This window comes from Burkholderia sp. Ac-20365 (assembly GCF_017104715.1).
Classification (GTDB): Bacteria; Pseudomonadota; Gammaproteobacteria; order Burkholderiales; family Burkholderiaceae; genus Paraburkholderia.
Genome location: NZ_JAAGPI010000011.1, coordinates 1 through 230686 on the forward strand (window position 1 = coordinate 1; position 230686 = coordinate 230686).

General features: G+C 61.8%; 197 protein-coding genes, 1 tRNA gene, 1 pseudogene and 1 riboswitch (1 of these 200 cut by a window edge). Of the genes and pseudogenes, 111 read left to right on the plus strand and 88 right to left on the minus strand.

Annotated elements, in window-relative coordinates; translation table 11 throughout:
* A partial coding sequence (locus tag G3O01_RS20205) for a hypothetical protein (protein ID WP_205806911.1) occupies window positions 1–1358 on the minus strand: 1358 nt, incomplete at its 3' end.
* Between the two features lie 387 nt (window positions 1359–1745).
* Here G3O01_RS20205 and G3O01_RS20210 point away from each other — a divergent pair.
* Together G3O01_RS20210 and G3O01_RS20215 are read left to right on the plus strand one after the other, a co-directional pair.
* A complete protein-coding gene (locus tag G3O01_RS20210) occupies window positions 1746–2891 on the plus strand; it encodes an acyltransferase (protein ID WP_205806912.1) in 1146 nt (381 codons plus the stop codon).
* Window positions 2892–2978: 87 nt separating this feature from the next.
* A complete protein-coding gene (locus tag G3O01_RS20215) occupies window positions 2979–4322 on the plus strand; it encodes an acyltransferase (protein ID WP_205806913.1) in 1344 nt (447 codons plus the stop codon).
* A 66-nt stretch (window positions 4323–4388) separates the two neighbouring features.
* Here G3O01_RS20215 and G3O01_RS20220 read toward each other — a convergent pair whose 3' ends face one another.
* Window positions 4389–5648, minus strand: coding sequence for a glycosyltransferase (locus tag G3O01_RS20220; protein WP_205806914.1), 1260 nt, complete (start codon window positions 5646–5648; stop codon window positions 4389–4391).
* Window positions 5649–5974: 326 nt separating this feature from the next.
* On the opposite strand from G3O01_RS20220, the gene G3O01_RS20225 reads away from it, so the two are divergent.
* Window positions 5975–7222 (plus strand): oligosaccharide flippase family protein, encoded by a 1248-nt coding sequence (locus tag G3O01_RS20225; protein ID WP_205806915.1) that lies wholly within the window; start codon window positions 5975–5977, stop codon window positions 7220–7222.
* The gene (locus G3O01_RS20230) at window positions 7222–8289 is read left to right on the plus strand and encodes a glycosyltransferase family 4 protein (RefSeq protein ID WP_205806916.1); all 1068 of its coding nucleotides are present in this window, start codon (window positions 7222–7224) and stop codon (window positions 8287–8289) included. Before G3O01_RS20225 ends, G3O01_RS20230 begins: the two co-directional genes overlap by 1 nt.
* Before the next feature lie 59 nt (window positions 8290–8348).
* Here G3O01_RS20230 and G3O01_RS20235 read toward each other — a convergent pair whose 3' ends face one another.
* The 10 genes from G3O01_RS20235 to ydfG form a co-directional block, all read right to left on the minus strand.
* Window positions 8349–9509 (minus strand): glycosyltransferase, encoded by a 1161-nt coding sequence (locus tag G3O01_RS20235; RefSeq protein ID WP_205806917.1) that lies wholly within the window; start codon window positions 9507–9509, stop codon window positions 8349–8351.
* 542 nt (window positions 9510–10051) lie between these two features.
* Window positions 10052–10127: transfer RNA gene (locus G3O01_RS20240), tRNA-Lys, on the minus strand.
* A 222-nt stretch (window positions 10128–10349) separates the two neighbouring features.
* On the minus strand, window positions 10350–11099 hold the full coding sequence (ybgF, locus tag G3O01_RS20245) for a tol-pal system protein YbgF (RefSeq protein ID WP_205806918.1): 750 nt from the start codon (window positions 11097–11099) through the stop codon (window positions 10350–10352).
* 15 nt (window positions 11100–11114) lie between these two features.
* A complete protein-coding gene (pal, locus tag G3O01_RS20250; RefSeq protein WP_205806919.1) occupies window positions 11115–11624 on the minus strand; it encodes a peptidoglycan-associated lipoprotein Pal in 510 nt (169 codons plus the stop codon).
* A gap of 19 nt (window positions 11625–11643) precedes the next feature.
* Window positions 11644–12936 (minus strand): Tol-Pal system beta propeller repeat protein TolB, encoded by a 1293-nt coding sequence (gene tolB / locus G3O01_RS20255; protein ID WP_205806920.1) that lies wholly within the window; start codon window positions 12934–12936, stop codon window positions 11644–11646.
* A 115-nt stretch (window positions 12937–13051) separates the two neighbouring features.
* On the minus strand, window positions 13052–14083 hold the full coding sequence (gene tolA / locus G3O01_RS20260; protein ID WP_205806921.1) for a cell envelope integrity protein TolA: 1032 nt from the start codon (window positions 14081–14083) through the stop codon (window positions 13052–13054).
* On the minus strand, window positions 14080–14526 hold the full coding sequence (gene tolR / locus G3O01_RS20265) for a protein TolR (protein ID WP_205806922.1): 447 nt from the start codon (window positions 14524–14526) through the stop codon (window positions 14080–14082). Before tolR ends, tolA begins: the two co-directional genes overlap by 4 nt.
* A gap of 10 nt (window positions 14527–14536) precedes the next feature.
* Entirely contained in the window at window positions 14537–15214 is a 678-nt protein-coding gene (gene tolQ / locus G3O01_RS20270) for a protein TolQ (protein ID WP_205806923.1), read from the minus strand.
* 165 nt (window positions 15215–15379) lie between these two features.
* Window positions 15380–15850, minus strand: coding sequence for a tol-pal system-associated acyl-CoA thioesterase (ybgC, locus tag G3O01_RS20275; RefSeq protein WP_205806924.1), 471 nt, complete (start codon window positions 15848–15850; stop codon window positions 15380–15382).
* A gap of 122 nt (window positions 15851–15972) precedes the next feature.
* A complete protein-coding gene (gene ydfG, locus G3O01_RS20280) occupies window positions 15973–16719 on the minus strand; it encodes a bifunctional NADP-dependent 3-hydroxy acid dehydrogenase/3-hydroxypropionate dehydrogenase YdfG (RefSeq protein WP_205807109.1) in 747 nt (248 codons plus the stop codon).
* A gap of 214 nt (window positions 16720–16933) precedes the next feature.
* Window positions 16934–17048: riboswitch (ZMP/ZTP riboswitch) on the plus strand.
* A gap of 184 nt (window positions 17049–17232) precedes the next feature.
* Here ydfG and glyA point away from each other — a divergent pair.
* The 7 genes from glyA to G3O01_RS20315 all read left to right on the plus strand — a co-directional run bounded on the left by glyA (window position 17233) and on the right by G3O01_RS20315 (window position 21946).
* Window positions 17233–18480, plus strand: a complete 1248-nt coding sequence (gene glyA, locus G3O01_RS20285; RefSeq protein WP_205806925.1) for a serine hydroxymethyltransferase — start codon at window positions 17233–17235, stop codon at window positions 18478–18480.
* A 6-nt stretch (window positions 18481–18486) separates the two neighbouring features.
* A complete protein-coding gene (nrdR, locus tag G3O01_RS20290; protein WP_205806926.1) occupies window positions 18487–18978 on the plus strand; it encodes a transcriptional regulator NrdR in 492 nt (163 codons plus the stop codon).
* A 170-nt stretch (window positions 18979–19148) separates the two neighbouring features.
* The gene (locus tag G3O01_RS20295) at window positions 19149–19709 is read left to right on the plus strand and encodes a GspH/FimT family pseudopilin (protein ID WP_205806927.1); all 561 of its coding nucleotides are present in this window, start codon (window positions 19149–19151) and stop codon (window positions 19707–19709) included.
* On the plus strand, window positions 19706–20143 hold the full coding sequence (locus G3O01_RS20300) for a prepilin-type N-terminal cleavage/methylation domain-containing protein (protein WP_205806928.1): 438 nt from the start codon (window positions 19706–19708) through the stop codon (window positions 20141–20143). Before G3O01_RS20295 ends, G3O01_RS20300 begins: the two co-directional genes overlap by 4 nt.
* Window positions 20140–20970: a PilW family protein gene (locus tag G3O01_RS20305; protein ID WP_241024119.1), complete on the plus strand. Its 831-nt coding sequence runs from the start codon at window positions 20140–20142 to the stop codon at window positions 20968–20970. The genes G3O01_RS20300 and G3O01_RS20305 overlap by 4 nt, the downstream gene beginning before the upstream one ends.
* A complete protein-coding gene (locus G3O01_RS20310; RefSeq protein ID WP_346779209.1) occupies window positions 20967–21500 on the plus strand; it encodes a hypothetical protein in 534 nt (177 codons plus the stop codon). The genes G3O01_RS20305 and G3O01_RS20310 overlap by 4 nt, the downstream gene beginning before the upstream one ends.
* A gap of 26 nt (window positions 21501–21526) precedes the next feature.
* Window positions 21527–21946: a type IV pilin protein gene (locus G3O01_RS20315; protein WP_205807112.1), complete on the plus strand. Its 420-nt coding sequence runs from the start codon at window positions 21527–21529 to the stop codon at window positions 21944–21946.
* Between the two features lie 27 nt (window positions 21947–21973).
* On the opposite strand, the gene G3O01_RS20320 is transcribed toward G3O01_RS20315, so the two are convergent.
* From G3O01_RS20320 to G3O01_RS20330, 3 genes are all read right to left on the minus strand, one after another.
* On the minus strand, window positions 21974–22462 hold the full coding sequence (locus G3O01_RS20320; protein WP_205806929.1) for a DUF3318 domain-containing protein: 489 nt from the start codon (window positions 22460–22462) through the stop codon (window positions 21974–21976).
* A 48-nt stretch (window positions 22463–22510) separates the two neighbouring features.
* Window positions 22511–22894 carry a phage holin family protein gene (locus tag G3O01_RS20325; protein WP_205806930.1) on the minus strand — a complete coding sequence of 128 codons (384 nt, stop codon included), beginning with the start codon at window positions 22892–22894 and terminating at the stop codon, window positions 22511–22513.
* A 128-nt stretch (window positions 22895–23022) separates the two neighbouring features.
* Window positions 23023–23325 (minus strand): DUF883 family protein, encoded by a 303-nt coding sequence (locus G3O01_RS20330; RefSeq protein WP_007584918.1) that lies wholly within the window; start codon window positions 23323–23325, stop codon window positions 23023–23025.
* A gap of 392 nt (window positions 23326–23717) precedes the next feature.
* On the opposite strand from G3O01_RS20330, the gene G3O01_RS20335 reads away from it, so the two are divergent.
* Window positions 23718–24356: a peroxiredoxin gene (locus tag G3O01_RS20335; protein ID WP_205806931.1), complete on the plus strand. Its 639-nt coding sequence runs from the start codon at window positions 23718–23720 to the stop codon at window positions 24354–24356.
* Window positions 24357–24439: 83 nt separating this feature from the next.
* On the opposite strand, the gene G3O01_RS20340 is transcribed toward G3O01_RS20335, so the two are convergent.
* Entirely contained in the window at window positions 24440–25630 is a 1191-nt protein-coding gene (locus G3O01_RS20340; RefSeq protein WP_205806932.1) for an acyl-CoA dehydrogenase, read from the minus strand.
* Window positions 25631–25751: 121 nt separating this feature from the next.
* Between G3O01_RS20340 and G3O01_RS20345 the strand changes: the two genes are divergently transcribed.
* The gene (locus G3O01_RS20345; RefSeq protein ID WP_205806933.1) at window positions 25752–26567 is read left to right on the plus strand and encodes an IclR family transcriptional regulator; all 816 of its coding nucleotides are present in this window, start codon (window positions 25752–25754) and stop codon (window positions 26565–26567) included.
* A 6-nt stretch (window positions 26568–26573) separates the two neighbouring features.
* Here G3O01_RS20345 and G3O01_RS20350 read toward each other — a convergent pair whose 3' ends face one another.
* On the minus strand, window positions 26574–27404 hold the full coding sequence (locus G3O01_RS20350; RefSeq protein ID WP_205806934.1) for an EAL domain-containing protein: 831 nt from the start codon (window positions 27402–27404) through the stop codon (window positions 26574–26576).
* Window positions 27405–27624: 220 nt separating this feature from the next.
* On the opposite strand from G3O01_RS20350, the gene G3O01_RS20355 reads away from it, so the two are divergent.
* Genes G3O01_RS20355 through fahA form a run of 3 tightly spaced genes read left to right on the plus strand, consistent with a single transcriptional unit; the run spans window position 27625 to window position 31632 of the window.
* Window positions 27625–28983, plus strand: a complete 1359-nt coding sequence (locus tag G3O01_RS20355; protein ID WP_205806935.1) for an MFS transporter — start codon at window positions 27625–27627, stop codon at window positions 28981–28983.
* A gap of 19 nt (window positions 28984–29002) precedes the next feature.
* Window positions 29003–30325 carry a homogentisate 1,2-dioxygenase gene (gene hmgA / locus G3O01_RS20360; RefSeq protein ID WP_205806936.1) on the plus strand — a complete coding sequence of 441 codons (1323 nt, stop codon included), beginning with the start codon at window positions 29003–29005 and terminating at the stop codon, window positions 30323–30325.
* A complete protein-coding gene (fahA, locus tag G3O01_RS20365; protein WP_205806937.1) occupies window positions 30322–31632 on the plus strand; it encodes a fumarylacetoacetase in 1311 nt (436 codons plus the stop codon). The genes hmgA and fahA overlap by 4 nt, the downstream gene beginning before the upstream one ends.
* 98 nt (window positions 31633–31730) lie before the next feature.
* On the opposite strand, the gene G3O01_RS20370 is transcribed toward fahA, so the two are convergent.
* From G3O01_RS20370 to G3O01_RS20380, 3 genes are all read right to left on the minus strand, one after another.
* The gene (locus G3O01_RS20370; protein WP_205806938.1) at window positions 31731–32888 is read right to left on the minus strand and encodes an MFS transporter; all 1158 of its coding nucleotides are present in this window, start codon (window positions 32886–32888) and stop codon (window positions 31731–31733) included.
* 86 nt (window positions 32889–32974) lie between these two features.
* Window positions 32975–34132, minus strand: coding sequence for an MFS transporter (locus G3O01_RS20375; RefSeq protein ID WP_205806939.1), 1158 nt, complete (start codon window positions 34130–34132; stop codon window positions 32975–32977).
* A 235-nt stretch (window positions 34133–34367) separates the two neighbouring features.
* The gene (locus tag G3O01_RS20380; protein WP_241024120.1) at window positions 34368–35213 is read right to left on the minus strand and encodes a crotonase/enoyl-CoA hydratase family protein; all 846 of its coding nucleotides are present in this window, start codon (window positions 35211–35213) and stop codon (window positions 34368–34370) included.
* A gap of 273 nt (window positions 35214–35486) precedes the next feature.
* Here G3O01_RS20380 and G3O01_RS20385 point away from each other — a divergent pair, with 273 nt between their 5' ends.
* Complete coding sequence (locus tag G3O01_RS20385) at window positions 35487–36023, plus strand: hypothetical protein (RefSeq protein WP_205806941.1); 537 nt, start codon at window positions 35487–35489, stop codon at window positions 36021–36023.
* A gap of 803 nt (window positions 36024–36826) precedes the next feature.
* On the opposite strand, the gene G3O01_RS20390 is transcribed toward G3O01_RS20385, so the two are convergent.
* Both G3O01_RS20390 and G3O01_RS20395 read right to left on the minus strand, forming a co-directional pair.
* The gene (locus G3O01_RS20390; RefSeq protein ID WP_205806942.1) at window positions 36827–37834 is read right to left on the minus strand and encodes a 2-hydroxyacid dehydrogenase; all 1008 of its coding nucleotides are present in this window, start codon (window positions 37832–37834) and stop codon (window positions 36827–36829) included.
* Between the two features lie 63 nt (window positions 37835–37897).
* Entirely contained in the window at window positions 37898–38899 is a 1002-nt protein-coding gene (locus tag G3O01_RS20395; protein WP_205806943.1) for a LysR family transcriptional regulator, read from the minus strand.
* A gap of 582 nt (window positions 38900–39481) precedes the next feature.
* Between G3O01_RS20395 and aspT (G3O01_RS20400) the strand changes: the two genes are divergently transcribed.
* The 4 genes from aspT (G3O01_RS20400) to G3O01_RS20415 all read left to right on the plus strand — a co-directional run bounded on the left by aspT (G3O01_RS20400) (window position 39482) and on the right by G3O01_RS20415 (window position 46107).
* On the plus strand, window positions 39482–41173 hold the full coding sequence (aspT, locus tag G3O01_RS20400) for an aspartate-alanine antiporter (protein ID WP_205806944.1): 1692 nt from the start codon (window positions 39482–39484) through the stop codon (window positions 41171–41173).
* A 157-nt stretch (window positions 41174–41330) separates the two neighbouring features.
* Entirely contained in the window at window positions 41331–43016 is a 1686-nt protein-coding gene (gene aspT, locus G3O01_RS20405; protein WP_205806945.1) for an aspartate-alanine antiporter, read from the plus strand.
* 67 nt (window positions 43017–43083) lie between these two features.
* Entirely contained in the window at window positions 43084–44733 is a 1650-nt protein-coding gene (locus G3O01_RS20410; RefSeq protein ID WP_205806946.1) for a bifunctional aspartate transaminase/aspartate 4-decarboxylase, read from the plus strand.
* Between the two features lie 147 nt (window positions 44734–44880).
* Complete coding sequence (locus G3O01_RS20415) at window positions 44881–46107, plus strand: aminotransferase class V-fold PLP-dependent enzyme (RefSeq protein ID WP_205806947.1); 1227 nt, start codon at window positions 44881–44883, stop codon at window positions 46105–46107.
* Between the two features lie 749 nt (window positions 46108–46856).
* On the opposite strand, the gene G3O01_RS20420 is transcribed toward G3O01_RS20415, so the two are convergent.
* A complete protein-coding gene (locus G3O01_RS20420; RefSeq protein ID WP_205806948.1) occupies window positions 46857–48068 on the minus strand; it encodes an MFS transporter in 1212 nt (403 codons plus the stop codon).
* A gap of 398 nt (window positions 48069–48466) precedes the next feature.
* Between G3O01_RS20420 and xdhA the strand changes: the two genes are divergently transcribed.
* Genes xdhA through xdhC form a run of 3 tightly spaced genes read left to right on the plus strand, consistent with a single transcriptional unit; the run spans window position 48467 to window position 52990 of the window.
* Window positions 48467–49984 (plus strand): xanthine dehydrogenase small subunit, encoded by a 1518-nt coding sequence (gene xdhA / locus G3O01_RS20425; RefSeq protein ID WP_205806949.1) that lies wholly within the window; start codon window positions 48467–48469, stop codon window positions 49982–49984.
* 29 nt (window positions 49985–50013) lie between these two features.
* Window positions 50014–52377, plus strand: coding sequence for a xanthine dehydrogenase molybdopterin binding subunit (gene xdhB, locus G3O01_RS20430; protein ID WP_205806950.1), 2364 nt, complete (start codon window positions 50014–50016; stop codon window positions 52375–52377).
* A 22-nt stretch (window positions 52378–52399) separates the two neighbouring features.
* Window positions 52400–52990 carry a xanthine dehydrogenase accessory protein XdhC gene (xdhC, locus tag G3O01_RS20435; RefSeq protein ID WP_205806951.1) on the plus strand — a complete coding sequence of 197 codons (591 nt, stop codon included), beginning with the start codon at window positions 52400–52402 and terminating at the stop codon, window positions 52988–52990.
* A 4-nt stretch (window positions 52991–52994) separates the two neighbouring features.
* Here xdhC and G3O01_RS20440 read toward each other — a convergent pair whose 3' ends face one another.
* The 3 genes from G3O01_RS20440 to G3O01_RS20450 all read right to left on the minus strand — a co-directional run bounded on the left by G3O01_RS20440 (window position 52995) and on the right by G3O01_RS20450 (window position 56653).
* Window positions 52995–54017, minus strand: a complete 1023-nt coding sequence (locus tag G3O01_RS20440) for a LysR substrate-binding domain-containing protein (RefSeq protein WP_205806952.1) — start codon at window positions 54015–54017, stop codon at window positions 52995–52997.
* Window positions 54018–54242: 225 nt separating this feature from the next.
* Complete coding sequence (locus G3O01_RS20445) at window positions 54243–54887, minus strand: 2-hydroxychromene-2-carboxylate isomerase (protein WP_205806953.1); 645 nt, start codon at window positions 54885–54887, stop codon at window positions 54243–54245.
* Window positions 54888–55138: 251 nt separating this feature from the next.
* Complete coding sequence (locus G3O01_RS20450) at window positions 55139–56653, minus strand: TAXI family TRAP transporter solute-binding subunit (protein WP_205806954.1); 1515 nt, start codon at window positions 56651–56653, stop codon at window positions 55139–55141.
* A gap of 563 nt (window positions 56654–57216) precedes the next feature.
* On the opposite strand from G3O01_RS20450, the gene G3O01_RS20455 reads away from it, so the two are divergent.
* The 3 genes from G3O01_RS20455 to G3O01_RS20465 all read left to right on the plus strand — a co-directional run bounded on the left by G3O01_RS20455 (window position 57217) and on the right by G3O01_RS20465 (window position 60727).
* Entirely contained in the window at window positions 57217–57573 is a 357-nt protein-coding gene (locus G3O01_RS20455; protein ID WP_205806955.1) for a BON domain-containing protein, read from the plus strand.
* A 555-nt stretch (window positions 57574–58128) separates the two neighbouring features.
* The gene (locus G3O01_RS20460; RefSeq protein WP_205806956.1) at window positions 58129–60249 is read left to right on the plus strand and encodes a D-(-)-3-hydroxybutyrate oligomer hydrolase; all 2121 of its coding nucleotides are present in this window, start codon (window positions 58129–58131) and stop codon (window positions 60247–60249) included.
* 223 nt (window positions 60250–60472) lie between these two features.
* Window positions 60473–60727, plus strand: a complete 255-nt coding sequence (locus tag G3O01_RS20465) for a hypothetical protein (RefSeq protein WP_205806957.1) — start codon at window positions 60473–60475, stop codon at window positions 60725–60727.
* A gap of 61 nt (window positions 60728–60788) precedes the next feature.
* Here G3O01_RS20465 and G3O01_RS20470 read toward each other — a convergent pair whose 3' ends face one another.
* A complete protein-coding gene (locus G3O01_RS20470) occupies window positions 60789–61577 on the minus strand; it encodes a sulfite exporter TauE/SafE family protein (protein ID WP_205806958.1) in 789 nt (262 codons plus the stop codon).
* A gap of 307 nt (window positions 61578–61884) precedes the next feature.
* Between G3O01_RS20470 and rarD the strand changes: the two genes are divergently transcribed.
* Window positions 61885–62760 (plus strand): EamA family transporter RarD, encoded by an 876-nt coding sequence (gene rarD, locus G3O01_RS20475; RefSeq protein WP_205806959.1) that lies wholly within the window; start codon window positions 61885–61887, stop codon window positions 62758–62760.
* Window positions 62761–62766: 6 nt separating this feature from the next.
* Here the strand turns inward: rarD and G3O01_RS20480 are convergent, their stop codons facing one another.
* The 6 genes from G3O01_RS20480 to G3O01_RS20505 all read right to left on the minus strand — a co-directional run bounded on the left by G3O01_RS20480 (window position 62767) and on the right by G3O01_RS20505 (window position 71332).
* On the minus strand, window positions 62767–63411 hold the full coding sequence (locus G3O01_RS20480) for a LysE family translocator (RefSeq protein WP_205806960.1): 645 nt from the start codon (window positions 63409–63411) through the stop codon (window positions 62767–62769).
* An 822-nt stretch (window positions 63412–64233) separates the two neighbouring features.
* Window positions 64234–67287: an efflux RND transporter permease subunit gene (locus G3O01_RS20485; protein ID WP_205806961.1), complete on the minus strand. Its 3054-nt coding sequence runs from the start codon at window positions 67285–67287 to the stop codon at window positions 64234–64236.
* Window positions 67288–67298: 11 nt separating this feature from the next.
* Complete coding sequence (locus G3O01_RS20490; protein WP_205806962.1) at window positions 67299–68450, minus strand: efflux RND transporter periplasmic adaptor subunit; 1152 nt, start codon at window positions 68448–68450, stop codon at window positions 67299–67301.
* A gap of 95 nt (window positions 68451–68545) precedes the next feature.
* Window positions 68546–70132 carry an efflux transporter outer membrane subunit gene (locus tag G3O01_RS20495; RefSeq protein ID WP_205806963.1) on the minus strand — a complete coding sequence of 529 codons (1587 nt, stop codon included), beginning with the start codon at window positions 70130–70132 and terminating at the stop codon, window positions 68546–68548.
* Between the two features lie 339 nt (window positions 70133–70471).
* The gene (locus G3O01_RS20500) at window positions 70472–70942 is read right to left on the minus strand and encodes a ferritin-like domain-containing protein (RefSeq protein WP_205806964.1); all 471 of its coding nucleotides are present in this window, start codon (window positions 70940–70942) and stop codon (window positions 70472–70474) included.
* Between the two features lie 108 nt (window positions 70943–71050).
* Window positions 71051–71332 carry a hypothetical protein gene (locus G3O01_RS20505; protein WP_205806965.1) on the minus strand — a complete coding sequence of 94 codons (282 nt, stop codon included), beginning with the start codon at window positions 71330–71332 and terminating at the stop codon, window positions 71051–71053.
* 319 nt (window positions 71333–71651) lie between these two features.
* Here G3O01_RS20505 and G3O01_RS20510 point away from each other — a divergent pair, with 319 nt between their 5' ends.
* The 8 genes from G3O01_RS20510 to G3O01_RS20545 all read left to right on the plus strand — a co-directional run bounded on the left by G3O01_RS20510 (window position 71652) and on the right by G3O01_RS20545 (window position 82200).
* Window positions 71652–71945, plus strand: a complete 294-nt coding sequence (locus G3O01_RS20510) for an EF-hand domain-containing protein (protein ID WP_205806966.1) — start codon at window positions 71652–71654, stop codon at window positions 71943–71945.
* A 71-nt stretch (window positions 71946–72016) separates the two neighbouring features.
* Window positions 72017–72730 (plus strand): response regulator, encoded by a 714-nt coding sequence (locus G3O01_RS20515; protein WP_205806967.1) that lies wholly within the window; start codon window positions 72017–72019, stop codon window positions 72728–72730.
* Complete coding sequence (locus G3O01_RS20520; RefSeq protein WP_205806968.1) at window positions 72727–74112, plus strand: ATP-binding protein; 1386 nt, start codon at window positions 72727–72729, stop codon at window positions 74110–74112. The genes G3O01_RS20515 and G3O01_RS20520 overlap by 4 nt, the downstream gene beginning before the upstream one ends.
* 80 nt (window positions 74113–74192) lie before the next feature.
* Window positions 74193–76127, plus strand: a complete 1935-nt coding sequence (locus tag G3O01_RS20525) for an amylo-alpha-1,6-glucosidase (protein WP_205806969.1) — start codon at window positions 74193–74195, stop codon at window positions 76125–76127.
* 89 nt (window positions 76128–76216) lie between these two features.
* Window positions 76217–78952: a glucosidase gene (locus G3O01_RS20530; protein WP_205806970.1), complete on the plus strand. Its 2736-nt coding sequence runs from the start codon at window positions 76217–76219 to the stop codon at window positions 78950–78952.
* Window positions 78953–79065: 113 nt separating this feature from the next.
* Window positions 79066–80649, plus strand: coding sequence for a glucose-6-phosphate dehydrogenase (gene zwf, locus G3O01_RS20535; RefSeq protein WP_205806971.1), 1584 nt, complete (start codon window positions 79066–79068; stop codon window positions 80647–80649).
* 108 nt (window positions 80650–80757) lie between these two features.
* Window positions 80758–81513: an ROK family protein gene (locus G3O01_RS20540; RefSeq protein ID WP_346779210.1), complete on the plus strand. Its 756-nt coding sequence runs from the start codon at window positions 80758–80760 to the stop codon at window positions 81511–81513.
* A 129-nt stretch (window positions 81514–81642) separates the two neighbouring features.
* On the plus strand, window positions 81643–82200 hold the full coding sequence (locus G3O01_RS20545; RefSeq protein WP_205806973.1) for a YbhB/YbcL family Raf kinase inhibitor-like protein: 558 nt from the start codon (window positions 81643–81645) through the stop codon (window positions 82198–82200).
* Window positions 82201–82215: 15 nt separating this feature from the next.
* On the opposite strand, the gene G3O01_RS20550 is transcribed toward G3O01_RS20545, so the two are convergent.
* Window positions 82216–83211 carry an aldo/keto reductase gene (locus G3O01_RS20550; protein WP_205806974.1) on the minus strand — a complete coding sequence of 332 codons (996 nt, stop codon included), beginning with the start codon at window positions 83209–83211 and terminating at the stop codon, window positions 82216–82218.
* A 228-nt stretch (window positions 83212–83439) separates the two neighbouring features.
* Between G3O01_RS20550 and G3O01_RS20555 the strand changes: the two genes are divergently transcribed.
* From G3O01_RS20555 to G3O01_RS20565, 3 genes are all read left to right on the plus strand, one after another.
* The gene (locus tag G3O01_RS20555; RefSeq protein ID WP_205806975.1) at window positions 83440–84036 is read left to right on the plus strand and encodes a lipocalin family protein; all 597 of its coding nucleotides are present in this window, start codon (window positions 83440–83442) and stop codon (window positions 84034–84036) included.
* 294 nt (window positions 84037–84330) lie between these two features.
* Window positions 84331–85932 carry a hybrid sensor histidine kinase/response regulator gene (locus G3O01_RS20560; protein WP_205807113.1) on the plus strand — a complete coding sequence of 534 codons (1602 nt, stop codon included), beginning with the start codon at window positions 84331–84333 and terminating at the stop codon, window positions 85930–85932.
* 165 nt (window positions 85933–86097) lie between these two features.
* Window positions 86098–87057, plus strand: coding sequence for a sensor domain-containing diguanylate cyclase (locus G3O01_RS20565; RefSeq protein ID WP_205806976.1), 960 nt, complete (start codon window positions 86098–86100; stop codon window positions 87055–87057).
* A gap of 57 nt (window positions 87058–87114) precedes the next feature.
* Here G3O01_RS20565 and G3O01_RS20570 read toward each other — a convergent pair whose 3' ends face one another.
* A complete protein-coding gene (locus G3O01_RS20570) occupies window positions 87115–88098 on the minus strand; it encodes a MerR family transcriptional regulator (protein WP_205806977.1) in 984 nt (327 codons plus the stop codon).
* Window positions 88099–88356: 258 nt separating this feature from the next.
* Window positions 88357–89385 (minus strand): LacI family DNA-binding transcriptional regulator, encoded by a 1029-nt coding sequence (locus tag G3O01_RS20575; RefSeq protein WP_205806978.1) that lies wholly within the window; start codon window positions 89383–89385, stop codon window positions 88357–88359.
* A 225-nt stretch (window positions 89386–89610) separates the two neighbouring features.
* On the opposite strand from G3O01_RS20575, the gene ugpC reads away from it, so the two are divergent.
* From ugpC to G3O01_RS20600, 5 genes are all read left to right on the plus strand, one after another.
* Entirely contained in the window at window positions 89611–90762 is a 1152-nt protein-coding gene (ugpC, locus tag G3O01_RS20580; protein ID WP_205806979.1) for a sn-glycerol-3-phosphate ABC transporter ATP-binding protein UgpC, read from the plus strand.
* Between the two features lie 16 nt (window positions 90763–90778).
* On the plus strand, window positions 90779–92761 hold the full coding sequence (locus tag G3O01_RS20585) for a beta-galactosidase (RefSeq protein WP_205806980.1): 1983 nt from the start codon (window positions 90779–90781) through the stop codon (window positions 92759–92761).
* An 84-nt stretch (window positions 92762–92845) separates the two neighbouring features.
* Window positions 92846–94111 (plus strand): extracellular solute-binding protein, encoded by a 1266-nt coding sequence (locus G3O01_RS20590; protein ID WP_205806981.1) that lies wholly within the window; start codon window positions 92846–92848, stop codon window positions 94109–94111.
* A 67-nt stretch (window positions 94112–94178) separates the two neighbouring features.
* Entirely contained in the window at window positions 94179–95132 is a 954-nt protein-coding gene (locus G3O01_RS20595; RefSeq protein ID WP_205806982.1) for a sugar ABC transporter permease, read from the plus strand.
* Between the two features lie 13 nt (window positions 95133–95145).
* Entirely contained in the window at window positions 95146–95997 is an 852-nt protein-coding gene (locus G3O01_RS20600) for a carbohydrate ABC transporter permease (protein ID WP_205806983.1), read from the plus strand.
* 908 nt (window positions 95998–96905) lie between these two features.
* Here G3O01_RS20600 and G3O01_RS45360 read toward each other — a convergent pair.
* Together G3O01_RS45360 and G3O01_RS20605 are read right to left on the minus strand one after the other, a co-directional pair.
* Window positions 96906–97175 carry a hypothetical protein gene (locus tag G3O01_RS45360; RefSeq protein ID WP_346779211.1) on the minus strand — a complete coding sequence of 90 codons (270 nt, stop codon included), beginning with the start codon at window positions 97173–97175 and terminating at the stop codon, window positions 96906–96908.
* 227 nt (window positions 97176–97402) lie between these two features.
* A complete protein-coding gene (locus G3O01_RS20605) occupies window positions 97403–97993 on the minus strand; it encodes a TetR/AcrR family transcriptional regulator (RefSeq protein WP_205806984.1) in 591 nt (196 codons plus the stop codon).
* A gap of 151 nt (window positions 97994–98144) precedes the next feature.
* Here G3O01_RS20605 and G3O01_RS20610 point away from each other — a divergent pair, with 151 nt between their 5' ends.
* A complete protein-coding gene (locus tag G3O01_RS20610; RefSeq protein ID WP_205806985.1) occupies window positions 98145–98918 on the plus strand; it encodes an SDR family oxidoreductase in 774 nt (257 codons plus the stop codon).
* An 85-nt stretch (window positions 98919–99003) separates the two neighbouring features.
* On the opposite strand, the gene G3O01_RS20615 is transcribed toward G3O01_RS20610, so the two are convergent.
* From G3O01_RS20615 to G3O01_RS20625, 3 genes are all read right to left on the minus strand, one after another.
* Window positions 99004–99708: a PepSY-associated TM helix domain-containing protein gene (locus G3O01_RS20615; protein ID WP_205806986.1), complete on the minus strand. Its 705-nt coding sequence runs from the start codon at window positions 99706–99708 to the stop codon at window positions 99004–99006.
* A 336-nt stretch (window positions 99709–100044) separates the two neighbouring features.
* Window positions 100045–101136 carry an aldose epimerase family protein gene (locus tag G3O01_RS20620; RefSeq protein ID WP_205806987.1) on the minus strand — a complete coding sequence of 364 codons (1092 nt, stop codon included), beginning with the start codon at window positions 101134–101136 and terminating at the stop codon, window positions 100045–100047.
* Between the two features lie 31 nt (window positions 101137–101167).
* On the minus strand, window positions 101168–102379 hold the full coding sequence (locus G3O01_RS20625; protein WP_205806988.1) for a DNA-binding transcriptional regulator: 1212 nt from the start codon (window positions 102377–102379) through the stop codon (window positions 101168–101170).
* A gap of 922 nt (window positions 102380–103301) precedes the next feature.
* Between G3O01_RS20625 and xylA the strand changes: the two genes are divergently transcribed.
* From xylA to G3O01_RS20660, 7 genes are all read left to right on the plus strand, one after another.
* Window positions 103302–104627 carry a xylose isomerase gene (xylA, locus tag G3O01_RS20630; RefSeq protein ID WP_205806989.1) on the plus strand — a complete coding sequence of 442 codons (1326 nt, stop codon included), beginning with the start codon at window positions 103302–103304 and terminating at the stop codon, window positions 104625–104627.
* Between the two features lie 212 nt (window positions 104628–104839).
* Window positions 104840–105868, plus strand: coding sequence for a D-xylose ABC transporter substrate-binding protein (xylF, locus tag G3O01_RS20635; RefSeq protein ID WP_205806990.1), 1029 nt, complete (start codon window positions 104840–104842; stop codon window positions 105866–105868).
* Between the two features lie 72 nt (window positions 105869–105940).
* A complete protein-coding gene (xylG, locus tag G3O01_RS20640) occupies window positions 105941–107512 on the plus strand; it encodes a D-xylose ABC transporter ATP-binding protein (protein ID WP_205806991.1) in 1572 nt (523 codons plus the stop codon).
* Window positions 107509–108705, plus strand: coding sequence for a sugar ABC transporter permease (locus G3O01_RS20645; protein WP_205806992.1), 1197 nt, complete (start codon window positions 107509–107511; stop codon window positions 108703–108705). Before xylG ends, G3O01_RS20645 begins: the two co-directional genes overlap by 4 nt.
* Window positions 108706–109156: 451 nt before the next feature.
* On the plus strand, window positions 109157–109894 hold the full coding sequence (locus tag G3O01_RS20650; RefSeq protein WP_205806993.1) for a methyl-accepting chemotaxis protein: 738 nt from the start codon (window positions 109157–109159) through the stop codon (window positions 109892–109894).
* A gap of 52 nt (window positions 109895–109946) precedes the next feature.
* Window positions 109947–111344 (plus strand): MFS transporter, encoded by a 1398-nt coding sequence (locus G3O01_RS20655; protein WP_205806994.1) that lies wholly within the window; start codon window positions 109947–109949, stop codon window positions 111342–111344.
* A gap of 652 nt (window positions 111345–111996) precedes the next feature.
* Entirely contained in the window at window positions 111997–112848 is an 852-nt protein-coding gene (locus G3O01_RS20660; protein ID WP_205806995.1) for a hypothetical protein, read from the plus strand.
* A gap of 81 nt (window positions 112849–112929) precedes the next feature.
* On the opposite strand, the gene G3O01_RS20665 is transcribed toward G3O01_RS20660, so the two are convergent.
* Both G3O01_RS20665 and G3O01_RS20670 read right to left on the minus strand, forming a co-directional pair.
* On the minus strand, window positions 112930–113139 hold the full coding sequence (locus tag G3O01_RS20665; protein ID WP_205806996.1) for a hypothetical protein: 210 nt from the start codon (window positions 113137–113139) through the stop codon (window positions 112930–112932).
* Between the two features lie 235 nt (window positions 113140–113374).
* The gene (locus G3O01_RS20670) at window positions 113375–114190 is read right to left on the minus strand and encodes a GAF domain-containing protein (protein WP_205806997.1); all 816 of its coding nucleotides are present in this window, start codon (window positions 114188–114190) and stop codon (window positions 113375–113377) included.
* Window positions 114191–114286: 96 nt separating this feature from the next.
* Between G3O01_RS20670 and G3O01_RS20675 the strand changes: the two genes are divergently transcribed.
* The 3 genes from G3O01_RS20675 (at window position 114287) to groL (ending at window position 116735) form a co-directional block, all read left to right on the plus strand.
* Window positions 114287–114520 carry a hypothetical protein gene (locus G3O01_RS20675; protein ID WP_205806998.1) on the plus strand — a complete coding sequence of 78 codons (234 nt, stop codon included), beginning with the start codon at window positions 114287–114289 and terminating at the stop codon, window positions 114518–114520.
* 239 nt (window positions 114521–114759) lie between these two features.
* Entirely contained in the window at window positions 114760–115050 is a 291-nt protein-coding gene (locus G3O01_RS20680; RefSeq protein ID WP_205806999.1) for a co-chaperone GroES, read from the plus strand.
* A 44-nt stretch (window positions 115051–115094) separates the two neighbouring features.
* Entirely contained in the window at window positions 115095–116735 is a 1641-nt protein-coding gene (gene groL / locus G3O01_RS20685) for a chaperonin GroEL (RefSeq protein ID WP_205807000.1), read from the plus strand.
* A gap of 145 nt (window positions 116736–116880) precedes the next feature.
* Here groL and cysC read toward each other — a convergent pair whose 3' ends face one another.
* Together cysC and G3O01_RS20695 are read right to left on the minus strand one after the other, a co-directional pair.
* A complete protein-coding gene (cysC, locus tag G3O01_RS20690) occupies window positions 116881–117447 on the minus strand; it encodes an adenylyl-sulfate kinase (RefSeq protein WP_205807114.1) in 567 nt (188 codons plus the stop codon).
* Between the two features lie 423 nt (window positions 117448–117870).
* Window positions 117871–118731, minus strand: coding sequence for a hydroxymethylpyrimidine/phosphomethylpyrimidine kinase (locus G3O01_RS20695; RefSeq protein WP_205807001.1), 861 nt, complete (start codon window positions 118729–118731; stop codon window positions 117871–117873).
* A gap of 264 nt (window positions 118732–118995) precedes the next feature.
* Here G3O01_RS20695 and G3O01_RS20700 point away from each other — a divergent pair, with 264 nt between their 5' ends.
* The 8 genes from G3O01_RS20700 to G3O01_RS20735 all read left to right on the plus strand — a co-directional run bounded on the left by G3O01_RS20700 (window position 118996) and on the right by G3O01_RS20735 (window position 126124).
* The gene (locus G3O01_RS20700) at window positions 118996–119166 is read left to right on the plus strand and encodes a rubredoxin (protein WP_109478916.1); all 171 of its coding nucleotides are present in this window, start codon (window positions 118996–118998) and stop codon (window positions 119164–119166) included.
* A gap of 379 nt (window positions 119167–119545) precedes the next feature.
* Window positions 119546–120955, plus strand: coding sequence for a hypothetical protein (locus G3O01_RS20705; RefSeq protein ID WP_205807002.1), 1410 nt, complete (start codon window positions 119546–119548; stop codon window positions 120953–120955).
* Window positions 120956–121196: 241 nt separating this feature from the next.
* A complete protein-coding gene (locus tag G3O01_RS20710; protein ID WP_205807115.1) occupies window positions 121197–121775 on the plus strand; it encodes a YqgE/AlgH family protein in 579 nt (192 codons plus the stop codon).
* A complete protein-coding gene (gene ruvX, locus G3O01_RS20715) occupies window positions 121772–122212 on the plus strand; it encodes a Holliday junction resolvase RuvX (RefSeq protein ID WP_205807003.1) in 441 nt (146 codons plus the stop codon). Before G3O01_RS20710 ends, ruvX begins: the two co-directional genes overlap by 4 nt.
* Window positions 122199–122711, plus strand: a complete 513-nt coding sequence (pyrR, locus tag G3O01_RS20720; RefSeq protein ID WP_205807004.1) for a bifunctional pyr operon transcriptional regulator/uracil phosphoribosyltransferase PyrR — start codon at window positions 122199–122201, stop codon at window positions 122709–122711. The genes ruvX and pyrR overlap by 14 nt, the downstream gene beginning before the upstream one ends.
* Before the next feature lie 118 nt (window positions 122712–122829).
* On the plus strand, window positions 122830–123870 hold the full coding sequence (locus G3O01_RS20725) for an aspartate carbamoyltransferase catalytic subunit (RefSeq protein ID WP_205807005.1): 1041 nt from the start codon (window positions 122830–122832) through the stop codon (window positions 123868–123870).
* Between the two features lie 69 nt (window positions 123871–123939).
* Window positions 123940–125217, plus strand: a complete 1278-nt coding sequence (locus G3O01_RS20730; protein ID WP_205807006.1) for a dihydroorotase — start codon at window positions 123940–123942, stop codon at window positions 125215–125217.
* A gap of 55 nt (window positions 125218–125272) precedes the next feature.
* The gene (locus tag G3O01_RS20735) at window positions 125273–126124 is read left to right on the plus strand and encodes a lysophospholipid acyltransferase family protein (protein WP_205807007.1); all 852 of its coding nucleotides are present in this window, start codon (window positions 125273–125275) and stop codon (window positions 126122–126124) included.
* A 16-nt stretch (window positions 126125–126140) separates the two neighbouring features.
* Here G3O01_RS20735 and G3O01_RS20740 read toward each other — a convergent pair whose 3' ends face one another.
* Entirely contained in the window at window positions 126141–126989 is an 849-nt protein-coding gene (locus G3O01_RS20740) for a symmetrical bis(5'-nucleosyl)-tetraphosphatase (RefSeq protein ID WP_205807008.1), read from the minus strand.
* 363 nt (window positions 126990–127352) lie between these two features.
* On the opposite strand from G3O01_RS20740, the gene G3O01_RS20745 reads away from it, so the two are divergent.
* From G3O01_RS20745 to G3O01_RS20795, 11 genes are all read left to right on the plus strand, one after another.
* Window positions 127353–128255, plus strand: coding sequence for a GDP-mannose 4,6-dehydratase (locus G3O01_RS20745; RefSeq protein ID WP_205807009.1), 903 nt, complete (start codon window positions 127353–127355; stop codon window positions 128253–128255).
* A gap of 199 nt (window positions 128256–128454) precedes the next feature.
* Window positions 128455–129516, plus strand: coding sequence for a dTDP-glucose 4,6-dehydratase (gene rfbB / locus G3O01_RS20750; RefSeq protein WP_054928773.1), 1062 nt, complete (start codon window positions 128455–128457; stop codon window positions 129514–129516).
* A gap of 10 nt (window positions 129517–129526) precedes the next feature.
* Window positions 129527–130420, plus strand: a complete 894-nt coding sequence (gene rfbA / locus G3O01_RS20755; RefSeq protein ID WP_241024122.1) for a glucose-1-phosphate thymidylyltransferase RfbA — start codon at window positions 129527–129529, stop codon at window positions 130418–130420.
* Window positions 130405–130956: a dTDP-4-dehydrorhamnose 3,5-epimerase gene (gene rfbC, locus G3O01_RS20760; protein WP_205807010.1), complete on the plus strand. Its 552-nt coding sequence runs from the start codon at window positions 130405–130407 to the stop codon at window positions 130954–130956. The genes rfbA and rfbC (G3O01_RS20760) overlap by 16 nt, the downstream gene beginning before the upstream one ends.
* A 9-nt stretch (window positions 130957–130965) precedes the next feature.
* The gene (gene rfbD / locus G3O01_RS20765) at window positions 130966–131859 is read left to right on the plus strand and encodes a dTDP-4-dehydrorhamnose reductase (protein ID WP_205807011.1); all 894 of its coding nucleotides are present in this window, start codon (window positions 130966–130968) and stop codon (window positions 131857–131859) included.
* A 58-nt stretch (window positions 131860–131917) separates the two neighbouring features.
* Window positions 131918–132838 (plus strand): glycosyltransferase family 2 protein, encoded by a 921-nt coding sequence (locus G3O01_RS20770; RefSeq protein WP_205807012.1) that lies wholly within the window; start codon window positions 131918–131920, stop codon window positions 132836–132838.
* Between the two features lie 75 nt (window positions 132839–132913).
* The gene (locus G3O01_RS20775; protein WP_205807013.1) at window positions 132914–133696 is read left to right on the plus strand and encodes an ABC transporter permease; all 783 of its coding nucleotides are present in this window, start codon (window positions 132914–132916) and stop codon (window positions 133694–133696) included.
* Window positions 133697–133707: 11 nt separating this feature from the next.
* The gene (locus G3O01_RS20780) at window positions 133708–134454 is read left to right on the plus strand and encodes an ABC transporter ATP-binding protein (RefSeq protein WP_205807014.1); all 747 of its coding nucleotides are present in this window, start codon (window positions 133708–133710) and stop codon (window positions 134452–134454) included.
* 127 nt (window positions 134455–134581) lie between these two features.
* Window positions 134582–135880 (plus strand): hypothetical protein, encoded by a 1299-nt coding sequence (locus tag G3O01_RS20785; protein WP_205807015.1) that lies wholly within the window; start codon window positions 134582–134584, stop codon window positions 135878–135880.
* Window positions 135880–137046, plus strand: coding sequence for a glycosyltransferase (locus tag G3O01_RS20790; protein WP_205807016.1), 1167 nt, complete (start codon window positions 135880–135882; stop codon window positions 137044–137046). The genes G3O01_RS20785 and G3O01_RS20790 overlap by 1 nt, the downstream gene beginning before the upstream one ends.
* Window positions 137047–137164: 118 nt before the next feature.
* Window positions 137165–138076, plus strand: coding sequence for a glycosyltransferase family 2 protein (locus G3O01_RS20795; RefSeq protein ID WP_205807017.1), 912 nt, complete (start codon window positions 137165–137167; stop codon window positions 138074–138076).
* Window positions 138077–138112: 36 nt separating this feature from the next.
* Here G3O01_RS20795 and G3O01_RS20800 read toward each other — a convergent pair whose 3' ends face one another.
* Window positions 138113–138910: a sulfotransferase family 2 domain-containing protein gene (locus G3O01_RS20800; RefSeq protein WP_205807018.1), complete on the minus strand. Its 798-nt coding sequence runs from the start codon at window positions 138908–138910 to the stop codon at window positions 138113–138115.
* Between the two features lie 526 nt (window positions 138911–139436).
* Between G3O01_RS20800 and G3O01_RS20805 the strand changes: the two genes are divergently transcribed.
* The 4 genes and pseudogenes from G3O01_RS20805 to G3O01_RS20820 form a co-directional block, all read left to right on the plus strand.
* The gene (locus G3O01_RS20805; RefSeq protein WP_205807019.1) at window positions 139437–140285 is read left to right on the plus strand and encodes an NAD(P)-dependent oxidoreductase; all 849 of its coding nucleotides are present in this window, start codon (window positions 139437–139439) and stop codon (window positions 140283–140285) included.
* 514 nt (window positions 140286–140799) lie between these two features.
* Window positions 140800–141885 (plus strand): acyltransferase, encoded by a 1086-nt coding sequence (locus G3O01_RS20810; protein WP_205807020.1) that lies wholly within the window; start codon window positions 140800–140802, stop codon window positions 141883–141885.
* A gap of 120 nt (window positions 141886–142005) precedes the next feature.
* On the plus strand, window positions 142006–143265 hold the full coding sequence (locus tag G3O01_RS20815; protein WP_205807021.1) for a hypothetical protein: 1260 nt from the start codon (window positions 142006–142008) through the stop codon (window positions 143263–143265).
* A 214-nt stretch (window positions 143266–143479) separates the two neighbouring features.
* Window positions 143480–144261 (plus strand): annotated as a pseudogene (locus G3O01_RS20820) (transposase); the annotation flags it as partial.
* Here G3O01_RS20820 and G3O01_RS20825 read toward each other — a convergent pair.
* The 8 genes from G3O01_RS20825 to G3O01_RS20860 all read right to left on the minus strand — a co-directional run bounded on the left by G3O01_RS20825 (window position 144258) and on the right by G3O01_RS20860 (window position 156135).
* Window positions 144258–145484, minus strand: coding sequence for a class I SAM-dependent methyltransferase (locus G3O01_RS20825; RefSeq protein ID WP_205807022.1), 1227 nt, complete (start codon window positions 145482–145484; stop codon window positions 144258–144260). The pseudogene G3O01_RS20820 and the gene G3O01_RS20825 overlap by 4 nt on opposite strands.
* Window positions 145481–146032 (minus strand): dTDP-4-dehydrorhamnose 3,5-epimerase, encoded by a 552-nt coding sequence (gene rfbC, locus G3O01_RS20830; protein ID WP_205807023.1) that lies wholly within the window; start codon window positions 146030–146032, stop codon window positions 145481–145483. Before rfbC (G3O01_RS20830) ends, G3O01_RS20825 begins: the two co-directional genes overlap by 4 nt.
* Entirely contained in the window at window positions 146029–147102 is a 1074-nt protein-coding gene (gene rfbG / locus G3O01_RS20835) for a CDP-glucose 4,6-dehydratase (RefSeq protein WP_241024138.1), read from the minus strand. The genes rfbC (G3O01_RS20830) and rfbG overlap by 4 nt, the downstream gene beginning before the upstream one ends.
* A 2-nt stretch (window positions 147103–147104) precedes the next feature.
* A complete protein-coding gene (gene rfbF / locus G3O01_RS20840; RefSeq protein ID WP_205807024.1) occupies window positions 147105–147875 on the minus strand; it encodes a glucose-1-phosphate cytidylyltransferase in 771 nt (256 codons plus the stop codon).
* A 270-nt stretch (window positions 147876–148145) separates the two neighbouring features.
* Window positions 148146–153593 carry a glycosyltransferase gene (locus G3O01_RS20845; protein ID WP_205807025.1) on the minus strand — a complete coding sequence of 1816 codons (5448 nt, stop codon included), beginning with the start codon at window positions 153591–153593 and terminating at the stop codon, window positions 148146–148148.
* Between the two features lie 132 nt (window positions 153594–153725).
* The gene (locus G3O01_RS20850) at window positions 153726–154940 is read right to left on the minus strand and encodes a glycosyltransferase family A protein (RefSeq protein WP_205807026.1); all 1215 of its coding nucleotides are present in this window, start codon (window positions 154938–154940) and stop codon (window positions 153726–153728) included.
* A 51-nt stretch (window positions 154941–154991) separates the two neighbouring features.
* Window positions 154992–155756 (minus strand): CmcI family methyltransferase, encoded by a 765-nt coding sequence (locus G3O01_RS20855; protein ID WP_205807027.1) that lies wholly within the window; start codon window positions 155754–155756, stop codon window positions 154992–154994.
* 64 nt (window positions 155757–155820) lie between these two features.
* Window positions 155821–156135, minus strand: coding sequence for a hypothetical protein (locus G3O01_RS20860; protein WP_205807028.1), 315 nt, complete (start codon window positions 156133–156135; stop codon window positions 155821–155823).
* Between the two features lie 236 nt (window positions 156136–156371).
* Here G3O01_RS20860 and G3O01_RS20865 point away from each other — a divergent pair, with 236 nt between their 5' ends.
* The 7 genes from G3O01_RS20865 (at window position 156372) to G3O01_RS20895 (ending at window position 164497) form a co-directional block, all read left to right on the plus strand.
* A complete protein-coding gene (locus G3O01_RS20865; protein ID WP_205807029.1) occupies window positions 156372–157217 on the plus strand; it encodes a glycosyltransferase family 2 protein in 846 nt (281 codons plus the stop codon).
* The gene (locus G3O01_RS20870; RefSeq protein ID WP_205807030.1) at window positions 157214–158170 is read left to right on the plus strand and encodes an SDR family oxidoreductase; all 957 of its coding nucleotides are present in this window, start codon (window positions 157214–157216) and stop codon (window positions 158168–158170) included. Before G3O01_RS20865 ends, G3O01_RS20870 begins: the two co-directional genes overlap by 4 nt.
* An 8-nt stretch (window positions 158171–158178) precedes the next feature.
* Window positions 158179–159204, plus strand: a complete 1026-nt coding sequence (locus tag G3O01_RS20875) for a glycosyltransferase family 4 protein (RefSeq protein ID WP_205807117.1) — start codon at window positions 158179–158181, stop codon at window positions 159202–159204.
* A gap of 5 nt (window positions 159205–159209) precedes the next feature.
* Window positions 159210–161099 carry a nucleoside-diphosphate sugar epimerase/dehydratase gene (locus G3O01_RS20880; protein ID WP_205807031.1) on the plus strand — a complete coding sequence of 630 codons (1890 nt, stop codon included), beginning with the start codon at window positions 159210–159212 and terminating at the stop codon, window positions 161097–161099.
* 172 nt (window positions 161100–161271) lie between these two features.
* On the plus strand, window positions 161272–162246 hold the full coding sequence (locus G3O01_RS20885) for a glycosyltransferase family 2 protein (RefSeq protein ID WP_205807032.1): 975 nt from the start codon (window positions 161272–161274) through the stop codon (window positions 162244–162246).
* A complete protein-coding gene (locus G3O01_RS20890; RefSeq protein ID WP_205807033.1) occupies window positions 162243–162632 on the plus strand; it encodes a GtrA family protein in 390 nt (129 codons plus the stop codon). Before G3O01_RS20885 ends, G3O01_RS20890 begins: the two co-directional genes overlap by 4 nt.
* An 89-nt stretch (window positions 162633–162721) precedes the next feature.
* Window positions 162722–164497, plus strand: a complete 1776-nt coding sequence (locus G3O01_RS20895) for a hypothetical protein (RefSeq protein WP_241024123.1) — start codon at window positions 162722–162724, stop codon at window positions 164495–164497.
* Between the two features lie 128 nt (window positions 164498–164625).
* On the opposite strand, the gene G3O01_RS20900 is transcribed toward G3O01_RS20895, so the two are convergent.
* A complete protein-coding gene (locus G3O01_RS20900) occupies window positions 164626–165726 on the minus strand; it encodes a glycosyltransferase (protein ID WP_205807035.1) in 1101 nt (366 codons plus the stop codon).
* Between the two features lie 139 nt (window positions 165727–165865).
* On the opposite strand from G3O01_RS20900, the gene G3O01_RS20905 reads away from it, so the two are divergent.
* Window positions 165866–166300, plus strand: coding sequence for a hypothetical protein (locus tag G3O01_RS20905; RefSeq protein ID WP_241024124.1), 435 nt, complete (start codon window positions 165866–165868; stop codon window positions 166298–166300).
* A 132-nt stretch (window positions 166301–166432) separates the two neighbouring features.
* On the plus strand, window positions 166433–167998 hold the full coding sequence (locus G3O01_RS20910) for a methyl-accepting chemotaxis protein (protein ID WP_205807036.1): 1566 nt from the start codon (window positions 166433–166435) through the stop codon (window positions 167996–167998).
* A 3-nt stretch (window positions 167999–168001) separates the two neighbouring features.
* Here G3O01_RS20910 and G3O01_RS20915 read toward each other — a convergent pair whose 3' ends face one another.
* From G3O01_RS20915 to G3O01_RS20945, 7 genes are all read right to left on the minus strand, one after another.
* Window positions 168002–169543, minus strand: a complete 1542-nt coding sequence (locus G3O01_RS20915; protein ID WP_205807037.1) for a mannose-1-phosphate guanylyltransferase/mannose-6-phosphate isomerase — start codon at window positions 169541–169543, stop codon at window positions 168002–168004.
* A 374-nt stretch (window positions 169544–169917) separates the two neighbouring features.
* Window positions 169918–171297 (minus strand): choice-of-anchor tandem repeat GloVer-containing protein, encoded by a 1380-nt coding sequence (locus G3O01_RS20920; protein ID WP_205807038.1) that lies wholly within the window; start codon window positions 171295–171297, stop codon window positions 169918–169920.
* A gap of 816 nt (window positions 171298–172113) precedes the next feature.
* Window positions 172114–172365, minus strand: a complete 252-nt coding sequence (locus G3O01_RS20925; protein ID WP_205807039.1) for a hypothetical protein — start codon at window positions 172363–172365, stop codon at window positions 172114–172116.
* Between the two features lie 469 nt (window positions 172366–172834).
* Window positions 172835–173857 carry a UDP-glucose 4-epimerase GalE gene (galE, locus tag G3O01_RS20930; protein WP_205807040.1) on the minus strand — a complete coding sequence of 341 codons (1023 nt, stop codon included), beginning with the start codon at window positions 173855–173857 and terminating at the stop codon, window positions 172835–172837.
* A gap of 13 nt (window positions 173858–173870) precedes the next feature.
* Window positions 173871–175043: a glycosyltransferase family 4 protein gene (locus G3O01_RS20935; protein ID WP_205807041.1), complete on the minus strand. Its 1173-nt coding sequence runs from the start codon at window positions 175041–175043 to the stop codon at window positions 173871–173873.
* A 28-nt stretch (window positions 175044–175071) separates the two neighbouring features.
* Window positions 175072–175911, minus strand: a complete 840-nt coding sequence (locus G3O01_RS20940; protein WP_205807042.1) for a glycosyltransferase — start codon at window positions 175909–175911, stop codon at window positions 175072–175074.
* Complete coding sequence (locus G3O01_RS20945; protein ID WP_205807118.1) at window positions 175908–177170, minus strand: oligosaccharide flippase family protein; 1263 nt, start codon at window positions 177168–177170, stop codon at window positions 175908–175910. The genes G3O01_RS20940 and G3O01_RS20945 overlap by 4 nt, the downstream gene beginning before the upstream one ends.
* Before the next feature lie 246 nt (window positions 177171–177416).
* Between G3O01_RS20945 and G3O01_RS20950 the strand changes: the two genes are divergently transcribed.
* From G3O01_RS20950 to waaA, 4 genes are all read left to right on the plus strand, one after another.
* Window positions 177417–178811, plus strand: a complete 1395-nt coding sequence (locus tag G3O01_RS20950; protein ID WP_205807043.1) for a phosphomannomutase/phosphoglucomutase — start codon at window positions 177417–177419, stop codon at window positions 178809–178811.
* 861 nt (window positions 178812–179672) lie between these two features.
* Window positions 179673–180674, plus strand: a complete 1002-nt coding sequence (waaC, locus tag G3O01_RS20955) for a lipopolysaccharide heptosyltransferase I (protein WP_205807044.1) — start codon at window positions 179673–179675, stop codon at window positions 180672–180674.
* Window positions 180675–180842: 168 nt separating this feature from the next.
* Window positions 180843–181727: a Kdo hydroxylase family protein gene (locus G3O01_RS20960; RefSeq protein WP_205807119.1), complete on the plus strand. Its 885-nt coding sequence runs from the start codon at window positions 180843–180845 to the stop codon at window positions 181725–181727.
* 79 nt (window positions 181728–181806) lie between these two features.
* On the plus strand, window positions 181807–183108 hold the full coding sequence (gene waaA / locus G3O01_RS20965; protein ID WP_205807045.1) for a lipid IV(A) 3-deoxy-D-manno-octulosonic acid transferase: 1302 nt from the start codon (window positions 181807–181809) through the stop codon (window positions 183106–183108).
* A gap of 748 nt (window positions 183109–183856) precedes the next feature.
* On the opposite strand, the gene ureG is transcribed toward waaA, so the two are convergent.
* From ureG to G3O01_RS21050, 17 genes are all read right to left on the minus strand, one after another.
* On the minus strand, window positions 183857–184498 hold the full coding sequence (ureG, locus tag G3O01_RS20970; RefSeq protein WP_205807046.1) for an urease accessory protein UreG: 642 nt from the start codon (window positions 184496–184498) through the stop codon (window positions 183857–183859).
* A 33-nt stretch (window positions 184499–184531) separates the two neighbouring features.
* A complete protein-coding gene (locus G3O01_RS20975; protein WP_205807120.1) occupies window positions 184532–185212 on the minus strand; it encodes an urease accessory UreF family protein in 681 nt (226 codons plus the stop codon).
* Complete coding sequence (gene ureE, locus G3O01_RS20980) at window positions 185199–185867, minus strand: urease accessory protein UreE (protein WP_205807047.1); 669 nt, start codon at window positions 185865–185867, stop codon at window positions 185199–185201. The genes G3O01_RS20975 and ureE overlap by 14 nt, the downstream gene beginning before the upstream one ends.
* Before the next feature lies 1 nt (window position 185868).
* Entirely contained in the window at window positions 185869–187575 is a 1707-nt protein-coding gene (gene ureC, locus G3O01_RS20985) for an urease subunit alpha (protein ID WP_205807048.1), read from the minus strand.
* 70 nt (window positions 187576–187645) lie between these two features.
* Window positions 187646–187951, minus strand: a complete 306-nt coding sequence (locus G3O01_RS20990) for an urease subunit beta (RefSeq protein ID WP_205807049.1) — start codon at window positions 187949–187951, stop codon at window positions 187646–187648.
* 10 nt (window positions 187952–187961) lie between these two features.
* Window positions 187962–188264 carry an urease subunit gamma gene (gene ureA / locus G3O01_RS20995; protein ID WP_028370188.1) on the minus strand — a complete coding sequence of 101 codons (303 nt, stop codon included), beginning with the start codon at window positions 188262–188264 and terminating at the stop codon, window positions 187962–187964.
* Window positions 188265–188396: 132 nt separating this feature from the next.
* Complete coding sequence (locus tag G3O01_RS21000; protein WP_205807050.1) at window positions 188397–189200, minus strand: transporter substrate-binding domain-containing protein; 804 nt, start codon at window positions 189198–189200, stop codon at window positions 188397–188399.
* Window positions 189201–189394: 194 nt separating this feature from the next.
* Entirely contained in the window at window positions 189395–190273 is an 879-nt protein-coding gene (locus G3O01_RS21005) for an urease accessory protein UreD (RefSeq protein WP_205807051.1), read from the minus strand.
* A gap of 32 nt (window positions 190274–190305) precedes the next feature.
* The gene (gene urtE, locus G3O01_RS21010) at window positions 190306–190998 is read right to left on the minus strand and encodes an urea ABC transporter ATP-binding subunit UrtE (RefSeq protein ID WP_109478976.1); all 693 of its coding nucleotides are present in this window, start codon (window positions 190996–190998) and stop codon (window positions 190306–190308) included.
* 763 nt (window positions 190999–191761) lie between these two features.
* Window positions 191762–192625 carry an urea ABC transporter ATP-binding protein UrtD gene (gene urtD / locus G3O01_RS21015; protein ID WP_205807052.1) on the minus strand — a complete coding sequence of 288 codons (864 nt, stop codon included), beginning with the start codon at window positions 192623–192625 and terminating at the stop codon, window positions 191762–191764.
* Window positions 192625–193809 (minus strand): urea ABC transporter permease subunit UrtC, encoded by a 1185-nt coding sequence (urtC, locus tag G3O01_RS21020; protein ID WP_205807053.1) that lies wholly within the window; start codon window positions 193807–193809, stop codon window positions 192625–192627. Before urtC ends, urtD begins: the two co-directional genes overlap by 1 nt.
* Window position 193810: 1 nt before the next feature.
* Window positions 193811–195493, minus strand: coding sequence for an urea ABC transporter permease subunit UrtB (gene urtB / locus G3O01_RS21025; protein ID WP_205807054.1), 1683 nt, complete (start codon window positions 195491–195493; stop codon window positions 193811–193813).
* A gap of 172 nt (window positions 195494–195665) precedes the next feature.
* Window positions 195666–196967 (minus strand): urea ABC transporter substrate-binding protein, encoded by a 1302-nt coding sequence (gene urtA, locus G3O01_RS21030; protein ID WP_205807055.1) that lies wholly within the window; start codon window positions 196965–196967, stop codon window positions 195666–195668.
* 473 nt (window positions 196968–197440) lie between these two features.
* A complete protein-coding gene (locus tag G3O01_RS21035; protein WP_205807056.1) occupies window positions 197441–198844 on the minus strand; it encodes a DUF3443 domain-containing protein in 1404 nt (467 codons plus the stop codon).
* On the minus strand, window positions 198841–199290 hold the full coding sequence (locus tag G3O01_RS21040) for a DUF2844 domain-containing protein (protein ID WP_205807057.1): 450 nt from the start codon (window positions 199288–199290) through the stop codon (window positions 198841–198843). The genes G3O01_RS21035 and G3O01_RS21040 overlap by 4 nt, the downstream gene beginning before the upstream one ends.
* A 212-nt stretch (window positions 199291–199502) precedes the next feature.
* Window positions 199503–199826, minus strand: coding sequence for a rhodanese-like domain-containing protein (locus G3O01_RS21045; protein ID WP_205807058.1), 324 nt, complete (start codon window positions 199824–199826; stop codon window positions 199503–199505).
* Between the two features lie 32 nt (window positions 199827–199858).
* Complete coding sequence (locus tag G3O01_RS21050) at window positions 199859–200512, minus strand: protein-L-isoaspartate O-methyltransferase (protein ID WP_205807059.1); 654 nt, start codon at window positions 200510–200512, stop codon at window positions 199859–199861.
* A gap of 285 nt (window positions 200513–200797) precedes the next feature.
* Here G3O01_RS21050 and G3O01_RS21055 point away from each other — a divergent pair, with 285 nt between their 5' ends.
* The 6 genes from G3O01_RS21055 to G3O01_RS21080 all read left to right on the plus strand — a co-directional run bounded on the left by G3O01_RS21055 (window position 200798) and on the right by G3O01_RS21080 (window position 208415).
* A complete protein-coding gene (locus G3O01_RS21055; RefSeq protein WP_241024140.1) occupies window positions 200798–201853 on the plus strand; it encodes a LacI family DNA-binding transcriptional regulator in 1056 nt (351 codons plus the stop codon).
* A 13-nt stretch (window positions 201854–201866) separates the two neighbouring features.
* Window positions 201867–203354: a sugar ABC transporter ATP-binding protein gene (locus tag G3O01_RS21060; protein ID WP_205807061.1), complete on the plus strand. Its 1488-nt coding sequence runs from the start codon at window positions 201867–201869 to the stop codon at window positions 203352–203354.
* On the plus strand, window positions 203335–204339 hold the full coding sequence (locus G3O01_RS21065; protein ID WP_205807062.1) for an ABC transporter permease: 1005 nt from the start codon (window positions 203335–203337) through the stop codon (window positions 204337–204339). The genes G3O01_RS21060 and G3O01_RS21065 overlap by 20 nt, the downstream gene beginning before the upstream one ends.
* Window positions 204340–205143: 804 nt before the next feature.
* On the plus strand, window positions 205144–206109 hold the full coding sequence (locus G3O01_RS21070) for a substrate-binding domain-containing protein (RefSeq protein WP_205807063.1): 966 nt from the start codon (window positions 205144–205146) through the stop codon (window positions 206107–206109).
* A gap of 82 nt (window positions 206110–206191) precedes the next feature.
* A complete protein-coding gene (locus G3O01_RS21075; protein WP_205807064.1) occupies window positions 206192–207241 on the plus strand; it encodes a sugar phosphate isomerase/epimerase in 1050 nt (349 codons plus the stop codon).
* A 28-nt stretch (window positions 207242–207269) separates the two neighbouring features.
* A complete protein-coding gene (locus tag G3O01_RS21080) occupies window positions 207270–208415 on the plus strand; it encodes a Gfo/Idh/MocA family oxidoreductase (RefSeq protein ID WP_205807065.1) in 1146 nt (381 codons plus the stop codon).
* 4 nt (window positions 208416–208419) lie between these two features.
* On the opposite strand, the gene G3O01_RS21085 is transcribed toward G3O01_RS21080, so the two are convergent.
* Window positions 208420–208677: a hypothetical protein gene (locus G3O01_RS21085; RefSeq protein ID WP_205807066.1), complete on the minus strand. Its 258-nt coding sequence runs from the start codon at window positions 208675–208677 to the stop codon at window positions 208420–208422.
* 98 nt (window positions 208678–208775) lie between these two features.
* Here G3O01_RS21085 and G3O01_RS21090 point away from each other — a divergent pair, with 98 nt between their 5' ends.
* The gene (locus G3O01_RS21090) at window positions 208776–210152 is read left to right on the plus strand and encodes a hypothetical protein (protein WP_205807067.1); all 1377 of its coding nucleotides are present in this window, start codon (window positions 208776–208778) and stop codon (window positions 210150–210152) included.
* Window positions 210153–210209: 57 nt separating this feature from the next.
* Here G3O01_RS21090 and G3O01_RS21095 read toward each other — a convergent pair whose 3' ends face one another.
* Together G3O01_RS21095 and G3O01_RS21100 are read right to left on the minus strand one after the other, a co-directional pair.
* The gene (locus G3O01_RS21095) at window positions 210210–211385 is read right to left on the minus strand and encodes an ABC transporter substrate-binding protein (RefSeq protein WP_205807068.1); all 1176 of its coding nucleotides are present in this window, start codon (window positions 211383–211385) and stop codon (window positions 210210–210212) included.
* 67 nt (window positions 211386–211452) lie between these two features.
* On the minus strand, window positions 211453–212394 hold the full coding sequence (locus G3O01_RS21100) for a CysB family HTH-type transcriptional regulator (RefSeq protein ID WP_036003337.1): 942 nt from the start codon (window positions 212392–212394) through the stop codon (window positions 211453–211455).
* A 231-nt stretch (window positions 212395–212625) separates the two neighbouring features.
* Here G3O01_RS21100 and G3O01_RS21105 point away from each other — a divergent pair, with 231 nt between their 5' ends.
* The 8 genes from G3O01_RS21105 to G3O01_RS21140 all read left to right on the plus strand — a co-directional run bounded on the left by G3O01_RS21105 (window position 212626) and on the right by G3O01_RS21140 (window position 221568).
* Window positions 212626–214305 (plus strand): nitrite/sulfite reductase, encoded by a 1680-nt coding sequence (locus tag G3O01_RS21105; RefSeq protein ID WP_205807069.1) that lies wholly within the window; start codon window positions 212626–212628, stop codon window positions 214303–214305.
* A 19-nt stretch (window positions 214306–214324) separates the two neighbouring features.
* Window positions 214325–214867 (plus strand): DUF934 domain-containing protein, encoded by a 543-nt coding sequence (locus G3O01_RS21110; protein ID WP_205807070.1) that lies wholly within the window; start codon window positions 214325–214327, stop codon window positions 214865–214867.
* Window positions 214864–215610, plus strand: a complete 747-nt coding sequence (locus G3O01_RS21115) for a phosphoadenylyl-sulfate reductase (RefSeq protein WP_205807071.1) — start codon at window positions 214864–214866, stop codon at window positions 215608–215610. The genes G3O01_RS21110 and G3O01_RS21115 overlap by 4 nt, the downstream gene beginning before the upstream one ends.
* Window positions 215611–215712: 102 nt before the next feature.
* Window positions 215713–216675 carry a sulfate adenylyltransferase subunit CysD gene (gene cysD / locus G3O01_RS21120; protein WP_205807121.1) on the plus strand — a complete coding sequence of 321 codons (963 nt, stop codon included), beginning with the start codon at window positions 215713–215715 and terminating at the stop codon, window positions 216673–216675.
* A 25-nt stretch (window positions 216676–216700) separates the two neighbouring features.
* The gene (locus tag G3O01_RS21125; protein ID WP_205807072.1) at window positions 216701–218017 is read left to right on the plus strand and encodes a GTP-binding protein; all 1317 of its coding nucleotides are present in this window, start codon (window positions 216701–216703) and stop codon (window positions 218015–218017) included.
* A gap of 29 nt (window positions 218018–218046) precedes the next feature.
* The gene (gene cobA / locus G3O01_RS21130; RefSeq protein WP_205807073.1) at window positions 218047–218817 is read left to right on the plus strand and encodes a uroporphyrinogen-III C-methyltransferase; all 771 of its coding nucleotides are present in this window, start codon (window positions 218047–218049) and stop codon (window positions 218815–218817) included.
* 150 nt (window positions 218818–218967) lie between these two features.
* Complete coding sequence (gene bla / locus G3O01_RS21135) at window positions 218968–219864, plus strand: class A beta-lactamase (RefSeq protein ID WP_205807074.1); 897 nt, start codon at window positions 218968–218970, stop codon at window positions 219862–219864.
* Window positions 219865–220551: 687 nt separating this feature from the next.
* Entirely contained in the window at window positions 220552–221568 is a 1017-nt protein-coding gene (locus tag G3O01_RS21140; RefSeq protein ID WP_205807075.1) for an IS30 family transposase, read from the plus strand.
* Between the two features lie 164 nt (window positions 221569–221732).
* On the opposite strand, the gene G3O01_RS21145 is transcribed toward G3O01_RS21140, so the two are convergent.
* From G3O01_RS21145 to lptF, 3 genes are read right to left on the minus strand one after another with little or no spacing between them, the layout of a single operon-like run.
* Window positions 221733–222113, minus strand: a complete 381-nt coding sequence (locus G3O01_RS21145; RefSeq protein ID WP_205807076.1) for a CbiX/SirB N-terminal domain-containing protein — start codon at window positions 222111–222113, stop codon at window positions 221733–221735.
* A gap of 30 nt (window positions 222114–222143) precedes the next feature.
* The gene (lptG, locus tag G3O01_RS21150) at window positions 222144–223292 is read right to left on the minus strand and encodes an LPS export ABC transporter permease LptG (protein ID WP_205807077.1); all 1149 of its coding nucleotides are present in this window, start codon (window positions 223290–223292) and stop codon (window positions 222144–222146) included.
* A gap of 3 nt (window positions 223293–223295) precedes the next feature.
* A complete protein-coding gene (gene lptF, locus G3O01_RS21155) occupies window positions 223296–224408 on the minus strand; it encodes an LPS export ABC transporter permease LptF (protein ID WP_205807078.1) in 1113 nt (370 codons plus the stop codon).
* 136 nt (window positions 224409–224544) lie between these two features.
* Here lptF and G3O01_RS21160 point away from each other — a divergent pair, with 136 nt between their 5' ends.
* The 3 genes from G3O01_RS21160 to G3O01_RS21170 all read left to right on the plus strand — a co-directional run bounded on the left by G3O01_RS21160 (window position 224545) and on the right by G3O01_RS21170 (window position 227273).
* Entirely contained in the window at window positions 224545–226056 is a 1512-nt protein-coding gene (locus G3O01_RS21160) for a leucyl aminopeptidase (protein ID WP_205807079.1), read from the plus strand.
* A gap of 55 nt (window positions 226057–226111) precedes the next feature.
* The gene (locus G3O01_RS21165; RefSeq protein WP_205807080.1) at window positions 226112–226528 is read left to right on the plus strand and encodes a DNA polymerase III subunit chi; all 417 of its coding nucleotides are present in this window, start codon (window positions 226112–226114) and stop codon (window positions 226526–226528) included.
* Window positions 226529–226619: 91 nt separating this feature from the next.
* The gene (locus G3O01_RS21170) at window positions 226620–227273 is read left to right on the plus strand and encodes a DUF2486 family protein (protein ID WP_205807081.1); all 654 of its coding nucleotides are present in this window, start codon (window positions 226620–226622) and stop codon (window positions 227271–227273) included.
* 37 nt (window positions 227274–227310) lie between these two features.
* On the opposite strand, the gene G3O01_RS21175 is transcribed toward G3O01_RS21170, so the two are convergent.
* Together G3O01_RS21175 and ilvD are read right to left on the minus strand one after the other, a co-directional pair.
* Window positions 227311–227637: a c-type cytochrome gene (locus tag G3O01_RS21175; RefSeq protein WP_205807082.1), complete on the minus strand. Its 327-nt coding sequence runs from the start codon at window positions 227635–227637 to the stop codon at window positions 227311–227313.
* A gap of 126 nt (window positions 227638–227763) precedes the next feature.
* Window positions 227764–229437, minus strand: coding sequence for a dihydroxy-acid dehydratase (gene ilvD / locus G3O01_RS21180; RefSeq protein WP_205807083.1), 1674 nt, complete (start codon window positions 229435–229437; stop codon window positions 227764–227766).
* 186 nt (window positions 229438–229623) lie between these two features.
* On the opposite strand from ilvD, the gene G3O01_RS21185 reads away from it, so the two are divergent.
* Window positions 229624–230586, plus strand: a complete 963-nt coding sequence (locus G3O01_RS21185; protein WP_205807084.1) for a LysR family transcriptional regulator — start codon at window positions 229624–229626, stop codon at window positions 230584–230586.
* Window positions 230587–230667: 81 nt separating this feature from the next.
* Window positions 230668–230686: the 5' portion of a prolipoprotein diacylglyceryl transferase gene (lgt, locus tag G3O01_RS21190; protein ID WP_205807085.1), read on the plus strand. Its footprint extends 887 nt past the window's final position; 19 of the gene's 906 nt are visible here — the first part of the coding sequence; the start codon lies at window positions 230668–230670; its stop codon lies beyond the right edge, outside the window.

A 230686-nucleotide genomic window follows, 5' to 3' on the forward strand; every position in this document is an offset into this window, starting at 1 on the left:
TGTTGCGCGACGGCCGGTGCGCGCGCCGGCTGCGGCGGCGTGACGGGTTCGACGCGCACACGCGCTTTCGCATCCAGCTCGCGATGCAGACGACAATACGTCGCGACCGTCAGACCGAGCGCGACGCCAAATACGAGTCCCGAGAAACGCGGCCCGAGCGGATTGCCGCCGATCGACGTGGCGGGCAACGCGGCGAGCAGCAGGATCGAGCGCCCGAACACAGGCAGGAGCGGCGCGCCGGGGCTTTTCGCGCGCCATCGCCGGTAAGCGAGCGCGCAATGCGCCAACGTCACGAGCACAGCAAGCGGCAGTCCGATACCGAACAGGATGCCGCCCGCAAACAGCTGATACATCCAGAAGTTGTGGCCTGCCGCCCATTCGCGGATCGCATAGAAGTCCTTCTCGCTGATCTGGCCGGCCAGATCGGGCAGATACTGCGGCGAGTAGCGATAGTAGTGGCCGTAGCCTTCGCCGAGCAGCAGCGACTGCGTCGACGAGGTGACCTGGTCGAACTGGTCCTTGATTTCGGCCAGACGCGTGATCGTGGTCGGATCCTTGCCCGTCTGCGTGTTGGAGGCGGCCGTGAAACGCTGCATCCAGTGTTCGCTGACGGACGGCAGGCTCAGCACGGCGAGCGCGCCAATCGCGCCGAGCACGACGCTCACGATAAATGCGCGCAATGCCGAGCGCAGCAGATAGCGCAGCGATGGCGCGCTCATCCACGCGGCCATCATGAACAGCAGCACCGTGCCGACCAGCAGGCTGCGCGTGACGCTCAACAGCTCGACGAGCACCGTGCCGGCGAACACCGCGAGCATGAACGGCGAAAAGCGCCGCGCCAGCACGAATTCGTGCAGCAGTACGCCTTGCAGTCCGAGCAGCGTCACCGAGACGATCCGGAAGCGCACGTCGGCAATGCCGCCCATGCCGCCGCCCGTCGCGAGGCCGAAGATGAACGTAAAGACGAGACAGATCAGATTGGCCCAGAAGAGCGCCTTTTCCATCTGCCCGATGCGCTGTTCATGCCACGGATGGACCGCCATCGCGTAACCGAGCAGGAATAACAGGAACGGCAACACGACACGCAGATAATTGCCGAAATCGTTGTCCTGCACGAGTTGCGATATCAGGCTGCCCGGCACGCTCAACACGAGGCAGAACGTGACGAAGCGGCGTAATGGCGACACCTGCTTGAAGCGCGGCGCGATGAAGATCAGCGCGACCGCGGCGGCGAGCACCGGCGCGACGAGCAGAATCTGCGCGGCGTGGCCCGAATCGGCGTCTGGCGCCTTGTAGTCGAGCGCGAGCGGGCACAAGCACATCCAGATCCACAACGTAGCGTACCTGTTGTTACGCATCGACGAATCTCCCTCTCCCGGTGCGATGTAGTCAGCGTGTCACGGCAACGCGCGCCACTGTTCAGTCTGAATATAAATGGATGGCTTACGGTGAAGTCCGGCGCAGGCGAAATACACCTGGGTTCTGGCGGGGGCAAACGATGCAGGCAAAGACCTTTGGTCAGACGGTTTGACATGCCCGTCGATGCTGTCCGACAACGACGGCAACTTGGCGTGCGAGAGCAAGGCCAAGCAAGCAACATGGCTGCAGTATCGTGCGAAAAAGTGCCAGTTTGCGCGGCTTTTCAGGCCGCACATAGCAACGGCGCGCCCGCACGACAAGGCAGTGGATCTCCACGTGGCGGCTCACAAAGAACGATCAGCAAACGACGTCGAAGGGGAACAGGCATGAAGCTATTCGGCAGCGCGCAATCGATGACGCGGGGCAGGTCGGTCGAACTCGACTTCGTGCGCGGCATCGCGATTCTCGCGGTGATGGGGTACCACTTCCATGTGAATCAGACGGGCAGCGCGCTGATCTCGATCATCGAGTATCCGCTGAAGAGCTTTGGTCGCGAGGGCGTGAACCTGTTCTTCACGCTGAGCGGTTTTCTGGTCGGCGGGCTGCTGCTGCGGCAGTATGCGGAGACGGGCCACGTCGACGCGCGCCGCTTCATCGTGAGGCGGATGTTCAAGATCTGGCCCGCGTATTACGTGCTGATCCTCTTCCATACGATCGCGGGCCGCCATCCGCTCGATTCGTTCCTGTGGCAAAACCTGACCCACCTGCAGAACTACTTCGGCTCGTCGATCTCGCAGACGTGGAGTCTCGCTGTAGAAGAGCATTTCTATCTGTTCCTGCCTGCCGTGCTGCTGCTGTTCGCGCGCTGGAAAATGCGCGCGGGTTCGATTATCGGCGTGCTCGGCGGCATTTGCCTGATCGTGCTGATCGCGCGCTGTCTCGAAGTCGCGGGCGGCGATCTGCAGGCGGCGTTCTTCTATACGCAGTACCGGATCGACAGTCTGCTGTATGGCGTGATACTCGCCGCGATCTACTGGATGAAGCCCGAAATCTATCAGGGCATCGCGAAGCGCACGTACTGGCTGCTCGCGATGGTGGCGGTGCTGGTTGCGTGGCTCGTGCTCGCCACCAAGAACGAACCGCTCGACGAAAGCATCGGCTACACGATCCAGGCGATCGGCTATTGCGCGTTCATCGTGCTGATGCTCGAGCATTCGGGCAAGGCGCGCGAGTCCCGTGCGTATCGGGCGATTGCGTGGCTCGGTGTGTATTCGTACGGGATCTACCTGTGGCATTCGCTCGCGCTCGCGCCTGGCGACATCGTGATCCGCAAGACCACGGCGCTCGGCTTGCCGCCCGCCGCGATCTGGTTCATCGCGCTGGCCGCGCAGGCGGCTGTCGCGATCATCGCGGGATATGTGATGACCCGCGCCGTCGAGTATCCGTTCCTGCGCTTGCGCAATGCGCTGTTCCCGGCAAAGCGCAACGCATCGGTGCGCGAAGAAATGCCCGTCGGTGGGCAGTTGTCCTGAGTCCGGCACATTCCATGCTGTAACGTGCTGCACGCGTCGCGTGCACACAGGCGGGCGATGCATCCGGCCCGCAAGGGGAGGTTTTGCGTGAGCTTCACAGGAACGCTGAAATGGCTCGACCGTTTCAGTCATCGCTGTGTGGAGCGGACACGTGCGAGCACGGCGGCTGTGCATGCCGGTTCGCACGCCGCTGCGCACGCCGCTACACACGTTTCGTCAGTCGCTACCGCAACGCGTGCGTCCATCACCCACGCGGCACGCGACGACGCCCGCATCGCCGCGCTCGATGCGGGCCGTGCGCTTGCCATCGTCGGCGTGATTTTCGTGCATCTCAGCCTCTACTTGCCTGCGCTGCCGCCGTGGCTGCGGGTCATCGCGGGCATGGGGCAATATGGCGTGCAGCTGTTCTTCGTGATCAGCGCGGTGACGATCATGTTCACGCTCGAAGACGAAGCGAGGCGCTTCGGCGACCGCCACTCGCTGATCGCGCGGCGTTTCTACATCAAGCGTTTCTTCCGGATCGCGCCGCTGTATTACGTCGCCATTGCTGTCTATTCGATCGGTAATTTTCTGGCGGAACGTTTCGACGCGCAGGTCACGGCGCCGCATAGTGTCGCCGATGTCGTCGCCAATCTCGTCTTCATTCATGCGTGGGTGCCAGGCGCCATCGATACCGTGGTGCCGGGCGGCTGGTCGATCGGCGTGGAGATGTGCTTCTACCTGTTCGCGCCGCTCATCTTCGTCGCGACGCGCACGCGGCGTGGCTTGTGGCGCACCGCGCTCGCGCTGCTGGCGTTGAGTGCCGTCGTGCTGACGGCAGGCGCATGCGCCGACGACGCCTGCACCGTCGAAAACAACTCGTTCCTCTACTACTGGCCGCCGACGCAGTTACCGTGCTTCGTGATCGGTTTCGTACTCGCGCGCTACGGCAGGCGGCTGCTGTTACGCGACGGCATGAAACTGTCGATGTTCGGCATGGCGTGTGCGCTCGCTGCCTGCGTCGTGCTGCTGGCGCTGCTCTACGCGACGGGTTCGGGGCTGGGCCTTGCGCACTGGCTCGCGCCGACGGTGGCCGCATGCGCGGCGGCCGCGTTTCTGTTGCTGTTGTCGCAAATGCCGCGGCGCTATCCGGGCGAGCGCATTGTCGCCGCGTTCGGGCAGAACAGCTACGGGCTCTATGTCTGGAGCTTCGTCGCGATCCTGATGGTGCGCGCCGCGTTGAAGACGCCGCTTGATGCACTCGACTTTCGCGAGCCCGTGCTCGGCTTCGCGATTGCGGCCGTGTTCGCGTGCGGCGCGAGCTATGTGGCCGCACGGATCAGCGCGGTGCGGATCGAGCGTCCTTGCTCGCAATGGGCGCGTGAAGTGCTGTTGCCGCGCGTGGCAAGCGACAAGCGCATGCAGCGGGTAGGAAGCGAAACGTCGGAATGAATAGCGCGCTTGCGACGCGCTACCGATGCATGGAGTCTTCTCTGTTTTGACGACGCGCGCGCTGCTTCACACGCGCGTCTCGACAGCCGCCGTGATCGCCTGGCGCAGCGTCTCCTTGAACTGGCCGAGCGTGTTGCGCGCGAGCAGATGATCGAGGGGCCGCTGATGCTTTTCGCCGCGCTCCCACTGCGCGGCGATCTCACCGAGCGCGCGCGTGATCGATTCCGCCGACAGATCGTCCAGACAGGGCCCGAGCTTGCCATCGCGGCAGAACCAGCCGATCAACCCATCGCTCGTCGCGATCACGGGCTTGTCGAAGCGGTAAGCCTGCACGAGCACGCCGCTCATCCCGTAGTGGCCCTTGTAGCCGAGCCAGACGACATCGCATGCCGAGAACAGGTCGCGCTCCATCTCGTTCGAAATGAAGCGATCGAGGATCACGGGCGCGGGCTTGAGGATCGGAATGAACGCGCGCATAAAGCCGCGAATTTCCTGGTCCTGTTCGCCTGCGAGCAGCAGCGTCGGCGCGTCCTTCATGCCGGCCAGCGCTTCGGCCAGCTCGCAAATGCCTTTGCGTTCGGTGATCGAGCCGTACACCAGCAGATAGCGGCCAGCGGGATCGAGCCCGAGACGCTCGCGCGCGACGAGCGGGTCTTCCGCCTTCGCATCGGGGAACGGATCGGCGACATATGCGACGGCGGCGCCGTGCTTCGGCTTCGCGCGGCCGACCCACTCGGACAATGTCGGATCGATCGACAGCAGCGTGCGTAGTCCTTTGGTATGCACAGCGCGGCGAAACAGCAGCGACTTCAGCGTATTGACGAGCGGGCGTCCCGGCGTGCGCACGCCGACCTTGCGGTGATGGAAGGTCGCGCGCATCGTGATCGCGATCCACGGGGTCCGGCCGAACGGCGAGCCGAGCAAGGGCAGCGCGTGGAAGAAGTAATCGACATACGGTACGACGACCAGACGCACGCGCTCAGCATGCTTGACGGAGTCGTAAGCGAGCTTGAAATAGGCATGAAAGCGCGCGTAGCTGACGCGCCGGATACCGCGGCTGTCGCGCCGGCTTTCAGTATCGACGAATGCGATCTGCAGATCCTCGCGATTGGCCGACATGATCTCGCGCGCGAGGCGATGATCCTCGTTCGAGTTCTCAGTGACGACGAGCACGGGATAGCCTGCCTCGAGACAGGCCTGCGCGATCCATTCGACATAACGCCACCGATGCCCCGTGAAATTCGGCTCGATGATGACGACATAGCCGAGTCTCGCGGCATCGGCGATGGGTGGTTCAACGGGCACGAGATGGGTAGCACGTTCCATGGCGATCTTGAGGAGCAGCCTTGCGATCACCTTAGCATCAGCCCTTCGCCGCGAACCGACAATTTCGCCAATTGTTTGGCGACAACAGACAGCCGGCAGGGCCCGGTTGCCGAATCTGACTGACAGATGGCGTCCGTACGCGAGTGTGGCGAGTTACCTTGAGGGACGGCGTGCGCGAGTCGGCGGCGAGATTGTGCCTGCCCGTCTGGCGCGTGCACCAGCATGCGCAACGGGTCGCGGCAGTCCCGCGTCATCACGTGTTCGCATGGAATCGGAGAAGCGCGCTACCGCGCGTGCTCCGTCGGTCGTCAACAGGGAGAAAAAGATTGCGGACGATGAGGCTACCGGCGTTCTCGTTCAGGGCTGGCCTGGGTTCGAGCGCAGCAACATGGGTGCTGTTGCAGCAGGTGTTGATGCGCGGGCTCGTGGCCGTCAAGTTTCTCGCGATCGGCCGCATTCTCGGGCCGGAAGCGATCGGCAGCGTGAGCGTGGCGCTGCTCGCCGTCGCCATTGCGGAGGCGATGTCGGACACGGGCCTGTCGCAGGCAGTGATCCAGGGCCAGGCCGCGCCGACGCGCGATGAACTCGGCGCCGTCTGGACCACGCTCGCAACGCGTGGCCTGATCATAGGCGTGGCGCTCGTTGCAATCGCGCCGCTGATGAACAGCCAGTTCCATCTGGGCGGCGCGCTGCTGCTGTTGCAACTCGCCGCGCTGCTGCCGCTGTTGCGCGGCGTCGCGTCGCCGGCGTATTACGTCGTGCAGCGCGAGCGGCGCTTTCAGCATGTTGCGCTGATCGAAGTGTCGGCGGCTTTTGTCGACTGCTGTTGCGGGCTTGCGCTCGCGCTGGCCGGTGCGGGTGCTTACTCGGTGCTGCTCGGGATGATCGTCGGCGAGTCGCTGAAGACGACGCTCACGTGGGTCACGATGAGCCCGCGTCCGCCGATCCGTTTGCGCTGGTCGGGCATTGGCCATTACATCGGATTCAGCCGCTGGATCTGGGCAGGCAGCGTCGTCAATCTGATCCTCAACCAGTTCGACAAGGTTGTGGTCGGCAAGCTGCTCGGGCCCGCGCAACTGGGCGCGTATCAGATGTCGTCGCGACTCGCGCAGATGCTGCTCGCCGATGCCGCGATCGCGATGTCGCAATACCTGTTTCCGACTTTCGCCGCGCGTCATCGCGCTGACCCTCATGCGGCCGCAAAGCTCTTCAAGCGCTATATCGGCGTGATTGCGCTCGGGCTCGTGCTGGTCGTGATCGTGCTGCGGCTCGCCGCGCAGCCGCTCTTCGCGCTGATCCTCGGACCGGCCTGGCTGCCCGCCGTGCCGCTCTTCAAGATCTTCGTGATCAACATGGCGATCGGCGCGCTGATCGCGGTGCTGGTGTCGTATCTGCGGGCTGTCGGCGACGCGAAGGCGACGACGCAGGCTTCCGTGATCCAGGTCTTCGTGCTGCTCGCCTGCGTGCCGCCCGCGACGCACTACTGGGGCGTCACGGGCATTGCATGGGCGATGACGGTTGGCCTGAGCTCGGCGGCGGCGTGGATGACGTACCGCACAGCGAGGGTCATGTAATGCGGATACTCCATCTCGTGCTGGAGCCGCGTCTGTCGGGTGCCGAGGTGCTCGCGAAGGATCTCGCCATTCATCAGCAGCGCGACGGCAGCGTGGTCGGCGTGACGGCGCTGATGCCGGAGCGGCCCGACTTCGTACCATTCACGCGCGAGCTGGTGAGCCACGGCGTCGAGTGCGTGTTTCCGGCGAAGCGCGCAAGCCTGCCCGGCAAGCTGATGCATCTGGCGGGAGTGCTGAGGCGTTTTCGGCCCGACGTCGTGTTCGCGCATGCGACGATCCCCGCGTTCTATGCACGCGCGCTGCCGAGCAGGGTGCCCGTGGTCTACGTGATGCATTCGGCCGTCAACGATTTCGAGCGCAAGCTGTTTCGCAACGTCGAGCGCGTGCTGTCGTCGCGGGCGCGCGCGGTGATCGGCGTGTCGCCGGCGAACGTGCGGGACTATAAGGACTGCGTGGGTTCGCATCCGCTGGTGACGCTGATTCCGAATGGCGTCGACATGTCGCGCTTCGCGTTCGACGACCGGCCGCGGGCAGGCGATACGCCGCCGCAGATCGTGCAGATCGGCCGGTATACGTCGGTGAAGAACCAGTTGCAGACGGTGCATGCGTTTCGCGAGGTCGCGACGCAGACGGCCGACGTGCGGCTGCAACTGTATGGTGTGGTCGAAGACCCTGCCTATCTCGCGGCAATCAGGGATCTCGTGAAGAAGCTAGGGCTCGAAGACCGCGTGAGCGTGGATGGACCGCATACGGATGTGAGCGGCGTGTTGCGCGCGTCGAGCGTGTTCGCGATGCCGTCGCGTTCGGAAGGGCATAGCATCGCGTTTCTGGAAGCGTTGGCGTCGGGGATTCCCGTCGTCGCGAGCACGATCGCGCCGTTCCAGTTCGCGAAGACCTTGCCGGCCGTGCAACTCGTCGATACCGACGACACGGCCGCCTATGCAGCCGCGTTACTCGGCGCGCTGGCGCAGCCGAAGATGCCGAGGTCGCTGGCGGGCCTCACGCTGCAGGACACGGCACAGCGTTATCTCGCGGTGGCGCAGCAGGTGATCGGGGCGAGGGCTTAGCAGGCGCGATATCTTGCCTGCCTGGGAAGCGTGCCGCCCGGGCACGCGGTGCTACAGGCTCAGGGCTTCAATGCCGCGCGAACGATCTCCGCGAGCTTTCTGCCGAGTGTCGGCGAATTGAGCTGCTGATACTTCGAATAAGCCGCGGCGCCCGCTGCGCGCATCGCTTCAGGTGGCATCGTCCAGACGCGGCGCAGCGTGTCCGCGAGCGCATCGACGCCGCCTTCGCGCGGATAGAAGAAGCCGGTGCTGCCTTCTTCGACATAGCCCGGTTCCGGGCCCATGTGACGCTGCAATTCGTCGTGCACGAGAGGCGGCAGGCTCAGCCCGAACATGTGTACCACGCTCAATCCCGCCGCGCCCGGATAGCAGCCGATGCGGCACTGACGGCTGATGGCGGCGATGCGGCTTTCGTCGAACACGGGACCGTACCAGACGATATAGTCGCGCTCGCCATACATGCGCTTGAGCTGCGCGCCGTGCTTGCCGCCGCCGACGAGATGCAGCGTGATCTCATGATCTTCGCTGCGAAGCCGGCCCACGGCTTCGATCAGCGCATCGACGTTCGAGTCGTCGCGTAGCCGTCCGAGGAACAGGATGCCTGTTTCCTTGCCCGATTTTTCGGCGGGATCGACGGTGTGTTCGACGGTCAGCGAGTTATCGGCCACGATCAGTTTCCCGGAAGGACAACCGACGCTTTCCAGCGAGCGCTTGGAGGCGTCGGTGTAGCAGATGTACTGCGTCGAGAGCGCGACGGCGACCCGGTAGCACAGCGCCCGGATCATGCCGACGTCTTCTTCATGCCTGTAGAGCCCCTGACCATGGATCAGGACGGGGATGCGCATCGCGCGGCCGGCCATCAGCGCGAGCCACAGCGACAGATAGCGGATGTCGGCGAACATCAGCACGGCAGCGGGGCGCTCGCGCACGATTCTTCCGACGACTTCGCGTTGCATGTTGATGCCCGGCGAAAAGACGTGGTTGATCTGCGTTTCCACGAACTCCTCGCAGGCCGGGCTTTCCCGCGAAAACCCGCTCGATTCGATGCCCGCCGAACTCGCGAAGAGCTTGACGGAAAACAGCCTGTTGAGCGACTCGACGACCTCCATCCGGTAATGGGCGATCAGCGGCTGTACGTAGAACACGGTCCGCTTGTCAGCGGTTGCCGTGCTTTTGCCCAGCGACGCGGTACTCCAATCGGTAAGCAGTTTGTCGGTCACCGGATCAACCCTTCGCAGGTTAGTGATGCGCTGATGATTGAAGGTCGCTTGAATTATGCAGTAGACAATTCGCTTACGCGGATTAATTGGCCGAAATTGACTACGCGAGAGGGTTTATTGTCGGGAAAGTACTATTTTTTCTGAATTCTGTTTCGATTATCGCTGATGCGGTGCAGGAGTTTCTCGCCGTGCATGCGTGTGGTGCAAGCCAGGCAAGGGTTTGGGATTGTTGAAGCGCGCGCATCGATAACTGTTAAAACATATTCTTTCTCAGCGACTTTCAGATTTAATTGCGGATTTTTATTGGCGTGTGACGGGATTTTGCAATTGAATCCGTTCAGTAAATATGGCGCAGTGTTAATGAAATGAAACCGCGATGGGTAAATTTTTCAGGTGCGGACGCGATGGTCAGGAGAACGGATGAGGGCGATGCGTGGGTGGGGCAGCAGGGAAAACGTCTGCGCGATGAAGCAGGAATGAGGCAGAAAGCGGGCCACCAAATGAAAAAGGGCTTAGCCGAAGCTAAGCCCTTTAGAATCTTTTGGTAGGCCGTACGGGATTCGAACCTGTGACCAACGGATTAAAAGTCCGCTGCTCTACCAGCTGAGCTAACGACCCAAAAGAGAAGCGAGATTATAGCGACACTACCGAAAGCTGTCAACGAGTCGAGCTGTTTCCGCCAGCAAAAGAAAAGCCCGGAACCGTGAGATTCCGGGCTTTCCGGCGAGAGGCGCGCGTATCGATTCTGATGTGCTTCGTGACAAAGCGTCGACACTGCGCGTTGACTGCATCCAGCAAACCGACACAACAGACGTCCGACTCATGCCGGACGTCACGACATCACTTGATCTGCGAAAGCTTGCTTTGCGCCGACTGCGCGACATCCGAGCCGCCGTATTGCGCGACGATCTGTTCGAGCGTCTTCTTTGCGGCAGCCTTCTGGCCTTGTTCGAGCTGGTTGTTCGCGATGGCGAGCAGTGCCTCCGGCGCGCGCGGATGCTGCGGATACTTCTGCACGACGCCTTGCCACACGGCCGTCGAGCCCTTGTAGTCGCGCAGCGCGTACAGCGCGTTGCCGAGCCAGTATTGCGCCGTGGGCTGATACGGGCTTTGCGGGTACTTCGCGATGAAACTGCGGAACGAAGTCGCCGCGTTCTTGAAGTCTCCGCTGCGGAACTGCTGCGAAGCCGCGTTGAACGCGTCCGTTTCACCCGGCTGCACGGAGCCCTCGACGCCATCGACTGTCTGCTGCTGCGGCTCGAACTTCTTCAGACGACCGTCGAGATCGGTGTAGTAGTCCTTCTGCTGCTTCTGCAACGTGGCGACCTGGTTGGCGAGATCTTCGTTCTGCCCACGCAGCGTCGCGACCTGCTGGTTCAGCTGGTCGAGGCGGTTGGACTGATCGAGGATCGTGCGTTGAGCCGCTGACAGCTGGCTCGACAGACTATCAGTCTTGGTGCGCAGATCGAGGATCGCCTGGCGAGCCTGATCGTCGTCGAACATGCCTGCATGAGCGGGCAGGGCCATCACGGCCGATCCCGCGACGCAGGCGGCTGCGGCCATGCGCAGCCAGGGAAAACGGTGCGTCATACGGCTTGTCACCTATTACTGTTGATAGACGAGGTCCGCGCGGCGATTCTGCGCCCACGACGCTTCGTCATGACCCGTTGCCTGCGGCTTTTCCTTGCCGAGGCTCACAGCTTCCATTTCCGAATCCGGCACGCCGAGCAGCGACAGCGAACGGCGGACAGCTTCAGCACGCTTCTGGCCGAGTGCCAGGTTGTATTCGCTCGTGCCGCGTTCGTCGGTGTTGCCCTGGATCAGGACGTGACGTTGCGGGTGGCTCTTCAGGTACTGCGCGTGTTGCTGCAGCAGCGGCTGGTAGTCGTCCTTGACCGAGTAGCTGTCGAAATCGAAATAGATGCTGCGCTTGGCCAGCGGGCTGTTCGGATCGTTCAACGGATCGACGTTTACCGTGGCGACATCGTTCGGGTTGGGTTGCGCGCCAGTTGAGCCACCCTTGTTGGCGTTTTCGTCGAGCTTCACGCCCGAATGACATGCAGCCAGTGCACCGACCATACCCACGGCAAGCGCGATACGAAGTTTGGACATCATGCTTTACTCTCCTAGTGTGTTATTGCATAAACGGGCCCCAGGAAGGCTCGCGTACGGTGCCTCCCTGAACGGACAGGACCTGCCGCGTCCGACCATCTGTCGATACTGCGGCCAACACGCCACGGCCGTTCACCTGAGTGGCGTAAAGGATGTACTGACCATTCGCCGCAAAGCTCGGCGATTCGTCATGTGTGGTATCGGTGAGCGCCGTCGCGACGCCCGAACCCAGATCCTGGATATACAGCTTGAAGCCCCCGCCCGTACGCGAGATGTAAGCGAGCTGTTTGCCGTCCGGGCTCACGCGCGGACTCGTATTGTAGTTGCCCGTGAAGGTCACGCGCTGCGCGCCGCCTGCGGACTCGCCGCCGGCCGGCATCTTGTAGATCTGAGGCTGGCCGCCGCGGTCGCTGGTGAAGTAGATCGACTGGCCGTCAGGAGAGTACGACGGCTCGGTGTCGATCCCGCTGCTTTGCGTGAGGCGACGCAGGCCGCTGCCGTCGGCGTTGACGGCGAAAATCTGCGTGTTGCCGGTGCGCGACAGTGCGACGGCGAGTGTGCGGCCATCAGGCGACCATGCCGGCGCGCTGTTGTTGCCTTTCTGGTCCGACACGACGACGCGGCGGCCCGTGGGCAGATCGTGGATGTAGACGATCGGCTTCTTCTTTTCGAACGAGACGTACGCGACCTTCGTGCCGTCCGGCGACCATGCCGGCGAGATGATCGGCTCGGGGCTGGACAGGGCGATATGCGCGTCCTGGCCGTCCGAATCGGAAATCTGCAGCTGATAGCGGTTGCCCGTTTTGATGACGTACGACAGGCGCGTGGCGAACACGCCGCGGCCGCCCATCAGCTTCGCGTAGATGTAGTCGGCGACCTTGTGCGCGCTCATGCGCAGGCCGCTTTCCGGGCTGACCAGTTCGAGGCCGCCGAGGCTTTGCTGATTGACGGTGTCGTACAGCTTGAAGCGGACCTGGTACTGGCCGTTCGGCAGCTTGGTGACGCTGCCCGCGACGAACGCGTTCGCGCCCTTTGCCTTCCACGCGCCGAGATCGACGGAATCGCCTTCCGAAACGGGCGCACTGCCGGCGTCGATGTTGGTGAATTTACCGCTGCGCTGAAGGTCCTGGCGGACGATCGTACTGATCTGCTGGGGAGAATTTGCCTCGTTGGCAAAATTTGCCGTGGCAATCGGGAACTGGGTGGACCCGACGCCCGTCACGAGGACGTTGAGTTGTGCATGGGCGGCACCGCCGGCGGCGATCAGACATGACGCTACGAGCGCTCGCAGGCCTAGCTTGGTCATCAAACTCATTCTGTATAGATTCCCCAAAAACGAATTTCTAACACTTCACGACTACAAACAGACTGCATTGAGCAGAAATCGTTCCCGGTCCGCACGCGTGAGCGTGCGAATCGGAAACGATGTGTCAAGGAGCTGGACGCAGCGTGATCTTAAAACTGCCGGGTGTTTTGCCATCGGTGTCCTGCGGCATCGGATCGGTACGTCTAACGGCGCGAACCGCTGCCGCATCCCATGCCGGATTCCCGCTGCTGTGAGCGACGTCGACACTTAGCACCGTGCCAGACGGCGCGCACCGCACATTAACAACCGTTTCGAGGCCTGCCGGATCGCCAGGCCAAGCGATATTCGGTTGGACGGCGCGCCTGACCTTGTCGCTGTAACCCGGCGATGCGGCCGTGCCACCCGAGCCGGTGCCCGTGCCGCTCTTCGCGAGACCGTTGCCCGTCGAGCCTTCGCCGCCCGCCATGCCTTGCAGCGCGGCGAGACGTTGACGGCGTTCCGCGTCGAGCTTCTTCGAAGCCTCGGCGGCTTGAGCCGCCGCCTTGGCCTTCGCGGCCTTCGCCGCGTCAGCCTTGGCCTGCGCATCGGCTTGCGCCTGCTTCGCTTCCTGTTCCTTCTGCTGCTGCTCTTTCTGCTGCTGTTCCTGCTGCTTCTTCAACTGGTCCTGCTTCTGCTGGGCGAGTTGCTGCTGCTTGAGCTTGTCGGCCTGCTGTTGCTGTTGTTGCTTGAGCTTCGCGGCGGCGGCAGCCGCGGCCTGATCGGCGGCAAGCTGCTGCTGGCGTTTCGCCTCGGCTTCCTGCTGGGCCTGCAGCTTCTGCTGGCGCTGCTGCTCGGCTAGCTCAGCCTGACGCTGCGCTTCCTGCTGCTGCTTGCGCTTCTTCTCCTGCAGCGCGATGTCCGCCTGTTCGTCGCTGACTTGCGGCGCAGGCCTGACAGGCACGGGCGGCGGCACGACAGGGCGGGGCGCCGGCACGTCGGGCACTTCCGTCCACAGTTCGGCTTCCGCGCCAGCAGGCGTGCTGTTTTGCCAGTGGATGCCGTGATACAGGAAGAAGCCGAGCAGCACGTGCATCACCGCGGCGAGCGCAAACGCGCGCCACGTGCCGCGCTCACGCGGCGGTCGAAGCGGATAGGCGTTTTTGGGTTGGCGGGTCATTGCGATTTGACGAGCAATCCAACGCGCTTGACGCCACGAGCCTTCAGGTCGGACATCACGTTCATCACGACTTCATACTTGACCGTCTTGTCGGCGGCGATCACGACGGGTTGATCGGGATGCGAGGCCTGACGGTCGGTGACGAAGCTGCGCAGGTCGGCCTGCGACATCGTCTCCTGTTGCGTCGCGCCCGCGTCGTCCTTGTACTTGACGCTCATGTTGCCGTCCGCCTTGATGTTGACGACGACAGGCGGCGTCTGCTGTTGCGGCGCGGCGCCGCCGACAGTCGGCAGATTCACGATCGACGGCGCGACGAGCGGCGCGGTCACCATGAAGATCACGAGCAGCACGAGCATCACGTCGATGTACGGCACGACGTTGATGTCGGCCATCGCGCGGCGCGAGCGGCTGCCGCGCATACTGGAACGGGCTGAACCGGCCATCGTGGACTCCTTAATGGGCCTGGCGTTGCAGGATGTTCGAGAACTCTTCGATGAAGGTTTCGAAGCGGATCGCGAGGCGGTCGATGTCGTGCGCGTAGCGGTTGTACGCAACCACGGCAGGAATCGCGGCGAACAGGCCGATAGCCGTTGCCGTCAGCGCTTCGGCGATGCCGGGCGCGACGTTCGCGAGCGTTGCCTGCTGGACGTTCGCGAGGCCGCGGAACGCGTTCATGATCCCCCACACCGTGCCGAACAGACCGATATACGGGCTGACCGAGCCGACCGATGCGAGAAACGCAAGATTGGCTTCGAGCACGTCCATTTCACGCTGGAACGCGGCGCGCATGGCGCGGCGCGCGCCGTCGAGAATCGCGCCCGGATCGTTGATCCGCTTTTCCTTGCCTTTCAGGAATTCACGCATGCCCGACTCGAAAATACGTTCGAGCGCACCGATCGTATGACGGTTGTTCGCGGCGCTCTGATACAGCGCCTGCAGGTCGCCGCCCGACCAGAAATCGCGTTCGAAACGTTCAGTCTGCGCCCGCGCGCGGCGGATCGCAAACCACTTGCGGAAGATGAAAGTCCACGACATCAGCGACAGGAGCAACAGCAGCGCCATCACTGCCTGCGCGAGCAGACTCGCGTTGAGAACGAGGGAAACGATCGACAGATCTTGTGTAGTGTTCATAGAGGTTCGTTGTAACGTCCCGGGTGGGGCGTCCGGCAGCAAGTTGGGTCGAAGCGTTCGGCTGGCATTGATTCGGCAAACCGGAAGCTTCGGCAGGCACTTCGCCGAACCATGCTTGGTCTTGTTGTGACCGTTACGAGTTCACTGTCCAGGTAACAACGGCGCTTAAATACCTGCCGTTGACACGCTGGAACCCGGTTCGCGCCGCAACGCGGCGTGCACCGGCGGAGGAATGGCGGCCGGCTTCATCGAAGCCGAATCGACACAGCCGACGCGGATCGTGCCCGTTGCCAGCAGCGTATCGTCGCGCCAGGCTTCCTGAGCGAAATCCACCGACGCGCGGCCAAGCCGCTCGATCCGGCTGACGATGCGCAGCATGTCGTCGAGCCGGGCAGGCGCACGGTAATCGAGCGCGGTACTGCGCACGACGAAGAGCGCGCCCGTTTCTTCGGCCAGCTTGCGTTGATCGACGCCGCACGCGCGCAGCCATTCGGTGCGCGCGCGCTCGAAAAACTTCAGGTAATTCGCGTAAAACACGATGCCGCCGGCGTCGGTGTCTTCGTAATACACGCGAATCGGCCAGATAAAGCCGATTTCCGCGCCAGACTGACTATCAGACATATTCATGGCGCGCATTTTACCGGAATGCAAAAGCGCGCCGCATTTTTAGGCACTTCCTGCCCTTACGTGGCTGACACGAACGGCGCGCGCCGCGTCCGGACCGGGCGATCCGGGCCGACGCGACGCGCCCGCGAGACTTAGCCGCGGTGAATGTTCAACCCGGCGAACGACTGCGCGACGGGCATCAGTTCGATCGTGTTGATGTTGACGTGCGCGGGGCGCGTCGCGATCCAGTAGATCGAATCGGCGATGTCTTCGGCCGTGAGCGGCTGGACGTTCTGGTACACGTTCGCAGCTTTTTCGTCGTCGCCGCGGAAACGCACGTTCGAAAACTCGGTGCCGCCGCACAGGCCCGGCTCGATGTCCGTTACGCGAACGGGCGTGCCATGCAGATCGGCGCGCAGGTTCAGGCTGAACTGGCGCACGAACGCCTTGGTCGCGCCGTACACGTTGCCACCCGCATACGGCCACATGCCCGCCACCGAGCCGAGATTGAACACGTGCCCGCGATTGCGCTCGATCATGCCCGGCAGGAACGCGCGCGTGACCTGCACGAGACCCGTGCAGTTGGTCTCGATCATCGTGGTCCAGTCGTCGAGGTCGGCGCGCTGGGCGGGCTCGAGGCCGAGCGCGAGGCCGGCGTTGTTGACGAGCACGTCGACGCCGGCGAAGTCGGCGGGCAGGGCGGCGGGCACGGCTTCGACGGCGGCGCGGTCGCGCACGTCGAGCTCGAACGGCAGGAGGTTGTCGCCGAGCTCGTCGGCAAGCGCCTGCAGGCGGTCTTTACGGCGCGCGGTCGCGACGACGCGATGGCCGCCCTTGACGAAAGTGCGGGCGATAGCGGCGCCGAAGCCTGCGGACGCCCCGGTGACGAACACGATCATTGCTGTTCCCTGGTCGGTGGAGAAAGGCCACAAGCCTACTTCCAATGGCGCAATGCGGCAAGAATGACCCCGCCGCGTGAAGGCGCGTTCAGACGTGCTCTCGCGCGGCTGCCTGTCAGGCGCGGCGGGGCTTCTGGTGGTCTCGGCGCCAGGCCTGGCGGTGCGGTTGGCGGGTCGGTTGCCTATTCGACCCGGTTCCAATACACTAACGCGCTCATCCCTGCGTGACTGGCGATAGAACCCCATGCTGTCAAGCCTGACGGGTTCAAGGTGGAGCGTCCCACCGTGAAGCGCAGGGTGCCGTTTTGCCGTTCGCCTGGGCAGCCATGTATCGAGCGCGCCGTCGTTTGCGCTGCCGGTGGTTGTCCTGACTCGCGTGTGCGGCACCTCCTTCATACGCCGCGTCAAGGCTCCCACCATCAGCAGTGGGCTGCAGTGCTGCGTACCCAATACGCTCCCGGCACACGACCTGCGCACGATCCGGTCAACCTGAACACACTTAACGGAACCAGCATGTTTGACAGAGCCCAAAGCACCATCGCCAACGTCGATCCGGAAATCTGGAACGCCATCCAGGACGAAAACCGCCGTCAGGAAGAGCACATCGAACTGATCGCGTCGGAAAACTACACGAGCCCGGCCGTAATGGCCGCGCAGGGCTCGCAGCTCACCAACAAGTACGCCGAAGGTTACCCGGGCAAGCGCTATTACGGCGGCTGTGAGTACGTCGACGTCGTCGAGCAGCTTGCAATCGACCGCGTGAAGCAACTGTTCGGCGCCGAAGCCGCGAACGTGCAGCCGAACTCGGGCTCGCAGGCAAACCAGGGCGTGTTCTTCGCCATGCTCAAGCCGGGCGACACGATCATGGGCATGAGCCTCGCGCACGGCGGCCATTTGACGCACGGTTCGCCCGTCAACATGTCGGGCAAGTGGTTCAACGTGGTCAGCTACGGCCTGAACGAAGCCGAAGACATCGATTACGAAGCCGCTGAAAAGCTCGCACAGGAACACAAGCCGAAGATCATCGTCGCGGGCGCTTCGGCGTTCTCGCTGCGCATCGACTTCGAACGTCTGTCGAAGATTGCAAAGTCGGTCGGCGCGTACCTGATGGTCGACATGGCCCACTACGCTGGCCTGATCGCCGCGGGCGTGTACCCGAACCCGGTGCCGTTCGCCGATTTCGTCACGACCACCACGCACAAGAGCCTGCGCGGCCCGCGCGGCGGCGTGATCCTGATGAAGGCTGAGTTCGAGAAGCAGATCAACTCGGCCATTTTCCCTGGTATCCAGGGTGGTCCGCTGATGCACGTGATCGCCGGCAAGGCAGTCGCGTTCAAGGAAGCGCTCGCTCCGGAATTCAAGGGCTACCAGCAGCGCGTCGTCGAAAACGCACGCGTGCTGGCTGAAACGCTCGTCAAGCGCGGTCTGCGCATCGTGTCGGGCCGCACGGAAAGCCACGTGATGCTGGTCGACCTGCGCGCGAAGAAGATCACGGGCAAGGCAGCGGAAGCGGCACTGGGCGCGGCGCACATCACCGTGAACAAGAACGCGATCCCGAACGACCCGGAAAAGCCGTTCGTGACGAGCGGCGTGCGTCTGGGTTCGCCTGCCATGACGACGCGCGGTTTCGGCCCGAAGGAAGCCGAGCAGGTCGGTAACCTGATCGCCGACGTGCTGGACAATCCGGAAGACACGGCGACGATCGAGCGCGTGCGCGCGCAGGTCGCCGAGTTGACCCAGCGTTTCCCGGTCTACCGCTAAGCTGCCATGCGTTGCCCCTTCTGCCGGCACGACGACACGCAGGTCGTCGACTCGCGTGTGTCCGAAGACGGCGCCGCGATCCGGCGCCGCCGCCGCTGCCCGGCCTGTGACAAGCGTTTCACGACGTACGAGCGGGTCGAGCTGGCGTTGCCCTCGGTGGTGAAGAAGGACGGCAGCCGCACGGAATTCGATCGCCGCAAGATTGTGGCGAGCATGCAACTGGCGCTGCGCAAGCGGCCCGTTGCTGCCGACGCGGTGGATGCCGCCGCGTCGCGCATCGAATATCAACTGCTCGGCAGCGGCGAGCGCGAAGTGCGCAGCGAAAAGCTTGGCGAACTCGTGATGAACGAGTTGCGCGCGCTCGACACGATTGCGTACGTGCGCTTCGCATCCGTCTACCGGCGTTTCGAGGATGTCTCGGAGTTCGAGGACGTCATTGAAGAATTTCGCCGGATGAACGCTCCGGCCGCACCCGCGAAGCCTTCCCGCAAGCGCTGATTGTTCGCGCATCCGCATTTTTTCTCCCTGAAGTTTTCCCGCGAATTCACTTGATGCACGAAGATTCTCGTGCAGGGATTCGCGCGTCCGCCACCTGGCCATCCGGCTAATTGTGGGCGTCGATGCACGCCTTTAGAGTCGTCGCATTCTTGGTAGAAATAGGAATGCTGATGAATCGGGATGCTCATGCGCGGCGCACCTGCCGCGCGTTCACGCTGTTCGAAACGCTCGTCGTGATCGCCTTGCTTGCGGTCGTCGCGATGCTGACGGTGCCGTCGTTCGTCGCGTGGCGCATGCGCGATCAGGTCGACGCGCGTGCGCGCGCATTGCTGTCTACGCTCAGTTATGCACGGGGCGAAGCTCTAAGGCGCGGCGCGCGCGTGACGGTGTGCCGTATCGACGCGGCGCGGCGCTGTCTGGCATCTGGCCAGCCGTGCAAGACGGGTATCACAGACTGGTCGTGTGGATGGGCGGTGATGATCGAGCGCGCGGGCGGCTTCTATCCGTTGCGTGTGCAGCCCGACCTTGCGTCCGTCAGCATTGTCGGCGCGCTCACGAATCTCACTTTCACACCGCCGGCAGGCCAGGCCAATGGAAGCTTTCGCAGCTTCGATATTGCTCCACGCATCGACTCGAAAGCGACGCAGGGCAAAGACTGGCGGCGCTGTATCCGCATCGCGGCGGGAGGGCGGGCGCGTATTGTCGATGGCGCGTGCGGAGGTGCGGCATGACGCGGGCCGTTTGTCTTTCTCAGCGCGGTCAGAGCTTGATCGAAGTGCTTGTCGCCGTTGTCATCACGGCTATCACCGTGCTTGGCCTGATCGCCGTGCAGTTGTCGATTGCGCGTGATACCCGGGCGATGTCCTACCGTGAACAGGCTGCTCTAATCGCGGATGCGATTGCCGAAGAGTCGCGTGCTCCCGGTCCTGGCGATGCCGCGATCGGACAATGGAAAGCGCGGGCGACGAGTCTGTTGCCGAAGGGCGACGCGGGCGTCGGCGCGGGCAGCGCCGGTCTGTCGTTTGCGCGTGCGACGTGGGCCTGGCAGGAAGTCGTGCCGCGCAACGCGTCGAATCCGGGCGACACGATCGACATGCCGACGTCTTGCGGCGATATTGATGTGCCTCCACGCGTTCAATGCGTTGCAATCGCGTTCGCTGAATGAAGCTGCCCGTTCTCTTCATGCGCGCGCGTGGCCGGCAATTACCTTCGGGTCACACGCTACTCGAAATCACGATAGCGATGGCGCTCGGGCTGATCGTGACTGCGGGCGCGGTGTCGCTGTATCGATCGCAGCGCACGGTCTTCACTCAGGCTGCCGATGCCGTGCAAATCCACGACGCCGGTATGACCGCGTTGACGTTGATTGGCGAGCAGTTGCAGATGGCCGGTTTCGTTCCTGCCGACATGCCCCGCACGTTCGTCGCGCAACCGGGACTGTTTGGTTGCACGGGCGGAAGACCTATCGGCGGTGACGACAGCTTGACGTGTGAATCGCTCGCCACGCATTCGGACGGCATCGCGATCCGCTTCATCGCGGACAGCGTTTCGACGTGGCCGTCTGCAGGAGGCCTTGCGACGGACTGTCTCGGGCAGGGCGTCACGAAGACGGACGCTTTCGCGCCGGGCGTGGCCATCGTCAATCGCTTCTACGCGAAGACGAGCGGCTCGACGGGTGAGCCTGAACTGTATTGCGAAGGAACAGGCAAGACCAATTCGTCGCAGCCGCTCGTCGAAGGCGTCGAGCGGCTGCGCTTGCGGTATTGGCTCGCGGGTGCATCGTCCGCGATCGATGCAGCGACGCTGGCGAGCGCGCAATGGACCCGTGTCGTTGCCGTCGACGTATGCGTGCTCGTTCGCGGCGCGCCGCAAACCGGGCAGTCGCGTTACGTCGATTGCGATGGCGTGTCCTCGATCGCCGCCGATACGCGCGTGCGACGGGCATTCTGGCGGCGCGTCGCGATACGCAATAACGAAGGGAGTGCAGCGTGATCTTTTTGCAAGGTCGGAAGCACGCGTACGTGCGTCGGCATGCACACAACCGGGGCATTGCATTGCCCGTCGTGCTGTTGATCTCCGCCATGATGCTTGCGACTGCCGCGGCATGGTTCGAGCAATCGGTGGCCGTCGCGCGAAACGCCGCGGGCATGGCTGACCATCTGATCGCGCTGCACGGGGCGGACGCCGCTTTGACGGTGTGCGCGCGCAATGTTCTCAACGGTTCGCTCGCCGGCGTGTCTGGCGCCAGCGTTGAGCCAGCCGGGTGGAAGTCGCAGTCAACGTTCGATTCGAACGCTATCGCGCCCTTCGGGTCATGGACGGCGTCGCTGTCGTTTCGCTCGCCGCAATGTCTGATCGAAACGTGGCAACTGACCAACCGCCCGAACGCGCAGGCCTGGCTCATTACCGCGAGAGGCTACGGGCGCAACGTGGATTCGCAGATGTGGCTGCAAACGCAAGTGGTGCGAGAAAACGGTACGGTCGAAAAACACTGGCGCCGCGTCGCCGCGCGTCCCTTCTGATGGCACAGGCAACCATGCTCGTCGCAATGAAGCAAACCACGCGCGCATTCTCGCTACTCGAACTGATCGTCGCGCTGGCAATCGCGGCGACGCTCGCTGCGTTCGCGATCCCGTCCTATCACGGCCATATTGCGAAGGCTCATCGAACGGATGCCGCGTCTGCGCTGTATCGCGCGGCGCAGTTCGTGGAATCGCCCGCGCACGCCGATGGTGCGCCGTTGCCCGCCGGTCTCGATCAGGCGCCTCAAGGTGGAAGGGCGGTGTATCGGCTGCGCATTCTGCCCGCCGACGATTCGAACGGTGGCTATGCGCTGGAAGCGCAGCCATTGGACAACGGCCCGATGGCCGAAGATGCGTGCGGCACGTTCATCCTCGACGCAACAGGCGCGAGGTCGAACAGGAGCACGTTGGGCGCAGATTCAGGCGATTGCTGGAGCGCACATTAGATGAAGCGCGATTATCAACACGCCCGATCAGGGCGGGCTCATATCAGCATCGTCCGACGCAGCCGCCGCAGCCGCTGCGCCAGGCTTGCGCGATTCGCGCTTTACCTGCTGATAGATGCGAAACGCTTCCCATGCGGCGAGGCCGACGCTGCCCCACTTGAGCGCGGGCTTGGCAGTGGCGAACACGGTGTTGCGGATCGGTTTCGCGAGCACCAGCGAGGCGATCGAACTGATCAGCGGGTATTCCTTCAGCAGCGCGCCGATTCCGCCCGGCATGCCGCCGCGCCGGCGTCCCCAGGGCATCGAGCCGGCGAAGCCCGGCACGATGAACTTGAGCCAGCTGAAATGCGTGACAGCATTGCGCAGTTCGAGGGTGGCCTGGGCGAGTTCCATGCGCTCGACGTCCGCGCGCACGATCAGCAGTTCCTTGCGCAGCGCCCGCAGATGGGGCGCGCTCAGGTCTTTGGCTGTGGGTCGGTTGCTGCGATAGGCGTTATCGGAATGGACCTGGCTCATGGTGATCGATATCAGTGGACAGGAAGTAGCACGGCGCTGCGTCCAGCTTCAGCGTTTGCGGAAAATCTCGCGGTCTTTCTCAAACTCGTTGAGCGTGGCTTCGAAGATCATCGGTGCGTTGCGCAAGCCGCTACGCGCGCGCAGTGCGCAGCCGATGGCGGCGATCGCGTAGACGATCGTGATGCCCGCAAGTGCCTGCCAGCGGTAGGTGTCCCAGAAGGCAATCGCGACGAGGGCCGTCAGCGCGATCAGCGCCATTGTCGCGAGCATCATCGCGGCGAGGCCCATGAAGAGCACCATCAGCAGCCGGTCTTTTTCTTCGGCCAGCTCAATGCCGATCAGTTCGAGCCGCGTTTGCAGGATCGAAAAGAACGAACTGAGAATGCGCCGCAAAGGTCCGCGGTCCCCGCTCTGCGTTTGTGTATCGATCATGGCGTAAACGTGTTGCGCGCGAGGATGCGCGAAGAAGGTCCAGACAGGGCGCGCGCGCCCGTCCGCCTGTCAGCAAAGCATGCCGGCCGCTCGACTCGCGGCCGGCTGCTTCACGCGCGAGACCGGTGTTACTTGCGGTTGATCAGCAAGCCGACCAGCACGCCGACGCCGGCTGCGATGCCGATCGATGCCCACGGATGTTCGTGGACATAGTCGTCAGTGGCGCGAGCAGCTTTCTTGCCTTTCTCGACGACCACGACCTGCACGTCGGCTGCCTTTTCCTTCGCCTGCTTGAGACGCGAGAGCGCCGTCTCGCGCAGTTCAGAAGCGCGTTCGCCGGTGGCGCTCGCGGCCTGCTTCAGCAGATCTTCCGCGTCTGCGAGTACGGTTTTGATATCCGACATCAATCTCTCCTTGTTGACTTCCGACATTGACTGCTCCCTTCGTGCACGTTACGCGTGAATCGTAAACCAAAGAAACGGCTGCTGGCGAGCCAGCAGACTTGCGACCTGACGTGCGCCGTAGGTCGCGCAAGGCGCGCGATTGTCCGAACGCGGTCGCATGAAGCGTTCCCGAACGTCACAGACGTCTCATATTGCCTGTTTCGAACCGTCCCGCTTGTCGTATTACAGAGACGCCACCGTTTGATGGAGTTGATCTGTCCCGCTAAGTTTCGTACATCGGCGAGAAAATTACAAAACCAGATAAGCGTTGCAGCCAATGTTCGTTAGAAGTGCACGTCCTCGTCCCGTATGCTCTAATTTGAACCCCTCGTCCGGCCGGACGAATCCGAATGATTCGAACAACTTCAAGGAGCCGCACTATGAGTCTACGTCTTGGCGATGTCGCACCCGATTTCGAGCAGGAGTCGAGCATTGGCCGTATCAAGTTCCACGAATGGCTGGGTGACAGCTGGGGCGTCCTGTTCTCGCACCCGGCCGACTTCACGCCCGTCTGCACGACGGAGCTCGGCCTGACCGCGAAGCTCGCGAGCGAATTCGACAAGCGCAACGTGAAGACGATCGCATTGTCCGTCGACAGCAAGGAATCGCATAGCGAGTGGATCAAGGACATCAACGAGACGCAGGCTGCGAGCGTCGGCTTTCCGATTCTCGCCGACGGCGACCGCAAGGTGTCGGAGCTGTACGACATGATCCATCCGAACGCGAATGCCACGCTGACGGTCCGTTCGCTGTTCATCATCGATCCGAACAAGAAGGTTCGCCTGATCATCACGTACCCGGCGAGCACGGGCCGCAACTTCGATGAAGTGCTCCGTGTGATCGACTCGCTGCAGCTGACGGACAACTATCAGGTCGCCACGCCCGGCAACTGGAAGCATGGCGACGATGTCGTGATCGTGCCGTCGCTGAAGGACGAGGAAGAGATCAAGCGCAAGTTCCCGAAAGGCTACAAGGCGCTGCGCCCGTATCTGCGCATGACGCCGCAGCCGAACAAGTAAGCTTTTAAGTCTTATCCGGCGCAAACAAAAAGCCCGCGTTCATTGAGAACGCGGGCTTTTTTTATGGCTTGAGCCAGGACGCGTCAGAAGAACGCCTGAATGCCCGTTTGCGCGCGTCCGAGAATCAGCGCGTGAATGTCGTGCGTGCCTTCGTACGTGTTCACGACTTCCAGATTCACCAGATGCCGCGCGACGCCGAACTCGTCCGAAATGCCGTTGCCGCCCAGCATGTCACGCGCCATGCGCGCGATATCGAGCGACTTGCCGCACGAATTGCGCTTCATGATCGAGGTGATTTCGACGGCGGCAGTGCCTTCGTCCTTCATGCGGCCCAGACGCAGCACGCCTTGCAGGCCGAGCGTGATTTCCGTCTGCATGTCGGCGAGTTTCTTCTGGATCAACTGGTTCGCGGCGAGCGGGCGGCCGAACTGCTTGCGATCGAGCGTGTACTGACGCGCGGTGTGCCAGCAGGCTTCCGCCGCGCCGAGCGCGCCCCACGCGATGCCGTAACGCGCCGAGTTCAGACAGGTGAACGGACCACGCAGGCCTTTCACGCCGGGCATCAGATTTTCTTCCGGCACGAACACTTCATCGAGAACGATCTCACCGGTGATCGACGCACGCAGGCCGACCTTGCCGTGAATCGCCGGCGCGCTCAAACCCTTCCAGCCTTTCTCAAGAATGAAGCCGCGAATCTCATCCTTGCCGTCCGTTTCGAGTTGCGCCCAGACGACGAACACGTCCGCGATCGGCGAATTCGTGATCCACATCTTCGAACCGGACAGCGAGTAGCCGCCGTCGACCTTCTTCGCCCGCGTGACCATGCTGCCCGGATCGGAGCCGTGATTCGGCTCGGTCAGACCGAAGCAGCCGATCCATTCGCCCGTGGCGAGCTTCGGCAGGTACTTGTCTTTCTGCGCGTCGGAGCCGAATTCGAAAATCGGGACCATGACGAGCGACGACTGCACCGACATCATCGAGCGATAGCCCGAATCGACGCGCTCCACTTCGCGCGCGATCAGCCCGTAGCTGACGTAGTTGAGACCGGGGCCGCCGTATTGTTCGGGAATGGTCGGGCCGAGCAGGCCCAGTTCGCCCATTTCGCGGAAGATCGTGGCGTCCGTCTTTTCGTGGCGGAACGCTTCGAGCACGCGCGGCGCGAGCTTGTCCTGCGCATAGGCCTGCGCGGCGTCGCGCACCATGCGTTCTTCTTCCGTGAGCTGCTGGTTGAGGAGCAGCGGGTCTTCCCAATTGAATTGCGCGGCGGCTGCCATGACGTATCTCCTGTACCGATCAGAGTGAGCTTTAGACATGTCTCATTCTGATCTGATGCTTGACTTGAGTTCCGCTCTACGAAACAATGTTTTGCAAAACGATGACTGAGTGTAGCACCCGATGGCAAAACCTGCATCCACAACATCCCCAACGTCCGTCTCGGCGGGCACGTCCGAACCCGTCGACGAGCGCAAGTTCGTCGTCGCGCTGGCGCGCGGGCTCGATCTGCTGCGCGCGTTCCGGCCGGGCGAGACTTTGCTCGGCAATCGCGATTTCGTCGAGCGCACCGGCTTGCCGAAGGCGACGGTGAACCGGCTCGCGTACACGCTGACGGTCCTCGGCTATCTGCGTTTCGACGAAACGCTCGGCAAATACGCGCTCGACGCGGGCGTGTTGTCGCTCGGTTTCGCGCTGCTGTCCGGCACCGACACACTCGAACTCGCGCGCCCGCACATGCGCAACTTCGCGCGCGAAGTCGGAGCGGCCGTGTCGCTGGGATGCCGCGACGGTCTGGACATGATCTATCTGGAGACGATTCGCAGCGAAACGGCGCTCACACTTGGCCTCGCGTCGGGTTCGAAACTGTCGATGCTGACCAGTTCGATGGGCCGCGCATACCTCGCCGTGCAGCCCGCCGACGTACGCGCTGCGCTGCTTGCCGAACTTCAACGCACAGCGGGCGACGAAGGCGCGGATCTCGTCGCGCAGGCGCAAAAGGAAATCGATACGTACGCGCAGGAAGGCTGCTGCTACTCGTTTCGCGACTGGCACGACGACGTGAACGCGGTCGCGGTGCCGTTCAGCGATCCGCGCGATGGGCGGCTGCTGGTGCTGAGCTGCAGCGGGCCGGCGTCATCGATGGGGGAGAGCGTGTTTCGGGAAAGGGTTGCGCCGCGTCTGAAAGCGCTCGCGCGTCGTCTGGGCGACAGCCCTTGAAGAATCTCAAGCCGTCCGATTTTCGTGCACGACGAACAGCGGCCCCTGAACGAACCGAACATCGTATTGCTGCAGCGCGTCGAATTGCGCTTCAGTCGCCACACGATTGAAGATCAACGGAATTTTTAGCCGATTCGCATAGCTGACCAACGGCTTCACCATCGAATCGCGCAACGCCGACGCGGCGTCCATTTTCACGAAATCCAGTCTCGCCATGTCCGACACGGACAGGATCTGCCCTGCGTTCGGCAGATTGCCGGCGACCTTGAATCCATAGTGCTGATAGCTCTTGGTCAGATAGCCAAGAAACGTCTTATGCGCGACCGCCGCCGGCGGCAGCTCGATCACGACACGCGACGGATTCAATCCAAACGACATAAGCACAGCTGAGAAATGCCGGCCGTGGTCGTAGCGCACGCTTTTCAGCAGCCGCTCGTGCACGCGCAGAAATAACAGGCCATGCCGCTGCGGACCGAAGAAATTGATCGCGTGCATCGCGCGCGACATCCGGTCGAGCGCGACCAGTTGCTGGTCGTCGGGCACGTGATCGAACGGATCGAAGCTGTCGAGCGGCGTGCCGTCGGACAGTTGGGTGATGGCCTGTACGCCGAGTTCGTCGCCGAAACGGTCCGCACTCTCGGGCGACGACGACAACGACTGCGCGAGCGCATGCACCGAGATATCGAAAATCGGCTCGTAGCTGCTGCCTAGCTCGACGTCGCCATACGTCGCGATCGCCTCGCCGCTGCGCGGGCCGGAGCCCATCCTCAGATGCTCGCCGAGAAACGGGTGAGAGGAAGCGCGTTCGACGAGTTGGGGAGTGGTCAGCGGGATCATGAATGCGTGGGGAGCGTGCCTGGAGTGCGGCGGGGCGCCGCATCACCCGATGGTATCAGTGGCCGCCGCTCTTTCATGCACCAAATACTGATATGGATTTCGCAGTTCGTGTGGCGATCGCTGCCCAACTGAGGGTTAACGTTAATTTCACTAATCATAATCTGTTTTACTATTCGTAAATTCTCGTTGTAGCCACTCAGTCGTCACGCAGGAAGCCAAGATGAGCGAACCCTCCCGTCCCGTCGATGTAATCGAAGTCGAACGCGCGCTGGCCGACGCGCATCGGCCAGCGTTTCAGCTGATGCTGCTCGTGCTGTGCGCGCTGTGTCTCGTGATCGACGGCTTCGATGCGCAGGCGATGGGCTACGTCGCGCCGAGCGTGATCGGCGAATGGCACGTATCGAAAGCGGCGCTCGGGCCGGTGTTCAGCGCGAGCCTGTTCGGCATGCTGCTAGGCGCGCTCGGGCTGTCGGTGCTGGCGGACCGGATCGGGCGGCGTCCGGTGCTGATCGGCGCGACGTTCTTCTTCGCCCTGGCGATGCTGGCGACGCCGTTCGTGTCGACCATTCCCGCGCTGATCGCGCTGCGGTTCATTACGGGGCTCGGCCTCGGCTGCATCATGCCGAACGCGATGGCGCTGGTCGGCGAGTTCTCGACGCCCGAGCACCGCGTCAAGCGGATGATGCTGGTGTCGTGCGGCTTCACGCTGGGCGCTGCCATCGGCGGCTTTATCAGCGCGGCGCTGATTCCCGCTTACGGCTGGCGCGCGGTATTCTGGGTCGGCGGCGCGGTGCCGCTCGTGCTCGGCGTGGCGATGCTCGCCGCGTTGCCTGAATCGCTGCAATTCCTTGTGCTGAAAGGCCGCGACGAACGCGCGCGGCAGTGGCTGGCGAAGTTCGATCCTTCGCTGAACGTCGGTCCGGGTACACGCCTCGTCGTGCGCGAGAAAGCCGATGGCGGCGCGCCCGTTGCCGAACTGTTCCGCGCGGGCCGCGCGCCCGTCACGCTGATCCTGTGGGGCATCAGCTTCATGAACCTGATCGACCTGTACTTCCTGTCGAACTGGCTGCCGACCGTGATGCGCGACGCGGGCTATTCGCCGTCGACGGCGGTGATCGTCGGCACCGTGCTGCAGACGGGCGGCGTGATCGGCACGCTGCTGCTCGGCTGGTTCATCGAACGCTTCGGTTTCGTGCGCGTGCTGTTTGCCTGCTTCGCGCTGGGCGCGGTGAGCGTCGGCACGATCGGCGCGGTATCGCATGCGCTTGCCTGGCTGCTCGTCGTGGTGTTCGCGGGCGGCTTCTGCATCGTCGGCGGACAGCCGGCTGTGAACGCGCTCGCTGGCCACTTCTATCCCACTACATTGCGTTCGACGGGCATCGGCTGGAGCCTCGGCATTGGCCGGATCGGCTCCGTGATCGGGCCGCTCGTCGGCGGACAACTGATTGCGCTGAACTGGAGCAACGCGCAGCTTTTCCACGCTGCCGCCGTACCCGTGCTGTGTTCGGCCGCGCTGGTGCTGACGCTTGCCGTCGCCAACCGCCAACGCGGCGGTCCGGCGAAAGCGCAGACCGTTTGAGATTCATCGGAGACTTTGCATGGAATCATCCACACGACGCGAAATCCAGCCGGGCTATCAGTCCGGTTTCGCTAACGAATTCGCCACGGAAGCGTTGCCCGGCGCGCTGCCGCAAGGCCGCAACTCGCCGCAGCGCGCGCCTTATGGCCTCTACGCGGAGCAATTGTCGGGCACCGCGTTCACGGCGCCGCGCGGCCACAACCGCCGTTCGTGGCTGTACCGCATCCGTCCCGCGGCCGTGCATCAGCCGTTCACCGCGCTGCCGTCGCACAAGCTGGTCGCGAACTTCGCCGATGTGCCGCCGACGCCGCCCAACCAGCTGCGCTGGGATCCGCTGCCGATGCCGTCCGAGCCGACCGATTTCATCGACGGCTGGGTGACGATGGCGGGCAACGGCTCGGCGGAATCGATGAACGGTTGCGCGATCCACGTGTACGCGGCCAACCAGTCGATGCAGCACCGCTTCTTCTACAACGCCGACGGCGAACTGCTGATCGTGCCGCAGGCCGGGCGTCTGGCGATTTTCACGGAACTGGGCAAGCTCGACGTCGAGCCGTTCGAGATCGCGGTGATTCCGCGCGGCGTGCGTTTTTCGGTGTCGCTGCCGGACGGCAAGGCGAGCGGCTATATCTGCGAAAACTTCGGCGCGCAATTGCGCCTGCCGGATCTCGGGCCGATCGGCTCGAACGGTCTCGCGAATCCGCGCGATTTCCTCACGCCGCATGCCGCCTATGAAGATCGCGAAGGCGACTTCGAACTGGTCGCGAAACTGAACGGTCATCTGTGGCGTGCCGACATTGGCCATTCGCCGCTCGACGTGGTCGCGTGGCACGGCAACTACGCGCCGTGCAAGTACGACCTGCGTCACTTCAACACGATCGGCTCGATCAGCTTCGACCATCCGGATCCGTCCATCTTCCTCGTGCTGCAGTCGCAGAGCGACACGCCGGGCGTCGATACGATCGACTTCGTGATTTTCCCGCCGCGCTGGCTCGCCGCCGAAGATACGTTCCGCCCGCCCTGGTTCCATCGCAATGTCGCGAGCGAGTTCATGGGCCTCGTGCACGGCGCGTACGACGCGAAGGCGGAAGGCTTCGTGCCGGGCGGCGCGAGCATCCACAACTGCATGTCGGGCCATGGTCCGGACGCCGGCACGTTCGAGAAGGCATCGAACATCGATACGTCGAAGCCGAACAAGGTCGACAACACGATGGCATTCATGTTCGAAACGCGCACGCTGCTCAAGCCGACGCGTTTCGCGCTCGAAACGGCGCAGCTTCAGGCGCATTACTTCGAATGCTGGCAAGGTCTCAAGAAACACTTCAACCCGGAGCAACGATGAACGCATCGAGCGATCTTCAGGCGACGCTCGACGCGTCGCGCAAAAGTTGGGTCGAATCGGCCAACGATCCGTCCTGCGATTTTCCGATCCAGAATCTGCCGTTCGGCATCTTCAGTGACGGCCTGAACGCGACGCCGCGCGCGGGTGTCGCGATCGGCGATTGCATCGTCGATCTGGCTGCGCTCGAAAGCGCGGGTCTGCTGACGGTGCCGTCGTCGGGCGCGGGCGACAGCGTGTTCGTGCGCGACACGCTGAACGACTTCATCGCGCTTGGCCGCGATAGCTGGCGCAGCGTGCGTATCCAGTTGAGCAAGCTGCTGTCGCGCGATCACGCGACGCTGCGCGACGATGCCGAATTGCGCAACCGCGCGCTGATCCGCCAGGCCGACGCGACGCTGCATCTGCCCGTGCAGATTCCGGGCTACACGGATTTCTATTCATCCAAAGAGCATGCGACGAACGTCGGCTCGATGTTCCGCGATCCGAAGAATGCGCTGCTGCCGAACTGGTCGGAGATTCCGATCGGATACAACGGGCGGGCGTCGTCGGTGGTGGTGAGCGGCACGCCCGTGCGTCGGCCGAACGGCCAGTTGAAGCTGCCCGATCAGGAGCGGCCCGTTTATGGCGCGTGCCGCAAGCTCGATATCGAACTGGAGACGGGCTTTATCGTCGGTCGCGGCAATGCGCTCGGCGATCCGATTGCGTGTGAAGACGCCGAGAATCACATCTTCGGCATGGTGCTGCTGAACGACTGGAGCGCGCGCGACATCCAGCAGTGGGAATACGTGCCGCTCGGGCCGTTCAACGCGAAGACCTTCGGCACGACGATCTCGCCGTGGATCGTCACGCTCGACGCGCTCGAACCGTTCCGCGTCGCGCAGCCCGCGCAGGATCCGCAGCCGCTCGAGTATCTGCGCCACGGCGGCAAGCATGCATTCGACATCGCACTCGAAGTGTTGCTCAGGCCGCAAGGCGCGAAAGAGGCGACGACGATCTCGCGCACGAACTTCCGTCACATGTACTGGACGATGGCGCAGCAACTGGCGCATCACACCGTGTCGGGCTGCAATACGCGCGTCGGCGATCTGATGGGTTCGGGCACGATCAGCGGGCCGACCGAGGACTCGTTCGGCAGCCTGCTGGAACTGACGTGGAACGGCAAGAATCCGCTGCAACTGAAAGAGGGCGGCACGCGTGCGTTCATCGAAGACGGCGACGAACTGACGCTCGCCGGATGGTGCCAGGGCGACGGGTATCGCGTCGGCTTTGGTGCGTGCATCGGCGAGATTTTGCCGGCGCATAAGTGACGCGGTAGCTTGACACGTTGCGCCGCGTTCACGCCGAACGCGACGCGCTAGCGACGACCGATCCGCGCGCGACTTCGAGACCGCGCGGATTTTTTACGTTACGACGCCGCGCTCACCACGCCGCGCCGCTTCTCCCACAATGCTGCCGCGAGAAATCCCAGCGCGCTCGCGAGCACTACGCCGATCATCGCGTCGTTACCGACGCTCTTCATCAGCGCGCCCGCAATCAGCGGTCCGCCAAAGCTCGCGATACTCCACGACGCACCGACCAGCGAACTCGCCGATACCAGCGCCACGCCGCGAAAACGCTCGCCGCACGCGACCAGCGAGAGCGTATAGATCGCGCCCGCCGCCGCGCCCAGCACATACAGCAGCGGCCAGCACAGCCATGCGTGCTGGACGGCCCACGGCAGCAGCGGCAGCAGCACGACGACCAGCACCGCACAACCGATATGCACGCGCTCACGCCCGAGCCTGTCAGCGAGCCAGCCGATCGGGAACTGCATCGTCGTGTCGCCGAGCAGCAGCGCCGACGCGAACAGCACGGCGACTTCGGTGGGAATCCCATGCGACATCGCGAAGAGCGGCATCAGCGACAGCGCGATCGTATCGAACAGCGCGAAAAAACCGGTGCCGATCACGAGGGCGGGCATCTGCGGCAACACGTGGCGCCAACTGCCGTGCGGTTCGTGTTCGTCGTGGGCGTGAGGGGCGGAGCGGATCATCGACAGCACGGGCAGCGCAATCAGAAAGATCGCGCCGCAGATTAGAAACCGCCAATGCTCGAACTGCGCGATCTGACTGACAAGTACAGGGCCCGCCATCTGGAACAGCGTGAAATTGGTCGCGTAGATGGCGACGACGCGGCCGCGCGACGCGTCGTCGGCGAGCTGGTTGACCCATGCTTCGCCGATCGTGAAGAGCAGCATCAGCGCCGCGCCGCACAGCACGCGCAGCACGGCCCAGACGAACGGATTGTCGGTGAGCTGCATCAGCGCAGTGGCGATCGCGACGATCAGCACCGCGCCGATGATCGCGTGCCGCCCGCCGCAGCGCCCGGCGATCCAGCCGGCGATCGGTACGATGAACAGGCCGCCGCCCGCCTGCGCGGCCGTCAGCAGGCCGACCACGTCGGTGCCGTAGCCCGCTTGCGTCAGCGCGAGGGCAGTAAGAGGGAGTGTCGCGCCGCTGCCGAGGCCGACGACGGCCACGCTCAGGATCAGCGCGAGGAAATCACGGGAGAAGACGACTTTCATATCGGGCGAGATGCTACACCGCCCGCATGTCACATGCACCCTGTGATGGCAGGGTGCACGCTTCGAGTATGTTGCGCGGCGCTTTTTTAGCCCGCGACAGGCAGACGCCGGTCGAGCGACACCGACCACCACGTCAGCGCGACGGCGGCCGCCGCCGTCAGCACGCCGACCCACGGCAGCGACGTGAGTGGTGCACCCGCGCCGATCGCCATGCCGCCGAGCCACGCGCCCGTTGCATTGCCGAGGTTGAATGCGCCCTGATTGAGCGTCGACGCCAGATTCGGCGCGCTGCTCGCGCGATCGACGATCAGCATCTGCAGCGGCGGCACGATTGCGAACGCGAGCACGCCCCACAGGAAAATCGTGATCATTGCGGGGATTTCGCTGTGCATCGTCATCGCGAAGATCGACAGAATCGCGACTATAGCCAGCAGGAACGACAGCAGCGACTGCACCGGGCGCCAGTCGGCGAGCTTGCCGCCGATCGTGCTACCTACCGTCAGCCCGAGGCCGAACAGCAGCAGCACCATCGTCACCGCGTGCGGCGTGAAGCCCGTCACGTCTTCGAGAATCGGCGTGATGTAGGTGAAGGTCGAGAACAGGCTTGCCGACGCCAGCACGCTCGTGCCAAGCACCATCAGCACTTGCGGGTTCTTCAGCACGGTGAATTCGTGGACGAGGCTCGCCTTCTGCATTTCGATCTTCGACGGCAGGCAAACGGCAAGCGCGATGGCCGCGATCACGCCGATGCCCGTCACGGCCCAGAAGGTTGCGCGCCAGCCGACGGCCTGGCCGAGCGCCGTGCCGAGCGGCACGCCGAGCACGTTGGCGAGCGTGAGGCCCGTGAACATCAGCGCGATGGCCTGAGCGCGGCGGTTCGGCGCGACCAGCCCGGCCGCGACCACCGAGCCGATGCCGAAGAACGCGCCGTGGCAGAACGCCGTGACGATGCGCGCGGCCATCAGCACCGCGTAGCTCGGCGCGATCGCGCACAGCAGGTTGCCGAGAATGAAGATCCCGATCAGGCTCATAAGCGCTTTCTTGCGCGGCATGTTGGCGACCGCGATCGCGACGATCGGCGCGCCGATGGTCACGCCGAGCGCATAGGCCGACACCAGCATGCCCGCGGCCGGAATCGACACGCTCAGGTCGCGCGCGACATCGGGCAGCAGCCCCATGATGACGAACTCGGTGGTACCGATTCCGAACGCGGCGACGGCTAGTGCAAGCAGGGGCAAAGGCATGATGGGACTTTCAGGGGAGGGCGCGGCGGCGGACGGAAGCGCCGTTCGCGTTGCCTGCGCGCGCTGTCGGGACGAGAGCGCCGGCGTCGGCAAGGGTAATTCAGTAGGGGATTGTACCTAAGACATTACAGCTGTGCGTTCTGCCTCACGCACTGTTGTATTTCGTCGATTGAGAAGCGATTGCGCTGCGAAAACCCCTTATTTCAAGGGACTTTTTTGTTGGGCTTCGTCGTGCTCAGGTGTCGAAAGCTGCGCCGTGACGACCCGCGCCGCTCGCGAACGCGGCGGCTCCCGTCAGCCCCTGCGCGAACACTGCCGCGTAGCCGCCCGCACCTTCGCGGCGCAGTGCTTCGGGCAGATTGTCGAGCGGCGAGTTTTCGTAGACAGAGCGGCGGTCCGCGAGCAGCGCCGCCTGCGGGAACGCGGCCAGTTCGGCGGCCAGTTGTTCGGCGGCGGCGCGGGCGGTGCCGTTCGGCACGACGCGATTGGCGAGACCGATTGCGAGCGCTTCATCGGCGGAAACGGCGCGGCCCGTCAGGATGAGATCGAGCGCGCGCGACTGGCCGATCAGCCGCGGCAGCCGGATCGTCCCGCCATCGATCAGTGGAATCCCCACGCGCCGGCAGAAGACGCCCAGCACGGCGTCTGCTTCGACCACGCGCAGATCGCACATCGCCGCGAGTTCGAGGCCACCCGCCACCGCGTGGCCCGCAATCGCCGCAATGACGGGCTTGGTGAACATCATGCGCGTCGGTCCCATCGGTCCGGGGCCGCTGCCGTCAGCGTGCAATTCGTTGCGCCGTGCGTCGTCTTGTAGAGCAGTGAGGTCCGCGCCCGCGCAGAAGGTGCCGCCTGCGCCCGTCAGCACGGCGACGCGCCACGCGTCGTTCGCTTCGAAGCGGCGGAAGGCGGCAGAAAGCGCTTCCGCCGTCGGACGGTCGACGGCATTGCGGCGCGCAGGGCGGTCGATGACGATCGTCGCCACGGCATCGAGCGGGAGCGCAACTTGCTGATTCTGTGCAGTTGAGGTTTTTTGTGCAGTTTCGATTCGTACAGATTCGCTGAAATGTTCGCTAGCCATCGTTCCCCCCGGTGCGTGCTGCGCTGCACGACCTAGACTGAAAGAAAAGTACTGGAAATATGCGTCGATGGAAGCGGCGACACCCTAAAGAACCGCGCGAAACGACCGCTAAACCAGGAAGTAACAGCCGACGCGACGATGCGTGGCGCACAGGCGGCGATGCAGCGCGAATCGCTTGCTGACAAGTCACGCAGTTTTAACAATCGACTCGTAGCTTAGGCGAATTTTGAACAGCCAGGGCGCGCGCACGCACCGGCGCATGGAGTACGCCCGATGTCCTCATTAATGGAACTACCGACAACGCCTTCCGTGGCAGCGCCGTCGACCGGCAGCGAGCCTGTCTGGATCGTGCCGCTGCACGATCATCCGCCGTACGGCCACGTGCGCCTGAAGCGCGTCTTCACGACGGACGGCACGCGCCATCAGGTCGTGCTGGTCGATGCGCGCAAGCTGATTGCATGTGCCGATCGCGATGACACCGATTACGTGCTGCGGCCTGTGCAGGAGTGGCATCAGGGGAAATTGCGCGGGATTCGCGAGTTTCTCGATCCGTCGAACGCGCGGATTCCGCAGATGCCTTATGTGACGATTTCGACGCGGCGTGCGCCGGGGCTGCTTGGCATGCTGCGGCTGGAGCATGAAGGCGTGGTCGCGTTTCGAAATGGGCAGCATCGGGCAAGGTATCTGGTGGCGGCGGGCGCCGTCTGGTTTCCCGTAGAAGTGCATGAGCGCGAGGCGGCGCTGTTGCGGCAATACTGTGGCGCGGCTGATGATGCGCGCACTGCGTTGCGGCCGATTTCTGCAGGTTAGGGTTTTATTGGCGCGCAGCGCGTGGATGGTTTTTTTGTCTTTGCGCTGGCATCCGCGGTTTGTTACTGGTGCTTCATGCGTTGCCCCTGTGCGGGGCGGCACTTACTTTCTTTGCCGCCGCAAAGAAAGTAAGCAAAGAAAGCGGGCTAACACCGCCCGTTCTTGACCGTTGCCTGAGGGCCCCCAACGGGTCCTCCACTTCACACGGCGTTCTGCCTTTCAATGCCCGTTACCAACGCCTTGAATAAACGCCTCACCCGCTTCAAGCACCCGTAGCGCGGCAAACGGCAGCGAATGGTCACGGCCGCCCAGGTGGCAAACTGTGTGTAGGTCGTAGTGCCTCACACCTCAGCGCTCCTACGACACCGATCGTGCTTTTCAGTCCGGAGTGGAGCGCCTACGCCGCGACAGCCTACACACAGTTTGCCGCTATAGAACGTGGGCGATGCGATCGTGCATGTGGCGACGCGGGAGTGTGAAGCGGGTGAGGCGCTCAATAGGAGCGTTGGCAACGGGCAGTGAAAGGCAGGTTGCCGTGTGAAGTGGAGGACCCGTTGAGGGCCCTCAGGCAGAAACAAGGATTGGCGGTGTTCAGCGGCTTTCTTTTGCCTACTTTTCTTTGCCGCGGCAAAGAAAAGTAGGTGCCGCCCCGCACAGGGGCGATGCGTGAAGAACCGATAACAAACCGCGGATGCCAGCGAAAACCCAAGCAGATCAACCCAGCGCCGCAGGCCATACCACGCAGACGCCAGCGCAAAAAACCAAAACCAACCCCCACAGCCTGCGCAGCAAAAAACCCAACCCTAACCACTAGCCGGCGGCGCCTCAACCACATTCCTCGGCGTGCCATCTCGCCAAGCCTCGACATTAGCCAGCGTCGTCTGCGCGATTTCAGTCATGGCCTCGCGAGTAAAAAACGCCTGATGCGCCGTGACGATCACATTCGGAAACATCAACAACCGCGCCAGCACGTCATCCTGCAACGGCAGATTCGAGTGATCCTCGAAAAAGATTCCGCCTTCTTCCTCATACACGTCGAGCCCGAGATGCCCCAGCTGGCCGCTCTTGAGCGCGCCGACCAGCGCGTTGCTCTCCACCAGCCCGCCGCGCCCCGTGTTGATCAGCATCGCGCCGCGCTTCATCTTCGCGAGCGCATGCCGGTCGATCATGTGATACGTCGACGGCAGCAGCGGGCAATGCAGACTGACGATGTCAGAATCCGCGAGCAGCGTGTCGAGCGGCACGTAGCGCCCGCCGAGCGCGAGCAGTTCCGTGGAAGGCGGGCCGGGATCGTGCGCGAGCACCTGCATGCCGAAGCCCGCCATGATCCGCGCGAAGCACCGGCCGATGATGCCCGTGCCGATCACGCCCACCGTCTTGCCGTGCAGATCGAAGCCAAGCAGCCCGTTCAGCGAGAAATCGCCCTCACGCGTGCGAGCGACGGCACGCGCAAGCTTGCGGTTCAGCGCGAGAATCATCCCGACGGCATGCTCGGCGACCGCGTGCGGCGAATAGGCGGGCACGCGCACGACGCCGATGCCGAGCCGCTGCGCCGCCGCCAGATCGACGTGATTGAAGCCCGCCGAGCGCAGCGCGATCAACCGCGTGCCGCCCGCGTGCAGACGTTCGAGCGTGGCGGCGTCGACGGTGTCGTTGACGAACGGGCACACCACTTCATAGCCTTCGGCCAGCACGGCCGTGTCTGCTTCGAGATGCGACTCCTGGAAGTGCAACTCGTAGCGGAACGCGGCATTCGACTCGGTGAACGTGTCGATGTCGTACTGGCGGCTGCTGAACAGGATCATGCGCATGGTGATTGGCCTCCTCGTTGGCCTTCGCCGGGTGTCATCGCTGCGCGGGCAACGGTGTACGCGTCACGAAGCATGCTGCGCGGCCAGATGCAGGTCATGCGGCATGATCGCATGCGCGTCGGCAGGCAAAGCTGATGCGGGACAACCCGCATGCTCGAGCGTGTAGTCGACGAACGCGCGCGTTTTCGCGGGCAGGTGGCGGCGGCGCGGATAGACGAGCGACACCTTGGCCTGCGACTCGTCGACCGTATAGCCCTGCATGATGCGCCTGAGTGCGCCCGTCGCGAAATCGTCGGCCACGAGCGGCTCGGGCAGCACCGCGACGCCCATCCCCGCAATCGCCGCAAGCCGCACCAGCAGCGGGCTGTTGACCATGTACGACGGCTCCAGCGCGACCGGCTGCGCATCGCCTTCGCTGTCGACGAAATGCCAGACGATCGGGCCGCGCTGCTCGGAAGGCGTGGCGATGCACGAATGCAGCACCAGATGATCGGGATGGCGCGGTTCCTCGCGGGCCGCCAGATACGACGGCGCGGCACAGGCGACGAGACGCTGTGTCGCGAACGACAGTTCGATGCTGTCGGTATCGGCGGAAGCGGTGGACGTGCCCGTCGGCGGCGCGCCGCCTGCGATGAACAGGCCCACGTCGTAGCCGTCTTCGATCAGATGCGGCAAGCGCTCGGCGAGCGTGAGCCTGATGCGCACTTTCGGATAACGCCGGCGGTAGCCGTCGAGCAATTGCGTGAGCGCCTGCGGCGACAGCGCGCCCGTCGCGACCACGCGCAGCGTGCCGCCCGGCTCGCGCTCGGTGCCGGCGACGGAGCCTTCCAGATGATCGAGTTCCTCGAGCAGCCCGCGACAGCCTTCCAGATAGTGCGTGCCCGCCTCCGTCAGCGAAAGATTGCGGGTGGTGCGGTTGATGAGCCGCGCGTGCAGATGCGCTTCGAGCGTGGCGATCGAGCGTGTCACGAGTGCATTCGACACTTTCAGTTGCTGGGCCGCGCGCCTGAAGCTCTGTGTTTCGGCGACCCGGACAAAGACCCGCATTGCGTAGATCTGATTCATGGTGGCGCCCTCGTAAAGCGCGGTGCTGCCGCGCGTCGTTAACCCGGCTGTGGCGTGCGGCAGTTTTTCTGCGTCGGCCTTTGCGGGTGTCATACCGTCGGATTGCAGACAATCCGGCGGCGCAGGAATTTACAGATCCGGCTCAAAAATAATATTGACAGTCGCTGGGGATTACAATATTTATAAAAACGACAACGCTATTTCGCAATTGTAAAAAGCTGGCGTTTTTGTCATTTTCGCGGAAATCGATCATACGATTTTCCGCGCGCTTCAATACGGACATAAAAAAGGCCATCTGGCCGAAGAATGCTGTTCCGGTTGTTCGACAACTTTGCGAGGGAACGATGTCTGTCAACGGAAGCAACACAAGCTGACACAAGGCTTCTCATCACATGCGCCATCGTGAGCTGACATATGCATGTCAGTGCGGCGCATGACATTCCGCTTCGAATAAGGCTGGTTAATTCCGCCTGATATTCGCGCGCATTTCCATTAACCGCGACTTATTGCCGTGTGGATTATTGCGGGCGTGATTTTTTAAAAAGATTCATACAATCATCCGCTTTGCCGGGAAATCCGAACATGGTCGCCGAATTGCTTAAGTCGCAGCCGGAGATTGCGCTGTTCGCGAGCCTTGCGCTCGGATATTTCATTGGTTCTTTCAAGATAGGCCCGATCCAGCTGGGAGGCGTCTGCGGCACGCTGATCGTGTCGCTGCTGCTCGGCCAGACGGGTGCGCGGTTGTCGCCCGATCTCAAGAATGTCGCGTTCGCACTCTTCATCTTCGCGCTCGGCTTCACGGGCGGGCCGCAGTTCTTCGCCAATGTCGGGCGAGGCTGGCGGTACGGACTGCTGTCGGTGGTCGAGATCGTTTCGGTGCTCGCGCTCGTGATGTTCGCCGTTGCGCTGCTGCATCTCGATCCCGGCACGGCAGCAGGCCTGCTGGCGGGCGCGGCGACGGAATCGGCCGTGATCGGCACGGCGTCGGAAGCCGTCGCGAAGCTCGGCTTGCCCGACGCCGACACGTTGCGCCTGCAAGCGAATATCGTCACCGCGTACAGCGTCAGCTACCTGTTCGGACTTATCACGATCGTGCTTTTCACGAGCCAGTTCGCGGCGCTGCTGTTGCGCGTGAACCTGCGCGAAGAGGCGGAGCGCCTGTGGCGGCAACTCGGCGGCGGAGATTCGCTCGACGAAGGCGAGCGGCTCGCCGCGCCTGCGCTGGTGGGGCGCGCGTTTCGCGTCGGCCCGGCGGCGGGCGTGAGCGTCGGTGCGTTCGAGGCGCAATACGGCCACAACCTGACCATCGAGCAGATTGAGCGCGACGGCGCGCAGCTGGCCGTCGCGCCCGACCTCATGCTCGCGGCGGGCGATCTGATCCTCGTGGCCGGGCGGCGCGAAGCGATGGTCGAAGCCGCGCCGGCGCTCGGCGACGAAGTCGCGTCGGGCCATCATTTTTCGACGGCGCTCGCCGACCGGATCGACGTCGTGCTCACGCGCAAGGACGCGCACGGCGCGACGATCCGCCAGCTGCGCGAGCGCGCGGATCCCGTGCAGGGACGCGGCATCTACATCGCAGCCGTGACGCGCCTCGAGAACCGCGTGCCCGCGTTGCCCGGCACCGTACTCAATCGCGGCGACGTGCTGACACTGGTCGGCACAAAGGCAGACGTGCTGCGCGGCGCGCAGCGTCTGGGCTATCTGCTGCCCGCTACCTTGAAGACCGATTTCATCTATCTAGGGCTTGGCGTGCTGGTCGGCATGGCGATCGGGCGGCTGTCGGGCACGTTCGGCGGCGTCACGCTCGCGCTCGGCACGGGCGGTGGATGTCTGCTGTCGGGGTTGCTATTCGGCTGGGCCCGTTCGTTCCATCCGATCGTCGGCTCGCTGCCGCCGGCGGCGGCGCAGATTCTCAAGGATTTCGGGCTCGCGACCTTCATCGCCGCGGTCGGTCTGTCGGCCGGGCCGGACGCGATCAAGCTCGTGCATCAGTACGGCCTCGCGCTGCCGGTCGCCGGAATCCTGATGGTGCTGGTGCCGGGTCTGCTGTCGCTGTGGATCGGCCGGATGTTCCTGAAACTCGATCCGCCGATGCTGCTCGGCGCCATCGCCGGCCAGCAGTGCAGCACGCCCGCGATCAGCGCGCTCGTCGGCGTGACGGGCAATTCGACACCCGTCATCGGCTACACGATCACGTACGCGCTGTCGAACATCCTGCTGCCGCTGATGGGCCCCGTGGTCGTCGGGCTGGCCGCGCAATTTCACGGTCGATGAGCGGGCGCGCTATCGGCGAACAGCAGTGAACGGATACAGCATCGGATGGCCGCGCGAGCCGTAACGGTTTGCGCGGGCAGGGGCTGCGGACGGTAGTGCCACGTCGTCCGCCGCGTTCCGTCGCGGGCCACCCGCGCGTTTTCATTGAGAGGGCACGATGGACTGGATACACAACATCTTCCACAAGTCACCAGAGATAGCGTTGTTCCTGTCGCTGGCCGTCGGGTATTACATCGGCCAGATCAACTTCGGCAAGTTCCAGCTGGGCGGCGTCGGCGGCTCGCTGCTGGCGGCTGTCGTGATCAGCCAGGCGGGTGTTTCTATCGACAACGGCGTGAAAGCGGTGATGTTCGCCGTCTTCATTTACGCGGTCGGCTACGACTCGGGGCCGGGCTTCTTCAACTCGCTCAATCGCAAGACGTTGCGCGAAATCGCGATGGCGCTCTTTCTCGCCGTGTCGGCACTCGTCACGGTGATTATCTGCGCGAAGATTTTCCATCTGAACAAGGGGCTCGCCGCGGGGCTGGCGGGCGGCGCGCTCACGCAGTCGGCCATTATCGGCACGGCCGGCGATGCGATCGCGCGTCTCGGCCTGCCGCCCGAAGAGGTCAAATCGCTTCAGTCAGACGTGGCGATCGCCTACGCGGTCACGTACGTGTTCGGCTCGCTCGGCGCGATCATCGTGTGCGTGAACATCCTGCCCAAGTTCATGGGCCGCGACCTGCGCTCGGCCGCGCTGGATGCCGAAGCGAAGCTAGCGGGCGGCACGCCGTCGCGCGCGCCGGGGCAACTGGCGGCGCTGCCCGAACTGGTGGGGCGCGCGTTCAGGGTCGGACCGGCGGCGGGGCGCAAGGTGTCCGAGATCGAAATGAGCGCGCAGGATTTCGTGTCGGTCGAGAAGATTCGCCGCGCCGGCAAGGAGATCGAGCCGGGGCCCGACGTCGTGCTCGCCGCCGATGACATCGTGCTCGTGGTCGGCCGCCGTGAAGGCATGGTGCCCGTCGCGCCGAAGATCGGCACGGAAGTCTCGGACGTGACGGATGTCAGCGCCGTGATGCAGACGCGCCAGGCCGTGTTCACCGCGAAAGGCCTGAACCACACGACCATCCAGAAAGTGCGCGAGACCGTCGACCGCGATCTGCGCCACGGCGTGTTTCTCGAAAGCATCACGCGCGTTGGTCAGCCGGTGCCGATCCTGCCCGAAACGCAGCTCGAGCACGGCGACGTGCTGACGTACTTCGGCTCCGCCAAGGACACGAAGCGCGCCGTCGCGGCGACGGGCTACGAGCTGCCGTACTCGATCAAGACCGACTTCATCTACATGGGTGTCGGCATGGTCATCGGTCTGTTGATCGGGCTGATCGTGGTCAACGTCGGCGGCGTGCCGCTCACGCTCGGCTCGGGCGGCGGCTGCCTGCTCGCGGGCCTCGTGTTCGGCTGGATGCGCGGCAAGCACCCGATGTACGGCGTGATGCCGCCCGCCGCGTCGCGGCTCTTGCAGGACTTCGGGCTGGCGGCGTTCGTCTCCGTGGTCGGCCTGAATTCGGGCTTGCAGGCGGTGACGACGATCAAGGAACTGGGCGTCACGATCTTCCTGCTCGGCGTGGTCGTCACGTTGCTGCCGCTGATTCTCACGATGCTGTTCGGCCGCTATGTGCTGCGTTACGACAACGCCGCCATTCTGGCGGGCGCGCTGTCCGGTTCGCGCAGCGCGAACCCGGCATTCGGCGGCGTGCTGGACAAGGCCGAGAGCGCCGTGCCGACCGTGCCGTTCGCGATCACCTATGCGATTGCGAACGTACTGCTGACATTGCTGGGACCGCTCGTCGTCGGGCTGGTCTGAACCGCACTCGCGCCGGCAGAACGCGGGTGCGCGCCGGCGCATTTCCCCTTTCACTGGAGAACGCATCATGGCAAAGGACAACAAGGGCAAGGATCAGGCAGCGCTGCAGGCACTGAGTCCTTTCGAGCTGAAGGACGAGCTGATCAAGGCGGCGGGCGGCGGCGCCGTCGAGCGTCCGGCCAATGTGTCGATGCTCAACGCCGGCCGCGGCAACCCGAACTTTCTCGCGACGATCCCTCGCCACGGCTTCTGGCAACTCGGCCTCTTCGCGATGCGCGAATCGGAGCGTTCGTTTGCATATATGCCGGAAGGCGTCGGCGGCTTTCCGAAGCGTGAAGGGCTGGCCGAGCGCTTCGAGCTGTTCCTGCGCGAGAACAAGGGCGTGCCGGGCATCGACTTTCTCGCGGGCGCCGTGTCGTATGTCCGCGATCAGCTAGGTCTGTCGGGCACCGATTTTCTCTATGAAATGTGCGAAGGCATTCTCGCGTCGAACTACCCGGTGCCGGACCGGATGCTGAAGCTGTCGGAAGTCATTGTCGGGCAGTATCTGCGGCGCGAGATGATCGGCAAGTATCCGTTCGTCGGCGAGTTCGACATCTTCGCTGTCGAAGGCGGCACGGCCGCGATGACGTACATCTTCAACACGATGAAGCAGAACCATCTGATCAAGGCGGGCGACACCATCGCGCTCGGCCGGCCGATCTTCACGCCGTACATCGAGATTCCGACGCTCAACGACTACGAGCTGAACGTCGTCAATCTGGATGCGGATGTGGAGAACAACTGGCAGTACTCGAAGGCCGAACTCGACAAGCTGCGCGATCCGAAGGTGAAGGCGTTCTTCCTCGTGAACCCGAGCAATCCGCCTTCCGTGAAGATCAGCGACGAGAGCCTCGAATACATCGCGGAGATCGTCAAGGAGCGGCCCGACCTGATCCTGCTGACTGACGACGTGTACGGCACGTTTGCCGACGACTTCGTGTCGCTCTTCGCGCTCGCCCCGAAGAACACGATTCTCGTGTACTCGTACTCGAAGTACTTCGGCGCGACGGGCTGGCGTCTCGGCACGATCGCGACGCATAAGGACAATATCCTCGACAAGCTGATTTCCGAGTTGCCGAAGGACGTCAAGAAGATCCTGCATCATCGTTACGAGTCGATCACGACGGAGCCGGACAAGCTGAAGTTCATCGACCGGCTCGTTGCCGACAGTCGCACCGTCGCGCTGAATCACACGGCGGGCCTGTCGACGCCGCAACAGGTGCAGATGGTCCTGTTCTCGCTGTTCTCGCTGATGGACACGCCCGATGCGTACAAGAACGCATTGAAGCGCCTGATCCGCAGCCGCAAGCGCGCGCTTTACGAAGAGATCGGCATCGCATTCGACGAGAAGGACGCGAACCAGGTCGACTACTACTCGATCATCGACATGGAGTACTTCGGCGAGCGGGCGTATGGCCGCGAGTTCGTCGACTGGCTGCTCAAGCACACGGAGGCGTCGGAGCTGCTGTTCCGTCTTGCCAGCGATGCACGCGTCGTGCTGCTGCCGGGTATGGGTTTCGGCACGAAGCATCCGTCGGGGCGTGTGTCGCTCGCGAATCTCAACGAGTCCGACTACCGCAAGATCGGCCGCGCGATCCGCAAGCTCACGGACGAATATGTCGAGCGCTACAACAAGGAGACGGGCAAGAACATCCGGCGCAGAGAGGTCAAGTGACAATCTGGCCGGCATAGACCGGGATGCATCTCTTGCGCAAACGCGCATATGGGTGAATGATCGAACGATTGCCCGCCGCCCGCAGGTGTTGCTGCGCGCGGCGGGCCGTTTTTTCTGTTCCTGTTCATCGTTCCACGCGTTCCGATCATGACCACTACAACGTCCTACGTCGTTCCCTGTCCTGAAGTCGAATCGCTCGACGCGATTCTTCCCGAAGAGCCTCTTCTGATGATGGGCGCCGGCCCGGTGCCGATCCCCGCTGCCGTGGCGAAGGCCAATGCGATCGTCATCAACCATCTGGGCAACACGATGGCCAAGGTGGTCGGGCAGGTGAAGACGATGGCGCGCTACGTGTTCCAGACGAACTCGAAGTGGGTGCTGGGCGTGGCGGGGCCGGGCTCGGCCGCGATGGAAATGGCGATTTCCAATCTGGCGTGGCAGGGCACGCGCGTGCTGAGCATCAAGAACGGCTTTTTCAGCGCGCGGATGGCGGAGATGGGGCGGCGCGTCGGCGCGGATGTCTCGCTGCTTGAAGTCGGCGACCGTGCCGTTGCGACGCTCGAGCAGGTCGAGGAAGCGATCCGCCGCACGCGTCCGGAGATCGTGACGATCGTGCAGGGCGAGACGTCCAACACCGTCTGGAACTATCACCTTAAGGACATTGCGGCGCTGGCGAAGAAGGCGGGCGCGTTAGTGGTTGTCGATGCGGTTTGTACGTTGTCGACGATGCCGCTCGATATGGATGCGTGGGGTATCGACGCCGTGATTACGGGTGGGCAGAAGGGCTTGTCGTCGATTCCGGGCGTGTCCTTGATTGCCTTTTCCGACGCGGCGTGGGAGCGGGTGAAGGGGCGGCCGGCTGCGAGTGCGCATTGGTGTCTGGATGCGTCGCTGGCTGAGAATTTCTGGCACAACGCGGGGTATCACTACACGGCGCCTGTTTCCGGCGTGTTGGCTCTGCATGAGGCTTTGAGGCTGGTTTGTGCCGAGACGCTGGAGAAGCGGTTTGCACGGCATTTGAAGTGTTCTCTGGCCTTGCAGGCCGGCATTAGTGCAATGGGGCTGACGTTGTTTGCTCCCGCCGAGTGCCGGTTGAATTCGGTTGTCGGGATTGAAGTGCCTTCCGGGTCTTCTGCTTCCAGGCTCACGCCGGCTGATATTTGCGCGCATATCTCGCGGCATCATCAGGTGGAGATTTCAGGTTCTTTCGGGCTTCCCATTGTCCGCATCGGGCAGATGGGCGAGCAGGCTCGTGCTCATAATCTTTTTCGCACTTTGCATGCGTTTGGGCGCTCTATGGTCGAGCTTGGGGTTTTGGTTGATTTGCCAGCTGGCGTGGCGGCTTTGGAGCGGGCTTTGGCTGGGCGAGATTGACGGTTGTTTTTTTGTCTTGCGACGCTTTGGGGTGGTTTGCTTGTGTTTTCGCTGGCATCCGCGTGATGTTTTGCCTGGTTCAGGCGTTGCCCCTGTGCGGGGCGGCACTTACTTTCTTTGCCGCCGCAAAGAAAGTAAGCAAAGAAAGCGGGCTAACACCGCCAATTCTTGACCACTGCCTGAGGGCCCCCAGCGGGTCCTCTCCTTCACACGGCAACTTCTCAGTCCCCGCCCGTTGCCAGCGCCCTTAACGCGCGCCTCACCCACTTCAAACACCCGTAGCACAGCCAACGGCAGCGAATGGTCGCTGCCGCCCAGGTGGCAAACTGTGTGTAGGTCGTAGTGCTTCGCACATCGGCGCACTTACGACACCGATCGTGGTTTTCAGTCCGGAGTGATGTGTGTACGCCGCGATGGCCTACACACAGTTTGCCGCTATAGAACGTGGGCACTGCAACTACGTGTGTGGCGACGCGGGCGCATGAAGCGGGTGATGCGCTCAATAAGAGCGTTAGCAACGGGCAGCGAAGGGCAGATTGCCGTTTGAAGCGGAGGACCGGTTGGGGGCCCTCAGGCAGTGGTCAAGAACGGGCGGTGTTCAGCGGCTTTCTTTTGCCTACTTTTCTTTGCCGCGGCAAAGAAAAGTAGGTGCCGCCCCGCACAGGGGCGACGCGTGAAGCGGGCAAGACAAAACGCGGATGCCAGCGAAAGCACAAGCAAACCACTCAAAAGCGTCGCAGACAAAAAACTCAAGCCGCCGCAGGAGCATTCGGCGTCCGCGCATTGCGCAGATAAAGCATGGTCGACAGCGCCACAGCTGCGGCAGCAGCAATAGCAGCAAACAGGAACACCGACCCGTATCCAAACTCACCAGCGATATACCCGGCCAGCGGCCCAGTAATCCCCAACGAGAGATCGAGAAAAACGGAGTAAGCCGACAAAGCCGCGCCACGGCTAGCAGGCGGCACAAGCCCCACCGCCTCAACCCCAAGCGCAGGAAACACAAGCGCAAACCCAAATCCGGTCAAAGCGGCGCCAGCCAGAGCAACATGCGGCTCCGGCGCAAGCCACAGCAGCAACAACCCAACGCACTCAAACGAAAACGACGCGATAGCGACACGAAAACCGCCATACGTCTTGATCGTGTTGGCAAACAGCAGCCGCGCGCCAATAAACAACGTGCCAAACACGGTCAACGACAAAGCCGCATTCGGCCAATGATTAGCCGCATAAAACAGCGTGATGAACGTCGCGATCGACCCAAACCCGGCGGAGCCAAGCGCCAGCCCAATCCCATGCGGCAACACGCGCGTAAAAACACTGCGATACGACATCCGCTCGCCATGCACGACAGGCACAGCCGCAATCAACCGCGCGAGGTAATACCCAAGTGCCGCAAGCGCAATCACAACAACGCCAAGCGCAAAAAAACCAACGCTATGCGCAATCGCGACGCCCAGCGGCGCGCCAATCGCCAGCGCACCATACGTCGCGATGCCGTTCCACGAAATCACGCGCGCATTGTTCGTCGTGCCGACGCGCCCAATGCCCCACAGGATCGCGCCCGTGCCGCACAGGCTTTCGCCGAAGCCCAACACCAGCCGGCTCAGCACCAGCAAACCCAGGCTCAAGGTCGGCCAACGGCCAAGCAGTACCGCCAGCAGCAACAGCACACCACTTACGCCGCAGCCGATCAGGCCAATCGTCACCGTCTTCTTCGGCCCAAGCGTGTCCGCCGAACGGCCGGCAAGCGGGCGCGACGCGAGCGTCGCAAAGTACTGGACACTGATCGCCAGGCCCGCGATTACGGCGCTATAGCCAAGGTCGTCGTGGACGTAGCCCGGTAGCACGGCAAGCGGAATGCCGATCGTCAGGTAACAAAGAAAGGTGAAAAAAACGACCGGAATGATCTGCAAAGTGGTCGCAAATTCGCTGCGCGGTGTAGCGGAGTCGACGGACATGGGGAAAACGAGACTTGAATTTGGCGGGGAGCCATGATTTTCCCATGGAACCGATCCCCTTGCAGGGTTTGCTTAATAATTTTCTTGCTCAAAAAACAGGCTGAGCGGGCTATTTGACGGTTTCCCATCAAATAAATGAACGCATCCGGACGTCTCTCGCACCCGTCGCGCCCATTGAAAATGTCCAGATAGAATCATTTTCCATAAAAATATACAAAAACAGACACGTCCACATAAGCCAGGCGCGCCGCAACCATCTCAATTTATCGGTCCAGCTATATGTCCCCCATGCGATCGGGGCTATGGGTTGCGAATATTGATGATGCTAATTTTCGAACCGTCAGCAACACCGTCCGCTTGCCCCACGCGGACGCGAATAACCGAAACGAGCACGAGACATGAGCCAGCCGATCCGCTTCTACCATCGCAACGCGATCCGTGAGATCACCGACGCGCCCGTCACCCGCACTGTTCTTCAGTATCTGCGCGAAGACGCGCGCTGCACCGGCACCAAGGAAGGCTGCGCGGAAGGCGACTGCGGCGCGTGCACCGTCGTGATCGGCGAGCGCAACGACGAGGGCGGCGTCAGCTTCAAGGCGGTCAACGCCTGCATCCAGTTTCTGCCGACACTCGATGGCCGCGCGCTCTTCACCGTCGAAGACCTGCGCCAGCCGGACGGCAGCCTGCATCCCGTGCAGGAAGCGATGGTCGAGTGCCACGGCTCGCAGTGCGGTTTCTGCACGCCGGGCTTCGTGATGTCGATGTGGTCGATGTACGAGAAGCACGGCCACGAGCATGCCTGCGCGAACAAAACGGTGCCGAACCGGACCGATATCGCCAACGCGCTGACGGGCAACCTGTGCCGCTGCACCGGCTATCGCCCGATTATCGAAGCGGCCGAGCGCATGTTCGAACTGCCCGCGCCGAAAGCCCCCGTCGACGTGAAAGCGCTCGCCGACAAGCTCGCGAAGCTCGAACGCGGCGAAACCTTCCACTACGAATCCAATGGCCAGAAGTTCGACGCGCCGCGCACCGTCGCCGCGCTCGCGCAGATCAAGGCCGACGCGCCGAACACGCGCATTCTCGCCGGCAGCACCGACATCGGCCTGTGGGTCACGAAGATGATGCGCGACCTCGGCCATATCGTGTATGTCGGCCAGATCGCGGAAATGCAGAAGATCAACGTGACGCAAGACTGGATCGAGATCGGTGCGGGCGTGACAGTCGAGCGCGCGTATGCCGAACTGGCGAAGCAATACCCCGAGCTCACGGAAATGTGGCAGCGCTTCGCGTCGCTGCCGATCCGCAACGCGGGCACGATCGGCGGCAATGTGGCGAACGGCTCGCCCATCGGCGATTCGATGCCCGGTCTGATCGCGCTCGGCGCGCGCGTCGTGCTGCGCGGCAAGGAAGTCGAACGCGAACTGGCGCTCGAAGACCTGTACCTCGCCTATCAGAAGAAGGACATGGCCGAGCACGAGTTTGTCGTCGGGCTGAAGGTGCCCGCGCGCAACGAGGCGCGCAAGCACTTCCACTTCCGCACGTACAAAATTTCGAAGCGCTTCGACTCGGATATTTCCGCTGTGTGCGCGGCGTTCTCGTTCATCGCCGATGGCGAAGCGATCCGCGAACCGCGCATCGCGTTCGGCGGCATGGCCGCGACGCCGAAGCGCGCGTCGCACGCCGAAGCCGCGATTGCCGATAACGACTGGCACGAAGCGACCGCGCAGATCGCGATGCTCGCGCTCGCCAAAGACTATCAGCCGCTCAGCGACATGCGCGCGACCAGCGACTATCGCCTCGAAGCCGCGAAGAACACGCTGTACCGCTTCTGGCTCGAAACGCGCCCGAACAATCCGCTGCAAAAGAGCGCGCTCGATGTGCGCGCGGTGTTGGCAGCAGGCGCGACGGCTTAAAGCAAAAAAGGAAACGGAGAACCAACAGAATGAACCAGCAAGCCGAACCGTTCCTGAAGGACGCCAAAGAACTCGCCGAATTCACGCAAGTTCACATCTCGCGTCCGCATGAATCCGCGCATCTGCATGTGAGCGGCCGCGCGACCTACACCGACGACATCCCCGAACTCGCGGGCACGCTGCACGCGGCGCTCGGCACGTCGCCGAAAGCGCACGCGAAGATCGTGTCGATGAACTTCGACAAGGTGCGCGCGACGCCCGGCGTCGTCGCCGTCTTCACGGCGGGCGACATTCCCGGCCACAACGACATCGGGCCGATCGTGAAGGGCGACGATCCCGTGCTCGCCGATGGCCTCGTGCAATACGTCGGCCAGGCGATGTTCATCGTCGTTGCGACCTCGCACGATGCGGCGCGCCTTGGCGCACGTCGCGCGGACATCGAATTCGAGGAGCTGCCCGCCGTGCTGACCGCGCAGCAGGCGCGCGCCGCGAAGCAAAGCGTGATTCCGCCGCTGAAGCTCGCGCGCGGCGACGCCGCCGCGAAGCTGCAACACGCGACGCATCGCGAAGCGGGCGAGATGCTGCTCGGCGGTCAGGAGCAGTTCTATCTGGAAGGGCAAATTTCGTATGCGGTGCCGAAGGACGATGACGGCATGCACGTCTACTGCTCGACGCAGCACCCGACGGAAATGCAGCATCTCGTCTCGCACATGCTCGGCGTGCATTCGCACAACGTGCTGGTGGAATGCCGTCGCATGGGCGGCGGCTTCGGCGGCAAGGAATCGCAGTCGAGCATCTTCGCGTGCTGCGCGGCGCTCGCCGCATGGAAGCTTTTGTGCCCGGTCAAGCTGCGTCCGGACCGCGACGACGACATGATGATCACGGGCAAGCGCCACGATTTCCACTACACGTACGACGTCGGCTACGACGACGAAGGTTTGATCGAAGGCGTGTCGGTCGACATGACCTCGCGCTGCGGCTATTCCGCCGATCTATCCGGCCCGGTGATGACGCGTGCGGTCTGCCACTTCGACAACGCGTACTTCCTGTCGGATGTCGCCATCGACGGTTTTTGCGGCAAGACGAATACGCAGTCAAACACGGCGTTTCGTGGCTTCGGCGGTCCGCAGGGCGCGTTTGCGATCGAATACATTATGGACGACATCGCGCGTTCGATCGGCAAGGATTCACTCGACGTGCGCCGCCGCAATCTGTACGGCAAGACCGAGCGCAACCAGACGCCGTATGGGCAGGTTGTCGAAGACAACGTGATTCACGAACTGATCGACGAACTCGAAGCGACGAGCGATTACCGCAAGCGCCGCGCCGAAGTGCTTGAATTCAACCGCAACAACGACGTGCTGAAGAAGGGCCTCGCGCTCACGCCGTGCAAGTTCGGCATCGCGTTCAACGTGACGCACTTCAACCAGGCAGGCGCGCTGGTTCATATCTATACCGATGGCTCGGTGCTCGTGAATCACGGCGGCACGGAAATGGGCCAGGGTTTGAACACCAAGGTCGCGCAGGTCGTCGCGCATGAGCTTGGCGTGAGTTTCAACCGCGTGCGCGTGACGGCGACGGATACGTCGAAGGTCGCGAATACGTCGGCGACGGCGGCATCGACGGGTTCGGATCTGAACGGCAAGGCCGCGCAGGATGCCGCGCGCCAGTTGCGCGAGCGTCTCGCCGCATTTGCCGCCGAGAAGTTCGGTGCAGGCGAAGTGACCGCGTCGCACGTGCGCTTTGCGGGCGATTGCGTGGTGGTCGGCGATGCCGTCGTGCCGTTCGATGAAGTGATCGCGAAGGCGTATCTCGCGCGCGTGCAGTTGTGGTCCGACGGCTTCTACGCGACGCCGAAGCTCTACTGGGATCAGGCGAAGCTGCAAGGCCGGCCGTTCTTCTATTACTCGTATGGCGCGGCCGTATCGGAAGTCGTGATCGACACGCTGACGGGCGAAATGCGCGTGCTGCGCGCCGATGCGCTGCATGACGTGGGCGCGTCGCTGAATCCGGCTATCGACGTCGGTCAGGTGGAAGGCGGCTTCATTCAGGGCATGGGCTGGCTGACGACGGAAGAACTGTGGTGGAACGCGGGCGGCAAGCTGATGACGCACGCGCCGTCCACGTACAAGATTCCGACCGTCAACGACACGCCGCCCGATTTCCGCGTGCGGCTGTTCAAGAACCGCAATGCCGAGGACAGCATCCACCGTTCGAAGGCAACGGGCGAACCGCCGCTGTTGCTGCCGTTCTCTGTGTTCTTCGCGATCCGCGATGCCGTGGCTGCTGTCGGCGATTACAAGGTGAATCCGCCGCTGAACGCGCCCGCGACCAGCGAGGAAATCCTCAAGGCGATTCGCGCGGTACGTGCTTCACGTCCGGCCGGAAACTAAACTTCAGAAGAGGGCGCTCGCCATGATGCACGTTCCGTCTTTCGCTGAATTGCCGATACAGGTTGGCCGGCGCAGCGGCCACGCGACGAAGCTGCCGCCGCCGATGCACATCGTGCTGTTCGGCGCGGGCCACGTCGGCCACGCGCTCGTCGCGCTGCTTGGCCGGCTGCCGTGCGTCGTGCAGTGGGTCGACGAACGCGACGAACTGTTCCCCGACGAAGTACCCGCGAACGTGCAGATCGAAGCGACCGACACACCCGATGCAATCGTCGATGAAGCGCCGGCCGGTGCGTACTTTCTCGTGATGACGCACAACCACGCGCTGGATTTTTCGCTGACGGAGCGCATCATGCGGCGGCGCGACTTCACGTACTTCGGCATGATCGGTTCGAAGACGAAGCGCGTGAAGTTCGAGCGTCGGCTGCTCGATCGTGGTGTGGATCCGCAGCGGCTGTTCGAGATGACCTGTCCGATCGGCGTGCCGGGTATCGTCGACAAGGCGCCGTCTTCAATTGCGATTGCAGTGTGCGCGGAGTTGTTGCAGGTGAGGTCGCAGCAGGTTTCGCTGACTGACTTTATGTTGGCTCAGGACGCGGACTGCGTGAGCGCCTGATTCCCTAACCGGTTCCTCCAGCGGGCGCAGCGGGCACACTCGCGGCGCCCGTTTTTTTCTCTTCCTTCGATTCCTTTCCCGCAGTCCGCGTCCGGCGCGGTTTCTTCGCCACCAGCATCTCCGACACCTGCGCCATCAAACCGCGCAGCCACGCGACATCGCTTGGCCGGTCCGGTTGCGGATGCCACATCTGATAGCACTTGATACGCGGAAACGGAATCGGCACATCGACGACGGCGAGCGGCAACATCTCCGCATAGTGCAGCGCGAAGCGGCGTGTCGTCGTGAAGATCAGATCCGATTGCAGCAACACTTGCGGCACCAGCCCGAAGTACGGCAGCGTCGCGACGATGCGGCGCGCGGCATGGGCGCGCGCGAAGCCCGTATCGATTGCGCCGCCGCGTGCGCCACTGTAATGCGCAGGCGCGAGATGCGGCGCGGCGAGATAGGCGTCGCGGGTGAGCGGCCGGTTCGCCAGCGGATGATCGGCGCGCATCATGCACACGACGGTATCCGAGAACAGGTCGCTGCGCTCGAAGCGCTCGTCCGGCTTCGGCCAGTTGCCGATCACGAGATCGAGTTCGCCCGCTTCGAGTGCGGCAGCGTGATCGAACAGCGGCCCAAGCGATTCGATCTCCAGCCGCGCTTGCGGCGCTGCCTCGCGGAACTGCGCGATCACCGTCGGCATGAAGAAATCGTTCAGATAATCGGGCGCCGCGATGCGGAATGTGCGCCGCGAGCGCAACGGATCGAAGTCGCCGTGCGGCGTCGCGACGAAATCGACGTCGCGCAACACCTTCTGCACCGACGCGAGCAGCGACTCGCCGTATTCCGTCGGCACCATGCCCGACTTGCCGCGCACGAGGATAGGATCGTTCAGCGTTTCGCGCAGCTTGCGCAGCGCGGTGCTGATGGCAGGCTGCGTCTGGTTGAGCCGCAACGCCGTCTGCGTGACGCTGCGCTCGACGAGCAGCGTACGCAGCACGCGCACGAGCCAGATATCGAGTGAGGCGGCGTTGTCGTCCATGAATCGGCGGGGCGGGGAAGTCCCGTTGAAGGCTTTCGTATGCTTGTGTCAGACCGTGCAGCGCGGCGAAGGTGTCACGGCGTTCCGTTGCCCGACGCTCCGCGCACGCGCGCGCGAAGCTATAACCTTAGGCCGTTTTACCCTGCGCGGGCCATAGCGCACGCCCTATGCCGGGCATCACGGACGGCGATTCGCCGGGTTGGAGCGCGCGCGCTTGCCTCGCGCTCAGACCTTCGCCGGCCCCTTCGGCAGCGTCGTGATGCGTTTCACTTCCTTCGATTCGAGCCAGTTCGGTGTACGCGCGCAATAGAGCACCATCGGCAGCGCGTCTTCGCCCCAGAACAACTGCTTGTTCAGCCAGAACGTCGGCACGCCGAATACGCCGATCGCAATCGCGTCGGTGCTGTGGCGCATCAGTTGAGCGCGTGTCGCTTCACGTGCGATCAGCTCCTCGCCGTCCTTCACGTTGAGCCGTTCGCACAGTGCGGCAAAGCCATCGGGTGTCGACGGATCGCGGCCGTCGCGCCAGATGAAGCGGAAAATTTCACGCACGGTTTGCAGGTCGGAACCGAGCGCGATGGACAGCAGCATGGGTTTGGCCGAATCGAACGGATGCGACGGCGGCATGCGGAACGGAATGCCCAGTTGCTCCGCGCGGAAGAGCGCGTACCGATACGTGAAAATGCGTTTCGCGGGCACGTCGTACGCGATCCGCTGGCCCCAGTGGTTATACAGATCCTTCAGCAGCACGGGTGTCAGCACGAAGGGCAGTTCGGGCCATTTGTCGTGCTGCTCGAGCAACAGATACGAGAACGGTGAGACAAAGTCGTAAAACCACAGTGGCTGCGTGGCGTCGATGCCATCGGTCATGATGTCTCCCGGTTGCCGGAAACGGCGGGCCGTCGGCGATGCCGCGCTCCGAGCCGTTCTGATTGTTTCGATCTTACGCGGAGCAGGCCGCCTGCGCATCATTTGACGAAATGCCGCTGCGGCGGATGTCGCCCGTTCGGTGCGGGCGGCGCCGCAGATGTCACGGCGCGCGGGCGGGGCGCCGGCCGCCCCGCGTGGACTGGCCGAGCGGGTCTTTACCGGCTCTGCTGGCTTTACTGCGGCTAGTGCCGCTAGTGCCGCTCGCCGTCGTCGTGCCGCCCGGAAGCCTCGAGGCCGTCGTGCATGGCCGCCCGCGCTTCGGCGCGGCTGACGGTTTCGGGATCGGGGTGCGGCGAGCCCGGTGCGTTGCCCGCCTCGCTTGCGTCACGTGCGGCGGCTGCTTCCGAGTCGCGCGTGAGCCGCGCCCGCACGAAGCCGATATGCTCGCGCAGCACATAGAACTGATCGGCATACGCAAGCGGCATCTTCAGCCCATTTACGGATTCCTCGATCTTGTCGAGCCGCACGATCAGCGCCTCGCGCTCGGCTGCCGATGTATCGTTGAGCGCCTCGCGCTCGATCGCGATCAGCGCGCCGTACCAGCGGTAGATGCGCGACTTCACGCGCCACGCATACAGCGACGGCACCAGCCGCAGCCCCGGAATCAGCACCACGATAATCGGCACCAGCACCACCAGCAGCCGGTCCGCGAGGCTCGCGAGCCAGAACGGCAGCATCCGGTAGAGGAAGCCCTTGCCCGACTTGTAGTAGCGGGCGGCGTCATCGCTGATCGGGAAGTCGTGCGCGAGCGGCGCGGGGAATTCGCCGGCCTTTTGCAGGGCCGTCGCCTTGCCGTGGACTTCGCGCGCTGCTTCGATCAGCAGATCCGACAACGCGGGATGCAGCGAGTCGCGCGCAACCAGCTCGGACGTCGGCGCGATCATGTGCAGCGTAGTCGACGGGAGGTTCTTGCCGAGATCGAACGAGCCCATCGGCATTTCGATCTGCGTCAGATATGGAAAGCGCTTCGCGTAGGCGCTCGCCTGCGTGAAGTCGTAGAACTGCACGCCTGCCGTGCGGTAGAGCTTGCCCATCACGGGCGGCTGCGCGGAGTCGCCCGTCAGGATCGCCGCGTCGATCTTGCCTTCCGTCAGCGCCTTGGCGGCGTCGTCGCCGGACAAGGGCAGCAGCTTCGTCGGGCCGTCGGGCGTGATGCCGTTCGCTTTCAGCAGTTGCAGCGCAAGCTCGCGCGTGCCGCTGCCCTCGACGCCGATTGCAATGCGCTTGCCCTTGAACTCGGATAGCAGCGTGACCATCGGCCCGCGATAGAAGATCGCCACGGGCACGTAAGCGACGCTGCCAAGCGACATCAGCCCATCCGTCGATTTCGACGGCGCAATGCCGTCCTGCACGAAGCCGACGTCGACGTCCGCGTGCTGATCGGTCAGGCGCCGGTAGTTGTCGAGCGAACCTTCCGTCTCCAGCACGTTCAGCGTGATGCGGTTGCGCGCGAGGATTTCCTTGTATTTCTGCGCGGCGACCCAGAAGGTGCTGCCTTTCGGGCCGGCTGCCATCGTCAGCGTGCTGGGCGGCGCAGGCTGGATCAGCCGCACGGCGATATAGATCGCAATCGCGCTGATGATCAGGATCGGGCCGAACGATACGGCGAGGTCGCGCCAGGAGATCGCCACGAAGCGGGCGACGAGGCGCGGCGGCGGCTTGCGGTCAGTGGGGCGTTCCGGGCTGCGTCCGTCGGAAGGCTTCATGGGAATGCGTGGGCTGTCGGATGAATTGGCGCCGATGGTACATGAGATTGCCGGCCGGGCGGCCGCGTAAAGGCGTAACAAAAAGTGTCCTGCAACAGCACGGCTCAGCGTGCGGCGCAGAGGGGCGTGTACCCGCATTCTGGGACGGCGGCCCGGCACGACCGTGCCCTTGTGCATCGAACGGGAACGGGCTGCGGACGGGCCGCAACAGGAACCGTGCGTGACGCGCGATATCCTTTGCAGAACTTGCGCGGCTAGATTACATTGGCAACGCTGCCGCGCACCGAAGTTGCCGCAGCACGACCCGGCCAGACTGAAGAGCACAGGGCGTGTTGCCAACCGCGCGGCGGACGGCCCGGCGTCATGCCCCGCTGCGCGCGCTGCATCGCGCCGGCCGTCACCACTTCCAATGCCTCTCTCGCAGACCGTGACAACGCTCCTGGCTCGCCATTGCCTCGTCGCGCCTTTGTGCGCCGCGCGTCATCGGGCGCAATCGGGCCGCCCGTAGTCGTAACCAAGCCGCGTCGCGAACGCGGTCCAAACCAAAGCAAAAAGGAGAAGGTATGAAATCGGTCGATTTTCTGAAGGCACTGGGTGGTGTTGTTGCAATGGTCGTCGCATGCCACACGTATGCCCAGGCAAGCGACTCCATGGCCTCCGGCACGACGGCAACGGCACCTGCTGCCAACTCGAAGGCTGCCAAGAAGGATAACCGCGCGCTGGGCAAGAAGGTCCGCGCAGCGCTGGCGAAGACGCAAGGCCTCGACGTGTCGGGCATCAACGTCCGCGCACGTGGCGGCGCAGTCACGCTGACGGGCACGGCCCCCGACAACGACCAGATCCAGAAGGCTGGCGACGTCGCGAAGGGCGTGGCTGGCGTGACGTCGGTGTCGAACAAGATCAACGTTCAGCAGCAGTAAGCGGCGCGGGCCGCGTCAGCGCAACGGACTCTCGTCCGGCTCGCGCGGGCGGCGGCCATCCGCCGGCTGGATGAACGGCACGCGGCAGATTGCGGCGTGCTTACCGGTCAGAATGACAAGCGGGCTCCCGTTTTCGACGGGAGCCCGTTTCGTTTTGGGCGGCGTTTCGTTGCGCGCGCATCGGGATCGGTATGGCCGCGTCGGCCGTCATCTGGCGGGAAGCCGGCGTCACTCCACGAATCGGGACGGCCCGAGCGCCGTCTATTTACGTAGACATGAAGTCTGTCCGCGCGGCGACATGCCCGCGCGGCAGACGTTTCGCCACGATGTGCAGCCGTTTCCGAGGCCTGAAGCGGGCTTCACTTGCCTATCGTTCGCCTGGGGTTGTCTCCGGATCGGGACGATTCGCGCGTCCTCTTTCATGCCTGATTTCCCGCAAACGCGCGCCGTGCGGGCACATGCGGTCAGCGTCGACGATCGGCGCGAAACTTGCATTGGAGCAGCCGCCGCAGCCATGTCCGCTGCGGCATCGACAACAAGACAATGGAGACGGTAATGACAGGGAATCTGTTGTTCAGACATGCTGCCACTGCCCTTTGCTTCGCCGCGACTTCGATCCTGCTCGCCGCGTGTGGCCACGGCGACGATCATCACAACCAGACCGCCAACACGCTGCCTTCGTTCGTGGTCTCGAGCAGCGTCACCACCACGACTTACGACGGCAACAGCGACGATCTGCTGACAGGCGGCCTCGGCAAGACGGGCCTCGGCTCGGCGACGGCGCCTTCGTTCGCGAACGCGGCCAGTCCGACGGCAGCGGAGTTACGCCGTCTGGCCATCTGGTCGAACTACCGCGCGCTCGTCGATATGTCGGCGAACGGCGGCTACGGCCGCTTCTGGGGGCCCAACGTCGACCTGAACGGCAACGACACGCTCGGCGAAGGCAAGATCGCCGGCACCGAATATGTCGCGTATGCGGACAGCGGCACCGGCCAGCAGAACGTGACGCTGATGGTCCAGGTGCCGAATTCGTTCGATCCGAACAATCCGTGCATCGTCACGGCGACGTCGTCGGGTTCGCGCGGCGTGTACGGCGCGATCTCGGCGGCGGGCGAGTGGGGCCTCAAGCGCGGCTGCGCGGTCGCGTACACCGACAAGGGCAGCGGCAACGGCGCCGAAGAAATGCAGACGGGCACGGTCACGCTGATGAACGGCACGCTGGGCACGGCAGCGGGCGCGGGCACAGCGAGCCTCTTCACGGCGAATGTATCGTCGACGGATCTGGCAACGTTCAACACCGGCTTTCCGAACCGCTACGCGTTCAAGCACGCGCACTCGCAGCAGAACCCCGAACAGGACTGGGGCAAGGACACGCTCGAAGCGATCCAGTTCGCGTACTGGGCGCTCAACCAGCAGTTCGCGCCGACCATCAACAACAACGCGCAGCAGCATGGCGTGCGCTACAACGCGGGCAGCATCACGACGATCGCGGCTTCCGTCAGCAATGGCGGCGGCGCATCGCTCGCGGCGGCCGAGCAGGACACGCAAGGCTGGATCACGGCCGTCGTCGTCGGCGAGCCGCAGATCAATCTGAACATGTCGTCGGCGGCGAAGGTGCTCGAAGGCGGCGTGCAGATTCCCGCTGCGGGCGCGCCGCTCGCCGACTACATGACCTACGCGAACATGCTGATGCCATGCGCGGCCGCGGCGACGGCGGCGACAGGCGCACCGTATCTGACGGCGCTGCCGCTTGCGACCACGCAGGCCATTCGCACGGCGCGCTGCGCATCGCTGGCGGCGGGCGGCTTCGTAAGCGGTGCGGACGCAACGAGCCAGGCCAACGACGCGCTCGCGAAACTGCATGCCGCCGGCTACGAAACCGACTCCGACCTGCTGCACGCGCCGATGTGGGATTCGCAGGCCGTGCCCGCCGTCGCTGTTACGTATGCGAACGCGTACACGAAGTCGAGCGTGACGGACAACCTGTGCAACTTCAGCTTCGGCACGACCAATGCAACGACGGGCGCAGCGGGCGTCACGCCCGCCGTTTCGCCGATGCTGTCCATCTTCGGCCTCGGCAACGGCGTGCCGCCAACCAACGGCATCAATCTCGTCTACAACGCCGCGCCGGCGGGCGGCGCGGATCACCGGCTCGCCACCGCCGACGCCAGCTTCACGGGCGCCGCCTGCGTGCGCGCATTGTGGACGGCGGGCGACGCACGCATGCAGCAGAACGTCAACGCGATCCGCGTGAACGCGAACCTGCACGGCAAGCCGGCCATCATCGTGCAGGGACGCAGCGACGCCCTCGTGCCCGTGAATCACGCATCGCGCGCGTATCTGGCGATGAACAACATCACGGAAGGCTCGAAGAGCCAGCTGTCGTTCTATGAAGTGATGAACGGCCAGCACTTCGACGCGTTCCTGAGCGTGGCCGGTTTCGATACGAGCTTCATACCGGTGCACTACTACAACATCCAGGCGCTGAATCTGATGTGGAGTCACCTGAAGAGCGGCGCGGCGCTGCCGCCGTCGCAGGTGATCCGCACGGTGCCGCGCGGCGGCACGGCAGGCGCTGCGCCCGCGCTGACCACGGCCAATCTGCCCGCGATTTCGGCGAGTCCCGGTGCGAATGCGATTCAGGTGTCGGCGGGAACGGTGAACGTACCGAAGTGATGCGGTAGACGGCGCGGCTCGCCATGCATTCGGATTCGGGCAAAACCGGCGAGCCGCGTGACACGCGCATGACAATCGAACGTGCGGATGGAGTCAGTTCGGACAGCACAGTGCGCCACCCATCGCCCAAAGGCGACGGACGTTCGTTCATGTGCGCCGTGACACACTATTTACCCGTCGGGTGCGGTACTGTGAAGCTATCGATGCTTCCGGAGCGACGGCCATGGATGCAATCCGCTTCACCTACACCGACCTTCCCATCGGCGAGCGCGCGGCGTTCGAACTGGTGTGCGCGCGGCACGGCTTCGCGCCCGCGCATTTCGACATCACCGCGAGCGACGATCCCGACGACGCGTCGCATCGCGCGCGTCTTCTGACGATACGGCGCGGCGGCTGGGCGCAGTCATATCACGAGGATACGGCGGGGCATTGGGTCAGGCAGTTCGAGACCGACCTGAACTGCCGCTTCTTCAAGTAACTCGCGAAGCGATCCGCGAAGTGATCCGCGAAAGGCGGCGGGCACGCGTGCCCGCGCGCCGTCAGGCGATCACGAGTCTCACGCCGACGAGCGTCAGCGTCGCGGCGAGGACGTTGCGCAGCAGTTTTTCGGGCGCTTTCGACGACAGATAACTGCCGATCACGATGCCCGGCAACGAGCCGACCAGCAGCGAGACCAGCATCGACCAGTCGATCGAGCCGAGCAGCCAGTGACCCGCGCCCGCGAGCAGCGTGAGCGGCACGGCGTGCGCGATATCGGAGCCGACGATTCGGGTAGTCGGCAGCATCGGATAGAGCAGCAGCAACACGGTCACACCGATCGCACCCGCGCCGACCGACGTCAGCGACACCAGCACGCCGAGGATCGCACCCGTGAGCATCGTCAGCGCGAGCGTGCTGCCCTGGCCCGTCGCACGCGTACGACCGGCAGCGAATTTCGTCAGTTGCGGCCGGAACACCAGCGCGATCGCGGTAATCAGCAGCGCAACGCCCAGCACGACGGAAATCAGATGTCCGCCGCGCGTCGAGGTCATCCCATAGCGGTGCAGCAGGATCAGCGTGATGGTGGCGGCGGGCACGCTGCCGGCTGCGAGACGCAGCGTGACCTGCCAGTCGATCGATCCCTTCACCCCATGCACGAGCGTGCCCGTCGCCTTGGTCGCGGCGGCGTACAGCAGGTCCGTGCCGACGGCTGTCGCCGGGTGCACGTTGAAGAGCAGCACGAGGATCGGCGTCATCAGCGAGCCGCCGCCGACGCCTGTCAGCCCGACCAGAAAGCCGACGAACAGACCCGACGCGGAAAACAGGAGATCGATATGGGGAAGTGCCATTGCGCGGACCGCGGACGGTCGTAAAAGGTTGCGGGCAAGCTTGCCGGTAGCGTCGCGCCAGGCCGCCTCTGAGGCGGTTTCAGCAGACGATCCCGTCGGCCGGCGGCGTGGCGAAAGACCGCTATTGTCGCAAAACCGGCGCTGCCGCGTACGAAAGCGCGCGGATGCCCCGACTACCCTGGCATCGGGGCGTCCCGACGGACGGCTTACAATACCGCTTTCGGGTGGCCTTGACACGCTGCACGGCGTGTCAGCGGGCCGCTCCTGCCTCCGCTTTTCCGAGCCTTCCATCCGCAGACCGACAAAAATGAATCCCGGCGTCGCCTACGCATTGCTCGCGTTCACCCTGTGGGGACTGTTCCCCGTCTACTTCAAGTCGCTGCATCAGATTTCGCCCATCGAGATGCTCGCCCACCGCATGGTGTGGTCGATGCTGTTTCTGTTCATCGTGCTGACGGTGCGGCAGCAGTGGCGGTGGCTCGCGCCCGTGCTGCGCGACCGGCGCCTGCTGGGGCGCTTCGCCGCGAGCGCGCTGTTGCTGTCGACGAACTGGGGCATCTATATCTGGGCCGTCAACGCGGGGCATATCGTCGAGGCGAGTCTTGGATACTTCGTCAATCCGCTGATCAACGTGTTGTTCGGCCTTGCGTTTCTCGGCGAGCGGCTGCGGCGCGTGCAGTGGCTGTCCGTGGCGATTGCCGCGTGTGGCGTGCTGTATCTCACATGGGAAAACGGCCATCCGCCGTGGATCAGTCTCGCGCTCGCATTCAGCTTTGCGGGTTATGGGTTGCTGCGCAAGACGGCGCAGCTTGGCGCGCTCGAAGGCTTGACGCTCGAAACGGTGCTGCTCTTTCCGGTTGCCGTGCTGTATCTGTTCTTCGCGTCTTCGTATGGCGAGAGCGGGTTCGGCGCGGCGTCGCTGGGCGTGAAGGTGCTGCTCGCGCTGGCTGGTCCGATCACGGCTGTGCCGTTGCTGCTGTTCGCCGCGGGCGCGCGGCGTATTCCGCTTTCGATGCTCGGGCTGATCCAGTACGTGACGCCGTCGCTGCAACTGCTGATTGGCGTGCTGATCTATCGCGAGCCGTTTGGGCAGGCGCAGCTGATCGGCTATGGCGCGATCTGGATCGCGCTCGCGCTGTATTCGCTCGATGGTTTGTGGCGAGCGCGTTTTGCGCGAGCGTGATTGATATCAGAGCGCGCGTTTGACTTCGACGACGCCGAACACGGCGAGCGCCAGCCCGGCGATGCGGTCGATAATCACGCGCAGCTTGTGTCCGATCGCATGGCGCGCGAGCGACACAGCCGTCACGAGAAAGCACCACCAGGCGATGGACCCGCAGAACACGCCGAGCACGGTCGTCAGCGCTACACTCGACGAAAACGGGCCACGCGGCGCGAGCGTCGTGAAGAGGGCGGCGAACATGATGACCGTCTGCGGGTTGGTGAGGGTCAGCAGCAGGGCGCTGGCGAAGGCTTTTAGTGCGCCGGCGTGGCCGATGTTTGCCAGCTTGCCTTCGTTGTCCTGGCTGTTGCCGTTATCGGCGGGGACTTTTTGCAGCATCGTGCGGATGCCGAGATAGAGAAGGAAGAGACCCGCGATGATGTGGAGCGGCTTGTCGTAGGCGAGCATGAAGTGCGAGACGCTGACGAGGCCTAGCGCGGCCACGAGGCCGTAGATGGCGTCGCCGCCTGCGATGCCCAGGCCGATGGCGAGGCCCGCGCGTGGGCCGTCGGTCAGTGTGCGGCGGATGCAGAGCATGCCCATGGGGCCGACTGGGGCGGCTACGGCGAGGCCTACGCCTGCGGCGGTCAGGAAGAGCGTTGGGGTGAACATGGGATCCTTTTTTGTCTGCGCGACGCTGGGGTGGTTTTTGTCAGCGCTGGCATCCGCGATATGCGTTCGTGCTTCACGCGTTGCCCCTGTGCGGGGCGGCACCTACTTTTCTTTGCCGCGGCAAAGAAAAGTAGGCAAAAGAAAGCCGCTAACACCGCTAATTCTAATCGCTTGCCCACGGGCCCCCAACTGCCCCGTCCTGTTCGCGCCAACATTCTTTTCGACGCCCGCTGCCCGCGCTTCGAAGAAGCGCATCACCCGCTTTACACTCCCGCGTCGCCACGTGCGCGATCGCATCGCCCATGTTCTATAGCGGCAAACTGTGTGTCGGCTGTCGCGGCGTACACGTTTCACTCCGCACTGAAAATCAAGGCCGGTGTCGTAAGAGCGCTGAGGTGTGGAGCACTACGACCTACACACAGTTTGCCACCTGGGCGGCATTAACCATTTGCTGCCGCCGGTTGCGCTACGGGTGCTTGAAGTGGGTGAGGCGTTTCGCCGAAGCGTTGGCAACGGGCAATGAATGGCAGATTGCCGTGTGAAGCGGAGGAACCGTTGGGGGCCCTCAGGCGGTGGTCAAGCACGGGCGGTGTTAGCCCGCTTTCTTTGCTTACTTTCTTTGCGGCGGCAAAGAAAGTAAGTGCCGCCCCGCACAGGGGCAACGCGTGAAGCAGGCAAGACAAAGCGCGGACGCCAGCGAAAACAAAAGCAAACCAAACCAGCGTCACAAGACAACCCAAAGCAAGTGCCGCCCCGCACAGGGGCAACGCGTGAAGCAGGCAAAACAACACGCGGATGCCAGCAAAAACACGTGCAAACCGATCAACCAGCAGCCCCATGCCTGCGACCCTTATGATGATCAGCCGCCAGAAACATATACATAGCCGGCACAACAAACAAAGTAAAAAGAGTCCCGATAGAAAGCCCGGTAAAAATCACGAGCCCCATGGCATTACGCCCAGCGGCGCCAGCCCCAGAAGCAATCACCAGCGGCAGCACGCCAAGCACCATAGCCGCAGTAGTCATGAGAATAGGCCGCAACCGCACAGCAGCAGCCTCTTCAAGCGCTTCCCGCTTCCCACGCCCAGCCCGCTGCAACTCATTAGCAAACTGAACAATCAAAATGCCATGCTTGCTGACAAGTCCCATCAAAGTAACAAGCCCCACCTGGGTATAAATGTTAAGCGTCGACAACCCGACATTAATAAAAATCAAAGCCCCAAACAAAGCCATCGGCACAGAAACAAGAATCACAACAGGATCACGAAAACTCTCGAACTGCGCGGCCAGCGCAAGAAACACGATAATCGTCGCGAACATCAGCGTAATCACGAATCCGCCTGACTCATGCACGAACTGCCGCGACAATCCCGAATAGTCCGCGCTATACCCGGTAGGCGCAGCATCCGTCGTCGCCTTGCGCAGGAAATCGAGTACTTCGCCTTGCGAAATCCCCGGCGCAATCACGCCTGAAATCGTCGCCGAGTTCAACTGCTGGAAGTGATTGATCGACTCGGGCACCACGTTTTGCTTCAGATGCGTCACCGTCGATGCAGGAATCACACTGCCATCGGGCGTGCGCAAGTAATAGTCGAGTACCTGCGACGGGTTCAGCCGGTCCGTTTGCAACACCTGCGGAATCACCTTGTACGAACGCCCCGCAATCGAAAAGTAGTTCACGTAATTGCCGCCCAGCGCCGCGCCCAAAGTCTGTCCGACATCACTCTGCGTAAGCCCGAGCGACGCCACCTTGTCGCGATCCACCACCAGCACGCTTTCCGGCTTGTCGATCTTCAGATCGCTATCGACGAAAAAGAACATGCCGCTTTCACGCGCTTTCTGCAGCACCGTCTGCGACACTTCATTCAGGTTCTCGAACGGCTCCGTCGTGCTGATCACGAATTGCACCGGCAAACCCTGCGCGCCCGGCAATGGCGGGAACTGGAACGCCGCCACGCGCGCACCCGCAATGCCGTTCCACTTCGCCTGCAATTCCTGCTGCAACTGCGTGGCGTTCTTGTGGCGCTTGTCCCATGTCTTGAACAGCACGCCGCCAATGCCCTGATTCAGCGTCGGCGCACCCGTCAACTGGAACATCTGCGAATACTCCGGCAAGCCCTTCGAAATGTCGAACACCTGGTCGGCGTAAGTCTGCATCTGCTGGATCGTCGCGTTCGGCGGGCCCTGTATCTGCGACAGCACGATGCCCTGATCCTCCTGCGGCGCCAGCTCCGATTGCGATGTCATGAACAGATACACGGTGCCGCACAACAACAGCCCGCCCATTACGATGAACACGGGCCACGTATCGAGCATCGAATGCAGCAGCCGTCCATAACCGTGATGCACGCGCTCGAACTGCCGGTCGACGAAACGCGCGAAACGTCCCGACTCCTGATCCATGCGGAAAAAGCGAGAACACATCATCGGCGACAGGCTCAATGCGATCACGCCCGATACGGCCACGGCACCCGCCAGCGTGAATGCGAACTCGGTGAAGAGGGCGCCCGTCAGTCCGCCCTGAAAACCGATCGGCAGATATACGGCAATCAGCACCACCGTCATCGCGAGAATCGGCCCGCCCAGTTCGCGCGCGGCGATCAATGCGGCTTCGAACGGAGGCTTGCCTTCTTCCTTCATATGCCGGTCAACGTTCTCCACCACGATGATCGCGTCATCCACCACGAGGCCGATTGCAAGCACGAGCGCCAGCAGTGTGAGCAGGTTGATCGAATAGCCGAGCAGCTGCATCACGAAGAACGTGCCGACCAGCGACAGCGGCATCGCAATCACCGGCACGATCACCGCACGGAAGCTGCCGAGGAACAGGAAGATCACCACCGTCACGATCAACAGCGCTTCGACGAGCGTCTTCACCACTTCTTCGATTGCCGTGTTGATGAAGTCCGTTGCGTCGTAGACGATGTCGCCCGTCATGCCCGTCGGAAACTGCTTTTGCAGATCGGGAAAGATCGCCTTCACGCGCTTCGCGACATCGAGCACGTTCGCGTCCGGCGCGACCTTGATGCCGATGAACACCGAGCGCTTGCCGCTGAACGCGACGTTGAAGTCGTAACTGTCCGCGCCGAGTACGACATTGCCGACATCTTCTAGCCGCACGATCGCGCCGTTCTTCTGCTTGACGACGAGCTTGCGGAAGTCGTCGACGGAATGCAGGTCGGTGCCCGCGTTCAGATCGACGCTGACCATCTGGCCTTTGCTTGTGCCGAGCGTCGCCAGATAGTTGTTGCTGCCAAGCGTCGTGAACACGTCGGAAGCGGTGACGTTGTGCGCGGCGAGCTTCGCCGAGTCGAGCCACGCGCGCAACGCGAATTGCCGGCCACCGAGAATTTCCGCCGTCTGCACGCCCTGGATCGAATCGAGCTTCGGCTTCACGACGCGCAGCAGATAGTCGGTGACGTTGTTGCTCGGCAGCACGTTGCTGTAGAAGCCCATGTACATCGCATCCGTGGTCTGCCCGGTTTGTACCGTCAGCACCGGCTGCTGCGCCTGCGGCGGCAACTGGTTGCGCACCGATGCGATCTGCGTGTTGATCTCCGTCAGCGCGCGGTTCGAATCGTAGTTCAGGCGCAGTGTGGCCGTGATCGTCGAGACGCCCGTCGCGCTTGTCGACGACATGTAGTCGATGCCCTGTGCCTGTGCAATCGCCGATTCGAGCGGCTGCGTGATGAAGCCCGCCATCGTGTCGGCACTCGCGCCGTAGTAGGCCGTGGTGATCGTGACGACGCCGTTCTCCGTTTGCGGATATTCGCTGACCTTGAGCGTCGACAATGCACGCGCGCCGAGCACGAGAATCAGCAGGCTCACGACGCACGCGAGCACGGGCCGTTCGATAAAGATATCGGTGAATTTCATCGGGCGGCCTCTTATTGTTCCTGAGGCGTCGGATTGGGGCTGTCCGCAGGCTGCACGCGATTGTCGATCACGAGCGGCGTGCCGTTCTTCAGCTTCAGCTGACCGCTCGTCACGACCTGCGTGCCTTCGCCGATGCCCTTGAGTATCGCCACCTGATCGCCGCGCGTCGGCCCTGGCGTCACGAACACCTGCTGCGCGATGGGCATCACCTTGCCTTGCGCATCCTTGTGCTCGCCAGGTTTAACGACGAACACAGTCGCGCCGTACGGGTTATAGGTAATGGCCGTTTGCGGCAGCGTCAGATAGCGCTCTTCGTTGCCCGCGTCGATTTTCACGTTCGCGTACATGCCAGGCAACAGCTTGCGCTCGCGGTTATCCACGGTCGCTTCGATCTGCACGTTGCGCGTCGCGCTGTCCACGCGCGGATTGATCGAGCGGATCTTGCCGTCGAAAGTGCGGCTGCTATACGCGTTCGTATCGACGACCACAGTCTGACCAACCTGCAATTGCCCCAGTTGTTGCTGCGGCAGATAGAAGTCGGCGTAGATCGGATCGATCGCCTGCAACGTGACGATGGCGTCACCTGGATTGATGTATTGGCCGGGATTGACGGTGGTGATGCCCACGCGCCCTGCAAACGGCGCGCGAATCGTTTTCTTCTCCACCAGCGCGGCCTGTTGATCGACCTGGGCGCGCTTGCTTTTCAGGTCGGCGGCATCGGCGTCGAGTTGCGCCTTCGCGATCGCCTGAATCTCGTACTGTGCCTTGTCGCGCTTATAGACCGTTTGCGCGAGTTCCGCCGCCGCCTGCAGCGAAGCGAGTTGCGCGCGGTCGGAATCGTCGTTCAGGCGCACCAGTATCTGGCCTGCTTTTACTTCCTGACCGGAGCTGAATGGGATATCGCGAACGAGACCGGGCACTTCCGTCGTCACATCGACGCCGCGCACCGCGCGCAGGCTGCCGATGGCGGCAAGTTGAGGCTGCCAGCTCTGATAACGTGCGACGGCGGCCGTGACCGTGGCGGCGGGCGCGGCATTGCTCGCCATGAACTGCCGGATCATGTGCGCCTTGAACAGGTTGAAGCCGACCAGCGCGCCGAGCAGCACGCACACGCAGATCAGCATGATGATCATCCGCCTGGCCATGGGTCTTTTCGTCGTCATCTGAATGTCCTTGCACGGCAAACTGGTGAGGCACGACACGTATCCGGCGGCGCTGCGGGCTCATCGCATGCGACGCGCGGCGGTTGCGAAAGCAATCAATGCGGGGCGGGCTGGCCCGGCTGACTCGCCTGGCTCGTGGCGGTGTCGTTCCACCAGCCACCGCCGAGCGCCTGGTATAGCGCCGCCGTATCGGCATAACGCGCGGCTTGCGCCTGCGCGAGATTCACGACGGTCTGCTGGTATTGACGCTGCGCATCGAGCAGCGCCAGAAAGCTGACGCCGCCGACGCGAAACTGCCCACGCGTCAGATCGAGCGATGCACCGGCCGAGCGCCAAGCATCGGTTTGTGCGGCAAGCCCCGTCGCATCGTGTTCGAGCGCACGCAACGTATCGGCGACGTTCTGGAACGCCAGCAATACGGTCTGCCGGTATTGCGCGTTGGCCTGATCGAATGCGGCTTCGGCGGCGCGCTTTTGCGCGCTCAACTGGCCGCCATGAAAGAGCGGTTGAAGAATGCCCGCGCCCAGACTCCAGATCGTGTCCGCCGACTTGAACAGACCCGCTGGCGTCAGCGCCTGCGTGCCGTAGCTCGCCGACAGCGTGATCTGCGGATACATGTTCGCCGTCGCCACGCCGACCTGCGCGCTTGCCTGATGCAAGGTGGCATCGGCGGCGAGAATGTCGGGGCGCTGCCTGACGAGCGACGACGGCAGGCTCACGGGCAAGCTCTGCGGCAGCGTGAACATCGACAGCCTGAATTCGGGGACGCCCGTATCGCTCGGTGGCTTGCCCGCGAGCACGGCGAGCTGATGGCGCGTCTGGTCGAGCGACTGACGCAGCGGCGGCAGCGTCGCGCGGGTTTGTGCGAGCAAGGTTTCCTGCGAGAGCACGGCGACGCGTCCCACGCCGCCGAGTTCGAACTGCTTGCGCAACACGCCGAGCTGCGCCTCTTCGTCGGTGGCGATGCGCTCGGTGGCTTCGATCTGCTCGCGCAACGACGCTTCCTTGACGGCCGCCGTGACGATATTCGCTGACAGCGCGAGATACGCGGCCTGCAACTGATAGCCCTGGTAATCGATCTGCGAGCGCAGTCCTTCGAGTTCGCGCCGCGAGCCGCCGAACACGTCGAGGTTGTACGACACATTCACCGATGCGTTGTACAGGTTCAGTTCTTCCGTGAGTCCCGGCTGGCCGAAGGTCACGCCATTGAATTTCTCGCGTGTTGCATTGAGCTTCGCATCGACGGATGGATAGAGCGCGCTGCCCACTTCCGCGCGGTAGTTCTCGCTTGCCTGCCTCAATGCGGCTTGCGCGGCGGCGATGTTAGGGCTGTTGGCGAGTGCTTCGCGGATCAGCGCATCGAGCGGCTCGCAGTGAAAGAGCGTCCACCACTGCGCAGGAATGTCCTGTCCTGCGGCGAATTGCTGAGGCACGCCCGATGCGCCCGGCGACGACGCCGTCTGTTCGGGCAATGGCGTGGGTGTGTAGGTATCCGTGGCGGGCGGAGCGGGCGTGCGATAGTCGGGGCCCACCATGCAGCCGGACAACGGAAGCAGGGCCGTACTCAGGATGGCGACGGCTGCGATGATCGAAGCGCCGGATGCACGTGAAGGGCAACCGCGAAACGTAAAGCATGAAGGTCTATTCAAACGACTGCGACTGCCATTGACGTCATCGATCATCTATCCACCTTGTATTACCTGCGCGGACTACGAACGAAATACCGAATGCAGAATTCAACAGCCTGATGCCGCGCATAGCCTAGCATGGGTCGTTGCGAACGAGAGCATGCTTGCAGAAGCTTTAGGGGAATAGACGCGCTTTGCAGCGCGTAAACGTTAAATGCGAAACGTGTGTGGTCGTAAAGGAAAACGCCGCATGCATCGTGTGTCGATACATGCGGCGCTATGGCAGTGACAGATAGAGGGACTGTTCGGTGAGCGATCTAATGTCGCTGCACATGTTGATTTGACAATTGAGTGCGGTCTTGCGATCGCGCCCTTACAGCAGCGCAGGCATGTCTAATGCGCAGCGCCACGTTCGCCCGATGTCGCTACCGTGCCGGGCTTGCGCAACATCTTGTCGACTTCGCCCGCATGCATCTCTTCGACGGCGATCATCTGCCGCGCATATTCTTCGAGTGCGACCGAGCGGTCCTTCACGAGTGCGAGCAGATCGCGATACAGGCCTAACGCGACTTCTTCCGCGGTGAGCGATTCGCGCAGGATCGATGCGATGTCGGTGGTGTGCGAATCGAGCAGCGCGCCGATGCCAAGCGATGGGTACTCGCCGAGTGTCGTGATCCATTCGCCTGCAAGATGCGCGTGCTGCAGCGATTCGTCGGCCTGCTGGCGCAGCCACGACACGATCGGGATGCGACCAAAGCCGAACACGAGGAAAGAGTAGTGCGTATACCGGACTATGCCTGCCAGCTCTGATTCGAGTATCTGGTTCAGCACCGCGATGACTTTGTCCTTCTCGATGTCTGGCATGTAGGCCTCCGTGATGCGCATCGATAGTCGCTGCGTGTCGCGACGACAGAGGCTTTCATTGTTGGCTTCGCCTCTGCAAAGATCAAGTGAATCGCGGTGGTAAGGCCGTCAACGCACGACGAGGATGGGAACGGCAATCGTCGCGTAGGGCAAAGGCCTCGCGGGCGCGGGTGGTGGCACGACGGCGACGTAAGGCACGATAGGCGCCGCCGGCACGACAGGCACGACGACGGGCGGTTGCGGCGGCACGTAATAGAGCGTGCGCGCCGGCGCATAGACGGCTGCGGGCACATAGGCCGCATGAACGAATACGGTGCCGGCAAAGGCACTCGACGAGCAGGCGATACCCATGGCGGCGATCGCGGACGTGTAAGCAGAGCGAATGTTCACATGAAACTCCTAAAGCAGATGCCGGCGGAGGGGAAGTCCCGACGTTGCCGCCGACGTGCAAACGATACGCATCGCACTTGCACAATGACAGCGATGACTTGTTTCATTCGATGTCGGAAAAAGCACGCTCATGTTTGAAGCGTTCGCTTCGTAATTCACGGTGCAACTAGCGTGAAAACGCACCGCGTCGACGTGACATGAATCGACATAACTTTGAAATTGCGCTGCACGCGCCGGACTACCAGAATTCGCTTCGCCAACGACGAATCGCAACACGACGTAGCGAAGAAGTTGAATGAACCGATGATGGAGATGGAACATGAAGAAGTTGATCGCTATTCTGGCTTTGTGCATTGCATCGACGGGCGTGATGGCCCAGACGGCACCGCAGCCGATGGGTGGCTCGCCGCGCATGGAGCGCATGATGCAGCAGTTGCAGGAGCGCTTCGCCGCCGCCAACACGACACATGACGGCAAGCTGACGCTCGCTCAGGCGCAGACAGGCATGCCACGCGTCGCACAGCACTTCAATGAAATCGACACGCAAAAGCAGGGCTTTGTGACGCTCGCGCAGATCGAGCAGTTCATGGCGCAGCGCGCGGGATCGCACTGACGGAAAAACGGGTCGGCATGAAGCTACACTGTTGCAACATGAATGAAACGTGAGCGACCAAGGAGTCTTGCATGGACCGACCCGCCCGCATCATCGTGCTCGACGACGAAGCGGAACTCCGCAACATGCTGCAGCGCTTTCTGAGCGGACATGGCTTCGAAGTCCGCGCTGTCGAGAACAGCAAGCGGCTCGAACGCTATCTGCAGCGCGAGCCGTATGACCTGCTCGTGCTCGATCTGATGATCGGCGAAGAAGACGGCCTGCAGATCTGCGCGAAGCTGAGGGCAGAAGGGCACACGCTGCCCATCCTGATGCTTACGGCCAAGGGCGATCCGCTCGATCGCGTGATCGGTCTGGAGACGGGCGCGGACGATTACCTTGCCAAGCCGTTTCTGCCGCGCGAACTCGTCGCGCGGATCAATGCGCTGCTGCGTCGCCAGAAAATCGCCTCGAACGATCCGACCGTCACCACGCAGACGCTGCGTTTCGGCGACTTCCGGCTCGATGTGAGCAAGCAGTGCCTGTATAAGCAGGACGATCTGCTCGAACTGCATTCGGCGCAGATGTTGTTGCTGACGGCGCTGGCGGCATCGCCGAACCGCGCGGTGAGCCGTGACAACCTGATCGCGCGTGCCAGAGGACGCGACCACGATGCGCTCGACCGCAGTATCGACGTGCAGATTCTGCGTCTGCGGCAGGCGATCGAAGCCGATCCGTCGAAGCCGCGTTTCATCAAGACCGTGTGGGGCGTCGGCTATATGCTGGTCGCCGACGTCGACGCATGAGCGCGCGCATCTTGCGGCGCCTGTTGCCGCGCAGCGTGCTGGCGCGCAACATCGCGCTCCTGATCGTGCTCGTTGCGTTCACGCAGGTCTGCTCGCTGAGCGTGCTGATTCATTACGTGCAGAAACCGCGCGTCGAACGGGCCGCGGCCGTGTTCGGCACGTACATCAAGACGCTGGATAACGCGCTGTCGGCGTCGCCCGAAGATGCGCGCGATACGCTGGTCGCGCGGCTCGATGCGCGTAATGAACCGCCTCCCGAAGCGGTGTCCGATCCGCGTGTGCGTTTGCTCGCGTTCTACCGGACCTATCAGCTCGCGACATTTCTGGAGACGCTGCATCGCTATCTGCCGCCCGGCACCGAAGTGCGCTGGCAGGGCGCGCCACATCCGCGCATGTGGATACGCATGCACGTCGCTCACACACCGTATTGGATCGGCTTGCAGGTGCCGGAAGAAGCGCAGGGCGGCGGTATGCTCACGGCGGTGCTGCTGTCGCTGGGGCTCGCGACGCTGGCCGCGTTGACGGGCTTCGCGTTGCAGGCGCATCTGAACCGTCCGTTGCGCGAGCTTGCGCAGGCGGCGCGCCGTGTGAGCGCGGGCGAAACGCCGCCGCCTTTGCCTGTCGATGGTCCGACGGAAATCGCGCAGGTAAGTGGCGCATTCAACCAGATGACACAGGCGCTGCAGCAGGCAGAAGCGACACGTGCGCTGATGCTCGCGGGTATCTCGCACGACATTCGCACGCCGCTGACAAAGCTGCGTCTGGCGATGGCCATGGCGCAGGACACGAACGGCGACGAAGCGTTCGTCATCGCGGCGGAATCGTATCTCGACCAGATCGACACGATCCTGCAGCAATTCATGGATTACGCGGGTAGTGGCGAACGCGAAACGCCGCAATCGGGTGATCTGAACGCGCTGATCAGCCAGCTTGCCGCGGACTTCGCGGGCCTTGGGCACGAGTTCGAATTGCAGCTTGGCGAGTTACCCGAGCACGCATTCCGGCCGATCACGATGATGCGGCTCGTGATGAACCTGATGCAGAACGCGGTCGTGTATGGTCAAACGGGCCTCGCTGTGAGGACATGGGCCGATGCGCAGGCGATCCACGTCGCGGTCGGCGATCGCGGCAAAGGTTTGAGCGTAGAAGAACTCGAACGGCTCAGGGCGCCGTTCCAGCGCGGCAAGAATGCCCATGGCAAAACGGGCGGCACGGGACTGGGGCTCGCGATTGTCGAACGCATCGCGCGGCTGCACGGCGGCTCGCTCGAGTTTCATGCGCGCGAAGGCGGCGGTCTCGAAGTGTGGGCCGTGCTGCCCATCCAGCGCAATTCGAGCGCGGCCGATGCGGGCGAACATGCCGTTGCGCCGTCGTCCGTCTGAGCACGCAAGACAATTCATGGATGAGCGGCTAATCTGTCGGCTGTCCTGATCCGGGTCGCCCGTGCACGGCGGCAATAGCGATGACACGTGTCGACTCTCCCTTCGATATCGAACGTCTGGAAGATGAATGGCTCGAAGCCGATGGCTTTGGTGGCTTCGCATCGGGCACGGTCGGCACGATGCGCACCCGTCGCTATCACGCGCTGCTGCTGACGGCGACGCGCGCGCCGGCGGGGCGCGTGGTGCTCGTCAACGGGATCGAGGCGTGGATCGAATTGAAGGGTGAGCGCTATCCGTTGTCGATGCAGCGTTATGCGCCCGATATCGTGTACCCCGACATTGCCGCGAGCCTGATTGCCTTCGACACGATGCCATGGCCGACATGGCATTTTCGGATCGATGCTCGAACGACTGTGATTGCGGAAGCGTTCGTCGCGAAAGCAACGTGCGAAACGGTGCTGCGCTGGCGTCTTTCGAGCGATAGTGATGCGCGCAACGCTGATGCGATCACACTGCATGTTCGCCCGCTGCTGTCGGGCCGCGATTACCACGCGCTTCATCATGAGAACAGCGCGTTCGATTTCTCCGCATCCGTCGAAGGCGAACGTGTGCAATGGCAGTCGTATCACGATCTGCCCACGATACGCGTGCTCTCGAACGGCGCGTATGAGCACGCGCCCGACTGGTATCGCAACTTCTGCTATGTGCGAGAACGTGAGCGTGGCCTCGACTTCACCGAAGATCTTGCGACGCCCGGCGTTTTCACATTCGATCTTCGTTCCAACGATGCGGTGATGATCCTGAGTGCGTCCCCTGTTAAGCAAGCGACCGCGATTGAAAAGGCGAACGCGCTGGCGAAGACAGAAACGAACCGCCGCGCTTCTTTCCCTTCACGTTTGCATCGCTCTGCCGATGCTTATGTTGTCGCGCGATCGGCGGGTCGCACGATCGTCGCAGGCTTCCCATGGTTCACCGACTGGGGCCGCGATACCTTCATCGCGATGCGCGGCCTGCTGATCGCTACCGGCCGATATGCAGAGGCCGAATCGATTCTGCTCGCGTGGGCGAGCACGATTTCGCAGGGCATGTGTCCGAACCGCTTTCCGGATTACGGCGACGAGCCGGAGTACAACTCGGTCGATGCGTCGCTATGGTTTGCGGTTTCCGTGCACGATTATCTGGCGACAGGGCATGCATCGGACGCGACGCGCGGACGCTTGCAGGAAGCCGTCGATACGATTCTCTCCGGCTATACACAAGGCACGCGCTACAACATCCGCGCCGATGAAGACGGCCTGCTGCGCGCGGGTGTGCCCGGCGTGCAATTGACGTGGATGGACGCGAAGGTTGGCGATTGGGTGGTGACGCCACGAATCGGCAAACCCGTCGAAGTGCAGGCGCTGTGGTTCAACGCGTTGCGCATTGCAGCACGGTGGAATGCGCGCTGGGGTGAAGCCGCGGATCGCGTGGCGGCTGCTTTCGTACAACGCTTCATCGATCCGCAAACGGGCGCGCTGTTCGATAACGTCGATGTCGATCATGTCGCCGGGACGGTCGATCGTTCGATCCGGCCGAATCAGATTTTCGCTGCGGGTGGTCTGCCGTTTGCGCTTGTTGAAGGCGACACGGCGCGCGCTGTCGTCGCGCAGGTCGAAGCGCATCTGCTGACGCCGCTTGGCTTGCGCACGCTGTCGCCGGAAGATCCTGCGTATCGCGGACGCTATCAGGGCGGGCCGCTTGAACGCGATGGTGCGTATCACCAGGGCACGGTGTGGCCGTGGCTGCTCGGCCCGTTTGTCGAAGCATGGCTGCGTGTGCAACTTCCGGATGAGAACGTGCGCAGCGCTGCGCGTGCGCGTTTTCTTGGGCCGCTCGACGCGCATCTGGATCGTGCGGGCCTTGATCATGTTTCGGAAGTCGCGGACGGTGATGCACCGCACACACCGGGCGGTACGCCGTTTCAGGCTTGGTCGTTAGGGGAGAGGTTGAGGATTGGCGTGTTGCTGGGCGAGTGAGGCGCGCTTCGCCCAACCTCCCCAACGCAACCCCCCAAACCGCGCTACGATGTGACTCCCACCGTCACCCGAGAGACGAGGACGCCGCCATGCCTCCGCTGCGCGCTGGAAACCTGCTTGCCACGGCCGAAGGACTACGCCTGCACTCCAGCGAGTGCGCGCGATGGCAACGTTGGGGACCGTATCTGAGCGAGCGGCAGTGGGGCACGGTGCGCGAAGACTACAGCCCGAACGGCACAGCATGGGAGTATTTCCCGCACGACCACGCGCGCAGCCGTGCGTACCGCTGGGGCGAAGACGGCATCGCCGGGTTCGGCGACGAAACCTTGAACTGGTGCGCGTCGATTGCGTTGTGGAATCGCGCCGATCCCATTCTGAAGGAGCGCCTGTTCGGCCTCACGAATCAGGAGGGCAATCACGGGGAGGACGTCAAGGAGCTGTACTTCTATCTCGACGGCACGCCGACGCATTCCTATATGCGGATGCTGTACAAGTACCCGCATGGCGCGTTTCCCTATCAGGATCTCGTCGAAGAGAACGGACGGCGCGGTGCGGATCTGCCGGAATATGAAGTACTCGATACCGGCATATTCGACGACTTGCGCTATTTCGACGTGACTGTGGAATACGCAAAGAACACGCCCGAAGACATCGTGATGCGCGTCACCGTCGAGAATCGCGCGGACCAGTCCGCCAGTCTCGATCTGTTGCCGCAATTCTGGGCGCGCAACAAATGGTCGTGGAAAGAAACGGACGAGCGCCCGAAACTCGTCAAGGAAACCGTGCATGGCGTCACGCGCCTGCTCGGCACGCATCCGGGCCATGAGCCGATCGTCGTTACAGCATGGTCGCCCGATACGACGGTATTCGAGTGGCTCTTCTGCGAGAACGATACGAACGTCCGGCGTCATTTCAACATGGACGCGCAAGGGCCGTTCAAGGACGGCTTCAACGACTACCTCGTGCATGGCGATGCCGACGCGGTCCGCCGCGACGCGGGCACGAAAGCCGCTGCGCATGTGCCGCTGAATCTGCCGCCGCACGGCACGGCCGTCGTGTATCTGCGCTGGCGTCCCGAATTCTGCACGGATGAAACGCCGCTCGACATTGAGCAATTGTTCACGCAGCGCATCGCCGAAACCGATGAATTCTATGCGGCGCTGCAGCACCATATCGACGGCGCGGACGAGCGGCTCGTCCAGCGCCAGGCACTCGCGGGCATGCTGTGGTCGAAGCAGTACTACCAGTACGACGTCGAGCGATGGATGGACGGCGACCCCGGGCAGCCGGCACCGCCCGCGTCGCGCAAGCAGGGGCGCAATCGCGACTGGCGGCATCTGTGCAATGCCGACATCGTGTCGATGCCCGACAAGTGGGAGTACCCGTGGTACGCGTCATGGGACCTCGCGTTTCATGCCGCCGCGTTCGCGCTGATCGATCCCGCGTTTGCGAAACGTCAGCTGCTGCTACTCGTGAAAGACCGCTACATGCATCCGAACGGGCAGATTCCCGCGTACGAATGGGCGTTCAGCGATGCGAACCCGCCCGTGCACGCGTGGGCCGCGTGGCGCGTCTATGAGATCGACCGCGCGCTGACGGGCAAGGGCGACCGCGATTTTCTCGAACTCGTCTTTCACAAGCTGCTGCTCAACTTCGCGTGGTGGGTGAATCGAAAGGATGCGGAGGGCCGCAATATCTTCCAGGGCGGTTTCCTCGGGCTCGACAACGTCGGCATTTTCGACCGCTCGTCGCCGCTGCCTACAGGCGGCCATATCGATCAGGCCGACGGCACCGCATGGATGGCCGCCTACGCGCTGGACCTGATGCGTATCGCGCTCGAACTCGCGTTCGCAAACCACGTGTTCGTCGATATCGGTGTGAAGTTCTTCGAGCACTTCCTGTATATCGCGCAGGCGGTCAGTTGCGAGGACAACTGCGAAACCGGGCTGTGGGACAGCCAGGACGAGTTCTTCTACGACAAGCTGCGCCTGCCCGATGGCACCAACGTGCCCATGCGCGTGCGCTCGATTGTCGGCCTCATTCCGCTGATCGCCGTGCACGTGCTCGAAGAGCGCCTGCATGGTTCATTGCCGGGTCTGCGCGACCGGCTCGTCTGGTTCCTGCGCAACAAGCCCGACCTCGCGCGGCTGGTGTCGCGCTGGAACGATCCGGGGCACGGTAACAGTCTGCTGCTGTCGCTGCTGCGCGGTCATCGGATGAAAGCGCTGCTAAAACGCGCGCTCGACGAAGCCGAGTTCCTCTCCGATCACGGTCTGCGTGCGTTGTCGCGTGTGCATCGCGATCAACCGTATGTCTTTCATCACAACGGGCAAAGCTTCGGCGTGAAGTATCTGCCTGCCGAATCGGATTCGCGCGTGTTCGGCGGCAATTCGAACTGGCGCGGGCCGGTGTGGATGCCCGTCAACTATCTGCTGATCGAGTCGCTATACGAGTTTCACCGCTATTACGGCGACGAGTTCCGCGTCGAGTACCCGACGGGCTCGGGCAACAGGCTATCGCTGTCCGAAATCGCCGATGCGCTCGCGCAGCGCACTACCACGCTATTCCTGAAGGACAAGAACAACGAGCGCCCGGTGATGGCTGCGTATCCGCTGTTGCAGGCTGACCCGCGTTCGCAGGATCTCGTGCTCTTTCACGAATACTTTCACGGCGATAACGGACGCGGCGTGGGCGCGTCGCATCAGACGGGATGGACCGGGCTTGTTGCATTGCTGTTGCAGCCGCGTGAGCGTGCCAGTTCGGGCATCGTGCCTGCAGCAGGCGAGGTGCCGGAATCCGAGCGCGTGACGGACTCCGTGAAGTAGTCCGCGTTGCCCGCGGCGCATGCAACGGTTCGAATGTTCGATTGAACCTGGCGGCGTGAATGCGGGTCTTTCAGATATCGCCACCCGTATGGCTCATTGATGGAAAGACTGCCATGTCCAATGACGCACACGACGCTTCCCCAAACACGCCGTCAGCAAGTTGCAAGATCAATGCGGGGCCGCACGCGGCGGCTGGTCCCGCAGGCAAGCGGCCTGCGCCGCCGTGCACGCTGGTCATCTTCGGCGCGGGCGGCGATCTGACCAAACGGCTGTTGACGCCGTCGCTCTACAACCTGACTGTCGACGGCCTGCTCGACGACGGCATGAATATCATCGGCGTGAATCACGGCGAGCGCGAAACGAAGGCGTGGGTCGACGATCTCGGCCAGTCGCTGCAGCAGTTCGCTGCCGACAAAGCCAGCGAATCGAACTCCGGCAAGGTTGACGAGAAAGCATGGAAGTGGCTGTCCTCGCGCATGGAGTATATGGCGGGCGAGTTCGAAACCGACGATGTGTTCGAAGCGCTGAAACAGCGTATCGACAAGACGGCGCATGGTAATGCGATCTTCTATCTCGCGGTGGGCGCGCGGTTCTTCAGGCCGATCGTCGAGCGTCTGGGCAAGCACGGCTTGCTGAAAGAAGACGCGCAGCGCGAGGGCAACTTCCGGCGTCTCGTGATCGAAAAGCCGTTCGGCACCGATCTCGCATCCGCACGCGATCTCAATGCGCACATTCTGCGTCACGCGGATGAGCAGCAGGTGTATCGCATCGATCACTTTCTCGGCAAGGACACGGTGCAAAGCATTCTGGCCGTGCGCTTTGCGAATGCGATGTTCGAACCGGTGTGGCGGCGCGAGTACATCGACAGCGTGCAGATCACGGCATCGGAAACGCTCGGCGTGGAAGGGCGCGGCAAATTCTACGAGCAGACGGGCGCGTTTCGCGACATGTTGCCGAACCATCTGTTCCAGTTGCTCGCGATGGTCGCGCTGGAGCCACCCAACTCATTCGATGCCGAAGCCGTGCGCGACAAGAAGGCCGAACTCTTCGCCGCGATGGAACCGCTCAAGCGCGACGACGTCGTGCTCGGGCAGTACGAGAAGGGCGATGCGGGCATCGCGTATCGCGACGAACCCGACGTCGCGCGCGACAGCACGACGGAAACCTATGCGGCCGCGCGCGTGTTCATCGACAACTGGCGCTGGGCGGGTGTGCCGTTCTATCTGCGCACGGGCAAGCGCATGACGGCGCGTCGCACCGAAATCGCCGTGCAACTGAAGCGCGTGCCGTTTCTGCTATTCCGCGACACACCTGTCGAATCGTTGACGCCCAATGTGTTCACGTTGCGCATCGATCCCGCGCACGGCACGCGCTTCGACTTCAATGTGAAGGTGCCCGGACCGGCGATGCAGATCGGCGCGGTGCGCTCCGCATTCAACTACAACGACTTCTTCGCCGAACGTGCGAACGTCGGCTATGAAACGCTGCTGTACGACTGCATGCTCGGCGACGAGACGCTGTTCCAGCGTGCCGACAGTATCGAATCGAGCTGGTGTGCGGTGGATGGCGTGCTGCATCCCGAAGGCGGTCCGCTGCCGGTGCATGGCTATCCGGCGGGCAGCAGCGGCCCGGCGCAAGCGGATGCACTGCTCGCGCGCGATGGCCGTGCATGGCGTTCGCTGCAAGGCGGAGACTAGCGGTTTCGTCACAACGATCAACGAAAGGGGGACGACTTGGCTAAAACCAACGCTAAGGCAAAAGCGAAAGCACCTGCGCCGCGCAAGACTGCAAGCGACGGGGAACGGATACTCGCAATCGATGTCGGCGGCACGGGTCTGAAGGCGGCCGTGATCGACGCGGGCGGCGACATGAAAAGCGAGCGTGTGCGCGTGGCGACGCCGCATCCATGCACGCCGGAGCAACTCGTCGATGCGCTTGCGACGCTCGTGCAGCCGCTCGTCGACGCGCATCATCCAACACTGATGTCGATCGGTTTTCCGGGTGTCGTGCGCGACAACTGCGTGCTGACCGCGCCGAATATCGGCGATACAGGCTGGCGCGGCTTTCCGCTCGCGGGTCAGCTTGCGGCACGCATCGGCAATCTGCCGGTGCGCATGATCAACGATGCGGAAATGCAGGGCTTCGCCGCGATCGAAGGACATGGCATCGAATTCGTGCTGACGCTCGGCACAGGCGCGGGCACGGCGCTCTTTCGCGACGGCGAGCTGATGCCGCATCTCGAACTCGCGCATCACCCGGTCAGCAAGAGCCGCACCTACGACGAGTACATCGGTAATGCAGCGCGCGAGAAGGCGGGCACGAAGCGCTGGAACAAACGCGTCGAGAAGGTGATCGGCATTCTGTCTTCGCTCGTCAACTACGACAAGCTGTGGATCGGCGGCGGCAATGCGGCGCGCCTGACGTTCGAACTGCCGTCGAATGCGGCCATTGTGGACAACGCCGCGGGCATCGAAGGCGGCGCGAAGCTGTGGCATCCGAAGTCGTTGCGCGAGTCGCGGCAGTTGCCGGAGGCGAACCAGAAGGCGGGCATATTCGGCTGACGGCGCGACTGACAACGCGGATGACAGCGCGATTGACAGCGGAAAAGTGGGGAATAAACGGGCGTGGCCGTTCGTTTGCTCCGATGCGCTCACGAATGCGTGAGCGCAAACCTTCCACGGAGCCGCCCAATGAAAACTCTCTCTAACGCACGGCTCGCTGCGCTCGCGCTATGTATCGCACTGTCGGGGGCCGTCACGCCAGCCTTTGCGGCCGACGCTTTCGAAGTCACATCGCCCGGCACGCCCGACGGCGGCACGATCGATTCGAGCCATGCCGCCAGCGCGAACAGTTGCGGTGGTGGCAACCAGTCGCCTGCCGTGCAATGGCGCAACGTGCCTTCGGGCACGCGCAGTTTCGCCGTCACGCTGTTCGATCCCGACGGCGCGAAAGGGATCGGCGTGATTCACTGGGTGCTGTACGGGATACCCGCGTCGATGAATTCGATGGCGCATGGCGCATCGGCGCCGACGGGAAGTGTGAGCGGCATCAATCGCACGGGGCAGCCTGGATACTACGGACCTTGCCCGCCCATCGGCGACGTGCCGCATCACTATGTGCTGCAGGTCTACGCGCTCGATCTCGCGCCCGACGCGCTGCCGCCCAATCTCAATCACGATGCGTTTCTCGCGGCCGTCACCAGTCATGTGCTGGCCGCGAGCAGTACCGTGCTGCGCTACGGGCGCTAATGCAGCGCCCGGCGTTTAGCGCGGCGCATCGCCCCAGCGGTACTCGACGGTCGCTTCGTCGAGCTGCTTTTTAATCTCCGGGTCGAGCGTGTAATCGACAGCCGCGAGCGAGTCGTTCAACTGTTCGACGCGGCTCGCGCCGATGATCGCCGACGTGACGGTCGGGTTCGCGAGCACCCATGCAATGGCCGTCTTCGTCATCGGCTCGCCGGTTTTGGCGTTGATCTCACGCAGCGTGTCGATGGTCTTGAACTCGCGCTCGTGCCAGTAACGCTCCGAGTACATCTCGCCCGCCTTGCCGACCGTTTCCGTGAAGCGTCCGTCCGAGGGCTTCGCATCATGCCGGTGCTTGCCCGTCAGCAGCCCGCCTGCGAGCGGGTTGTACGGAATCACGGCGAGACCCTCTTCGTCCGCAAGCGGCAGCAGTTCGCGTTCGATCTGCCGGAACAGCAGGTTGTAGCGCGGCTGCACCGACGCGAAACGCGCCGTGCGCAACACGTCCGAGCGCCCCAGCATGCGCGCGAGCCGGTACGCCAGATAGTTCGATACGCCGATATAGCGCGCCTTGCCCGAGCGCACGATCACATCCAGCGCTTCGAGCGTTTCGTCGAGCGGCGTGTCGCGGTCGTCCATATGCAGCTGATACAGATCGACGTAATCGGTGTTCAGGCGGCGCAGGGAATCGTCGATGGCATCGAGCAGGTGCTTGCGCGATGCGCCCTGATTCCATGGATGCGGCCCGACCTTGGCGACGGCCTTGGTCGCGAGAATGAAGCGGTCACGCTTGCCCTTGAGCCAGCGTCCGATGATTTCTTCCGTGCGTCCCGCAAGATCTTCGCCGCCGCCGAGCGGATAGACGTCGGCGGTATCGATGAAGTTCACGCCGGCATCCGTCGCCTTGTCGAGAATGCTGCGCGATACGTCTTCTTCGGTTTGCAAGCCGAAAGTCATCGTACCGAGACACAAACGCGAGACAGTTAGACCGGTATGGCCGAATTTGCGGTATTGCATGATCGACTCCGCGAGATAGAAACTATGAGTGGTTGAGTGTTGCTGGATGGAAACGCAGAAGACAGAGCATAGCGGCTATTGCGAATCCGCGTGGCTGCGCCGCGCGGAAGCATTCATTGCGCTGACATCCTGTTGCGTGCGGCAGTAGAATTTTTTAGACACGTAAGGTCTAAACGGCTGTGTCGCCGGGGTCGAGGCTCAAGGTTCCTTTCGCGAGGTGTATTCCCGATGAATGTCGAACGAAGCGCCAATCAGGAAACTGGACAGAACAGTTCTCATGCGCGTGCTGCAATAGTGGGCGCGACGGTGGTGGCAATCGGGTTGCTGGTTGCATGCGCGGTGGTTATCAGAAGAAAGAAGGGCAATGCGCATGTGCCCGAGCCGTCGAAGATCGTCGATCTTGAACGCTATGCGGGACGCTGGTACGAGTTCGCGCGTTACGACAATCACTTCGAGCGCGGCCGCGATTTCGTCACGGCCGACTATGCGATGCGCGACGACGGTCTCATCAGCGTCATCAACGCGGGCCGCGAAGGCGGCGCCGATGGGCCTCGGCGCATCGCGCGCGGCAAGGCGCGTGTGGTACCCCGCTCGGACAACGCCAAGCTCAAGGTGTCGTTCTTCGGGCCGTTCTATGTTGGCGACTACTGGGTACTCGACCATGGCGACGATTACGGCTGGTCGATAGTCGGCGAACCGGGCGGCACATATCTGTGGATTCTCACGCGCGACGCGAAGCCGCCTGTCGAACTGCAACGCGCGCTTCTGGAACGCGTTCGCGCATTAGGTTACGACCTGTCGATGCTGCGTCGTACCCAGCACTAAAAGACGTTTGAAATTTTTTCCATCGGTCTTTCCTTTTGCGAAAGCGCGCATTGGCCATTCATCAATTGAAGCCGCGTAGAGTGCGTTTTCGCGGTAAGTCTTGCCTTTTCTCCCTATGCAATTACGCAATTACTGCCGCATTTCCGCACCGGCATGAAATTCGCATTAACCGACGCCATGTAATTCCGCACCGGTCAGCTCGACAGATGCGGCATCTTTAACTGGAGTGACATGCCCACGTAAAGAGTCATGCGAAACAACCGTGGCTTGTCGCTCAACATTGCGTCAATTGCCATGGATACGAACCGTACTCTCACGACTATTCGAAGCGGCGCGCACGAGATCACCGACCATCGTGACGATATCTTCTTCGCCGCAGTATCGACGACACGCATGCCGATGGTCGTCACCGATCCGCATCTGCCCGATAACCCCGTGATCTTCGCGAATCAGGCGTTTCTGCGCATGACGGGTTATGAACTGCCGGAGATCATCGGCAGCAACTGCCGTTTCCTGCAAGGGCCGGAGACCGATCGCGCGACGATTGACGAAGTGCGTGCTGCCGTTGAAGACCGCCGCGAAATCGCCACCGAAATCCTTAACTATCGCAAGGACGGCTCGACGTTCTGGAACGCGCTGTTCATTTCGCCCGTCTTCAACGAGCAGGGCGAACTGGTGTATTTCTTCGGCTCGCAGCTCGACGTGAGCCGCCGCCGCGACGCGGAAGATGCGCTGCATCAGGCGCAGAAGATGGAGGCGCTCGGCCAGTTGACGGGCGGGATTGCACACGACTTCAACAATCTGCTGCAGGTGATGGCGGGCTATGTCGACGTGCTGCAGATGGGCATCGAAGGCAATGCGCACAGCGCGGTGATGGCGCAGAGCCTCGACCGCATCCGCGGCGCCGTTGCCAAAGCCACGACGCTGACGCAACAGTTGCTCGCGTTCGCGCGCAAGCAGAAGCTCGTCGGGCGTACCGTCAATCTGAATACGCTGGCAGACAGCATGGTCGAACTCGCGCGGCGCACGCTTGGCGAGAACATTTCGCTGAGGACGGAATATGCCGAAGGGCTCGGCAATTGCCGCGTCGATTCGACCCAGCTCGAAGTCGCGTTGCTCAACGTGCTGCTCAACGCGCGCGATGCGCTCGCGCACCGGCGCGACGGTATCGTGACGGTGCGCACGGAGGCACTCGAACTCGAGCAGCAGGAGATGGTCGGTTTCGCCGATCTGCGCCCGGGCCGCTATGTAACCATCGCGATCTCGGATAACGGCTGCGGCATTCCGGCTGCGATCCTCGACCGGGTGATGGACCCGTTCTTCACGACCAAGGACGAAGGCAAAGGCACGGGCCTCGGATTGTCGATGGTCTATGGCTTTGCCAAGCAGTCGGGCGGCGCGGTGAACCTCTATTCGGAGGCGGGCGTCGGCACGACGTTGCGCCTCTATTTCCCGGCTGTCGAAGGCAATGCGCAACGTCGCCCGTCCGCGCCGAAGGCGATCGAGAAAGCGGGTAATGAAATGATCCTGATTGTCGACGACCGCGTGGAAGTGGCGGAAGTCGCGCAGGCGATGCTCGAACAGATCGGCTATCGCACACGCGTCGTGCTGAACACGAAAGAGGCGATGGACATCCTGCAGGACGGCACGACGATCGACCTGCTATTCACCGATCTCATCATGCCCGGCAACATGAACGGCGTCATGCTCGCGCGTGAAGCGCGCCGCCTGCATCCGAAGATCAAGGTGCTGCTGACCACGGGTTATGCGGATGCGTCGCTCGAACGGACCGATGCAAACGGCAGCGAATTCGACATCATTCACAAGCCATACAGGCGTGCGGAACTGGCTCGCAAAGTCCGCATCGTGCTGAATGGGCCGACAGGTGTCGGTTAGCTTTCAATCAAGCATCGAGTTATCCGTAAATACAATTGAAAAGCTCCGCATTCTTTCCAATTGCTACATGCTGCGGATAGAATTTATATTCGGTTCCGTTCAACCTGCGGCGAGTCGCGCAGTGCTAAAGCAGTACTGCGCGTTCGCGTTTTATCCGGACCTCGAATGCTGCGACCTTCAATGCCAGAAAACGAAAGCGAACGTATGGAGACATTGCGCTCGCTTCATATCCTCGATACACCGCCCGAAGAGCGGTTCGACCGTCTCACGCGCCTTGCGCGCAGGCTGTTCGGCGTGCCCATCGCGGCCGTCACGCTGGTGGACAGCCAGCGCCAGTGGTTCAAGTCGCATCCGGGCCTCGACGCGTCGGAAACGCCGCGCGACGTCTCGTTCTGCGGTCACGCGATTCTCGACAGCGAACTGTTCCTCGTGAACGACGCGTCGCTCGATGTGCGCTTTGCCGATAACCCGCTCGTCACAGGCGATCCGAACATCCGTTTCTACGCAGGCTATCCGCTGACCGTCGATAACGGCTGCCGCCTCGGCACGCTCTGTCTGATCGACGTGAAGCCGCGCGCGCTCGATGACGAGGAGCGCGTGCTGTTGCGCGATCTGGCGCGCATGGCCGAGCAGGAAATTGCCGCCGTGCAACTCGCGACCACCGATGAACTCACGGGCCTGTCGAACCGCCGCGGTTTCGAAGCGCTCGCGCAGCATGCCATCCGGCTTTGCAAGCGCGAGCAGAAGCCTGCGTCGCTGCTGTTCTTCGATCTGAACGGCTTCAAGCAGATCAACGACGTCTACGGTCACGCGGAAGGCGATCGCGCGTTGATTGCGTTCGCAACGGTTTTGCGCACGGCATTGCGCGACAGCGATGTGATCGGACGGTTAGGCGGCGACGAATTCGTCGTGCTGCTGACCGACTCGAACGAAGAAGGGACGATGCAGACCATCGATCGGCTCAGGCATCAACTGGATCTTCACAACCAGTCGGCGCAGACGCCGTATCAATTGCACAGCAGTGTCGGCACGGCGACTTACGCGCCCGACAGTGCGCAGAGCATCAACGACCTGCTGGCGCAAGCCGACGGCGCGATGTACGCGAACAAGCGCTCGCAGCGTTAGCGTTCGGGCGGCTGCGCAAACGTTTAGCGTAGCCACTCCGGTCTCGATGCAGGGCTTTCAGCGGTTCTCCAGCGCCCAGCGTTCCTCGCGTTCGAGCCGCAGCAGCGCGTGCTCGAACATCGCCCGTGCGCGCCCGGAGATATTGGCCAGATAGACGTGCAGCAGTGCGTCGGCAGGTGTGCGCGACGCGCAACTGACGCTGTACTGCTCGAACGCGCTCAGCTGCATGATGATGTTTGCCAGATGCTTCGGGCATTCGCATGCGATGGTCGTCGACGCGTGCGCGAGCGCCATCAGGGCTTCATCGGAATAGTGCCGTTGCGGCGCGGGTTCGCGCATGTCGGGCTGCGCGGCCGCTTGCCCCGTCTTGCGCTGGATATCGCCCATCAGTTGCGCAATCGACGCCTGATCGAGCGGCTCGCGTATGGTACGTACGCCGACGCGCTCCAGCAGGCTGATCGTGTTCGCGGCTGCGAACGAGTACACGACGACGATGTTTTCTGCATGAGTCGACGCGCTCAACGCGAGCACACGCTCGACGTCGTCGGCATGCAGCGACGGCAGATGAATGATCAGCACGTCGGCGGGCTGGTTCATGCGCTCGGCGAACGCGGCCGTCATGTTCTCGAAGACTTTCGGCTCGGTCGCGAGCTCGGCTTCCATTGCGTGCAGATGCTGGCGAATGGTGTTCGCGAGCGCGCTGCCGACGATCCGCAAGCGCAAGCCCGGCCGTCCTTCCGTCAGCGGTGAAACGGGCGTCTTGTCGACGTGCATGAACGCGAGGCGCTCGAGTTCGCCCGTCTGCAACGTGGCGATCGAGCCAATCGAATAGCCGCGATCGACAAGCCCCTTGATCATCGCGACGCGTCGCACATCGGCCTCGCTATACAGGCGATGCCCGGATTGCGTAGTAGGCGGCGCGACGACGCCGTAACGGCGTTCCCAGATACGCAGCGTGCCGACGGGCAGATTCGCCATGCGGGCGACGGCACCGATGCGGTAGCGCGGTACGACTTCTGGATCATCCACAGTGTTGTTCATGAATCGAAAACCCCTGGAAAAGGCGATTCGAGTCTAACAAGCGCGATGATGTTTTGAAGCGGATTTTTTTATTCACTCCCGGCGCAAAGCCGCGCGAATCCACGTTCTGCCGTTTGCAAGTCTTTGACGTGCAAGCTTTTGCGGGTTCTTGTCCGCATTCTGTTCAATGCGCGTCGCACACAAGCCAAACATGCCCTTGTACCGGTTTTGACCAGGATTGAAGCGGACAGGGCACGCGGTACGCAATCCTGCGATGTTTCAGCGCGGGCGCGTCGAGCCCCGCACGACCAGTTGTGGTGCGGATGTCACGCACACGCGCGGCGCCTTCGGATGTCCGCCATGCGCGCGAGCGGGCCGTTCGATCAGTTCGCGCAGCAGCGAGACGGCCAGCTCGGCGGCTTCGACGGTCGGCACGGCGACCGTGGTGAGCGGCGGGCGCGATTGCTGCGCGAGTTGAATATCGGTGATGCCGATTACAGAGAGATCGTGCGGCACGTCGCGCCCGAGATCGGCGGCGGCGTGGATCGTGCCGAGCGCGGGCAGGTCGTTGGTCGCGAAGATCGCGGTGAGCTTCGCGTCGCGCTCGAGCAGATCGCGCGCGGCTTCGTAGCCGCCCTGAATCGTGTCGGGCGCGTGGCGCACATTTTTCGCGGGCACTTTCAGGCCGGCCTCGCGCATCGCTTCGACGAAGCCTTCATAACGCGACGCATGAATGCCCGACTGCTTGCTGCCCACCACGGCACCGATGCGGGTATGTCCCAGGTCGATCAGATGTTGCGCGGCGAGCCGGCCTGCATGGCGGAAATCGACCGCGACGCATGGCAAGCCGGGCGGATCGTCAGGACGTTCCCACATGCACAGCACGACGGGCGTGCCACGCGCTTCGGCCTTGCGCAGATCGTCGAAGTCGAGATTGGCGTTCATCACGAGCACGCCTTCGGAGAGCGAGCCTGCAAGCTGGTCGAGATAGGTGCGGCCCGCGTGCGGATCTTCGTTCGTGTTGCAGATGATGACGAAGTGGCCACTGGTTCGCGCCGCGCGTTCGGCCGCGAGCGCGAACTCGGGATAGAACGGGTTGGCGATGCTCGACACCATCAGCGCGATGGTCGGCGCGCGGCCTTCCGCGAGCGCGCGCGCTGCGAGATGCGGCCGATAGTTGAGCGCCTCGACGGCTTCGAGCACGCGCTGACGCGTCTGCTCGCCGACACGCCCGCGATTGCGCAGCACGTTCGAAACAGTGGCCGACGTGACGCCGGCGCGCCGCGCGACTTCGCTCAAGGTTGACATGATCTGCAGCGTTTATTCAATATGTGGGAACGACGTTCATCATTTGCATTGGTCACGAGGCCGAGGCACCATGCGCAAAACGACAGAACGAATATCGGAGACAGCCTTACCAGGCCGACAAAAGGCCTACAGAAAGGTCGTGATCGCACAGCGATCATTTTTTCGGCCATTCAGATTAAGCGCTTAATCTCCGCTTCGGACTGATTAAATCACGGAGTCGAAGCGATGGCGAGCATTTCGTTGAAGGGCGTGCAGAAGGCGTATGGAGACAACGCGCCCGTGATCCGCAACGTCGATCTGGAGATCGGCGAAAACGAGTTTTGTGTGTTCCTTGGCCCGTCGGGCTGCGGCAAGTCCACGCTCTTGCGCATGATCGCGGGGCTGGAGGACGTGACCGACGGCGACCTGTCGATTGGCGATCGCATCGTCAATGACGTGCCCGCGGCCGAGCGCGGCGTCGCGATGGTGTTCCAGAGTTACGCGCTGTTTCCGCACATGAGCGTGTACGAGAACATGGCCTTCGGCCTGAAGCTCGCGAAAAAGCCGAAAGCGGAAATCGACAGCAGGGTGAAGGAGGCCGCGCGCATCCTGCAACTCGAAGCGCTGCTCGATCGCAAGCCGCGTGCGCTTTCAGGCGGGCAGCGGCAGCGTGTCGCGATTGGCCGCGCGATCGTGCGTGAGCCGGGCGTGTTCCTGTTCGACGAACCTTTGTCCAATCTCGATGCAACCTTGCGCGGTCAGACGCGTATCGAGATCGCGCGCCTGCACAAGCAGTTCGCGACCGCGAGCGTCGTCTATGTGACGCACGATCAGACGGAAGCGATGACACTCGCCGACAAGATCGTGCTTCTGCATTCGGGCAAGGACACCGAGCGCTACGGCAGCATCGCCCAGATCGGTGCGCCGCTCGAGTTGTATCACCGGCCCAATAGCCGCTTCGTCGCGGGCTTTATCGGCTCGCCGCGCATGAACTTCCTGCCGGGCAAAGTGACGGCTATCGATGCGCAAGGCGTCGACGTCACGCTCGATCACACGAACGAAACCATGCGCGTCGAAGTCGACGGCAGCACGTTGCAAGGCGGACAGCCTGTGACCTTCGGCGTGCGGCCCGAGCATCTCGAACTCGTCACTAGCGATACATCACGTCGTGATGCAACGCTCTCTCGCGCGATTTCGCTGATCGAGCATCTCGGCGAGCACAGCTATGTGCATCTCGAACAACCGGGCGGCGCCGTGCTGATCGCGAAGGTGCCGGGCAATGCCCGCGTCGAACAGGGCGAGCGTGTCGTGTTCAACGCGCCCGCCCGTGCCTGCCATCTTTTCACTGAAGACGGATTCGCCGTGAAGGCGCTCAACTCCGTCGAACACTACGCATAACATAAGGGACACGCGCATGCGCCTTGGAGTCTGTTATTACCCGGAGCACTGGCCGGAATCGATGTGGAAAGACGACGCGCGCCGCATGAAGGCGCTCGGCATCGAGCAGGTGCGAATCGCTGAATTTGCATGGAGCCGGATGGAGCCCTCGCCGGGTGAATACGATTGGGCGTGGCTCGATCGTGCCGTTGATGTGCTGGGCGATGCCGGCCTGCAAGTGGTGATGTGCACGCCGACGGCGACGCCGCCGAAGTGGTTGATCGATCGTCATCCCGACATTCTGCCCGTCGGTGCGGATGGACGTCCGCGCGCATTCGGCTCGCGCCGTCACTACGATTTTTCGTCGCCGTCGTATTTCGAAGCGTCGCGCAAGATCTGTACGGCTGTTGCCGAGCGTTATGGCAAGCATCCCGCTGTCGCGTACTGGCAGACGGATAACGAATTCGGTTGCCACAATACCGTGGTCAGCTATTCGCCCGCTGCCGTCGAGCGTTTTCGCGGGTGGCTGAAGGATCGCTATCAGACCATCGACGCATTGAACCGCGCGTGGGGCACCGTGTTCTGGAGCATGGAGTACCGCAGCTTCGACGAAATCGACGCGCCCATTGCGACGGTGACGGAAGCGCATCCTTCGCACCGGCTCGATTACCGCCGCTTCGCATCCGATGAAGTCGCGCGCTACAACCGCATGCAGGTCGAGATCATCCGTGCGCATTCGCCGGGGCGTCCGGTCGCGCACAACTTCATGCAGCTCTTCACCGAGTTCGACCACTACAAGGTCGCGCGCGATCTCGATGTGGCGACGTGGGACAGCTATCCGCTCGGCGCGCTCGAAGAGCAGTGGTACGCGCCGGAAATCAAGGCGAAGTTCTTGCGCACGGGGCATCCCGACTTCGCGTCGTTCAATCACGACGTGTATCGCGGCATGTCGAAGCTGCCGTTCTGGGTGATGGAGCAGCAACCCGGTCCTGTGAACTGGGCGCACTGGAATCCCGCGCCGCTGCCGGGCATGGTGCGTCTGTGGAGTTGGGAGGCGTTCGCGCATGGCGCGGGTTGCGTGTCGTACTTCCGCTGGCGCCAGGCGCCGTTTGCGCAGGAGCAGATGCATGCAGGCCTGAATACGCCCGACAATCGGCTCGATATCGGCGGCAGCGAAGCGGAGCGGGTCGCGCACGAAATCGCGCAGGTGTCGTCGGCGGCTGTGGATGCAAATGCGAATGTGCGCAGCAAGATCGCGCTGATCTACGACTACGAAGCGAAGTGGCTCTTCGAAATTCATCCGCAGGGCGCGGACTTCCACTATCCGCGTTTCGCGTTCGAGTACTACTCGGCGCTGCGTTCGCTCGGTTTCGACGTCGATGTGATTCCCGCCGATGCGCCGCTCGATGGCTACGCAATGATCGTCGTGCCGCCGCTGCCTGTCGTGCCGGGTGACTTCGCCGTGCGGCTCGCGGCATCGGGCGCGCAGATCGTGCTGGGTCCGCGCACGGGCTCGAAGACGGCTGATCTGCAGATTCCGGCGAACCTGCCGCCGGGCGCGCTCGCGTCGCTGCTGCCGGTTCGCGTGTGGCGCGTCGAATCGATGCGGCCGAACGTGACGGAAGCGGTGCATGTGAATGGCGCAAGCGATGGCTTGCGCGAAGGCCAGGCGCGTCACTGGCGCGATCTGATCGACGCCGCAGATGAACGCAGCTTCGGCGTGCGCGCGCGATTCGCCGACGGTCATCCCGCGTATGTGCAGCATGGTTCCGTGCATTACTTCGCGAGCCTGTTCGACGATCGCCTGACGGAATCGCTGTTCGCACGCATCGCGACGGAAGCCGGCCTCAAGCCGACGCCGCTCGGAGACAGCCTGCGTATCAGCCGTCGCGGCCAGCTGACGTACGTGTTCAACTATGCGAACACGCGTCATGTGATCGAAGGCGTCGACGCATCGCGTTTCGTGATCGGCGCGCCTGAAGTCGAACCGCAAGGCGTTGCGGCTTACCGGACTGAATGATTCGACAACCCGATTTTGACAACCCGATTTAACAACCAGCAGTGATCCCAGCAGGTAAGAACCAGGACACAAGGAGACAGCAACATGGCAGCAAAACGATTCAACGCACGCACGGCGATTGCAGCCGCGGCACTCGCAGTCGCCACCGTCGTTGCGCCGTTCGCGGCGACGACGGCCGAAGCGGGCACGATGACCATCAACATCGCGTTCAAAGGCGCAAGCCAGCGCGCGGTGTGGCAGTCGGTGATCGACGACTTCAAGAAGGCGCATCCGGATATCGACGTAAAGGCTTCGTTCGTCGATGAAGAAGCGTACAAGGTGCAGTTGCCGGGCTGGCTGTCGACCGTCGCGCCCGATGTCGTCAACTGGCACAACGGCGAGCGCATGGCGTACTACGCGCGGCGCGGCCTGTTCGAAGACCTGAGCGGCGACTGGAAGAAGAACGGCTGGGACAACATGTACGCATCGACGAAAGAATCGTCGACGTACAACGGCAAGCAGTATGCGGCACCGACCGTGTACTACTCGTGGGGTCTGTTCTATCGCAAGGATCTGTTCCAGAAGGCGGGCATCACGTCGGAGCCGAAGACGTGGGATCAGCTGATGGACGCGTGCAAGAAGCTGAAGGCGGCAGGCATCACGCCATTTGCAGTGGGCGGCCGCGATGCATGGACGCTGGCAGGCTGGTTCGACTATCTCGATCTGCGCATCAACGGCAACGCGTTCCACCAGAAGCTGATGGCGGGCGAAGTGCCGTACACCGATCCGCGCGTGAAGAAGGTCTACACGACGTGGAAGCAGTTGCTCGACGACAAGGACTTCATCGACAACTCGCTGTCGTACGATCTGGACGCGGCACAGCCGTTCCTGTTCCAGGGCAAGGCCGCGATGATGCTGATGGGCACGTTCATCACGGGCGGCTTCCCGCCGAACGTGAAGCCGAACATGAGCTACTTCCAGTTCCCGATCATCGATTCGAACGTGCCGACGGCCGAAGATGGCCCCGTCGAATCGCTGCATATTCCGGCGAAGGCCAAGAACAAGGCCGACGCGCATACGTTCCTCGCGTTCGTCGAAACGCCGGAGCAAGGCGCGAAGCTCGCAACGGGTCTTGGTTCGTTGTCGGCGAACAGCAAGTCGCCGGAGCCGGAAGATCCCATTTCGAAGATCGGCTTCCAGATTCTGTCGAACACGAAGGGCGGCATCGCGCAGTTCTACGATCGCGACATGACGAAGGAAATGGCCGACGAAGGGATGAAGGGCATGCAGCAGTTCATCGCCGATCCGACCAAGATCGACGCGATCCTTGCGCAGCTCGAGCAGACGCGCAAGCGCATCTACAAGAAGTAAGGATGTAGCAGTGGCGCCGGACTCCTCGTGAGTCTGGCGCAGCACCATCAGGCTTAGGAGAACAGTCGTGTCGCACTCCGTCACACGCCAGGATATCAACGGCACACCGCCGTCGCAGCCGCAGGCGTCGCCCACGCCGCGCGCCGCAAGCAGAAAGCGCGGACCGTCGCCGACCGCGCGGCGGCAGCGCAAGGCCGCGTTGCTCTTTCTCGCGCCCGCGTGCTTCATGGTCGCGGTCTATGTGGTCTGGCCGATCCTGTCGTCGATCTGGCTCAGCTTCTTCAACTGGGACGGGATGACCGACAAGGTCTTCGTCGGTCTCGGCAACTACATCGAACTGTTTCAGGCGCCGACTTTCTATACGGCGTTGAAGAACAACGTCATCTGGTTGCTGCTGTTTCTGCTGGCGCCGCCGATGGGTCTCGCCGTCGCGCTGTATCTGAATCAGGCGGTGTCGGGCATACGTCTGGTGAAGTCGCTGTTTTTCGCGCCGTTCGTGTTGTCGGGCGTGGTGGTTGGTTTGATCTTTTCGTGGTTCTACGACCCGACTTTCGGTTTGCTCGCGGTGATACTCGGCCACGGCGTGCCCGTGCTCGGCGACGCGCACTATGCGACCTTCGGCATCATCTTTGCCGCGCTGTGGCCGCAGACTGCGTACTGCATGATTCTTTATCTGACGGGTCTGACATCGCTTAATAGCGAGCAACTCGAAGCCGCGCGCATGGAAGGCGCGAAGGGCTGGGCGATGCTGTGGCACGTGGTGCTGCCGCAGTTGCGGCCCGTCACGTTCATGGCGATCGTCGTCACGGTGATCGGCGCGTTGCGCAGTTTCGATCTGATTTCGGTGATGACGGGCGGTGGGCCGTTCGAAAGCTCGACGGTGCTTGCGTATTACATGTACGACCAGGCGATCAAGTATTACCGCATTGGCTATTCGGCTTCGATTGCCGTGGTGCTGTTCGCGATCATGCTCGTGTACATCGTCTATCACCTGCGCCGCATGCTGCGCAACGAACAGTAAGGAGCGGACGATCATGTATCCGATGCCTGTTGCCAAATGGAAGCCGATCAACCGGCGGCTCTACAAACTGACCTTGCCGGTTGCGCTGCTGATCTGGCTGATGCCGATGATTGCGGTGCTTGTGACGTCGGTGCGTTCGACGGAAGAACTCGCCGAGGGCAATTACTGGGGCTGGCCTCGACATTTCGCCTTCGTGGATAACTACCGCGAGGCGCTTACCACGTCGCCGATGCTGCATTACTTCTGGAACAGTGTGCTCATCACGGTGCCGTCCGTGATCGGTTCGATTGCGCTCGCGGCGATGGCGGGTTTTGCATTGGCGATCTACAAGTTTCGCGGCAATACCACGCTGTTTGGGACGTTCGTCGCGGGTAACTTTGTGCCGATCCAGATTCTGATGATTCCCGTGCGGGATCTGTCATTGAGTCTTGGGTTGTTCAATACGCTTGGTGCGCTGATTCTTTTTCATGTGTCGTTTCAGACTGGGTTTTGTGCGCTGTTTCTGCGTAACTTTATCAAGCAGTTGCCTTATGAACTGGTAGAGGCGGCGCGGATCGAAGGTGCGGGCGAGTGGACTGTGTTCTTTCGCATCGTGTTGCCGTTGATTCGTCCTGCGCTGGCTGCGCTTGCTATTCTGGTTTTCACGTTTGTGTGGAATGACTATTTTTGGGCTCTTTGTCTGACCCAAGGTGACGAGGCTGCACCGATTACTGTTGGCGTTGCCGCACTCAAAGGGCAATGGACCACGGCGTGGAATCTCGTGTCGGCAGGTTCGATTCTGGCTGCATTGCCGTCTGTTGCGATGTTCTTTGCTATGCAGAAGCACTTCGTCGCTGGGCTGACTTTTGGTGCTACCAAGGGTTGATGTTTTTGGTTTTTTGGTTTTTTGGTTTTTTGGTTTTTGTCGTTGTCTCCTCGTAGAAGGTTGCCCGCGTGAGCGGGCTTTTTTCTTGTGTGAGGTTGTGTTGTGACGCTGGTTTGGTTTGCCTGTGTTTTCGCTGGCATCCGCGTTTCGTTTTGCCTTGTTCAAGCGTTGCCCCTGTGCGGGGCGGCACTTACTTTCTTTGCCGCCGCAAAGAAAGTAAGCAAAGAAAGCGGGCTAACACCGCCCGTGCTTGACCACCGCCTGAGGGCCCCCAACAGTTCCTCCACTTCAAACGGCAACCGGCTATTCCCCGCCCGTTGCCAACGCTTCGAACAAACGCCTCACCCTCTTCAATCACCCGCAACGCAGCCAGCGGCAGCGACTAGCTAATGCCGCCCAGGTGGCAAACTGTGTGTAGGTCGTAGTACTTCACGCCTCAGCGCTCCTACGACACCGATCCTGCTTTCGAGCGGCCTACCTTGCTTTTCAGTCCGGAGTGAAGCGCATAAGCCGCGACAGCCGACACACAGTTTGCCGCTATAGAACGTGGGAGATTTGATCGCGCACGCGGCGACGAAGGCGTGCGAAGCGGGTGAGGCGCTCAATAAGAGCGTTGGCAGCGGGCATCGAGAAGGGAGACGCCGCGAACAGGACGGGGCCGTTGGGGGCCCGTGGGCAACTACAAGAACGGGCGGTGTTCAGCGGCTTTCTTTGCCTACTTTTCTTTGCCGCGGCAAAGAAAAGTAGGTGCCGCCCCGCACAGGGGCGACGCGTGAAGGGGTAAGTCACATCGCGGATGCCAGCGCAAAGCCGAGCAAACCAGCGTCGCAGACAAACTAGATCAATTGCCGCCCCGCCTAGGGGCAACGCTAGCAAACCAGAAGCAACCCGCGGATGCCAGCAAAAAACTATTGCCCTTGCGGCAAAACCCCCCGTACTCCTGCCAGCGGCGACCCATACCCACCCGATTGCGCATTGTTAGGCGCCCCCGTCACGAGTTGCGCCCGCGGATCCGTCGGATTGAGATTCATCTCGCCAGCCTGCTGATTCCCATGCGTCGGATACTCACTGCCACGCGGCGCATTAGGCATCAACCGCGTGCTATTAACAGGCGCATTGACATCGTCATAAGTAGAAAGGCCCTGCGCGTGCGACGCGACAGCGCCAAAAGACAGCACAAAAGCAGCGGTAAACTGAAGACCAGCGGTGATCTTACGCACGATGTACTCCTTGCTCGAACAATGGCGCGTCCATCATGAACAGAAGAACCGCGATGCCGTCCTTCTTATTCCCTTCTAACTATTGGCCATCGCATTCACGAGTTCAAGGCGTGTCATGCGCATGCAAGCAACACGCGTCGATAGCGTCGCGCTTTTGTAGCAGTTCGTCGTCCAGCCCGCGACGCTCAGGCCTTTTCGCCCGCAATATCGCCAACCGCACGCCGCGCTGCGCGCAGGATTTCATTCGCGAGTTCGGGCCGCGACTTCAACACCGCGCGCGATGCCGCAATCGCACCGATCAGCGCTGACGACATCGCGACCGCTTTCTCGCGCAGGTCGCCCTTCACCTTGTGCGCGTGCAGGTGCTTCTCGAACACGGCAGTCATCTTTTCGAAACCTTCGCTGTAACGCGCGCTGATCGTCTCGTCCTGACGTCCAATCTCGCTCGCGGACGCGGCCATCGCGCAGCCATTCGCGATGTCGTCGCGCTTTTCCTCGGACAAATAGCTGTCGAGCAACTCGCTTAAACCCGGCGCCCGGCCTTCGGGCGTGCGGGTCATGCGCTCGTGCCCGATCTGCAGGCCGTACGCGAGCGCTTCCGCCGCAAGTTCTTCCTTCGACGCGAAATGCGCATACAGCGCGCCATGCGTGAGTCCCGCCGCCTTGCCGATTTCGGCAACACCGACGCCATCGATGCCGCGCTCCCGGAAAAGGCGCGCGGCAGTTTCGACGAGGGCCGCGCGGTTTTGCGCCGCCTTTTCCTTGCTGACTTTCATCGCTGATCCACCTTCCGCAACAAATCGATGCGAAAAATCGCTTGACTCGTATTGATTGCGGTCGCTATGATTAATTTAAGATTGCAGTTGCAATTATAAAACAGCTGCAGGCGGATGTCCGCCCCAACCCTCAACTTTTGGAGAATTGACCATGTCCTTTGCAAACAAGACGGCGCTCATCACGGGCGGCAACGGTGGCATCGGGTTCGCAGCGGCGCGCCTGCTGATCGCGCAAGGTGCACGCGTAGCGATCACGGGCCGCGACCAGAAGAAGCTCGACGAAGCCGCGGCCGAACTCGGCCCGAACGCGCTGCCCATCCGCGCGGACCTCGACGATCCCGCAGCCATCGACGACGTGATGAAAGTGATCGCCGACAAGTTCGGCAAGCTCGATATCGTGTTCGCGAATGCGGGCGTGAGCGGCGCGACGCCGGTCGGCAGCACGACGGCGGAGAAGTTCGAAGCGATCATGCGCACCAACGTGACGGCCGTGTTCCTGACCGTGCAGGCCGCTGTGCCGCTGATGGGCGAGGGCGGTTCGATCGTGCTGAATGGATCGGTGATGCGTCAGCTGGGCGCGCCGGGTTCGTCGGCGTATTCGGCGTCGAAGGCGGCAATTTCGGGCATGGCGCGCGTGCTTGCGTCGGAACTCGTCACGCGCGGCATCCGCGTGAATACGGTGATTCCCGGCGGCACGCGTACGTCGATCTGGACCCGCGGCGACCGTGAAGGCGCAACGCTCGATGCAACGGAAACGGCACTCTCGCCGATGATCCCGATGGGCCGCTTCGCGTTGGCCGACGAAGTGGCGCAAGCGGCGGTGTTCCTTGCGTCGGATGCATCGTCGGGCATGACAGCGGCGGAGATCGTCGTGGATGGCGGCAACACGGGTGCGCCGATGGGCGCGCCGGCATTCCGCCGCTAAGCGCTTGACCTGCTTTAAAGGATGAAACGAAAAAGGGCGATGCGCACTGGCATCGCCCTTTTTTCTATCCGACGCGCGAGCGGTGTTAGAACATGCCCGCAACGACAGCTGCGACGATCGATCCGAGCACCAGCACCGCGCCGACCGTACGGCGTTTATTCAACTGTGTCCACAGCAGCACGCCCGTCAGCGACAGCAGAATCACGCCGCCCGCAAACGTGTCGATCAGCAGCACCCAGCCGACACTCAGTCCCACACCCTTGTGCAGATTCGTCAGTGTCGCGAGGAACGTGTTGGCACTGCGCTTGACGCTCACATAGTCGTTGCCGACCCAGTACTCGGCCTGCGTATTCTCATTCGGCGAAGCAAAACTCACCTGCCAGTGTTCCGGTTGAATCGCCTTGTGATCGCCCCATGCGACAGGACGCGACGGTTCCTTCTGCATGCGGCCCGGCTTGCCGTCTACCTTCAATTCCTGCTTGAGCCATTTGGCGAGTTCGCGCGGCGATTCCGGCGCGGGCTGCGGCAACTTCACCTGCAGCGATTCGACCTGTGGTTCGCCCGTCGATACACGCAGCGGTCCGCCGCGATGGTTCAAAAAAAAGCCGCTGGTGCCCATCAACAGACCGAGCGCCGCGCCCCACAGGCCGATCCAGCTATGCACCTTGCGCAGCCAGCGGATGAACGTGATGCGGCGCGAGGCGGCGGGCGGCGCACCGTTGCCGGCGCTTTTGCTTTGCCCGTTCGCGCGTGTGGCGGAATCGATGGCAACGGTTTCGGGTGTATTCACAGGTCGCTCCAGGGGGCAAGACAGCGTGGATTGCAACTGACCGCGACCGTCGGCGAATAGCGCGCGCATGCGTTCGCCTGTCGGCGCTCGCGACGCAAGTCATTGCTTCGGGACGGAATGGCCATCGGCCGGGGGATGCGATGGCGTTGGCTGGCTGGCCGCTTTGCCCTCGAATGGGGCGCAGCAGTGGGCTGGCTTGTCGATCAGATATGGCTGCCTATGATTTCACGGCGTAATGAATGCCGCAATCGCTCGGGGCGATTTACAACATTGGCAATGTTTCGACAGATTACGTAAGGCTTATGCAAGCATTAGGCGGCGCCAATACTCAAATACTCAACGCACGCCGAGCCGGTAGATAGTGGTGTGTCGATAACGCTCGCCCGGCCGCAGCACGACCTGTTCGGCGTCGGCCATGTTGACCTGATCGGGAAACGCACCTGTTTCGAGGCACAACGCCGCGTGCTTGCCATAAGTCTTGCCGTTGCGGCCTTCGACGCCTGCCAGAAAGTTGCCCGTATAGAACTGCATGCCTTTCGCGTCCGTCGATACCGTCAGCTCGCGTCCGCTGGCGGGATCGTAAAGCGTGGCGGCCGTGCGCGTGACAGCCGCGCTCTCGCGCAGCACGTAGCAATGATCGAAGCCGCCTGCGCGCGCGAGTTGCGCATCCGGCCAGTCGAGGCGCGCGCCGATCGGCGCGCCCGCACGAAAGTCGAACACGCTGCCCGCGACGTCTTTCTTCTCGATGGGAATCATCGTTTCGTCGACGGCGAAGAATGCGTCTGCGTCGATCGAGATCACATGGCCGCGAATGTCGGGCGTGTCGGCGAGCGCGTCGCCCGACAGATTGAAGTACGCGTGATTCGTGAGACTGATGGGCGTCGGTGCATCGGCGGTGGCGTCGTAGTCGATCGTGAGCGCGCCGTCGTCGTCGAGCGCGTAGCGAACGGTTGCGGTGACTGCGCCGGGAAAACCGGCGTCGCCTTCGGGCGATTCGTGTGTGAACACCAGTGCGCCGTCCACTTCGCGCGCCTGCCATAGCGCCTTGTGAAAACCACTGGCACCGCCATGAAGCAGGTTGTCGCCGTCATTGCGGTCGAGCTGATAGATCATGCCGTCGAGCGTGAAGCGTGCGTTGGCGATGCGGTTCGCCCAGCGGCCCACAGTTGAGCCAAAGTACCAGCGGCTTGCAAGGTAGTCAGCGGGCGTGTCGTGGCCGAGCAGGATATCGGCGACGCGGCCCGCGCGGTCGGGCGCATGCCACGAGACGAGGGTTGCGCCGAGATCGCTGATGGTCGCGCGCATGCCGTGCGCGTTACGCAGCGTGAACAGACGAATGTCGCCGAGACCGGGCAACGTGCCCCAGCGTTCAACCTGGACGCTGGATGAAAGAGAAGTATCGGTGCTGTGCATGTCGGCGAAATTCATGTCGGTCGCGGATCGTTGCAGATTAAGTCATTTATGCAGACGGCGCATTATGCGAGGCCTGCGCCGCTTGTTCCGATTGCATGCGCTCCTGATATTCGCGCGGCGTGCAATCGAGTTCGCGGCGGAACACGGCATACATGTACTGCAACGACGTGAAGCCGCAGCGGATCGCGACTTCGGCGCTCGACATGTCCTGCTGCGCGAGCAGTTGCTTTGCGACATCGAGCTTGTGCTTGAGGATTTCCTGATGCACGGTGCAGCCCAGTTCACGCCGGAAGTAATCTTCGAGCGAAGAGCGCGACACGCCGACATAATCGGCGACCTGCTCGGTCTTGATGCCCTGGCACGCGTACTGACGAATGTAGTGACGCGCGCGCATCACGTAGGGGCTGGCGAGCGGCTCATGCTTCGTCGATTCGCACACGTTGATGCCGACGGGCGGCACGAGAATGCGGCGGCCTGCAAAGCGTGCACCGCCGAGCATCTGATGCAGCAGGTGCGCTGCCGTACGGCCCATTTCCTCCGTGCCTTGAATCACCGACGAAAGGGGAATACGTGTGAGCGAGCGCGTGAGCGGATCGTTGTCGATCCCGATGATGGCGACCTGCTCGGGCACTGGAATGCCGCTGATCAGACAGGCCTGCAGAACCTGACGCGCGCGCGCATCGGTGACGGCGATGACGCCGACGGGTTTAGGCAGGCTTTGCAGCCATTGCGTGAGTTGCACGCTGGCCTGATGCCAGACGGGCGCGCTGGTGGGCAGCCCGCGATGCACATCGCCTTCCATGCCATCGGCTTTTAGCAGAGCGTTGAAGGCGAGTTCGCGTTCCTGTGCCCAGCGGTTGGTGGGCGATTCGGGCAGGCTGTAGAGGGCGAAGCGTTGCAGGCCGGCGCCGATCAGATGCTTATAGGCTAGCGACACGAGTTGCATGTTGTCGGTCGCTATGTAGGGGAGATTCGACGGATATTTTGATGCGTCTTCGTAGGAGCCGCCTACGGCTACTACCGGGAGATGCGAGTTCGCGAGTGCTTCCGATACATCGGGGTCGTCGAAGTCTGCGATAAAACCATCGCCTTCGAAACGTTCGATGCCGTTCAGACGGGCGCGGAAGTCTTCTTCAAGGAAGAGGTCCCAGGCAACGCGGGTCGAGAGCAGGTAATTGCCGATGCCCGTGATGATTTCACGGTCGTAGACCTTGTTGGCGTTGAAGAGTAGCGCTATTCGATGCGTGTGATGAGGCATTGGCTCTCCTTTGCTTCGCGGTTTTGCTTTTGGTTTTGCTGTTGGGTTTGCTCTCGCTTTTGCTTTCGCTGGCATCCGCGTTTTGTTTTGCCTGCTTCACGCGTTGCCCCTGTGCGGGGCGGCACCTACTTTTCTTTGCCGCGGCAAAGAAAAGTAGGCAAAAGAAAGCCGCTAACACCGCTAACCCTTCTTCCTGCCTGAGGGCCCCCAAAAGTTCCTCCGCTTCAAACGGCAATCTGCTTTTCACTGCCCGTTACCAACGCATTGAATAGACTCATCACCCACTTCACACACCCGCGTCGCCATACACGCAATCATTTTGCCCACGTTCTATAGCGGCAAACTGTGTGTAGGCTTTCGCGACGTACAAGCATCACTCCAGACTAAAAAAGCAAGGTTGGTGTTGTAAGGGCGCCGACGTTTGTGGTGCGACAACCTACACACAGTTTGCCACCTGGGCGGCCGTAATCATTCGCTGCCGCTCGCTGTGCTACGGGTGCTTGAAGCGGGTGAGGCGTTTATTCAATGCGCTGGCAACGGGCGGAGACTGGGAGGTTGCCGTTTGAAGCATAAGAACGGTTGGGGGCCCTCAGGCAGTCGTCAAGAACGGGCGGTGTTAGCCCGCTTTCTTTGCTTACTTTCTTTGCGGCGGCAAAGAAAGTAAGTGCCGCCCCGCACAGGGGCAACGCTAGCAAACCAGAGACAAACCGCGGATGCCAGTAAAAACCCTAGCAAACCAAACCAACCCCAAAACCCACCGCATTAATTCTAGGCCGGCAAACCCTCTCCACGCCAGCAACAACAAATAAATCACCACCCCCTCTGGCGGATTTCGCAATTGCCGCGCAATCACCCAAGCGTCAGCATGACATCACATCAAGCACAGGCCAACGGCAACATGGCCATCAACCTGGAGACACGCATGTCCTACTTCGAACACTTGCCCGCCGTGCGCTACGAAGGCCCGCAGACGGACAACCCGTTCGCCTATCGCCACTACGACAAGAACAGGCTGGTGCTCGGCAAGCGCATGGAAGATCATCTGCGTCTCGCGGTCTGCTACTGGCATACGTTCGTGTGGCCGGGCGCAGACATGTTCGGGCCGGGCACGTTCGAACGTCCTTGGCACCATAAGGGCGACGCCCTGGAAATGGCACACGCCAAGGCAGACCATGCATTCGAACTGTTTTCGAAGCTAGGCACCCCGTTCTACACATTCCACGACACCGACGTGGCGCCCGAAGGCGACAGCATCAAAAGCTATGTGAACAACTTCAAGGCAATGACTGAAGTGCTGCAGCGCAAGCAGGAACAAACGGGCGTCAAGCTGCTGTGGGGCACGGCCAACCTGTTCTCCAATCCGCGCTACGCAGCCGGCGCAGCCACGAATCCCAACCCCGATGTGTTCGCATTTGCTGCAGCGCAAGTCTTCAACGCACTCGAAGCAACACGCCAGCTCGGCGGCGAAAACTATGTCCTGTGGGGTGGCCGCGAAGGCTACGAAACGTTGCTGAATACAGACCTCAAACGTGAGCGCGAACAGCTTGGCCGCTTCATGAGCATGGTCGTCGAGCACAAGCACAAGACCGGCTTCAAGGGCGCACTGCTGATCGAGCCGAAGCCGCAGGAACCCACCAAGCATCAGTACGATTACGACGTCGCAACCGTGCACGGCTTCCTGACGCAATTCGGCTTGCAGAATGATATTCGCGTGAATATCGAAGCCAATCACGCAACGCTTGCAGGGCACTCGTTTCACCATGAAATCGCCAATGCGTTTGCACTCGGCATCTTCGGCAGCGTCGATGCAAATCGCGGCGATGCGCAAAACGGCTGGGATACCGATCAATTCCCAAATAGTGTCGAAGAACTCACGCTCGCGTTCTACGAGATCCTGCGCAATGGCGGCTTTACGACAGGCGGTATGAACTTCGATGCCAAGGTTCGCCGCCAGAGCATCGATCCCGAAGATCTTTTGCATGGCCATATTGGCGCAATCGATGTGATCGCCGTCGCGCTGGAGCGCGCCGCGCATCTCGTCGAGAACGATCGCTTAGGGGAATTCAAGCAGCAGCGCTATGCGGGCTGGGAGAGCGATTTCGGCCGCAAGGTACTCGCGGGCGGCTATTCACTCGAATCGCTGGCAAGCGATGCAGTGCAGCGAAACATTGCGCCACGTCATGTCAGCGGTCGGCAAGAACATCTCGAGAACGTCGTCAATCAGGCGATCTACTCAGCGCCGAAGTGAGTACGCAAGCGCGCACGAAAAATCGTTAGCAGCGCCGGTAGATTTCGTAATTGCTCCGCCGGCGCGCACGGCACACGCTGTCGTGCGAACAAAAATGGGGCAGCTTTCAAAACGACGCTCGCGAACAGGTATTCGCAGCGCACCCTGAGGTTAAGACGGCGGTTCGTTTCTCTCGCATTCGAAACCGCACGCAACCCTAAATGGAGTGAGACATGAAATCTGCAATGCGCCGTTCCGTATTGAGTTCCCTCGTTTGCGCCGCGCTGGCCACCGGCCTCACGATGATCGCCCCGCTCGCGCACGCGAGCAAGGACAAGCCCGAAATCGGTTTCTGTATCGACGATCTGCGCGTCGAGCGCTGGTCACGCGATCGCGACTATTTCGTTGCAGCAGCAACGAAGCTGGGCGCGAAAGTCTCCGTGCAATCCGCCGACGCGAGCGAAGCACGCCAGATCTCGCAGATCGAGAATCTGATCTCGCGCGGCGTCGATGTGATCGTGATCGTGCCGTTCAATTCGAAGACGCTCGGCAACGTGGTTGCTGAAGCGCACAAGGCGGGCATCAAGGTCGTGTCGTATGACCGCCTGATTCTCGATGCCGATGTCGATGCCTACATCTCGTTCGATAACGAAAAGGTCGGCGAACTGCAGGCGCAAGGCGTCTTCAATGCGCAACCCAAGGGCAATTACTTCCTGCTAGGCGGCGCACCGACCGACAACAACGCGAAGATGCTGCGCGAAGGGCAGTTGAAAGTACTCAAGCCCGCCATCGACCGCGGCGACGTGAAGATCGTCGGTCAGCAGTGGGTGCCGGAATGGAGCGCGGCAACGGCGCTGCGCATCACGGAAGATGCGCTGACGGCGAACAACAACAAGATCGATGCGATCGTTGCGTCGAACGACGGCACGGCAGGCGGCGCGATCCAGGCGCTCGCTGCGCAGAAGATGGCGGGCAAGGTGCCCGTGTCCGGCCAGGATGCGGACCTCGCCGCCGTCAAGCGCGTGATCGCCGGCACGCAGACCATGACCGTCTACAAGCCGCTGAAGCTGATCGCAGGCGAAGCGGCCACGCTCGCCGTCAATCTCGCGAAGGGCGACAAGCCCGCGTACAACGCGAAGTACGACAACGGCAAGAAGCAGGTCGACACCGTGCTGCTGCAACCCACATTGCTCACGAAGAGCAATGTCGATGTCGTCATCAAGGACGGCTTCTACACGCAGGCGCAACTGGCTGGCAACTGATCGCGGGCGCGGACGCTTCCGGCTTTGATGCTGGAGGCGTTCGCGCATCTTTCATCCATCCAGGAACTACGCATGGCACAAGCGCTTCTTGAGTTGCGCGACATCGCCAAATCGTTTGCCGGGGTGAAGGCGCTCGACGGCATCGATCTTCTTGTCGCGCCAGGCGAATGCGTCGGACTGTGCGGCGAAAACGGCGCGGGCAAATCGACGCTGATGAAGATCGTCTCGGGCGTCTATCCGCACGGCGACTGGTCGGGCGAGATACTTTGGGACGGCAAGCCGCTCGTCGCGCAGAACATCCGCGATACCGAACGCGCCGGCATCGTCATCATTCACCAGGAACTGATGCTGGTGCCGCAATTGTCGGTGGCCGAGAACATTTTCCTCGGCAACGAAATCACGCTGCCGGGCGGCCGCATGAATTACGCGGCGATGTATCAGCGTGCCGATGAACTGCTACGCGAGCTGAACATTACGGGCATCAATGTCGCGCAGCCTGTGATGAACTACGGCGGCGGGCATCAGCAACTGATCGAGATCGCCAAGGCGCTGAACAAGCAGGCGCGGCTATTGATACTCGATGAACCTTCTTCATCGCTGACCGCGGCGGAAACGAAAATCCTGCTCGATATCGTGCGCGACCTGAAGAAGCGCGGCGTCGCTTGTGTGTACATCTCGCACAAGCTCGATGAAGTGGAAGCCGTGTGCGACACGATTACCGTGATACGCGATGGCAAGCACGTCGGCACCCAGCCGATGAAGCAGCTGAGCACCGACCGCATCATCGCGATGATGGTCGGGCGCGAGATCACCAATCTCTTTCCGCGCGAGCCGCACGAGATCGGCGACGTGATCTTCGAGGCGCGCAACGTCACGTGCTACGACGTGACGAATACGAATCGCAAGCGCGTCGACGATGTGTCGTTCGCGTTGCGCAAGGGTGAAATACTCGGCGTCGCGGGGCTTGTCGGCGCCGGCCGCACGGAGTTGATGCAGGCGATCTTCGGCGCGTATCCGGGCATGAGCGAAGCGCAGGTGTGGATGAACGGCAAGCGCCTGAAAATCCGCGCACCCGCCGATGCAATCGCAGCAGGTATCGCGATGGTGCCCGAGGACCGCAAGCGTCACGGCATCGTGCCGCAACTTGGCGTCGGTCACAACATCACCCTTGCCGTGCTGCAACGCTTCGCGAAGGGCGGGCGCATCGACACGGCATCCGAACTCGACACGATCAATTCGGAAATGAAGCGCCTCTCGGTGCGCGCGGCTTCGCCGATGCTGTCGATCGCGAGTCTGTCGGGCGGAAACCAGCAAAAGGCGGTGCTTACGCGCATGCTGCTCACGGATCCATCCGTACTGATTCTCGACGAGCCGACGCGTGGCGTCGATGTCGGCGCGAAATTCGAAATCTACAAGCTGATGTTCAAGCTCGCGAAGCGCGGCGTGTCGATCATCATGGTGTCGTCGGAATTGCCGGAAGTACTCGGCGTGAGCGACCGTGTGCTCGTGATCGGCGAAGGCGAATTGCGCGGCGACTTCGTCAACGACGGTCTCACGCAGGAACATATTCTGACGGCCGCCATCGCGACGAAAGGCGCGGACACGACTGGCAACGGCCCCACTCAACTGGCGAGCGTCGCATGACTCCTGATCTCACTTCTTCCGATAGTCACGGCAAACATGGCGCAGCGCTTGCATCGGGACAGCGCATCAAACTGCTGTTCGCGCGCTACAAGCTGCTTGCGCTGCTGCTCGCCGTCGCGGTCATCTGGGTGTTCTTTTCGTTTCTCACGGAAGGCGCGTTCGTCACGCCGCGCAATCTGTCGAACCTGCTGCGGCAGATGTCGATCACCGGAATGCTCGCGTGCGGGATGGTGTTCATCATCATTTCGGGCGAGATCGATCTGTCTGTCGGTTCGCTGTTGGGTCTGCTCGGCGGCGTCGCGGCGATTCTCGATGTCACGTATCACTGGCCGCTCGCGGCGACGCTGCCTGTCGTGATGCTGCTAGGCGTGTGTGTCGGGCTCTTTAACGGCTGGTGGTCGACGTATCTGCGTGTGCCGTCGTTCATCGTCGGGTTGGGCGGCATGCTCGCGTATCGCGGCGTGCTGCTCGGCGTAACGGGTGGCTCGACCATCGCGCCCGTGTCCGATAACTTCGTTTTCATCGGACAAGGCTATCTGCCGCGTATTGCAGGCGACACGATGGCCGTCGTGCTATTCGTGCTGCTCGCCGCACTGACCGTGCGGCAGCGGCAAAAGCGCCAGCACTACAAGCTGAGCGTCGTGCCGTTGTGGCAGGACATCGTGAAGATCGTCGCGGCTGGGCTGATCCTGCTGGCGTTCGTCGCGACGCTCAATCGCTACGGCGGCATTCCCGTTCCTGTGCTGTTGCTGCTCGCACTGCTCGGTATCTTCACGTACATCGCGACGCAGACGGTATTCGGCCGGCGCATCTATGCCGTTGGTTCGAATCTCGAAGCGACGCGTCTGTCGGGCGTCAACACGAACCGCGTGAAGCTCGCGATCTTCGCGTTGATGGGGTTGATGTGCGCGTTCGGCGGTCTGATCAATACGGCGCGGCTCGCGGCGGGTTCGCCGTCGGCGGGATCGATGGGCGAACTCGATGCGATTGCCGCGTGCTTTATCGGCGGCACGTCGATGCGCGGCGGCTCGGGCACCGTCTACGGTGCATTGATCGGCGCGCTCGTGATGGCGAGCCTCGACAACGGCATGTCGATGCTCGACGTCGACTCGTACTGGCAGATGATCGTGAAGGGCGGCATTCTCGTGCTCGCGGTGTGGATCGACGTGATCTCGGGGTCCGACCGGCGCTAGCGCAGAGCGCACGGCTGTGGTGCGCTGCACCACCGCACAGCATCTCCGCGCTTCGTTGAGGAGCGCGCAGGCGCCCTGAGAAGGGCGCTTTTCTTTGGTACGACGTACCTGCGTCGAACGTCGCGCGAAAAAATCGAAGAACACGCGCAAGCCCCGTCCAGCAAGCGAAAGCGCGCATCGAAAGCGTTCGTTCAAGTCCCTTTCGATACACATGCAACGGCCCGAAACCGGCCGATGGCATACCTATTGCGTTATCCGCTGCGGAGCCAATGGCGGCTTCAGTGCATTCCAGATTTTCAGGGACGCTCGCAGTGCGAGCGGACCGATGGGGCAACGGCGTCCCGAAGCGCAACGTGCGAGGAGCGTTCGATCCATGTGATCGGGCGGCGCGCGTGCGCTTCGGGACGTTTTTTTTTGCGCAACCGAAACGCGCGCATCGACGCGATCCAGTATGACGAACGAGATCACCACGCAACGCACCGAAGTTTCCGGACAGACGATCGGCGAACTGATCAATCTGTCGGGCCGTCAGCGGATGCTTTCGCAACGCATCGTGCTGCATGTGCTGCTCGCATCGCACGGCGACTCCGCGGCGCTCGCCGTTGCGCGCGAATGTCTCGCGACGTTTGCATCGACGCATCGCGTGCTCGTGAACGGCAACGATCATTTGCCGGGCGTGTTCTCGGATGCGCTGCATCAGCTTTACTACGGCACGCGCAAGGCGGACGAGCGCGTGCAGCGCTTCATTGCGCTGACGGAAGAAACGGCCGCGCGCGTGGAGGCACGCGACGAGGCGGCGCGTGAACACGTCGATGCGCTCGTTGCACAGGCGACGCCGCTGCTCGAACTGCTGCAGGAGATCACGCTTGCTTACCAGAACGAGATGCGCGGTATCGAAGCAGCCGTGCAGCGCCGTCAGGCCGCGATCGCGGAACAACTGTCGAGCATTTCGATGCAGGCGAACATCGTCGCGCTGAACGCGCGCATCTCGGCGGCGCGAGCCGGGACGTACGGTCGCGAGTTCGCCGTCATCACAACGGTGCTCGCCGACATCATCAAGGAAATGGACACGCTGATCTACAGCGTCGTCGATCAGAACACCGACGATGCGACGCCCCGGCGCGGCAAACCGCGCAGCGCGACGCCAAAGCCCGCGCAGCCGCGCGTGACCGAACGTGCTTTCCCCTAGTTCTTCGATTGACCCACGCATCAGCCCTGCATTCGTTCAATGAGAGAGACCCATGAAAAACCTGCTGAATTCGCTTGCGAGCGGTAACTGGCGCGCGCTGCTCGCGTGCTTCCTTTACTTCGATACGGGCTTTACCGTCTGGGTCATGTTCGGGCCGCTGGCTCCGTTCATCAACAAGAGCATCACGATGTCGCCCGCGGAACTGGGCTTTCTCGTCGCGGTGCCCGTGCTCGGCGCGGCAATCCTGCGCGTGACGCTCGGCAATCTCTATCAGGCTTGCGATGGCCGGCGCGTCGCGCTGATGGGCGTCGCGCTGTCGGCGATTCCTTCCGTCGTGCTGCTGTTGATGCCGGGCGCGCCGTCGTACACGTTGCTGCTGATTCTGGGCGTGTTCCTCGGCGTCGGCGGCGCGAGCTTCGCCGTCGCACTGCCGATGGCAGGCAGCAACTATCCGCCGAAGGTGCAGGGTCTGGTGCTTGGGTTGGCGGCTGCGGGCAATATCGGTGCGGTGCTGGACGGTTTCATGTTCCCGGCGCTGGCCGATCATTTCGGCTGGGCGAAGGCCGCAGGCGCTGCATTGCCGCTGCTGGCTCTTGCTGCTGTCGCGCTGTTTTTCTGGGCGAAGGATCTCGGGCAGAAGTCGGGCAGCGGCGTGCGGGCGCTGCGCAGCTTTATCGTGACGCTGGTCGGTCTCGTCGCGCTGGTGGTCGCCGTGCATGCAGGCGTGTTCGGCGCGGGCAAGACGGGCGTGCTGCTGCTGCCCGTGCTCGGCGCGCTGCTCGCGATCGCCGTGTTGCCGAAGCACTATCGCAGCGTGCTGGTCGAGGGCGATACATGGGTCGTCATGCTCGTGTACAGCATCACGTTTGGCGGCTTTGTCGGTATGTCCTCGTATGTGACGACGCTGCTGATTTCGCTGTATCAGATGCCGCGTCTCGAAGCGGGGCTGTTCATGTCGCTGCTGGCGTGTATCGGTGCGCTGGTGCGTCCGATTGGCGGGCTGGTTGCGGATCGCATTTCGGGTGTGCGCGCGCTGGTGATTCTGCTGGCGGCGATTTCGCTGTGCGATTTCCTGTTTGCTGCGTGGATGCCGCCGGTGTCGGCGGGTATCGCGTTGCTGATTGCAATGTATGTGTGCTTTGGTCTTGGCAACGGTGCGACGTTCCAATTGGTGCCGCAGCGCTGGAAGGGCAAAACGGGCTTGATGTCGGGGATCGTCGGCGCGGCGGGTGGGATCGGCGGTTTTTATCTGCCGGTGATCATGGGCATCGCGAAGGAAGGCACAGGCAGCTATCAGATGGGGTTTGCGACGTTCGGCGTGCTGTCGGCGCTGGCGTTCGGGCTGGTTGTCCTGCATCGCGCGCGCTGGCTCGAATGGGCGCTGCCGAAGGAAAGCCACGTGGTGGTCGAGCCGATTCGTGCGGGCGTGAGTGTGGATAGTGGGGCCTGACGCGTCGTCGTCGTCTTTTTCGACGAAGGGTTGAGTGACAGCCGGCGCCTTGTGCGCCGGCTTTTTATTTCGTGTCTGGTTTTCCGCTATCGCGATTGAAGGAGCACGCGCGTTCCTTTTTCCACGCCCGAGCGCGCGCCGCTATACAACGCATGCACTCGTGCCGCCAGAATGCCCGACTTCTCGGACTCTCCGATGAAATCGCGGAACATGTGTGCGACAGGCAACAAACACGGAAGCGCGGTGCGTGCGAAAAATCAGACATTGCACACCCTGCGTGCCCACGACGAAAGAACTGGGCTTACCGCTCACCAGCGGATTTGGATCGCAAGTTCCGCCGACCCGGCCGTTTGCATCAACTTCGATCTTCAGCCTGTGGATGGCATCGCGCACAACAGCTTAGGGCTCTGGCATGTCTGCTGATATGAGATCCATCCAACGGTTTCCGACACCGTGTACGCGTTGCGGCGGTGTTCTGTATCAACACGTCGCATTCTGTCCATATTGCGGCGTCAGCCAACCGCTCGCGGGCACTCAGCCGAGGCGTCCGGAAACCCAGCTAAGGGCCGTCGAAAAACGCCCGTCGCTGCCTGCCGACGACGATCACGACGACGCATCTCCGCCCGAAATTCGCTGGTCCGATTTGCCGGAAATGCAGCCCGATATTCAACGCTCGTTGTGGAGACGGCCGCCGCGCCGCATCGTGATGGGCGGCGCGATCGCGCTTGTGTTGATGATCGCGATCGCATTCGCGTGGCTCGGCTTCCAGCGACTCGGCGCCAGTCACCGGAACGACGACTTTGTCGAACCGATGAAAACGGGCCTGAATGGCGCGGACAGCGGGTTGTCATCCAATGCGATGCCCTCGGGCGCGACCGGTTCGGCTGCGATGACGGGCGGCGGCCCCGCCGCGGGGCAGTATGGCAACAAGGTGTCTGCCGCGCTGGTCGTCGCACGCGCGAGTCTCGAGCAGAAGAATCTGACGGCGGCCAAGGCGGCCGTCGCCGAAGTGCTGGCCGTTGCGCCTCGCAATGCCGACGCGCTGCGGATGCAAACCGATATCGCGGATCGTGAGAACGAGCGCGATGCGGCATTACGCGTGGCGACCATCTGCGCGAAGGATGTGCTCTGGAGTTGCGTGGTGAAGCAGGCGAATCAGGCGCTGGCCGCCGATTCCGGCAGCAAGGACGCGCAGGTTCTGCTCGAGCGCGCAATCGTTTCAAATGGCTGGAGGCCGCTTTCGGACACCACGTCCGCGCGCGCGGCGGCGCCCGCACGGCGCCCGCCGCCGCCACAAACGCAGCAGCGCGTTGCGAAGAACGTGGCGATGTTGCCGACCTTGCCGCCGTTGCCGCCCGGCATACCCGCCGATAGTGCGACTCGCCAGGGCGCAGATGCCGGGGCTCGTCGCGCGCAGACTGCAGTCGATCCGTATTCCGCTGCTCCCGCGTCTGCTGATGGCGGCGATGCGCATGCGCTTGGGGTTCCAGGGGTTCAGCAATAAAGAAGCAGCGTGAGGCGTCACGTTCCGTTACGGCGCCTTCTACAGTGAATCCCACCTCGACACGAATGTGCGCAACGCTCGCTAGATGTCCCAGTCCCATTGCTGTTCGTCATGTTGTTCTGCAGCCAGCCGGCGGCTGGCTTCCTGAGAAATGACCACATGGCTCGATGCCTCGATCGGCATGAGGACGGCTTTCTCGATACGCGGATTGGGAGAGGGCTTTCGCCGGGCTTCTTTCACGTAGTCCGAGAGCGGCTGGAATTGACGTACGGCATGGATGGTGTTGGTCATGATCAACCCAGGAAGCGTCAGATGTTCTGCGCCGTTTCATTCGATCCGGCGATGCTTCGGGCAGTCTAGGTGCGAGCTGCAACAGGGGCTGTACGCCGTCGCACAGAACACAGCGCAACGCGACGCGCCACGGAAAGACACCAGAAACGCTCGCGTAAAAGTGAGCGTTTCGTCGTCTGGATTTAGATTGGAGTGCTGACGTATTGGTGCGTGACAACGCACGACAGGCAGACAATCAACCTGTTCGATCCAGTATTTCGTTCGCAAGCTCGACTTCGCGTGGAAGCGATTCATCGTCTGACGACCTGGCCGTCTGAGCGCGGCGGCTATGCGAATTCCTGTGCTTGCGTACGCTGTTGCTCAACTCGGAGATGATCTCCGACGCAGCATGAATGATCTGGTTGAAATTGAAGCCCGCATTGGTCATTTCGCGGTAGAACGATTTCGCGAGGATCTTCGCAATCTGGTTCGTGTTCTGCGCCGATCCCGCGATGATTTCCCGCACGGTCTTTTCCGAAGACCGGGTCAGCGCGGCCTGGGTAAAGCGCGACTTCATCAACTGCTGGATCTGGTTGGCGTGAAGTGCCTTGACGACCAGCAGGGAGAGGTTTTCCAGCAGCCGCAGATCATCGACGCCAAAGCAGGGCTTCTTCAGCGGCTGATACGCGTAGACGATCCCGATGGTCTTTCCCCGCAGCAGCAGGGGAGCGAACATGCTGTCGCTGAGCTGACAGTCAGCAGCGACTTCGATCGCGTTTGCGCGAGCGGCGACGCTCGCACGTTCGAGCACCATCGCGTATGGACCACGGGTGTCGCTCTCACGCACGTTCACTGCGTCGGAGCCGGAACTGGCGTTGTCGACGAATCCGGCGCGCTGACGCAGACCGAGTTCAGCGGCCTGCCGTTCGCTCAGCAAATGAATTGCGCAATGGCGTGCGTCCAGAGCGCTGGCAACGATGGACGATAGTTCAGACAGCAGTTCGTCCAGACTGCTCGCATAACCGGCATCGCCACGCGGATCGCGGATTTTGACCCTATCCGGGTTGTGCATCGCTCTTCCCCAGCATTCGAATCAGACCAGTTCGGGTCCAGTCAGAAGTCGAACCGCCGTCCGCGCGCATTTGTGCGTGGGGAGGCGGGCAACCTGATGACTGGAATGATGCGCGGAGGTCGGCGCTATCCGGTCGGCGCAAGCGTCGTGCCGCGTGTTCGATATCCCCAACCGCGGCGCGGCAAAAAGCTGGACTTCAGCCTCGCTGGCGAGCGGTTTCCCGGCATCGGATACGCCTTCTTGCGATCGATTACGATGGACCTGACCGATTTAACCAATAAATTGGCAGGCGTTAAGTTCGTGCCACCACATTGCGGCCAGTTTCGGTGAAATGGCCGGCTTCCAGGCCCCGGAATCGCCCTGTCAGACCCGCGTCGGGAAGTGATTTTGTCGATAAAACATGGGGTTACGTGAATTTCGACAAATCCCGCTGCACCCTTCTTGAATTTGTAATTCCCCGTCCATATAATTAGCACTCACCGCACGAGAGTGCTAACAACATCGCTGGTTGGCGGTGCCAGCCGGCATACCTCAGCGTTCTTCAGTCCCAATCAAGAGAGGATCTATCCATGAACCTTCGTCCTTTGCATGATCGCGTGATCGTCAAGCGCCTGGATCAGGAAACCAAGACCGCATCGGGCATCGTGATCCCCGAAGCCGCAGCAGAAAAGCCGGATCAAGGCGAAATCCTGGCAGTCGGCCCGGGCAAGCGTGACGACAAGGGCAACCCGATCGCGCTCGACGTCAAGGTCGGCGACCGCGTCCTGTTCGGCAAGTACGCTGGCCAGACCGTCAAGGTCGACGGCAGCGAACTGCTGGTGATGCGCGAAGAAGACATCATGGCCGTTGTCAACAAGTAAGTACTTGTTTCCGGTTCATTCTCAAGAATTCAAGGAGTTAGAAGATGGCAGCTAAAGACGTCGTGTTCGGCGATTCCGCCCGTGCCAAGATGGTTGAAGGCGTGAACATTCTCGCCAATGCAGTGAAGGTCACGCTGGGTCCGAAGGGCCGCAACGTTGTGCTGGAACGCAGCTTCGGTGGCCCGACGGTCACGAAGGACGGTGTTTCCGTCGCGAAGGAAATCGAGCTGAAAGACAAGCTCCAGAACATGGGCGCACAAATGGTCAAGGAAGTGGCTTCCAAGACCAGCGACAACGCCGGCGACGGCACGACGACGGCAACGGTTCTGGCCCAGTCGATCGTCCGCGAAGGCATGAAGTACGTTGCATCGGGCATGAACCCGATGGACCTGAAGCGCGGCATCGACAAGGCCGTCGCAGCAGCAATCGAAGAGCTGCGCAAGATCAGCAAGCCCTGCACGACCAACAAGGAAATCGCACAGGTTGGCGCGATCTCGGCGAACAGCGACACGTCGATCGGCGATCGCATCGCTGAAGCGATGGACAAGGTCGGCAAGGAAGGCGTCATCACCGTCGAAGACGGCAAGTCGCTGCAAGACGAGCTGGACGTTGTCGAAGGTATGCAATTCGACCGCGGCTACCTGTCGCCGTACTTCATCAACAACCCGGACAAGCAAGTCGCCGTTCTGGACAACCCGTTCGTGCTGCTGCACGACAAGAAGGTGTCGAACATCCGTGATCTGCTGCCGGTTCTCGAGCAAGTCGCGAAGGCTGGCCGTCCGCTGCTGATCATCGCTGAAGACGTCGAAGGCGAAGCACTGGCTACGCTGGTCGTCAACAACATCCGTGGCATCCTGAAGACGGTTGCTGTCAAGGCTCCGGGCTTCGGTGACCGCCGCAAGGCCATGCTCGAAGACATCGCTATCCTGACGGGTGGCCAGGTCATCGCTGAAGAAACCGGCCTGACGCTCGAAAAGGCAACGCTGGCTGAACTCGGTCAAGCGAAGCGTATCGAAGTGGGCAAGGAAAACACGACGATCATCGACGGCGCTGGCGAAGCAGCAAGCATCGAAGCGCGCGTCAAGCAAGTTCGCACGCAGATCGAAGAAGCAACGTCGGACTACGACCGTGAAAAGCTGCAAGAACGCGTTGCCAAGCTGGCAGGCGGCGTTGCAGTGATCAAGGTTGGTGCTGCGACCGAAGTCGAAATGAAGGAAAAGAAGGCACGTGTCGAAGACGCACTGCACGCAACGCGCGCAGCTGTGGAAGAAGGCATCGTGGCTGGCGGCGGTGTTGCACTGATCCGTGCACGCAGCGCAATCGGCAACGTGAAGGGCGACAACGCTGACCAGGACGCAGGTATCAAGATCGTTCTGCGCGCAATGGAAGAGCCGCTGCGCCAGATCGTGACGAACGGCGGCGAAGAAGCCAGCGTGGTCGTGGCAGCTGTTGCAGCTGGCACGGGCAACTACGGCTACAACGCAGCAACGGGCGAGTACGGTGACCTGGTGGAAGCCGGTGTTGTCGACCCGACGAAGGTGACGCGCACGGCGCTGCAAAACGCAGCTTCGGTCGCTGGCCTGCTGCTGACGACGGACGCAGCTGTCTGCGAACTGCCGAAGGAAGATGCACCGATGGCTGGTGGCATGCCCGGCGGCATGGGTGGCATGGGCATGGACATGTAATTTCCAGGTAACTGGAATGCATGTGAGGAGCGCGCTGAGAGGCGTGCTTCTCGTGCCAAAAGAAAAAACCCGCAGAGATGCGGGTTTTTTCTTTTGGTGCTTCGACTTCCGGCTTTGTGTCTGGTGCGTCGACCCCGAAAGGGAATCAGTGCTGCAGCAAAAAATGTTCGCGCAGATGATCGAGCACGCGCGATACGCTGTCCGTTTCCGTCAATGCAGTCGTATCGACAAGCAGTTCTGGATTAGCGGGCGGCTCATACGGGGCGGACACACCCGTGAAAGAGGTGAGGGTACCCGCCTGGGCTCTTGCATAGAGTCCTTTCGGATCACGTCTGGCGCAATCGTTTGCTGAAGCGGACACATAAGTCTCGACAAAGCTGTCGTTGCCGATTATTGCGCGGGCCATCGCCCGGTCTTCGGACATCGGCGAAATCAATGCGGCGATGACGATGAGACCGGCATCGTTCATCAGGTGCGCAACGTGCGCGACCCGGCGGATGTTCTCGTGACGATCTTCTTTCGAAAAGCCGAGATCGCTCGTCAGGCCGTGTCGGATGTTGTCGCCGTCGAGCACGTAGCATGCGTGGCCCATCGACATCAGTTCGCGTTCGAGGTGGAATGCGATGGTCGATTTTCCCGCGCCGGACAGGCCGGTAAGCCACACGGTTACGGGCTTGTGTCCAAGCATGATGGCGCGGTCGCGGCCCGTGATCGTGCCGTTGAAGCGTTGTACGAACGGCTGAACGCGCTCAGTCGACGGACGGTTTTCCGGCTCGTCGCGAGCGACGCGACCAATCGGCGCGCTGCCTTGAGCGCATCGTGCGCGCGGCTCGGCGGCGGCATCAGCAATGGGGCGTAGATTTTCCAATTCGGATTGTCCGTTAGATTCCCGCCGAAGCGGGTGGCCTGTCGTTGACCTTGCCATGGGAAGCGAAGTCAGATGAGCCATTGCGCCGCGAGCAACAAACAAGGCGTCAACGGGACGGCAAAACAGCGATTATTACAATCCGTAATTGTACTATCTAAGAATTCTCAATGCTGTAACAGCTAATTACCGTTGTAATGAGAATCTTGCTATTACGCTATTGACAGATCTGGTTTGATTGGAGGGCTATTGGACTAAAAGGCGCCAGATTCAATGTCGCGCTTCACCCGGCGACGCATCCGTCCCGCCACTCAGCGGCACATCGTCCTCGCTACTCCTCGCCCAGAAGAAACGATCGGGAAGATAAGCGCCCATTCCCGGCCGGAATGCAGCCTGCGTCGCCTGGAACAGATACTCCTGTGCTTCGCGCACCGCCTCGGCGGGTTCCTGACCATTTGCCAGCAGCGCCGCGATGGCCGCGCCGAGCGTATCTGTGATGCCCATGATCCGTTGCTGTCCGCGATCCCACATGTCCTGCCGCAGCTGCCCGTCTTCGCTGAAAAGCGTATTGACGAGCCGGTGCGTGCCCGTTTCCGTCGACAGAATGTACTCGCAGCCTTGCGACAGCAGATGCGAAATGGCGGCATCGAGCGACGGCGCCTCGGCGTCGCCGTCAGGCTGCGCGAGCGCGAGCAGTGCAGCCGTGTCCGCCACCAGCAAGGTGGTTTGCGGCGCGAGCAGATCGGCGATCGCTTCGCGCAGTTCATCGGCGGCGAGCACGTGTTCGTCGTCGAGCGTGAAGTCAGGTGCGAGGATCAGCGGGATGTCATCGTAATCGGCGACCACTTCGGCGATCGCACTGACCACTTCCGCGCGTGTGGCCGCGCCGACCTTAAAGGCGGCGATCGGCATGTCCTCCAGCAGCATCCGCGCCTGGGTCGCGACGGCTTCCGGGTCGAGCCCGGTCACCTCGTCGCAGCTCGCCGAGTCGCGCACCGTGTAGCCGGTCAGCACGGACACGCCGTGACAGCCCATGCTGGCAAGCGTCATCAGGTCGGCTTGCAGGCCGGCACCGCCCGTCGGGTCGGACAGGCCGAAGGTGAGAACGATCGGAGGGGTGTTGCTGGCCATGAAATTTTTGTGGATTCGATGAGCGGAAGATTGTCGGACCAGCACAGGCGCGCGACGCGCCCGCATGGCCCACACAGACGGCTCAATTATGCGGCCTTATACGCGTGCGGGGCACTTTTTCGCATCTGGCGGCGCGTGCGGCCACACATAACGTCGCAAAGTGTCGCGGCGGGCCGCTCGGACCCCGCATCCGCTAGGCATGGGGGCGCCAACACGGTACCATCATGGCTCCCGTTTCCACGGACTTTTCGACGCGACTCAAGAATGGAATATAAGAGCTGGATGTGCCTGATCTGCGGCTGGATCTATGACGAAGAAGCCGGTCTGCCAGAGGAAGGAATCGCGCCGGGCACTCGCTGGGAAGATGTTCCCATCAATTGGACTTGCCCCGAGTGCGGCGCGCGCAAGGAAGACTTCGAGATGGTGGAGATCTGATCGGTCAGCCTTGCACGGGCGGGCGGTCCTGTCGCGCCATGCAAGGTCGGGCGATTCGAAATGAATCGATTGCGCGCACGATGGAACATCCGCGCGCATGCGCTGTCGCAAGGTAACCTGTCACTGGGCTTTGCTTGCGGTCATCTCGGTTCGTCAGGGTAGAGGCCAGTACGTGAGCAGTGCGCTCCCGGCATCGCGCACAAGCGCTGTCGAGAGCGGTTTCCGGCTTCATGCTGTGACCTGAGAAAGCGGCACCGTTTTCGAGCCACTCCGCGAGTGGCCCGGCAATTGCACTACTGCACTACTTTCGCCTTACCGGCAGTTCCGGTGGCGCAGTATCGATGCCGCCTGACAATGCCGGCGTTCCTGCGGCCTGCTCATGACCCTTCGATCCGCATCGCCCGATACGCTCGACGCTCTACCGAATCCCCGCGGCGGCGCCGTCCGCCCCGCGGAGCAGGCCATTGCCGACGCGCTTGCTGCTTTCGAGCAGCGGCGCGACATGACGGCGCAACTGCTGGTCGCCGGCCGCACGTTGCGCGAAGCCGGCTGGCTTGCCGCACAACGTTTCACCGATGCCTTGCTGCTCGTCTCGCCGATGGCCGCCAGCGGTCTCGCCGACGAGGCGCCCGCGCGTGCCGCTTTTGGCGCGGCACTGCGGGCTTTCCGCGCGGCGCTCGAGCGGCGCAATCTGCGCGAGCTCGGCTGCTCGGGCGCGCTTTTTGAGCATTACCGCCTGCTCAGCACGCATATCGCGCAGCACACGCCCGGCTACAGCGTCACTTTCGAAGACATCGCGCTTGCGAGCCGGCCCATTCCGCCCGTTTCACTGCGTTCGCAATCGGCTGCACGGCTCGCGCATCTGCGTGCGCGCTATGAGCAGGCGCTGCTGCCCGTGCTGCGCTCGAAGGGTCACGTCAGCACGAGCGCGGTCGCGGGCGCCGTCAACGCTGCACTCGACGATCTCGATACTTGTCTCGTCGATCTGTCCGGCCCCGATCCTTATGATTTCTGGCGTCTCGCGCTGGCATGCTCGCGCGCATTGCGCGCGAGTGGCCGATCGGTCGAAGACATCGACACGCGGCGTTTCTACGCGCGCTGCAACATGGCGCTCGCCGACGAAGAGCGCGGCATTCCGCTCGCGCCGCGTTCGCTGGTGCGCGCGACGCTGGCGTTGCTGTGGCGCGACTACGCGCTGTTCGGCGCGGCCGCGGAAGACACCGACCACGTCGAACTGCTGCGCGATTATGGTTTGACGGTCGACTGGCACGTCGCGGGCACGCAGGCGTCGGAAGCGTTATGGGAAGCCGGCGCGCATCAGGCGGAGACGCTGGCGGCGCATGTTGCGATGACGCGCGAACTCGGCGCGCTGACGGTCAACGCCAACGCGTACGAAGACTTCTTGCAAACCGCCGACGCCGCGATCTCCGCGCTCACCGATCACGCGCGTGCCGCCGATAATCCGCAGAAAGCGGATCCCAGCGCTGCGCTGCAGGCGGGCGACGCGGCTTACCGTCTGGGTGCGGCGGCTTCGGCGCTCGGACTCGGCCAGGTCGCGCTGCTCGCCGATGCGCTGGGCCTCGCCTGGCGACGCCGCGCACACGCTGGCGTGTCGACGCCTGCGGTTCGCGCGCATGTCGTCGTCGACGCACCCGATGCGCGCTCGCTCGAAGCCGCGTCCGAAGCCCTGCGCGCAATGCTGCATAAGGTCGCGGCGGGCGTTGCGCCGCAGTCCGCGACGAACGTTCTTGCGACGCTCACGCGCGCTATCGAACAGGGCAGTGCATAGCGCGTCCGGACCCGCGCGTCTTCTATGCGAACACGCTGCGCGATAGCGCACGATCGTCGTTCCCGACGAGGCCAACGCGCGTGATAGAGTGCAGTTTCATGGACTGCGATTGACGCGGCTGCGCGCCTGTGCGGACAGCCCAGCCGACAAGGCTGGCAAGGTTGACAATCGGCCTGCCGCACGACTCTGGCGCATGGCGCGGGCACCGCAGTTGCGCACCGTCTTTGCTAAAATTCGACCTATGTCCAAGAGTAACGATCGCATCAATCTGACCAACCAGTTCCTGATCGCCATGCCCAACATGGCGGACCCCACGTTTTCAGGAACGGTGGTCTACCTTTGCGATCACAGCGAGCGTGGGGCGCTCGGCCTCGTCATCAACCGGCCGACCGATATCGACCTCCAGGCGCTCTTCAATCGCATCGATCTCAAGCTCGAGATCGAACCTCTGCTGCATGTCCCCGTGTATTTCGGCGGCCCGGTGCAAACCGAGCGCGGCTTCGTGCTGCATGACGCATTGGAAAACACCACCTATACGTCGTCGATGCAGGTGCCGGGCGGGCTCGAAATGACCACCTCGAAAGACGTGCTCGAAGCCGTCGCGAGCGGCAAGGGGCCGGAGCGTTTTCTGCTGACGCTCGGCCATGCCGGCTGGGGCGCCGGTCAACTGGAAGACGAAATCTCCAAGAACGGCTGGCTCACGGTCCAGGCCGACCCCAAAATCGTGTTCGACGTGCCCGCTGAAGACCGCTTCGAAGCGGCGCTCGCGCTGCTCGGCATTTCGTCCTCGATGCTCTCCGGCGAAGCGGGTCACGCATGAGCGGTGTAGCCGGACGTGAAGCGACGCTGCTTGCGTTCGACTACGGTGAAAAACGGATCGGTGTGGCTGTCGGCAATTCCCTCACGCGCAGTGCGCGTCCGCTCGTCGTTCTGCAAAACCGCAATCGCGAATACCGTTTCGAAGCCGTCGGCAAACTCATCGACGAGTGGAAGCCCGACGCGCTCGTCGTCGGCCTGCCGATGCATCCCGACGGCACGCCGCACGAAAGAACCCAGCTCGCCAAACGCTTCGGCAACCAGTTGAACGGGCGCTTCAATCTGCCTGTTTCGTGGGTCGACGAACGCTATTCGTCCGTCGAAGCAGAGGCGGGCATCCGCAGCGGATCGCGCCAGGCCGGCATGCTCGATGCCGAAGCCGCGTGCATCATTCTTCAGCAATATCTGGACGGACTGACCGACGATCATGAGTTCCATTGACGCCGAGGCGCTGTATCGCGCCGTGCTCGAACAGATTCGCGCCGCCTATGGCGACGCGCTGGGTGGTCCGGACGGCGCGGTGCTCGCCGGCATCTACAGCGGCGGCGCGTGGCTGGCCGAACGCCTCGCCAAAGACCTGAACGTGCCGACCTTCGGTGTCGTCAACGTCGCGCTGCATCGCGACGACTACGCGAAGAAGGGCTTGCATACGCAGGCAAGTCCCACGTCGCTGCCGTTCGAAGTCGACAATCGTCGCATCGTGCTCGTCGACGATGTGCTCTACACGGGCCGTACCGTGCGCGCTGCGTTGAACGAGCTGTACGACTACGGACGTCCCGCGTCCGTCGAACTCGCGGTGCTCGCTGATCGTGGCGGGCGTGAGTTACCGATGGCGGCCCGTTTCGTCGGCGGCACGATCGAGGTGCCGGCGAATTCGACGCTCGTGCTGGCGCGCGACGGCGAGCGCTTCACGTTTCACACCGAGCCGCGCGCGGATTGATCCACACGGCAGCAACAGGCCGCAACCGGGCGCGCGTCGTGGATCCACATCGCGCGCTTCGCAGAACCTGAGCAAACACCCGCAGCACCCGCAGTCCCCAGTCTGATTCAGGAAGACCATGAACACGCCCAACCCGGTTTCCCAAGGTTCCACCGATTCGACCGATAACGCCGCATCCGCAGAGCGTTTTCGCTACGGTTTCCTCAAGGGCAATCCGCAGCTCACGAAGAACGGCGAGCTGAAACATCTGCTGACGATCGAAGGCCTGCCGCGCGCGATCGTCAATCACATTCTCGATACGGCCGAGCAGTTCGTCAGCGTGACCGACCGCGAAGTGAAGAAGGTGCCGCTCTTGCGCGGCAAGTCGGTGTTCAACCTGTTCTTCGAGAACTCGACGCGCACGCGCACCACGTTCGAGATCGCGGCCAAGCGGCTGTCGGCGGATGTGATCAATCTGAACATCAACGCATCGTCGACAAGCAAGGGCGAGTCGCTGCTCGACACGATCAACAACCTGTCGGCGATGCATGCAGATATGTTCGTCGTGCGCCACGCGTCGAGCGGCGCGCCGTATCTGATCGCCGAACATTGCGCGCCTCACGTGCACGTGATCAATGCCGGCGACGGCCGTCACGCGCACCCGACGCAGGGTCTGCTCGACATGTACACGATCCGCCACTACAAGAAGGATTTCACGAATCTGCGCGTGGCGATCGTCGGCGACATTCTGCATTCGCGTGTCGCGCGCTCCGACATTCACGCACTGACCACGCTCGGCGTGCCCGAAGTGCGCGCGATCGGTCCGCGCACGCTGCTGCCGGGCGGCCTCGAGCAGATGGGCGTGCGTGTGTTCCACAACCTCGACGAAGGCTTGAAGGACGTCGACGTGATCATCATGCTGCGTCTGCAGAACGAGCGGATGAGCGGTGCGTTGCTGCCGTCGGCGCAGGAGTATTTCAAGAGCTGGGGGCTCACGCCCGAGCGTCTCGCGCTCGCGAAGCCCGATGCGATCGTGATGCATCCGGGCCCGATGAATCGCGGCGTCGAAATCGACTCGCAGGTGGCGGATGGACCGCAATCGGTGATTCTCAATCAGGTGACGTTCGGCATTGCTGTGCGCATGGCGGTGATGGGTATCGTCGCGGGCAACAACGATTGAGCCGCGCACGGCTCTCGCAATCACCCATCACATCAGTCATCAGGTAAAGGCAGTCAAAAAAGGCAGCGCATGAAGATTCATATTCAAGGCGGCACGCTGATCGATCCCGTAGCGGGCACCGAGCAGCAACAGGACGTGTTCATCGCGGCGGGCAAGATCGTTGCGCTCGGCAACGCGCCCGCCGATTTCAACGCGGCGCGCACCATCGATGCGAAAGGGCTCTGCGTGGCGCCCGGTTTCGTCGATTTGTCGGCGCGGCTGCGCGAACCCGGCTACGAGCACAAGGCGACACTCGAATCGGAAATGGCCGCGGCGCTTGCGGGCGGCGTGACGAGCCTCGTATGTCCGCCCGACACCGATCCCGTGCTCGACGAGCCCGGTCTCGTCGAAATGCTCAAGTTTCGCGCGCGCAATCTGAACCGCGCGCATGTGTATCCGCTCGGCGCGCTGACGGTCGGCCTCAAGGGGCAGACGATCACCGAGATGGTCGAGCTGACGGAATCGGGTTGCGTCGGCTTTTCGCAGGCCGATAACCCTATCGTCGATACGCAGGTCTTGCTGCGCGCGTTGCAATACGCGAACACGTACGGCTATACCGCATGGCTGCGGCCGCAGGATGCGTATCTTTCGAAGGGTGGCGTTGCGGCGAGCGGTCCGCTTGCATCGCGTCTCGGCCTGTCGGGCGTGCCCGTGTCCGCGGAAACGATCGCGCTGCATACGATCTGCGAGATCGTGCGCGTGACGGGCGCGCGCGTGCATCTGTCGCATGTGTCGTCGGCGGCGGGCGTCGAGCTCGTGCGCGCGGCGAAGGTGGAAGGCCTGCCCATCACCTGCGACGTCACGATCAACCACGTGCATCTGATCGATATCGACATCGGTTATTTCGATGCGCAGTTCCGCCTCGACCCGCCGCTGCGCTCGCAGCGCGATCGCGAAGCGATTCGCGCGGGCCTGCTGGACGGCACGATCGACGCGATCTGCTCGGACCACACGCCGGTCGACGACGACGAAAAGCTGCTGCCGTTCGCCGAGGCGACGCCGGGTGCGACGGGGCTGGAACTGTTGCTGTCGCTGACGTTGAAGTGGGCCGACGAAACGGGCGTGCCGCTGGCAAAAGCGCTCAACCGCATTACGGCTGCGCCTGCCTCGGTGCTGAAGTTGCCGGCGGGCCGGATCGAAGCGGGCGCGACGGCCGATCTGTGCGTGTTCGATCGCCACGGTCACTGGCGGGTCGAGCCGCGCGCGTTGAAGAGCCAGGGGCACAACACGCCGTTCCTCGGGTACGAACTGCCGGGCCGCGTGCGCGCGACGGTCGTGTCGGGCCAGGTGGCGTTCGAGCAGCGCTGAGCGTCGTGCGCAACGCATCGGCGAAGAATGAAAAGTTAAGCGGAAGACTCGCAATATGAAGCTCGCGTTTCGCAAGATGCGGCTGGTCGCGCATCTGCTTTACGGCATGTGGGTGGTCTGGACGCGTTTTCCGCGCGCAAGCGCGCAGCAGCGTCTGGCGTTGAACCGCGCGTGGTCGCTGCGGATGCTGCAGTTGTGCGGCATGCGTCTTGTCGTGCATAACGATGACGCGCGGCTCGATGAAGGCGCGCTGGTTGTCGCGAACCATATTTCGTGGATCGATATCTACGTGATCAACGCGTGGCGGCCGACGCCGTTTGTGTCGAAGGCTGAGATACGCAAGTGGCCGGTGGTCGGGTGGTTGGCTGAACAACTCGGCACGGTGTTCATCCAGCGGGAGAAGCGTAGCGACGCGAAGCGGATCATGCATGAACTCGCTAACCGGTTGAACGCCGGCGAGCTGATGTGCGTGTTCCCGGAAGGCACGACGACGGATGGTGTGCAGTTGCTGCCGTTCCACGCGAACATGTTCCAGGCGGCGGTGTCGGCGTCACGGCCGGTGCAGCCCGTGTGCATGATGTATGAGGATGCGCAGGGAAGGCAGTCGACGGCGCCTGCTTATATCGGTGAGATGTCGCTTGGGCAGTCGCTTGATGCGTTGCTGCGCGGCGGGCCGCTGACGGCGCATGTGTATGTCGGTGCGGCGCTTGCGCCGGGTGCTGACAGGCGGTTGCTGGCGGCGGAGGCGGAGGCTTCCATCGCTGCCGCGCTGAATGCGCTGCAAGACCCTGAGGCGCGTCGCTCAGGTCAGATTGCCGACCGGACGCGGGCATCCATCGACGCCGCCGCGAACAGCTCGCAGGATCCATTGACGGGTCCAGACGCAGACATGACGCGCCCCGCGTAGCGCGTCGATCCGCTGTTTAGTTCACAACTGCGCGGCAGCCTTCACATTCCACCTGCGTGACCGTGCGTTCGGCGGGCGACTGCGCCAGCCGGATGGCCGACAACTGCTCGCCCCACACACAGCCTGAATCGAGTCCGATCAGGTTGTCGCGGACCGTCAACCCGAGCGCGGCCCAGTGGCCGAAGACGACGGTGATGTCTTCTGTCTTGCGCCCGGCCACGTCGAACCACGGCATGAAGCCCGTCGGTGCGGAGGCGACGCCGCCGCTCGACGAGAAATCCATCACGCCGTCGGCATTGCAGAAGCGCATGCGCGTGAGTGCCGTGCACGTCAGTCGCAACCGGTCGATGCCTTTGAGGCCCGGCTTCCAGCGATTGGGCTCATTGCCGTAGAGCCCAGCTAGCGTCTCTTTCCAGTTCGGCGCACGCAATGCGCGTTGCAGTTCGTCGGCGAGTTCCAGCGTCAAATCGACATTCCATTGAGGCAGCACGCCCGCGTGCACGAGCAGCATGCCGTTTTCGTAGTGAACGAGCGGCCGGTGGCGAATCCAGTGCAGCAGATCTTCGGCGTCGGGCGCGGCGAGGATTTCATCGATCGTGTCGCCTTTCTTGGACTTCCTGATGCCCGCCGACACCGACAACAGATGCAGATCGTGATTGCCCAGCACAGGCACCGCGCGATCGCCGAGCGCGATGATGTCGCGCAGCGTCGCGAGCGACTCGCCGCCGCGGTTGATCAGATCGCCCGCGAACCAGAGCGGCGCGTCGGCGGGCGGCGCGGCTTTCGCGAGAAGTTGCTGGAACTGGGTGCGGCAGCCTTGCAGATCGCCGAAAGCGAGGGGAGGGGAACTGGTGGAAACGGTCATCGGCGGGAAGTGGTGGTCCGAAGGGCTTGGCGGAGAACGGGTCTTGATCAGCCGCGGTGCGCGCGGAATGGGTTCGAAGCAGTTGCGTTCAGGCTGCAATGCACAACGCGACATGATAGCGCGGCATTCGGGCTCCGTCCGACGTCGCGAGGAAGGGTGTCGGTGCGTGCAGACGCAGCCGCAGTACCGACGCAAGTGCGGAATTATTTTGATTTTTTTCCGAATTTTTGACGATTTTCTGCCCGCCAAACTAGATTCCCACGACCGTTCGGACTGAACGGAGCCGATTTATTCGTCCGATATAATCGGCCGCTGCCAGTTCGGCGTGCACGCTGCGCGCACTCAGACCAAGGAGGAAGTGATTTGCGGCATCCGTCTCAACCAGTCATCCACCGCGTTCTCATCACGGGAGCGAGCGGTTTCACTGGTGCCTACGTGCGCGAAGAACTCGCCGACGCTGGCTATGAGGTCATCGGTACGGCGGCAGGCGAGCCGCAAGCCGGTGAGCGGACGCTCGACATCACTTCGTTGCCAGATTGTCGCCGCCTGATAGGCGAGCTCAAACCCGAATTCATCGTGCATCTGGCGGCGATCAGCTTCGTCGCGCACGACGATCCGTTGGAAATGTACAACGTCAACGTGATCGGTACGACGAATCTGCTGCAGGCGTGCATCGACGTCGGACACGAGCCGCGCAAGATCCTGATTGCGAGCAGCGCGAATATCTATGGCAACGCTGAAGGGGTTGTCGACGAGGATACGCCGGCTGCGCCCGTCAATCACTACGCGGCGAGCAAGCTTGCGATGGAGCATCTGGTGCGGACGTGGTTCGACCGGCTGCCCATCGTCGTTACCCGGCCTTTTAATTACACGGGGCGCGGGCAATCCGAGCGATTCCTGGTTCCGAAAATTGTTTCCCACTTTGTCCGTAGACGGCCCTTTATCGAATTGGGAAATATCGATGTTGCGCGGGATTTTTCGGATGTTCGAATGGTGTCGCAGGCCTATCGAGCACTACTTGAATCGCCCGTCGCCGGGGAGACGCTCAATGTCTGCAGCGGGAACCCTCGCACGCTGACCGATATCATTGATATCGTTCGCGAAGCTTCCGGTCACGATCTGGAAATTCGCGTAAATCCCGCCTTCGTTCGTCAAAATGAAGTCAAAGTTCTGGTTGGTTCGGCTAAAAGGCTGAATCGTGTCGTCCCAGATATGCCGGCCATCGGCATTGAAGACACCATCGACTGGATGCTTTCTCTCGCCTGATTTACAAACTGTCTCAGTTTGTTAGTGCGCTGGTGTTTCTCATCGACACCCTTATAATGATGGGTTACGTACCCACGTGCGCCTTTTGTGACGTCCGGTCAGTGTTGCCGGTGGTTTTGCTTGCACGGCACTAATAGCCGGAAGCAACTGCCGCAGCTTGTCTGGTCGTACGGCCAAGATAATCTCTAGAAGGAATCCCATGATCCTGGTAACGGGCGGTGCCGGCTTTATCGGCGCCAATTTCGTGCTTGAGTGGTTGAATGCCTCGGACGAGTCGGTCCTGAATCTGGACAAACTCACCTACGCCGGCAATCTGGGCACGTTGAAATCGCAACAGGACAATCCTCGTCATGTGTTCGTGCGCGCAGACATCTGCGATCGCGACACGCTGGACAAACTCTTTGCCGAACACAAGCCGCGCGCGGTGTTGCACTTCGCTGCCGAAAGCCATGTCGACCGCTCGATCCACGGGCCGGCGGACTTCGTGCAGACCAACGTCGTCGGAACGTTCACGTTGCTGGAAGCTGCGCGATCCTACTGGAATACGTTGAACGACGCAGATAAAGCGGCATTCCGCTTCCTGCATGTATCGACGGATGAAGTGTTCGGCTCGCTCTCCGCGACCGATCCGCAATTCTCCGAAACGACGCCTTACGCGCCGAACAGCCCGTACTCGGCCACCAAGGCTGGCTCCGACCATCTCGTGCGTGCGTATCACCACACGTACGGCTTGCCCGTGTTGACGACGAACTGCTCGAACAACTACGGTCCCTATCAGTTCCCCGAAAAGCTCATCCCGCTGATGATCGCCAACGCGCTCGGCGGCAAGCCGCTGCCCGTGTATGGCGATGGTCAGAACGTGCGAGACTGGCTGTATGTCGGCGACCACTGCAGTGCGATCCGCGAAGTGTTGGCGCGCGGCGTGCCGGGTGAGACGTATAACGTCGGCGGCTGGAACGAGAAGAAGAACCTCGAAGTCGTGCATACGCTGTGCGACCTGCTCGACCAGAAGCGTCCGAAGGCGCAGGGTTCGTATCGCGACCAGATCACCTATGTGACAGACCGTCCGGGCCACGACCGCCGCTATGCGATCGATGCCCGCAAGCTCGAGCGTGAGCTGGGCTGGAAGCCGGCCGAGACTTTCGAAACGGGTCTCGCGAAGACGGTGCAGTGGTATCTCGACAACCAGGAGTGGGCCGACGAGGTCGCTTCGGGCGAGTACCGCAAGTGGGTCGAAACGAACTACGCGCAACGCGCGTAAGGGCGGAACGATGGCGCGCAAAGGCATTATTCTCGCGGGCGGATCGGGCACGCGGCTCTATCCGATCACGCACGTCGTGTCGAAGCAGTTGCTTCCTGTGTACGACAAACCGATGATCTACTACCCGCTATCGACGTTGATGGTCGCGGGTATCCGCGATGTGCTGATCATCTCGACGCCGCAGGACACGCCGCGCTTTGAGGCGATGCTGGGCGACGGCAGTCAGTGGGGCATGAATATCCAGTACGCGGTGCAGCCGTCGCCGGATGGGCTTGCACAGGCATTCATCATTGGTCGCGATTTCGTCGGCAACGATCCGTCGGCGCTGATTCTCGGCGATAACATTTTTTATGGTCACGATCTGGCGAAGCAGCTGGAGCGTGCGAATACCCGCACGGACGGCGCGACGGTGTTCGCGTATCACGTGCATGATCCTGAGCGTTATGGTGTGGTGGAGTTCGACAGGGAGTTTCGTGCGCTGTCGATCGAAGAGAAGCCGGCGAAACCGCGTTCGAATTACGCGGTGACGGGTTTGTACTTCTACGATAACGACGTTTGCGATATCGCCGCGGATATCAAACCTTCCGCGCGCGGCGAACTCGAGATTACCGATGTGAATTCGCGCTATCTCAAGCAAAAGAAGCTGGACGTCGAAATCATGGGACGCGGATACGCGTGGCTCGACACGGGTACGCACGATTCTTTGATCGAAGCGGCGACTTTCATTGCTACGTTGCAGAAGCGGCAAGGGCTGGTCGTTGCATGTCCGGAAGAGATTGCGTACCGGCGCAACTGGATCAATGGCGAAGAGTTGCTCGCGCTCGCCAAGCCGCTGTCGAAGAACGCGTACGGGCAATATCTGCAAAACATTCTCACGGATCAAGTCGCATGGCCATCAGCGTAACTGCAACCGCGCTTCCGGAAGTGAAGATCATCGAGCCGAAGGTGTTCGGTGATGCGCGAGGATTCTTCTACGAAAGCTTCAACGCGCGTGAATTCGCCGAATTCGTCGAGGCGGATGTCGAGTTCGTTCAGGACAACCATTCGCGGTCGGCCAAGGGTGTGCTGCGCGGACTGCATTACCAGATCGAACATGCACAGGGCAAACTCGTGCGCGTCGTCGAGGGTGAAGTGTTCGACGTCGCGGTCGATATTCGTAAGAGTTCTCCCAATTTCGGCAAGTGGGTGGGCGTAGTCCTGTCGACTGAAAACCATCGTCAGTTGTGGGTACCGCCGGGCTTTGCTCACGGATTTGTTGTGCTATCGGAGTCGGCGCAGTTCCTCTATAAGACGACGGATTACTGGTTTCCCGAACACGAGCGCAGCATCGTCTGGAGCGATCCGGATGTCGGCATCACATGGCCGATCGATTTCGAGCCCCTGCTCGCGGCCAAAGATGCAGCCGGCAAGCGCTTGTGCGAAGCCGAAGTATTTGCCTGAGGCTTCCGAATGAGCAAGCAACCGACCATCCTCGTCACCGGCGTCAACGGACAAGTTGGCTTCGAACTTGCGCGCACACTGCAAGGTCTCGGCCGTGTCGTCGCGCTTGATCGCGCGGCGCTCGATCTGTCCGACCTCGCACAGATCCGCGCCACGGTGCGCGAATTGAAACCTTCGGTGATCGTCAATCCGGCCGCCTATACCGCGGTCGATAAGGCGGAAACCGACATCGATGCCGCGATGCGTCTCAATCGTGACGCGCCGGGCGTTCTTGCAGACGAGGCGGCCCGCAGTGGGGCTGTGCTGGTCCACTATTCGACCGACTACGTGTTCGACGGTACGAAAGGCGAGCCTTATGTCGAGGACGATGCGACCAATCCGCAAAACGTGTACGGAAAGAGCAAACTCGCAGGGGAACTGGCTATTGCCCAATCAGGCTGCGCACACCTTATTCTGCGCACCAGCTGGGTCTATGGCGCGCGGGGAAAGAACTTCCTGCTGACCATGCTCAAGCTCGGTGTCGAAAGGCCAGAGCTGCGGGTCGTCGCCGATCAGATCGGTGCGCCTACATGGTCGAACACGATCGCGACGTCGACATCTCATATTCTCGCGCAGGGCCTTGGTGCGAATGATCTCGACTGGTGGCGCGAGCGTTCCGGCGTCTATCACCTGACTGCCGCAGGCGAGACTTCGTGGCACGGCTTTGCGAAAGCGATCCTTGAGATTGCGATGGGCGAGAAGGCTCCAACGGTCTCACCCATCGGCACCAGCGACTACCCCGTTCCGGCAAAGCGCCCTTCGAACTCGCGGATGTCTTGCGGCAAGCTCACGGAGACATTCGGGCTCGTCCTGCCGGATTGGCAAGACGCGTTGCGACTTTGCATGGCCGGTCGATGTGCATAGCGGTGTCTGCGAACGGGCCCATGCATGTTCATCCATTTCTGGAAAGTGATCTCCCCTCATGAGTTTGGGTGATCAGGCTGTTCCGTCTGGCAACGCGTCGACCGGAATCGTTGTTGTATTTTTTCGGCCCGATGCTGCCTGTGTGCGTCGAGCAAACCGCTATGCCGATGCGGGGCTCTGCGTGGTCGTCGACAACACCGAGCAGTTGCAGAGCGCCGAGCAGCTCGGACTCGACACGCGGATCTTGTATGTTGCGAACGCAGCTAACCTTGGTATTGCGACTGCCATCAATCAAGGCGTCGAACTGCTTCTGAAGGCGGGATGCACAAGTGCGCTGATCTTCGACCAGGATAGCGAGCCGTCGAGACAGCTGCTGGAAGCACTTCCGCCTCTGCTCGACGAGGAAAAGCGCCGGAGAGGGCGGGTCGCGGTGATTGGGCCCGCTTACGAGGACGCCCGTCTCGGTGGCGTTGCGCCCTTCGTGCGCTTCGGCTATTTGAGGCTGCGTCGGGTTGCGCCCGTTGGTACACGGCCGATCGAAATAGATTTCCTGATCACTTCGGGTTCTTGCATCAATCTGGCCGCTTGGCAGGAAATCGGCCCGATGGATGATGGGTTATTCATCGATTTCGTCGATCTGGAATGGTGTGTTAGAGCGCGGGCGAGGGGATATGCGGTGCTTGGTGCGCCCGCCTTGCGTCTTGTACATGAGTTGGGTGGCGAACCGGTTCGTGTTCTCGGTCGGCAATATCCGAGTCACAGCCCGCTGCGTCACTACTACCTCTTTCGCAATGCAGTTGCCTTAATTAAACGCGGCTATGTTCCGTGGACCTGGAAGTCTACGGAGATCGTCAAGTTTCCATTTCGACTGGCTATATATGGATTGTTCCTGCAGCCGCGCTTGAGTCATCTGAAAATGGCGCTAGTAGGGATCTGGCATGGCCTGAGAGGCCGCATGGGCCAGCTGGATCAATCATGACGGGATGCTTCTGTTCTACGACCGTAGCCTCTTCGACCGTAGCCTCTTCTTTAATGCGAAAATTTAAAAGTCCGAATGTATACTCTGGCACTTAATGATTTAAAGCAAAGCATTGCCTCCTGGCGGCTTTGGACTCTACTGGGTTGGCTTGAGGTCCGGCAACGCTACGCGCGTTCGCGCGTGGGACCGTTCTGGCTGACGATCAGTACCGGTGTGATGATCGGTTCGATAGGCGTCGTGTACGGCACGCTCTTCGGCATGAAGATGAGCGACTATTTGCCCTATCTCGCCGTCAGTCTCGTGCTGTGGACGACCTTTTCGGCAACCGTGCTGGAAGGCAGCACCGCTTACATCAGCAGCGGCCCGTACATCCGGCAAGCAGCGACGCCCAAGCTCATTTTCATGTTGCAGGTTGTCTGGCGCAACCTGGTCATCCTCGCGCACAATTTTTTGATCGTGCTGGTTCTGCTTGTCTTTTTCGGCGTGAAGAACTGGGAAACGCTGCCCGTTTTTGTTCCGGCACTGTTGCTGTACATGGCTAACGCGCTGTGGATCGCGATGGTGGCCGGTCTGTTGTCAGCGCGCTTTCGTGACCTGCCGCAAATCGTCGCGGCACTGCTGCAGGTTGCGTTCTATATCACGCCGATCATCTATCGGCCTAGTGCGTTGACCCGCTATTCGTTCATAGTCGAGTTGAACCCTCTGGCGCATTTGATCGAACTGGTTCGCGCGCCGCTAATCGGCGAGTTGCCCAGCGCAACCACGTGGGGTGTCACCGTGGGGCTGGCCGTCGTCGGCTGGGGCTTCGCGCTCGCGCTGACGGGCCGTTACCTGAAACGCATTCCGTACTGGGTTTAATAGGGCACATCATGGCGTACATCGAACTGAAAGGCACGACCCTCGATCTGCCCATTTACGACGTTCAAGGACGATCCCTCAAGAAGCAGGTCATGCGGATGGGACGGCGTAACGCAATTGCTGAGGGCAATGACGGCATCGTCGTCGTGCGTGCGCTTGACAACGTCGACTTGCGTTTCGAAAGTGGCGACCGGATCGGTCTGATCGGCCACAACGGCGCCGGCAAGTCGACGCTGCTCCGAATCATGGCCGGGATCTACGCGCCTACTTACGGAACAGTCGAGAGTGACGGGAAGATTGTGCCGCTGCTCGATATCAGTCTCGGGATGGACGAGAACTCGACGGGCATGCAGAACATCCGTCTGCGCGGTTTGTTGCTTGGCATGACGGATGAAGAGATTCGTGAAAAGCAGCAGTCGATCGCAGAATTCTGCGAATTGGGCGACTATCTCGACCTGCCGCTCAGAACTTACTCGAGTGGCATGCGCGTCCGGTTAGGCTTCGCCATTTCAACTGCGGTTGACGCTGAGATTCTCCTGCTCGACGAGGTGATGGGCGTCGGGGACGCGTCGTTCATGCACAAGGCAGAAGAGCGCCTCGCGAACCTCCATAGCCGTGCGGAAATCGTTGTGCTCGCCATGCACTCGAACGCGGAAATCCGCAAGGTGTGCAACAAGGCGCTGTGGATGGAGCGTGGGCGCGTTCGAGCCTTTGGCGCTACCGAGCAGGTTATTTCGGAGTATGAAGCTCAGATATGAGCTAGCGTCCAATTGTGTAACGCCAGCATCAACGGTGGTCTAGTCGCAGCCTTACACGATATTTGACCGAGTCGCGGCCGGATACGGCGGATAATAGTTTTTTAGAAAAGCGTGCTGAGAACTTCCAATGATTGATCGAGCGTACAGGGTCTATTGCTATTGGCGTACCCACGGAACATCCGCGCTGCAACAGCTTTTCTATCGCAAGCTGGCCCGGAAGCTTCATGCGTCCTCCGACTCGATGTCCGAAGCCGAGACATCGCAAAAGACTGCCTTGCAGCTTTCTCGCGCGAGGTTCGAATCGCTGGCGCCGTTGCTGACGTATTCGATCCCGGCGTCCAACATTCGGCGCATCAGCATCGTGACGGATAGTGTGTCCAGCGGAAGCCTGTTCGGCGGGGTAGGGACGGCGCTGATTTTTTCGGCATTGCTCGCGAATGAGATGGGCGCGCAGCTGCGCATCATCACCCGCACTCAGCGGGCGCAACCCGAGAACATCAATCATCTCCTCGATCTGTACGGGATCAAACTGAAGGAGGAAGTGCAATTCAAGCTTGCGGCTTTCTTCGATCAGAAGTACGAGCTCGACGTAAAGGAAGGTGACGTCTTCGTGACGACCTCGTGGTGGACGACTGCGGCCACGCTGCCGAGCGTACCGCGTGAGTCGATCATTTATCTGCTGCAGGAAGACGAGCGAATGTTCTATCCGTACGGAGACGATCGCGTCAAATGCGAAGAGATCTTGAGTAACAAGGACATCCGGTTCCTCATCAATACGAAGCTGTTGTTCGATCATTTGACTAACGACGGACTAAGCAATATTGCCAGCAATGGAGCTTGGTTCGAGCCAGCATTTCCAGCCGCCATCTATCATCCGCGTGTGAAGACCACCACTGGGAAGAAGCGATTCTTCTTCTATGCACGGCCTCATAACGTTCGCAATCTCTTCTATCTCGGCATAGAGGTCATCGAACGGGCGATCGCGCTGAAAGTGCTGGACACGGAAGAATGGGAAATTTGCCTGGTTGGGAAGGACATCCCTGCCGTGGTGTTCGATGGCGGATATGTAGCAACCAAATTCGAGAATCTCTCGTGGTCCGAGTACGCTGACCTCGCAGGTACGATCGATGTGGGTCTCAGCCTGATGAGCACGCCGCATCCGAGCTACCCCCCTCTGGATCTGGCCGCTAGCGGCGCGGTTGTCGTGACCAATCGCTTCGGCAACAAGACCGACTTGTCCGAGTATTCGTCGAACCTGATTTGCGCCGATCTCGACCGCGACGCACTGGTTGAAGGGCTGCGGTTGGCGGTCGCTTTGTCGTCGAACACCCAGCTGCGGGAGCAGAATTATCGGAGCAACAGGCTTGTCGATGATTGGCAGCAGGCGTTCTCTGGGGTTATCAAGAACCTGTCGAAAGAAATCTAATGTTCAAGGTTGATCTCTCCCCTGTCGCGTATTCCGACCCGTGGATTGTGCCGTTGTCGGAGCGAATGAAGACGCTTGCGCGCGGCAAGCGGCGGGTTGCATACTTCTACGAAGAACCGAACAACAGTACGTTTCGTTACCGTGCCTACAACATGGCGCAGGTACTGAATGACGACAAGAGCGGGGATGTCTCCGCGAGCTTCTTCTTTCTTCGAGACTGGTCGCGGATCGATGAGATCGCCGAAGTTGCCGACGTTCTGGTGATCTGCCGTTCCCGGTATTGTCATCGCATCAATCAGCTCGTGATGAAGTTCCGATTGCGAGGAAAGCGCGTACTTTTCGACATCGACGACTTCGTGTTCGATTCGAGCTATGCGCATCTGATCATGAATACGCTCGACGAGGATGTTGGCGATCCCAGCCGTTGGGACTTCTGGTTTTCCTATATTGGCCGCATGGGCGCCGTGTTGAAAATGTGCGACGGCGCCATTACAACCAACGATTATCTGGCCGACAAGCTTGCAAGGTATTCGAGATTGCCAGTCAGCGTGATCCCGAATTTCATGAACAAAGAGCAACTCGGGTACTCCGATGCGCTCTTTCGACATAAGCAAGAAAAAGAATTTGCGCGCGACGACAAGATTCACCTGGGTTACTTCAGTGGGTCACCGTCGCACAAGTTAGACTACGCGATCATCGTGCCGGCTATCGAATCGCTACTGGCGAATGATCCCAGGATTGAACTGATGATTGTCGGGTATATCGAGGCAGGCCCGGTACTCAGCAAATTCGGCGATCGGGTCAAGCGTCAACCGTTTCACGACTACGTCAACCTACAGCGTCTTATCAGTACCGTCGAATTCAATCTTATGCCGTTGCAGGCGAACGATTTTACTAACTGCAAATCGGAATTGAAGTACTTTGAGGCGGCGGTAGTAGGGACGATGAGCATTGCATCGCCTTCTTACACTTACGCTGCTGCGATCCGGGACGGTGAAAACGGGTATCTTGCCAAAGCGCAAGAGTGGCGCTCAGTGATCGAGACGGCGATCGAAAACAGATCCAGCTGGCTGGCGTTGATTGAAAATGCTCGTGAGGACGCTCGTTCGAAGTACGCGTGGTTTAACCAGCGCGAAACGATCCTCGCCGCGTTGCAACTCGACTGAAATCGCAACAGCGTTCTTTTGCATGCGTCGGCTTGCCTTGCATAAGCATGGCGTTCGATGAATCTGATTGAATACGGCCCAACTTCCAACCTTGAGCGCACATACGGCGCGCGCAGTTATGAACCTTGAGACTGGTCAGGTTACGGGCATCGTGGCGATCATCGTGAGCTATCAGCCGGATTTGGCACGTCTGGTCGATCTTCTGAAGGCGGTTTCATCGCAGACCCATCGCGTGGTCATGGTGGACAACGGCTCGAATGAAGACGTCGCCGGTTCACTGGCTCGTGCCGGGTCGGATGTGGACGTCGTGAGCCTGGGTGAAAATCTCGGCATCGCGGCAGCTCATAACGTGGGCATTCGTTGGGCGCGCGAGCACGGCGCAAAATACGTGTTGTTGATGGACCAGGATAGCGTGCCGGAGACCGGGATGGTAGCCGCATTGAAGTCAGCGCATGAAGATCTGGTCGCAGCGGGTAATAAGGTGGCGGCAGTTGGGCCTCGATCCAGAGACAGACAGACCGGCCATCTTGCCCCGCATGTGCGGTTTGCTGGCTTTCGTTTTGCCCCTGTCGCATGCGAGCCGGGTCAGGCGGTGGTCCCGACAGACGTCCTCATTTCGTCGGGATCGTTAATTTCGATCGAAGTCCTGGATGCTGTTGGCGGAATGGACGAGCAGTTATTTATCGACCAAGTTGATATCGAGTGGGTGCTGCGGGCCCGTGCAAAAGGGTACCAGGCGTGGGGACATTGCGAAGCAGCCATGATCCACTCCTTGGGCGAACAGCGTCGGCGAGTATGGCTTGGACGCTGGCGGGAAATTCCTCTGCACAGGCCGTTTCGTTACTACTACATGTTTCGGAACAGCGTGCTGCTACAACGCCGCGATTACCCTTGCCGAGCTTGGCGGCGTGTGGACACGATACGTTTGCTACAAATCCTGCTGTTCGTAACCATGTTCCACCCCCAGCGATTCCAAGCGTTGTGGAGCATGCTACGGGGGCTTCGGGATGGTGTCTCGATGGGGAGGTGATGTGCTGCGCTGGCGGTGTCGATGCGATCCGCTGGTTCAGGCCTTTGCGTATTTCCGCGCGAACGAGCGTAGCATCGAGAAGATATTTCGATTGGACCCGAGAGGGTCTCTTTTTTTATCAACGACGTGCTCATACAAGCGCAAATCTGCCTGAACGTATTTCAGCAGAGTACGCTTGATATCGGGCGCGGTGATATCGACCCGGCGCGAGGATGGGGAAGAGTTCAAGCGTGAGATAACTGGCTCCGGTCCCAGATCCAGGATGTCGAAAAGTGTTTGCATTTCCGCGGATAGATTCTCGGAAAGCCCGACAAATCCAAGTCGATCAAGGTTACTAATTGCTTTTTTTGCCAAGGCTGCCGGTGCCATGTCGGTAATGCTTCCTCGCGCGAATGCCAGCATTTCTGATTGAAGATCGATCACTCTGATTTCTGCATCGCGCGGAATTGCTTTGAAATATCGGTCGAGTGATCTGGCGCTGGAAAAATCGACGTTTGCAAGCATGCGTATTTCGTTTTTTATTTTCTCGGGAAAGCCGTTGAGTTCGTGTTCGTATTCGGGCTGATTATAGTGATCGATCCACATCAGATGTGATGCGAGTTGCTTCAGCGGGTCGCGAACAAAGGCAAAGATAAACGCATCACAGTGAATATCGCCAAAATGGACATGCCCCGAAACGAATCGCTTGTCCTTGAAAGATTCTTCTGAGATGGCACTGCTGAACGTGTGGCACGATTCCGCGCCAAGGCGCTGAACGAAGGCGTCAATAACGGAAACGCCGGCCGTCTTTGGAATATGCAGAAATGCAATTCTGTTGCTGTTATCGCCCGACATATTTGAGAAATCAATGATGCGTTGAGAAATACAATAATCCTCCGGTATGCCCCGGAAAGAATTCACTATGTCGACGCAGAAACTTTGCTTGCTCGAGGCTATAGAAAATCGCCGAAAAGGACACGATTGCCCTCAAACTGCACGATGGTCTGAAGAGCACTTGAGCCGAGCGTCTCAAATGAACCGATATCATGCTGTACGATAGTTCTCGCCCTTGTAGCTAAACTGCGGGATTTTGATCGAGTGGGGGCGCAGCACGGATATACACTGTTGCCAATTCTAACATGACGTACTTCTGAATCACTCTTCCGTCCCCGTAACTCTGTCTTACAGTATTACGGATTATTCCGGGTCGCCTGATATGGCGTGCGCATGCTCATAAGACGTGCATCGCGTTGTCGATTGGCGCCTATCCGGTGTTTCTCGTATATTGACGAACACGGTGCTGGTGGCGCATGTCCCGTGCCGACAGTACGAAGCACATCGCGTCTTTGTCGAGCAGTGACGCGAACACAGGATGCCGATAATGAAAATCGTTGTAACTGGAGCCACTGGTTTTATCGGCGCGCATCTCGTCCCCGAGTTGCTCTCCCGAGGCCATGAAATTCTCGCGCTGGTGCGAAACGAGTCGAACGCGCGCAGTTTTCACTGGTCCAGCGAAGTTCGTCTCGTCACCGCTGACATCGGGTGTCTGGACTCTGGTGTTTTTGAGCGGCTCGGCGACCAGGATGCAGTCGTTCATCTGGCGTGGCCCGGGCTGCCCAACTACCATGCGCCATTCCACTTCGAAGAGAATCTGCCGACAGCCTATCGATTCTTGACGCAGTGCGTGACGGCGGGCATTTCGCAAGTCCTCGTGACTGGGACGTGCTTTGAATATGGAATGCGAGAGGGATGCCTATCGGAGGGATTGGAGTGCCAGCCGACGAATGCCTATTCGCTCGCGAAAGACACGCTTCGCAAGTTTCTGGAAATCTGGGGACAACAGCGGCCGTTCACGCTGCAATGGGCGCGATTGTTCTACATGTACGGCGAGGGACAGAATCCGCGGAGCTTGCTCGCACAACTCGATCGCGCAATCGATAACGGCGACGCCGTTTTCAACATGTCGGGCGGAGAGCAGTTGCGGGACTACTTGCCGGTGGAGCAAGTTGCGCAGCGACTGGCCTTACTCGTCGAGCACCCTGAACTCACTGGCGTGACGAACATTTGTAGCGGTGCGCCAATCTCCGTTCGTCGACTCGTTGAGCAAAGAATTGCTGAGCGCGACGCGCAAATCACCCTCAACCTGGGGCACTACCCGTATCCCAGCTATGAGCCGATGGCGTTTTGGGGAGATCCCGGCCGACTTCAGTCGCTCGCTGCTGGGCTATGACCAGGCAGCGAGCCATCGGCGCCGCACCGGAAGAATGAGTCACTGCCAAGAGACTTCGTCTCTAATTGAGGCAAACCAATAGAGGCGCAGGTGCCGCAATCTGGGGACACGCAGATTCTGACGAGTCGATAATTCCCATCAGATCGCTGCAGTTATACTAGCGGACCATGCAACCCCAAGCGCGGCACGATACGAGGAAAATGCTTTGTAAGACTGGCGCGGTTGGGGACGTTGATGACGGGTACCTACGGGCGTCACTGCGACTCGGGCCGGGACTGATAAAGCCTGGAGACAGCGCGACCTGACGCTGCCGACGGGCTTCGACATCAGCCCGTTCGACAGGGCAACCCGTCGCAAAATTAAGGCTTTCGGGAAAGAATGCGACATTCGCGGGGCTCAAGGCGCCAATGTGTGTATTCTCAGCCCGCTGGAATGGCGGGCTTTGTCCCGCTAATGTACTGGGCAATCTGCCCGCACGGACTACGTGTGGGCGGCACCCAAGAGTCTATAGATCATGATGCTTGACCAATTGCTTCGCCGCGGTAATAACAATGCTGATCTGCTGCGCCTGATCGCCGCGACGGCAGTCATCTGGGGGCATGCATACGCGCTGGTGCCTGAGCCAGGCGTGAACGAACCGCTTCGCAATCTGCTTGGGTTCGATTATTCGGGTTCGCTGGCGGTCAAGTTTTTCTTCTTTCTCAGCGGTATTCTCGTGACCAACAGCTGGCTCACGAAGCCGAGCGCGATCCGTTTCGCGTCGGCGCGGATTTTCCGCATTTTCCCCCTCCTGGTCGTCAGCGCGCTCATCACGATCCTGATTATGGGGCCGGCGCTCACGTCCATGCCAGTATCCGAGTACTTCCATCATCGCCACGAACTGATACATGTGCTCCTGCATCCCTATATCGAATACCTGCTGCCCGGCGTGTTCGATCATGGTTTGTATCAGCATGTGAATGGTTCGATCTGGACGATCAAATACGAATTGATGCTGTACGCGTTGCTTCTGGGCGCGGGAATGTGCGGGCTTTTCCGTTTCAAGCCGGTGGCCGCCGCGGTTTTGCTGACGGTCATCGTCGTCTGCATGTCCTGGCCTGACTTGATTACCACAATCGGTCTGCCCAACATCAACAAAGGTGGCCAACTGCCCGCGTTTTTTGCATTCGGTTCGCTGCTTGCTCTATATAAGGAGCGTGTGCGGATAGACGGTCGCCTGTGCGTCGGACTGGCGGTCATCGCGTTCGCTGTCAGGCATGGCCCAGCCTTCGAGTTTGTCTTTCTGCCTGCCTTTTTCATTACCGCCCTGTGGATGATGTCACTGGACATCGTGAAACGCCTTCACCTCCCAGGCGACTTCTCCTACGGCGTGTATGTGTTCGGCTGGCCCGTGCAAAATACGTTCGCCAACCTGTTTCCGAAGTCAGGAATACACACCAATCAGATCATGACGTTTGCGTGTGCGTTTTCACTTGCGGTCATATCGTGGTTCCTGATTGAAAAGCCGTGTATTGCGCTAGGGCAGAAGATTCCGGATCTTCTGCGACGAAGAAATATGAGGCCGACGCAGAAGCCAGGCAAAGGGACGGTGATGTGGTAAATCTGCCTGCGTCGCCGATGCCAACGGGCTTGACAAAACAAGTCTCCTTGCCACAGGCGCGCGGCGCAAAGGAGTATGACAATCGCTGGGAGGTAATGTGGACCTATATCTCGCGGTGTATTGCTGCGTCGCTATCTCAAAAATAGTCGTAAATCCAACTACGAAATAAAGAGGGCTCGGGGTGTGGTAGTCCACTATGATCTGGCGTTGTTTTATCTGGCCCGCAAGGCTGAAGGTATTCATGCATTTCGACGATTCGTCGAGTCGTATCGGGCGCGTGCCGCTGGATGTCCGCACCAACTGGTCGTCATCTATAAGGGGTTCGACGGCGGCGCTGACCCAGAACTGGCTGAGGCGCGCGATCTGTTTCGCGAGATCGACGACGCTCATCGTGAAGTCCATGTGACCGACGAGCACTTCGACATCGGCGCGTACATTCAGGCTGCGCATCAGATCGAGTCGAAGTACGTCTGCTTCATCAATACACATACCGCGATCCTGACCGACAACTGGCTTTTGCACCTGCGCAACGCGATCGAGGACGAGTCGATAGGCGTTGCCGGCGCGACGGCCTCTTATGAAAGCCTGTATGACTCGCTTGCGCTGCTAGACCGGGTCATATGGCTCGTGGGATACGAGCGTGTCGGTTACGAGCAAAAGCTGGCCGACTATTACCGTTTCATCATCGACATCCACGCGCCATGGTGGCTTAAAGAGAAAACGCATAAAGCGCATCGATACGGACATTTCTACGAGCGCTATCTTGATGAGAAGTGGAAAGAGTCGTGGCGCAAGGCCGTGTCGCCGGGTGGCTACAACGACTTTCTGATCGGCTTCCCGCGATTCCCCAATCCTCACGTCCGGAGCAACGGTTTCATCCTGAGACGGTCCGACTTCGTGAAATTCATCGTGCAACCGACGAAGAAATCGACATTTGGTTTCGAAAGCGGTCCGAACGGTTTGTCGCAGACCCTGCTAAATGAAGGAAAGCGGCTTGTGATGGTCGATCGTCATGGCCGCTGTCACGATCAGGAAGATTGGCCGCATGCGCGCTGTTTCCGTTCCGGCGATCAGCAAAACCTACTGCTGGCCGACAATCAGACGCGCGCTTACGACCGTCTGTCTCAAAATGAGCGCGTCACCAGTCTGATGATGTCTTGGGGAGATGCGGTCGCCGAATCAAAATCCGCATATTCCCTCGGCTACCGGTTCGAGATGAAGCGCGCAACGCCGCTGCCCGCGCACTTTACGACCAACGCCCCGTACATCATCGATCACCTCGACTTCGGCGTGAAGTCGCAGGGTGTCTGTGACGGCAGCAACGACAACTACCTCAGAAGCGACGATCCTTGGCCGCCCGATCATTCGGCGTTTGTCTGATTCGTCTGGCTGTCGCCGCGTCTGTCGTCGAGAGCGGGGCACCGTCAGTCTGCCGTACGCCTCCGTGCCGCCTTTCTCGGATGGGGGCCGGTCTCCGGCTGCCCAAGCACACTATCGGGGTGGACCTGAATAAACCGGGGCGCCTTGCGCGACGCGGCTTTGCGGTTGAATTGGCGTTGTGGGAATTGCAGGGACCTGGCATATTGATGTGTGAATCCTGCGGCTGGCCGACCTGATCTACTGGGATCGATTGTGCGCGGCGATGCGCGGGAGCTTCGTGTCGCGCAAAGGGCGACCGGCGACATCGCCTAGGCTGATTACCGGATTGCTGTATCTGCGGCGCGCATGTGATCTGTCCGATGAAGAGGTCGTCTGGCAATGGGGGGAGAACCCGTATTGGCAGGTTTTCACCGGCGAAACGTACTTGCAGACCGAACCGCCGATCGAACCAATTAAGCCCGACGCGTTGGTACAAACGGCTAGGCGAAGCAGGCGTTGAAGAGTGGCTGGTCGAGACGATCGAAACAGCCAGTCGTGCCGGGCGTGATCAAGAACTCGAGCGTGAAGCGCGTGATTGTAGACACGACGGTCATGGAGCAGGCGGCGATCCTGAGGGACATCACGGCGGAAATCGCCGTCGTCGACGGTGGCTATAAGGGCGTGGACGTCGAAGGGGTGAAGATTTACCACCCAGAGCTGCGGCGAGGCATTACGCGGGGATTACAGGCGATGATCAGACGGCGCAGCCCGAAAGAGCCAGCGATCGGCGATATAAAGACGGACGGAAAGCTCGACCGGAACTGGCTAAAAGGTACGCTCGGCGACGCGATGCGCTCGGTGCTGTGTGGCGCTGGCCGCAACCTGCGGATGATCCTCAGGAAACTGCGGCTTTTTGCGCCCTCGTTCTTGTCGCGCTATCGTTTCCGTAGATCAGATAACGCCCGTCGCCTAACGCCGACGACGGACAAGACGCTCTATTCAGGGCCGACTCGTTAGCCGGAAAAGCGCATTGTCGGCACAGCGGCCGCAAATTGCGCTCCCCAGTCCTTGACGTACGCATGCTGATCGGTGACTTCGTTGAGGATATTCCAAGGCAGTACGAGGACGATGTTCGGGCGTTGTTCGCGGAGCGCATCGGTCGGGAGAATGGGTATGTGGCTTCCCGGCAGATACTTCCCCTGTTTCGACGGCGCGGCGTCGCAGACATACGGCAGGAGATCCGGCTTCACGCCAGCGTAATTAAGCAGCGTGTTGCCCTTGGCTGCCGCTCCGTACGCCACAACCTTTTTCCCCAGTTTTTTCTGTTCAAGCAGGAACTCGAGCAGGCCGTTCTTCACCTCATCGGCTCTCGCCTGAAAGCTGAGGTAGGTCGAAAGCTCCGCAAGTCCAAAGCGAGCCTCTTCCTCGAGCACCCGCGATACCGACGGATCGTCCTTGCGCACATCGTCGCTGTGGCACCCATACACACGCAGACTGCCGCCATGCGTGCCGAGTTCTTCGACATTCCACACGCGCAGGCCTGCGCGGGCAAAAATCTTAGCAACGGTCTGTAGCGACAGATAGGAGAAGTGCTCGTGGTACACGGTGTCGAACTGCACGTGCTCGATCAGTCGCATCAGATGCGGGAACTCCAGTGTGATCGTGCCATGCGGCTTCAGAGCGGCTTTCAGGCCCGCAGTGAAATCGTTGATGTCGGGGACATGGGCAAAAACGTTATTGCCGGCGATCAGATCAGCCTGTTTTCCTTCTGCGGCCAGTTGTTTCGCCAGTGCTTCACCGAAAAACTCGCGCAGTACCGGAATGCCGAGACGTTCAGCTGCTTCTGCAGTGCTCGCAGTCGGTTCAATGCCAAGGCACGGAATACTGGTTTCGACAAAGTTCTTCAGCAGATAGCCATCATTCGACGCTATCTCGATGACCAGACTGTCCCGGCCAAGGCCAAAGCGCCCAGTCACCATTTCAGCGTAGGCTTTTGCGTGTGCTAGCCAGGTGTGTGAGACCGACGAGAAATACGCATAATCCGAACTGAACAGTTCATTCGCGCGCGCGTAATCCTCAGTCTGAACCAGCCAGCAATGCTGGCAGACAAACAGTTTGAGCGGGAAATAGGTCTCCGGTGCCTTCAGGTCGCCTGCTTTCAGATAGGCATTGGACGGCGGTGCGAAACCGAGGTCGAGAAAGACGTGTTCAAGCGGGTTTTGACAGTGTCGGCAGTTCATACAATTAATCCGCGAAACTCCGGCGTTAGAAGGGGATGTGATTGATCTCGCTGAGAGATTTCGGTGACTGGAAGCGGCCATTTGATGCCTACCGCCGGATCATCGTGTCGTACGCCGTCTTCTGCAGTGGGCTCATACGATGCCGTATGAAGATAGAGCAACTCGCTTTCGGATTCGATGACCTGAAAGCCGTGCGCGCATCCCTCTGGAATAACGAGCATCCGTCCGTTTTCGAACGAAAGCTCTTCTGCATGCCATTGGAGAAACGTTGGCGAGTCGGACCGCAAGTCGACGGCAACATCCCAGACCTTGCCCCGAAGACAACGCACCAGTTTCATTTCTGCGTGTGGGGCGCGCTGGAAATGCATGCCCCGCACTGCACCGGCGCGCGTGGTCCGGGAGTGGTTGATCTGCGTGATGTGCCGCTGGCCGATGACCGATTCGAGTTCGTTGTCACAGAAGACTCGCTGAAATACGCCGCGATGGTCGGCGAAGGGTGTGGCATGTACGACCATCACACCCGCAATGGCGGTTGGCGTGACGTTCATGCCTGGCACCACGACGTGCCAACGACCGCGGCATCTTCGATGTACTGGTCTAGTTGACGCGAGCTGACGATTTCCCCCGAAGCGAGCCATGTCCGATACCATTCGGACGTGTGCCGCAAAGCGTCGTCGATGCCCCATACGGGCTGCCATCCGAGCAACGTGTGCGCCTTCGTGCTGTCGAGCGACAGCAGCCTCGCCTCATGCGGATGACTCTGCGTCGTCATGTGCCACCTGATTTCGGGCCACGACTCTGCAATGCGGCCGAGTACGTCGGAAACCGAACGATTGCCATGGGCGTCAGGGCCAAAGTTCCACGCTTCCGCGAACGCATTCTGTCCTGTCAGTAGGCGTTCTCCAAGCAGCAGATAGCCACTCAGCGATTCCAGCACGTGCTGCCACGGCCGCGTTGCATGTGGTGAGCGTATCTCGAGAGAAGTACCGTTGCCCGTGGCCCGGACAAGGTCAGGTATCAGACGGTCCTCAGACCAATCGCCGCCGCCGATAACGTTGCCGGCGCGCGCAGTCGCCACCAGCGGCGCACCGGGCCTCGACATGAGCGAAGCACGGTAGCTGGCGACTGCGAGCTCAGTCGCAGCCTTGGACGCACTATAGGGGTCGTGGCCACCGAGCCGATCAGTTTCGCGATAACCCCAGACCCACTCGTTGTTCTGGTAGCACTTGTCAGTTGTGACAGCGACGATCGCTTTTACGGTCGACGTCGTGCGACATGCTTCGAGCACGTGGCAAGTTCCCATCACGTTGGTCGCCCAGGTTTCGAGGGGAGCAGCATAAGAGCGGCGCACGAGGGGTTGGGCCGCAAGGTGAAACACGATCTCAGGTTGAGCTTCCGCGACGACGCGTGCAACTGCGTCTGGATCGCGGATGTCGATCCGATGGTCGACTGCGTCGAGCCCGAGCAGATCCCAATGATTTGGGGTAGTCGCGGGCGCAAGCGATGCGCCCGTGACATGCGCGCCAAGGCGCGACAGCCACAGCGCGAGCCAACTCCCTTTGAAGCCGGTGTGACCGGTTAATAGAACCCGGCGATTGCGATAGGAGCCACTGAACAGGTTCACGACCACACCTGCCAGGGAGGAGTCGTTCGCCACAACTCTTCGAGGTGGTTCTTGTCGCGTAGCGTATCCATTGCCTGCCAGAAGCCACGATGCTGATAGGTCATCAGTTGACGTTCAGCCGCGAGCTTGGGCAACGGTGAAGACTCCCAACTCGTACCGTCGCCCTCGATGTAATCGAAAACGTCGGGTTCGAGGACAAAAAAGCCGCCATTGATCCATGCGCCGTCGCCTGCGGGCTTTTCCTGAAAGTTCAGGACCATATCGCCGTCGGTGTGCAACGCGCCGTAGCGACCGGGCGGCTGAATGGCCGTCACCGTTGCCAGCTTGCCATGCTGCCGATGAAACTCCACTAGGCGGCCCACGTCGATGTCAGCAACACCATCGCCATACGTGAAGCAGAATGTTTCGCCGCCGACGTAATCGCGAACTCGCTTCAGGCGCCCGCCTGTGAGCGTCTCCGCTCCGGTATCGATCAACGTGACCCGCCAGGGCTCGGCATACCGTTGATGCACCTCCATGCCGTTTCCCTTGCTCATGTCGAACGTGACGTCGGACGTGTGAAGGAAATAGTTTGCGAAGTATTCCTTGATTACATAACCCTTGTACCCCAAGCAAATCACGAAGTCGTTGATCCCATAGTGCGAGTAGATCTTCATGATGTGCCACAAGATTGGCTTGCCACCGATCTCAATCATGGGCTTGGGTTTCAGATGCGACTCTTCGCTAATGCGGGTGCCAAACCCGCCGGCAAGAATTACGGCTTTCATAGGTGTATGGACTGAGCAGTAACTGATTCGGATTGCGCTGGACCTACTGGGGATGCTCAGAAAGCATAGGAGGTCAGTGTACGCGAACCCAATTTCATTGAAAAGTCGACGCTTTTCGCGCCATCGATCTTACTCACGGTAATGCCTTTGATTTCTGCTGCGGCCCAGCCAGGTCTTCGTTCCCGGGCCGGGCCGCTGCAGTCACGCTGCGGTCAAGGCCGGGAGCATATGGTATGGCAGGTTTGCCCTGGCCGTCTCGACGCGTCGCCGTTACGCATGCATGTCGGCATGACGGACGAATCCAGCGAGGCCCCGTATGGGCACATGGCCGGCCGGACGTGGCGCCAGCAGATGACGCGAGGCCGTCTGGAGGCCATTGAGTCCGTCGCCGACCAGGTCATTTTCATTCTTCACGAAGCCTCTGAGCAGAGGTTCGTAGACCATGAACTGGCCCTCACGGGCGGCAAAGCTTCCAAGCCATGCGCCGAGGCTGCGCATCGCCAGATTCGTGGGCGCCGCCTTTAGTGCATTGACAAGGAACGTGCGACGTGCGAGCAGTAGATCAGGTGACACACCGTCGACGCAATGAGGCTTAAGTCCCAGTGACCCCGCGCATGGATCGTTCATCGCGCGGCCAGCGGTCGTGTCGTAAAGGTGCCCGCCGTCGTGGATGACTAGCGCGCCCCGCAAGATCTTGCCCGCGGTGTCGACCAGCGGACCTGTAACGGCAACGACATTGCCTACCAGTTCGAAGTGCTTCAGCGAATCCCATATCGCCTGGTTCTCGATTGCTACGGTCGAGGGCCCGACGAGCATCGCGAATTCGCTTTCCGAGTGTTCCAGAAGATCGAGCAGAACTGCGATTCCACGCGCGCCTCTGAATGCAGGCGCAACCTGACGGTTAGCAAATGGAAAGTGCTCAGGCGCGCGCGCATCAACGCCCATCGACAACAGATCTACCGACGCCGGCTCCTTCTGCAGGCGTCTCAGATAGAAGTCTTGAATGCCGAGATCGAACGGATAGGGCGCAACCTCATAGAGATCAGGACGTCGGCGCTGTGCGATGCCACGCAGTATTGCCTGGACGGACATCGCGCTGCCGGAGAAAGACGTGCCACTGTTGGAGAGCGAGCGCGGATGTTGTCGCCAGTGATACAGAACTTCTGGAATATGCAACGGCTCATGACCGCCTTCGACAAAGCGGACAAGAATATCCCAATCTTGTGCGTATTCGGCCTCGCCCGACGTAAATACGCCCAGTGCCAGCGCGCGTTTGCGTTGGAAGAGTATCGTGTGCCAGATGTACGACTGGGCGAACAGCAGCACGGGATCGAAATCCGGACGATAGTACGGATGACGAATTTCACCTTCGATCAGCAGGTCCTCATCCGAGTAGAAGATCGCCCTGTCAGGATGTTGCTTTGCAGCGTCGGTGAGTATCGCCAGTGCGTCAGGTGTCAACAGGTCGTCTGCGTCCATGGAGAGTGCGAAGTCACCCGTTGCATGTTCGAGGCAGACACGCAGCCCGCCATGAATCCCGAGGTTCACTTCGTGACGGATTGATCGCATCAGGCCTTCTGCCTCCAGGTCGATTAGCGTTTTGTCGAGTTCCGCCGATATGGGGCCATGCGCTAGCACAATCCACTCGCTTGCCTTGTGCCGTTGCGCGCGCATCGCGTCCGCCGTCGCGCGAAACAGCGTGGTATCGGTGCGCTCGTATACGGTTGTCAATACCGAAATGGTCGGTAGATCGCCCGTGAGATGCGGAGCGAGCGCTTCGTAGCGCTGTTCGACGTGCCGTGGGAAATAGGTTGTGTAAGGCGCGCGGATCAGCGGTGCGTCGGCTTCCGCAGGCTGATACGCGCGCTGTCCGCTTCGATCCAGGTGTCGAGCGTAACCCACAGGATTTCGCATCAGGCCGCTGAACGCCTCGGTGAACCCGGCAAGCTCGTCGTGCGATAACGCGGCTACATCGCCCGGTCCCAGTTTCGCTCCGATGAGCGGGGTGTAAATCACGCGTCGTCCCGCAAGGCAGGCAAGCGCGCCGAGCCATGGGCCCAGCATCGTCAGGCTGATTTCTGCTGGCAACTTGTCCAGGCTTTCGACCAGGAATGCCCGGTTCACGATGCAATGGCGTGCAGAGACAGCCGCGACCGATCGGGGCTTCCAGCTTTGCGCGAAGTATCCGGGGTTGGTCAGCGAGTTGCCACGCTCGGGGCAGCCGACTGAACCGCCATAGCCGAATACATATCCGCCCTCGCATACGACGTCACCATCGTGAATGCGTCCGCCAACGATCGCGGAATCCGGGAACAGATCGAAATGCATCAGCACTTCGTCGGCAAATTCCGGTTCGACGAACTCGCACGAGCGAGCTTGCAGGTGGACATAGCGTGCGGCGGTACTCATTTCGTCAATTGCGGTGCGCAGGCGTTCGCGCGAAACGCGTTGATCGATCATGACGGTGGCGATCTGTTCAACGTCGGCACCGGCCTCGCGTCGCTTGAAGCGGTAATCAGGCGTGCCGCCGAACAGCGGCGAAAGCGCAATCTCATACTTGTCGAGCTTGCCGCGTTCGTTCAGGAAGCGTTCGAGCGCAGCTTTGTGAGACGCATAGATGTAAGGTTTCGCGCGGTAATTGCTCGACGTTGACGACTCGTGCATCCGCCACGAATAAAGCACCTCGGGGATGTGCGTCGGCTGATGTCCAGCACTGAGGAACCGAATGAACGTATCCCAATCATGGCATCCCTCGACCGCCGGATCCGAATAGCAGCCGAGTTCAATGGCGGTCTTTCGGTCGATCGCAGTCAAGTGGGCGATGTAGCACGAGTGGACGAACAGAACGGGGTCCCAGTCTGGCTTCAGATATGCATCGCGATGGTTGTCTCCGTCGGTCTTGTCCTCGTCGGTGTAGGCGACAGGCGGCATGCCAGCCTGTTCGAGGAAACTCGACAGCGTCCGCAAGCTGTCGGGAAACAGCAGGTCGTCACTGTCGACGGGAACGACGTAGCGTCCCCGTGCACGCTCGAGACACCAGCGCATGCCGCCGATGATTCCCAGATTCTGTTCGACACGCCCAAGGCGTACGCGGCGATCACGCGCGATTTCAGTGAGGACCGCGCGCGTGTCGGCGCGCGACGTGCCGTTGTCCAGTATCAGCCATTCGAATTCGGCGGTCGTGTCCTGGCCAAATACCGTGTGAGCGAGGTCCGTGAGGAATGACGGGTCCGTGTCGTAGACGGTGGTAATCAGGCTGAGGAGGCCCGAGGTATCGCCTCCGACATACCGCTTAAGGCGCACGTGCGCCCGGTGTTGGTAGAAGTGGGGGACATCGCCAACGACACTGTCTGCGCGGACGAAGGAAACAGGGCGTGCCAGTTTCGGAAGCATTCCACGGCTCGAAACGCCGTCACGTCGCAACTGTGTGAGAATTGTCTCCACCGCAGGCGCGAGGCTTTCGGTCCAGTTCCGCGGAAGATTTAGTTGGGGCGGTGTGTTCCGGCGACCGCGATCGTCGCTGAGTGCGCGCGCGCGTGCGAGAGCCAGAAGCATGTCGCCGATCTCCGGATCCGCGCCTATCAGGTTGGGCGAGAGCGCAGCAAGGCGCGCTGCCGTTTTGCTTCCAAACGCTGTCGTGACGGCCAGTCCTCCGCATGCAGCCATTTCGAGTGGCGGATAGCTCGGATGAGGCGAAAGCATCGAGGACAAGAGAATGTCCGTTCCGCGCATCTGTTGCGCGTACCCTTCGAAGCCGAGCCATTTGGCCGGTTCGAGCATGTAGCCACGGCCAAGGGGGATTGGATCAAACGATTCTCCCATTCCAACAAATTCCCAACCGCCGTCGCCGAAAAGCCCCTTTTCGACGGCCGCGCGCAAAACAGCAACACCGAGTCCAAAGAGATTCCTCCTTGCAACAGTGGGCCTCGCGTAGAAGAGCAAGCGGCGAGGTGCTTGCGCGTCACGCTCCTCGGGATGGAAGTACGATTGGTCGATCGCGGGCTCGAACACGATGGCCTGCCGGCTGAAATCGGTACTCGCATAGCGGCCAACGGCGCGGCTTGCCAGATGGTCGCGCAGCAGGCTCGTATTGATGATCGGGACGTGATCGAAGCTGTACGATGCATCGGCATCAGCGAAGTTCTCGCTAGCGCCATAGAAGAGCGTCTCGTAGTCTTGCACGAGATAGTAGATGCGCTTGCAACGAAGCATGCTGGTCGCGGATTGTGCGGCATGTGCGGTCCACCACGCAGTCGCCATCAGTACGTCGTTATAGCCGAAGGCCAGAGACTTCGACCTGTTGCTTCCATCAAGGAATTCGACCTCGAGCGCGTCCGGCTCCAGCCCCGTCAATCGTTGCACGTGCAACTTGATCGCATCCAGCTCTTCGTCGGGAGGCAGGTCCGTTGAAATGAAGCTGACCGGGATGCCATGGTTGGCGAGCAGCATGCCCAAAACGTACGCCGTATTCGGGCCGCCGGTGGCGTGGCGCGCCTGAAGGGACGGCAGCAGAATTCTGAAGGTCGGAGTCGAACTCAGGCTGGGATCGACCTGCACGCTCAGAGGTTGATGCGGCAGCAGAAAGCTCAGAGCAGTATCGCTCGCGTCATCGTGGCGAAGACGGAGAATCGTTTCCGCCGCGAGGTCACCCGCTTCCTCGTACCGCCTGATTGCGTCTTCCAGTCGCGGTCGCGATAGGGCCTTCCGATGTGGCAGCCGACCTTCGTCGGCGCCGAAGAGAACGTAATGCACCAGCGGATTGATGTCTGCCGCGGCTACGTCAGGATACTGCGAGAGATACCACTGCGAATCGAATTCGCTATTCGGTGAGCGCCCCTCGGCCGCGCCATATTGCAGATAGTGGAGAAGCGGGTTAAGCCGGGCAGCGGCGACATCCGGATAGTTCTCCAGATACCAGGCACTGTCGAACATAGGATGTGGACTCAGTCCATCGAGCGCACCTGCCGTAACGAAATGTACCAGCGGGTTGATCCCGGCTGCTGCGACCTCGGGATAGCGCTCGAGATACCATTTGGTATCGAAGAGGGGATGAGGGTCTCGTCCTTCCTGGGCGCCCCACCTGATGAAATGCGCCAACGCGTTTTCGCCCGATGCTGCGACGTCGGGGTTGCGCTCGAGATACCACCTGGTGTCGAACAGGGGGTGCGGTTCGCGTCCTTCCTTTGCGCCCCACCTGATGAAATGAGCCAGGGGGTTGCCGCCGGCTGCAGCCACGTCCGGGTAGCGCGCGAGATACCAATCGATGTCGAACAGGGGGTGCGGATCGCGCTTTTCGCCGGCGCCCGATCTGATGAAATGCACCAACGGATTGATCCCGGCCGCTGCAACGTCGGGAGAGTGATTCAGGTACCAGAGGGTATCGAACAATGGGTGCGGGTGGCGTCCCTCGCGAGCGCCGAACCCGACGAAATGCGCCAACGCGCTGCCCCCCGATGCTGCGACGTCGGGGTAGCGCTCCATGTACCAGCTTGCGTCGAACATCGGATTTGGATTGCGGCCTTCGAGCAAGCCATGCTTGAGAAAATGCGCGAGCGGCTTGAGGCCTCTTTCTGCGACATCGGCATTCGACGATCGATACCATTCGGGATCGAACAGCGCAAGAAGGTCAACACGCGGACGGCCGCCCGCGACGGCCAGAAGACAGAGCCTAACGAATAATTTATATCGGGAAAGCAAAGAGCGATTTTTCCTGGGCATAGTTAAAAATTCGAAAGCAGGACGCGTGCAAGTGTCGTAGAAGGTTTGACGCGTCAGATTTTTTCGATAATCACCGGATCACCAGATTGTCCGTCTGCTCCGGGGAAAGGGGCGTTGCGTTGAATGGCGGTACTAGCGATTTTTTTCCAGCCAGCGAAAGGCGTCCATGATATTGGCGTGGTTGCCGATCTCGTGCGTAATAATTTTCGGCGGGTGGTGGATGTTCAGCAACTCTCTTAGGCCGTAGACCACCATGGGTCGCGCCAGCGTTTTGACGCGATCCAGCATTGCGAACGACCAGAACAGTCTTTCGGCGTACCGTCGGTCTTCTGTTTCGAAGTCTTTCATCCTTTGCCTGAAAAGTTGACGGCTCAGCGTCTTATTGTATCCGCTGCTTTGGGCAAGTTCGAATATCTGGATCCGACGATAGCGGCGCAGATCGATCCGCAAGTCAGCGAAGTCGGCCAGATGTCGTTTGACATAAAGCGCAGCGATCAGCCAGTTCCTGTAGTGTCCAGTGCCGGGGTGACGCAGTGCGCGGAGGATATCGTCACTTCCCGCAGCAAGCGCGGTCTCCGAAACCTGTTCGCCAAAAAATTCGCGGAACCCTTCTTCCTCTTTGTTGTTCGCATGAAAAAAGCCGAAGGAGCGCCTGGAAATGCCAATAATGACTTCAGGGGTGGGCGTGACGACTATTTTCTCAGCTGTCAAAAAGGTCAAAAAGCAGGCGAAGAAATCCGGATAGGGAGATTGGAAAAAAGCCTGCGTTGGTCCGTTGAACTGCATGAACTCGCGCCGCCACACGAAATGCTGGGCGTTAAAACTTATCAGATGTCGAAATCGCAAAGCCTGCTGGGCGAGGTGCCTTGCTTTTTGCCGATCGAGCAGGTATGGCGCGTGCTCTTCGTCGAATAGCGTGCTGTTATTGACTGTGCAGAAATACCCATCGGCCTGGTCGGGGAGAACATCCGGGTATGCATAGTGGTAAGCCATGCAGTAAACGACGTCCGGGCGCGCGTGGGCGTTGATGGTATGGCTGATTTTCTGTATGAACCCGGGCGTCAGGGCGTCATCATCGCCAAGCATCACGATGTAGTCGCCAGTCGCGGCTTTGAGTGCGCGGTTCCAGTTGTCCGTTACCGAAATCGGCGTGTCTCCGCGAATATATCGGATTGGCACCGACGTAATGGTTCGCAAATATTCGGAATAGTTCTCGCTGGAAGCGTTGTCCGAGACAATGATTTCCAGGTTTCCTACGTTTTGTGCCAGGACCGAATCGATCGCATGTCTCAACAGATCGAGTCGGTTTCGACTCGGCAACAAAATCGAAAAGGATGGTTGCGACATTCCGTTCCCTTGCGTTAAACGCGTCGTCATGACTGGCCGGCCTGGATCAACTCAGCGTCGACGTAGAAATCCTCGTGGATTCATCGTCAGCATGAACCGCTCGCACGTGCGATCGGCATAGAAACGGTCGTTCTCTGCCAGGAACAGATCGACGGCCTCCCAAGGGCCGGGGCCAAACTCCGGATAGGTTGGATGGCCGTTTATGTTGGTATCCTCCACGATCAGAAAGCCACCGGGTTGAATGAAGCGCTGATAAATTCGCAACTCCTGCAGGACGTGCTCACATCGATGATCTCCGTCCAGAATGACAAGAATGTTGCGCTTGCCGTCTGCGGCGCGCGCGACCTTGTCGATCACCTCCTCAGCGATGCTCGAACCGGTCAAATAGGTGATGCGGGGATGCCGCGGCCGAATCTGATCAAACGTGGGGTCGATGTCAATCGTGACAATCTCCCCGAAACCGGCCAGTTCACAGACCGTCGCGAGGTATAGTGCGCTGCCGCCTTTGTAGGTGCCGACCTCGATAATCAGATCGTGGCGCTCGCGGACGATCAACTCCTGGTAAATCCATAGATCGAGCGGACACTTGAACATTTCATAGCCCATCCATGACAGGACGATGGTATGAAGGCCGCGAAAATTGTCGATCTTCCGGTAGTACAGGTCGGAGAACGATTCGACGAGTCGGCGTTCCTCGTCTGTCAGATCTGGCTCAGCGAAGAAGGCCCGAAAATTACCGTGATGCCTGGTTGTCCAGGGATCGTCGGCGTCGGCATGGGGGCCCACGTTTTGCATGGCGTTGACAAGCTTCTGCATTCGCTCGAACAAGGGGCCTCCCATCTGGAATGTCATGAAGCCGGGGTGGTGAGCATCTCTGAAATCATGACTTAACGTCGATTAGACGGCAACCGACCGACACATCATTATCGGGCACGAAGGGAACACCGGCGCAAGGAGCACGAAGCGTCATTGACGTCAGCGCTTGACGCTGGACGAATAGAACCTGGATCGATGTCAAGTTGCGCGAATGATCGGCGCGATCCAACTTCGTGCTGTGTCCTTGATGTGCCATCTGGCGCTGAAATCGCGTGCGGTGAGTCGTCGCCACGTCACTGCCAGCGCGTTGCTCAATTTTGTTGAAGCGGAAGGATGTTGCCGGACGCGGCCAGCTCAGACGTTTCAGGCATGTCTTCATGCGAGGATATTGCTTTGCGGCGAGCCCCTGATTGACCTGTCCACTGCGGCCGGGCGAGTGCAGCGAGCGTTGGCCGCTTCGAGAGATTCAGGTCGCGTGTTGCGTGTTTCGCATAAAAATCGCGTAACAAACCGCAAATCCGGTTGCCGAAATCGGTTTTTTTTAGCAAACTGCCGCGTAGTTGCGGCCTTCAAATTTAAAGGCGTTCTTACCAAAATACGCCACTCCTTTCAAATATGATTTCATTCGATGAGCCGCGTTCCGAGACCAAGGGCTTGTCGGTTTCTGTCGTCGTTTTCAGGCCCGCAGAAGCCTTGTTGACGAGTACGCTCGCCAGTTTGGGGAGCGCATGCAGTGAATTGCGTAAATCCCGCCCAAATATTCCGGTCGATGTATATATCGTCGATAATGGCGGGCTTCCCGATCTGTCGCAGGCAATTGCCACCTTGGCGGATCTGGGCGTGGCTTGCAAGATCATGAGCGGCCATGGCAACGTCGGCTACGGCCGCGGTCACAATCTCGCCATCGAGCGCGCAGCGAGCCGCTATCATCTCGTCCTTAATCCGGACATCGATCTCGCGGCGGACGCACTGGCGAAAGCGCTGGAATTCTTCGAAACCCACCCCGAGGCCGGTCTCCTGACCCCTCGCATCGGCGACGAAAACGGCCGCATACAGTACCTGTGCCGCCGCTATCCGACGCTGTTCGACCTGTTCGTGCGCGGCTTCCTGCCTGCGAGCGTGCGGCGCCACTTCGCCCGCCGACTCAGACGTTACGAAATGCAGGATCTGATCAACGAGCGCGACATCGTCTGGGACCCGCCCATTGTCAGTGGCTGCTTCATGCTATTCCGCACGAGCGTGCTGAAACAGCTGGCTGGCTTCGACCCGCGCTACTTCCTCTACTTCGAGGACTACGACCTGAGTCTTCGCACGCACGAAGTCGCCCGCATCGCCTATCTGCCCGCCATGCGCGTGGTGCATCATGGCGGCGGCGCGGCGCGCAAGGGCTCCGCGCACATCCGCATGTTCGCCGCGTCCGCGTTCAGGTTCTTCAATCGTTTTGGCTGGAAGTGGCTATGAGTCATGTCGTCGTGAGCGGAGCGAACGGTTTCGTCGGTCGCGCGCTGTGCCGCGCGTTGCTCGACGCGGGCCATCGCGTGACGGGGCTTGTGCGGCGTTCCGGCGGTTGCGTGGACGGCGTGGCGGAGTGGGTCGACGCGAGCGCGGACTACAGCGGCATCGCGCAGAACTGGCTCGTCGGCCTGAACGCCGACTGCGTCGTGCATCTGGCCGCCCGTGTGCACGTGATGAACGACACGGCGGCCGACCCCGACGCCGCGTTTCGCGCGACCAACGTCGACGGCACGCTGCGCCTTGCAGCGGCCGCACGACAACATGGCGTGCCGCGCTTCGTTTTTGTGAGCAGCATCAAGGCGGTTGCGGAGGGCGATGGTGGACAATCGCTCCGCGAGAATGCCCCCCCGCGCCCCGAAGACGCCTACGGTCGCTCGAAGCGCGCGGCGGAAGAGGCGCTGACTCGTCTCGGCAACGACACTGGCCTGGAGATTGTGATCGTCCGGCCCCCGCTCGTGTACGGACCGCAAGTGCGTGCTAACTTCCTGCGCCTGATTGACGCCGTATGGTGGGGCATTCCGCTGCCACTCGGCGGCGCCGACGCGCGGCGTAGCATGGTGTACGTCGGCAATCTCGCCGATGCGCTCGTCCATTGTGCGACCGATCCGCGTGCCGCGCGCCAGTGCTTCCACGTCGCGGACAGTGATGCGCCGACCGTGGCCGAACTGGTGCGCGCGCTCGGACGCCATCTTGGCAAGCCGGCGCGGCTGTTGCATGTGCCGGCCGCCTGGCTGCGCATGGTGGGCCGGCTGACAGGACGCTCGGCGCAGGTCGACCGTCTGATCGGCAGCCTGCAGGTCGATACATCGCACATTCGCAACGTCCTCGGCTGGCAACCCCCGTTCTCAACCGAAGAAGGTCTGGCGGCAACCGTCGACTGGTATCGTTCGACTCATTGAGCCCGCTCATGCAGATGCATTCACTGATGGCTCCATGGACACTTCCGCTCGTCGCCGGCGCGGCTGTCTGCGTGTGCGCGGCGATCCTGTTTGTCTTGCTGAAGACAGGCCTTGCCTGGCGCCTCGCGACCGATATCCCGAACGACCGCTCGCTCCACGTGCGCCCAACGCCGCGCGTCGGCGGCTGGGGCATCGTGCCCGTCGCCGTCGTGGCGATGCTGCTGGTCGCGCCGTCGCTGTGGTTCGCCGCGCTGGCGACGGCGTTCCTCGCCGCCGTCTCGCAGGTCGATGACCGCCGCGGATTGCCCGCGCGCGTGCGCTTTGCAGCGCATCTGATCGCCGTAGCCGCGCTCGTCGCACTGTTTCCTGCAGCCGCACCATGGTGGGTGCTTTGTGCGCTGGCATTTTTGATGATCTGGCTGGTCAACCTCTACAATTTCATGGATGGTGCAGATGGTCTCGCTGGCGGGATGGCGCTGTTCGGCTTCCTTGGCTACGCGGCTGCGGCGCTTCTTTCCGACCATTCGATGCCCGAACTGGCCTTGGCGTCGCTGGCGGTAGCAGGCGCCGCGCTCGGCTTTCTGTTCTTCAATTTCCATCCGGCCCGAATTTTTCTTGGCGACGCGGGCTCGATCTCGCTGGGCTATCTGGCGGGCGCGCTCGGTTACTGGGGATGGCGCGGCGGTGCGTGGCCCGTGTGGTTTCCAGCTCTGGTGTTCGCGCCGTTCATTGGAGATGCGTCGGTGACTCTGGCGCGGCGTCTGATGCGCGGCGAAAAGTTTTGGCAAGCGCACCGCGAGCATTATTATCAGCGGATGGTGCGTTCGGGCGTCGGCCATGCGGGCACCGCATGGGCCTGGTACGCGGTTATGGTTGTCGGCATAGCGCTTGCGTTACTTGTACTTGGCCGCTCCCCGGCCGTTCAGTGGGGCACTGTCGCAGGGTGGGCCGCCGTGCTGGTCGTCATAGGCATCATCGTCGACCTGCGCTGGCGCCGGTTTCAGTCAACACTGACCCAACAATCCGAGGTATGACGCTGATGCTTAGATCCAAAGCAACCTGGCTATCCTTCAGCGCTTTCCTTTTCGACTTGGCCGCTGTCACCGGCGCGTGGCTGATCGCATACGTAATCCGCTTCAACGGCGTCGTGCCCGTTGATTTCCGCGACGGCGGGCTGCACGCGCTGATCTGGGTGCTGCCCGTCTACGGCGTGATGTTCCGCATCTTCGGTCTATACCGCGGCATGTGGGTGTTCGCAAGTCTGCCCGACCTGATGCGAATTTCGAAGGCGGTTGCGACGGGCGCTTTACTGTCGATGATTCTCGCGGTGTTGATCCAGCCTGTGCCGATCGTTCCGCGCTCCGTGTTGCTTGTCTCGCCGTTGCTGTTGTTCCTCGCGATGGGCGGCTCGCGCGCGCTGTATCGCGCGGCCAAGGAGTTTTACCTGTATGGCGGACTAGTCGCCCAAGGCAAGCCAGTTGTCGTGATCGGTGCGGGTACGGCGGGCGCGATGTTGGCGCGCGAGCTGTCGCGCACGAGTGAATGGCGGCTGATCGGTCTGCTCGACGACGACGTGTCCAAGCAGGGCCGCGAAATCTACGGTTACAAGGTTCTCGATTCGATCAACAAGCTGCCGGAGATCGCGGAGGCTACCAAGACCGAATACGCGATCATCGCGATTCCGTCGGCGCCGGTCGAGCAGCAGCGCCGTGCGGCGACGTTGTGCGTACGCGCTGGCGTGCGTGCGATGGTGCTGCCCGCACTGACGGACGTCGCCGAGGAGCAGGCGTCGCTTTCGCGCGTGCGCCACATCGATCTCGAAGATCTGCTTGGCCGAGAGCCAGTGCATATCGACACACCGCACGTCGAAGCATTGCTGCATGACCGCGTCGTCATGGTGACGGGGGCGGGCGGCTCGATTGGCTCGGAACTGTGCCGTCAGATCCTGCGTTTCGAACCCGCGCAGCTGATCGCATTCGATATTTCCGAGTTCGCGATGTACCGCCTTGTCGAAGAGATACAGGAGCGCTATCCAAGCACCTCGATTGTGCCCGTGATCGGCGACGCGAAGGACTCGCTGCTTCTCGACCAGGTAATGGCGCGGCTCACGCCGCACATCGTCTATCACGCTGCCGCCTACAAGCACGTGCCGCTGATGGAGGAACAAAACGCCTGGCAGGCGGTGCGCAACAACGTGCTCGGCACGTACCGCGTGGCGCGCGCGGCGATCCGTCACGACGTTAAGCGCTTCGTTCTGATCTCGACCGATAAGGCCGTCAATCCGACCAACGTGATGGGCGCGAGCAAGCGGCTCGCCGAGATGGCGTGCCAGGCGCTGCAGCAGACAAGCGAGCGCACGCAGTTCGAAACCGTGCGCTTCGGTAACGTGCTTGGCAGCGCGGGCAGCGTGATTCCGAAATTCCAGCAGCAGATCGCGAAAGGTGGTCCCGTTACAGTCACGCACCCGGAAATCACCCGCTTTTTCATGACGATTCCCGAGGCCTCGCAGCTTGTGCTGCAGGCGTCGAGCATGGGCCATGGTGGCGAGATCTTCATTCTCGACATGGGCGAGCCGATGAAGATCGTCGACCTCGCGCGCGACCTGATTCGCCTCTACGGCTTCACCGAAGACCAGATCCGCATCGAGTTCACGGGCCTGCGTCCCGGCGAGAAGCTGTATGAAGAACTGCTTGCCGACGAAGAAACGACCACGCGCACCCCGCATGCGAAGCTGCGTATCGCGTTGGCGCGGGGCGTCCCCGACAATCTGCTCGATGAACTGCTGCCGTGGCTGATGCAGCATCGCGTGCTGATGGACGACGAAGTGCGCCGCGATCTGCGCCGCTGGGTCTCCGAATATCAGCCGACGCTAGCCGCGCCGCCGCTGCGCAGCGTGCCGCCGCCCGCGGGCAAGCGGGCTTCAATGTAATGAAAAAGGCGCCGAGGCGCCTTTTTCATCTTCGTCGTGCTTCGCGTCTGGTTCGCGTCGACATGCCACGAACAATCGGGTGTCGCCACATGTGTGCGATAAAATAGGCGCGCTGTGCGCTTGCGCCTGTCACTTGCGACGCACACCTCATTTATCATCCTCCACGCCGCCGATGCCCCTTTTCGATTCACATCGTCTAGCTGTTCTGATTCCCTGCTACAACGAAGCCGCAACCGTGCGCTCCGTCGTACGTGATTTCCGCGCGGCACTGCCGAACGCCAGCATCTATGTATTCGACAACAACTCGACGGACAACACCAGCGATGTAGCGCGTGCGGCGGGCGCTGTGGTGCGCCAGGTCGGATATCAGGGCAAAGGCAATGTGATCCGGCGGATGTTCGCGGATATCGACGCGGACGTGTATGTGCTTGTAGACGGTGACGACACCTACGATGCCACGGCCGCACCGGAGATGATCGAGCGTCTCGTCACTGACACGCTCGACATGGTTGTGGCAACACGCCATACCGACGAGCAGGAAGCGTACCGCCTCGGGCATCGCTTCGGCAACGTAATGCTCACGCGCTTTGTCGCGTCGATCTTCGGTCGCACTTTCACGGACATGTTGTCGGGCTATCGCGTATTCTCGCGCCGCTACGTGAAGTCGTTCCCTGCGCATTCGAAGGGCTTCGAAACCGAAACAGAGCTTACCGTCCATGCACTCGAACTGCGCATGCCCGTTGCCGAAATCGCCACGCGTTACAAATCGCGACCGGAGGGCTCCGTCAGCAAGCTCAACACGTATCGCGACGGCTTTCGCATTCTCAGCATGATCGTGAAGCTGTTTCGCGCCGAGCGACCCCTCGCTTTCTTTTCTATCGGCACGGTGATGTGCGGACTCGCCTCCATCGTGCTGGCAGTGCCACTGCTGGAAACATACTTCGAAACAGGACTTGTGCCGCGGTTTCCGACGGCTGTGCTGTGCGCCGCGCTAATGACCTTCGCGGCGTTGTTCCTTGTGTGTGGCGTAATACTCGATACCGTCACGCATGGTCGCGCGGAAGTGAAGCGTCTCGCGTATCTCACCTTTCCAGCACCGGGAACTGAACTCGAGCGTGCGGCTGTGGCGGCGAAGGCTGTCGAATGAAGCGCGAATTACTGCGCTTCGCCATCGCCGGCGTGATTGGCTTCATCGTCGACGCAGGCGTGCTGTACGGGATGCTCGCGCTCGGCGTGGGCTATTTCGCCGGCCGCGTGGTGTCGTTTGTCGCGGCCGTCTGGTCGACGTGGCAGTTCAATCGACACTTCACGTTCGTCCAGGGCAGCAACAAATCCGCGTGGGCCGAGTGGTGGCATTATCTGTTTGCGATGCTGGGTGGCGGCGTGGTCAACTACGCAGCCTATAGCGCGACCGTCCTGCTGCTGCCGAAGAGCGCGCTACTGCCGCTCATCGCCGTTGCCGTCGGTTCGCTCGCAGGCATGACGGTCAACTTCCTCAGCGCGAAGCTGTGGGTGTTCAAGGCTCGCTCGTGACCTCCCGCCCCGTAAAGCCGCATCTTCAAACCAGGGCTGTATTGCCCAGCGGGCGCCGACGGATCGTCGATCTCCGCTCGCGTCGGGCGATGATAGCCGCGTGCGTGATCGTGCCGCTTCTGTTCGGCCTCTATTCGTTGCTTCTGGGTGCCGACGCGAACTGGGATCTGTACAACTATCACCTGTACAACCCGTTCGCGTGGCTGCACGGCAAGCTGCAGACCGATCTCGCGCCGGCGGGCATGCAAACGTATTTCAATCCGCTGCTCGACACGGCGGTATATCTGTTGAATTCGTATCTGCCATCGCGCGTCGTCGGCTTTCTGTTGGGCGTGCTGCATGGCTCGACGTTTGTGCTGATTGTCGCGATTGCGCGCCAGCTTTGGCCGTCAGGGTCTGGCGACGCCGGTTACCGCCTCCCCATTCTGATCGCCGCCGCGGGCTGCCTCACTGCGAACTTTCTCTCGGGCCTCGGCAGTTCGATGGGCGACGACACGACTGCGGTCTTCGTGCTCGCCGGTCTGCTGGTGACGCTTGCAAACTGGCAGCGCATCGGCACCCGCTCGCTCGGCGCACTCGCTGCCGCGACGTCAAGTGGTTTGCTAGTCGGTTTCGCGGCGGGTCTGAAGCTCACGAATGCGGTGTTTGCCGTCGCGCTCTGTTTGAGCCTTCTGAGCTATCCGGGCTCACTGCCGGTAAGAATCCGCGTCGCATTCCTGTTCGGTGTCGGTGTATTGATCGGCACGGTTGCGACCACGGGCTACTGGATGCTTCATCTGTGGCACCAGTACGGCAATCCGCTGTATCCGCAGTTCGGCAAGTACTTTCCGAATTCGCTGACGGCAGCCGTCGCGCAAAGCGACGTTCGCTGGTTGCCGCGCAACGTCGTCGAGACGCTGCTTTGGCCGTTCATCATCGCTGCGGACTCGAAACGGGTAGGCGAAGTATCGATTCGTCAGGTGATCTGGCCGATCGTCTACGTTGCGCTCGTGTGGTGGATGCTCGCCCGTACGGTGCGTCGTATTACGGGCCGGCCGCACGCCTCGCTCGAACCGAAGCAACGGCTCGTGGTGCTGTTCGTCGTGCTGGGTTTTATCGTATGGATGAAACTCTTCAGCATTTACCGCTATATCGTGCCGATCGAGATGCTCGCGCCGATGGTGCTCGTGTTGCTGCTCGACCGGCTGCTGCCCGCGCGCATCGCGCGGCGAGCGGCAGCGTGGCTGCTTGTCGCCGCCACGGCGGTCGTCGTGACGGGTGGCGCCCGTACCTGGGGGCACGAAGGCTGGGCCGATCCGCTCTATCACGCACAGGTTCCACCGCTTGCTCAGCCGGAGCGCACGACGGTCGTCATCAGGAGTACCACGTCGGGCTGGGCATGGATCGCGACGCGCTTTCCCGAGACGGTCGCATTCACGCAGATCGACAGCAGTTTCCCGGCGAGTGACGCGTTTCGTGCGCGCATCGTGATGCTCGCGCGCGAACGCGGCGGGCCAACTTTCGCGCTGATCGACGGCGCGCATAACTGGCGCGAGGACAATATCAAAGGTGTGAACGACGTCGCTGCCGCGCTTGCGTTGACGCGCTCGACGCGCGGCTGCGATACGTTGCGCTGGGCAGTGTCGAAGCTACATCTGCATGCCGCCGTCGAAAGTCCACGCGATGAATCGGAACAATGCCGGCTCGGCCTGCGCGCCGACGATCGGTTCGACATCGCCGCGCGCAACCGGGAGCTTGCAGCCGACGCTGCTACTGCTTTTGAGCGCGCCGGTTTTGATTTCGACGCGCAATCGTGCACGCCATATGAAGCCGGAATCGGCAAGGGCATGCTCGCCTGGCAGTGGTGCAAGATCAGTCCACGCTGAGTTCGCTCCAGGCGCGTGCAGCTTGTCGACGCATTCGCCACTCAATCTGGAAGGGCTTTCTCGTCTGAACCCTGTAGCGTGTGAATTTGCTTTAGATCAAGTTCACGCGTTACACAGTTCTGATTTCGTCAGCTATGCCGTCTTTTCCGCACCACCAGCCACTTCGGCGACTTGAACCGCACAATGCTCACGTACAGCCACACGTAGGTGAGCGCGAAAACGACGACGAAGCAAAACAGATGCACCGTATGCCGCCAGAACAACGTCGCGGGAATCACGGCAATCAGACAAAGCAACCACAAATACGGCGAAGTCAGCGAATTCCGCCGCGTCAGTTCACGCGCCGTCCGCGCACCCACAGCCCACCGCATCAGCCGCTTATAAACCAGCATATGCAGATGCACGCCATCAGGAATCCCCGGTGACATCCCGCGAATAAATTTCTTCCGATAAATCGAGAAGCATGTCTCGAAGATCGGATACATGAACAGCAGCACGGGATACCACGCCGACACATCGCGGTTGCGCATCACGAGCATGATCGACAGTTCGCCGAGCATGAAGCCGATGAAATACGCGCCACCGTCACCGAGAAAGATCAGACCGGCCGGGAAGTTCCAGATGAAAAAGCCCATCACCGCGCCCATCATGATGAACGACGCCGACATTACGATCGGGTCATGCACCTGGAACGCCACATAGGCGAGCGACGCGAACATCATGAACGCGACCATCGAAGCGAGGCCGTTGAAGCCGTCGATGATATTGATCGCGTTGGCCAGCGCCGCCACAGCCAGCACCGTCACCGTACACGAGATGGCCGCATAGGACAGCAGAAAGTCGAGCGGCGGCACGCTGATGCGCGTAACGGCAATACCCAGCACGAAATACGCAAGCGCGGCGGCGATCATCGTGCAGATCAGGCGCGCGAGCGGCGACACCTTCTTCGTCAGATCTTCGATCAGACCCGACGCAAACGCAGGCAACCCGCACGCGACAACGCCAAGAATCCCCGCCGAAACCGCCGGATACGCGCCATACAGCTGTATCGCCGACGCGACCAGCCCCACCAGAATCCCCGTTCCGCCGATGCGCGGCACCGGCCGCGCGTGAAATTTCTGCACGCCCGCCAGATCGGTGTCCGCAAACGTTTCATGCAGATGCGCATACCGCACGATCACGAGCGTGATCAGTAATGAAACGATGAAACCGAGCGCGAAACTGAGCATGAAAGTCGGGGCCAAAAAAGCAAACGGTGGATTATACAAATGAAACGCAGCGCGCCCGGACGGGTTGACGGCGCGTCGACGGCAAGTGCCGCCGTTTGAGTCCATAATGCGCTGCAGGTCTGAGCAGGATTTCTTGAAGATGCGTACCCCACTAGCTGCATGCCTGAGCGCCGCGCTGTTCGCGTTGCCGCTCTCAGCGATCGCCGCGCAGCCGATCGCTCCCATTTCCATGACTGGCGTCACCGATACCGGCGATACGGCCGAGCTTCGCTTCGACGCCACGCCTTCGAACGCCGCAACGCTGTTGATCAAGGGCGACCGGACGGGATCGCCGCCAAGGAGCTTCCCGGTCTCGTACACCTTCGAGCCGATCCAGAAGGGCGCGCTCAACAACCCGATCGTGAAGATCACGTTCAACGACAAGCAGACGATGACGATCGCTTGCGATCCGCTGTCGGACAACTGTCACGCCGACAGCTACCCGACCGTCGGCGGCATCAGCTTCTCGATCCTGTGGCGCATCACACGCGCCGACACGCAGACCGCCCAGACCAGGGCGCACACGTCGCCATAGCGCCGGGACGGGACCAGCGAGCGTCCCACATGCTGCGTCATGGATTGTCCCTATTCGGAGTCCGCGACACGCTGCCGTTAGCCATCGATGGGGCTGCCATCCCGGCTGGCCGACTGCACGTCACGGACACTCATGCTAAACAACATCACAATCCGGCAAGGACTGACGCTCGTCATCGGCATTTTTGCGGCATTTCTTCTGATCGTGATCGGCGTCGGCTGGGGCGCGCTGAAATTCACCAACGACGGCCTCGAGAACGTCCAGCAGTCGTCGGCGGCAATGAACGCGCTCACGTCGAGTTCGGAAAAGCTCTTGCAGGTGCGTCTGTCGCTCGGCAGTTACGAGACGCTCTTCAGTGTGGGCAAGGACACGGAGGGGCTGCTCGCGGCCGCGCACAAGATGCTGGAAGCGTCGAACGAGGACTTCCGCGTCTACATGGCCGGCCCGTTCGGCAGCGAAGAAGAGCGCAAGCTCGCGCAGACGGTCGCCGAAGCGCGCACGGCGCTCGTCAACCAGGCGATCGAGCCGGAACACAAGGCGCTCGTCGACAACGACTTCAACACCTTCCGCACGATCCAGGGCGAGACGGCGGATCATTTCTACCGTATCTACGCAAAGGCGATCGACGCGCTCAAGCGCGCGCAGACCGACAATCGCCAGCGCGAGGCCGACCAGTTGGGCCAGCGCTTCACGATCTCGACGGTACTGTTCATCGCGATCGGCGTAGCCGCGCTGGTGGTGGGCGCGATGGCGCGCGTCGGTCTGTCCGCGGCGGTCGTGAAACCGGTGAACCAGACTATTCGCCATTTCCGCAGCATGGCCGAAGGCGATCTGACGACCTCCGTCAAGGTGCGCTCGCGCAACGAGATGGGCCAGCTGTTGCAGGCGCTGTCGCAGATGCGCGACGGGCTGATCGACACCGTGTCGAAGGTACGCGGCAGCACGCATTCGATCACCCTCGGCGCCAACGAGATCGCCGCCGGCAACGCGGATCTGTCGAGCCGCACCGAACAGCAGGCGGCCGCGCTTCAGGAAACGGCGGCGAGCATGGAAGAGCTGTCGGCGACCGTCAAGCAGAACACCGACAACGCGAAGCTCGCCAGCCGTCTCGCGCAAGGCGCACTCGATACCGTTGTACGCGGCAGCGACGTGGTCACGCGCGTGACGGAAACGATGGACGGCATCACCACGTCGTCGCGCAAGGTCGGCGAGATCATCGGCATCATCGAAGGCATTGCGTTCCAGACGAACATTCTCGCGCTCAATGCAGCCGTCGAGGCGGCGCGTGCGGGCGAGCAGGGCCGCGGCTTTGCGGTCGTCGCTTCGGAAGTGCGTGCGCTCGCGCAACGCTCGGGCGCGGCGGCGAAAGAGATTCGCGAGCTGATCGGCGATTCGACGGCGCAGGTCGCGCAAGGCGCGTCGCTCGTGGCCGACGCGCGCAAGACGATGGAAGAGGCGATGAACTCCGTTCAGCGCGTGACGGGCATCATGTCGGAAATCGAAGGCGCCGCGCACGAGCAGAGCGACGGCATCGAGCAGATCAACAAGGCGATCGGCCAGATCGATGAAGTGACGCAGCAGAACGCGGCGCTCGTCGAGCAGGCGGCGGCCGCTGCGAAGACGCTCGAAGCGCAGGCTGTAGTGTTGCGCGAAGCGGTCGCCGTGTTCCGTCTGGAAGCAGCGGCGAGCGTTGCGTAGAACTCAGGTGCCGGTGCGCCCGTACTGATCATCAAACCGCACGATATCGTCCTCGCCGAGATAGCAGCCTGACTGCACCTCGATGAGTTCGAGCGGCGTCTTGCCCGGGTTCTCCAGCCGGTGCAGCGTACCCAGCGGGATAAACGTGGACTGGTTCTCGGTCAACAGGAACGTTTCCTCGCCGCGCGTCACGCGCGCGGTGCCGCGCACCACGATCCAGTGTTCCGCGCGATGATGATGCATCTGCAGCGATAGCCGCCCGCCCGGTTTCACGACGATCCGCTTCACCTGGAAGCGCTCGCCGTGATCGATCGAGTCGTAGCAGCCCCATGGCCGCTCGACCTTCCGATGCACCTTCGCTTCCGTATTCTTCGCCGCGTTCAGGCGGTTCACGATCGCCTTGACGTCCTGCACGCGGTCTTTGGCGGCGACGAGCACGGCGTCGGCGGTCTCGACCACCACGACGCCCGTCACGCCGACACACGCAACCAGCCGTCCTTCCGAGTGCGCATAGGTATCGCTCGCGCCTTCGAGCAGCACGCGGCCGCGCGAGACGTTCCCCGCGACGTCCTTCGTGCTGACGTTCCATACGGCGTCCCACGCGCCGACGTCGGACCAGCCGGCCGTTAGCGGGACGATGATGCCCATCAGCTTCGGATCGTCGCCGATGCGCTCCATCACCGCGTAATCGATCGAGTCGTTGGGGCAGGCTGCGAATGCGGCGCGGTCGACCTGCAAGGCACCATCGCTCGTGACGCTTGCATGCTCGTACGACGCCCGGCACGCAGCCGCGATGTCCGGCCGGCAGGCCGTGATCGCCGCCAGCCACACCGATGCGCGCATCACGAAGATGCCGCTGTTCCACCAGTACTCGCCCGACGCGACATACTGTTCAGCCGTTTCCTGCGCCGGCTTTTCGACGAAGCGTTCGATGCTGCGCGCGCCGCGTCCATCGGCGGGCAGTCCAGTCTTGATGTAGCCGTAGCCCGTTTCCGCACGCTCGGGCGGCACGCCGAGCGTGACGATCGCGTCGCGCAGCGCGTGCTGGATCGCCTGCTGCAGCGTCGAGACGAATGCGGTGTCGTCGGCGATCAGATGATCGGCGGGCATCACGACGAGAATCGGATCTTCGCCGCTGCGGGCGTCCGCGAGCGCCGCCAGCGCGGCAATCGTCAGCGCGGGCGCGGTGTTGCGCGGTGCCGGCTCCAGCACGACGCGCGAATCGCATGCGCAACGCTCGAGCCGTTCTTTCGTCGGCAGCCGCAGTTCTTCGCTGCACACGACGAGCGTCGGCTGTGTTCTGACGACATGCGGCGCGGGATGTTCGTGGGTCGGCGCGCGCAAGCCCTGGGTTCTGCGCAGCGTTGCTTCGAGCAGCGATTCCTCGCTCGTCAGGCCGATCAGCTGTTTCGGACATTGCTCGCGCGACAGCGGCCACAGGCGCGTCCCGGAGCCGCCTGCCAGCACGACGGGCTGGATGACGCAGGCTAGCTGGGTCTCGTGATCGAGGACATCTTGCGCGGCTGCTTCTGCAATGACGTTCATTGTGCCTCCCGGGACGCTGTATCGGAGGGAATGACGCAGCGCCAATGTATGAGCGCTCATTGAAGCAGCGGACGGAATGCGTTTCTGTGCGTCGGGGCACAAAAAAGCAGTCAGAAGCTCGACAAGGTCGGGCTCGATCCGAAGCTCAGGGTATGGAGAGGGGGGCGGCCCGCCGTCAGGGCTCGGGCCGTAAGGTGGGCTCGCCGGCAGGCAATGAAGTCGCGTTCTGAATCGATCGCGCACGCCGGGCAAGCGAACACAGGCTGATGCGCCCCGTGCGCGTGCAGAGTCGGTGCGCTCGACGCGAGGCCCGAAGCACGTCGGAACGCACGAGGCGCCTCAGCTTGTGTGCCGCTAATGGGGAGGGGTGTGTCTCAGTTCAGTTCGAACACGGTGCCGACACTGGCGCTCCCGCCCGAATTGGTTGTACCGAAGAGATTACCGCTACTGTCCAGAATCAAGCTGGCAACGGGATTCTGCCCATCGGCGCCGGTGCCGGTGAAGGAATGCAGCAGCGTGATAGCGGACGCATAGATACCGTCGCCGTTGCGCTTGAGTTCGAACACGGCCCCCATGTTGACAGTACCACCCGCGCTCGTGGTGCCGAACAGATTGCCCGCACCGTCCAGGATGAGGCCCGCATCTGGATATGCGCCATCGGCGCTGACGCCCGCGAAGGAGTGCAGCGTGCTGGCCGACGCATACGTTCCATCGGCGTTGCGCGCGATCTCGAAGACCGTGCCGAAGCTGGCGGTGCCGCCCGCGCTGGTGGTGCCAAACAGGTTGCCCGCGCTGTCGGCGATCAGAGCCGAATTTGGCGTCGCGCCATCGGAGCCGGTGCCTGCAAATGAGTGCAGCGTAATGGCCGACGCATACGTCCCATTACTGTTGCGCTTGAGCTCGAACACCGTGCCATTGTTGGCAGTACCGCCCGCGCTGGTCGTACCGAACAGGTTGCCTCCCGTGTCCGCTATCAGGCCCGCCTCGGGAAGTTTTCCGTCCGAGCCAGTGCCGCTGAACGAATACAGCGTGGCGGGGGGCGCGTACGTCCCATCACTATTGCGCGTGAGCTCGAAGACCGTGCCGAAGCTGGCGGTACCGCCCTGGTTGGTGGTCCCGAACAGGTTGCCTGCACTGTCCGCAATCAGGCCTCCATCAGGATACGCACCGTCAGTGCCGCTGCCGGTAAACGAGTGCAGCGTAACGGCTGGCGCATACGTCCCGTTAGCGTTACGCGTCAGTTCGAATACCGTGCCCACGTTCGCACTACCACCGCCGTTAGTGGTGCCCAACACATTGCCGGCACTGTCGATCATCAGACCTGCGTTCGGATTGCTTCCGTCGGAGCCAGTACCGGTGAACGAATACAGCGTGACAGCGGGCGCATAGGTACCGTCGGCGTTGCGCGACAGCATGAATACCGTCCCCATGCCAGCAGCGCCGCCCGCAGTGGTCGTGCCAAACAGGTTGCCGAGATTGTCCTGGATCAAGCCTGCCGACGGATATTTCCCATCGGAGCCGGTGCCGGTGAACGAATAAAGCGTACTCACCTGACCGGCGTTGCAACTGACGGTCACGTTATTGATAGTGCCGGTCAGGTTCCCCGTTGCGTTTGCGATCGCGCATTGTCGCGCGGCCGGATGCTGGCTTACGGTCACGCTATACGTGCTACCGGCGAGCGCAGGGGAAAATTGAAAGCTTCCGTCAGTGGTTAGCGTCTGGGCATCGGAACCATTGTTCTGCAGCTTGAGCACACCCCCATTGAGTCCAGTAGCTGTGCCGCTAACGGTGAATGATGCCGGGGTCCCCGAAGGACTGGAGGGGGTTCCGGGATTAGTAGCGCTTCCGGTATTCGACGAATTTCCTCCGCCGCCGCAAGCGCTTAGGAGGACAGAAACCAGAACGGTGGTGAGCACACTCGGAGCGAATATTTTTTGTGTTTTTGGACGCATCTTTTCTATCAGGCAGGATGCCCGTGGTTGAGAAGAAAGACCGGTAGCCAGAACGTGGCGTGAGACAGATTAACCCGTCGAACCGTGGTCTACGGCAACGGGCGAACGGATTCTACGATGTCAGGAAAACGGAAGCCTATACACGTCGACCCTTATGAATCTGGCTGCAACCATAGAGCGGAACGACACGAATAAGACGCAAACGTTTCAAGCTGCTGTCCCGCAAGCGGCGTGACCTTCCATTCGTCACTTTCTGGAAAAACACATTGTCGAGACGAAACGTTGCGTCTGGCCAAATCTGAGTTAGTAGCCGGAAAAAGTCAGAGCGCCGGCTTCTTGGGAGGGGCTGCAGGCCGCGGATTATGCTCGCCTTGACGCATCGTTTTTCGGGTAACACCGGTTGAGAAACGCGATTGCACGACGACTTCAATCCCGCCTCTGGGGCATCGGCCGCCGGGTTTAGCGATTCATGCGGCGCCGGATTTTGTGTTTGCCACCTGGATAGGCCACATTAAAGTTGCTCTAGTCCGGTCACGCATATCAACAAGCGTGCGGAGAACCGGGTTGATGTCCGGTTAATCCTTTGATCCGCCATGCACGTTGAGCGTGTATCAGGCCTTACCCGGCAGCATCGGTGTCCATGAGGTCGGCGCTGCCCGCATCCGATTTCGCGGGCAGCATTCCGCGGCTGCGCATTGCCGAAATGACCTCCTCGACCGTCGCGTCATCGAGCAAACGTCGGCCCGCGGCCTTGCGCTGCCGGTTGGTAGCGTCGATGCCGCGTTGAAGAGCAGCAGTCTCGGAAGCAATGTAGACGGCCATGCCGTAACCGTAAGTCCGAGCAAGGTCGCTGCTGAAAAATCGTTTCATGATGTCAACGTCAGTATTCGTCTGACGCGTTTTTACTGTACGAAGCGGGAAGCAATTGTGAGGCGGTTCGAGCCTGCGAAACCGGATCCGGTTCGCTGTCTGTCCTGTCCCGCTCATCGGCAATTTTACAAAAAACTTGAATGCGAAATGGCGGGGCCCCTGCAAGCAGGCGCAAGGTGACGACGGAAGATGAACTGACGCTAATCAGCCTGTCCTACAGAACGGCCGATCGCGGGGTGAGATATTGGTGCGCGGGGTAGGCCGCGCAACTGTCTGGGACGGGGCGTCACGGGCGCTTTCTATGTGCGCCCGTTATACGAGCAAGATGAGATACGCGCACGGGAAACGTATTGTCGTACGGGCGTTTGCCACTGTCCTTCGCGTGCTGAGTCATTGGCGTGGACTGCGCATCAACAATTTAGTGGGGGCACCGTGCAATGGCGAGGATACCCCCCGGTAACTGAACGTGTTATTCAAACCCGCGCGGATTCTGCGCCTGCCAGCGCCAGTGATCAGCACACATGCGCTCAATGCCGTACTGCGCCTTCCAGCCGATCACTTCGAACGCCTTCGCGGGGTTCGCGAAGCACTGCGCGACGTCGCCGGGGCGGCGCGCCACGATTTCATACGGCACAGGCTTGCCCGACGCTTTCTCGAAGGACTTGACGACGTCGATCACGCTATAACCCTGACCCGTGCCAAGATTGACGACGAAGCTCGCATCGTGCTTCACGAGCGCATCGAGCGCCGCGATATGCCCGCGCGCCAGATCGACCACGTGAATGTAATCGCGCACGCCCGTACCGTCCGGCGTGTCGTAGTCGCCGCCGAACACGCGCAGCTTTTCCAGCTTGCCGACAGCCACTTGTGCGACATAAGGCATCAGATTATTCGGCACGCCACCCGGGTCTTCGCCGATCAGCCCGCTTTCATGCGCGCCGACCGGGTTGAAGTAGCGCAGCGTCGCGATACGCCACGATGCATCGGACACTTCGAGATCGCGCAGGATCTGCTCAGCAATCAGCTTGCTCTGGCCATACGGGTTCGTCGCCGACAGCGGGAACGATTCGTCGATGGGCGAGCTTTTCGGCACGCCATAGACAGTCGCCGACGAGCTGAACACGAACTGCTTCACGTTGCGCGCGCGCATCACGTCGAGCAGCACGAGCAGGCCGTCCATGTTGTTGCGGTAGTACTCGAGCGGCTTGGCCACCGATTCGCCCACGGCCTTCAGCGCCGCGAAGTGAATCGCACCCGTAATAGGGTGCTTGTCGAAGATCGTGTTGAGGACGGCTTCGTCGCGCACGTCGGCTTCGTAGAACGCGACCTTCTTGCCCGTGATCTTCTCGACGCGCGCGATCGATTCGCGCTTGCTGTTCACGAGATTGTCGATCACGACCACGTCGTAATCGCTGTTGAGCAGTTCCACGCACGTGTGCGAACCGATGAAGCCTGCACCGCCCGTTACCAGAATCGTGCCCTTCGTGGTCATGCTGAACTCCCTTTTAGAGTGTTATGCCCGTCAACTGCCGGATCAGGCCTTTATACCGTTCGACGACACCGCGTTCGTCAAATTCCTGCGCGACTTTCTCGCGGCCGCGCTCGCCCATCGCGCGGCGCTCGTCGTCGCTCATGTCGAGCATCTGCGCGAGCTTCGCGGCAAGGCTGTCTACATTACGCGCTTCGCATAACAAGCCGTTGACACCGTCCGCGACGACTTCGCGGCAGCCGGGAACATCGGTGGCGACGATGGGGCGTCCCATCGCCGACGCTTCCATCAGCGTGCGCGGCACGCCTTCGCGATACGACGGCAGCACGACGCAGTCGGCTGCGGCGATCAGCGGGCGCACGTCATGCGCTTCGCCCAGATAGTCGATCACGCCTTCGCGCACCCATGCATCGACGTCGGCCTGCGAAATCGCGCTCGGATTATCGACGCCGACGGGCCCGAGCAGCTGGAATCGCGCATAAGGATATTTCGCGCGCAATTGCCGGGCTGCTTCGACATATTCGCCGACTCCTTTATCCCACAACAGGCGGCCGATTAATACAAAAGAAAATGCCGCCTGCTTATTTTCCCCGTTATTTTCACGTTGTTTCAGCGGCGTGAAAGCAAACTGTTCCAGGTCCACGCCTTCGCCGTGCAGCAGGCGCGCGCGTTCGGGATGTACGAGCAATTTCTGGTCGACGAAAGCGGCTTCATCGTCCTTATTCAGAAACCATATTTCACGCGGAAAACGGAACGCAAAACGGTACATCAGCTTGGCAATGTGCGCCGCACGGCTCTTCTGGATGAAAACATAGCCGAGGCCCGTCGTCACGGCAACCGAATCGACGCCTGCCAGTTTCGCTGCAATTGTTCCGTAAATGTTCGGCTTGATCGTGTAGTGAAACACGACATGCGGACGGAGCGTGCGATATAGCCGGTATAGCGACCACATCGTGAGCAGATCGTCGCGCGGATTGGTGCCTTTCGATGCGACATGCAACGCGATGAAACGGCAACCCATCTGTTCGAGCAGCGAAGTGGTGCGGTCGCGCGGCGCGATCACCGTCACTTCGACGCCGCGCGCGACGAGCGCGCGTATCAGCCCTTGCCGGTAGGTGTAGATCGCGAACGACGTGTTGCACACGAGCGCGATGCGCAGCGCGCTGGCGGATTCGATGGGTTGCTTCATGCTTGCGATGCGGTTGGATGTTCTGATGTCAGAGGCTCGCGCGCGGCGCGTAGAGCCGCTTTTTCAGGCGCTGAAGCGTTTTATACGGCGTGATGAAATGCAGCAGGTTCTTCGCGAGGCCGAGCCAGTCGTACGGGTTCAGCACGTTGAAATAGCGCATGTTCAAACGCAGTGTCGAGGCGATCTGGCGCCGGCGCTTCGTCGCGCTGATGCCGCCTTCGTTCAGCTCGTAATACAGGCCGAGTTCGGGCAGATTCGCGCAGTCGTAGCGCGTCATCAGACGCAGGAACAGATCGAGATCTTCGGCCGCTTTATACGCCTCGCGATAGTTGCCGACGGCGAGCACGGCATCGACGCGCAGCATCATCGACGGATGCACGAAGCACGTGCGTAGAAAGCGGACACGTCGGATATCGCGTGGGTCGGTGGGCGGGCTCAGCATGAAAAGCGGCTGACCTTCGCGCGAAACGACTTGCGTCCACATGCCCAGCCCCGCGACCTGCGGATGCGCTTCGAGATACGCGCGCTGCTTTGCGAGTCGCTGCGGCACGGTCAGATCGCCCGCGTCGATGCGCGCGGCGTAGCGAAAGCCGCGCTTCGCCAGCGCTTCGATCCCAGCCTGCAACGCACGTTCGATACCGCCGTTGCGCGGCATGCGCAGCACTTCGATCGACATGTTCTGCAGTGCAGGCGCGACGATGGGCGGCGTGCTGCCGTCGTCGACGATCAGCACATGAATGCGCGCGTCCTCGCAGAACGATGCGAGCGTGCGATCGACGTCGGCCTGGCCGTTGTAGGCGGGCATCAGCACGGCGACATCGTCGAGTGCAGCGGCGCTCACGGGCGGCGTGAAAGAAGAGGACGTCATGGACGCAGCTTGTAACGGATGTAATAAATATTGACGGACGCCGCGGCCAGATAGCCGATCGCGAGGCCGATCAGCGCGCCATAAGCGCCAAAGCGCGGGATCGCCAGCAGATTGACGATGCAAGCGACGGCGAGCGCCAGCAGCCACTTCGACAGCAACACGAATTTCGCCTGATACTTCAGGACCACCAGGTTGCCGATCGCCTCGATGCCCGCGGGCACGGACAGCCACACGGCCCAGCGGAAGATATCGACGGCTTCTTCGAAATTCGGCCCGAACACGCGCCGGATGATGAAGCCCGCAAGCAGATCCAGCACGATCGCGCCCGCGATCATCAGGACTGCCGTCATCCCCGTGAGCCGCCACATGTTGCGGCGCAGTTGCGCGGCGTCCTGCACTCGGTAGACGAAGGCTGGCGCAAGCGTTTGCGCCAGCATCAGCGCCAGCGTGATCCAGTTTTCGTTGAGTTGTTGCGCGGCCGAATAGCGGCCGAGATCGGCGAACGAGATTGCGCGTTCCAGCATCAGCCGGTCGAGCTTCAGGAACAGGTACATGCAGATCAGGCCGAGCCAGAATACGGTGCCCGCCGTCGCGAAGTGACGAAACAGCGCGCGTTCCACGTGCCAGCCGAGCTTGCCCTCGTGGCGGCGCATGAAATACACGACCAGCACCGCGCCGATCACCGCCGATTCGAGCGCCCACAGCCAGCCGAAGCGCGACGGCGCGGCGGCCATGCGCACCAGCAGCCAGACCAGCAGGGCCTTGGCGATGGCCGTCGTCATGCTGGTGACGAGCTGCGGCTTGCTGTACGTCATGCTCTGAAGCCACGCGTTGATCACGCCGACGAACGGTTCGCGAAACAGCATCGTCACGGCGAGCCCCGCCAGCATCGCGCCGACGACGGGATCGGTGAAGCCGGCGGCGATGCCCGCCCAGGTCAGCAGCAGCGCGGCCACGGATACCGACAGCCGCAGCGCGAACGCGCTGCCGAGCACGGTGCCGAGCTGCGCGGGCGGGCGGTGTACGATGGTCGGCACGAGGATTTCCGCGCCGCACACCCATGTAATCGGCGACAGGACGAGCAAAAGCGTGTTGGCGTATTGCCACTTGCCGAACAGGTCGGGACCGAAATAGCGCGCCAGCAGGCCGCTGACGGCGATTGCCACGCCGATCTGCGTCAGCCGCTCCAGGCCAAGCCAGACAAGGTTTGCAACCGCGCGTGTGACGTCCGGATTCGCGAAACGCTTAAGCGCCGGCATCCGCATGGCGACCGTCTGCTGTCTGCGGGCACGGGAGGTGCATGTATTCTGTAAATTGGCGTGCCCAGCCGATAGAACGATGCGGCAACTTTGTGAGCCTGGGGCGTCTAAGCATTAGAATGGCGCCAGTAAGGCGACGCTGAAAAGCGCAATTATAAGTTGTATCCGGACCGCTTCCGGCAAGGCACAGCGCCATGACCACGCTGTGTCAATCCAATTCTCCATTGCACGTAAGTGAGCCAATCCATGATCTCGCAATCCATATTCAAGGCATATGACATCCGCGGAGTGATCGGCAAGACGCTCGACGCCGAGGCTGCGCGTTCGATCGGCCGCGCCTTCGGCAGCGAAGTGCGCGCACAGGGCGGCGATGCCGTCGTGGTCGCGCGTGACGGCCGTCTGTCCGGTCCCGAACTGATCCAGGCGCTGTCGGATGGCCTGCGCGAAGCAGGCGTCGACGTGGTCAACGTCGGCATGGTGCCGACCCCCGTCGGCTATTTCGCGGCCAGCGTGCCGCTCAAGCTCGAAGGCGGCGAGCGCCGCGTCGATTCGTGCATCGTCGTCACGGGCAGCCACAATCCGCCCGATTACAACGGCTTCAAGATGGTGCTGCGCGGCGCAGCCATCTACGGCGACCAGATCCAGGCGCTGTACAAGCGCATCACGGAAAACCGCTTCGAGAGCGGCAGCGGCACGTATCAGGAGTACGACATCGCCGATGCGTACCTCGATCGCATCACGAGCGACATCAAGCCCGCGCGTCCGATGAAGCTGGTCATCGACACGGGCAACGGCGTGGCGGGCGGCCTCGCACCGCGCCTGTTCAAGGCGCTCGGCTGCGAGCTGGTCGAGCTGTTTACGGAGATCGACGGCAACTTCCCGAACCACCACCCGGACCCGGCGCACCCGGAAAACCTGCAGGACGTGATCCGCGCGCTGAAGGAAACGGACGCTGAAATCGGCTTTGCATTCGACGGCGACGGTGACCGCCTGGGCGTGGTCACGAAGGACGGCCAGATCATTTATCCCGACCGTCAGCTGATGCTGTTCGCCGAAGAAGTGCTGTCGCGCAACAAGGGCGCGCAGATCATCTACGACGTGAAGTGCACGCGCAATCTGGCGACGTGGGTGAAGGAGAAGGGCGGCGAGCCGCTGATGTGGAAGACGGGCCATTCGCTGGTGAAGGCGAAGCTGCGTGAAACGGGCGCGCCGCTGGCGGGCGAAATGAGCGGCCACGTGTTCTTCAAGGACCGCTGGTATGGGTTCGATGATGGGCTTTATACCGGTGCTCGCCTGCTGGAGATTCTGGCTCGCGTGGCGGATCCGAGCGCGCTGCTCAACAGCCTGCCGAATTCGCATTCGACGCCTGAATTGCAGTTGAAGCTGCAGGAAGGGGAGAATTTTGAGTTGATCGCCCGACTGCAGAAGAGCGCTACTTTTCCTGATGCCGATCAGGTTGTCACGATTGACGGCTTGCGCGTCGAGTATCCGGATGGGTTTGGGTTGGCTCGCTCGTCCAATACGACTCCCGTCGTTGTCATGCGGTTTGAGGCCGACAATGATGCGGCTTTGAAACGGATTCAAGAGGATTTTCGTCGTGTGATTCTGGCGGAGAAGGCTGACGCTGCACTGCCGTTCTGAGTTTTTTTGGTTTTTTTGTTGTCTTGCGACGCTTGTTGGGGTTTGCTTTCGTTTTCGCTGGCATCCGCGATGTGACTTACCCCTTCACGCGTCGCCCCTGTGCGGGGCAGCACCTACTTTTCTTTGCCGCGGCAAAGAAAAGTAGGCAAAAGAAAGCCGCTGAACACCGCTAATTCTTGTCTCTGCCTGAGGGCCCCCAACGGATCCTCCGCTTCACACGGCGTCCTGCCAGCCACTGCCCGTTGCCAACGCGCTTATTTGAGCGCCTCACCCGCTTCACACTCCCGCGTCGCTACTGGCGCGATCAAATCTTCCACGTTCTATAGCGGCAAACTGTGTGTCGGCTTTCGCGCCATACACGTTTCACTCCGGACTGAAAAACACGAGTGGTGTCGTAAGAGCGCTGTGGTGTGGAGCACTACGACCTACACACAGTTTGCCACCTGGGCGGCCGTAACCAGTCGCTGCCGCTGGCTGCGCTACGGGTGAGTGACGTGGGTGAGGCGCAGGTTCTGAGCGCTGGCAACGGGCGGTGACTGAGAAGTTGCCGTGTGAAGGAGAGGACCCGTTGGGGGCTCTCAGGCAAGCACAAGAACGGGCGGTGTTAGCCCGCTTTCTTTGCTTACTTTCTTTGCGGCGGCAAAGAAAGTAAGTGCCGCCCCGCACAGGGGCAACGCGTGAAGCACGAAGACATATCGCGGATGCCAGCGAAAGCGAAAGCGAAAGCGAAAGCGAAAGCAAGCCACCCCAGCGTCGCAGACAAAAACCAAAACCAAACCAAACCCAAACCAAACCCAAACCCGCGCTAAAATTGCGACCTTTCCACGCACCTTCCACGCCGTCCAACCGGCGCCCCCATTCTTGAGCGCGCAAAAGATCCTGATCGTGAGAGTGTCGTCGCTAGGCGACGTCGTTCACAACATGCCGGTCATCGCCGACATCCGTCGCCGCCATCCCGATGCGCAGATCGACTGGCTCGTCGAAGAGAGTTTCGTCAAGCTGGTCGAACTCGTCGAGGGCGTGCGGCGTGCGATCCCCGTGTCGCTGCGGCGCTGGCGCAAGCGCATTCTTTCCATCGACAACTGGCGCGAAATCGGCGCGTTCCGTCGCGCATTAGCCGCCGAGAACTACGATCTCGTCATCGATTGCCAAGGGCTTATCAAGACGGCCTGGGTCGCGAAAATGGCGCGTGGGCCGCTCGTTGGCCTCGGCAACCGGACGGACGGCGCGGGCTACGAATGGCCCGTGCGCTTCTTCTACGACCGGCGTGTGCCCATTGCGCCGCGCACCCACGTCGTCGAACGCACGAGGCAACTGGTGGCGGCCGCGCTCGGCGACCCCGCGCCGCAACCCACCGACGACATCGACTTCGGTCTCGACACGCGCCGCGCAGCACTGGCGCTCTCCGAAGCACAACTGAATCTTCCCGTGCCTTACGTCGTGTTCGTCCACGCCACCTCGCGCGCAGACAAACAATGGCCCGACGCGGCATGGATCGAACTGGGCCAGGCGCTCGTACGGCGCGGCGCGTCGATCGTGCTGCCGTGGGGCAGCGACGCCGAACGCGCCACCAGCGAACGTCTCGCGAAGGAGTTCGGTGCGGCCGCAATCGTGCCGCCGAAGCTGTCGCTGCCCGCCGTGGTCGGTCTGATCGACGGTGCTGCGGCGACGGTCGGAGTTGATACAGGTCTGGTTCACATCGCAGCCGCGCTGAAGCGGCCGACGGTCGAGTTGTACAATTTCGCCACTTCATGGCGTACGGGCGGCTACTGGTCGCCGAACGTCGTGAATCTCGGCACGGCAGGACAGCCGCCGACGCTGCAGCAGGTGAAATCCGCACTCGCGGAGTTCGGGCTGCTGTGACGCAGTGCGGCATAGGCCGTACTGCCAACGCGGCGCCGGCGGATCAGCCGGCGCGTCGCGAGGCCCATGATGGGCGCGATGCGTCCGGCCATGCGCGCGATGGATCACGCGCAGCGGCAGCTGCTGCCGGCGAGTGCGTCCAGCTTTATCCGCTTTGAAAAGGCGATCATGAACGAATCCCAGATCATCGAAGTAACGAGCGCCGACTGGCAAGGCCAGGGGCTGTCGATCCCGCGCGAAACGCTGCTCGCCGGCGTCGAACGCGGCAAGGTGCTGTATTTCCCGAACCTCGCCTTTGGGATCGAAGGCGGCGAACGCGCGCTGCTCGATGTCGCGCTCGCCGATCCGAAGCGCAAGAACATCAGTCTCGCGCCGAACGGCGGCGCGCTGAACGGCGTGCTGGGCGATGCCGTCACGCAGTCTGCCGTGCGCGCGCTGATTGCCCGCTATCAGGCCAATGCAAGGTCGCTCGTCGACGGGCTCTTTCCTGAATACAAGGGCAAGCTGCGCGTTGCGCCAACCAGCCTGCGCCTGCATCAGGTGGAAACGCGCGAGACCTCGTGGCGCAAGGACGATAGCCGTCTGCACGTCGATGCTTTCCCGTCTCGTCCCAACTATGGCGAGCGCATTCTGCGCGTGTTCACCAACGTCAATCCGAATGGCGCACCGCGTGTGTGGCGCGTCGGCGAGCCGTTCGAAGACATGGCAAAACGCTTCCTGCCGCGTATCAAGCCGCAAATGCCCGGCTCGGCGTGGCTGCTGAACCTCCTGCATGTGACCAAGTCGCAACGCAGCGAATACGACCATCTGATGCTGAACCTGCACGACGGCATGAAGGCGGATCTCGATTATCAGAAGGCGTCGCCGCAGGTGACGATGCCGTTTCCGCCGGGCAGTGTGTGGGTGTGTTTCTCGGATCAGACCTCGCATGCTGTGATGTCCGGCCAGTTCATGATGGAGCAGACGTTCTTCCTGCCCGTGAAGTCGATGGCGCAGCCGGAGTGCGCGCCGCTGGGCATTCTCGAACGTCTTAAGGGCAGGGCGCTGGTTTGAGCGACACACGGTTTTTCCCTGTGAAGACGACGGGCGCTGCTGTCCTCGTTGCGGTCTGCAAGCGGCGCACGGAGGCCCGATGCTGAGGGTCGTCTATAACGCGTTGTGGTGGATCGTTGCGCCGCTCGCCGTGCTGCGTCTTCTGATCCGTTCGCGCAAGGAGCGCGGCTATCGCGAGCACATCGGCGAGCGTTTCGGTTTTGTGCGCGGCCGGGTGCCCGAGGACGATACGCCGCTGATCTGGGTGCATGCCGTTTCTGTCGGCGAGACGCGCGCTGCGCAGCCGCTTATCGAAGCGTTGATCAAGGCACGGCCAGACGCGTGCATTCTGCTCACGCACATGACGCCGAGCGGCCGCGCGACGGGCGAGCAGATATTCGGCGATCGCGTGCTGCGCTGCTATCTGCCGTACGACATGCCGCATGCCGTGCGACGATTTCTGAAAGCCTGGCGTCCGTCCGTTGGTCTGGTGATGGAAACGGAAGTGTGGCCGACGCTGATCGACGAATGCCGTCGTGCCGACGTGCCGCTCGTGTTGACGAACGCGCGGATGTCGGAGCGCTCGTACCGGCGTGCGGCGAAGTTCGGCAGCGCGACGCGCGGCGTGTTCGGCGGGTTTGCGCGCGTGCTGGCGCAGAGCCCTTCCGACGCGACGCGGCTTTCTGCGCTCGGCGCGCGCAATGTCGCTGTGCTTGGCAATCTGAAATTCGACATGAGCACGCCGCCTGAGCTTGCAGCGTGCGGGCATGCTTGGCGTGCGGCCATCGGCACGCGGCCGGTGTGGGTTGCCGCGAGCACGCGCGAGGGTGAAGAAGAGCTGGTGCTGCAGGCGTTTGCGGCGCTTGGCGTCGACGATGCGCTGCTGGTGCTCGTGCCGCGCCATCCGCAGCGGTTCAATGAAGTTGCTGCGCTGGTCGAGAAGAAGGGCTTGCGATGCGTGCGGCGCTCTGCGTGGGCGCCGGCGGGCGGGGTGGCTGTCGGTGAGATCGCTGTGCCTGATCTGCCGCGAGATGTGAGGGTGCTGCTCGGTGATTCGATGGGCGAGCTGGGTGCTTACTATGCTGCATCGGATGTCGCGTTCATCGGCGGGAGTTTGTTGCCGTTGGGTGGGCAGAATCTGATCGAAGCATGCGGTGTGGGTGTGCCTGTGCTGATCGGGCCGCATGTGTTTAATTTTACGCAGGCGACGGCGGATGCTGTGGCTGCAGGCGCATGTGTGCAGGTTAAAGATCCAGCGGATCTGGCGCGCGTGTTGCGTGAGCTTTTTGAGGATAAGGCTCGGCGGGTGGCGATGAGTGGGGCTGCGTCCGCTTTCGCTGCGCGGCATAGAGGAGCCACTGCACGGACTGTCAATGTGTTGACTACTTTGTTGTCTGAGTGAGGTGGCTGACGCCGTCTCTGATGTGGTTTATCTGGTTTGTCGTTGGCATCCGCGTTAGCGCCTACGCGGCGCAAGCGTTGCCCCTGTGCGGGGCGGCACTTACTTTCTTTGCCGCCGCAAAGAAAGTAAGCAAAGAAAGCGGGCTAACACCGCCCGTTCTTGACCACCGCCTGAGGGCCCCTAACGGGTCCTCCACTTCACACGGCAACTTCTCAATCCCCGCCCGTTGCAAGCGCTTTACATGAGCGCCTCACCCACTTCAAACACCCGTACAACTGCCAGCGGCAGCGAATGATTACGGCCGCCCAGGTGGCAAACTGTGTGTAGGTTGTGAGTGCCTCACACGTCAGCGCTCTTACGACACCGATCGTGTTTTTCAGTCCGGAGTGAAGCGCATAAGCCGGGAAAGCCGACACACAGTTAGCCGCTATAGAACGTGGGCAGTTTGATCGCGTGTGTGGCGACGCGGGAGCGTGAAGCGGGTGAGGCGCTCAATAAGCGCGTTGGCAACGGGCAGCGAAGGGCAGATTGCCGTTTGAAGCGGAGGAACCGTTGGGGGCCCTCAGGCAGAGACAAGAATTAGCGGTGTTCAGCGGCTTTCTTTTGCCTACTTTTCTTTGCCGCGGCAAAGAAAAGTAGGTGCCGCCCCGCACAGGGGCGACGCCTGAAGCACCAGTAACAAAACGCGGATGCCAGCGAAAGCGAAAGCAAACCCCAACGCGGTCGCAAGACAACAACAAAAAAAACCTCAAACCTTCAACAACCCCTTCTTCTCGATAAACGAAATCACCACATCAAGGCCTTCCAGCGCCTTCAAATTACACATAACAAAAGGCCGCTCGCCGCGCATCTTCGCGGCATCCGAAGCCATCACATCAAGATTCGCCCCGACCATCGGCGCAAGATCCGTCTTGTTGATCACAAGCAGATCCGACTTGGTAATCCCAGGCCCGCCCTTGCGAGGAATCTTCTCCCCACCGGCAACGTCGATCACATAAATCGTCAGATCGGACAGTTCAGGGCTGAACGTTGCAGCCAGATTGTCCCCGCCCGATTCGATAAAAACGATATCAGCATCGGGAAACCGCCCCAGCATCCGGTCGACCGCTTCGAGATTGATCGACGCATCCTCACGAATCGCCGTATGCGGACAGCCGCCCGTCTCGACGCCCATGATCCGCTCGGCCGGCAGCGCACCCGCCACCGTCAGCAGACGCTGGTCTTCCTTTGTGTAGATATCGTTGGTGATCGCGACGAGGTCGTACTTGTCTCGCATCGCCTTGCACAGCATTTCGAGCAGCGTCGTCTTGCCGGAGCCAACTGGCCCGCCAACGCCCACGCGCAGCGGCGGCAGTTTCTTCGTGCGATGAGTCGGATGAGGTGCGTTCATGTTCTGATCGTCAAAAGGCAAAAAAGCAAAAGGCTATGAGCGGAAAAGCCGCGAGTACTGCGACTCGTGACGCGCCGACAAAACGCCAAGCTGCGGCGCGAAGGTGTTGATATCGTCGGGTGACGTGGCGAGCGCTGTCTTGACGGCTTCGTCGATCGGCTCGCGCAGCGCAACGATAATGCGTTGTCCCGCCAACTGACCAAGCGGCACGGCCTTCAACGCGGCCGCCGCCTGGTTTTCCACCCAACTGAATGCATACGCGGCAAGCGCCGCATCGGTCGCGGCATCGTGTGCGAATGCGGCAAATGCGAATGCGGTCGGCTGCGCAACCGGCGTCATCGATGCAAGCGTCGCGCGTCGTTCAGCGTCGCCCCATTCGAGCGACGCACACAACTGTCGCAACGACCAGCCCATCTGTTCCGTTTCGCGCCGCAATTCCGCCGATTCACGGCTCGCCAGAAATTCGCGGTTGCCTTCGCTCAACGCAGCGGCATCGTGCGCGCGCCAGCGTTCGATCTGATGCGCGAGAAACGGCAGCTCGCCATGCGCGAGCACGTTCGAAAGACCGCTCTTGATCCACGTGCAAGCTGAATCGGCATCGGTGATGAAGTGCGCTTCGATCGCCGCTTCGAGTCCCTGCGAATAGCTGAACGCGCCGATCGGCAAGGCCGGCGACGCAAGATGCAACAGCGCAGTCAGTTCAGCGATGCGCATGATGATGACCGTGGCCATGATCGTGACCACACTCGCTGTGATCATGATCATGATCATGATCGTGGTCGTGAGCATGGTCGTGCGAATGCGCGCCGTGTGCATGATCGTGATGCTCATGATCGTGCGAATGCGCATGCCCATGATGCTCGCCATACACCTGCTGCGCGAGCGCATAGTCCTCAGCGAAGGTCTCGTCGTGACCATGCCGATGTCCGCCGCCATACGCGCCTGTTTCAGGCTGGAACGGCATCTCGACCTGATCGACAGAAGCGCCCAGACGTTTGAGCATATCCGCGAGCACCGGATCGTATTCGAGCTTCAGATAATCCGCACCGACTTCGACAGGCGTATGCCGGTTGCCCAGGTGATACGCGGCGCGCGTGAGCGTCAGCACATCGGGCGCGCGCACATACAGCACCGATTCCGCCGCCGCTATCACGCGCACGAGGCCGCCGTCGTCGGCGACGAGCACATCGCCGTTGCGCAGCACCGTGCCGCGCGGCAGCACCAGCGCGACTTCTTCGCCGCCGTCGAGCGTGGCGGCAAGACGGCTCTTGCAGCGCGCGTCGAATGCCAGCGTCAGCGTCGGTGCGCGTTTGATGAGAACGGGCGCGAGCTTGATATGGGCGCCCAACAACTTGTCGATCGTACGCATGTCAGAACAGGAAATAGCGTTGCGCCATCGGCAGGACTTTTGCAGGCTCGCAAGTCAGCAATTGCCCGTCGGCGATCACCTGATACGTCTCGGGATCGACGCTGATCGACGGCTGCCACGCGTTGTGGATCATGTGCGCCTTGGTGACGCTGCGGCAGTTCTTCACTGCCACGATACGCTTGCTCAGCCCATAGCGCTCGCCAATGCCTGCATCCAGCGACATCTGCGACACGAACGTCAGCGACGTGCGTCCCAACGCACCGCCGCGCGTGGCGAACATCTCGCGATAGTGCACCGGCTGCGGCGTTGGAATCGATGCGTTCGGGTCGCCCATCTGCGCCATCGCGATCATGCCGCCCTTGAGAATCAGAGCAGGCTTGATGCCGAAAAACGCGGGTTCCCAGAACACGATATCTGCCCACTTGCCCGGCTCGATCGAACCGACTTCATGCGCGATGCCATGCGTCAACGCCGGGTTGATCGTGTACTTCGCCACATATCGCTTCGCGCGGAAGTTGTCGTTGCGCGCGTTGTCTTCGGGCAGCGCACCGCGCTGCACCTTCATCTTGTGCGCTGTTTGCCACGTGCGGATGATCACTTCGCCCACACGGCCCATTGCCTGCGAGTCCGACGAAATCATCGACAGCGCGCCAAGGTCGTGAAGAATGTCTTCGGCGGCAATCGTCTCGCGGCGAATGCGCGATTCGGCGAACGCGATATCTTCGGCGATCGACGGATCGAGGTGATGGCAGACCATCAACATGTCGAGGTGTTCGTCGAGCGTGTTGACGGTGTACGGCCGCGTTGGATTCGTCGACGACGGCAGCACGTTCGATTCGCCGCACACCTTGATGATGTCCGGCGCGTGGCCGCCGCCTGCGCCTTCCGTGTGATACGTGTGGATCGTGCGGCCCTTGAACGCAGCAACCGTTGCTTCGACGAAGCCCGCTTCGTTCAGCGTGTCCGTGTGGATCGCGACTTGCGTGTCGGTGTCGTCGGCGACGGACAGGCAGTTGTCGATCGCGGCGGGCGTCGTGCCCCAGTCTTCGTGCAGCTTCAGGCCGATCGCGCCCGCTGCGATCTGTTCGAGCGCGGGCTGCGGCTGGCTCACGTTGCCCTTGCCGAGAAAGCCGAGATTCATCGGATAACCATCGGCGGCCTGCAGCATGCGTTCCATGTGCCACGGTCCGGGCGTGCAGGTGGTGGCGTTGGTGCCCGTTGCCGGACCCGTGCCGCCGCCGAGCATCGTCGTCACGCCGCTCGCGAGCGCTTCGTCGATCTGCTGCGGGCTGATGAAGTGAATGTGCGTATCGATGCCGCCCGCCGTCACGATCATTCCTTCGCCCGCGATCACTTCCGTCGCGGCGCCGATGGCGATCGTCACGCCCGGCTGGATATCCGGATTGCCCGCCTTGCCGATGGCCGCAATGCGGCCGTTCTTGATGCCGATGTCGGCCTTGACGATGCCCCAGTGATCGAGGATCAGCGCGTTCGTCACGACGGTATCGACGACGTCGGCGGCGACGCGTTGCGACTGGCCCATGCCGTCGCGAATCACCTTGCCGCCGCCGAATTTCACTTCTTCGCCGTAGATCGTGTAGTCGCGTTCGACTTCGATCAGCAGTTCCGTGTCCGCGAGGCGCACGCGGTCGCCCGTGGTCGGGCCGAACATTTCCGCGTATGCGCGGCGGCCAATGCGTAATGTCATGTTGTGAGGTTCCCGAGTTTTTCCGCTATTTCCCGCTACTTCCCGCGAATATCTGCAGTTGCGCAGCGGATCAGAGCTTGCCCATCACCTTGCCGTTGAAGCCGTAGACGACGCGATCACCCGCCAGTTCGACGAGTTCGACTGTGCGTTCCTGGCCCGGCTCGAAGCGCACGGCGGTACCGGCCGCGATGTTCAGGCGAAAGCCGCGCGCGGCTTCGCGATCGAATGAAAGCGCGCTGTTGACTTCGTAGAAGTGGTAATGCGAGCCGACCTGCACGGGCCGGTCGCCCGTGTTCGATACCGTGACCGAAACGGTCGCGCGGCCTGCGTTGAGTTCGAGTTCGCCGTCGTCGGTAATCAGTTCACCTGGGATCATGCGCGCCTCGTCACGGAATGGGGTGATGGACGGTCACGAGCTTCGTGCCATCGGGGAAGGTGGCTTCGACCTGGATATCGGGAATCATCTCGGGCACGCCTTCCATCACGTCGTCGCGCGTGAGCAGCGTGGTGCCGTAGTGCATCACTTCGGCAACCGTCTTGCCGTCGCGCGCGGCTTCCATCAGCGCGGCCGTGATGAACGCGACGGCTTCCGGATAGTTGAGCTTGAGGCCGCGTGCGCGGCGACGTTCCGCGAGCAGCGCGGCCGTGAAGATCAGGAGTTTGTCTCTTTCGCGTGGAGTGAGCTTCATCGCATTCGTTGTTGGTTATGCCCATGAGCGTGGGCCGCGCGGATCATTCTATGGCGGGACGCGCTCGCGATGCTACCGGTATCGCGCGTCGTATGTGCCGGCTCACGATACCAGTTTCGACCGACGCGCTGCTTACAGATCGGCAGGCAAGGGCGCGCCGAACCACTTCTTCGACATCGTGTTCAACGTGCCGTCCTGCTTCGCCTGTGCGATTGCTGCATCGACCTTCTGCTGCAGGCGCGGCTCGTTTTTATTCATGCCGACGAAGCACGGCGAGTTCTTGATGACGAACTTCGGTTCCGGACGACGCGGCGGGTTCTTCGAAAGAATGGCGGCCGCCACGATGTTGCCCGCTGCGATCAGCTGCACCTGGCCCGACAGGAACGCGGCAATGGTCGCATTGTTGTCTTCGAAGCGCTTGATGGTCGCGTTCGGCGCCATCTGCGTGAGCGCGATTTCTTCGAGTGCGCCGCGTGTGGCGCCAACCGTCTTGCCGGTCAGATCGGCGGGGCCGCTGACCTTGACGTCGGCGGGACCGAACACGCCCTGATAGTACGGCGCGTAAGGCGTCGAAAAGTCGATCACCTTCTCGCGCTCGGGCGTCTTGCCAAGCGACGAGATCACGAGATCGACCTTGTTGGTTTGCAGATACGGAATGCGGTTTGCGCTGTTGACGGGCACGAGTTCGAGCTTCACGTTCATCGACTTCGCGAGCAGCGCGGCCGTGTCGATGTCGTAGCCTTGCGGCTTGAGGTCCGGGCCGACGGCGCCGAACGGCGGATAGTCTTCGGGCACGGCAACCTTGAGGACACCTGCCTTGGCGATGTTGTCGAGCGCATCGGCGTGCGCGAGGGGCGCGGCGAGCGTCAGGAGCGGCGAGAGCAGCAGGGCGGCGAGCCACGCGCGGCGCGGGCGATGAGCGGTGGATTGGGTCATGTTGGCGATCAGCTTCGGCGTGTGATTTTTAGCGGGCTTCGCGAGGCGCCGAACAATGCGGCGTTTCGCGAGGCGCCATTAGCAGCAAGGGCTATGCCATGCAGTGGGCGCAAGGCTTTCCCGATGCTTGCATACGCCGTTGCACCACGCTGGCGCGAAGCGATGCCCGAAGTTGGTGCGTTGAACCGGGTCGCTCAGGTCGTCCAGAGACGCAGCGGCATCGAATCGACCTGATGCACGATGGGCCGCAGATGCAGCCAGCAGCGAGTCAATGCTTGCTGGAGTGTCTCCATCGAACGGGCGACTGCCCGCACGATCATCACGCCGTCGCACACGCACGAAGCGGCGGCGCGAATCGAGTCGTCGAACGGAAGCTGCGCGGTGAGCGATTCGGCGAGTTCATCGTTGCAGCGCGGGCTGACCGCCCACAACGTGCCGAACGCGGGGAAACCGGCGAGTCCTTGCGGCGCGGCGCGCAGCGGATCGCCAGCGGCGAGCTTCGTGCGCTCGAACCACAATGGCTTACCATCGGCCCCGACGATGCGCGACACGGCGCGCAGATGTCCCGCCGACCACGTTTCGCCCGCCGCCTGCCGGCCGAGTTGCGTCGCGTCCCAGCCGAGCGCGGTGGCGCCTTCGTCGAGTGTCAGCGAGAAGTCGAGCGAAGCATTCGCGTGATCGAAGACGATGTTGTTCTGCGGCAGCCAGTCGAGCTTCGCGTGCGCGCCGACGCGGATGGCGATGTGCTGCTGCGCCTCGCGTCCGTTGGACTTGTACCATTTCGTCGCGCCGGGCGTGGTGAGCACGGCATGCGTGCCGGCATCGAGGCGGATATCGATATCGAGCCGATCACCACCCGCGACGCCACCAGGCGGATGCACGATGACGGCATGACAGACGGACGGCCCTTCGGGATAAAGAGGCCGTTGAAGTCGCAGCGGACCTTCATGCAGCCGATGGGCGAGGGTGGTCCGTTCGCCGTGTTTCGCGAAGCCGAGCTCGAGCCGTGCGCGCCATAGTGCGTGCGACGGATCGATGGTGGCGAGAGTGGTGTGTTGTTCGTGAAGCGACATGCGGCGAGGATAGCAGCTAAAGGGCCTCGCCGTTATACCGCGATCAGCGTGCGCACGCCGTCGTTGTCCATGTTGACGCCTTCGCCGCCCGCGATGATTTCGCCGCGGCTCATGACCCAGTAGCGGTCGGCGATTTCTTTGGCGAAGTCGTAGTATTGCTCGACGAGCAGGACGGTCAGGCCCATTTCTTCTACCAGCTGGCGTAGCGTTCTGCCGATGTCCTGGATGATGGACGGTTGAATGCCTTCTGTCGGTTCATCGAGGATCAATAGCTGCGGTTCGCTCATCAGTGCCCGGCCGATTGCGAGTTGTTGCTGCTGGCCGCCGGAGAGGTCGCCGCCGCGTCTTGCTTTCATGTCCTTCAGGACGGGGAATAGCTCGTAGATGCGGTCCGGGATTTTCTTTGGGGCTTTTTTGCTGGCGGCGCCGACTAGCAGGTTTTCTTCTACCGTGAGTCTCGGGAAGATGTCTCTGCCTTGTGGCACATAGGCTAGTCCTTGCGCTACGCGCGCATGTGGGGCGAGTTTGGTTATGGCTGTGTCGCGCCATTTGATTTCGCCGGTCTTGATGGGGACTACGCCCATTAGCGTTCTTAATAGCGTCGTCTTGCCTACGCCGTTGCGGCCAAGTAATACCGTTAGCTTGCCGTCCGGCACCGTGAGCTTCACATTGCGCAGGATGTGGCTGCCGCCGTAGTACTGGTTCAGGTTTTCTACTTCAAGCATTTTGTGTTTCCTCTTTGCTTCTTTGGCCTGCGGCGGGGTTTGGTTTTGGTTTTGCTGTCGCTGGCATCCGCGATGTGTTTTGCCTGTTTCACGCGTTGCCCCTGTGCGGGGCGGCACCTACTTTTCTTTGCCGCGGCAAAGAAAAGTAGGCAAAAGAAAGCCGCTGAACACCGCCAGCGCTTGTTCCTGCCTGAGGGCCCCCAACAGTTCCTCCACTTCAAACGGCAACCTGCTTTTCACTGCCCGTTACCAACTCCCTTATTGAGCGCCTCACCCGCTTCACGCTCCCGCGTCGCCGCATGCGCGATCAAATCGCTCGCGTTCTATAGCGGCAAACTGTGTGTAGGCTGCCGCGGCGTATGCGCTCCACTCCAGACTGAAAAACACGATCGGTGTCGTAGAAACGCTGACGTGTGAAGCACTACGACCTACACACAGTTTGCCACCTGGGCGGCAGTAACCGTTCGCTGCCGCCGCCAACACTACGGGCGATGGAAGTGGGTGATGCGTTCATTCGAAGCGTTGGCAACGGGCGATGAATTAGCGTGATGTCGTTTGAAGCATAAGAACCTTTGGGGGCCCTCAGGCGGTGGTCAAGAACGGGCGGTGTTAGCCCGCTTTCTTTGCTTACTTTCTTTGCGGCGGCAAAGAAAGTAAGTGCCGCCCCGCACAGGGGCAACGCATGAAGCACCAGTAACCAAACGCGGATGCCAGCGAAACCAAAAGCAAACCACCCCAGCGTCGCAGACAAAAAACCAGATATTCACCGCCCCAGGTAGCTCTCAACCACAGCCGCATCCCGTTTAACATCATCAAGCGTACCTTGAGCAAGCACCCGGCCCTCGGCCATAACAGTGACGCGACCGGCATCGCCAGCCAAAGCAGCAACAAACTCCATATCATGCTCAACAACCATCATCGAGCAGGTCCCACGCAAGTGGTTAAGGAGAGCTGCTAACTCCATAGTCTCATCATCAGTCATGCCAGCCGCAGGCTCATCTAGCAACAAAAGAGCAGGCTGCTGCATCAGCAACATCCCAATCTCGAGCCGTTGCTTCTGCCCATGAGAAAGCTCCCCAGCAGGCCGCCGCGCCTCGCCTTCGAGACGAATCAACGACAATGTCTCTTCAATCCGTGCCTGCGCACCACGATCCAGCCGCGCGCGCAAAGAAGCAAACCAGCCCTTGTCGGTCTTCATCGCAAGCTCGAGGTTCTCCCACACAGGATGCTGCTCGAACACAGTCGGCTTCTGAAACTTGCGACCAATCCCCGCGCGAGCAATAGAAGGCTCGTTCATCCGCGTGAGATCGATGGTCTGCCCGAGAAACACCTTGCCCGAATCAGGCGAAGTCTTTCCGGTAATCACATCCATCATCGTCGTCTTGCCCGCGCCATTCGGACCAATGATGCAACGCAGTTCGCCAACATCAATGGATAACGACAGCGCATTCAACGCGCGAAACCCGTCGAACGAAACGGTCACATCTTCCAGATAAAGAATCGCACCATGCGATGTATCGATCTCGCCAGGCGTCACCGCGCGGCCCATCATCGCTACGCCTGACAACGCGCGGCCATCGTTTTCGTCGGGATGGGAAAGGTCTGGAACCATCGGGTTTTCGTTCATCAACGGTTCCTCCTGCGCGTTACGAGCTCGAATAGCCCCATGATGCCGTTCGGCAGCAGCAGCGGCACGAGCACGAAGATCAGACCCAGGAAGAACAGCCAGTACTCCGCAAAATAAGCCGTGAAAAAGCTCTTCGCACCATTCACCGCAAACGCGCCGATGATCGGCCCGATCAGTGTGCCGCGTCCGCCCACCGCAACCCAGATCGCCATTTCGATCGAGTTGCCCGGCGACATCTCGCCAGGATTGATGATGCCCACCTGCGGCACATACAGCGCGCCCGCAATCCCGCACAGCACCGCCGACACCGTCCAGATGAAGAGCTTGTACGCAAGCGGGCTATAGCCGAGGAACATCAGCCGCGTCTCGCCGTCGCGCACCGCCGTCACGACGCGCCCGAGCTTCGATGTCACGATCGCGCGCGCGCCGATGAACGCGAGCACCAGCACCGCGAACGTCAGAAGAAAGAGCGCGGTCCGCGTGCCGGCATGCGTGATCGGGAAGCCCGCGATCCGCTTGAAATCGGTGAAGCCGTTGTTGCCGCCGAAGCCCGTTTCGTTGCGATAGAAGAGCAGCATCGCAGCGAACGTCATCGCCTGCGTGATGATCGACAGATACACGCCCTTCACGCGCGAGCGGAACGTGAAGAAGCCGAACACCCACGCAAGCACGGCCGGCACCAGTACCACCAGCAGCAGTGCATACGCGAGATGCTGCGTGCCTTCCCAGTACCACGGCAACTGATGCCAGTCGAGAAACACCATGAAGTCGGGCAGGTCGCTGCCGTACTTGCCGTCGTGGCCGATCGCGCGCATCAGGTACATGCCGATCGCGTAGCCGCCAAGCGCAAAGAACAGGCCGTGGCCGAGGCTCAGGATGCCGCAGTAGCCCCACACGAGATCGAGCGCGAGCGCGGCGATTGCGTAGCACATGAATTTGCCCGTGATCGTCATCGCATACGCGGACAGATGGAACGTGCTGGTCTCCGGCAGCACCAGCGCGGAGAACGGCACGCCGAGTCCGATCACGATGATCAGCGCGATCAGGAATTGCCACGCGCGGCGCGACAGCAGGGCAGGGCGCGGCGGCAAGCCGAGCGCGAAGCCCGCGAGGCGTTCGCGCTCGCTCCCGGCTGCGTCGAGCGATTCGACGGACGTGGAAGCGGAAGAAGTCGCGGATGTCATCTCATGCCTCCGCGCTGCGGCCCTTCAGGGCAAACATGCCCTGCGGACGCTTCTGGATGAACAGAACGATCAGCACCAGCACCGCGATTTTCGCGAGCACGGCGCCCCAGAACGGCTCGATAGCCTTGCTGACGAGTCCCAGCCCAAAGCCGCCGATCACCGTACCCGCCAGCTGACCGACGCCGCCCAGCACGACCGCCATGAACGAATCGATGATGTAGCTCTGCCCCAGGTCCGGGCCGACATTGCCGATCTGCGACAGCGCGCAGCCGCCCAGACCCGCGATGCCCGCGCCGAACGCGAACGCATACGAGTCGACATACGCGGTCTTCACGCCGACGCACGCCGCCATGCGGCGATTCTGCGTGACGGCGCGCACGAACAGGCCGAGACGCGTCTTCGTCAGCACCGCCCACGCAATGCCGACGACGATCAGCGAGAACGCGAGAATCGCGAGACGGTTGTACGGCAGGATCAGATTCGGCAGTACCGTGACGCCGCCGCTCATCCACGACGGGTTCACCACCTGCACGTTCTGCGCACCGAAGATCATCCGCGTCGCCTGAATCAGGATCAGGCTCACGCCAAACGTGGTCAGCAGCGTTTCGAGCGGACGTCCATAGAGATGCTTCAGCACGAGCCGCTCGAGCACGATGCCGACCAGCGCCGCCACCACGAACGAAGCGGGCACGGCGATCAGCGGATACCAGTCGAACGCGCCCGGCATGTAGCGCTGCACGAGGTTCTGCACCACATACGTTGCGTATGCACCGATCATCAGGAACTCGCCGTGCGCCATGTTGATCACGCCGATCAGGCCGTATGTGATCGCCAGACCGAGCGCGGCGAGCAGCAGTACGCTGCCGAGCGACAGGCCCGCGAACAGCGTGCCCGCAATCTCGCTGCGGCGCTGGATCGAATCGAGCGCGTCGATGCCCGCCTGCGCGGTCGCGCGCACCTGGTCATCGCTTTCGACGAAGGTGCCGTCCGGCTTCTTCGCGACGAGCGGGCGCAACAGTTCGTACATGTCGAGATCATGTCGCGCGGCGACCAGCTTCACGGCTTCGAGGCGTTTTGTGGCGTCGCTGTCGTGCAGCGCCGTCATCGCCCACAACGTGTCGAGGCGCTTCTTCAACGCCGGGTCGGTTTCCTTCGCACGTGCTGCGTCGATCTGCGGCTTCATCGACGGATCGGGATTTTGCAGCAGCGCGCTGATGGCAGCGGCGCGTTTCGCCGGATCGGTCGAATCGAGTTGCAGGCCTGACAGCGCGCCCGCGACTTTCGAGCGCAACAGGTTGTTCAGCGTGATCGGCTGCGCATCGCCGGCGGCGACGGTTTTGCCCGTCACGGCATCGCGCGCGGTGTCGCCGTCCTGGATCAGCACGGCGCCGTTGTCGGTGGCGAGCGCGCTGTCTTCGGACAGCGCCTTCAGCAGCGCGAGCGACGGCGCGTCGTGATTCGCGATCAGCTTGTCGATGGCCGCGGACTTCGCGTCGAAATCGTCGCCTGCCAGCGGCGCGACTTCTTCCGTCGTCAGTGCATAAGCGCTCACGGGCGCGAGCACGGCAAGCGCGGCGCCGAGCGCGCACGATGCGGCAACCAGACGCGCGCGGGTACTGAGGCCGCGCAGCGTGTCGGCGCAACGGGCCTTGAGCGAAGCGAGCGTGGAGAGTGAGTACGCCATAGTGGTCTTGAGAAGAAAGCCAGCAGGCAGGCGCGCGATGCCCTCGCATCGAAAAAGGGCGGGCGCAAGGGCATCGCGCGCTTGCATTGCGCATGGCATCGATGGCTCGCATCGACGCCATGCTGCGTCAGCCGGTGCGCCGTTCCGCACGGCGCACCGGTGCGTCGTTACGTCATGCCACGCGCGCGCGGCGGCGCAGGAACTCCGGAATCGAGCTGACGACATCCGGCTTGCCCTGGTTGCCCGCGATATACGGGCTCCACGGCTGCGCACGGATTGCCGTCTTGGTCTTCCACACCACGTTGAACTGGCCATCGGCGCGCACTTCACCGATCATCACCGGCTTGTGCAGATGGTGGTTTCCGTCCATCTCGAGCGTGAAGCCCGACGGTGCGGCGAACTTCTGGCCGACCATCGCGACGCGCACCTTGTCGACATCGGTGCTCTTCGCTTTTTCGACAGCCTGCTTCCACATATGGATACCGACATAGGTCGCTTCCATCGGGTCATTGGTTACGCGCTTCGTGCCGCCCGGCAGGTTTTGCGACTTGACCCACTCGGCCCACTGTTCCTTGAACTTCGTGTTCGACGGACCCTTCACCGACATGAAGTAGTTCCATGCCGCGAGGTTGCCGACCAGCGGCTTCGTGTCGATGCCGCGCAGTTCTTCTTCACCGACCGAGAATGCCACCACGGGCACATCCGTCGCCTTCAGCCCCTGGTTGCCCAGTTCCTTGTAGAACGGCACGTTCGAGTCGCCGTTCACCGTCGAGATCACGCAGGTTTTGCCGCCTTGCGAGAAAGTCTTGATGCTCGCGACGATGGTCTGATAGTCGCTGTGGCCAAACGGCGTGTAGACCTCCTGGATGTCGGTTTCGGCGACACCTTTCGACTTGAGGAAGGCGCGCAGAATCTTGTTGGTCGTACGTGGATACACATAGTCGGTACCGAGCAGGAAGAAGCGCTTGGCGCCGCCGCCTTCGGCGCTCATCAGGTATTCGGTGGCGGGGATCGCCTGCTGGTTCGGCGCCGCGCCCGTGTAGAACACGTTGCGCGACATCTCTTCGCCTTCGTACTGCACCGGGTAGAACAGCAGGCCGTTCAGTTCCTCGAATACGGGCAGCACCGATTTGCGCGAGACCGACGTCCAGCAGCCGAACACACACGCGACCTTGTCCTGCGTCAGCAGACCGCGAGCCTTCTCGGCGAACAGCGGCCAGTTCGATGCGGGATCGACCACGACGGGCTCGAGCTTGCGGCCCATCACGCCGCCGCTCGCGTTGATCTCGGCGATCGTCATCAGGGCGGTGTCTTTCAGCGACGTCTCCGAGATGGCCATCGTGCCCGACAGGGAGTGCAGGATGCCGACCTTGATCGGGCCACTGTTCGACTGGGCATGCGCGAAAGGAACCTTGCCCGCGAGCGCGAGCGCGCCCGACATGGAGCCGAGCTTCAGCAGACTGCGACGTTTCATGTGCTTCCCCTTGCCTTAGATGGATGGTGAGTGGCGGACGAACGGCGTGCGTCCAATCCTTGTTTTGCGTTGTGTGTGCAGGCGCTTGCCGGGCCGGATACTGCAAGGCATGTGCCAACTTTGCGGCAGGCGCTTCAATACACGCTTTGCTTGCTGCAAAGCGGCTTGCTGGCGGTGCGGCAACCTGTGGCGTTATGCGCTTTGAGCGCGAAAGCGGTGCACCAGAACGGAGTTCGCCTCGTTCAGGTGCGCGCCGCGCTGCAACGGAGCGTGCGCGGCGATTCCTCATATTTCCGGGCGCGACAGCGGTGCATTGCCGCTGCGCTGTTGTGCATCAATAAGTGGACGGCAGTAGCGAACTCGTCTGCACGGTCGCAGAGGAGCTGGACGGGAAGGCAGATGTGAAAACGGCGCACGGGTGAATGGCCCGTGCGCCGTTATTGTTGTCCTGCGGTTCGTGAGTGTCGCGTCGATCAGAACGCTACGTAAGGGCCCATCTGCGTGCCGGCCTGCACGCCGCTCAATGCCGTGTAGACGTTGCGTCCATAGAAGAACGGCAGGCCCCAGATGAATATCGCGGAAGCGGGCGCACCGAGGTTGTCATGCGCGGCATAGCCGAGATCGAACAGGCTCTGGGCATTCGCTATCGAAAAGCCGATGGACGATTGGACGTTGCCCGCATTCGACATCATCGTCGCGCTCAGACTCTGCAAGGTGGCGGGCATGTACCAGCCGGACAGCACGGGCAGCGTGCTGTCCGGAAAGAACAGCCCGTTCGACCCGCTGTCCACGATGCTGGTCATCGTCCTGTCCTTGTAGTCCGACGTGAACGCGCCGCGATCCGAGACGGCGAGGAAGGTCGGCCACGACGGCAACGCATTGTTGCCGCGCGTGCCGATGCCGAACACCAGTTCTCCCGTGACGCTTGCCCGGCCCGTTGGCGGCAGCATCGGCAGACGGATGATCGTGCCGTTGTTGTCGGTCGCGAAGGCAGCGACGGGGTTGGCCGTCTGCCGGTCGAGCGGCACGCGTGCGGCCGTGCAGGAAGACGGCGTCGGGCAGTAGTAGTAAGTGGCCGGGAGCGCGTAGCGCGCGGCATCGGGATAGTCCTGCGCCAGATGCCCGATCCCGACGATGCCGTTCGCGCCGAGCGCTGCGACTGTGTTCAATCCCGCGCCGCGCGAACTGCAGTCGGTGGGCGTCGTCGCGAATACGCTGTCGCCGATCAACTGGACGGGAATGCCGCTCGCCGTTTTCTTGCCGATCGTGACGTCGGCGGCGCGCGTCGAGCCCCACGTGTAGCCCGATGCGAAGAGCGCGCATTGCGCAATCGCAGCCTTGCCCGTCGAATCGTTGCTGGCGCCCGTCTGCAGCGGCAACCTGTCGCCGAACGCCGCGCCTAGCGCCGATGCGATCACGCGCACGCCGACCGAGCCGGTGTCGAGCAGCATGTGATCGACGCTCGTGCATTGCGAAGCGTCCTGCTTGCCGGGCACGCAGAATGTGACGCTGACATACGGCATGTTCACGACCCGGCCGACATTGCTGTCGATGACGATCGGGACCGTGTTGTCCGCGGCCTGGACGGGCGATGGGGTGTCGTTGCCGCCCGTTGTGCCTGTCCCGCTTGCGGGGTCGACGCCGGCAGGCGTGCTGGCTGCTGCGGGGGGGCTTGCTGGCGTCTCCGGGGTCAATCCAGACGGGCTGCTTGCAGGCGTATCCTGCGTGTTCGCTGGTTTGGCGGGAGAGATGTTGCTGACGGGAGCACCGTTACCACTACCGCCATTGTCGCTGCCACCGCCGCCGCACGCCGTGATCGCGACGCTCGCCGCGATCAGCGCGGCAAGGAGTGTGTTATCGGGAAAAAGGCGTTTCATTGCAGCGCCTCCACCTTCACATCCGCGGGCACGAGTCGCGGCACATAGGCCCGGCCCGCGAATACGCCCTGATGTCCGAACGACTCGATCTGCAATTCGCCATCGCGTGCGATCAACGGACCCGTGCCACGCGCGACGCGCTGACCTGCCGCGACCAGGTTCGGAAAGTAGCTGCCGAGCAGCGCCTGCATATCGGGCTGCGTTGGGCCTTGCCACGTGAGCGCGAACACGATATTCGACGACGTCGCGTATTCGCGGATCGTGACGCCCTCAGCGCTTTGCGATTCGTGGATGGTGTACGGCGCCGCGGACGTCGCGCCGGATGATGCGGCACGCAGCGCGGGCTGCGGCGTGTGGGTATCCGCTGACGGCGCTGCGCCGAGCGTCGCGTAGCAGACGATGGGCGACAGCAACACCAGCGTCGCTACGATCCTGATCGTTTTCATACAGTCATGCCCCGGAAAGGAAACACGCTATGGTGGTCGATCGATGATCAGGATGGCGTAGTAATGCGCTGAACGTGTGCCTGAAAATTCCGAAACGGTGAAGGAAACAGCTGACGTGTGCTGCTCTGCTCAACACGCACAAAGGACGCACAAACAAAAACGCGCCGGTTTTCACCGGCGCGTCGGATGCTGCAGCGTAAAGCGAAGAACGCTCAGTAAGTCGGCACGGAAGGGTCGACCTGACGCGACCACGCGTCGATGCCGCCGTACAGGTTGAACACGTCCTTGTGGCCGCGCGATTCGAGGAACATCGCGACCTGCGCGCTGCGTGCGCCGTGATGGCAGATGCAGACGATCTGCACGTCATCGTCGAGTTCTTCGCTGCGCGCAGGAATCTCGCGCATCGGAATCGACACGCTGCCAGCGATCTTCGCCGTTTCGATTTCCCACGGTTCGCGCACGTCGAGCAGCACGGGGGTGGGGCGCGATTTATCGGCGAGCCATTCGGCGAGGGCGGAAGCGGTCAGGTTTTGCATCGTCGGTCTCGGGTAGTGCCTGGAGATAGTGCTTAGAACTTGAAACGCGGTGCGTGCACGGCGTTTTGCAGCGGTTCGACGTAGGTTTCGAACACGTCGGCGATACGGAACTGCTTCTCGTCGACGCGCGTGATGATCTGCGCCTTCATGACAGGCGCCGTGCCGACGAATGCAGCAAGACGGCCGCCCACTTTCAGATGCTCGAGGATTTCCTGCGGCAGCACGGGCAGGCCGCCCGACACGCAGATCACGTCGTACGGCGCCGCTGCGCCCCAGCCGCGCGCGCCGTCGCCCGTTGCGACTTCGGCGTTCAGCACGCCGTTTGCCGCCAGGTTCGCCTTAGCCAGTTCGGCCAGTTCCGGTTCGATATCGATGGTGAGCACGTGCTGTGCGCGGTGCGCGAGCAGCGCGGCCATGTAGCCCGAACCTGCGCCGATCTCCAGCACGCTTTCGTGCTTCTTCACCGCCAGTTCCTGCAGCACGCGAGCCTCGATGCGCGGCGCGAGCATATGCTGGCCGGCGGGCAACGGAACTTCGAAATCGACGAACGCCAGCTCGCGGTAGGCGGCGGGCACGAAGTTCTCACGCTTGACGATCGACAGCAGATTCAGCACGTCCTGGTCTAGCACTTCCCACGGACGGATTTGCTGTTCAATCATGTTGAAACGCGCTTGCTCGATGTTCATGATCAGTTCGGCGGTGTGGTTGAGACGCGGGCAGCGGGATGCACCGGATGTATTGAGGGGACCACTGCTCCCGCTATTCGTTAACTTGAGAATTGTACCAAAGCGCGCGCCGATGACGGTGTCTCGCGGGCAGGTTGACTGCAGGCGCGTGGTTTTCCATTGTGCAGTGCGGCTCGGTGAAAGTCCCTACGCGATCGGGCTTGCGATTCCTGCCTGTGTCGACCAAAAATGTAATCGATTACATTTTGAGGGCCAAAGCCGGTGGACAAACCGTCCCAGCGTGACCTGCGAGCGACGACATCTGGCGCGGCCGAGCCTGCTCAGGACGGCCCGGCGCGGGGCGCAGCGGAAGGTCTCTCGATTGCCGGCGTGGCCGAGCAGGCGGGCGTATCGGTGGCGACGGTGTCGCGCGTGCTGAACGGGCATTCGAACGTGCGCCCCGCAACGCGCGACAAAGTGCTCGCGGCGGTGGCGACGAGCGGCTACCGCGTCAACGAACTCGCGCGCAATCTGCGCACGGCCGAAAGCCGCCTGTTGCTGACGATGGTGCCCGACGTCGGCAACCCGTTTTATGCAGAAGTGATTCGCGGCATCGATACGGTGGCGCGCCAGCATGGCTACTTCATGTTGCTGTGCGATACGGGCGCCGACGCGGGCCGCGAGCGCAGCTACTTCGATCTGCTGCGCCGCCGCCGCGCGGACGGCGCGATCTGTCTCGATCCGGCGACGGTGCAGCAGGCATTGGCCGAGGAATCGAATGCGTTGCCGTGGGTTGCGTGCTGCGAGTTCGATTCGTCGGTGGGCGTGCCGTATGTCGGTATCGACAACTATCGCGCGGCGGGCGACGCGGTGCGCCATCTGCTCGCGCGCGGCCACCGGCGCATCGCGCTGATCAATTCCGACGATCACTATCTGTACGCGCAGCAGCGCCAGCAAGGCTATCTCGATGCTTTGCGCGACGCGGGCCTTGCTGTTGACGAACGCTGGCGTCTGAATGTGAACAGTCTCGACTATGAAGCGGGCGCATCGGCGGCCGCGTTGCTGATGACACACGCCGATGCGCCGACGGCCATCTTTGCCGTATCGGACACGCTTGCGATCGGTGTGATCGCGGGCTTGCGCAGCGTCGGCAAGCGCGTGCCCGACGATGTCGCCGTGGTGGGCTTCGACGATATCTCGCTTGCCGCGCAGATCGATCCGCCGTTGACGACGATCGCGCAGCCGATGCACGAGCTTGGCGAAACGGCTGCGCGCCTGTTGCTGCAGCGTCTCGCGAATCCGCTTGAGAACGTGCCGGGCGTGTTGCTGCCGCATCGGCTCGTGGTCAGACAGAGCGCCTGAGAGGAAACCCGCGATGAGCCTCGCCGTGCGATTCGACGATATCCGCAAAGACTTCGGACCGGTGCGCGTGCTGCATGGCGTGAGCTTCGATCTGGCGCCCGGACGCATCTATGGTTTGCTCGGCGAGAACGGCGCGGGCAAATCGACGCTGATGAAAATTCTCGCGGGCTACGAGTCGGCCACGGAAGGAACCGTGCTGATCGATGGGCAAGCGCAGCGCTTCGACGGTTCGCGCGATGCGGAAGCCGCGGGCATCGTGCTGATTCACCAGGAGTTCAATCTCGCCGAGCATCTGACGATCGCGCAGAACATGTACCTCGGCCACGAGAAGCGCAAGGGCCTGTTCGTCGACGACACGGCGATGCGCAACGAGGCGAAGCGCTATCTGGAGCAGGTCGGTTTGCACAAGCATCCCGATACGAAGGTGCGCGATCTGATCGTCGCGGAAAAGCAGATGGTGGAGATCGCGAAGGCGCTGTCGCGGCGCGCGCGGCTGCTCATCATGGACGAGCCCACGGCGACGCTGACACCATCCGAAACCGAGCGCCTCTTTGCGCTGATGACGAAGCTGAAGGCCGATGGCGTGACCATCGTCTACATCTCGCACAAGCTCGATGAAGTCGAGCACATCACCGACGAAGTGATCGTGATGCGCGACGGCCGCTTCGTCGCGCGCAGCGAGACGGCGTTGCTCGCGCGTCAGCAGATGGCGAACCTGATGGTCGGCCGCGAACTGTCCGACATGTTCCCCGACAAGGCGCCGCCATCGGACGATGCACCCATCGCGTTGAAGGTGCGGCACCTGAGCGTGCCCGAGTGGGTCGACGATCTGAGCTTCGAGGTGCGTGCGGGAGAAGTGTTTGGCTTCGCGGGCCTCGTGGGCGCGGGTCGCACGGAAGCCTTCGAGGCGATCATCGGCTTGCGCGCGCGCACATCGGGCGAGATCGAAATCGCGGGGCGCAAGGCGGAACTGCACAGTCCGCGCGATGCGATGCGCCGTGGCCTCACGTATCTGAGCGAGGATCGCAAGGGCAAGGGCTTGCATGTGAACCTGAGCCTGCAGGACAACCTGACGCTGATGACGCTCGAACGTTACGCGCATCCGTTGCTCGACATCAAGGCGGGGCGCGATGCGCTCACGCGTGCCGTGCGCGAGTTCGGCATCCGCACAGGCGATTTGAGCAGCCGCGCGCGCATGTTGTCGGGCGGCAACCAGCAGAAGCTTGCGCTCGCGAAGTTCCTGCAGCCGAACCCTGACGTGATCGTGCTCGACGAGCCGACGCGCGGCGTCGATATCGGGGCGAAGCGCGACATCTATTTTCTGATTCACCGGCTGGCCGCCGAAGGGCGCGCTGTCGTTGTCGTCTCATCCGAACTGATCGAGCTGATCGGGCTGTGTCATCGCGTCGCCGTGATGCGCGCGGGGCGACTGCAGGCGACGCTCGGCCTCGACCATCTGACCGAAGAGGAGTTGATCGCTCATGCGACCGGCACACACTGACACTGCGCCGGCGGGGCGCGCGATGCGGATAGCCCATCGGTTGCATGGGTTGGGGCCGCTGGCGGGCCTGATCGTGTTGTGCATTGCGGGGACGTTGCTGAACCGCGATTTCGCGACCGTCGACAACATGATGAACGTGCTGACGCGCACGTCGTTCATCGGGATCATTGCGGTTGGGATGACGTTCGTGATTATTTCGGGCGGCATTGATCTTTCTGTTGGGTCGATGGCGGCGTTGATTGCGGGGATCATGATCTGGTTGATGAATGCGCTTGCTGCAGCACATGGGTTGGCGCCTTTGACTATTGTGCTGATCGGCATTGCCAGTGCGTTTGTTCTCGGCGGCGTGTTTGGTTGCGCGCATGGGTTGCTGATTACGAAAGGTCGTATCGAGCCTTTTATCGTCACGCTTGGGACGCTCGGGATATTTCGAGCCGTGTTGACGTGGCTTGCCGACGGTGGTGCGCTGACGCTCGACAACAACCTGTCCGATCTTTATGGGCCTGTGTATTACGCGAGTCTGTTTGGTGTGCCTGTGCCGATATGGGTGTTTCTTGTTGTTGCCGCTGGCGGCGCCTTGATCCTGAATCGCACGGCGTTTGGGCGGCATGTGCAGGCTATTGGCTCCAATGAGCAGGTGTCGCGGTATGCAGCGATTCGCGTTGATACTGTGAAGATTGTGACCTACGTGTTGCTTGGGATTTGCGTTGGTGTGGCCACTGTTCTTTATGTGCCGAGGCTTGGGTCTGCGACGCCGACTACTGGTTTGTTGTGGGAGCTGGAAGCTATCGCTGCTGTTGTTGTGGGTGGTACCGCGCTCAAGGGCGGTGAGGGTCGTGTTGTTGGTACCGTTATTGGGGCGATCCTGCTTTCTGTGATTGCCAATATTCTTAACCTCACTAGCATTATTAGTGTTTATCTGAATGCTGCTGTGCAGGGTGTTGTGATTATTGTGGTCGCGTTTTTGCAGCGAGGGAGACGGTGAGTATTTTGCCTGGGCGGCGGCGGGGTGGGGTGCTTTTGTTTTGTGCTGGCATCCGCGGTTTGTTAGTGGTTCTTCAGGCGTTGCCCCTGTGCGGGGCGGCACCTACTTTTCTTTGCCGCGGCAAAGAAAAGTAGGCAAAAGAAAGCCGCTAACACCGCAATTGCTAGTCCTTGCCTGAGGGCCCCCAAAGGTTCTTATGCTTCACACGAAATCACCCCGATTCGTCGCCCGTTGCCAACGCTCTGCATAAACGCATCACCCGCTTCAAGCACCCGTAGAGCAGCGAGCGGCAGCGAATGGTTACCGCCGCCCAGGTGGCAAACTGTGTGTAGGTTGTCGCAGCGTACGCGTTGGCGCTCCTACAAGAAACACCGCTCTGTTTTTCAGTCCGGAGTGGTGCATGTGGAGTGCGAAAGCCTACACACAGTTTGCCGCTATAGAGCGTGTGAGATTTGATCGCGCTAGCGGCGACGCGGGAGGGCGAAGCGGGTGAGGCGCCGGTGCGGAGCGTTGGCAACGAGCGAGGACTGAGAGGCTGTCGCATGAAGGAGAGGACCTGCTGGGGGCCCTCAGGCAGTAACAAGAGCTTGCGGTGTTAGCCCGCTTTCTTTGCTTACTTTCTTTGCGGCGGCAAAGAAAGTAAGTGCCGCCCCGCACAGGGGCAACGCGTGAATTGGCAAGACATATCGCGGATGCCAGCGACACCAAAAGCAAACCACACAGAACACAAACGAGCACCAACGAGCACCAAAGAGAGTTCCACCACCGAAAAGCAAGTCACAATCAGGAGAAGGAGACATAGCCATGAAGCAGATCATGAAAGCGATCGCAGCGGGCATGCTAACGCTAGGCATAGCGACCCTAACCACCACCCCGGCACGCGCAGATGAAAAAGTAACCTTAGGCGTAGCCATCCCGACCGCCGATCACGGCTTCACAGGCGGCATCGTCTGGTGGGCGAACAAAGCAAAAGCGGATCTGGAAAAAGCCCACCCCGATCTGAAAGTGATCGTCAAAACAGCAGCCAACGCGCCGGAACAGGCGAACCAGCTGCAAGATCTGGTGACCGTCAACAAGATCAACGCACTCGTCATCTTCCCGTACGAATCAGCATCGCTCACACAACCCGTCGCGCAGGTGAAGAAAAAGGGCGTCTACGTAACGGTGGTCGACCGAGGCCTCACAGATACCAGCGCGCAAGACGCCTACGTCGCTGGCGATAACACCGCCTTCGGCAAAATCCCCGCCGAATACCTTGCAAAAGCACTCGACGGCAAAGGCGATATCGTCGCATTGCGCGGCATCCCAACGACGCTCGACAACGAACGCTGGACCGCCTTCACCGGCGTGCTGAAAAACTATCCGAACATCAAGATCCTCGACGCGAAATACGCAAACTGGAACCGTGACGACGCGTTCAAGGTGATGCAGGATTACCTCACGCGCTTCAAGCACATCGACGCCGTCTGGGCCGCCGACGACGACATGGCCGTCGGCGTAATCAAGGCAATCGATCAGGCCAAACGCACCGACATCAAGATCGTGTTCGGCGGCGCAGGCTCGAAAGGCATGGTGAAGATCGTGATGGACGGCGCGCCGCTCATCAAGGCCGATGTGTCGTATTCGCCGAAGTTCATCTACGACGCCATCAAGCTGACAGCAGAAGCACGCCTCAAAGGCGACAAGCTGCCCGCAACGACGATCATTCCTTCCGTGCTCATCACGAAGGAGAACGCGAAAGAGTTCTACTTCCCGGAATCGCCGTTCTGATTGCGCGCGCTGCGCTTCGTGGCGTCATGCACGAAGCGCAGCGCTTTCTCCGTCGCAAGTTTCCATCGCAAGGAGCAGCACGATGAAAACGATCAAAGGGCCGGCGATCTTTCTCGCTCAGTTCATGGGCGACAGCGCGCCATTCGACAATCTCGCGCATCTCGCGCAATGGGCCGCAAGTCTCGGCTACAAGGGCATTCAGGTACCCGCCGATCCGCGCCTCGTCGATCTCGAACAGGCAGCATCGAGTCAGACGTATTGCGACGAGGTACTTGGCATCGTCGCCGATGCCGGTGTCGCGATCACCGAACTGTCGACGCATCTGCAAGGGCAACTCGTTGCCGTACATCCCGCGTATGACGTGTTGTTCGATGGCTTCGCGGCGCCGCATGTGCGTGGTAATCCCATCGCGCGCACCGAATGGGCCGTGCAGCAGATGAAGTGGGCAGCGAAGGCGTCGCAGCGTCTCGGGCTCGTGTCGCACGTGTCGTTTTCGGGCGCGCTTGCGTGGCCGTATTTTTATCCGTGGCCGCAGCGTCCCGCAGGTCTCGTCGAAGCGGCGTTCGACGAACTCGCGCGACGCTGGACGCCAATTCTCGATGCGTTCGACGAAGCCGGCGTCGACGTCTGCTACGAACTGCATCCGGGCGAAGACCTGCACGACGGCGTGACGTTCGAACGCTTTCTCGCGGTGGTGAATAACCACAAGCGCGCGAACATCCTGTTCGATCCGAGCCATTTCATTTTGCAACAACTCGATTACCTCGCGTTCATCGACATCTATCACGAGCGCATCAAGGCCTTTCACGTAAAGGACGCCGAGTTTCGTCCGAACGGGCGGCAAGGCGTATACGGCGGCTATAGCGGCTGGGTCGAGCGCGCGGGACGCTTCCGTTCATTGGGCGACGGGCAGATCGATTTCGGCGCGATCTTCTCGAAGATGGCGCAATACGATTTTCCGGGCTGGGCCGTGCTCGAATGGGAATGCGCATTGAAGCATCCTGAAGACGGCGCGCGCGAAGGCGCGGAATTCATCAAGCGACACATTATTCGCGTGGCGGAGCGCTCATTCGATGACTTCGCGGGCAGCGGCGCAGACACCGCGCAACTGAAGCGCGTGCTTGGACTTTGACGCCGTCTTCGAACAGGAGCACCTCACCATGGCACGAAAACTCAAGCTGGGCATGGTCGGCGGCGGGCAGGGCGCGTTCATCGGCGCGGTGCATCGCATCGCCGCGCGCATCGACGATCGCTTCGAGCTGGTGGCGGCCGCGCTGTCGTCCGATCCTCAGCGCGCCAAGGCGAGCGCGGATGAACTCGGCGTCGCGCGCAGCTACGCAAGTTGGGATGAGATGGCACGTGCCGAAGCGGCACGCCATGACGGCATCGATGCCGTGTCGATCGTCACGCCGAACCATCTGCATGCGCCCGTCGCGACGGCGTTTCTCAACGCGGGCATCCATGTGATCTGCGACAAGCCGCTCGCGATGTCGCTCGAAGAAGGCGAGGCGCTCGCGAAGCTCGCGCGTGAAAAGAACCGGCTGTTCGCGCTGACGCATACGTATTCGGGTTATCCGATGGTGCGCCATGCCCGCGAACTGGTCGATGCCGGGGAAATCGGCGAGCTGCGTGTCGTTCAGGTTGAATATGCGCAAGACTGGCTCGCGAAGCCGATCGAGTTGACGGGCGAGAACCGCCAGGCCGTTTGGCGCACCGATCCGAAACAGGCAGGCCGCGCAGGATGCCTCGGCGATATCGGCACGCACGCGTATCACCTCGCAGCATTCGTGACGGGCAAGCAGCCGTCTGAGATCGCCGCTGAACTGCACACGTTCGTCGAAGGTCGTCAGGTCGACGATCACATTCAGGCGATGCTGCGCTACGAGACGGGCGCGCGCGGCATGCTGTGGGCGAGCCAGGTGGCAAGTGGCGAGGAGAACGCGTTAAGGCTGCGCGTCTACGGAACGAAGGCTGGGATCGCATTCGATCAGGAGCACCCGAACGATCTGCGGTTCACGCCATTGGGCGGCGCGACGCAACGGCTCACGCGCGGACGTGTCGACAGTGACGTGGCGAGGCATGCAACGCGTGTGCCGCCAGGACATCCCGAAGGTTACCTGGAAGCGTTCGCGCAGTTGTACAAGGATTCCGCCTTGCAGATCGAGGCAATCGATGCAGGCTTGCCGCTACCGCCGGAAAGCCGTCTGCTGACCACGGTCGACGACGGCGTCGCGGGCTTGCGTTTTATCGATGCTGTGTTCGAAAGCGACGCACAGCTACAGTACTCGCGCGTAAAGAACGGCTGAACGTTTAACTCTTGCTCCGCTTGATCTGTTCTTCAAAAGCAAGATCGAGCTTGCTGGCTTTGCGCGGCTTTTTAGGCCCATAGGCGTCGACGAACTTGACGAAGTCGTCGAGCGGCAGCGGATCGGATACCTTCTGGTCCGTGCCGCTGGATTTGTCGACGAGATAGAACAGTCCGCCAGACAGACTGATGGCCGCGAAACGCGGGTTGCCGCTGCGGGTTTTCAGCCGTTCGACGGCGTGGATGGCTCGGGTTGTGCGCATGATTTGATACAGCTCTATGAGGCCTGAGTTTTGAGATTGCAGTCCGATTCTACGACGTATACTCGCCCGCCTTGTTACGAACGTGAATCGACACTCTCATGACCTTGCATCATGGTGCGTACCCCGAAGTACCCGACGATCTCGAACAGATCCGCGCTACATGCGTCGCGCTGATGAACGAGGGGCGGGATAACGAGACCCTGGCACTGATCGACCGTGCGCTTGCCATCGAGCCGCGCGATCATCAGTTCGTCGGCTGGCGCGCGCATGTGTTGTCGCTGGTGGGGCGGCATTTCGACGCCGTTTCCGCGTGGCGCAACTATGCGGCGCTGCCGTGGAAGCCGGCGTTCTTCCAGATGGGACTGGGCCAGGGGCTCGTGATGTGCGGCGATACGGAGCAAGGCATCGTGCTGCTCGATCACGCACACCGTACGGCCGTCGCCGAAAACGAATGGTTCGCGCCGCGCGCGACGCATCTTTTCGGCGAAGCGCTGCTGCGCGCGGGCGACCCGGCGGGCTTCGCGCACTGGCTCGAACGCAATCGCAGCGATACGGGCAACTATCGTGTCGACGGCATTCCCATGTGGTCGGGTGAAGAAGACCTGCGCGGCAAGCGCGTGCTGATCACGCATCAACTCGGCTTCGGCGATCAGTTTCTACTGTTCGCTTGCGTGCAGCGCTGGCTGGCAGCTGGTGCGCAACTGATGATCACTTGCGACACGCAGATTCATGCTCTCTTGCAGACGTCGTTGCCTGACTGCGCTGTAGTGAGCGCGCCGCGTCCGTTGACGCATGGTGAAGCGTTGCCAAAGGCGTTGCTCGAAGAAGTGCGCACATTCGGCCCGGATCTGCACTCGACGCTGCTGCATCTGCCGATGCTCAATGCGAAGACAACAGCCGCGCCGTATTTCCCCGCGTGGCTGCGCGCGCCCGAAGTTCAACGCCAAGCGGCTGCCGAATGGGCGAGCGGATTGCGCGCCGCGCATCCGGGCAAAGCGCTGATCGGCATCTTCTGGGATTGCGTGCAGCGTCATACGAACATCGCCGACGCAAAAATGCGCTGTTCGGCGGTGCTGCGCAGCTTGCCGTTCGATGGCGTCGAACGGCTCGTTTCGCATCCGGACGTTGCGCAGAGGCGGCACTTCGTGAGCCTGCATCATCCCGCGGCACAGGCGTTTGCGGGCATGCCGGGCAGCAATGTCAGCGTCTATGGTCCGGGTATCGACACGTTCGCCGATACGGCGGCTTGCATCGAACAGATGGACGCCGTGGTCGCCGTCGATTCAGGCGTCGCGAATCTGAGCGCGATGCTCGGCAAGCTGACGGTCGTGCCGCTCAATGCGGCAGGCGAGTGGCGCTGGGGCGTGGCGGGCGATGCGTCGCCGTGGATGGCGAATCTGAAGCTGGTGCGTCAGACGGTGCCGGGCGACTGGCGCAGTGTGATCGATGAGACGGCCGCGCTGCTGGCCGCATGATGCAAAAAAGGCGGACGTCCATCGGAGCGTCCGCCTTTCGCATTAGAGCAGCGAGCCTTACTGGCTCAGATACGTAAACTTCCCGCCTTTGATAATCCCCATCACGCTCGCCCGCTGATCGAGGCCGACGTGATCCTTCGCGCTCGTATTTACGACGCCGTTCGGCACCACCAGTTCATGTGCGTGTTCCAGCTCCGTGCGCAGCGCCGCGCGAAACTCCGGCGTGCCCGGCTGTGCCGTCTTCAGCGCGCGCGCAACCGCATCCTGCAGGCGCGGATAAACACCCGCCGCATCGCCCGCAAATTGCGTGACCGAGTTCGGGCCGTACTGCGCTTCATACGCATTGACGAACGCGAGCGCCGCCTTTTTCGCCGGATGATCGGCAGGCAGCGTGCGTGCGACGACGACCGGCTGCGTCGGGAACAGTGTGCCTTCGACATCCTTGCCGCCGAGCTTGATGAACTCGGGCGTCGCAATCCCGTGCGTCTGATAGATCGCGCCTTTGTAGCCGCGCTCGACCAGCGTGCGCTGCGGCAGCACAGTCGGCGTGCCCGCGCCTGCGATCAGCACGGCATCCGGCTTCGCGGCGATCAGCTTCAGCACCTGGCCCGTGACGCTCGCATCGGTGCGATTGAAGCGCTCCGTCGCGACGATCTGGATGTGGCGCAGCGCGGCGAACTTCGTGAACTCGTTGAGCCAGCTGTCGCCGTAGCTGTCCGCAAAGCCGATGAAGCCGACCGTCCTGATGTTGTGATTCGACATGTAGCGCGTCATCACGTCGGCCATCGCGCTATCCGTCTGCGCCATCTTGAAGGCCCAGACCTTCTTGCCTTCCTGCGGTTCGACCACGCTCGCCGAGCCGATCAGCGTGATCATCGGCGTCTGGCTTTCGGCGACGGGATCGAGCGCGGCCATCGCCGCGGGCGTGATGTTCGGGCCGACAATTACGTCGACGTGATCTTCATTGATCAGCTTGCGGATGTTCTTGACCGCGTTGCCGGGGTCGGAGCCGTCGTCGAGGATGATGTACTGCGCGTTCTGACCCGCGATCGTCTTCGGCCACATCAGCATCGCGTTCTTGCTGGTGATGCCGATTGCGGCAGCGGGGCCGGTGCTCGACAGATCGATGCCGACCTTGATGTCCGCGTGCGCGGCGGCGGCGGCAAAGCAGAGCGCGCCGAGTGCGGCGGCGCGCGTCAGGACGCGTTTGAATTTGTTCTTGTGCGACGACATGCGAAAGATCTCCTGGCGGATAGCGTGGCCGATGTGATAGCTGATCAGTTATACCGGTTCAAAAACCTCAAAGCTCATACGTTTCGTGATCGCCCTTGAGCGCCTGCTCGATCAGCTTGCGATTCATGTTCGGCGACAGCAGTTCGACGAGCGTATACACATAGCTGCGCAGATACGCGCCCTGCTTGAGGGCGACGCGCGTCACGTTGCTGCCGAACAGATGCCCGACGGGCATCGCGCGCAGATGGCGGTCGCGCTCGGCGTTGAACGCGATGTCGGCCATGATGCCGACGCCCAGCCCCAGTTCGACATAGGTCTTGATCACGTCGGCGTCGATTGCTTCGAGCACGATGTCGGGATGCAGGCCGCGCAAACGGAACGCTTCGTTGATCTTGGTGCGGCCGGCGAACGCGTTGTCGTACGTAATCAGCGGATATTGGGTCAGATCGTCCAGCGACAGCTGCTTGCGCTCCAGCAGCGGATGATCGGCAGGCATCACGGCTAAATGGTGCCAGGTGAAGCAGGGCAGCGACACCAGTTCCTTATAGGTAGAGATCGCTTCCGTCGCGATCGCCACGTCGGCCTGATCGTGCAGCACCAGTTCGGCGACCTGAGTCGGGCTGCCTTGCAGAATCGAAAGGTGCACCTTCGGGAAGCGCTTCTTGAACTCGGCGATGGCGGCAGGCAGCGAGTAGCGCGCCTGCGTGTGCGTCGCGGCGATCACCAGATTGCCCTGATCCTGCGCCGCGTAATCTTTACCGACCCGCTTGAGGCTCTCAACCTCCTGAAGAATCCGTTCGACTGAAGCCAGGATGATCCGTCCCGGTTCCGTCAGCGAGCGCACCCGTTTGCCGTGCCGCGTGAAGATTTCGACGCCCAGTTCATCTTCCAGCTCGATGATCGCCTTCGAGACGCCCGGCTGGCTTGTATACAGTGCCTTGGCGGCTTCCGTCAGGTTGAAGTTCTGGCGGACGGCCTCACGCACGAAGCGGAACTGATGCAGGTTCATATATAACCTCGCCGCATATCAAAAGAATTTTTTAGTCGTTTGAAATATAAGGCGAGTTTATTACGATTTGTCCAGTTTTTCCAATATGGATATCTGTTTTTGTCATTAGCAAATGAGTGATGCGTCTAAACGGCTGGTCGCCGTTGCACTCAAAGCTGACTGACGAAGACGAAAGCGCGGCGTAACCGGAACGCCGCGTCGTGTGAGACGAACAAACCCTGGGGTCCCCGAATGTACCAATACGATCAGTACGACCAGACCATCGTCGACGAACGCGTCGCGCAATATGCCGACCAGGTTCGCCGCCGCCTGTCGGGCGAATTGAGCGAAGAAGAGTTCCGTCCGCTGCGCCTGCAGAATGGCCTGTACATGCAGCGCCATGCTTACATGCACCGCATCGCGATTCCGTACGGCAACCTGCGCAGCGACCAGTTGCGCATGCTCGCGACCATCGCGCGCGAGCATGACCGTGGCTACGGTCATTTCTCGACGCGCTCGAACATCCAGTACAACTGGATCCAGCTCGAAGAAACGCCGGAAATCCTCCGCAAGCTCGCGTCCGTCCAGATGCACGGCATCCAGACGTCGGGCAACTGTATCCGTAACATCACGGCCGATCAATTCGCGGGCGTCGCGCCCGACGAAATCGTCGATCCGCGTCCGTGGGCGGAAATCATGCGCCAATGGTCGACGTTCCACCCGGAATTCGCATGGCTGCCGCGCAAGTTCAAGATCGCCGTGTCGGGCACGAAGGAAGACCGCGCAGCGGTGCAGATTCACGACCTCGGCGTCTATCTGAAGAAGAACGACGCGGGTGAAGTGGTCGCCAGCATTCTCGCGGGCGGCGGCCTGGGCCGCACGCCGATCATCGGCGCGATCATCAAGGAAGACCTGCCCTGGCAGCATCTGCTGACGTACTGCGAAGCCGTGCTGCGCGTGTATAACCGCTACGGCCGCCGCGACAACCTGTACAAGGCGCGTATCAAGATTCTCGTGAAGGCGCTGTCGCCCGCGAAGTTCGCGCAACAGGTCGACGAGGAATGGCAACACCTGAAGGACGGTCCGTCGACGCTGACGGAAGCGGAAGTTGCGCGCGTGTCGCAGTACTTCCAACCGCCTGCGTACGAAAAGCTGCCGGATACGGACGCATCGTTCGAAAAGCATCTGCTCGAAAGCAAGCCGTTCGCACGCTGGGTCGAGCGCAATGTGCGCCCGCACCGTGTGTCGGGTTACTCGTCGGTGACGATTTCGCTGAAGCCGCGCGACATCGCGCCGGGCGACGCAACCGATGCGCAGATGGCCGCCGTCGCCGATTGGGCTGACGAATACTCGCTCGGCGAAATCCGCGTGTCGCACGAACAGAACCTGATTCTCGCGAACGTGAAGAAGCGCGATCTGTACGCGCTGTGGGAAAAGGCGAAGGCACAAGGTTTCGCGACGCCGAACGTCGGCTTGCTGACCGACATCATCGCGTGCCCGGGCGGCGATTTCTGCTCGCTCGCGAATGCGAAGTCGATTCCGATTGCCCAGGCCATTCAGGAACGTTTCGACAACGCCGACTTCGTGTACGACCTCGGCGACCTGTCGCTGAACATCTCGGGTTGCATGAACTCGTGCGGTCACCATCACGTCGGCAACATCGGCGTGCTGGGCGTGGATAAGGACGGCTCCGAGTGGTATCAGGTGTCGCTCGGCGGCGAACAGGGCACGGGTCATGAAGGCGCGAAGCTCGGCCGCGTGATCGGCCCGTCGTTCTCGGCGGAAGAAATGCCGGACGTGGTGTCGAAGGTGATCGATACGTTCGTCGAACACCGTATCGACGGCGAACGCTTCATCGACACCTACAACCGCATCGGCCTCACGCCGTTCAAGGAACGCGTGTACGCATCGCGTCAACCGGCTCACGCGTAACGGGAACAAGGATTAGCAGATGGCATCGATTATCAAGGACCGCGCAATCGTCGAAGACGACTTCACGGTAATCCGCGCAGCCGAAGACGGCGCGCTGCCCGCAGTCGCTGAGTTGCCCGCAGGCAAGATCATTGTTCCGTTCGCGTTCTGGCAAGCCGAACGTGATGCGCTGACGGCATCGCGCAGCGCGCAGGAAATCGGCGTGTGGCTCGCACCGGACAGCGAACCCGCTGACATCGTCGCGGACTTCGACAAGATCGCGCTGATCGCAGTGGACTTCCCGGTGTTCCGCGATGGCCGCGGCTACAGCACCGCGCGTCTGCTGCGCGAGCGCTACGGCTACAAGGGCGAAATCCGCGCGATCGGCGATGTGCTGCGCGACCAGCTGCGTTTTTATGAGCGCTGCGGCTTCAACGCATACGCACTGCGTGCCGACAAGGACTTCAACGACGCGCTCAACGCATTCACCGAATTCACTGTGCAGTATCAAGGTGCGTTCGACGATCCTTCGCCACTCTTCCGTCGTCGCGAAGCAGCGGCTGCGCAAAAGGCGTCGGTATGACTTCGCAAGCCGACATCACGCCTGAGCTTCAGGCGAAGATCGAACGTCTCGATGCGTTGCTCGATTCGATCGGGCAGCGTCACGAGAAGGTCAAGTTCGCGAGCAGCCTCGCAGCGGAAGACATGCTGCTCACGCACGCGATCCTGTCGCGCGGCGTGAAGATCGGCATCTTCTCGCTGAACACAGGCCGCTTGCACGCGGAAACGCTCGGCATGCTCGATCGCGTGCAGGAACGGTATGGCTACGCGATCGAGCAGTTTCATCCGCAGGCGGATGCCGTCGACGAATACGTCAAGCAGCACGGCCTGAATGCGTTCTACGAAAGCATCGATCTGCGCAAGCGTTGCTGCGAAATCCGCAAGGTCGAGCCGCTGAACCGCGCGCTGTCGGATGTTGGCGCGTGGGTTACGGGCCAGCGTCGCGAGCAGTCAGTGACGCGCGCGGAGCTGCACGAGGAAGAGCAGGATCACGGACGCAACATCGCCAAGTACAACCCGCTCGCGGACTGGACGGAAGCCGATGTGTGGGCGTACCTCAAGGCGTTCGACGTGCCCGTGAATCCGCTGCATGCGCGCGGCTATCCGAGCATCGGTTGCGAGCCGTGTACGCGCGCCGTGCGCCCCGGCGAAGACAGCCGGGCAGGGCGCTGGTGGTGGGAATCCCGCGATACGAAGGAATGCGGGCTGCACATCACGACGATCCCTGTCACGGTGATTTCGGAGAACGCGTCTCCGCTCCACTGAGCCGCACGCGAACGCAGAAGCAGATTTCGATTGAATCTTCTCGTGTCGCACACATCTGGTGAGAACCCGATCATGCGACACGAACCAACGAAGGACCTGAACATGAGCACGACGCTCGATTCCACTGTCAACGCACCGCTGAACGTCACGGCGAACCGCATGGACCACCTCGACTGGCTCGAAGCCGAGTCGATCCACATCCTGCGCGAACTGGTTGCCGAGTGCAGCAAGCCCGCGCTGCTGTTTTCGGGCGGCAAGGATTCCGTCGTCGTGCTGGCGCTCGCGCTGAAGGCATTCGGCCTCGGTGCGAACCGCAAGACGCAGCTGCCGTTCCCGCTCGTGCATATCGACACGGGCCATAACTACGACGAAGTGATCGACTTCCGCGATCGTCGTGCGAAGGAAATCGGCGCTGAACTCGTGGTTGGCCACGTGGAAGATTCGATCAGGAAAGGCACCGTGCGTCTGCGCCGCGAAACGGATTCGCGCAACGCCGCGCAAGCTGTGACGCTGCTCGAAACCATCGAGCAATACGGCTACACGGCGATGATCGGCGGTGCACGCCGCGACGAAGAAAAGGCGCGTGCGAAAGAGCGCATTTTCTCGTTCCGCGACGAGTTCGGCCAGTGGGATCCGAAGGCGCAACGCCCGGAACTGTGGAGCCTGTACAACGCGCGTCTGCATCAGGGCGAGCATCTGCGCGTGTTCCCGATCTCGAACTGGACGGAACTCGACGTGTGGCAATACATCGCGCGCGAAAACCTCGAACTGCCGTCCATCTACTACGCGCACAAGCGCGAGATCGTGCGCCGTAACGGTCTGCTCGTGCCTGTCACGCCGATCACCCCGATGCGCGAAGGCGAGACCAGCGAAGAAGCGCTGGTGCGCTTCCGTACGGTGGGCGATATCAGCTGCACGTGCCCCGTCGAAAGCGATGCGGACGATGTGGAAAAGATCATCGCTGAAACCGCCGTGACGGAAATCACGGAACGCGGCGCGACGCGTATGGACGACCAGACGTCGGAAGCGGCGATGGAACAGCGCAAGAAGCAAGGTTATTTCTAAAGAGCACGCAGAGGAAAGAGTCACTATGAGCACCACGCATCAACCTGAAGACCTCGGCGTGCTTCGTTTCATCACAGCTGGCAGCGTCGACGACGGCAAGAGCACGCTGATCGGCCGCCTGCTGTACGACAGCAAGGCTGTGCTGTCGGATCAACTGTCGGCGCTGTCGCGCGCGAAGAACAAGCGTACGGTCGGCGACGAAATCGATCTGTCGCTGCTGACGGACGGCCTCGAAGCCGAGCGCGAGCAAGGCATCACGATCGACGTCGCGTATCGCTACTTCGCGACTGCAAAGCGCAAGTTCATCATCGCCGACACGCCGGGCCACGAGCAGTACACGCGCAACATGGTGACGGGCGCATCGACGGCGCATGCCGCGATCATTCTCGTCGACGCCACGCGCGTCACGTTCGAAGACGGCGTTGCGCAACTGCTGCCGCAGACCAAGCGTCACAGCGCGATCGTCAAGCTGCTCGGCTTGCAGCATGTGATCGTCGCAATCAACAAGATGGACCTCGTCGAATACAGCGAAGCGCGCTTCAACGAAATCCGCGACGCGTATGTCACGCTGGCTCGCCGGTTGGGTCTGAGCGATGTGCGCTTCGTGCCGGTGTCGGCCCTGAAGGGCGACAACATCGTCACGGCCAGCGAGCGCATGGCGTGGTATGCGGGCGAGCCGCTGCTCGACGTGCTCGAAGCACTGCCCGTCGATACGGCATCGCATGAAGCGCTGCGTTTCCCGGTTCAGTGGGTGGCGCGCCAGGACGGCAGCCAGGCCGACGATTTCCGCGGCTACATGGGCCGTGTCGAATCGGGCGAAGTGAAGCTCGGCGATGCGATCACGGTGCTGCCGGCGAACCGTCAGGCTACGGTTGCTGAAATCATTGCACCCGTGCCGGGCGGCACGGCACAAGTGGACCGCGCATTCGCGGGCCAGACGGTGACGATCCGCCTCGCGGAAGACGTCGACGTGTCGCGCGGCGATACGTTCGTGCACGCGAGCGCGGCTGTGCAACCGGCGAAGAAGCTCGAAGCAGACTTGTGCTGGTTCGACGAAACGCCGCTGTCGACGGCTCGCAAGTATCTGCTGAAGCAGACCACCAACACGGTGTTCGCGCGTGTCGGCGGCATCCAGCAGGTGCTCGACGTGCATACGCTGTCGCACGCGACCGACCGTCACGAACTGGCGATGAACGATATCGGCCGCGTGTCGCTGACGCTGCAAAAGCCGATCGTCGCCGACGAGTACGACACGCATCCGGGTACGGGCGCTTTCGTGCTGATCGACGAAGCGACGCATCACACGGTCGCGGCCGGCATGATCCGTTCGGTTTCCGCCTGAAATCCCGAAGCGGACGGAGCGAGAAGCACATGGGCAAGGTGTATCTGATTGGCGCGGGGCCAGGCGCAGCGGACCTGATCACGGTTCGCGGCGCACGGCTGCTCGGGCTTGCCGACGTCGTGCTGCACGACGCGCTGGTCGAGCCGGCCATGCTCGACTACGCGCCGCACGCGCGCAAGATTGCTGTCGGCAAGCGCTGCGGCCAGCGTTCGACGGCGCAGCACTTCATCAACAAGCAGATCGTCGATGCCGCGCGCGAGCACGGCGTTGTCGTGCGTTTGAAGGGTGGCGACCCGATGCTGTTCGGCCGCGCCGATGAAGAGATGCGTGCGCTGGAAGCGGCGGGTATCGAGTATGAAATCGTGCCCGGCATCACGGCGGCATTGGCGAGTGCGGCATCGCTGCGGCGTTCGCTGACGCTGCGTGGCGTGTCGCGCAGCGTTGCGCTCGCGACGCACAGCCGCGCACCCGATTCCGCCGAGATCCGCGAGCAGGTGAACGCGGATTCGCTGGTGTTCTACATGGGCCGCGACAGCGCGCCCGAGATCGCGCAGCAACTGATCGATGCGGGTCGTGCGGGCTCGACGCCGGTGGCGATCGTGGAAGCGTGTTCGACGCCGCGTGAGCGCATGTTGACGCTGACGCTCGATGGTCTCGCAGCGGGCGATGCGCAACATTGGCTCGACGCGTCGCAGCCTTCGCTGCTGATGATCGGTGACGCGTTTGCCGAGCGGGTTGTGAGCGGGCAGGGCGATGCTGAAGCCGAATCGAATGTAGAGACGGCATTGCGCGTGGCTTGAGCCTATACGTCGTTGTTCTTGAGATCGGCCGCATTCGTGCAAGCGAGTGCGGCCGATTCGCTTTTGTGCTTCTGAGTAAGTGGGCGTTGAAGAGGGCGGGCATGAGCGTTGCGTTAAGATTGCCTTTCGCTTTGCATTCAGCGGTACTACATGGCTTATTCTTCTTTGCGTCGTTCCTTGCTGATTGCGCTTGCTGCCGGTCCTGTGATTGGTGTGCGTGCGCAGCCGGCTTCATCTGTGTCGATCAATCTCGCTGCGCAGGAGCGGTTTCAGAAGCTCGAATTGAGGAGCGGTGGACGTCTGGGCGTCGCCGCGCTCAATACGGCTGATGGTTCTTTCGTGGGCTATCGCGAGTCCGAACGCTTTCCGATGTGCAGTACTTTCAAGCTCGTGGCCGTTGCGTTGATACTCAAGCGCAGTATGGCCGAGCGTGGACTGCTCGACGAGCGAGTGCGGTTTCAGGAGGCTGAACTCGTGGCCAATTCGCCTGTTACGCGGCGCCATGTGGGCGAGGGCATGACGATCGGTGAACTTTGCGCGGCGGCGTTGCAGCACAGTGACAATACGGCCGCTAATTTGTTGCTGACAGCGCTTGGTGGGCCTGAAGTGTTGAACGAGTTTGCCAATTCGATTGGCGATACGTGGTTCGATCTCGTGCGTAACGAAACTGATCTGAACGCGTCCGTTCCTGGCGATATGCGCGATACCACGACGCCGCGGGCGATGATGCTCGATGTGCAGAAGTTTCTGTTGACTGATGATGTGCTTGGTCCGCAGCAGCGCGATCTTCTCTCAGCATGGATGCTTGGGAATATGACGGGTGCTACGCGGATTCGGGCTGCCGTGCCCTCAGCGGGGTGGCGGGTCGCCGACAAGACAGGCAGCGGGGATTACGGCACGGCTAACGATGTGGCAGTTGTTTATCCGCCTTCGGCGGCGCCTCTTGTTGTGGCTATCTATTTCACTGGCGTGATGCCTAAAGAGACTTTGCCTCGTGATGAGGTTGTTGTTGATGTGGCTCGGGTTTTGTTTGATGTGATGAGGTGAGCGTTTTTTTTTGTCTTGCGACGATGGGGTGGTTTGCTTTCGCTTTGTGCTGGCATCCGCGGTTTGTTATCGGTGGTTCAGGCGTTGCCCCTGTGCGGGGCGGCACTTACTTTCTTTGCCGCCGCAAAGAAAGTAAGCAAAGAAAGCGGGCTAACACCGCCGGTTCTTGACCACCGCCTGAGGGCCCCCAACAGTTCCTCCGCTTCACACGGCAACCGCTCCGTTTGATGCCCGTTGCCAGCGCTCCGAATTGGCGCCTCACCCGCTTCAATCACCCGTAGCGTAGCGAACGGCAGCAAATGATTGCGGCCGCCCAGGTGGCAAACTATGTGTAGGTCGTGGTGCTGCACACGTCATCGCTCCTACGACACCGATCGTGCTTTCGAGCGGCCCACCTTGCTTTTCAGTCCGGAGTGAAGCGCATAAGCCGCGACAGCCGACACACAGTTTGCCGCTATAGAACGTGGGAGATTTGATCGCGCCAGCAGCGACGCGGGAGCATGAAGTGGGTGACGAGCTAATTCGAAGCGTTGGCAGCGGGTATCGAGAAGAACCTTGCCGCGAACGGGGCGGGGCCGTTGAGGGCCCGTGGGCAAACGTCAAAAATTAGCGGTGTTCAGCGGCTTTCTTTTGCCTCGAGTTTTCAAATCTGAAGTGCAACACCCCCGACTCGTTTAAGGTGTTGCCATGGAAAAACGATACCGACAACTCCAGCCAGAAGAGCGGCTGACGATCGCCAGCCTGCGTCTGCAAGGTTCAAGCATACGGGCCATGGCCCGTATGCTTAAGCGCTCACCTGCAACGGTGAGCCGTGAACTGGCGCGCAACAGCGGACCCGAGCACTATGCTTCGATGCCGGCCCAGGCGCTAAGCGTCGCACGACGTGCCGCTGCCCGACGCCCCGCCAAGCTTGACCCGCAAGGCGTTACATGGCGCATTGTCCTCACGCTGCTGGACTGGAAATGGTCGCCTCAGCAGATATCGGGTACGCTCAAACGTATGTACCCGAATGATTCGTCCCAGCGGGTCTCGCACGAGACTATCTACACGGCCATCTACGCCCACCCGTATGGGGAACTGCGTCGCCAGCTCATCGCCTGTCTGCGCCACCATCGCAGCGATCGCATGCCGCGAACCCGCGGCAAAGACCGGCGCGGCCAGATCCCCGACATGCTCAGCATTCATGTGCGCCCACCCGAGGCGGACGACCGCGTGATGCCGGGCCACTGGGAAGGCGACTTCATCAAGGGCGCAAACAATGGTTCTGCTGTGGGCGTGCTGGTCGAACGCTCCAGCCGCCTGGTGCTGCTTGCCAGGATGGACGATGCGACAGCGGCATCGGCACTCGCCGGGTTCTCTGCCAAACTTAATTCCATCGCTGCGCCGTTACGCCAAAGCCTGACGTACGACCAGGGCAAGGAAATGGCGTGCCACGAGCAACTCGCTGCTGCCACCGGAGTGAAGGTCTACTTCTGTGACCCGCATAGCCCCTGGCAACGCGGCACCTGCGAGAACACCAATGGTCTGCTACGCCAGTATCTGCCCAAGGGCACGGATCTCTCGGTCTACAGTCAGGATGACCTTGACGCCATTGCCGATAGCCTCAACGCTCGCCCTCGTGCCACACACGCATTTCACTCGCCGTTCGAAGCCTTCTCCACCATGCTTGCACTTGCCTCCAGCCCCGATACTTCTGTCCACTAAGCCTCGTGTTGCACTTCACGTTTGAAACCGCCCCTACTTTTCTTTGCCGCGGCAAAGAAAAGTAGGTGCCGCCCCGCACAGGGGCAACGCGTGAGGCACCAATAACAAATCGCGGATGCCAGCAAAAACACAAGCAAACCCAAAGCGTCGCAGACACAAAAACCTTAAACCAAACCCTGCCGCAAGCAATACCCAGCAATCGCCTCAATAACCTCGGCATCTTCGCCAACAGCAGTAGAGCAACGAATCTCAACAGAAGGATTCGCGCTGCGGCATTGATCCAGGATCACAGGCAAATCACGCCGAATATGCCCGCCTTGACCAAAAAAAACAGGCACAACGGTGATAACAGAAGCCCCGGCTGTAACCTGAGCAGCCACAGCCGAAGGCAAATCAGGCGTCATCAACTCGAGATACGCAAGGGAAACAGGCCCACCAGACGGGCCTCGCAGCTCCTGCAAGCGTGCGCGTAGCCGCTCAAAAGGCTCAGCCCAGCGGGCATCCCTCGCGCCATGCGCAAACAGCACAATCCCATGAGCACCCATCGCCTGATCGCCCCGCGAGGAAGAAAACAACTAATGCCGGTCAACCCATTTCAAGCCGACCAACCCGAGCACGAGATAGATCAACGCCGGCGTCGCCGCCGTCAACGGCGCAGGCCACGTATTCAGATTGCCGATGTGCGAGAACAGCGTGTTGAACAGCTGGAAGCTCATGCCCAGCATGATCCCGCCAAACACCTTCATACCGACTACGCCCGCACGCGTATGCAGATACGCAAACGGCAACGACAGCACCAGCATCACGAACACCGCGAACGGGTAGAGAATCTTGCGCCACAGCGCGATCTCGTAGCGTTGCGTGTCCTGATGATTCTCGGTCAAGTGCTGGATATAACGGAACAGATTGAACATCGACATCCGTTCCGGCGCGACCAGCAGCACTGAGAGAATCTGCGGCGTCAGTTCCGAGCGCAGCGAATACTCAGGCAAGGCCACCTGCTTCGCGCGATACACCGGGTTCAACGCGTCGGCGGGCTTGCCGGCGTCGGGCGCGACGTCGATCAGTTGCGTGTCGGTTACGTCCTTCAGCAGCCAGTGGCCGGGCGGCTGATACTGGCCCGACTTCGCAATGCGCACATTCGACAGACGGAACTTCGAATCGAATTCGTAGATGCGCACGTTCGAAATGGTCGCATCGGGCTGCAACTGCCCGACGTTCACGAAGCGCGTCACCTGCTCGCCGTCGGCGCGGGCCGTCAGCGTGTCCTTCACCCAGACGCCTGACTCGAAGTTGCTCGACACCGACGAACCCAGCGCCTCCAGCCGCACGCGCTCCGACAGTTGATCGGTATAAGGCCCGACCACTTCGCCAATGATGTACGTGAGAAACACGAGCGGAATGCCGATCTTCAGCAGCGAGCGTAGCGCCTGATTGGTTGCGAGACCGGACACGCGGAAAATCGTGTACTCGGAATTCGCGGCCATCTGCGCGAACACGTAGATCGCGCTGATCAGCGCGGCCACCGGAATGATTTCGTAGAAGCGCGACGGCGTCTGCAGCGCGACGCGCAGCACCGCGTACTGGAACTTGTAGTTGCCGTGGCCGACCGAGTTCAGTTCGTTGATCAGGTCGAAGAAGAAGAACAGACCCGAAAACGCGAACAGAATGAAGATGAACGTGAGGTAGACCTGACGCGCGAAATACTTTTCATAGATGCGCATTGGTCACGCTCCCTGCGCCGGACGGTCCGACGACCGGCTGAACATCGCCCGCGTGAAGAGCGGCCGGTTGCGCACCCGCAGCCAGAAGATGAACGCGACAACCAGCGCGACGACGATATGCAGCCCCACGAGGCCCACGCCGAACGACATCTTGCCCTGCTCGATCCACGACTGCACGACGTTCAGCAGATTCGAATAGGTCAGATAGATCAGCACCGCCATCACGAGGTTGATCGTGCGGCTGCGCCGCGGATTCTGGTGGGCCAGCGGAATAGCGAGCAGCATCAGGTTGATCGCGATCAAAGGCAAACCCGCGCGCCACGCGAACTCAGCCAGATTCTGGCGGGTCGGGTCGCGGAACAGGTCGAGCGTCGGCGTGCCCGTCGTGGTCGGCGTGCTGACCACCGGCTGGCTCTGGATCTTCACGCCGTAACGCTCGAACTCCATGATGCGGAAGTCGGGATGGCCCGGCTCGCCGTCGTAGCGCCGGCCGTTTTCGAGCACGACGAAGCGGTCGCCGTTTGCATGCGTTTCCGTATGGCCGTTCTTCGACACGACCACGTTCACCTTGCCGCCTTCCGTGCTCGTGACGAACACGTTCTCGACGTGGCCCTGATCGGGCGACATCTTCTCGATGAAGAACACGCGGTGGCTGGTAGCGGATTCGCGGAACTGGCCCGGCGCGAGCAGCGAGACCTCGTCGCGCTGCTGGAAGCGCGCGCGGATCAGCTTGCTCTGCTGGTTCGACCACGGCCAGCCGACGAACACGAAGAACGCGATCAGAATGATGATGGGCGTCGCGAACAGGCCGATCGGCTTGATGAAGCGCGTGAGGCTCACGCCCGAGGCGAGCCACACGACCATTTCGGAATCCTTGTACCAGCGCGTGAGCACGAACAGGATCGACACGAACAGCGTCGCGACCAGCATGATCGCGAGATAGCCGATGACCGTCAGACCGATCAGCACGAGCACGTCGCGCGGGTCGATTTCACCGGACGCCGCGAAGCCGACGATGCGGATCATCATCGTCGTCAGGACCAGCGTGAGCAGAACCATGAACACGGCGCCAGCCGTGTACGCCAGTTCGCGCTGGAGGGAGCGTTCAAAAATCATGGTTGATGATGAGAGGGGGCGCTCCGGGAGGCGGCGGGGTTCAGCCCCATCACGCCTTCGTGCAGCCGCCGCGGGAAAAATAGCGGATAATTGCGGCTTTCATCCTAAGCCCAGATTTTATCCGAGGACAAGCGCGATGGACTTTAGCATAAAAGCCTGTGATTGGAGCAAAGGCTCGACCAACGGGTTCCTTACCGGAAAATCGGATTGCATCGTGATCGGTGTGTTCGAGTCGCAGACGCTGTCGGGCGCGGCGCTGGAAATCGACGCGGCCACCAAGGGCCTGCTTACACGCATCGTCAAGGCCGGCGACATGGACGGCAAGATCGGCAGCACCGTGTTCCTGCATGAAGTGCAGGGCATCGGCGCGTCGCGCGTGCTGCTGGTCGGCCTCGGCAAGCAGGATGCCTTCACGCAGAAAGCCTACGGCGACGCCGTGCGCGCCGCGTGGCGCGCAATCCTCGGCACCAAGATCACGCAGGTCACGTTCACGCTGGCTCAGGCGCCCGTCAAGGAGCGTTCGTCGGATTGGGCCGTGCGCGCCGCGATCCTCGCGCTGCGCGAGCTGACGTACAAGTTCACGCAAATGAAGAGCAAGCCGGACACCAGCGCGCGTGCATTGAAGCGCATCGTGTTCAGCGTCGACGCAGCGGACGAGAAGCTCGCCAAGGTCGCGCTCAAGCAGGGCGTCGCGCTCGCAAACGGCATGGATCTGACGAAGGATCTCGGCAACCTGCCGGGCAACGTCTGCACGCCGACCTATCTGGGCAACACCGCGAAGAAACTCGCGAAAGACTGGAAGCTGAAGGTCGAAGTGCTCGGCCAGAAGCAGCTCGAAGCGCTGAAGATGGGCTCGTTCCTGTCGGTCACGAGGGGTTCCGTCGAGCCGCCGCAGTTCATCGTGCTCCAGTATCAGGGCGGTTCCGCGAAGGCTGCGCCCGTCGTGCTGGTCGGCAAGGGCATCACGTTCGACACGGGCGGCATTTCGCTGAAACCCGGCGACGGCATGGACGAGATGAAGTACGACATGTGCGGCGCAGGCTCCGTGCTCGGCACGCTGCGCGCGGTCGCCGAAATGGGCCTGAAGCTCAACGTGGTCGGCATCATCCCGACTTGCGAGAACATGCCCGCGGGCAATGCGACCAAGCCGGGCGACATCGTCACCAGCATGAAGGGTCTCACCATTGAAGTGCTGAACACGGACGCGGAAGGCCGCCTGATCCTGTGCGACGCGCTCACGTATGCAGAGCGCTTCAAGCCCGCTGCCGTGATCGACATCGCGACGCTGACGGGCGCCTGCATCATCGCGCTCGGTCATCACAACAGCGGCCTGTTCTCGAAGGACGACGCGCTCGCGGGCGAATTGCTGGATGCATCGAAGGAAGCGTCCGACCCGGCATGGCGCCTGCCGCTCGACGACGAGTATCAGGATCAGCTCAAGTCGAATTTCGCCGATATCGCCAACATCGGCGGACGTCCGGCGGGCAGCGTGACGGCAGCGTGCTTCCTGTCGCGCTTCACGGAAGCGTATCCGTGGGCGCACCTGGATATCGCCGGCACCGCGTGGAAGAGCGGCGCGGCGAAGGGCGCAACGGGCCGTCCCGTGCCGCTGCTGGCGCAGTTCCTGATCGACCGCGCCGCGCAATGACGCTTCGCAGTTCGATCACGCGTCACATGTATCACGCAGCAAGGCAGGATCGCCGATGACCCGCATCGACTTTCATTCGAACGTCGGCGATTCGCTGCAGTACGCGTGCCGTCTCGTGCGCAAGGCGTATCAGGCCGGCCAGCCGCTCGTCGTGCTGGCCGAACCGCCGCGCCTGCGCGCGTTCGACGAGCAGTTGTGGACCTTCTCGCCGCTCGACTTCATTCCGCATTGCCTCGCGGCGAGCCCGCTCGCGGCGCAAACGCCTGTCGTGCTCACTTCGTCGCTCGACGACGTGCCGCACCATCAGATACTGTTGAATCTGGGTGCAACGGTGCCGCCGCAGTTCGCGCGCTTCGAGCGCCTGCTGGAAATCGTCGGCAATGCGCCCGACGAACTGGCCGCCGGGCGCGAGCGCTATCGCTTCTATCGCGATCGCGGCTATGCTCTGAACAACTACAAGCAGGGCGCCTGACCGGCTGTTGTCCGTGCACTGTCCGCTCGATGCGCGGGATTGTCCGATTCGCGCAGAACCGGCTCGTCCGATCTTTCAAGGGAGTGTTTTCGTGTCCCAATCTTCCGACTCTTCCGATCAAGACATCCCCATGCTGACCGACGTGATGGAGACGGGGCACGATCCGCATGCGAAGGCGAAGCGGCCGAAGCGCGGCGGCGCGCATGCGCACGAAGGCTCGCACGCACGCAAGCATGGGACGGCGCATGACAAGCATGACGACCGGCACGACGCGCATGTCGAATCCGACAAGCCGGTCGTCCGTGATGACGACGTGCCCGTTCTCGATTCCATCTACGAATCGCCGCAAGCACCGTTGCATGCGCCTCTGCGCGAGCCGGCGCAGTTCGTGCCGGGTGAGGCGGAGTTCACGTCGGGTTCGGCAGCGGAGCAGTATGTCGCGCCGCCCGAGCCGGTTGTCATGCCGGCGGAGCACGTTCACGCATCGGTTGCAGCGCCCAGCCAGGCCACCGACTACGATGCCGACGTGCTGGCCGAGCGCCTGCGCGGGCGCTTCGCGACATATCTGAAAGGCGATGGACGGAATCTGATTGAAGCGCGCTGCCGTGATGCGTTCCAGGATCACACGACCTGGCTCGTCAATCAGATCACGCGCGAGGTGGCGCTCGCGCTGGAAACGGAAATGCTCAGCTGGGTGCGCGAGGCGATCCGCGAAGAACTCGGCAATTCGACGACGAGCAAGTAATAGCAAGCAAGAGCAGCTAGGCCGCGCACGACGCGTGTTATTTGAGCGTCAGGATCCAGCTTGCCAGCGACATCGCTTCGTCCTGCGTGACCTGCGTGTTCGCGGGCATCGGCACGGGGCCCCAGACGCCCGCGCTGCCCTCCGTGATCTTGCGCGTGAGGTAGACGACGGCATCGCTGCGCGTCGCGTATTTCGCGGCGACATCGTGCAGCGACGGTCCCATGAATTGCCGCGTTACCGAATGGCAGCTCATGCAGTTCTGCTTTTGCGCCAGCGCCAGGCCCTGAGCGGATTCCGCGCGCGCCGCGCCGGTGAATGCCAAAGTGCCTGCCAGCACGAGTGCCGCATACGACTTCGATTTCATTATGGTCTCCGCCGGTGACTCAGCCCGGCTCGTGGTGGACGCATTATAAGAGCAAAGGGGCACACGGCGATCCGTGTGCCCCTTTGTTCATCGAAGCATGCCGAGGCAAGGCGATGTTGCGCTGCGTCAGCCGGTGACGGCGCCCTTGTTGGCCGGCTTCACGAGCGCCGCGAACTTGGCCATCACGCCGCGCGTGTAGCGTGGCGCGGGCTGTTTCCACGCACCGCGGCGTCGTTGCAGTTCGGCATCGTCGACGTTCAGTTGCAGCAGCAGCGTGTGCGCGTCGATGGTGATCGAATCGCCTTCCTGCACCAGCGCGATCGTGCCGCCCACGAATGCCTCAGGCGCGACGTGACCGACCACCATGCCCCACGTGCCGCCCGAGAAGCGGCCATCCGTGATCAGGCCCACCGATTCGCCGAGACCCTTGCCGATGATCGCCGAGGTCGGCGCGAGCATCTCCGGCATGCCCGGGCCGCCTTGCGGGCCGAGATAGCGCAGCACGACGACGTCGCCCGCCTTGATCTTGTCGGCAAGGATCGCTTCCATCGCGCTTTGCTCGTCGTCGAACACGCGCGCCGGGCCGGTGATGACGGGATTCTTCAGCCCGGTGATCTTCGCGACGGCGCCGTCTTCTGCGAGATTGCCCTTGAGGATCGCGAGATGGCCTTCGTCGTAGAGCGCCTTGTCGAGCGGATAGATCACTTTCTGGTCCGCACGCGGCTTGCTCGGCACGTCCTTCAGTTCTTCGGCGATGGTCTTGCCGGTGATCGTCATGCAGTCGCCGTGCAGCAGCCCTGCATCCAGCAGCAGCTTCAGCACCTGTGGGATGCCGCCGGCCGCGTGCAGGTCGGTCGCGACGTACTTGCCCGACGGCTTCAGATCGCAGATCACGGGCACTTTCTTGCGCATGCGCTCGAAGTCGTCGATGGTCCATTCGACTTCCGCCGCATGCGCGATGGCCAGATAGTGCAGCACGGCGTTGGTCGAGCCGCCCGTTGCCATGATCAGCGCGACGGCATTTTCGATCGACTTCTTCGTGATGATGTCGCGCGGCTTGCGGTCCTGCTTCACGGCTTCGACCAGCACGCGCGCCGATTCCGCGGCGGAGTCCACTTTTTCCGGATCGGGGTTCGCCATGGTCGACGAGTACATCAGCGACATGCCGAGCGCCTCGAACGACGAACTCATCGTGTTGGCCGTGTACATGCCGCCGCACGAACCCGTGGTCGGGCAGGCGTTCTGTTCGACCCCTTCGAAATCTTCCTTCGACATGCGGCCCGCCGTGAACTCGCCCACCGCCTCGAATGACGACACGATGGTCAGGTCCACGCCTTTCCACTTGCCGGGCTTGATCGTGCCGCCATACACGTAGATGCCTGGCACGTTCATCCGCGCGAGGCCGATCATGCCGCCCGGCATGTTCTTGTCGCAGCCGCCGATCACGACCACGCCGTCCATCCACTGACCCTGCACGCAGGTCTCGATGCAGTCGGCGATCACTTCGCGCGACACGAGCGAGTACTTCATGCCTTCTGTGCCCATCGACATGCCGTCGGAGATGGTCGGCGTGCCGAAGGTCTGCGGGTTCGCATCGGCGCGCTTGATGGCGACCACGGCGGCGTCGGTGAGCGGTTGCAGGCCGGCGTTGCACGGCGTGATGGTCGAATGGCCGTTGGCGATGCCGATCATCGGCTTGTCGAAGTCGTCCTTCTGGTAGCCGAGCGCGTAATACATCGAGCGATTCGGCGAACGTGCGACGCCTTGCGTGATGTTCTTCGAACGACGGTTATACGGCATGGGGAGCTCCATCCAGTTGTTGTGATGTGCGCGCCGGGCGGCGCGCTTCGCGCTTGCGGCGCGACGGCCCGGGCGGTGCCAGCGCTGGTTCTTTAGTCTAGTTCGGGCGCGTGGGGCAAGAATGGAGTTTCTGCGAAAGAATGTCCAATATATTATTCAGCGTCGATTAGGTCGTAAAATGTATCAATGAGCCTGCCTGCAATGCCCGATTTGCGCCAGTTGCGCTACTTCGTCACGGTGGCCGAAGAAAAGCATTTCGGCCGCGCGGCGGCGCGCCTGTCGATGACGCAGCCGCCGCTGTCGCAGGCGATCCGCTCGCTCGAAGAGACGCTCGGCGTCGAACTGTTCGCGCGCACGAAGCGCTCGGTCGAACTGACGTCGGTTGGCGCGGATCTGTTGCCCGAAGTACGGCGCCTGCTGGCGGGCGCGGAAGGGTTGCGTCCGCTCGCACAGAGTCTGGCGCGTGGCGAGGCGGGCGTGTTGTCGCTGGCGTTCGTGTCGACGGCGGACTATGGGTTGCTGCCGCCGCTCTTGCGCGAGTTCGGCACGCGGCATCCGCGCGTGCGGCTCGAACTGCTCGAGGCAACCAGCGACGTGCAGATCGACGAACTGGTGGCGGGGCGTGTCGACGCGGGCCTCGTGATCGGGCCGCTGCCGCCGCGCTATGCGTCGCAGCTGTCGTGGCTGCCGCTCGCGCGCGAGCCGCTGGTGATCGCGATGTCGACGGAAATGGCGGCGCGGATCGAAGGCGAGGAAGGCGGAGAAGCGGGCGCCGCCGAATGGCGCGATGCACCGTTGAGTCTCGCGCAGGCGGGCGATGCACCGCTCGTCGTCTTTCCGAGGCGTCTCGCGCCAGGCTTTTATGACATCATTATGGATTGCTACGGCGCGGCGGGACTCACGCCGCGCATCGGCCAGGAAGCGATCCAGATGCAGACGATCGTGAGCCTCGTGTCCGCGGGCATGGGTGTCGCGCTGGTGCCGCAATCGTTGCGTAACCTGCGGCGCACGGGCGTCGTGTATCGTCCGTTGCGTGAAGCGGTGCCGGCAGTCGTGACCGGACTCGTGTGGCGCACGGAGGAAGTGAGCCCTGTGCTGGCCGGTTTCATCGACATCGTGCGCGCTCACGCTGATCTGCTGGCGGGCTGAAGCGAATCGCGCGAACCCTTTGCGGCGTGGCGCGTCCAATGCGCTTGAGTTTTCAGATTACCGAACCCCTATAACGATACGATGCACATCCACCCGAATT

Coding starts and splice junctions, on each gene's coding strand:
- cysD (WP_205807121.1), top strand. CDS start 215,713: ATGAGCACGACGCTCGATTCCACTGTCAACGCACCGCTGAACGTCACG.
- G3O01_RS20485 (WP_205806961.1), bottom strand. CDS start 67,287: ATGAAATTCACCGATATCTTTATCGAACGGCCCGTGCTCGCGTGCGTC.
- G3O01_RS20895 (WP_241024123.1), top strand. CDS start 162,722: ATGATAGCCGCGTGCGTGATCGTGCCGCTTCTGTTCGGCCTCTATTCG.
- urtA (WP_205807055.1), bottom strand. CDS start 196,967: ATGAAACGTCGCAGTCTGCTGAAGCTCGGCTCCATGTCGGGCGCGCTC.
- ureC (WP_205807048.1), bottom strand. CDS start 187,575: ATGACATTACGCATTGGCCGCCGCGCATACGCGGAAATGTTCGGCCCG.
- G3O01_RS20375 (WP_205806939.1), bottom strand. CDS start 34,132: ATGCCTTTGCCCCTGCTTGCACTAGCCGTCGCCGCGTTCGGAATCGGT.
- G3O01_RS20395 (WP_205806943.1), bottom strand. CDS start 38,899: ATGAATCAGATCTACGCAATGCGGGTCTTTGTCCGGGTCGCCGAAACA.
- G3O01_RS21085 (WP_205807066.1), bottom strand. CDS start 208,677: ATGCGCACAACCCGAGCCATCCACGCCGTCGAACGGCTGAAAACCCGC.
- G3O01_RS20480 (WP_205806960.1), bottom strand. CDS start 63,411: ATGTTCACCCCAACGCTCTTCCTGACCGCCGCAGGCGTAGGCCTCGCC.
- G3O01_RS20915 (WP_205807037.1), bottom strand. CDS start 169,543: ATGAACGTCATTGCAGAAGCAGCCGCGCAAGATGTCCTCGATCACGAG.
- G3O01_RS20390 (WP_205806942.1), bottom strand. CDS start 37,834: ATGCGCATGATCCTGTTCAGCAGCCGCCAGTACGACATCGACACGTTC.
- G3O01_RS20660 (WP_205806995.1), top strand. CDS start 111,997: ATGCAGCCCGATATTCAACGCTCGTTGTGGAGACGGCCGCCGCGCCGC.
- G3O01_RS21100 (WP_036003337.1), bottom strand. CDS start 212,394: ATGAACCTGCATCAGTTCCGCTTCGTGCGTGAGGCCGTCCGCCAGAAC.
- rfbA (WP_241024122.1), top strand. CDS start 129,527: ATGGCGCGCAAAGGCATTATTCTCGCGGGCGGATCGGGCACGCGGCTC.
- G3O01_RS20450 (WP_205806954.1), bottom strand. CDS start 56,653: ATGAAGCCTTCCGACGGACGCAGCCCGGAACGCCCCACTGACCGCAAG.
- tolR (WP_205806922.1), bottom strand. CDS start 14,526: ATGGCCGGTTCAGCCCGTTCCAGTATGCGCGGCAGCCGCTCGCGCCGC.
- G3O01_RS20355 (WP_205806935.1), top strand. CDS start 27,625: ATGAGCGAACCCTCCCGTCCCGTCGATGTAATCGAAGTCGAACGCGCG.
- G3O01_RS20700 (WP_109478916.1), top strand. CDS start 118,996: ATGGAATATAAGAGCTGGATGTGCCTGATCTGCGGCTGGATCTATGAC.
- G3O01_RS20650 (WP_205806993.1), top strand. CDS start 109,157: ATGACGAACGAGATCACCACGCAACGCACCGAAGTTTCCGGACAGACG.
- G3O01_RS20925 (WP_205807039.1), bottom strand. CDS start 172,365: ATGAAACGATTTTTCAGCAGCGACCTTGCTCGGACTTACGGTTACGGC.
- waaA (WP_205807045.1), top strand. CDS start 181,807: ATGCTGAGGGTCGTCTATAACGCGTTGTGGTGGATCGTTGCGCCGCTC.
- G3O01_RS20780 (WP_205807014.1), top strand. CDS start 133,708: ATGGCGTACATCGAACTGAAAGGCACGACCCTCGATCTGCCCATTTAC.
- G3O01_RS20870 (WP_205807030.1), top strand. CDS start 157,214: ATGAGTCATGTCGTCGTGAGCGGAGCGAACGGTTTCGTCGGTCGCGCG.
- G3O01_RS20530 (WP_205806970.1), top strand. CDS start 76,217: ATGCCTCCGCTGCGCGCTGGAAACCTGCTTGCCACGGCCGAAGGACTA.
- tolA (WP_205806921.1), bottom strand. CDS start 14,083: ATGACCCGCCAACCCAAAAACGCCTATCCGCTTCGACCGCCGCGTGAG.
- G3O01_RS20510 (WP_205806966.1), top strand. CDS start 71,652: ATGAAGAAGTTGATCGCTATTCTGGCTTTGTGCATTGCATCGACGGGC.
- G3O01_RS20890 (WP_205807033.1), top strand. CDS start 162,243: ATGAAGCGCGAATTACTGCGCTTCGCCATCGCCGGCGTGATTGGCTTC.
- G3O01_RS21005 (WP_205807051.1), bottom strand. CDS start 190,273: ATGTCGCTTCACGAACAACACACCACTCTCGCCACCATCGATCCGTCG.
- G3O01_RS20525 (WP_205806969.1), top strand. CDS start 74,193: ATGACACGTGTCGACTCTCCCTTCGATATCGAACGTCTGGAAGATGAA.
- G3O01_RS21095 (WP_205807068.1), bottom strand. CDS start 211,385: ATGTCGTCGCACAAGAACAAATTCAAACGCGTCCTGACGCGCGCCGCC.
- G3O01_RS21175 (WP_205807082.1), bottom strand. CDS start 227,637: ATGAAATCGAAGTCGTATGCGGCACTCGTGCTGGCAGGCACTTTGGCA.
- lptF (WP_205807078.1), bottom strand. CDS start 224,408: ATGATTTTTGAACGCTCCCTCCAGCGCGAACTGGCGTACACGGCTGGC.
- G3O01_RS20345 (WP_205806933.1), top strand. CDS start 25,752: ATGGCAAAACCTGCATCCACAACATCCCCAACGTCCGTCTCGGCGGGC.
- G3O01_RS20735 (WP_205807007.1), top strand. CDS start 125,273: ATGAAGCTCGCGTTTCGCAAGATGCGGCTGGTCGCGCATCTGCTTTAC.
- G3O01_RS20960 (WP_205807119.1), top strand. CDS start 180,843: ATGAACGAATCCCAGATCATCGAAGTAACGAGCGCCGACTGGCAAGGC.
- G3O01_RS20340 (WP_205806932.1), bottom strand. CDS start 25,630: ATGGCAGCCGCCGCGCAATTCAATTGGGAAGACCCGCTGCTCCTCAAC.
- G3O01_RS20880 (WP_205807031.1), top strand. CDS start 159,210: ATGCTTAGATCCAAAGCAACCTGGCTATCCTTCAGCGCTTTCCTTTTC.
- rfbB (WP_054928773.1), top strand. CDS start 128,455: ATGATCCTGGTAACGGGCGGTGCCGGCTTTATCGGCGCCAATTTCGTG.
- G3O01_RS21070 (WP_205807063.1), top strand. CDS start 205,144: ATGAAGCAGATCATGAAAGCGATCGCAGCGGGCATGCTAACGCTAGGC.
- ruvX (WP_205807003.1), top strand. CDS start 121,772: ATGAGCGGTGTAGCCGGACGTGAAGCGACGCTGCTTGCGTTCGACTAC.
- G3O01_RS20775 (WP_205807013.1), top strand. CDS start 132,914: ATGTATACTCTGGCACTTAATGATTTAAAGCAAAGCATTGCCTCCTGG.
- G3O01_RS20670 (WP_205806997.1), bottom strand. CDS start 114,190: ATGCACAACCCGGATAGGGTCAAAATCCGCGATCCGCGTGGCGATGCC.
- fahA (WP_205806937.1), top strand. CDS start 30,322: ATGAACGCATCGAGCGATCTTCAGGCGACGCTCGACGCGTCGCGCAAA.
- G3O01_RS21165 (WP_205807080.1), top strand. CDS start 226,112: ATGACCCGCATCGACTTTCATTCGAACGTCGGCGATTCGCTGCAGTAC.
- cobA (WP_205807073.1), top strand. CDS start 218,047: ATGGGCAAGGTGTATCTGATTGGCGCGGGGCCAGGCGCAGCGGACCTG.
- G3O01_RS20380 (WP_241024120.1), bottom strand. CDS start 35,213: ATGGCTAGCGAACATTTCAGCGAATCTGTACGAATCGAAACTGCACAA.
- G3O01_RS20210 (WP_205806912.1), top strand. CDS start 1,746: ATGAAGCTATTCGGCAGCGCGCAATCGATGACGCGGGGCAGGTCGGTC.
- G3O01_RS20810 (WP_205807020.1), top strand. CDS start 140,800: ATGATGCTTGACCAATTGCTTCGCCGCGGTAATAACAATGCTGATCTG.
- G3O01_RS20645 (WP_205806992.1), top strand. CDS start 107,509: ATGACTCCTGATCTCACTTCTTCCGATAGTCACGGCAAACATGGCGCA.
- G3O01_RS20900 (WP_205807035.1), bottom strand. CDS start 165,726: ATGCTCAGTTTCGCGCTCGGTTTCATCGTTTCATTACTGATCACGCTC.
- urtC (WP_205807053.1), bottom strand. CDS start 193,809: ATGACATCCGCGACTTCTTCCGCTTCCACGTCCGTCGAATCGCTCGAC.
- G3O01_RS20515 (WP_205806967.1), top strand. CDS start 72,017: ATGGACCGACCCGCCCGCATCATCGTGCTCGACGACGAAGCGGAACTC.
- G3O01_RS20295 (WP_205806927.1), top strand. CDS start 19,149: ATGAATCGGGATGCTCATGCGCGGCGCACCTGCCGCGCGTTCACGCTG.
- G3O01_RS20560 (WP_205807113.1), top strand. CDS start 84,331: ATGGATACGAACCGTACTCTCACGACTATTCGAAGCGGCGCGCACGAG.
- G3O01_RS20230 (WP_205806916.1), top strand. CDS start 7,222: ATGCGGATACTCCATCTCGTGCTGGAGCCGCGTCTGTCGGGTGCCGAG.
- G3O01_RS20945 (WP_205807118.1), bottom strand. CDS start 177,170: ATGCCGGCGCTTAAGCGTTTCGCGAATCCGGACGTCACACGCGCGGTT.
- G3O01_RS20855 (WP_205807027.1), bottom strand. CDS start 155,756: ATGCAGAAGCTTGTCAACGCCATGCAAAACGTGGGCCCCCATGCCGAC.
- G3O01_RS21065 (WP_205807062.1), top strand. CDS start 203,335: ATGCGACCGGCACACACTGACACTGCGCCGGCGGGGCGCGCGATGCGG.
- G3O01_RS20770 (WP_205807012.1), top strand. CDS start 131,918: ATGAGTTTGGGTGATCAGGCTGTTCCGTCTGGCAACGCGTCGACCGGA.
- xylG (WP_205806991.1), top strand. CDS start 105,941: ATGGCACAAGCGCTTCTTGAGTTGCGCGACATCGCCAAATCGTTTGCC.
- G3O01_RS20500 (WP_205806964.1), bottom strand. CDS start 70,942: ATGCCAGACATCGAGAAGGACAAAGTCATCGCGGTGCTGAACCAGATA.
- G3O01_RS20325 (WP_205806930.1), bottom strand. CDS start 22,894: ATGATCGATACACAAACGCAGAGCGGGGACCGCGGACCTTTGCGGCGC.
- G3O01_RS20680 (WP_205806999.1), top strand. CDS start 114,760: ATGAACCTTCGTCCTTTGCATGATCGCGTGATCGTCAAGCGCCTGGAT.
- G3O01_RS20620 (WP_205806987.1), bottom strand. CDS start 101,136: ATGAATTTCGCCGACATGCACAGCACCGATACTTCTCTTTCATCCAGC.
- G3O01_RS21040 (WP_205807057.1), bottom strand. CDS start 199,290: ATGAAAACGATCAGGATCGTAGCGACGCTGGTGTTGCTGTCGCCCATC.
- G3O01_RS20950 (WP_205807043.1), top strand. CDS start 177,417: ATGATCTCGCAATCCATATTCAAGGCATATGACATCCGCGGAGTGATC.
- tolB (WP_205806920.1), bottom strand. CDS start 12,936: ATGAGTTTGATGACCAAGCTAGGCCTGCGAGCGCTCGTAGCGTCATGT.
- G3O01_RS20905 (WP_241024124.1), top strand. CDS start 165,866: ATGCGTACCCCACTAGCTGCATGCCTGAGCGCCGCGCTGTTCGCGTTG.
- G3O01_RS20460 (WP_205806956.1), top strand. CDS start 58,129: ATGACAGGGAATCTGTTGTTCAGACATGCTGCCACTGCCCTTTGCTTC.
- G3O01_RS20740 (WP_205807008.1), bottom strand. CDS start 126,989: ATGACCGTTTCCACCAGTTCCCCTCCCCTCGCTTTCGGCGATCTGCAA.
- G3O01_RS21035 (WP_205807056.1), bottom strand. CDS start 198,844: ATGAAACGCCTTTTTCCCGATAACACACTCCTTGCCGCGCTGATCGCG.
- G3O01_RS20800 (WP_205807018.1), bottom strand. CDS start 138,910: ATGTCGGGCGATAACAGCAACAGAATTGCATTTCTGCATATTCCAAAG.
- ydfG (WP_205807109.1), bottom strand. CDS start 16,719: ATGATCGTGTTCGTCACCGGGGCGTCCGCAGGCTTCGGCGCCGCTATC.
- G3O01_RS21105 (WP_205807069.1), top strand. CDS start 212,626: ATGTACCAATACGATCAGTACGACCAGACCATCGTCGACGAACGCGTC.
- G3O01_RS20845 (WP_205807025.1), bottom strand. CDS start 153,593: ATGCCCAGGAAAAATCGCTCTTTGCTTTCCCGATATAAATTATTCGTT.
- tolQ (WP_205806923.1), bottom strand. CDS start 15,214: ATGAACACTACACAAGATCTGTCGATCGTTTCCCTCGTTCTCAACGCG.
- G3O01_RS20795 (WP_205807017.1), top strand. CDS start 137,165: ATGAACCTTGAGACTGGTCAGGTTACGGGCATCGTGGCGATCATCGTG.
- G3O01_RS20555 (WP_205806975.1), top strand. CDS start 83,440: ATGAATGTCGAACGAAGCGCCAATCAGGAAACTGGACAGAACAGTTCT.
- G3O01_RS20300 (WP_205806928.1), top strand. CDS start 19,706: ATGACGCGGGCCGTTTGTCTTTCTCAGCGCGGTCAGAGCTTGATCGAA.
- glyA (WP_205806925.1), top strand. CDS start 17,233: ATGTTTGACAGAGCCCAAAGCACCATCGCCAACGTCGATCCGGAAATC.
- G3O01_RS20605 (WP_205806984.1), bottom strand. CDS start 97,993: ATGAAAGTCAGCAAGGAAAAGGCGGCGCAAAACCGCGCGGCCCTCGTC.
- G3O01_RS20600 (WP_205806983.1), top strand. CDS start 95,146: ATGTATCCGATGCCTGTTGCCAAATGGAAGCCGATCAACCGGCGGCTC.
- rfbC (WP_205807023.1), bottom strand. CDS start 146,032: ATGAACGTCACGCCAACCGCCATTGCGGGTGTGATGGTCGTACATGCC.
- G3O01_RS20455 (WP_205806955.1), top strand. CDS start 57,217: ATGAAATCGGTCGATTTTCTGAAGGCACTGGGTGGTGTTGTTGCAATG.
- G3O01_RS20710 (WP_205807115.1), top strand. CDS start 121,197: ATGTCCAAGAGTAACGATCGCATCAATCTGACCAACCAGTTCCTGATC.
- G3O01_RS20350 (WP_205806934.1), bottom strand. CDS start 27,404: ATGATCCCGCTGACCACTCCCCAACTCGTCGAACGCGCTTCCTCTCAC.
- urtE (WP_109478976.1), bottom strand. CDS start 190,998: ATGCTTGAAGTAGAAAACCTGAACCAGTACTACGGCGGCAGCCACATC.
- G3O01_RS21050 (WP_205807059.1), bottom strand. CDS start 200,512: ATGAACATCGAGCAAGCGCGTTTCAACATGATTGAACAGCAAATCCGT.
- xdhC (WP_205806951.1), top strand. CDS start 52,400: ATGATGCACGTTCCGTCTTTCGCTGAATTGCCGATACAGGTTGGCCGG.
- G3O01_RS20570 (WP_205806977.1), bottom strand. CDS start 88,098: ATGAACAACACTGTGGATGATCCAGAAGTCGTACCGCGCTACCGCATC.
- G3O01_RS20910 (WP_205807036.1), top strand. CDS start 166,433: ATGCTAAACAACATCACAATCCGGCAAGGACTGACGCTCGTCATCGGC.
- G3O01_RS20585 (WP_205806980.1), top strand. CDS start 90,779: ATGCGCCTTGGAGTCTGTTATTACCCGGAGCACTGGCCGGAATCGATG.
- rfbC (WP_205807010.1), top strand. CDS start 130,405: ATGGCCATCAGCGTAACTGCAACCGCGCTTCCGGAAGTGAAGATCATC.
- G3O01_RS20625 (WP_205806988.1), bottom strand. CDS start 102,379: ATGCCTCATCACACGCATCGAATAGCGCTACTCTTCAACGCCAACAAG.
- G3O01_RS20440 (WP_205806952.1), bottom strand. CDS start 54,017: ATGGACGACAACGCCGCCTCACTCGATATCTGGCTCGTGCGCGTGCTG.
- G3O01_RS21145 (WP_205807076.1), bottom strand. CDS start 222,113: ATGGGTGCTCATGGGATTGTGCTGTTTGCGCATGGCGCGAGGGATGCC.
- rfbF (WP_205807024.1), bottom strand. CDS start 147,875: ATGAAAGCCGTAATTCTTGCCGGCGGGTTTGGCACCCGCATTAGCGAA.
- G3O01_RS20315 (WP_205807112.1), top strand. CDS start 21,527: ATGAAGCAAACCACGCGCGCATTCTCGCTACTCGAACTGATCGTCGCG.
- G3O01_RS20330 (WP_007584918.1), bottom strand. CDS start 23,325: ATGTCGGAAGTCAACAAGGAGAGATTGATGTCGGATATCAAAACCGTA.
- groL (WP_205807000.1), top strand. CDS start 115,095: ATGGCAGCTAAAGACGTCGTGTTCGGCGATTCCGCCCGTGCCAAGATG.
- aspT (WP_205806945.1), top strand. CDS start 41,331: ATGGACTGGATACACAACATCTTCCACAAGTCACCAGAGATAGCGTTG.
- G3O01_RS21125 (WP_205807072.1), top strand. CDS start 216,701: ATGAGCACCACGCATCAACCTGAAGACCTCGGCGTGCTTCGTTTCATC.
- G3O01_RS20445 (WP_205806953.1), bottom strand. CDS start 54,887: ATGACCGATGGCATCGACGCCACGCAGCCACTGTGGTTTTACGACTTT.
- G3O01_RS20975 (WP_205807120.1), bottom strand. CDS start 185,212: ATGCGCATCGCTGAACTGACTGCGCTGTTGCATCTTGCGTCGCCGGCC.
- G3O01_RS21160 (WP_205807079.1), top strand. CDS start 224,545: ATGGACTTTAGCATAAAAGCCTGTGATTGGAGCAAAGGCTCGACCAAC.
- G3O01_RS20465 (WP_205806957.1), top strand. CDS start 60,473: ATGGATGCAATCCGCTTCACCTACACCGACCTTCCCATCGGCGAGCGC.
- rarD (WP_205806959.1), top strand. CDS start 61,885: ATGAATCCCGGCGTCGCCTACGCATTGCTCGCGTTCACCCTGTGGGGA.
- ybgC (WP_205806924.1), bottom strand. CDS start 15,850: ATGCGCGCCATGAATATGTCTGATAGTCAGTCTGGCGCGGAAATCGGC.
- galE (WP_205807040.1), bottom strand. CDS start 173,857: ATGACCACGAAGGGCACGATTCTGGTAACGGGCGGTGCAGGCTTCATC.
- G3O01_RS20705 (WP_205807002.1), top strand. CDS start 119,546: ATGACCCTTCGATCCGCATCGCCCGATACGCTCGACGCTCTACCGAAT.
- G3O01_RS20850 (WP_205807026.1), bottom strand. CDS start 154,940: ATGTCGCAACCATCCTTTTCGATTTTGTTGCCGAGTCGAAACCGACTC.
- rfbD (WP_205807011.1), top strand. CDS start 130,966: ATGAGCAAGCAACCGACCATCCTCGTCACCGGCGTCAACGGACAAGTT.
- zwf (WP_205806971.1), top strand. CDS start 79,066: ATGTCCAATGACGCACACGACGCTTCCCCAAACACGCCGTCAGCAAGT.
- G3O01_RS20790 (WP_205807016.1), top strand. CDS start 135,880: ATGTTCAAGGTTGATCTCTCCCCTGTCGCGTATTCCGACCCGTGGATT.
- nrdR (WP_205806926.1), top strand. CDS start 18,487: ATGCGTTGCCCCTTCTGCCGGCACGACGACACGCAGGTCGTCGACTCG.
- G3O01_RS20675 (WP_205806998.1), top strand. CDS start 114,287: ATGACTGGAATGATGCGCGGAGGTCGGCGCTATCCGGTCGGCGCAAGC.
- G3O01_RS21060 (WP_205807061.1), top strand. CDS start 201,867: ATGAGCCTCGCCGTGCGATTCGACGATATCCGCAAAGACTTCGGACCG.
- G3O01_RS20935 (WP_205807041.1), bottom strand. CDS start 175,043: ATGAAGCAACCCATCGAATCCGCCAGCGCGCTGCGCATCGCGCTCGTG.
- G3O01_RS21110 (WP_205807070.1), top strand. CDS start 214,325: ATGGCATCGATTATCAAGGACCGCGCAATCGTCGAAGACGACTTCACG.
- G3O01_RS20785 (WP_205807015.1), top strand. CDS start 134,582: ATGATTGATCGAGCGTACAGGGTCTATTGCTATTGGCGTACCCACGGA.
- G3O01_RS20590 (WP_205806981.1), top strand. CDS start 92,846: ATGGCAGCAAAACGATTCAACGCACGCACGGCGATTGCAGCCGCGGCA.
- G3O01_RS20805 (WP_205807019.1), top strand. CDS start 139,437: ATGAAAATCGTTGTAACTGGAGCCACTGGTTTTATCGGCGCGCATCTC.
- G3O01_RS20610 (WP_205806985.1), top strand. CDS start 98,145: ATGTCCTTTGCAAACAAGACGGCGCTCATCACGGGCGGCAACGGTGGC.
- G3O01_RS20220 (WP_205806914.1), bottom strand. CDS start 5,648: ATGGAACGTGCTACCCATCTCGTGCCCGTTGAACCACCCATCGCCGAT.
- G3O01_RS21185 (WP_205807084.1), top strand. CDS start 229,624: ATGAGCCTGCCTGCAATGCCCGATTTGCGCCAGTTGCGCTACTTCGTC.
- G3O01_RS20655 (WP_205806994.1), top strand. CDS start 109,947: ATGAAAAACCTGCTGAATTCGCTTGCGAGCGGTAACTGGCGCGCGCTG.
- bla (WP_205807074.1), top strand. CDS start 218,968: ATGGCTTATTCTTCTTTGCGTCGTTCCTTGCTGATTGCGCTTGCTGCC.
- ureA (WP_028370188.1), bottom strand. CDS start 188,264: ATGAAGCTCACTCCACGCGAAAGAGACAAACTCCTGATCTTCACGGCC.
- G3O01_RS21075 (WP_205807064.1), top strand. CDS start 206,192: ATGAAAACGATCAAAGGGCCGGCGATCTTTCTCGCTCAGTTCATGGGC.
- G3O01_RS20495 (WP_205806963.1), bottom strand. CDS start 70,132: ATGATCGATGACGTCAATGGCAGTCGCAGTCGTTTGAATAGACCTTCA.
- G3O01_RS20490 (WP_205806962.1), bottom strand. CDS start 68,450: ATGACGACGAAAAGACCCATGGCCAGGCGGATGATCATCATGCTGATC.
- G3O01_RS20470 (WP_205806958.1), bottom strand. CDS start 61,577: ATGGCACTTCCCCATATCGATCTCCTGTTTTCCGCGTCGGGTCTGTTC.
- xdhA (WP_205806949.1), top strand. CDS start 48,467: ATGAGCCAGCCGATCCGCTTCTACCATCGCAACGCGATCCGTGAGATC.
- urtB (WP_205807054.1), bottom strand. CDS start 195,493: ATGGCGTACTCACTCTCCACGCTCGCTTCGCTCAAGGCCCGTTGCGCC.
- G3O01_RS20545 (WP_205806973.1), top strand. CDS start 81,643: ATGAAAACTCTCTCTAACGCACGGCTCGCTGCGCTCGCGCTATGTATC.
- ureG (WP_205807046.1), bottom strand. CDS start 184,498: ATGAACGCACCTCATCCGACTCATCGCACGAAGAAACTGCCGCCGCTG.
- G3O01_RS20415 (WP_205806947.1), top strand. CDS start 44,881: ATGACCACTACAACGTCCTACGTCGTTCCCTGTCCTGAAGTCGAATCG.
- G3O01_RS20885 (WP_205807032.1), top strand. CDS start 161,272: ATGCCCCTTTTCGATTCACATCGTCTAGCTGTTCTGATTCCCTGCTAC.
- G3O01_RS20730 (WP_205807006.1), top strand. CDS start 123,940: ATGAAGATTCATATTCAAGGCGGCACGCTGATCGATCCCGTAGCGGGC.
- pyrR (WP_205807004.1), top strand. CDS start 122,199: ATGAGTTCCATTGACGCCGAGGCGCTGTATCGCGCCGTGCTCGAACAG.
- G3O01_RS20335 (WP_205806931.1), top strand. CDS start 23,718: ATGAGTCTACGTCTTGGCGATGTCGCACCCGATTTCGAGCAGGAGTCG.
- G3O01_RS20860 (WP_205807028.1), bottom strand. CDS start 156,135: ATGAAGACATGCCTGAAACGTCTGAGCTGGCCGCGTCCGGCAACATCC.
- hmgA (WP_205806936.1), top strand. CDS start 29,003: ATGGAATCATCCACACGACGCGAAATCCAGCCGGGCTATCAGTCCGGT.
- G3O01_RS20385 (WP_205806941.1), top strand. CDS start 35,487: ATGTCCTCATTAATGGAACTACCGACAACGCCTTCCGTGGCAGCGCCG.
- ugpC (WP_205806979.1), top strand. CDS start 89,611: ATGGCGAGCATTTCGTTGAAGGGCGTGCAGAAGGCGTATGGAGACAAC.
- G3O01_RS20875 (WP_205807117.1), top strand. CDS start 158,179: ATGCAGATGCATTCACTGATGGCTCCATGGACACTTCCGCTCGTCGCC.
- G3O01_RS20305 (WP_241024119.1), top strand. CDS start 20,140: ATGAAGCTGCCCGTTCTCTTCATGCGCGCGCGTGGCCGGCAATTACCT.
- G3O01_RS20940 (WP_205807042.1), bottom strand. CDS start 175,911: ATGACGTCCTCTTCTTTCACGCCGCCCGTGAGCGCCGCTGCACTCGAC.
- ybgF (WP_205806918.1), bottom strand. CDS start 11,099: ATGACGCACCGTTTTCCCTGGCTGCGCATGGCCGCAGCCGCCTGCGTC.
- G3O01_RS20420 (WP_205806948.1), bottom strand. CDS start 48,068: ATGTCCGTCGACTCCGCTACACCGCGCAGCGAATTTGCGACCACTTTG.
- aspT (WP_205806944.1), top strand. CDS start 39,482: ATGGTCGCCGAATTGCTTAAGTCGCAGCCGGAGATTGCGCTGTTCGCG.
- xylA (WP_205806989.1), top strand. CDS start 103,302: ATGTCCTACTTCGAACACTTGCCCGCCGTGCGCTACGAAGGCCCGCAG.
- G3O01_RS20725 (WP_205807005.1), top strand. CDS start 122,830: ATGAACACGCCCAACCCGGTTTCCCAAGGTTCCACCGATTCGACCGAT.
- G3O01_RS20550 (WP_205806974.1), bottom strand. CDS start 83,211: ATGCAATACCGCAAATTCGGCCATACCGGTCTAACTGTCTCGCGTTTG.
- pal (WP_205806919.1), bottom strand. CDS start 11,624: ATGATGTCCAAACTTCGTATCGCGCTTGCCGTGGGTATGGTCGGTGCA.
- G3O01_RS20520 (WP_205806968.1), top strand. CDS start 72,727: ATGAGCGCGCGCATCTTGCGGCGCCTGTTGCCGCGCAGCGTGCTGGCG.
- G3O01_RS21115 (WP_205807071.1), top strand. CDS start 214,864: ATGACTTCGCAAGCCGACATCACGCCTGAGCTTCAGGCGAAGATCGAA.
- G3O01_RS21045 (WP_205807058.1), bottom strand. CDS start 199,826: ATGCAAAACCTGACCGCTTCCGCCCTCGCCGAATGGCTCGCCGATAAA.
- G3O01_RS20695 (WP_205807001.1), bottom strand. CDS start 118,731: ATGGCCAGCAACACCCCTCCGATCGTTCTCACCTTCGGCCTGTCCGAC.
- G3O01_RS21000 (WP_205807050.1), bottom strand. CDS start 189,200: ATGACCCAATCCACCGCTCATCGCCCGCGCCGCGCGTGGCTCGCCGCC.
- G3O01_RS20370 (WP_205806938.1), bottom strand. CDS start 32,888: ATGAAAGTCGTCTTCTCCCGTGATTTCCTCGCGCTGATCCTGAGCGTG.
- G3O01_RS20410 (WP_205806946.1), top strand. CDS start 43,084: ATGGCAAAGGACAACAAGGGCAAGGATCAGGCAGCGCTGCAGGCACTG.
- G3O01_RS20320 (WP_205806929.1), bottom strand. CDS start 22,462: ATGAGCCAGGTCCATTCCGATAACGCCTATCGCAGCAACCGACCCACA.
- G3O01_RS20665 (WP_205806996.1), bottom strand. CDS start 113,139: ATGACCAACACCATCCATGCCGTACGTCAATTCCAGCCGCTCTCGGAC.
- G3O01_RS20865 (WP_205807029.1), top strand. CDS start 156,372: ATGATTTCATTCGATGAGCCGCGTTCCGAGACCAAGGGCTTGTCGGTT.
- lptG (WP_205807077.1), bottom strand. CDS start 223,292: ATGCGCATCTATGAAAAGTATTTCGCGCGTCAGGTCTACCTCACGTTC.
- G3O01_RS21090 (WP_205807067.1), top strand. CDS start 208,776: ATGACCTTGCATCATGGTGCGTACCCCGAAGTACCCGACGATCTCGAA.
- G3O01_RS21140 (WP_205807075.1), top strand. CDS start 220,552: ATGGAAAAACGATACCGACAACTCCAGCCAGAAGAGCGGCTGACGATC.
- G3O01_RS20990 (WP_205807049.1), bottom strand. CDS start 187,951: ATGATCCCAGGTGAACTGATTACCGACGACGGCGAACTCGAACTCAAC.
- xdhB (WP_205806950.1), top strand. CDS start 50,014: ATGAACCAGCAAGCCGAACCGTTCCTGAAGGACGCCAAAGAACTCGCC.
- G3O01_RS20825 (WP_205807022.1), bottom strand. CDS start 145,484: ATGAACTGCCGACACTGTCAAAACCCGCTTGAACACGTCTTTCTCGAC.
- xylF (WP_205806990.1), top strand. CDS start 104,840: ATGAAATCTGCAATGCGCCGTTCCGTATTGAGTTCCCTCGTTTGCGCC.
- G3O01_RS20575 (WP_205806978.1), bottom strand. CDS start 89,385: ATGTCAACCTTGAGCGAAGTCGCGCGGCGCGCCGGCGTCACGTCGGCC.
- ureE (WP_205807047.1), bottom strand. CDS start 185,867: ATGCGTACGATCGACAAGTTGTTGGGCGCCCATATCAAGCTCGCGCCC.
- urtD (WP_205807052.1), bottom strand. CDS start 192,625: ATGAACGAAAACCCGATGGTTCCAGACCTTTCCCATCCCGACGAAAAC.
- ilvD (WP_205807083.1), bottom strand. CDS start 229,437: ATGCCGTATAACCGTCGTTCGAAGAACATCACGCAAGGCGTCGCACGT.
- G3O01_RS21080 (WP_205807065.1), top strand. CDS start 207,270: ATGGCACGAAAACTCAAGCTGGGCATGGTCGGCGGCGGGCAGGGCGCG.
- G3O01_RS20565 (WP_205806976.1), top strand. CDS start 86,098: ATGCTGCGACCTTCAATGCCAGAAAACGAAAGCGAACGTATGGAGACA.